The organism is Streptomyces sp. NPDC005435 (assembly GCF_040703155.1).
Classification (GTDB): domain Bacteria; phylum Actinomycetota; class Actinomycetes; order Streptomycetales; family Streptomycetaceae; genus Streptomyces.
Genome location: NZ_JBEXEQ010000006.1, coordinates 1 through 230,686, shown reverse-complemented (window position 1 = coordinate 230,686; position 230,686 = coordinate 1). Strand labels below are relative to the sequence as shown.

Genomic DNA, 230,686 nt, shown 5'->3' with positions numbered 1-230,686 from the left:
GGGGGGTGCCGCACAGCTGCCACTCGCGGCCGTTCCATGCCTCCGGGAGCCAGCGCTGCTGGGGTTGGGGGCGTTCGGCGCGGACGCCGTAGCGGGAGGGGGATTTCGCGGGGGCGTCCGTCGTACGGGAGGGGGCGCCGCCGCCGTACTCCGCGCGTCGGGCCGAGCGGCGTCGCGTCTCGCACAGCAGGCACAGGTCCGGGGCGCTGGTGTCCACCGGGCCCTGCGGGTGCTCGGGGCAGCGGGTGGTCGGGGCGCCCGCCTCCAGGCTCTCCTCCAGCAGGTCCAGCGCGCGCCGCAGATCCGTCTTGACCTCGTGCAGCCGGGCGTCCGGGGTGTCGGTGGTCAGCGACTCGCCGTGCTCCCCGACCAGCCGGAGGGCACGACCGAGCGCGGTGAGCTGGGCGTGATTCATGGATCCAGCTTCTCACCCGGGGCGCGTTCCACGGGAAGGCGGCGGGAGCGCCGAGAATGACGGCAGCGGCAGCGCTATGTGTTCAAGCTCCATGTGCTCAAGCCCTATGTGCTGAGGCTCCATGTGCTGAAGCCCCATGTGACCGGAGGTCTCCCCGTGAGGATCAACCGGGCCAGCGTCTTCGTCGACGACCAGGACAAGGCCCTGCGCTTCTACACCGAAGTGCTGGGGTTCGTGAAGAAGGCGGACGTCCCGGTCGGTGAGTACCGCTGGCTGACCGTCGTCTCCCCCGAGCAGCCCGACGGCACCGAACTGATGCTGGAGCCCGACGCCCACCCCGCCGCCAAGGCGTACACCTCGGCGCTCGTCGCGGACGGCATCCCGGCCACGTCCTTCGCCGTGGACGACGTACGCGCCGAGGCCGAGCGGCTGCGCGGGCTCGGGGTGCGGTTCACCCAGGAGCCGACGGAGATGGGGCCGGTCGTGATCGCCGTACTGGACGACACGTGCGGCAACCTGATCCAGATCGCCGAGTACACCGGTCGCCCCGCGTAGCGCCGGGTCCGTCCGCTCAGCCCTTGTGCTGGATCAGGCTGCCCTTGCCGCACGTGGTGGGCGCGTCGCCCAGCGGCAGCGGCGAGGCGGCCTTCAGCACGGGCCCCGCGGCGAGGCCCGCCGCACAGCCCGCGGTGTCGGTCGCGGTCCAACGGTCCCCACTGTCGCTCTTGGCAGCGGCGGCATGCGCGGGCGCGGACAGCGCGGCGGCGGAGACGGTGAGCGCGGCGGTGGTGAGCAGGGCCTTCATCATGCCGGGGGAACGAGTGGGGGTACGGGGGTGTTACGCGGGTTCGCCCGGGAGGGGCGGGCTCGGTGGGGCGTGTGGCGACTCCGAGGGCCGGCCGTTCGCCTCGCCTCACGCCGTCTCCCGGGCCCGTCGAGCCACCCGCCCCCCGCCTCACGCCGTCTCCCGCGCCCGTGTCTCCACCTGTCCCGTCTCCACCCCCGCCACCCGCCGGAGGCCGAACGCGTAGGTTGCCGCGAAGCCCACCGTGTAGCCCGTCAGGAGGCCGCCGCCGTAGACGGCCGCTGCCACGGCTGGGCCGCGGTTGCCTGTCAGGAGCGGGAACAGGGCCCAGCCCGAGGGGCCGATGGCGGTGGCGCCGACCTTCGTGCCGAGCATCGCGAAGAAGCCGACGAAGGCGCCGCCTGCCGCGCCGCCCGCGCAGGCGGTGGCGAAGGGGCGGCCGAGGGGGAGGGAGACGCCGTAGATCAGGGGCTCGCCCACGCCGAGGAGGCCCGCCGGGAGGGCCGAGCGGATGGTGGTGCGCAGGGCGGTGTCGTGGCGGAGGCGGACGTAGACCGCGAGGGCGCCGCCGACCTGGCCGGCGCCGGCCATGGCGAGGAGGGGGAGGAGGACGGTGTAGCCCTGCTGTTCGATCAGGGTGGTGTGGATGGGGATCAGGGCCTGGTGGAGGCCCAGCATCACCAGGGGGAGGAACAGGCCGCCGAGGAGGAGGCCCGCGAAGGCGCCGGTGGTGGTGAGGAGCCAGTTCGCGCCGGTGCCGATGGCGGTGGCGACGACTCCGGCGGCGTACATCAGGCCGTACAGCGTGGCCAGGCCCGCGACGAGGACGGTCACCGTGGGGGTGACGAGCACGTCCAGTGCGCCCGGCAGCCGGCCCCGGCACCACTTCTCGACCCGGGTGGCGAGCAGCGCGGCGGCCAGTGCGCCGAGGACTCCACCCTGGCCGGGGGAGAGGTGTACGCCGAACGCGGTCACCTTCTCCACCCCGGGGTGGACGACGACCGCCGCCACCGCGCCGCCCAGGATCGGGGTGCCGCCGAACTCCTTCGCCGCCTGGTAGCCGACGAACACCGCGATCAGCGCCATGAAGCCGGAGGCGATGGCGGTCAGGGCGGGGGTGAGGCCGGGGAGCCAACCGGCGTTCACCAGAAGGCCGTTGAGGCCCGCCAGGACGCCGCAGCCGATGAGGGCGGGGATCAGGGGGACGAAGACGTTGGCCACGCGGCGGAGGCCGGCCGGGCCGGCCGGTCTCCCCGGGGCGGTCGGCTTCGCCGGGCCGCTCGGCTTCGTCGGGCCGCTCGCCGCCGCCCGCGTCTGTTTCTCCACCTCCGCCGTCACCCCCTCCACCACCCCAGGACCCAGCACCACCTGGAGCGCCGTACCGCCCTTCCCGATCACCCCCAGCACCCCGGGCAGAGCCCCTAGGGCATCCCCGTCCACCGCGTCGGGGTCGGCCACCGTCAGACGGAGACGGGTCAGGCAGTGGGCCACGGCGGTGACGTTGGCCGGACCGCCGGTCAGGGACAGGATTTCGGAGGCGAGGGCGGAGTCGTTGCGCACGCCTTGAGCCTGCGCGCCGGGGCCGCGATGCGGCGGGCACGGCACGCGCCCCGCCGTCGGAGTCCTCCGGAAGGCGGGGGGTCATCAGGGCCGTCCGCGCGCCCCCTCACCCGCCCCGCGAAGCCCCCTCACCCCTCCCGCAGCGCCTCCCGCAACCGTCCCCCCGTCTCCTCCAGCAGCCGCGCGGCCGTGACCCCGTCCACCCCCGCCAGCAGGATCAGGATCGCGTTCTTCACCTCGCCGTCCGCCTCCGTGAGCGCCCGTTCGATCTCGGAGTCGGCCGCCCCCGTCGCCTGGGCGACGATCCGCCGCGAACGGGCGCGGAGCTTGGCGTTGGAGGCGCGGACGTCGACCATCAGGTTTCCGTAGGTCTTGCCGAGGCGGATCATGGTGATGGTCGAGATCATGTTGAGGACGAGCTTCTGGGCGGTGCCCGCCTTCAGCCGGGTGGAGCCGGTCAGCAGCTCGGGGCCGACGACCACCTCGATGCCGTGCGCGGCGGCGGCGCCGAGCGGGCTGCCCGCGTTGCAGGACAGCCCCACGGTCAGCGCGCCGAGCGCCCCCGCGTACTCCACCGCCCCGACCGCGTACGGCGTACGCCCCGACGCGGAGACGCTGACCACCGCGTCCTCCGGCGTGAGCTTGAGCGCGTCGAGGTCGGCGCGGGCCAGTTCCGGGGAGTCCTCCGCGCCCTCCACCGAGACGACCAGCGCCTCAGGGCCGCCCGCGATGAGGCCGACGACCTGTCCGGGGGCGGTGTTGAAGGTGGGCGGGCACTCGGAGGCGTCGAGGACGCCGAGGCGTCCGGCGGTGCCCGCGCCCGCGTAGACCAGCCGGCCGCCGCGCGCCATGCGGTCGGCCACGGCGTCGATCGCAGCGGCGATCTCCGGCAGGCGCGCGGCCACCGCCGCCGGTACGCCCGCGTCCTCGCCGTTCATCAGGCGGGCGATGTCGAGGGTGGGCAGTGCGTCGATGCCGGCCAGCTCGGGGCGGAACGCCTCGGTGGTGAGCGCGGCCAGCTCGGTCTGGAGACGGGGGGAATCGGTCATGAGGTGCGGCTCTTTCCGGTGGGTTCCCAGGTCTTCCTGTCACGCCGGTGCGTCCGGGCGCCGTCTCAGCGCGGGGTGCTCCGGTGCCGGTGGGCCAGCGCCTCGTACGACGCGGCGAGCGCGGGGGCCGCGCTGTCGTACGTCCGCTGCGCCACGCCCACGAACAGGCAGTCCACGACCAGGAGTTGACTCGTCCGCGAGGACATCGCGGCGGGCCGCAGCTCGCTCTCGCGCGAGGTGGACGTGGTCAGCACGTGGTCGGCGTACTGCGTCACGGGCGAGTCCGGGCGGCCGGTGATCGCGACGGTGGTCGCGCCGCGCTCGAAGGCGGCCCGCAGGGGTTCGATCACGTCGCCGGTCGAGCCCGAGTGGGTGATGGCTATCGCCACGTCGCCCGCGCGGAGCTGTACCGCGTTGGTCACCGCGAGGTGCGGGTCGCCGGGCGCGTGGGCCATGAGGCCGATCCGCAGCAGCTTCTGGGTGAGGTCCTGGGCGACGAGACCCGAGGCGCCTATGCCGTACACGTCCGTGCGCCGGGCGGCCGCCAGCGCGGTGACGGCGGCGCCGAGCTGCACGGTGTCGAGTCCGGCGGCGGTGTCCGCGAGGGTCTGCCGTTCCTCGTAGGCGAGCTTGGCGACCACGTCGGCCAGCGAGTCGTCCACCGCGATGTCGGTCGTGATGGCGGGGGCCTGCCCGGACTCCTGCCGGGCGGCGAGACCGGCGAGCGCCAGGCGCAGGTCGCGGTAGCCGGGGTAGCCGAGCAGGCGGGCCGTACGGACGACCGTCGCCTCGCTGGTGCCGGTCAGCTCCGCGAGGCCGGTGACCGTGAGCGCGGCGCAGCCGGCCGGGTCGCTCGCCACGGCCTCCGCCACGCGGTGCATGGAGCGGGTCATGGAGGGGCCGAGCGTCCGTACCTTGGCGGCCAGGGAGCCGCCCGGACTGCCGAAAGTTTCCTTCACGTCCCGGGTCACCGTTGAAAGGTATTTTCGGCTCGGCGGTGGGGTCAAGAGCGCGGACAATGGGGACATGGCAGATCCCGCAGAACCCGCAGACTCCGCCGAGTCCGTCAGCGCGCTGGAACAGGCCCTGCACGCCGCCCGCGCCCTCGTCCTCGCCGACCTGATGGCGAGCGAGGTCGCCGAGGCCGACGTGGTCTCGCTGGTGGAGGAGTCCCTCGCCCAGCGCCGCTGGTGGGTCGAACAGTGGCCGGAGGGCGCCGACTTCCTGGCCGGGCTCGTCGCCCAGGACGTCCAGGACGCCCTGCTGGAACGGCAGGGCCGCTGGCCCCTGTGCCCCTCCTGCGGCTCGGGCGACCCGCACGCCCTGGACGTCGAACCCGAGCTGGGCCCCGACCCGCACTGGGTCTGCCACGAGGCCGGCATCGACGTGGCACCGGTGGGCCACCTGGGGCACGCCCTGGGCGGGAACACACCGGCGTGAGGGACGGCAGGGCCGCAGGGGCGCGCGGGGGCGGCCGTACGCCGGGGGCGCGCGCGAGCGTTCGTACGCCCCGGCCCGCAGACGGTCCCGCGAGCGGCCCCACCGCCCCGCCCGCAGACGGTCCCGCGAGGCGCCCGTGACCGTCTACATCGACCCGCCCACCTGGCCCGGACACGGCCGTCTGTGGTCCCACCTGGTCAGCGACGACTCCTACGACGAACTCCACGTCTTCGCCGCCCGCCTCGGCGTCCCCCGTCGCGCTTTCGAGCGCGACCACTACGACCTCCCCTCCCAGCGCTACGCCGACGCCGTCGCGGCCGGCGCGGTGGAGGTCCGCAGCCGTGAGGTCGTACGGCTGCTGCTGGCGGCGGGGCTGCGCAGGCGCAAGGGGAGCGAGGCGCCGCGGGCCTAGGGGGTGTCTCCCCTAGCCCTCGGCGACGTACAGCAACAGGTCGTCCGCCATGCCGTGCAGCTCGCGTGCGGCCCGCTCCTCCCCGGGGGTCGCCGGGCGGAAGCCGGCGCGGGTGAGGACGTGCTGCGAGGGGAGGTTCTCCGGCTCGACGGTGGCGATCACCGTCCGGACGTCGTCGCGGGCGAGGGCCCAGGCGGTCAGCGCGCGGGCGGCCTCCGTGGCGTAGCCGTGGCCGCGGGCCTCGGGGACGAGGTCGTAGCCGATCTCCACGCGGCCCTCCGTGTCCGGCGTGCCGTGGAAGCCGGCGCCGCCGACGGCGCGGCCGTCCTCGGGGCGGACGAGCACGAAGACGCCGAACTCGGGCCGGTGCAGGCCCGCTTCGTACGCCTTGACCAGGAAGCCGGCGGCCTCCCGCGTGCCCTCGTACGGCGCGCCGCCGAGCCAGTCGAAGCCGCCGTCGCCGCCGAGGCGCAGGTCGCGGGCGGCGGCGGGGCGTACGCCGGTCAGGGTGAGGCGTTCGGCGGGGAGGACGAGGTTGTTGCGCCAGCGCCACGCGGTGACCGGCGGACGGCCGGGCAGCTCGCCCCGGCCGGTGGCCCACAGCAGGGTCGGCCAGGCGTCCGGGCCGGGCTGGACGTGCGGGAACAGCCAGTTCAGGACCGCGTCCGCGAGGTCGCCCGCGGGCTCGTACGGCACGCCGAGGCCCTGGGCGATGTCGTGGGTGTGCAGCAGGACCTCCGCGACGCCCATCGCGGCGAAGCCCTCGCGGTCGGCGCTGCCGAAGGGGTGCGGGTGGTAGGCGCGGGCGCCGGGCGGCGCGGTGGTGACGGCGGCGGCGAGCAGGGCGCCGGTCGTCTCCAGGACGTGCAGCAGCCCGGCGTTGTCCGTGCCGGGGTCCAGGGTCAGCTCGAAGGGGACGTAGGCGTCGCGCGCGCCTCCGGCCAGGTTGGCGGCGTAGGCCACGAGGTCGTCCGCGACGTGCGTGGCGGTGGCGTGGCAGTCCCACTCCAGACCGCCCGCCTTCACCGCGCTCCAGTCGCGGTCCGCCGCCGGGCGCAGCGCCGCCACGCATCCGGCCACGGCCTCGGTCACCCGGTCCCCGCTCATCGCTCGCATGAGGCGACCCTAGGCCGCCGGGAAGGTCACGGCGACAGCATTTCGAGCTCGCCGCCGAGGTTGTAGCGGGCGGTCGCCTCCCAGTGCTCCCTGCCGTAGGGGGTGTGGAACAGCTCGGGCAGCGCGAGGAGTTGGCGCAGTACGGCCGAACGGCCCTCGCGGAAGGCGTCGTTGGGGACGAAGTGGTACTCGTCGCGGATCTCGGCGGTGTACGCGGCGTACGCGGACGGCGGCGAAGCCAGGATCGCGAGGTCGGCGTCGCACAGCACCTGGCCGTTGCGGTCGTCGCCGGCCGGGTCGTGACCGGTGGTGAGCCGTACCAGACGGGCCACCTCGGCGGTCTTCTCCTCGCTCAACCCAGCCTCGGCGAGCGCCCGTTCGGCCAGCCGCGCCGACCGCTCCTCGTTCTCCGACCGCTCCGGCAGATACACGGCGTCGTGGAACCAGGCGGCGAGCCGCACGAGGTCCGGATCGTCGGCGTGCTCCGCCAGCAGGTCCACGCGGTCGAGCACGGCGGTCAGGTGGTCCAGGGTGTGGTATTTCCGCTGCGGCTCCTGCCAGCGGGCCAGCAGGTTGTCGGCGTAGGGCGCGGGATCGGGGCCGCCGCCGGGGGCACGGGCGCCCTCCAGGGCGGCGGCGAAACGGAGGCGCGGGGCGTCGAGGTCGGCCATGGGGCCATTCTCGCCTCCGCGCGCCCGCTCCTCACCGACCGCGCGCCCCCTGCTCACGCGGCGAGCTCCGTGTCCGGGACCGCCCGCGAGCGCAGGACGCGGAAGACGACCTCCAGCTCGTCGATCTCGGCGTCGTCGAAGTGGTCGTCCAGCACTCCCCGCGCGGTGAAGAGGGCGTTCTCGTACAGGTCGCGGACGCCGATGAGGCCGTTGGCCGCCACGTAGCGGACCATCAGGTGCACCAGGTCGATCTGGTCGGCGGACAGGTCGTGTCCGGCGACGAAGCCGGAGAAGGCGTCCTGCGCGGCGGCCCGGTCCAGGCCGCCGATACGGCGCAGGAACACCCCGAGACCGCCCTCGGCCGCCCGCCGCTCCGCCAGGTCCTCGGCGGAGGCGACCCCCTCGGCGAGGAAGAGCTCCTCCAGGGCGGCGAGGTCCCCGGCGGTGATCTGCTCGTTCTCCCGCAGCTTGCGGACGGCCTCCTGCTCGCGGTGGGTCTGGAGATAGGCGCGGGCCTTCTGCCGGAAGCGCTCCTCGTCCGTGCCGACGGGCAGGCCCCTCAGCTCGACCTCCGAGAGGGTGCCGGGCTCCTCCGCGATGTCCGTGTAGACGATCTTCCGGGCGGCGGGCGTGTCCACCAGATGCGCCAGACCGCGCACCCGGCGCCGCACGTGCTCCAGCATCGGGACGGTCACGTTCTCCCACCACGCGTCGTCGGCGACCGCCTCCAGCAGGGGCGCCTCGTCCCGGACGGCGGGGATGTTGGTCTTGCCGAGCAGATCCCGGGCCAGCTCCCGGACCTGGCCGCGCAGACGCGGGTAGTCGGAGCCGCCCTCCAGGGCCGCGAGCTGGAGACGGAAGGCGAGCAGGTCGAAGCGCCTGGCCTCCTCGCCCCGGTCCTCGCCCTCGGGCCGGTGGTCGGACGGCAGCCCGAGGACGTCCTCGCCCAGCGCGTGCGCCGCGTCGTCGTCGATGCGCTGCCAGGCCGCGAAGTCGCCGCCGAACGCCTCGACTTGGCGGCGGTGCGGCCGTACGAGGAAGTTGCCGAGGTGCATGCCGCGCACCGTCCGGTGCAGGTGGTGGGCCAGCGACCAGCGCAGGGACGCCTCGGTGTCCACCGCGTCCGGGCCGCCGTCGCGCGCCGGGTCCGGGCTCTGGCGCCGGTCCAGCGCCCGGAGCAGATCGAGCCGGCAGCGCAGCAGCTTCTCGGTGAGCGCCGGGGCCTGGCGGGCGGGGGCGCGGTCGAGCTCCTGGTTGAAGAACTCCGCGTTGCCGCACAGGTCGAAGACGTGGAAACCGTCCTTGTCCCGGCCGGGGCCGTAGATGTCCGGGCACAGCCGGGTGCCGCGCCCGATCATCTGCCAGAACTTCGTCCGCGAGTACACCGGCTTGAACAGCACGAGGTTCAGCACCTCGGGCACGTCGACCCCGGTGTCCAGCATGTCGACGGAGATGGCGATGTCGGGGGCCTTGGCCGGGTCGGAGAAGTCGTCGATGAGCTGCTGGGGGTTCTTCTCCCGGTAGGTGACGACACGGGCGTCGTTCCCGGCGCCCCGCGGGTAGTTGAGGTTGTACTGCTCCTCGATGGCCAGGGCGTGCGTGCTGTTCTTGGCGAAGACGATCGTCTTGCCGAGCCGGTCCCCGCCCTCGACGCGCAGGCCGTGCCGCATCAGGACCTCGAGCGCCTTGTCGATGGTCGGCCGGTTGAACAGGAAGCGGTTGACCTCGTCCGCGGAGACCCCGTCCGGGACCTGCCCGTCCTCCGTCCACTCCAGGTTGTCCCAGGCCTCCTGCTGCTCCTCGGTGAGGTCGTCGTAGCGGAAGCCGCGCCGCAGCGAATCGAAGGGCACGTCGACGACGTTCGGCTTCACCAGGAAGCCGTCCGTGGCCGCCTGGTCCAGGCTGTAGGAGTCGGTGGGGACGCCGTCCTCCAGCTGGAACAGCTGGTAGGTGTTGTGGTCGACGTCGTCCTTGGGCGTGGCCGTCAGCCCCAGCAGCAGACCGTCGAAGTACGCGAACAGCTCGCCGTACTTGTCGTAGACCGAGCGGTGGGCCTCGTCGATGACGACCAGGTCGAAGAAGCCCGGCCCGAACCTGCGGCGGCCGTCCTCCGTGACCTCGTCGACCAGGTTCATCATCGTCGGGTACGTCGAGACGTAGACGTGGGCGTCGGTCTTCTTCTCGGTGAGGAGGTTGACCGTCACACTGTTCGGCAGATGCTCCTTGAACGCGCGTACGGCCTGGTTGACCAGGGCCTGCCGGTCGGCCAGGAACAGGATGCGGCGCGCCCAGCCCGCCCGCTGGAGGAGTTCGGCGAAGGCCACGGTGGTACGGGTCTTGCCGGTGCCGGTCGCCATGACGAGCAGGGCCCGCCTGCGCTTCTCCCGCTCGAAGCTCTCGCCGACGCGCTGGATGGCCTGGAGCTGGTAGGGGCGGCCCGCGATGCCCTGGTTGACGTTGGAGGACTTCAGGGCGAGCCGGCCGGCCCGCTGGCGGATCAGCCAGTGCAGCTCGTCCTTGGTGCGGAAGCCCTGGACCCGGCGGGGCGGGTAGCCGTTGTCCCGGTCGTGGAGGTAGGTCTCGTAGCCGTTGGTGAAGAAGACCACCGGCCGCTGGTGGTAGGCGGCTTCGAGCGCGTCGGCGTACAGCTCGGCCTGGCGGCGGCCCGCGCGGGCGTCCACCCGGGTGCGCTTGGCCTCGATGACGGCGAGGGGCCGGTCGTCGTCGCCCCACAGGACGTAGTCCACGTAACCCCGGCCGGACCCGCTGATCACCCCGGGCTCGCCGTCGACCGGGAACTCGCGGTCGCGCGCGTCGGTGAGGTCCCAGCCGGCCTCCTTGAGGAGGAGGTCGATAAACAGGTCGCGGGTGGCGGCCTCGTCGTAGTCGTGGGTGTCGGGGCGGGCCTCGTTGGCCTTGCGCAGCTCGGTGACGCGGGCGCGCAATTCGGCGACTTCCGACGTGAGTTGGGCGCCCTTCGCGCGTTCCTCGGCCAGTTCCGCGGCCTGGGCGTCCCGGCGGGCCCGGTCCTCCTCGGCCTGCTTTCTCAGCTCCGTCTGGCGGCGCAGCCGGACCTCGGCGGGGACGGGACGCGGAACGCGCTGCGTGTCGAATCGCGCGCCCGGGGCCGGGGCGGAGTCCGGGCCGGGGGCGTAGGTACGGGCGAACCAGTAGAGGACGTGGAACAGTTCGGCCACCGTGCGCATCGCGTCCTGCGCCCGCACGGGGGCCGGGCGGTGCACGGCGTGGTTGCCCTGGCGCCGGACGAGGTCCATCTTCGCGCTGAGCGTCGGACCGGCCAGGTTCCGCATGCCCGGCTCGTGGAGCATCGCGCTCAGGTCGTTGCGGTACGGCGGGCGCAGCGCGGAGTCGTGCTCGTACATCCACTGCACGGCGAGTTCGAGGACCCGGCGGGCGTAGAAGCAGGACGTACGCGGGTCCGCGTGGGCCAGCCGCTCGGCGCGCAGGGCCTCGTCGTAGAGGGCGGGCCAATGGCCCTGGAGGAAGAGGAAGTTGCTCTGCGGGCGGCCCGGGTCGGGGGCCTGGGGTTGCGGCGCGTTCCGCTCACCCTGGCCGCCGGTCGGGTCCGGGCCGGCCTGCTCCGGCCCGCTCTGCTTCGGCCCGTTCCCCTGTTGTGCCTCTGTTCCCATGACGGAGCCGTGCCCCTTCCCCCGGTGGCGTGTGCGGTGCCGCGTGGTGTTCCTGTCAGGTCCTACGCGGCGGCTTCATGGTCCCAGAGGGTGCCGGTGAAGGCACGGTGCCGCAGGGACGTGAACAGCTCGTCGAGCGTGGCGAGATGGGCCCGGCCGCTGTCCCTGAGCCGGTCGATGTGCTCCAGCCGCCGTTCGAAACCCCGCTGGTCCGCCAGGGGCGGCACGAGTACGGGGACCTTCGCCAGGTTGCCCTGGCTGATGCCCGTGATGGTCGCGCCGGTGACCAGGGGGAAGACGTAGGCGTCGCGTACGCGCTGGTGGGAGAGGTACGCGTAGAGGTAGCGGGCGGTGAGGAGCTCCGGGTCGGGGGTCACGCGGATGAGCGACGACTCGAAGATGAGCGGTTCGTCCGACGCGCCGACGCGGCAGGGCTTGGCCGAGCCCTCGTAGTTCAGCGAACGCCGGGCCACCAGGAGATCGTCGCTGGTCAGCGCGTACTTCGCGAGGTCCTTCTCCGCGCACGCCACCCGCTTCAGGCCCTGCGGCCCGACCGTGCCCGAGAAGGCGTCGCTCATGTGCACCATGGCCACACCGTCCTCGGTGTACGCCTCGGCGGGGAAGTACGCGCCGTTCTGCAGCGGCCGCGACACGGCGTCCGCGACGGGAATCCGGCGGTGCACCGAGGCGGGGGAGGCCGGGTCGCCGAACATGTCCAGGAAGACGGACTGGGCGGCGTCGTCGAGCAGGGCGATGGCCCGGCGGCGCTTGGCGCGCAGCTCCTCCACCTGGTCCAGGACGGCGGCGACGCGCCGCTGCTCCGCGAGGCCGGGGAGGTCCATCTCCAGGGCGCCGATGTCGTTGCGGTTGACCTGGAGGAACGTGGCGCCCCGGCCCCTGGCCACCAGCTCGCCCTTGACGTGGGTCAGCCAGTGCCACAGGAAGCGGGGGTCGAGGCCGGGGCGGGCCCTCAGCCCCGCGACCCCGCGGCCGAGGCAGTACTCCTCGTCGGCCAGCACCTTCTCGCCGACGGAGGCGCGGATCCCGAGGATGATGTCGCCCGCGCGGCAGACCTTGCCGGCCTCCGAGGTCCACTTCTTCGGCGCGGGGCGCGTCCCCGAGAAGTCGCCCGCGCCCGCGATCAGGGGCAGACCGCTGCCCTCGCCGTTGTACGTGTCGCCGGGGGGCGCCTGGCCCATCGTGATGTCGCAGACGGAGTCCAGCCTCACGGGAGTGGTCATCCGAGCAGCTCCCTCAGCTTCGCCGTGCCCGCCTCGATCTCCTTGTCCAGCCGCTCCAGGTCGTCCAGGATCTCCAGCGGCGGCCGGGTGACGATCTCCTCGTGGACGACCTCCTTGTAGCGGTTCAGGGAGAGGTCGTAGCCCTGTGCGGCGATGTCGGCCTTCGGGACGCGGAAGCTCTGCTCCGTGCGGGCGCGGGCGCGTTCGTCGGTGGTGCGGCGCTTCCAGCGGGCCAGGACGTCCGGGAGGTTGTTCTTCGTGTGCTCCCCGTCCGTGAGGCCGGTGGCGCGGGCGCCGAGGCGGTCCTCCGCGAGCAGCGGGGTGCGCTTGTCGTCGAGACTGAAGCCGTCCGCCTGGACGTCGTAGAACCACACGTCGTCCGTGCCGCCCGAGTCCGTCTTGGTGAAGAAGAGGATGGCGGTGGAGACACCGGCGTACGGCTTGAAGACACCGGAGGGGAGCTTCACCACCGCGTCCAGCTTCTGGTCCTCCACCAGCATGCGGCGCAGCTCCTTGTGCGCCTTCGTCGAGCCGAACAGGACGCCGTCGGGGACGATCACGGCGGCGCGGCCGCCCGGCTTGAGGAGCTTGAGGAGGAGGGCCAGGAAGAGCAGCTCGGTCTTCCTGGTCTTGACGATCTTCAGCAGGTCCGAGGAGGTCGTCTCGTAGTCGAGGCTGCCGGCGAAGGGCGGGTTCGCGAGGATCAGCGAGTAGCGGTCGCTCTCGTCGCCCGCGCTCTGCGAGAGGGAGTCGCGGTAGCGGATGTCCGGGCTCTCGACGCCGTGCATGAGCATGTTCATCGAGCCGATGCGGAGCATGGTCGAGTCGAAGTCGAAGCCGTGGAACATGCTGTTGTTGAAGTGCCGCTGGTGGCCGGCCTCGAAGAGGTCGTCCCGGTGCACCCGCTGCACGTACTCCGAGGCGTTCACCAGGAAGCCGGCCGTGCCGCACGCGGGGTCGCAGATCTCGTCGCGCGGGTTCGGCTCGGTCATCTCGACCATCAGCTGGATGATGTGCCGGGGCGTGCGGAACTGGCCGTTCTGGCCCGCCGAGGCGATCTTGCCGAGCATGTACTCGTACAGGTCGCCCTTGGTGTCCTTGTCCCGCATCGGGATGCCCTCCAGCAGGAGGACCACCTTCGACAGGAGGTTGGGCGTGGGGATCGTGAAACGGGCGTCCCGCATGTGGTGCGAGTACGTGGAGCCCTCGCCGCCCAGCGCGCGCAGACAGGGGAACACCCGCTCGGCGACCGTCCGGTACATCCGCGCCGGGTCGGCGTCCTTGAAGTTCTGCCAGCGCAGCTCCTGCTGATCCGGGCCGAAGAAGGGGGCGCTGTCCTCGATCCCGCGCCGGGCCATCCGGTCCTTGACCGTCTGCAGCTCGTCCAGCCGGCGGATGAAGAGCAGGTACGTGATCTGCTCCATGACCTCCAACGGGTTCGAGATCCCACCCGACCAGAACGCGTCCCAGACGCGGTCCACCTTGCTCTTGAGCTCGCCCGTAATCACGGAGGGAATCCTACGGCGGGGGTGTGACAGCCGGCCCGAGCCGGCCGGAGCCTGCCGGAGCCCGCCGGAGCCGGGTGCGAGCGCCCGGGCACTCCCGGGGCAGGCGTGGTTACAGCGAGGTGTCCTTCCGACGTACCCTGAGATTGGACTAGACCTGTGCCCGGCTCGGGGGCCATCGACGGAAGGGTTCGCATGAGTGAGCGTGCAGTCCTGGAGGTGATCGCCCTCGACGCCGAGGACGCGGTGGCCGCTCAGGCCGGAGGCGCGGACCGGCTGGAGCTGGTCACCGAGATGGCGGCCGACGGGCTCACCCCGGCGCCCGCCGTCGTCGCCGCGATCCGGGACGCCGTCGCGATCGACCTGCGCGTGATGCTGCGGCTGTCGGACGGCTTCGCGGCCGGGGACGTGGACCGGCTGGTCGGGGTCGCGGGTGAGCTGCGGGACGCGGGCGCGGACCAGTTCGTACTCGGCTTCCTCGACCCCGTAGGGGATGTGGACCTGGCCGCCGTGGAACGCGTGGTCGCCGCGCTCGACGGCAGCCCGTGGACCTTCCACCGCGCCATCGACCGCGCCGCCGACCGGGACGCCCTGCGCACGACCCTGACGGGGTTGCCCGGACTCGACACCTATCTGACGGCGGGCGCACCCGGAGGGGTGGACGACGGCCTCGGCACGCTGGTGGCGGAGGCCGCGCACACCGGACGCCCCGGCTACGAGCCCCGCATCATGGTCGGCGGCGGCCTCCGCCTCGACCACGTCCCCCGTCTGCGCGCCGCCGGCATCGACGCCTTCCACATCGGCGGCGCGGCCCGCCCCGGCGGCTGGCAGGGGCCGGTCTGCGCCGAGGCGGTGGCCCGGTGGCGGACCGAGCTGGACGGGGAGGCGGTACCGGCCGGCGCGGCCGTGGGCAGTCCGGGGAACTGACCGGGCGGGCCGCGCTGTTGGCGCCACCCGTGCCACCCGTGCCACCCGTGCCACCCGTGCCGTCCGTGCCGTCCGCGTCGGGTTATTCGTCCGTCGCGTCCAGCGGCCGCAGGCACAGCACCGTCACACCGTCCGCGCTGTACTCCGGGTCCGCCAGGTAGTCACCCGGCCGGCACTTGTCGCCGGACTGGTAGAGCAGGCGGTACTGCGCCTCGGCGGAGTCGCAGGGCACGGCGCTGAGGTCCTGGTCGGTGACCGTGCCGTCGTTGTGGACGCAAGACCCGGCCGTCAGCGGCCGGGGCCTGCCCGTGTCCGAGGCCGCGCCGATGATCATCAGCAGCGGGACGGCGAGGACCAGCAGGGCCAGCAGACCGAGCGGTATCAGGGCCAGGACGCCCTGCGGCCGCCGGAACACCGGGCGCCCCGGGTCCAGCGGGGGACGCGGGCCGGGGGTGACCGGCTCCGGCAGCTTCTTGATCCGGGACAGCGCGCCGAGGTTCAGCAGCAGCACGACCGGCGTGATGAGGGCCGACATCGGCCCCCACCACCCCGCGATCAGCGTGTTCGCCTGCATGTCGCGGAACATGGCGAGCCCGCACGGCCGGCAGAACACCCCCTTGCGCCGCAGCATCCGCATGAACACGATCATGCCCTGATGCCCCCGGACGGTCACCGCCCCGGCGGGCGCGGCCCCGCACACCTGACAGGCCCCCTGACCCACCCCGTAGGGGGAGGGCGGCACCGGGTACGCGGCCTGTCCGGGAACACCCTGATACGGACCCTGAGCCTGCGGATACGGCGGCGCGGCGGCCACGTGCGCGTACGGGCCGGGGGGCTGGGGGTACGGCTGCCCCGGCTGCTGCGGGTACGGCTGTCCGGTCGGCTGCGGGTACGGCTGTCCCGGCGGCTGGGCGTACGGCCCGGGCGCCTGCGCGTACGGTCCCGGCACTCCCGGCGGCTGCTGCCCCGGCACCCCCGGATACCCGTAGGGACCGGGCGGCCCCCCGGCCGGCGCACCCCCCGGCCCGTTCGGGTACGGCTGCGGAGCGGGGGAGGCGGGAGGCGGCGGCACGCTCAACGGGGGTCCTTCTGCACGGAGGTGAGGTGACGGGGACCCGGCCAACCCTATCCAGCCAGTTGCGCGGGCAGCGCGGCCGTGTGCGTGACGATCAGGCCCGACACCGCACGGGTCAGGGAGACGTACAGCCGCCGCAGGCCGGTGCGTTCGTCGGGCTCGCCGTCCACCACGGCCTGCGGCTCGTCCAGTACGACGTAGTCGTACTCAAGTCCCTTGGCCAGCGAGGCCGGTACCAGGGTCAGCCGGGTCTCGCGGGTGGTCTCCTCACCCGGTGCGAGGAAGCCGATCCCGGCCGCCGTCAGCGCCTGGGCGAGCGCGGGGATACGGGCGTCGGCCGCGATGAGACCGGTCGAGCCCTCGTTGCGCAGCAACTCCTCGCAGGCGGCGATCACTTCGTCCGAACCCTCGGCCGTACGCACCTCGAAGAAACCGGGGTTCTCCCGCACCGAGGCGACCGGCGTGAGACCGGGCGCGATGTGCGGCAGCAGCCGGGAGGCGTACGTGATGACGTCCGTCGGCACGCGGAAACCGGCCGTCAGCTCCTCGATCACGCCGTCCGCCTTGCCGAGATGACCCAGTGCCTCTTCCCAACTCCGCGTTGCCCAGGGGGTGGTGCCCTGCGCGAGGTCGCCGAGGACGGTCGCCGAACCGGTCGTGCAGCGGCGGCCGACGGCCCGGTACTGCATGGGGGACAGGTCCTGCGCCTCGTCCACCACGACATGGCCGAGCGAGGACGTGCGCTGGATCAGGTCGGCCGCCTCGTCCACCAACACGGCATCCGCCGCGGACCACTTGGCGGACTTCACGCTGCGCACCGGCTTGGCCCGGAGGATCGCCTTCTGCTCGTCCTCGTCCAGGATGCCCGCCGCGTGCTCGGCGAGGAACGCCTCGTCGGTCAGCAGCCGCAGCACCAGCTTCGCCGGATCGACCTGCGGCCAGACCGACTTGACGGCCGCCTTGACCGCGCTGTTGCGCGCCACCGAGTCCTGCACCCGGTCGTCGGGGGCCTCGCCGGACCGCTCCATCTGCACCAGCACCGCGTGCGCGATCCGCTGCGGGAGTGCCTCGCGCGCGGCGCCGTAGCGGATGTCGCGTGCCAGCAACTCCCGGACGATCTCTTCCAGTTCGTACGCCGGTACCCGCCAGCGTCGCGAGCCGCGCACGACGAGCACCTGCTCGGCCGGCATCGTCACATGCGAGTACAGCGCCCGGCGCAGCACCTCGGCCAGCCGGGCGTCGCCCTTGATCACGGCCGCGCGGGCGTCGTCCGTGCCGCGTACCTCCACGTGCGCGACCAGGTCGTCCACGGTGGCCTGCTGCACGGTCAACTCACCCAGAGCGGGCAGGACTTGCTCGATGTAGTGGAGGAAGGACCGGTTCGGCCCGATCACCAGCGTGCCGGTGCGGGCGAGGCGTTCCCGGTGGGCGTAGAGCAGGTAGGCGACGCGGTGCAGGCCGACGGCCGTCTTGCCGGTGCCGGGGCCGCCCTGCACACAGACGGTGCCGCCGAGCCCGCTGCGGACGATCTCGTCCTGCTCGGGCTGGATGGTCGCGACGATGTCGCGCATGGGGCCGACGCGGGGCCGCTCGATCTCCTGCTGGAGCAGCTTGCTGGTGGCCGACGCCTCCGCCGGGTCCGACAGATGCTCGTCCTCGTACGCGGTCAGCTCGCCGCCGGTGTAGCCGAAGCGGCGGCGCAGCGCGATGTCCATCGGGTCCTTCTTGGACGCGCGGTAGAACGGCTGCGAGACCGGGGCGCGCCAGTCGATGACCATGGGATCACCGTCGGCGTCGTGCACGTGCCGGCGCCCGATGTAGAACTCCTCGCCCTCCGCGCCCTCCGCCTGATCCACCCCCGGCGCGTGCAGATAGTCCAGCCGCCCGAAGAACAGCGGGGTGTCGCTGAGGTCGGCCAGCGCCTTGATCCGGTCCTCGATCTGGCGGGCGAGCACCGCCGCGTTGACCCAGTTCGCGGTGACGTCCTTGATGTTCAGCGACTGGGCGTCCTCGCGCATGGCGCGCAGGGCGGAACGGGACGCGGAGAGGTGGGCGCGTTCGCGGGCCAGGGGGTCGTCGTCGGGCGTGTCGTGGTGGCCGGCGAGCGGGTCATGGGCGGTCGCGGACAAAGGGGTGCCTCCGGGTGGGCCTGCTGCGTGGCGGTGACGGTGCCGTCCGGTTGCCGTCCGGACGGCGGCACTCCGAGGTGGAGGCGGGCAAGAGCGGAGATTGTAGAGGGGACGGGGGAGCGGGGGCCAATGGATATGGGGCCGGCCGGAGCGTGGGGCGGGGGTGGTACGGGAGCGGGGCGGTACGGGAGCGGGGCGCGGGGCCGCGGCCGGGTTGCGGTGGGGCCGTGGCGGTGCTGTGTCCCCTAGGGGACCGGGCCCTGAGGGTGGAGGGGTGGATCTCCACCCTCGGGCCCAGACGGACGCCGCGAAGACCCACCCGTGAGCCGATACCACTCCGATGGCCGAAGTCCCACCATGGAGACATGAGCGCAGCAGCCATGCATCCCGTCCACCCGCTCCAGGCCCGCCCGCCGAACGGCGCCACGGCCCTCGCCGGAGCCTCCCACCGCCACCTGCTCGGCGACGTCCTGCGCGCGGTCAAGGTGTACGCGCAGGCCGCCTTCGGCGTGGTGATACTCGGGGAGTACGGCGAGGAGGCGGGCGTCGTCCGCCGCAAGTGACGCCCCTGCCTTTCGCGGTCTAGCCCTCGGTCTGCCCCTCGGCTGCTTCCGCGAGGATGTCGTCGGCGTCCACGATCCGGTAGGCGTAGCCCTGCTCGGCCAGGAACCGCTGGCGGTGGGCGGCGAAGTCCTGGTCGATGGTGTCGCGGGCGACGACCGAGTAGAAGTGCGCCCGGTGCCCGTCCGCCTTGGGCCGCAGCACCCGGCCGAGCCGCTGGGCCTCCTCCTGGCGCGAGCCGAAGGTGCCGGACACCTGGATGGCGACCGTGGCCTCGGGCAGGTCGATGGAGAAATTGGCGACCTTGGAGACCACGAGCACGCTGATCTCGCCCTCGCGGAAGGCGTCGAAGAGCTTCTCGCGCTGGGCGTTGGAGGTCTCGCCCTTGATCACGGGCGCGTCGAGATGCTCGCCCAGCTCGTCCAGCTGGTCGATGTACTGCCCGATGACCAGGATCTGCTGCCCGGCGAACTTGCGCACGATCGCCTCCGTGACCTTCCGCTTGGTCGCGGTGGTCGCACAGAAGCGGTACTTCTCCTCGGCCTCGGCGGTGGCGTAGGCGAGCCGCTCGGAGTCGGTGAGGTTGACGCGGACCTCGACGCAGTCGGCGGGCGCGATGTAGCCCTGCGCCTCGATCTCCTTCCAGGGCGCGTCGAACCGCTTGGGCCCGATCAGGGAGAACACGTCCGACTCGCGGCCGTCCTCGCGGACCAGCGTCGCGGTCAGCCCGAGCCGCCGGCGCGCCTGGAGGTCGGCGGTGAACTTGAAGACGGGAGCGGGAAGCAGATGGACCTCGTCGTAGAGGATCAGTCCCCAGTCGCGGGAGTCGAAGAGTTCGAGGTGGGGGTAGACACCCTTCCGCCGGGTCGTCAGCACCTGGTAGGTGGCGATGGTGACGGGACGGATCTCCTTCTTCGTCCCGCTGTACTCACCGATCTCGTCCTCGGTGAGCGAGGTCCGCCGCACCAGCTCGTGCTTCCACTGCCGGGCGGAGACGGTGTTGGTGACGAGGATCAGGGTGGTGGACTTGGCCTGCGCCATGGCCCCGGCGCCGACCAGCGTCTTTCCGGCACCGCAGGGCAGCACGACGACACCGCTGCCGCCGTGCCAGAAGTTCTCCACGGCCTGCTTCTGGTACGGCCGCAGCGCCCAGCCGTCCTCGTCCAGGTCGATGGGGTGCGCCTCGCCGTCCACGTACCCGGCGAGGTCCTCGGCCGGCCAGCCCAGCTTGAGCAGCGTCTGCTTGATCTGGCCGCGCTCGGAGGGGTGCACGGCGACCGTGTCCGCGTCGATCCGGGCGCCGACCAGCGGGGCGATCCGCTTGGACTTCAGCACCTCCTCCAGGACCGGCCGGTCGGTGGTGGAGAGGACGAGCCCGTGCGCGGGGTGCTTGGTGAGGGTGAGCCTGCCGTACCGGTCCATCGTCTCGGCGATGTCCACGAGCAGCGCGTGCGGCACCGGATACCGGCTGTACTCCACCAGCGCGTCCACGACCTGTTCGGCATCGTGCCCGGCGGCCCGCGCGTTCCACAGGCCGAGCGGCGTCACCCGATAGGTGTGGATGTGCTCCGGCGCCCGCTCCAGCTCGGCGAAGGGCGCGATGGAGCGACGGCAGTCGTCGGCCCGCTCGTGGTCGACTTCCAGGAGCAGCGTTTTGTCGGACTGGACGATCAGCGGACCGTTCACCTGATGACTTCCTTCCGCACGGCCAAACCTCCAGTGTGCCCGATGCGTGAAGGAAGCGGGTCAGTCCTCCGCCAGCTCGGCCACTCCCGTGATCCGGTGCAGGGGGTAGGTGCGGACCTCGTCGGCCGTGTGGTCGTACGCGGTCACGAAGCCGCCCTCGACGCGGATCGGGGCGACGACGCGCTGGCTGGCGGCGCCCTCGGCGTTGACGTAGCCGATCCACACGGCGTCGCCGGTCATGACGGCGGCCTGCATGGTGGCCAGGGTGTCGGCGGGGCTGGTGCGGGGCAGCTCGCCGCCGGCGAGTTCGGTGCCGGTGCTCTTGCGTGGGGCGGTCGCGGCCAGGTCGCCCGCGCGAATCGCGCGGATCGCCGCCGTCAGCAGCGTGCTGTCGGGCGGCGGCGGGCCGTCCGGGACGGGGTCGGGCGCGGTGCGCGGCGGGGTGCGGTGGGCGTCGGCGCGGGCGATCAGCACATCGCCCTCGGCGGACTCGGCGGCGGGGGCGTAGCCCATCCCGCGCAGCCCCTCCAGGAGCGTGGCCGGGTCGCACGGCGCGGCCAGCACGGTCGGGGCCAGGCGGCGCAGACGCAGGGCGGCGGCCCGCTTGTCGGCCAGGATCTCGTTCAGCACGGCGTCGTCGTCGCAGCGGACGTAGGACGAGGCGGCGCCGACCCGGAGGTGGCCGTGGCGGCGGGCCACGTCGTCGATCAGATACGCGAGCGGTTGCGGAACGGGGGTGCGGGAGTGCTCGGTGAGGAAGGCGTGCAGGTCGGCGGCGGTCTGCCCGGCGTCCAGGGCGCGGCGCACGGAGCCGGGGGTGAAGCGGTACACGGTCGCGCCGCCCTTGGACTCCACGTCCGCGAGCACCCCGAGCACGTCCGCGAGGGGCCGGCGCAGCGGGCCGGGTGCCACCGCGGTCAGGTCGGCCTGGAGCAGCACGTGGTCGAGGGGTTCGGGGAGGAGCGGGGCGAGCAGCCGGGCGGCGGCCGTGGTGGCGGTGGCCTGTTCGGCGGCGGAGAGGGGCTCGGCGTCGGGGCCGTCCGCCGCGTCCACCGGTCCGAGCAGCGCGCGGCCCTGGCCGGAGAGGGCGCCCCGGCCCGTGACGCCGAGGGCCTCGGACTCGGTGAGGGTCCAGCGGGCGAGCCGGGCGCGCAGGTCCTCGGTGCCGTCGCGCTGCGGTCCGCGCAGGGGCCGCTCCCAGGCCAGCCGGGCGAGTACGGCCTCGGCGGAGGGGGCGCCCCCCTCCGGGAGCCCGGCGAGCAGGATCAGCACCCGGCGCCGTACCTCGGGCGCCGCCGAGCGGTCGAGACCCGGGCCGAGCGCGGAGAGCGTGCGGTCCTTGGCGTCCCGGCCGCCGATCAGCCCCGACGTGCGGGTGGCGGTCAGCCAGGTCCCGGCGAGGTGGGCCCAGCGCTCGGCGGGGGGCAGTTCCAGCCAGGTGTCGTAGGCGGGGGTGGGGGCGTAGCGCTCGTCGGCCTCGCCGTCGGAGGCGAGGAGACCGGCGGCGTACGCCAGTTCCACCCAGAAGGCGGCGACGGGTTCGGACAGGTCGAGGGCGACGGCGGTGCGCTTGAGGTCGCGCACGCTGAGGCCGCCCGCGCGCAGGACGGCGGGACCGCCCTGGTTCCAGGACTTCAGCAGCTCCTCGATGGTGGCGAGGGCGCTGAAGGCCTGCCCGGCGGCGGTGGAGTCGACGACCCGCGGGCTGTGCGTGGCGGCCGGTTCGACGGCGGGCGGCAGCGGTTCGGGCATCCGGTGCGCGCGGCCCCCGCGCAAGTGCAGGGCGACCTCGCGGGGCAGGACGACGGTGCCGGGCGCGGTCGGCAGCAGCAGCCCCCGGTCCAGCAGCCAGCGCAGATGGGCGGCCGGATCGGCGGTGACCTGGCCGTACGGCGGCCCCCACATCAGCCGGACCAGCACCTCGCGGGCGGCCTCCGGGGCGCCGTCGAGCAGCGCGGCCATCCTCTTGCGGTCGGTGAAGAGGGTGGTCAGCGCGGTGACGGCGGACACCGAGTCATGGGTGGAGCGGAGCCCGGCGGTGGCGACGATCTCCTGCATCCGCCCCGGCGACATGCCCGAGGTGGCCTCCCGCACGGTCGGGCCGAGCCCGGTCGGGGAGGGGTGCTGGGGGGAGGGGGCGAGCAGTTCGCGGGCGGTGCGCACCAGGCGCAGCCGGTCGTCGTCGCCCCAGAGCAGCGCCTGCTCGCGCAGGGAGGCGACGGTGCGGGGCAGCGCGTCGGCGACGGCCGTGTCCCCGTCGTCCCCGGCCAGCAGCCCGAGCAGGGTGTCGTACGGCGCCGGGTCCGGGGCGACGGCCAGGGCCTGCGCGGTCTGGAGGGCGAACCGGTCCAGCCGTTCCAGGGCGCGCAGCACCGAGGCGCGGGTACCGGCGCGGGTGGCCAGCTGGGTGAGGTCGCTGGGCACGGGGGTGATGAGGTCGGGTCGGCGGCGCAGCAGCGCGGCGAGCGAGGCGTCGTCCCGCGCGCGGAGCGCCTCCGCGAGGGACCGGGGGGATGAGGGGGCCTCAGGGCTCATCTGACCCACGGTAGCGGCTGCGGTCCCGCCCGGCTGCGGCCCCCCGGCACCGCGCCCGGGCCGGTACGTCCCGGTGGGCGCCGCTCTGCGCTACCTTCCTCACGGGGTTTCACCGCCGTTGCCCCGGAGGGATTTCGTTGGGGATCGAGAGCGACCAGGTCGTCTACGAGTATCTGAGCCGCGTCGGAGACGTCGCGCAGCAGCGGCAGTTGCCGTCGGCGACACGGATGCGGCTGGTGTCCGAGCTGCGCAACCAGATCGACCGGCACCGGTCACAGGTGACGGTGGACTCGCCCGCCGCCGTCCGCCGCATCCTGGACCGGCTCGGCAGCCCGGACGAGGTGGTGGCGTCCGCGGGCGGCGCCGGGAGTGTCCCGCAGGGTCCCGCCGCGGCGGTCCCGGTCCAGCGCGACCCGGAGCCGGAGCCGGCGGAACGCCCGAAGGGGCTGAAGTCCCTGCGCGGTACGTTCCCCGGCCGGCGCCCGGCCGCGCCCGAGGCCCAGGCTCCCCGGCCGCAGGCCCCCGCCCCGCCCCACCTCGCGTCGGCCGACGAACTCGGGGACTCCGTCACCCGCCCGGACTGGTGGCGCGTCGACAACAGCCCCTTCGGCGCGGGCGCGGCGGACTCCGTACCGGGGTTCGTCGGCGGCGTGGAGATCCCGGAGCTGCTCAGGCGGCCCCCTAAGGACCCGGAGCCCGAGCCGGCCGAGGAGGAAGCCGCCCCCGAACCGGAGCCCGCCCGCCGCGCCCGCCTCCTCCGTCTGCTCCCGCTCCGCCCGGCCGCCGGCTGGACCAACCCGCTCCTCCTGCTCGCGGCCGCCGCCCTGGTGGCCGGCGCGGTGCTCGGCAACTGGTTCGTCCTCGTCCTCGGCTGGCTCATCGCCTACGGCTCCCGCCGCCTCACCCCGGCCGAGACCAAATGGGCCGTCATGATCATCCCCGCCCTCTCCGCCGCCACCGCCCTCCTCTGGCTCTGGGGCCGCACCACGGGCCACTGGGGCACCCCCCTCCCCTCCGACCACCTGTCCGGGGCCATCACGGAGACGTGGCCGTGGGTGGTGCGGGGGGCGGCGGTGACGTCGGCGGTGTTCCTGCTGTGGCGGTCGCAGCGCCGGCGGTAGCCGTCCGGCGGTTCGCGGGGGGTAGGGGTGTGGCTGGGCTTGGGAGTGCTTGGCCGCCGAGGGGGCTGGTCTGTCGATGGCCTGGCGGTTCGCCGTACGACGCGCGTCCAGGAGCTGGGGCGGCCGTGTCTACGGCGGGGCCGGAACGGAGGTTCGCTCGGCTGTGCGGGCGGGGCCGTCGCGTGGGCCGGGAGGTCGTCACGCGGCTGGTGTCGAGGGACCAAGGGCGACGGGCTGGGCCCGCCCGGGGCTCCCACGGCTGGGCCGGAATCGAGTTCCGCTCGGCCCCGTGGGCTCGTCTGCCGCGTGGCCCGGCGGGTCGTCACGCGGCCCGCGCCGAGGGGGCCGGTGGCTGCCGGGGGCGTTCGCGACCGGGCCGGAAGCGGGTGCCGCCCGGTTGCGTCGGCTGATCTGCCGGTGAGCCGGCGGTTCGCCGTACGACAGGTGTGGACGAATCGGTGCTGATGGGGCTGGGCCGGCCCAGGGGCGTCCATGGCCGGGCCGGAATCGAGTCCCGCTCGGCCCCTTGGGCGGTCCGTCGCGCGGCCCGCACCGGGGTTGCCCTGGCTGTACCGCCGGGCGGCGACTGCTCGGCCGATGACCAGGTGGTGTCCGCCCGGAGGGCACCCGGCACAATGGCCCGATGACTGCGAGCCCCGTCCCCGTCCTCACCGTCGGCTTCGACCTCGACATGACGCTCATCGACTCGCGGCCGGGCATCCGGGCGTGTTACCTCGCGCTGTCCGAGCGGACGGGTGTGTACGTCGACGCCGACCTCGCGGTGACGCGGCTGGGGCCGCCGCTCGCCGAGGAACTGGGGAACTGGTTCCCGGCCGAGCGGGTGCCGGAGGTGGCGGATCTGTACCGGGAGATGTACCCCTCCCACGCCATCGCCGCGACGCCCGCCATGGCCGGGGCGCGCGAGGCGATCGAGGCGGTACGGGCCGCCGGGGGCCGCACGATGGTCGTGACCGCCAAGTACGAGCCGAACGCCAAGCTCCACCTCGCCCACCTAGGCATCGAGCCGGATGTGGTGGTGGGCGACCTCTGGGCCGAGCAGAAGGCGGAGGCGCTCCGCGAGTACGGCGCGGGGGTGTACGTCGGCGACCACGTGGGCGACGTCCGCGGCGCCCACGCGGCCGACGCCCTCTCGGTAGCCGTCACCACGGGCCCGTGCGACCACGCCGAACTCACCTCAGCAGGCGCGAACGTGGTCCTGCCCAACCTCCACGCGTTCCCCGCGTGGCTGGAGTCCCACCTGAAAGCACCCCGCGCCTGACCTCGTAGAACCACCCGTCCCACACGGCCCCGACCAACTGACCGGCGCCCACCGGGCCACGCTCCCAGGCTGAGCCCAGCTCCAGTGACCACGGGCGCCCGCTGGCCCCGTGCTCCCGGGCCGGGCCTGCGGCCGGGATTCAGGCCAAAGTCCGCACCCGCGACCTCACCCGAGCCCAGCCCGAACCCCCGCCGACGCGCGAACCACCCCCGGCCCGGGCCAGCCCGCACCCCGACCCGGCGTCACAAAAGCCCCCGGCCCACGCCAAGACCCGCGCCCGCGCACTCCACCCGAGCCCAGCTCGACCCCCCACCGCAGCACAAAGCACCCCGGCCCGGGCCAACTCCCACCCCGACCCGGCGTCACAAAAGCCCCCGGCCCACGCCAAGACCCGCGCCCGCGCACTCCACCCGAGCCCAGCTCGACCCCCCCGGCCGCAGCACAAAGCACCCCGGCCCGGGCCAACTCCCACCCCGACCCGGCGTCACAAAAGCCGCCGGCCCACGCCAAAGCCCACGCCGCACCCAACCCGAGCCCAGCTCGAATCCCGTGCCGGCGCACAAAGCCCCCCCGGCTCAGGCACCCCCACCCCGACCCGGAGTCACAAGACAGCCCCGCCAAGGCCTAGCGCAGCGCCCTCGCTTGTTTGCGGCCCGCCGACGCCGACCGCAGTACGCCGGCCCCCGCCGTCAGGAAACCGACGGCCATGAGCATGCTGAGGCCGAACATGTAGGTGGGAAAGGGTTTGGCGCCGAGAAAGAGGGGGGTCACTGTGACCAGTGTGGCGAGGGCGCCGGCGAAGAACACGATGACTCCGGCGCGGATCAGTCCGTCACCGGGCCCGGCGGAATTCGTTTGGGTTTTGTCACGCACCGGACCAGGGTAGTTCCCAGCGCAAGGGAACAACCGGGCGACGTCTTGTCAGCCGCTCACAGACCATTAGCCTTGGTGTCAGCGGGTCAGAGCCGACCCGCTCCACTGCTATCCAGAGCAGTTTTCCGAGCAGTTCTCCCGACGAGCACGAGGACGAGGACAGACGTGCCTACCGGCAAGGTCAAGTGGTTCAACAGCGAGAAGGGCTTCGGCTTTCTCTCCCGCGACGACGGCGGTGACGTCTTCGTGCATTCCTCGGTTCTCCCCGCCGGAGTCGATTCACTCAAGCCGGGACAGCGCGTGGAGTTCGGAGTCGTCGCCGGTCAGCGCGGCGACCAGGCGCTTTCCGTGACCGTTCTGGAGCCCACCCCGTCCGTCGCCGCCGCCCAGCGCAAGAAGCCGGACGAGCTGGCCTCGATCGTGCAGGACCTGACGACGCTCCTGGAGAAGATCACACCGCAGCTGGAGGACGGCCGCTACCCGGAGCGCACCGCGGGCAAGCGGATCGCCGGTCTCCTGCGCGCGGTCGCGGACCAGCTGGACGTCTGACCTCCGCGACACCAGCCACAAGACCCCCAGCCACAAGACCCCCAGCCACAAGACCCCCAGCCACAAGACCCCCCGGACGCCCGGCCCCTGCCGGACGCCCACCCCGTAGCCACCTCCCAGCGAAGCGAGACCTACGGAAACGCCAGCGCCCCCGGCCCGAGCGGCGGTACGAGTCCCTCGGCCGCCGCTCGTGTCAGCAGGCCCCGGATCGCCGCGTACCCGTCCTCACCGAGGTCGGCGGTGAACTCGTTGACGTACAGCCCGATGTGCTGGTCCGCGACGGCCGGGTCCATCTCCTGCGCGTGCGCCATGACGTACGGCCGGGAGACCTCCGGGTCGTCCCAGGCGGCCCGGACGGAGCCGCGGATCGCGTCCGCGAGCCCGGTCAGGGCCTCCGCGCCCAGCGACCGCTTGGCGATGATCGCGCCGAGCGGGATCGGCAGCCCGGTCGTCCGCTCCCAGTGCTCGCCCATGTCGGCGAGCTTGTGCAGCCCGTATTCCCGGTAGGTGAACCGCGCCTCGTGGATGACGAGTCCGGCGTCCACCTTGCCGTCCCGCACGGCGGGCATGATCTCGTGGAACGGCATGACCACGATCTCCCCGACCCCGCCGGGCAGGGTGTCGGCGGCCCACAGCCGGAAGAGCATGTACGCGGTCGAACGCTCGCTCGGCACCGCGACCGTACGCCCGGTCAGGTCGGCCCCCGCCTCCCGCGTGAGCACCAGCGGCCCGCAGCCCCGGCCGAGCGCGCCGCCGCAGGGCAGCAGGGCGTACTCGTCGAGGACGTACGGCAGGACGGCGTACGACACCTTCAGCACGTCGAACTCGCCGCGCTCGGCCATGCCGTTGGTGAGGTCGATGTCCGCGAAGGTCACGTCCAGCGCGGGGGCGCCGGGGACGCGGCCGTGGGCGAGGGCGTCGAAGACGAAGGTGTCGTTGGGGCAGGGCGAGTACGCGATCTGCAGCGGCGCGGATTCACTGGTCATGCGGGTTCCAACTCTCCAGGACGGGCGCGATCTTCCCGAAGCCCTCGGTGAGGGCGGCGAGCGCGTCGCCGATGCGCCAGGCGGCGCGGTCGCGCGGGCCGACCGGGTTGGACACCGCGCGGATCTCCAGGACGGGCACCCCGTGCGCGGCGGCGGCCTCGGCCACCCCGAAGCCTTCCATGCCCTCGGCCAGGGCGCGCGGATGACGGGCGCGCAGCTCGGCGGCGCGTGCGGCGGTGCCGGTGACCGTGGAGACGGTCAGGATGGTGCCGGTACGGGCCCCGGTGGCCTCGACTGTCACTCGTACGGCTGATTTCGGTGGCGTATGGGTGACGGTGCCGAAGCCGAGTCCGGTGACCGGCAGGAAGCCGTCCGCGGTCTCGGCGCCCAGGTCGGCGACGGTGATCGCGTCCGCCACGACCAGCGAGCCGACGGGGGCCTCCGGCAGGAAGCCGCCGCCGATCCCGGCCGAGACGACCAGGCGGTACGGGGTGCCCGCGAGGGCGGCCGCCGTCAGCGCGGTCGCGGTGGAGGCGGCGGCGAGCGCGGGACCCACGCCCGCGGCCAGCAGATCGCACCCGGCGGCCGTACGGACCAGGGACACGCCCGGCAGGCGCAGTTCCCCGGCCGTGCCCGCAAACGCCCGTGCCACCGCGTCCCGTTCGGCGGGGACGGCGGTGGCGACGAGGACGCGGGCGTTCATGGCGGGTGCCGGGGTCAGGAGTCGGTCTTCTTGACCTTGAAGCTCCACACGCCCTTGGGGGCCTTCTCACCCATCTGGACGGACACGGTGTTCGTGTTGCCCTGGGTGCCGTACTGCGCGTTGAAGAAGGCGCTGCTCGGGATCGTGCGGTACGTCTTCTTGCTGGCGTCGGTGAACTGGCGGCCGTTCACCAGCAGGGTCCAGCCCTCGTCCGCGATCTTCGGGTCGACGCCGATGCGGACCGTGCTGTCCTGGTCCACGTCGATCGACTTGATGTCGCCGGCCTTCTTGGCGCACTTCGCCAGGGACTGCGCGTCGAGCGCCTTGCCGTCGTTCCAGCAGACGGCCTCGGAGTTGACCGAGCTGTCGCCGACGGTCACCGTCGCGACGGGCGTCGGCTTGTCACAGGCCGACAGGGCGAGCAGTCCGGCGGAAACGGCACCGGCGACGGCGACGGCGCGGCGGCGTCGCGAGCGGGATTGCAGCGAGGTCATGGCCGAAGGCTATCGGGCACCCTGCCGGGGACCGCCATGTGGGGTACGGCGTGCCCGGTTCGTTACGGCGGCGGGGCCACCCGGCACGGCCAGGGACGCACCCGGTGCGGCCCGGGACGCCCCGGCGCGCCCCGCTCCCCACGACCCGCCCTCACACCACCCGCGCCCGCGCCCGCCCCCCGTGCCGCGCCGACGCCAGCAGCCCGCGCAGGGTCGTCACCCAGCCGGCCGCCACGATCAGGGCGGCGATCGAGAGCCCGAGGGTGCCGTTCAGGGGCAGCACGATGCCGATGGCGCCGCCGAGCACCCAGGCCACCTGGAGCAGGGTCTCGGAGCGGGCGAAGGCCGAGGTGCGCACCGCCTCCGGCACGTCCCGCTGGATCAGGGCGTCCAGCGACAGCTTGGCCAGGGCCTGGGCGAACCCGGCGACGGCGGACAGACAGGCGACCAGCACGGCACCGAAGAAGGCGGCGGCCAGCACCGCCGTACCGAGCGCCACGGCGACCACGGTCACGATGATGACCTCCGGCGCGCGGGACTTCAGCCACGCTCCCACCGCCGTGCCCAGCGCGTTGCCCGCGCCCGCCGCGACGCCCGCGATGCCCAGCGAGACGGCCGCGCTCGCGCCGGTCAGCGGGTGTTCGCGCAGCAGGAAGGCGAGGAAGAAGATCAGGAAGCCGGACAGACAGCGCAGCGCGGCGTTGGCGCCGAGGGCGTGGGTGACGGCCGTACCGACCGAGCGCAGCCCCGGACGGCGGGCGCGCTGCCTGCCGCGCGGCCCCGGCAGGCCCGAGGCGTCGGCCGAGAGCAGCGCCACGTCCTCGCCCTTGGCGGAGTCCACCTTGTGCGGCAGCGTGAACGACAGGACCGTACCCGCCACGAAGATCACGAAGGCGCCGTACAGCGGCCAGGGGTCGCCGACCATCTGGAGTCCCGCTCCGATGGGTGCGGCCACACCGGTGGCGAGCAGACCCGCCAGGGTGACCCGGGAGTTGGCCTTCACCAGGGAGAAGGCGGGCGGCAGCAGCCGGGGCACGACCGCGCTGCGCACCACGCCGTACGCCTTGGAGGCGACCAGGACGCCGAGCGCGGCCGGGTACAGCTCCAGGGCGCCGGTCGCCACCGCGCCCGAGATGACCAGCGCGAGCAGCGCCCGGGCCAGCATCGAGGCGGCCATGGCGGCGCGGCGGCCGTGCGGGAGGCGGTCCAGGAGGGGGCCGATGACCGGGGCCAGGACGGTGAAGGGCGCCATGGTGATGGCGAGGTAGAGCGCGACGCGCCCGCGCGCCTCGTCGGTCGGCACCGAGAAGAACACCGTCGAGGCGAGCGCGACGGTGACCATCACGTCTCCGGCGCCGTTCACCGCGTGCAGCTCGATCAGTTTGCCGAGCCCCGACTCGCCCGCGCCGTGCGCGTGCGTCACCCGGCGGATTCCGCGCGCCGTACCCGTCACCGGCAGATGCAGGGCACGCCCGACCGAGCGGACGACGCCGCCGACGCGGCCCGAACCGCTGCCACCGCTCCCCCTGTCCGTGGCTGCCACGAGCTTCATACTGCCCCGAGGAGACGGGACATGTGCGTTTTGCGGCCGAGCGAGTTGATCGGCGTACGGGTCGCGCGGGGCGCCCGGAGGGCCCGTACGGGGCGCTGCGCGGCCTCTTCGGCGCGTCTTCGCCGGTGAGCGCGGAACCCGCCGAACGGCAGCGGACTGTCCCCCACCACGGGCGACGGGGTAGCGTGCGTATCTCAGCCATAAAGCAGAATGGATGGCAGAGGTGCGCCCGCGCGTGATCGGACGCGGACGTCGATGCGGCCCACAGGTCCGCTCCGTCCGCTTCACCGCCGGAGTGCATCCGCACTCGTAGACGGCGTAGGAGAGAAGCGATACCTGTGAGCGCAGCGACCACGCGAAGCCGCACCCCCGACCGCCTGTGCGCCGAGGCGATCGACCTCGCCCGCGCCGCAGCGGAGGAGGCGGCCGCGCCCGGCGTGGTCGGCGAGCACATCGGGATGACATCGGAGGGTGACCGTGTGGTCACCCACTTCTTCGAGTGCAAGGAGCTGGGCTACCGGGGCTGGCGCTGGGCCGCCACCGTCGCCCGCGCCTCCCGCGCCAAGCTGGTCACCCTCGACGAGGTCGTGCTGCTGCCCGGCCCCGACGCCGTCCTGGCCCCCGAGTGGGTGCCGTGGAGCGAGCGGCTGCGCCCCGGCGACCTCGGCCCCGGCGACCTGCTCCCCACCGAGGAGGGCGACCTCCGCCTGGAGCCCGGCTTCAGCGGCGAGGAGGAGCCCCCGCCGAACTCCGTCGTCGCCAAGGGCATCGCGGAACTCGCCGAGCAGGAGGACGCCGACGTCACCCCCGGCAGCCCCGCCGAACAGCCGACGGTGCCCGCGCGCGGCTCCATCACGGCGGTCGCCGAGGAGATCGGGATGCGCCGCGCCCGGGTGCTCTCCCGCTACGGCCTGCATGTCGCCGCCGACCGCTGGGAAGAGGCGTTCGGCCCCAAGTCCGCCATGGCCCAGGCAGCCCCCGCCACCTGCGCCACCTGCGGTTTCCTCAACCCCATCGGCGGCTCCCTCGGCCAGGCCTTCGGCGTCTGCGCCAACGAGTTCTCCCCGGCCGACGGCCGCGTCGTCTCCCTCGCCTACGGCTGCGGCGCCCACTCCGAGGCCGCCGTCATGCCCACCCCGCCCCGCCCGGCCGAACCGGTCATCGACGAAACCCTCGTCGACCCCTTCCCCCTCCGCCCCACCCCCGACACGGGCTCCGTCCCGGAGGCGGGCGACGCGGAAACGGCGGAACTGGGCCACGCGTAGTCCCTCCGGGGGTTCGCCGGGGTGCTTCGGTGGGCCGGTCCGGCGGGGTACGGCGGGGTACGGCGGGTTGGGTGCGGGGCGGGCCGGGCTCGACGGGGCTGCGGCGGGCTGGGCTTGGTGGGTGCGGCGTCCCGGGCGTGAGGGGGCTGCGGCGGGCTGGGCCTGGTGGGTACGGCGTCCCGGGCGTGACAGGGCTGCGGCGGGCCGGGCCCGGTGGGTGCGGCGTCCTGGCGCGACGCGGCTGCGGCGGCCCGGGGTCGCTGGATACGGCGTGCCGGGTTCGGGACCCATGACGGCTCGGCCCGGCGGGTCTGGGGTGGTACGGGCTCGGGCAGGCCACGCCGTCCAGGCTCGGCAGGGACGCGGAGATCCGGACCGGGCACGTCACGCCGAGCCGGCGGCCGCGCAGCCGCGGCAGCACGAGTCCGGACCCCCACGCCGGCCCCGTACCGTCCGCCTCGGCACACCTCAAGCGCCCCCGGCGGCAAACACGCGCCCCCGCCGGTACGTACGGCTACTGTCCGGAGCTGTCCGGGCTGTCGGAGCGGGCCGGCCGGCTCCCCGTCGGGACACCGGCGGCGTCCGCCCGCCCCGGCCGGCCCGCGCCCGCGCGTACGCCGCGAACGGCCGGACCCCGCCCTCGCTGTACCTTCGACCTCACGCCGATGAGGAGAGTGTGATCGTGAGCAAGTACGTGCGGCCGGCGGCCGAGGGCGCCGACCCCTTCGGTACCGCCCGACTCCGTCGCGGTGTCCTCGACGCCTGGGCCGCCGGCCCCGCCCGGTTTCGCGAGGACGCCAACGCCGAGGAGGACCTCGCGCTCGGCGGCTACCGGGACCGGCTCGTGGTCGAGCTGGCCCAGAACGCCGCCGACGCCGCCGCCCGCGCCCGCGTCCCCGGCCGGCTCCGCCTCACGCTCCGCGACAACGTGCTGATCGCCGCCAACACCGGCGCCCCCCTCGACGCGGTCGGCGTCGAGTCCCTCTCCACCCTGCGCGCCTCCGCGAAGCGCGACCGGGACGACGAGCACGGGGCGGCCGGCGCGGTCGGCCGCTTCGGCGTCGGCTTCTCCGCCGTCCTGGCCGTCACCGACGAGCCCGCGATCGTCGGCCGGCACGGCGGCGTCCGCTGGTCCCTCGCCGAGGCCCGCGAGCTGGCCGACCAGACCGCCCGGCACAGCCCCGGCCTCGGCGACGAGGTGCGCCGCCGCGACGGCCACGTCCCCCTGCTGCGCCTGCCGTTCGCCGCCGAGGGCACCGCCCCCGACCCGTACGACACCGCCGTGATCCTCCCGCTGCGCGACGCGGCCGCCGCCGGACTGGCCGAGCGGCTGCTCGACGCCGTGGACGACGCCCTGCTGCTGGCCCTGCCGGGCCTTGAGGAGGTCGTGGTCGAGATCGCCGGGGAGAAGCCCCGCACCCTGCGCCGGACCACCGACGGCGCCGTCACCGTCGTGGAGGACTCCCGCGAGGGCACCACCCGCTGGCGCACCACCACCGCGCACGGCCCCCTCACCCCCGGCCTGCTCGCGGACCGCCCCGTCGAGGAACGGCTGCGCCCGCACTGGTCGGTGACCTGGGCCGTGCCCGAGGACGCCGAGGGCCGCCCGTTCCGCCCCCGCACCAGCCCCGTCCTGCACGCGCCCACCCCCAGCGACGAACCCCTCGGTATCCCCGCCCTGCTCATCGCGTCGTTCCCGCTGGACACCACTCGCCGGCACACCGCCCCCGGCCCGTTGACCGACTTCCTCGTCCAGCGCGCCGCCGACGCCTACGCCGAACTCCTCGCCGACTGGCGCCCGGTGACCGAGGGCGCCATCTACCTCGTACCCGGACCGCTCGGCAAGGGCGAACTCGACGGCGCGCTGCGGCAGGCCGTGCTCGACCGGCTCCCGCGCACCGCGTTCCTGCCCCCGGCCCTCGCCCCGGGCGAGGACGAGGACCTGCCCGAGGCGCTGCGCCCGCGCGACGCCGAGATCGTGGAGGGCGCGGGCGCCCAGACGGTACGGGTCCTCGCCGAGGTGCTGCCCACCCTGCTCCCCGCAGGACTTGAGCGGCGCCCCGAACTGCGCGCCCTCGGCGTCGCCCGGCTGCCGCTCGCGGACGCCGTCGACCGGCTCGCCGGCCTGGAGAAGGACCCCGAGTGGTGGTGGCGGCTCTACGACAGCCTCGCCGGGATCGACCCCGACCGGCTCTCCGGGCTGCCCGTGCCGCTCGCCGGGACCGGCCGGACCACCATCGGCCCCCGCCAGGTGCTGCTGCCCACCCCGGACACCGCCGCCGTCGACCCCGACGTGCTCGGCCGCCTCGGCCTCAAGGTCGCCCACGCGGACGCCGCGCACCCGCTCCTGGAGAAGCTGGGCGCGCTGCCCGCGACCCCGCGCGCGGTGCTCACCACCCCGCAGGTGCGGGCCGCCGTGGCCGCCTCGCTGGACGACGACGGCGGAGCGCTGTGGGAGGAGGACGCGCCCGACGCCGAGGAACTGGCCGATACCGTCCTCGCGTTGGTGCGCGACGCGGGCCTGGAACCCGGCGACGAGCCCTGGCTCGGCGCGCTCGCCCTGCCCGACGAGGACGGCGAACTCGCCCCCGCCGGTGAACTCGTCCTGCCCGGCAGCCCGTTCGCCCGCGTCATCCGCGACGGCGAACTCGCCGCCGTGGACGCCGAATGGGCCGAGCGATGGGGGCGACAGCCTTTGACGGCCTGCGGGGTGCTGGCGGACTTCGCCCTCGTCCGCGCCACCGACGTCGTCCTCGACCCGGACGAACTGGAGCCCCGCGAGGGCGACTTCGCCGAGCCCGACGACGCCGGACTGCTCGACGCGGTGGACGTGTGGTGCGAGGACATCCTCGACCGCTTCCCGGACAGCCCCGTACCGCCCGTCGCCACCGAACTCGTCGCCGTACGCGACCTGGACCTCGTGGACGACGACCACTGGCCCGAGGCCCTCGCCCTCCTTGCCCGGCCCCCGCTGCGCGACGCCCTCACCCAGCCGGTCCGCGTCCTGCTGCCCGACGGCACGCACGAGGTCGTACGGCCGTACACCGCCTGGTGGCTGCGCGGGCACCCGGTGCTCGACGGCCGCCGCCCCGCCGGACTGCTCGCGGCGGGCGGCGACCCGCTGCTGCGCGGGCTGTACGACGAGGCGGACGCCACCGGCTTCGAGGACGAGCAGGTGCTGCGCGCCCTCGGCGTACGCACCTCGGTCGCCGCCCTCCTGGACGAGCCCGGCGGCGCCGCCGAACTCCTCGACCGCCTCGCCGACCCCGACCGCCCGGTCACCCCGGCCCAACTGCACGGTCTCTACACCTCGTTGGCCGACCTCGATCCGGACCGGGTGACCCTGCCGGACGAGGTGCGCGCGGTGACCGACGGCCGCGTGACCGTCGTGGACGCGCGGGACGCGGTGGTCGTCGACTCGCCCGACCTGCTGCCCTTCACCTCCGGCGTGCCGCTGCTGCCGGTACGCCCCGCGCGTGCCGCGGAGCTGGCCGAACTGTTCCAGGTGCGGCGGCTGAGCGAGTCCGTCACGGGCGCGGTCGACTCCGAGGGCGCCGAGCACGACGTACCGGATCCGGTACGGGTGCTGCTCGGCCCGCGCACCCCGGCTCGGTACGTCGAGCACGACGAACTCGTCGTGGACGGCGTGGAGATCGACTGGCGGCTCACCGACGACGGCGTCCTGCACGCGGCCACTCTGGAAGGCGTCGCGGCCGGTCTCGCCTGGGCGGCGGGACAGTGGCCCCGGCGCTTCGAGGTGGCGGCGCTCCTCGAGGACCCGTCGCGGACGGAGGAGCTGGCGCGGGACCGGTGGTTCGACTGACCGGGAGCCCGGGCGGTACGAAACCCGGACGGTACGAAGTGGAATCCCGTCTTCACGAATTCACTTCAGAATCCTCAACATCCGTACAACCATTCGTCCCGGGCGTACGTCTGATCGGGTGAGCCAACAGGCTCCCCAGATCGCTGGGTTCCGGGACGCCAACGCGTCCCGGAGCCCCATTACGCAGGGGAACGCACATGCGCATTCGCGCCACCGTGGCCGCCGTCACCGGCGCCGTGGCCCTCTCTGCCTTCGCCGGCACGGCCGCGCACGCCGCCGGCAACGACTCCGCCTACCGCGGCGAGGCCGTGAAGATCTTCCAGGGCGCGCACGCCGGCGCCGCCAAGCAGGGCGTCAAGGCCACGGGGTCCGACGGCGACCTCACGCCGCTGGACGCCTCCTTCTCCAACTTCAAGATCGCTTCGTCGATCAAGGTGGGCACCACCAACCACGTCGCCACCACCGTCACGTACACGCTGACGCACGGCGCGGACGTCGACATCCAGTCCGACGAGTTCGCCACCGGCCCCTTCATCTACAAGGGTTCCTACGACGACGCGGACAACGCGCTCTTCGGTGACGAGCCCGCCACCTGCAAGGTGGTGACGACCACCACCGCCAGCTGCACCGGCAAGATCGACATCTACCCCGGTGACGGCTTCCTGTTCAACTCCGACGCCGGCTCCTGGAAGGGCGCCGCGCTGGCCTTCGACCTCGACCCGGTCGACCCGGAGAACGGTGACGTCGCCTGGGCGGACCAGGGCGCCCTCGGCAAGACCTCGGTCCTGCGCAACTCCAAGCTCACCGTCAACGCCTCCCCGGAGCCGGTCAAGAAGGGCAAGACCATCACGGTTACCGGTGCCCTGACCCGCGCCAACTGGGAGGACAACAAGTACCACGGCTACACCAAGCAGTCGGTGCAGCTGCAGTACCGCAAGAAGAACTCGACCACCTACACCACGCTGAAGACCGTCACCACGGACTCCAAGGGCAACCTGAAGACCACGGTGAAGGCCTCCGCCGACGGCTACTTCCGCTACAAGTTCGCCGGCACCTCGACCACCCCGGCCGTCACCGCGACGGGCGACTTCGTCGACGTGAAGTAAACCGCACCACAAGCGAGTTCGAGCACCGGCCCCGAAGGCAGCCAGCCTCCGGGGCCGGTGGCGTTCCCGCTGCCGGAGGGGAAGACGGAGGCGGCGGCCGTGGTCGGGTCTTGACCCGGAGATCAAGTTCTCTTGACCCCGGCCCTGACCTGGCAATACGTCGGCAAAATAAGGCCCTTGAGGGCGCCCGGCGTACAACTCGGCGGACCTGTCATGGATCTGATCATCCGAGTCGACCGACTCACCGAACTTCTCCCTCCTAGGGAACACACATGCGCATTCGTGCCTCCGTGGCCGCCGTCACCGGCGCCCTGGCGCTGTCCGCGTTCGTCGCGCCCGCCGCGCACGCCGCCCCGGCCGACGCCCCGCCGTACGCCCTGAACGCGTCCTTCTCGAACTTCAAGATCGGCTCGTCGATCAAGGTCGGGACGACGAACGAGGTCAGCACGACCTACACGTACACCCTGACGCACGGCTCGGACGTCAACATCAAGGCGTCCGACTTCTACACCGACGCCTACCTCTACCGCGGCTCCGTGGACGACCCGTCGGCCACCGTCGAGGGAGACGCCCCCGCCACCTGCAAGGCAGCCACGTCCACCACCGCCACCTGCACCGGCACGGTCGACGTCTACCCCGTCGACGGCGACCTGCTGAACTCGGACGCGGGCAAGTGGTCCGTGGACGTCGAGGCGGTCGCCCTCAACGGCCAGAACCCCGACGCCCCGGCCGACGGCAGCAAGATCGGCTTCGCCGAGAAGGCGGGCGTCGCCACCACCAGCCTGCTGCGCAACTCCAAGCTCACCGTCAACGCCTCCCCGGAGCCGGTCAAGAAGGGCAAGACCATCACGGTTACCGGTGCCCTGACCCGCGCCAACTGGGAGGACCACAAGTACCACGGCTACACCGCCCAGCCGGTCAAGCTCCAGTTCGAGAAGAAGGGCTCGACCACCTACACCACCGTCAAGACGGTGACCTCGGACTCCAAGGGCAACCTGAAGACCACCGTCACCGCCTCCACCGACGGCACCTGGCGCTACAGCTTCGCCGGCACCTCCACCACCCCGTCGGTCAACGCGACCGGCGACTTCGTGGACGTGCAGTAAGTCCCGTGACTGAGCACGGCCCCGCCTAGGCGGGGAAGCGGCGGTCGACCCCTCTCCACATGAGTTCCAGGGCGGCCGCCGCCACCGCCGCGATTCCCACCGCGGCCCACGGCATCGTGTTCCCCACCAGGCGCAGCGCGAAGAAGTCCTGCAGCCAGGGCACGACCAGCACGAACAGGAACGCGACCCCCATCGTTGCCACCAGCGCGATCCGCCACCACGTATAGGGGCGCGCGATGATGGCGAGCACCCACATGGAGATCAGGAACAGGGTCAGCGTCGCCGCACTGGTCTCGGCGGACAGCGCCCCCGCGCCCGTGTAGTGGTGCCGGGCGAGCAGATACGTCGCGAACGTCGCGAGCCCCGCCACCAGGCCGCCGGGTATCGAGTACCGCATGACCCGGCGCACGAAGTGCGGCCGCGCCCGCTCCGTGTTCGGCGCGAGGGCCAGGAAGAAGGCCGGGATGCCGATGGTGAGCGTGGACAGCAGCGTCAGATGCCGGGGCAGGAACGGATACTCCACCTGCCAGCACACCACCAGCAGCGCGAGCAGCACCGAGTACACGGTCTTCACCAGGAAGAGCGTCGCCACCCGGGTGATGTTGCCGATCACCCGCCGGCCCTCCGCGACCACCGAGGGCAGCGTCGAGAAGCTGTTGTTCAGCAGCACGATCTGCGCCACCGCGCGCGTCGCCTCCGAGCCGGAGCCCATCGAGACGCCGATGTCGGCGTCCTTCAGCGCCAGCACGTCGTTCACCCCGTCGCCGGTCATCGCGACCGTGTGCCCCTCCGACTGGAGCGCGCCGACCATCTCCCGCTTCTGCCGCGGGGTGACCCGCCCGAACACCGTGGCCCGGTCCATCGCCCTGGCCATCTCCGGCAGCTCGTCGGGCAGCCGGCGTGCGTCCACCGCCGCGCCCTTCAGGCCCAGCTTCCGCGCGACCGCGCCCACCGACACCGCGTTGTCCCCGGAGATGATCTTGGCGTGGACGTGCTGGTCGGCGAAGTAGCGCAAGGTGTCCGCCGCGTCCGGACGCAGTCGCTGCTCCAGCACCACCAGCGCGACGGGACGGGCGCCCTCGGCGGGCTCGGGCGCGTCCAGACCCCGGGCGGCGCGGGCCAGCAGCAGCACCCTGAGGCCCTGCTCGTTCAGCCGTGAGGTCTCCGCGAGCGCCGGGTCGTCCGCGCCGAGCAGCACGTCCGGGGCGCCCAGCAGCCAGGTGCTCACCTGCCCGTCGCCCTCGCTGAACGCGGCCCCGCTGTACTTGCGCGCGGAGGAGAACGGCAGCGACTCCACGCACCGCCACTCCTCGCTGTCCGGATAGGCGTCGATGATGGCCTGGAGCGAGGCGTTGGGATGCGGATCGGACTCCCCGAGGGCACCGAGCACCTTGCGCGCGTGCTCCTCGTCGGCGCCGTCCAGCATCCGGAGCGCGGACACGTCCATCCCGCCCTCGGTGAGCGTGCCCGTCTTGTCCAGGCACACCGTGTCCACCCGGGCCAGGCCCTCGATCGCCGGCAGCTCCTGCACCAGGCACTGCTTGCGGCCGAGCCGGATCACGCCGATGGCGAAGGCCACCGAGGTGAGCAGCACCAGCCCCTCCGGCACCATCGGGATGATCCCGCCGATGGTGCGGGCGACCGAGCCCTTGAAGTCGTTGCTCTTCACCACCAGCTGGGTGACGATCAGGCCGAGCGCGGCCGGGATCATCATCCATGTCACGTACTTGAGGATGGTGGAGATGCCGGTGCGCAGCTCGGAGTGGACCAGCGTGAACCGGGACGCCTCCTCGGCGAGCTGCGCCGCGTACGCCTCGCGGCCCACCCTGGTCGCGGTGAAGGCGCCGCCGCCCGCGACCACGAAGCTGCCGGAGAGCAGCCGGTCGCCGGTGTGCTTGAGCACCGGGTCCGCCTCGCCGGTGAGCAGCGACTCGTCGATCTCCAGGCCGTCGGCCTCGGCGCACACCCCGTCCACCACGACCTTGTCGCCCGGCCCGATCTCCACCAGGTCGTCCAGCACGATGGCGCTGGTCGGCACCTCGACGGAGCTGCCGTCCCGGCGCACGGTCGGCCGGGCCTCCCCGATCACCGCGAGCGAGTCCAGCGTCTTCTTCGCCCGCCACTCCTGCACGATGCCGATGCCGGTGTTGGCGAGGATCACGAAGCCGAACAGGCTGTCCTGGATGGGCGCGACGAACAGCGTGACGATCCACAGCACGCCGATGATCGCGTTGAACCGGGTGAACACGTTCGCCCGCACGATCTCGGAGAGGGAGCGGCTGCTGCGGACCGGCACGTCGTTGACCTGACCGCGTGCCACCCGCTCCGCCACCTGGGCCCGGGTCAGCCCCGTCGAGGGCGTGCCGGGCGGCGCGACCGGGTGCACGGGGTCCAGTCCGGCGCCCGCGTCGATATGCGTCATGCCTCGACGTTACGTGCGGACGGGCCGGATCACCTGCCGAGTGGCCGGAAATAGGGGACGGCTCAGGGGCGCCCCCGGCGCGAACCGGGGGTACCCCTGAATCCGTTCCGGGGCGAGTCGCGGCGACCCGCCCCGCCCCGCCGCCGCAGCAGCGGCGACCGGCACCGCGGCGGCAGCGACCCGCCCCGCCGCCCCGGCGCCCGCCCCCTCAGCGCAGCGCGGGCGGTGCCGCGGCCGCCGACGTGCCCCAGGCCGACGGCGCCGAGCCCACCGTGAAGGCCAGCGAGCGGTGCGCCCGCAGGTCGGCGGTGGTCAGATAGGTCCGCCCGTAGGCGGCGCCGTCGAGCCGGGCCGAGCGTATGTAGCGGGTGTCGGCCGAGGTGCCGGGCGCGCTGATCGTGAGGCGGCCGTGCGGGAACCAGCGGCGGTCCAGGGTGAGGTCCACGCGGTCGAAGACGGGCGTGGACAGGCCCCAGGTGTCGTAGCCCGGCTGGACCGGGAAGACGCCGATGGACGACAGCACGTTCCACGCGGACATCGTGCCGAGGTCGTCGTTGCCGGTCATGCCGGTCGGACCGTCCGTGAACAGGGTCAGCGCCGCGTGCACCACGTCGGTGGTCTTCCACGGCTGGCCGGTGGAGAGATAGGTGTAGGGCGCGATGAGGTCGGGCTCGTTCTGCGGGTTGTACTTGTCCGCGTTGTAGTAGGCGTACGGCCCGTTCACCCAGGTCTCCCGCGCGGTCTTCGCCGGGTCCTTCAGCAGGTCGGCGTAGGCGAAGAAGGAGTCCAGGCGGTCGTTGGCCGCCTGCTTGCCGCCGATCAGGTCCACCATGCCGGGCAGGTCCTGCGGGACGAGCCACTGGTACTGCCACGAGGTGCCCTCGTGGAAGCCCTCGCTCTGCGCCGGGTCGGCGGGACCGGTGAAGGCGCCCGAGGCGTCCCGGGCCCGGAAGAAGCCGGTCGAGGCGTCGAAGACGCGGCGGTAGTTCTGGGCGCGGCCGGCATAGCGGGCCGCGTCGGCGCGGTGCCCCAGGTCACGGGCCATCTGGGCGAGCATCGCGTCGGAGAGCGCGTACTCCAGGGTGGCCGAGGCGCCGTGGTCGTAGTCCGAGTCGCCGGGCTTGGCGTGCGGGCGGCCCTTGACGTACGGGGCGAAGCCGTCCGCGATGTACTCCTTGTTCGCCTCGCGGCCCACGGCGGGGGAGCCGGCCGGGGGCACGCCGTCGGCGTTCTTCTTCAGCGCCCTGTACGCCCGCTCCTCGTATCCCTTGAGCAGCCCCTGCTGGTAGGCGTTGGTGAGGAACGGGGTGACCGGGTCGCCGGTCATGATGTTCGTCTCGACCGTGCCGTAACCCCACTTGGGCAGCCAGCCGCTCTCCTCGTCGATGTGCACGACGGAGATCGCCATGTCGCGTGCCTCGCGCGGCGCGAGCAGGGACAGCAGCTGCGACTGGGTGCGGTAGGTGTCCCACAGGGACCAGTTCTGGTAGTAGGTGAAGCCCTTGGCGCGGTGCACCTTCTGGTCCCAGCCGGTGTAGCGGCCGTCCGTGTCGCTGCCGACGTTCGGCGCGAGGAACGAGCGGTACAGCGAGGAGTAGAAGGTGCGGCGAAGGGTGTCGGCCCCGCCCTGGACGCGCACGTCGTCCAGCCGGTCCTCCCAGGCCCGCCGCGCGGCCGTACGCACCGTGTCGAAGGAACGGCCGCCCTCCGCGCGCAGGTTGAGGGCCGCCCCGCGCGCGTCCACGTAGGAGAGCGCGGTGGTCGCCTCGACGGTGCGGTCCTTGGTGGTGTCGAAGCGGACGTACGCCCCGTCCGCGCCGGTCCGCGCGCCGTCGGTGACCGTGGAGCCGGTCCAGGTGCCGTGGGCGGTGAAGGGGCGGTCGAAGTGCGTGATCGTGTACAGGGTGTACGGGACGGTGTCCTGGCAGAAGCCGCGCCCGGTGAGCGTGGTGCGCACGGTGTGGTCGTCCAGGATCTCGACCTTGGTGGCGACCTTGCCGTGCAGTGACTGGGCCGCGTCGACCAGCACGTTGGCCTTGGTGGTGGCGGGGAAGGTGTAGCGCTGCACACCGGTGCGGGCGCTCGCGGTCAGCTCGGCCTGGATGCCGCCGTCCAGGCCGACGCGGTAGTAGCCGGGGCTCGCGCTCTCGTCGTCGTGGCTGAACTTCGCGGCGTAGCGTCCGTAGTCGGTGGTCGTGACGTCACCGGTGGTGGGCAGGACGGGCAGATCGCCGCCGAGGCCGCAGCCCACGCCCGAGAGGTGGACCAGGGAGAAGCCGCGGATGTGGTCCTGGGCGTAGTCGTAGCCGGTGTTGTGGCCGGTGTCGGGGGAGAGCTGCACCATGCCGAAGGGCACGGCGGCGCCCGGGTAGGTGTTGCCCTCGTTCTGGGTGCCGATGAACGGGTTGACGAGATCGGTCAGCCGGGTGTCTGCGGGCGGGCCGGCCTGGGCGGTGGCGGGGGCGGTCAGCAGCGTGGTCGCCGCCAGCGCCCCGGCCAGGCACAGACCGATTTGCCGTGTCCATGTCATTTAGACCTCTGGGGAAGCGGGCCGGACTTGCTCGGGGAGGAGCGAGGCAACGTTGTCAGCGGTGCGGAACAACGTTGTCATCGGACAGCAGTGGGCATGACAACACGGAATCCGCATTCCGTCCAGGGGTCTCGCACGAGGGTCGTTCGGGGCGTCGGGGGCGCGCGACGGCGGCTGCGACCGCCCGCTCACTCCACCGGCACGGGTCCGGTCACTCGACCGGCACGGCCTCCCGCGCCGCGTCCCGCTTGATCGCCGCGTCGCGCTTGCGCACGTACCAGATGCCGATCAGACCGAGCCCGGCGCCGGCCAGGCAGGTCCACACCCACCACAGATGGCCGTGGTCCTCGAACCAGCCGTAGAAGGGGAGCTGGACCAGGAAGAGGACGAACCACAGGATCGTGCCGCCGGTGATGGTGCCGACCACGGGCCCCTCCAGGGGCTCCGGCGCTTCGTGCCTGGGTGTCCACTTCGTCATGGCAGACAGCTTACGAGGTGGCCCGGGTCACTCGGCAGGCGCTGTTCCGCTCGGATGTTCCACCGAAATCTACGCGTGGAGTTAGCGATCCGGGGTTCATACGTTCATACTGAAACGGTTTGCCTTTGACCGCTTCTGATCGTAGGAAACTCCAACGGGGCTCGGGGGAACCCCAATGGTGATGAGGAACCGAATGCCCACGTCGGCACCCACCAAGGCCGCCCCCGCCCCTGAGCAGCCGGGCGGTGCGCCCGCCTATGGCGCCATCGACCGCTACTTCAAGATCTCCGAGCGCGGCAGCACCGTCGCCCGCGAGATCCGAGGCGGTTTCGCGACGTTCTTCGCGATGGCGTACATCATCGTGCTGAACCCGATCATCCTGAGCAGTGCGAAGGACATGTACGGGCACCACCTGGACAGTGGTCAGCTCGTCACCGCCACCGCGGTCACCGCCGCGTTCACCACCCTGCTCATGGGCGTGATCGGCAACGTCCCGATCGCGCTCGCCGCCGGTCTCGGCGTCAACACCGTGGTCGCGCTCCAGCTCGCGCCCCGCATGTCCTGGCCGGACGCGATGGGCATGGTCGTCCTCGCCGGCTTCGTCGTGATGCTGCTGGTGGCGACCGGTCTGCGCGAGCGCGTCATGAACGCCGTGCCCTACAGCCTGCGCAAGGCGATCTCCATCGGTATCGGTCTGTTCATCATGCTGATCGGCCTGGTGGACTCCGGCTTCGTCAGCCGCATCCCGGACATCGCCCAGACCACCGTCCCGCTGCAGCTCGGCGCCGACGGTCACCTCAACGGCTGGCCGGTCCTGGTCTTCGTCCTGGGCGTGCTGCTCACCCTCGCGCTGATCGTCCGCAAGGTCCCCGGCGCCATCCTGATCTCCATCGTGGCGATGACCGTCCTCGCGGTGATCATCAACCTGGTCGCCAAGGTGCCCTCCTGGGGTCTGACCACCCCGAAGTGGCCGGGCAACCCCGTCTCCACCCCGGACTTCGGCCTCATCGGCAAGGTCAGCCTGTTCGGCGGCTTCGGCAAGGTCGGCGTCCTGACGGGCATCCTCTTCGTTTTCACCGTCCTGCTGTCCTGCTTCTTCGACGCCATGGGCACGATCATGGGCGTCAGCGACGAGGCCAAGCTGACCGACGCCCAGGGCCAGATGCCCGGCATCAACAAGGTCCTCCTGGTCGACGGCCTCGCCGTCGCGGCGGGCGGCGCCAGCTCCTCCTCGGCCACCACCTGCTTCGTGGAATCCACCGCGGGCGTGGGCGAGGGCGCCCGTACGGGCCTGGCGAACGTGGTCACCGGCGCGCTGTTCGGCATCGCGCTGTTCCTCACCCCGATCGCCACCATGGTGCCCTCGCAGGCCGCCACGCCCGCGCTGATCGCGGTCGGCTTCCTCATCCTCGCGGGCTCGGTCCGCGAGATCGACTGGGCCGACTTCACCATCGCCATCCCGGCCTTCGTGACCATGGTGATGATGCCGTTCACCTACTCGATCACCAACGGCATCGGCATGGGCTTCATCACCTTCGTGCTGCTGCGCCTGGCGGCCGGCCGCGCCCGGGAGGTCCCGGCGGCGATGTACGTCGTCGCGGCGGTCTTCGGCTTCTACTACCTGATGCCGGCACTGGGTCTGACCTGACGGGTGGCCCGCCGAGGGGAGACATCCCCCAGGGCCACCCCCCGGCACCCGGCCCGGTCAGGGCACTACGGGGTCACACGAGGCGTCACGAGCCTCCGGTGTGGCCCCGTAGAACTTTTCCGTCTCCTCCACGGCGTTCTGGAAGCGCTCGTCGAAGTCGTCGCGGACGAGCGTGCGGATCACATAGTCCTGCACACTCATTCCCCTCTTGGCCGCACGGTCCCGGAGCCTCTCTAGCAGCTCCCCGTCTATCCGCAGGCTGAGCACACTGGTCCCCATGCGTACGAGGGTCGCCATATCCGGCCACCTGATGGGTCACTTTTCGCAATCGACTCACTCGTATGGGTGATCTATCGGTTCAGTGGCGCGCATCACGGGCATCGCGGTGCGTCCCGGTTGTTCCTTAGTCAGGGTAATGAGTTACGCTAAAGACATGCCGGACCTCACCCATGGCGACGACTCGGCCGCCGTGAACTCCCTCCGCTCCGCAGTGATGCGGCTGTCCCGTCGGCTCAAGCACCAGCGTGTCGACGAGTCGCTGAGCCCCACCGAGATGTCGGTGCTCGGCACCCTCTCCCTGTGCGGGCAGGCCACGCCGGGCGAGCTCGCCCGCAAGGAGCACGTCCAGCCGCCGTCGATGACCCGCATCGTCGCGCTCCTTGAGGCCAAGGGGCTGGTCCGGCTCGATCCGCACCCCGAGGACCGCCGCCAGAAGGTGGTCACCCGGACCGAGCAGGCCGAGACGATGCTGGAAGAGAGCCGTCGCAAGCGCAACGCGTTCCTGGCCGGCCTGGTCGAGGGCCTCGACGAGGACGAGTGGGCCGCACTGCGCGCCGCCGCCCCCGTCCTGGAGAAGCTCGCGCATCTGTAAGTCAGGCACACGCAAGGAGGCGACCTTTTGAGTACGGGCCCCGGAGCAGCTTCCGCCCCCGCACCGATGACCCCTACGAACCCCGCTCCCGCCAAGTCCTCGATGTTCAGCTCGCTGAAGGTCCGCAACTACCGGCTGTTCTTCATCGGCCAGGTCGTCTCCAACACCGGCACCTGGATGCAGCGCATCGCCCAGGACTGGCTCGTACTCAGCCTCACCGGCTCCTCCGCCGCCGTCGGCATCACCACCGCCCTGCAGTTCCTGCCGATGCTCCTCTTCGGCCTCTACGGCGGTGTCCTCGTGGACCGGCTGCCCAAGCGCCCCACGCTGCTGGTCACCCAGTCCGCCATGGCGCTCACCGGCCTCGCGCTCGCCCTGCTGACCCTGTCCGGGCACGTCCAGGTCTGGCACGTCTACGTGGCGGCGTTCGCGGTCGGTCTCGCCACCGTCGTGGACAACCCGGCCCGGCAGTCCTTCGTCTCCGAGATGGTCGGCCCCGACCAGCTCCAGAACGCGGTCAGCCTGAACTCCGCGAACTTCCAGTCCGCCCGGCTCGTCGGCCCCGCCGTCGCCGGTCTGATGATCACTGGAGTGGGCACCGGCTGGGCGTTCCTCTTCAACGGCCTGTCCTTCGTCGCGCCCATCGCGGGCCTGATGCTGATGCGCGCCCGCGAACTGCACCCCGGCCGCCGCGCCCCGCGCGGCAAGGGCCAGCTGCGCGAGGGGCTGCGCTATGTCGCGGGGCGTCCGGACCTGATCTGGCCGGTGGTCCTGGTCGGGTTCGTCGGCACCTTCGGCTACAACTTCCCGGTCTGGCTCTCCGCCTTCGCGGACAACGTCTTCCACGCGGGTGCGGGCGCCTACAGCCTCTTCAACACCCTCATGGCCGTCGGCTCCCTCGGCGGCGCCCTGCTCGCCGCACGGCGCGGCACGGCCCGGCTCCGGGTGCTGATCGCCGCCGCGATCGGCTTCGGCGCGCTGGAGACGGTGGCCGCGGTGACGCCGGAGTACTGGCTGTTCGCGGCGCTCATGGTGCCCATCGGCGTCTTCGGCCTCACGGTCAACGTCACCGCGAACACCGCCGTGCAGATGGGCACCGACCCGGCCATGCGCGGCCGGGTGATGGCCCTGTTCATGATGGTCTTCATGGGCGGCACCCCGCTGGGCGCCCCGCTCGTCGGCTGGATCACCGACGCCTACGGCGCCCGCGTGGGCTTCGCGGCCGGCGGCCTCGTCTCGGTCGCCGCCGCCACCGCGATCGGCCTCGTCCTGGCCCGTGTCGGCAACCTGCGCCTGGCCCTCGGCTGGCACCGGGGGCATCCGAGCCTGCGCTTCGTCCCGCGCGAGCGCGAGGAGCTGACGGCGGCCGCCTGAGGCCTCCGGAAAGAGCCCTGGACCCGGCGGCTCAGCACCGGCCCCGGCCACTCCTTCTCCCTCACGGTGAAGGACCCGGCCGGGGCGAAGCCGTTCTTCATCATGCGGAGGGGTGGCGGTCCGGTCTGCCAAGGTGAGGGCATGAGACTCTTCGCCGCCGTCCTGCCCCCGGAGGACGTCGCGGCCGGCCTCGCGAGGGAGGTCGCGCTGCTGCGGCGGCTGCCCGGCGCGGACACGCTGCGCTGGACCGGCCGCCCGGGCTGGCACTTCACCCTCGCCTTCTACGGCGAGGTCCCGGGCGAGCTCGTCCCCGACCTCTCCGGCCGGCTGGCCCGGGCCGCCCACCGCACGGCGTCCTTCCCGCTGGCGATCGCGGGAGGCGGCCGTTTCGGGCGCGGCAAGGCGCTGTGGGCGGGCGCGCGCGGTGACGTGGCCGCCCTGCGCCTGCTGGCCGAGCGGGCGCGCTCCGCGGGGCGCAAGGCGGGCGCGGGACACGAGGAGCACCGGCGCTACCAGCCCCACCTGACCCTCGCGCGCGGCCGGGACACCGTGGACCTCGCGCCGTACGCCGACGCCCTCGCGGATTTCACCGGCCCGACCTGGACCGTCGACGCCCTCACCCTGGTCCGCAGCGACCTGCCGAGGTCCGGCGTACCCGGCGAGCAGCCCCGGTACGAGGCGGTCGGCCGCTGGGCACTGGGCGCGTCCGGTTAGGCTCGTTGTCGTGGACCCGAATACCCGGAACCGGATCATGGCCGGTGCGCTCGTACTCATGCTGGTGGTCGTCGCTGTGGCGGCCCTCCGCTAGCGGGGCCGCTCCGCGGTGTGTCCGGGAGCGGCCTCACTGTCGTACCGGCTTTTGTGCCGCTACCAGGCGAAGGCCTCCGGGGACGGCCCCGGGCCCGGGAAGATCTCGTCCAGGCCGGTCAGCACGTCCTCGCTCAGCTCCAGCTCCACCGCGCGCAGCGCGGACTCCAGCTGGGCCGCCGTGCGCGGTCCGACGATCGGACCGGTGACGCCGGGGCGGGTCAGCAGCCAGGCCAGCGCGACCTCGCCGGGCTCCAGACCGTGCTTGGCCAGCAGCTCCTCGTACGCCTCCAGGCGCGTGCGTACGGCGGCGTTCGCCAGGGCGTCGGCGGCCCGGCCCGAGGTGCGGCGGCCGCCCTCGGCCTCCTTGCGGATGATCCCGCCGAGCAGTCCGCCGTGCAGCGGCGACCAGGGGATGACGCCGAGCCCGTACTCCTGGGCGGCCGGGATGACCTCCATCTCGGCGCGCCGCTCCTCCAGGTTGTACAGGCACTGCTCGCTGACCAGGCCGATGGTGTTGCCGCGCCGCAGCGCGGTCTCGTTCGCCTGGGCGATCTTGTAGCCGGGGAAGTTGGAGGAGCCCGCGTAGAGGATCTTGCCCTGGGTGACCAGGACGTCGATCGCCTGCCAGATCTCCTCGAACGGGGTGTTCCGGTCGACGTGGTGGAACTGGTAGAGGTCGATGTAGTCCGTCTTCAGCCGCTTCAGGCTGGCGTCCACCGCGCGGCGGATGTTCAGCGCGGAGAGCTTGTCGTAGTTGGGCCAGGCGTCGCCTTCTGTGCCCATGTTCGCGTAAACCTTGGTGGCCAGTACGACTTTCTCGCGCCGGTCGCCGCCCTTGGCGAACCAGCTGCCGATGATCTCCTCGGTACGGCCCTTGTTCTCGCCCCAGCCGTACACGTTCGCCGTGTCGAAGAAGTTGATCCCCGCGTCCAGCGCCGCGTCCATGATCGCGTGACTGTCCGCCTCGTCGGTCTGCGGCCCGAAGTTCATGGTCCCCAGCACCAGCCGGCTGACCTTCAGTCCCGTACGTCCAAGCTGCGTGTACCTCATGTCTGCCTAGCCAACGGCTTGGAGTGCGCTCCAGGCAAGCGGGTGGGGTCAGTCGCGGGGGAAGTCGTGGGTTTTGAGGGTGAGGTCGACGGGGGTGCCGGTGAGGTCGATGTCGCCGCCGAACGTCACTTCCAGAGCACGGACGTACTCGCCGTCTTTTGGCTCGGTGTAGACGTGGCAGCGCCCTTGGTAGGGGTCCGCGATGACGTACACAGGGACCTCGGCGACCGCGTAGGCAGTCCTCTTGGGGCCGTAGTCGTTGGCGGCCGTACCGGCGGAGATGACTTCGGCGATGAATTCGACGTCCTGGTGGCGCCAGTGACCTGTCGCGTCCGGCTCTGCCGAGTCCTTGAGCATGGCGATGTCCGGGCAGAAGCCGTTCTCGTGGCCGGGGAAGTCGATGCGGACGTCCGAGAACACCAGGACGTCCCTTCCGAACCTGTCCTCCAGGGCCCGCAGGACCCTACGGATGATCTGCCAACGCGTGTTCCGCTGCGGCACCATGTAGAAGCAGCCCCCGACGATCTCGGCCCTGAATCCTTCGGGGACGGGCATGCGCTCAAGAAGCTCGAACCACTCGTCCAAGCGTCCGGTGTCGCTCTCGGCCATCGCGGTCCTGTCGTCGAGGACGGTCATCGTGGCGCTCCTCCCGCGGCTGCCCACGCAGATGTGCAGCCGCGCGGTAAAACGATACGCACCGTGACCGGGAGACGCCGGAGGTCGGTCAATCCGTTCAAGCCGCGTACGGCGCCCCCACCCCCCACGCCTCGTACATCGCCCCCGCGAACGCCCCCGCGATCCGGTGCTCCCCGCTCGCGTTGGGATGCGTGCCGTCGTAGGTGTCCGTGTGGATGTCCCAGCCGCTCGGTGCGGAGGCCAGCAGCAGGGGTGAGCGCGGTTCGTCCAGGTCGGCGACCGTTTTGGCGAGGAGGGTGTTGAAGAGGGTGACCTGGTCGGCGAAGGGGGCGTCCTCGGCGGCGCGGACGTTGGGGATGACCGGCAGCAGGACCATGCGGACGCGGGGGCGGGCCGAACGGGCCGCCTCGACGAACGCCCGCACGTTGTCCGTCGTCTGCTCGGCGTTGGTGTAGAAGCCGAGGTCGATCAGGCCGAGCGAGACGAGGAGGACGTCCGCGCGGTGGGCGCGGACCGCGTCGCCGATCAGCGGGGCCATGTGCAGCCAGCCCTCGCCCCAGCCGGCGAGGTGCGCGCGCGGGAAGCCGGGGTCGGCGTACTCGTGGGAGTCGGCCGACTGCGTGGCCTGGTCGTACAGCGTCTCGCGCGGGCCGACGATCCGGAACGGGCCGCCGTACGTCGTGCGCAGGTGCTGCCACATCCGGTACCGCCACGTGTGTTCGCCCGCGCTCCCGATCGTCATGGAGTCACCTACGGGCATGAACCTGAGCATTCGCTCATCATGGACGATCACAGGGACGCGCGGGGAATCGGAAGCGGTGTGAGGCCCGCCACGGGGCGGCCGGACGACTCGCCCGGTGAACACCCGCGCGGGGTGGCACGCTTGGCTCATGCGCCGACCGTTCGCCCTGCTCGCCGGGGCCCTGCTCGCGGGGGCCTGCGCGCTGCCCGCGTCCGCCGCCGACGGGGACCAGGGGTTCACCATCAAGGACCCCAGGATCACCGAGTCCAGCGGCCTGGCCGCCTCCCGGCAGCACCCCGGGATCTACTGGACCCACAACGACAGCGACGACGGCCCGTACCTGTACGCCGTCGACAGCGCGACCGGCAAGACCGTCGCCACGCTGACCCTGCGCGGCATCGGCTCCCCGCGCGATGTCGAGGCCATCTCCATGGGCCCCGACGACCAGCTCTACGTCGGCGACATCGGCGACAACTTCCACGGCCGCTGGCCCTACGTGTGGATCTATCGCCTGCCCGAGCCCAAGGAGCTCAAGGACCAGACGGTCACGGCGACGCAGTACGTCGTCAAGTACTCCGACGGCCCGCGCGACGCCGAGTCGCTGATCGTGGACCCGAAGACCGGGCGCCCGTACATCATCGACAAGAACGAGGACGGCGGTCACCTCTACGAGGGCCCTGCCCAGCTGTCCTCCTCGGGCACGAACATCTTCCGCCCGGTCGCCACGGTCGACCTGTGGGCCACCGACGCCGCCATCTCGCCCAACGGCCGGCAGCTCGCCGTACGCGGCTATCTCGGCGGCATCTACTACGACTGGAACGGCGGAAAGATCAAACGGAAGGGCCGGCTCGACGTGCCCCTCCAGGGCCAGGGGGAGTCCGTCTCCTACTCCGTCGACGGCACCAAGCTGCTCTACGGCAGCGAGGGCGCGGAGAGTTCGGTGCGCGCCCTGGACGCACCCAAGGGCTCGACGGACGCCTCCGCCTCCAAGTCGCCCTCCGGCGGCGGGGGTTCGGCCTCCGGTGACGGGACCGGTTCCGGCGGGAACGTGGGGATGGGCGCCGTCGTGGTCGCCCTCGGCGCGGCCGCGCTGTTCGGGGTACGGCGGATGCGGCGCAAGGGCGACGGCGTGTAGAAGCGCGCGGGAGGCGTGCGTACGGCAGGGGGCGCCCGGTGTGGCACCGGGCGCCCCCTGCCGTCGTTTCAACCGGCGTCAGAGCCGGCGCGCGGTCAGAGCCGCTCGATGACGTAGTCCACGCACTTGGTCAGCGCCTCGACATCCGCCGGGTCGATGGCCGGGAACATTGCGATGCGCAGCTGGTTGCGGCCGAGCTTGCGGTACGGCTCGGTGTCCACGATGCCGTTGGCGCGCAGCACCTTGGCGACGGCGGCCGCGTCGACCTCGTCCGAGAAGTCGATCGTGCCGATGACCTGCGAGCGCTTGGCCGGGTCGGTGACGAACGGGGTGGCGTACTTGGACTCCTCCGCCCAGGTGTACAGACGGGTCGAGGAGTCCTTGGTGCGGCCGGTGGCGAAGTCCAGGCCGCCCTGGCCGTTCAGCCACTTCAGCTGCTCGTCGAGCAGGAACAGGGTGGCAAGGGCCGGGGTGTTGTACGTCTGGTTCTTGCGGGAGTTGTCGATCGCCGTGGGCAGCGAGAAGAACTCCGGGATGTGGCGGCCGGAGGCGTGCACCCGCTCGGCGCGCTCGATCGCGGCCGGGGAGAACACGCCGATCCACAGGCCGCCGTCGGAGGCGAAGGACTTCTGCGGGGCGAAGTAGTAGACGTCCGTCTCGCTGACGTCCACCGGCAGACCGCCCGCGCCGGAGGTGGCGTCCACCAGGACCAGCGCACCCTCGTCGGCCCCGGCCACGCGCTGGATCGGCATGGCGACACCGGTGGAGGTCTCGTTGTGCGTGAACGCGTACACGTCCACGCCGGCCTCGGCGCGCGCCTCGGGGTGGGTGCCGGGGTCGGAGGCGATGACGGTGGGCTCGGCCAGCCAGGGGGCGAGTCCCGCCGCCTTGGCGAACTTGGAGGAGAACTCACCGAAGTTGAGGTGCTGCGACTTGTTCTCGATCAGCCCGTGGGTGGCGATGTCCCAGAAGGCGGTGGAGCCGCCGTTGCCGAGGACGACCTCGTAGCCGTCGGGGAGGGAGAACAGGGAGCTGATGCCTTCGCGGACCTGGCCCACCAGGTTCTTGACCGGGGCCTGGCGGTGGGAGGTGCCCAGCAGGGAACTGCCGGTCGCGGCGAGCGCCGCCAGCGCCTCCGTCCGCACCTTGGAGGGGCCCGCGCCGAAGCGTCCGTCGGCGGGCTTGATGTCAGCGGGGATCTCGATGTCGGCCACGAGTCGGAGCGTATCGGGTGCGCGAAACGGTACGAAGCCGTGTCCGTCGGATGAGACGAGATCGCCGGGTCGTGGACTTGTGGGCTCGTACGACGATGTTTCGTACGGAGATGTTTCGTATGGCGATCCGATGAGCCGGACGGGCCTGTGGACAACTTCCGATGCCCGTGAGCGATCGGATGCATGCTGGAGCCACGACCGGTCCACGGCCGAGGTACGGGGACCACGAGCGATCCACGGGGGACGGGATGAGCTTCGAGAAGTTCGAGAAGGGGCAGTTCGGGCGAGGGCTGGAAGCGGAGCTGCGGAGGGCGGTGCGGGGCGAGGTCGGCTTCGGGGTCACCGACCGCGCGCTCGTGACGATGGACGCCTCCAACTACCGCCGCGTCCCGCTGGGCGTGGTGGCGCCCCGGGACGCGGACGACGTGGCGGCGGTTCTGGAGGTGTGCCGGGCACGCGGGGCGCCGGTCGTGGCGCGCGGCGGGGGCACGTCCATCGCCGGGCAGGCGACGGGCACGGGCGTGGTCCTGGACTTCACCCGGCACATGAACGCCCTGCTGGACCTGGACCCCGGGGCGGGTGCCGCCGTGGTCCAGCCCGGCCTGGTCCTCGACCGCCTCCAGGAGGCCGCCGCCCCGCACGGCCTGCGCTTCGGCCCCGACCCGTCCACGCACGGCCGCTGCACCCTCGGCGGGATGATCGGCAACAACTCCTGCGGCTCCCACTCGGTGGCCTGGGGCACGACGGCCGACAGCGTGCGCGAGCTGTCCGTGCTCACCGCGCGCGGCGACCGGCTGCGCCTCGGGCGGAACTGGGCCGGGGCCCCGCCCGGCCTGCGCGACCTGGCCGAGGGCGAACTCGCCCGCCTGCGCACCGGCTTCCCTGACCTGCCGCGCCGCATCTCCGGGTACGCGCTGGACGCCCTGCTGCCCGAGAACGGCGCCGACGTCGCCCGCTCCTTCTGCGGCTCCGAGGGCACCCTCGGCATCCTCACCGAGGCGGTCGTCAGCCTGGTCCCGGAACCCCGCGCGCGTGCCCTGGCCGTGCTGGGCTACGCCGACGAGAGCGCCGCCGCCGAGGCCGCCCCCGGCCTGCTGCCCCTGGCCCCGCTGACCGTGGAGGGCATGGCCGCCGACCTGATCCGCGCACCGGCCGGCCTGCCGAAGGGCGGCGCCTGGCTGTTCGTGGAGACGGGCGGGGACACACCGGGGGAAGCACGCGCGCGGGCCGAGTCCGTGGTCCGCGCGGCCGACGCGGTGGACGCCCGCGTGGTCACCGACCCGGCCGAACGCCGCACCCTGTGGCGGCTGCGCGAGGACGCGGCCGGCACCGCCACCCGGATGCCCGACGGCACCGAGGCATGGCCCGGCTGGGAGGACTGCGCGGTGCCGCCCGCCCGGCTCGGCGCCTACCTGCGCGACTTCCGCGCCCTGCTCGCCGCCCACGGCCTGCGCGGCACGCCGTACGGCCACTTCGGGGACGGCTGTGTCCACGCCCGCATCGACTTCGATCTGCTCACCGGGGCGGGCGTCGGCCGCTTCCGCCGCTTCTCCGAGGACCTGGCCGGCCTGGTCGTCGCCCACGGTGGCTCGCTGTCCGGGGAGCACGGCGACGGGCAGGCCCGCGCGGAGCTGCTGCCGCGCATGTACGGCGCGGAGACGGTCGCGCTGTTCGAGCGCGCCAAGGCGGTCTGGGACCCCGACGACCTGCTCAACCCCGGCATGCTGGTCCGCCCGGCCCCGCTGGACGCCAACCTGCGCTTCGCCGTGCTGCCCCACCGCCCGGTGGAGGTGACCTTCGGCTACCCCGCCGACGGCGGCGACTTCCGCGCGGCCGTCCGCCGCTGCGTCGGCGTCGCCAAGTGCCGTACGACGAGCGTGTCCGGGTCCGCCGTGATGTGCCCCTCCTTCCGCGCCACCGGAGAGGAGGCCCACTCCACACGCGGGAGGGCCCGGCTGCTGCACGAGATGCTCGCGGGCGAGCTGATCACCGACGGCTGGCGCTCCACCGAGGTCAGGGACGCGCTGGACCTGTGCCTGTCCTGCAAGGGCTGCCGTTCGGACTGCCCGGTCGGTGTCGACATGGCCACCTACAAGGCCGAGTTCCTGCACCACCACTACGCAGGCCGCCTGCGCCCCGCCGCGCACTACAGCATGGGCTCGCTCCCGGTGTGGCTGCGCTGGATCGCCCGCACCCGCACCGCGCGGCTGCTCAACGCGCTCGTCTCGGCGGGCCCGCCGGCCCGGGCGGCGCGGTGGGCGGCGGGGATCGCGGCCGAGCGGGAGATTCCCCGGGTGGCGGAGCGGACGTTCAGCCGGTGGTGGCGGGGGCGGGGGAGCAGCCCGTGGTGGCGGGGCCGGGCGGGCCCGCACGGGCCGGACGGCACTCCGGCCGGCAGCGAGGCCGGTGGCGGCGGCGGGCGCACGGGCCGTGCCGCGCCGGGTGGCACCGGGGATCTGGTGGTCCTGTGGCCGGACACCTTCACCGAGCATCTGTCCCCGTCCGTCGGGCGGGCGGCGGTGCGGGTGCTGGAGGCGGCCGGGCTGCGGGTCGCGCTGCCGCCGACGCTGCGGCTGCGCGGGCGCCCGGTCGGGGACGGCCGCTCGCGCGCGGCGACCGCGCTGCTCCGGGCCCGCCGGGGTCGGGTCTGCTGCGGCCTCACGTACATCTCCACCGGCCGTCTCGACGCGGCCCGCGCGGTGCTGCGCCGCACCCTGGATCTGATGGAACCCGTGCTGGAGGCGGGCGCCCCGGTCGTCGTCCTGGAGCCGAGCTGTGCGGCGGCACTCCGCTCCGACCTGCCCGAGCTGCTGCCCGGGGACCCGCGTGCGGCGCGGCTGGCCGCCTCCGTCCTTACCTTCGCGGAGGCACTGGAGCGGCACGCGCCCCTGTGGACGCCGCCCGCCGTGGACCGCCCGGTGGCCGGCCAGACCCACTGCCACCAGCACGCGGTGCTCGGCGACGGCGCCGACCGGAGACTCCGCGCGTCGGCGGGCCTGACCGGGGACCTCGGCGGCGGCTGCTGCGGGCTCGCGGGCAACTTCGGTTTCGAGAGAGGACACTTCGAGGTCTCCCGCGCCTGTGCGGAGGACCAGCTCCTGCCCTCGGTCCGGCAGGCACCCCCGGACGCCGTGATCCTCGCCGACGGCTACTCCTGCCGCACCCAGCTGGCCCAACTGGCCGGCATACGCGGCCGCCACCTCGCGGAGGTGCTCGCGGACGCGCTGGACCGGACGGAAGGAGGGCCGTGAGCGGGGGGAACAGCCGCGACGGCGGTCCTGCGGCAGCGCGCCGAGGGGGCGTGCGGGGCCGGGGTACGGGCGGTCGGCGCCAGGGCCGCGGGCGGCCTCCGCTCGTAGGGTGAGCGCACAGCGACCGTGCCGTGAAGGAGTCCCGCTCATGACTCTCGCCCTGCGTCCCGTCACCCGGGCCGAGCACCTGTCCTTCGTGGCGTCCCTCCCCTCGGCCAGCCACATGCAGCTGCCGTCCTGGGGTGACGTGAAGCCGGACTGGACGGCGGAGAGCCTCGGCTGGTTCGAGGAGGACGGGCGCCTGGTGGGCGTGGGTCTGGTGCTGCTGCGGCCGCTGCCCAAGGTCAGGCGGTATCTGGCCTACCTCCCCGAGGGCCCGGTCATCGACTGGCACTCCCCGGACCTGGAGCGCCGGCTCGCCCCGCTGCTGACGTACCTGAAGTCGCGCGGCGCCTTCTCGGTGAAGATGGGGCCGCCGGTGGTCGCCCGGCGCTGGAGCCCCGAGGCGGTCAAGGCCGCCATCGCGGACCCGGCCGCGCACCGGCTGCGCGACGCCGAGCCCACCTCGGAGGACCCCCGCGCCCGCGAACTGGCCGACCGGCTGCGCCGCATGGGCTGGCGGCAGGCCGAGCCGGGCGCCGAGGAGGGCTTCGCCGCGGGCCAGCCCCGGTATGTGTGCCAGGTGCCGTTCGCGGGGCGCTCGCTGGACGACGTCCACCGAGGGCTCAACCAGCAGTGGCGGCGCAACATCAAGAAGGCCGAGAAGGCGGGCGTCAAGGTCGTGCGCGGGGGTGAGGAGGATCTGCCGGCGTTCTACGGGCTGTACACCGAGACGGCCGAGCGCGACCGGTTCGTGCCGCGCCCGCTGCCGTACTTCCAGCGCATGTGGACCGCGCTCACCGCCGAGGACCCGGACCGGATGCGCCTGTACCTCGCGCACCACGACGGGGAGGTGCTGGCGGCGGCGACGATGCTGACCGTGGGCGGGCACGTCTGGTACTCCTACGGCGCCTCGACCGCCCGCAAGCGCGAGGTCCAGCCCAGCAACGCCCTGCAGTGGCGCATGATGACCGACGCTCATGAAGGCGGTGCGCACGTCTACGACTTCCGGGGCATCACCGACACCCTGGAGGAGTCCGACCATCTGCTCGGACTACTGCGCTTCAAGGTGGGGGCGGGCGGCGAGGCGGTGGAGTACGTGGGCGAGTGGGACTTCCCGCTGAACCGGCTGCTGCACAAGGCGCTGGAGACGTATATGCGCCGCCGCTGAAACCCCTGGTCACAGGGAGGTTCGCAGGGGTCGCTTCTCAGCATCCGGGACGGTCGGTCGTACAGGCGCGAAATCGCTTCACACACCTGACGGTGGTCCATTACCGTGGACCGGGCAGTACATCGAGATGCACATGATCCGATCCGAGCCCGACCTCAGGACCGCCCGTGACTCCCGTCAGCACCTCCAGTACGACCACCTCGGCAACCGGCGCGTCGCAGTCGCCGCCGGGCGGGGCGGGCGGGTTCGGCTCGCTCGGGCCGGTGGGGCTGGTGCTGGCCGGCGGGGTCTCGGTCCAGTTCGGCGGCGCGCTCGCGGTGACGCTGATGCCCCGCACGGGCGCGCTCGGCGTGGTCACCCTGCGGCTGCTCGCGGCGGCCGTGGTGCTCCTCGTGGTCTGCCGCCCCCGGCTGCGTGGGCACTCCCGCGCCGACTGGGTCACGGTGATCGTCTTCGGCATCACCATGGGCGGGATGAACGGCCTCTTCTACCAGGCAGTCGCCCGTATCCCGCTCGGTCCCGCCGTCACCCTCGAAGTCCTGGGCCCGCTGGCCCTCTCCGTCCTCGCCTCGCGCCGCGCGATCAACGTGCTGTGGGCCGGGCTCGCCCTCGGGGGTGTCTTCCTGCTGGGCGGGGGAAGCTTCGACACGCTCGACCCCACAGGCGTGGGCTTCGCCCTGGGCGCGGGCGCCATGTGGGCGGCCTACATCGTCTTCAGCGCACGTACAGGGCGCCGCTTTCCACAGGCCGACGGGCTGGCCCTCGCCATGGCGGTGGCCGCGCTGCTCTTCCTCCCGCTGGGCATCGCCGGGGCGGGCACCCGGCTGCTGAACCCGACCACCATCGCCCTCGGCTCGGCGGTCGCCCTGCTCTCCTCGGTCCTGCCCTACACCCTCGAACTCCTCGCCCTGCGCCGTCTGCCCGCCCACACCTTCGCCATCCTGATGAGCCTCGAACCGGCCCTCGCGGCCACGGCGGGCTTCCTCGTCCTCGACCAGACCCTGTCCGCCATGCAGGCGGCGGCCATCGCCCTCGTCATCGCGGCGAGCATCGGCGCGGTCCGCACGCAGACGCGCCGCGCCTCGGTTCCGACGCGCGCACCGGAAGCCTGAGCGCGGCCCGTCCGTCAGCCCAGCGTCGCCAGTGCCGCCCGGGCGTTGTGGGCCGCGATGCCGAGCATGGCCTCCCGGTCCGGGAAGCCGCCGTCGAGCAGCCGCAGCGGGCCCGCGACCAGGGACAGATGCTGGGCGAGTGCGTAGAGCGCGAGCCGGTCGGGGTCGAGGTCCGGGCGGGCGAGGCGGTCGTAGTGGGCGCCGAAGCGCAGGCGCAGGAAGGTGTGCTCCCACTCCACGTCGAAGTGGAGCAGCCCCTCGATGTCGATGAGGACGGGGTGGTCGTCGGCGTCGAGGAGGACGTGGTCGGGGCCGAGTTCGCCGTGGACGAGGCTGTAGGCGGGGCGAGGGCGCACCCGGGTGCGCAGGTCGTGCAGCCGGGCCGCGAGGCGGTCGTGCGCCGGGTGGAGCGTGGCGTCGCGGGAGGCGGCCTCGGTGAGGTCGCGCAGGGCGCGGTCGAGGACCAGTTGTTCGGCGGGGGTGGTGTTGGGCACGTGTGGGCTGCCCACACTGCCGTAGTGCGGAGCCTGGGCGTGTCGCATGTGGTCGAGCGTGCGGGCGAGTTCGGCCAGGGGTGTGGCGGCGCGGGTGGGGTCGGCGGTCAGCAGTGACTCCAGGGTGCCGCCGGGGAGGTCCTCGACCACGGCGAGGTCGGGGGCGGGGTCGGCGGCGCCGGAGCCGGCCGTGCCGGGGTCGGTCGCGTAGAGCAGTTCCGGGGTGCGTACCCCCGCCTCCCGGAGGGCGTGGTGTGCGGCCAGGTACGGGGTGAGGCCGGTGGCGAGGGTGAGGGGGTCCGCCGGCGGGTCACCGGCGGCTTCCGGCCAGAAGTTCTCCTCCGGTGCCCATCGGTACACGATCACGGCGGCGGGTCCGGCTCCGGCGAGGCGTACCCGGTACACCCCCTTCTTGCTGCCGCCGCGCAGCCGCTCGACGCCGACGGCCTCGGCGGGCGCGCCCAGCGCATTGCGCAGCAGTTCCGGCAGGTCGACGGTCGTCGTCAGTTCGCGCATCGGGCGACGGTACCGGGCGGCCGGGGCACCGTGATGGCCGATACTTTCCATGCAAGCACGCTTGATTGTTTCTTGGGTCGCTGCCATGCTCCCCTCCATGGCCGACCCGACGCCCGTCATTGACGATTTGCGTGCCGAGAGTGATGAACTCGATCTATTGGTAGGGGAGTTGAGTGCGGAGCAGTGGGCGTTGCCCACCCCCGCGCCCGGCTGGACCGTGGCCCATCAGATCGCGCATCTCGCCTGGACCGACCGGTCCGCGTTGATCGCGGTGACCGATCCCGACGGTTTCCGGGTGCTGGTGGAGAAGGCGTTCGCCGCGCCCGGGGCCTTCGTGGACGAGGGCGCGGAGGACGGGGCGCGGCTCGCGCCCGACGAGCTGCTGGCGGGGTGGCGTGCGGACCGGGCCGCGCTGGAGCGGGCGTTGCGGGAGGCGCCGGCCGGGGCGCGGTTCCCCTGGTACGGGCCCCACATGTCCGCCGCCTCTATGGCTACGGCCCGGATCATGGAGACCTGGGCGCATGGGCTGGATGTCGCCGAGGCGCTGGGTGTGGTGCGGACACCCACGGACCGGCTCCGGCATGTGGCGCGACTCGGTGTGCGTACGCGGGACTTCGCCCACGGGGTGCACGGACTCACCCCGCCCGGCGAGGAGTTCCGGGTCGAACTCGTGAGCCCGTCCGGCGAGGTGTGGTCCTACGGGCCGCCCGACGCCCCGCAGCGTGTCACCGGTCCCGCCCTCGACTTCTGCCTGCTGGTCACACAGCGCGCCCACCGCGCCGACCTGGCGCTGGTCGCGGCCGGGCCGGACGCCGACCGGTGGCTGGACATCGCGCAGGCCTTCGCCGGTCCGCCGGGACAGGGACGCGCACCGGGGGAGGCGGGCCGGTGACCCCGCCCGAGGGGACTCCGGCCACCGAGGGGACTCCGGCCACCGAGGCGACCTCCGCCGCCGAGGCGACGCTCGCCGGAGCGACCCCCGTCGCCCCCCTCCGCATCGGCAACTTCTCCGGCTTCTACGGCGACCGTGCCGATGCCCTGCGCGAGATGCTCACCGGTGGCGAGGTGGACGTCCTCACCGGTGACTACCTCGCCGAACTCACCATGCTGATCCTCGCCCGCGACCGGCTGAAGGACCCGGCCGCCGGGTACGCCCGTACGTTTCCGCGCCAGTTGGAGGACTGTCTCGGGCTCGTGCACGAGCGGGGGGTGCGGATCGTCACCAACGCGGGCGGGCTCAATCCGGCAGGGCTCGCGGACGCGGTACGGGGACTGGCGGACCGGCTCGGAATACCTGTGCGTGTCGCACATGTGGAGGGGGACGACCTCACCGCCGCCCATCCTGGTGTGCTCGCCGCACATGCCTACCTCGGCGGCTTCGGCATCGCGGAGTGTCTGCGCGCGGGGGCCGACATCGTGATCACCGGCCGGGTGACCGACGCGGCCCTCGTCACCGGTCCCGCCGCCGCGCACTTCGGCTGGGGGCCGGGGGAGTACGACCGGCTCGCCGGGGCCGTGGTCGCGGGACATGTGCTGGAGTGCGGGACCCAGGCGACGGGCGGCAACTACGCGTTCTTCGGGGACGGTGACGTACGCCGTCCCGGCTTCCCGCTGGCCGAGATCCACGCCGACGGCAGCAGCGTCATCACCAAACACCCCGGCACCGGCGGCTTCGTGGACACCGGGACGGTCACCGCGCAGCTCCTGTACGAGACGGGGGGCGCGCGGTACGCGGGGCCCGATGTCACCGCCCGGCTGGATTCCGTACGGCTCCGCCAGGACGGGCCCGACCGGGTGCGGATCACCGGCGTGAAGGGAGAGGCGCCCCCGCCCACGCTCAAGGTGGGGCTCAACCGGCTCGGCGGATTCCGCAACGAGGTCGCCTTCGCCCTGACCGGGCTCGACATCGAGGCCAAGGCGGCGCTGGTACGGGAGCAGATGAGCGGCGCGCTCGCCAAGTCACCTCCGGCGGAGACTCGTTGGGAACTGGTGCGGACCGACCGTCCCGACGCCGGCACCGAGGAGACGGCGACCGCCCTCCTGCGGCTCGTCGTACGGGACGGTGACCCCCAGGTCGTGGGGCGCGCGCTGAGCGGGGCGGCGATCGAGCTGGCCCTCGCCAGTTACCCCGGCTTCCATGTGCTGGCACCACCTGGGAAGGGCGATCCCTATGGGGTCTTCGAGGGTGTGTTCGTGCCCCATGGTGCCGTCGACCATATGGCCGTCCTCCCCGACGGTCGCCGCATCCATGTGGCGCCACCCCAGGACACGCGCCCCCTCGACGACGTACCGGAACCGGCCCTCCCCGACCCCCTCCCGGCCGGCGACGGCCCCACCCGCCGCGCTCCCCTCGGACTGCTCGCAGGGGCCCGCAGCGGGGACAAGGGCGGGGACGCCAACGTCGGTGTGTGGGCCCGGTCCGACGACGCCTGGCGCTGGCTCGCGCACGAGCTGACCGTCGAGAGGTTCCGCGAGCTGATCCCCGAGGCCCGCGACCTGCCCGTCACCCGGCACGTACTGCCCCACCTGCGCGCCCTCAACTTCGTCGTCACCGGCGTCCTCGGCGCCGGAGTCGCCGCCCGCCACCGCTTCGACCCCCAGGCCAAGGCCCTCGGCGAATGGCTCCGCTCCCGGCATGTGGACATCCCGGAGGTGCTGCTGTGAGGGCCGGGGCGAGCACCGGTCCCGCACACCCCACCACCCCCCGTCCCCCGGAGGCCCGCCCATGACCCTCCTCCCCACCTCCCTCGACCCCGCCGCCCCCGACTTCCAGGCCAACCGTGAGGCCATGCTCGGCAAGCTGGCCGAGCTGGAGGCCGAACATGGGAAGGCGCTCGCGGGTGGTGGGGAGAAATATGTGGCCCGGCACCGTAAGCGCGGGAAGCTGCTCGCGCGGGAGCGGATCGAATTGCTGCTCGATCCCGACACGCCGTTCCTGGAGCTGTCGCCGCTGGCCGGGTGGGGGAGCGAGTACACGGTCGGGGCGTCGCTCGTGACCGGGATCGGGGTGGTGGAGGGCGTGGAGTGCCTGATCACCGCCAACGACCCGACCGTGCGGGGCGGCGCGAGCAACCCGTGGAGTCTGAAGAAGGCACTGCGGGCCAACGAGATCGCCCGCGTCAACCGGCTGCCCTGCATCAGCCTGGTCGAGTCCGGCGGGGCCGATCTTCCCTCGCAGAAGGAGATCTTCATCCCGGGCGGGGCGATCTTCCGGGACCTGACCCGGCTGTCGGCGGCGGGCATACCGACCGTCGCCGTCGTGTTCGGCAACTCCACGGCGGGCGGCGCGTACATCCCCGGCATGTCCGACCACGTGATCATGGTCAAGGAACGGGCGAAGGTGTTCCTCGGCGGCCCGCCGCTGGTGAAGATGGCGACCGGTGAGGAGAGCGACGACGAGTCGCTGGGCGGCGCCGAGATGCACGCCCGCACCTCCGGCCTCGCCGATCACTTCGCGGTGGACGAGCGGGACGCGATCCGGCAGGCCCGCCGGGTGGTCGCGCGGCTCAACCACCGCAAGGCGCACGGCGATCCGGGCCCGGCCGAGCCGCCGAAGTACGACCCGGAGGAGCTGCTCGGGATCGTCCCCGGCGATCTGCGCACCCCCTTCGACCCGCGTGAGGTGATCGCCCGTATCGCCGACGCGTCCGACTTCGACGAGTTCAAGCCGCTGTACGGCACGAGCCTGGTCACCGGCTGGGCCGAGCTGCACGGCTACCCGGTGGGCATCCTGGCCAACGCGCGCGGGGTGCTGTTCAGCGAGGAGTCGCAGAAGGCGGCCCAGTTCATCCAGCTCGCCAACCAGCGCGACGTCCCGCTGCTGTTCCTGCACAACACCACCGGCTACATGGTCGGCAAGGAGTACGAACAGGGCGGGATCATCAAGCACGGCGCCATGATGATCAACGCGGTGTCCAACTCGAAGGTCCCCCACCTCTCCGTCCTCATGGGCGCGTCCTACGGCGCCGGGCACTACGGCATGTGCGGCCGCGCCTACGACCCCCGCTTCCTGTTCGCCTGGCCCGGCGCCAAGTCCGCCGTCATGGGGCCCCAGCAGCTCGCCGGGGTGCTGTCGATCGTGGCCCGGCAGTCGGCGGCGGCCAAGGGACAGCCGTACGACGAGGAGGCCGACGCCGCGCTGCGCGCCATGGTGGAGCAGCAGATCGAGTCCGAGTCGCTGCCCATGTTCCTGTCCGGGCGGCTCTACGACGACGGCGTCATAGATCCCCGCGACACCCGAACCGTCCTCGGCATATGTCTGTCCGCCATACACACCGCCCCCTACGAGGGCGCCCATGGCGGCTTCGGCGTCTTCCGGATGTGAGGCCCATGATTTCCACCCTGCTCGTGGCCAACCGGGGCGAGATCGCCTGCCGGATCTTCCGCACCTGCGCCGACCTGGGCATCCGTACGGTCGCCATACATTCCGACGCGGACGAGGGTGCGCTGCACACATGTGTGGCCGACACAGCGGTACGGCTGCCGGGCGCGGCCCCCGCCGAGACGTATCTGCGCGGCGACCTCATCGTGAAGGCCGCCCTCGCGGCGGGCGCCGACGCCGTGCACCCCGGCTACGGCTTCCTCTCCGAGAACGCCGACTTCGCCCGCGCCGTCCTCGACGCCGGACTGGTCTGGATCGGACCGCCGCACGAGGCGATCGAGGCGATGGCGTCCAAGACCCGCGCCAAGGAGCTGATGGGCGTCGCCCCGCTCGACGCGGCCGCCGTCACCCAGGCAGACCTCCCCGTGCTGGTCAAGGCCGCGGCGGGCGGCGGCGGGCGCGGGATGCGCGTCGTACGCGGCCTGGAGGAGCTGCCGGGTGCGCTGGAGGCCGCCCGCGCCGAGGCCGCGAGCGCCTTCGGGGACGGGGAGGTGTTCGTCGAGCCGTACATCGAGCGCGGCCGCCATGTCGAGGTGCAGATCCTCGCCGACACCCATGGCACCGTCTGGACCCTCGGCACCCGCGACTGCTCCCTCCAGCGCCGCCACCAGAAGGTGATCGAGGAGGCCCCGGCGCCGGGCCTGCCGCCCGCGCTCACCGAGAAGCTCTACGCCATGGCCGTACGGGCCGCCCGCGCCGTGTCCTACGAGGGCGCGGGCACCGTCGAGTTCCTGGTGGCCGACGGCCGCGCGCACTTCCTGGAGATGAACACCCGCCTCCAGGTGGAACACCCCGTCACGGAGGCGGTGTTCGGGCTCGATCTGGTGGCCGAGCAGCTCCGGATCGCCGAGGGTCACGCCCTGTCCCTCGACCCGCCGGCCGCGCGCGGGCACGCCGTCGAGGCCCGCCTCTACGCCGAGGACCCGGCCCGCGGCTTCGCCCCGCAGACCGGCACCCTGCACCGGCTCGCCGTACCGGGCGTGCGCCTGGACGCCGGCTACGGCGACGGCGACACGGTCGGCGTGCACTACGACCCGATGCTCGCCAAGGCGGTCGCCCACGCGCCGACCCGCGCGGAGGCCGTCCGCGCCCTCGCCGGCGCCCTGGAGCGGGCCGCGGTCCACGGCCCGGTCACCAACCGCGACCTGCTCGTCCGCTCGCTGCGGCACCCGGAGTTCACCACCGCCCGCATGGACACCGGTTTCTACGACCGCCACCTCGCCACCCTCACCGAGCCCGCCGCCGACCCGTACGCCCCCCTGGCCGCCGCCCTCGCGGACGCCTCGGGCCGCTCCCGGTTCGGCGGCTGGCGCAATGTGCCGTCGGCTCCGCAGGTGAAGCGGTACGAGATGGCGGGCGACGAGGTCGAGGCGGCCTACCGGCACACCCGGACGGGCCTCGCGGCTGACGGCGTCCGCGTGGTCCGCGCCGAACCCACCCTGGTCGTCCTCGAAGTGGACGGCGTGGAGCGGAAGTTCGACATCGCCCGCTACGGCACCCAGGTCCACGTCAACACCACCCCCCTCACGGCCCTGCCCCGCTTCCCCGCCCCCCGCCCCGACCACGCCCCCGGCTCCCTCCTCGCCCCGATGCCCGGCACGGTCGTCCGCATCGCGGAGAACTTGACCGAGGGCACCGAGGTCCAGCCCGGCCAGCCCCTGATCTGGCTGGAAGCGATGAAGATGCAACACCTGATCACGGCCCCGACGAACGGCACCCTGACGACCCTGCCGGTGGCGGTAGGACAGCAAGTGGAGATGGGCGCCCTTCTGGCGGTGGTCGAGGACAACTCCCCCTAGGGGCGCGGGGAACTGCGCGACCAGCCACCGACAACCCGCACGGGAAGGACTCGCATGACCCCCCTCATCGAATCCGAAGAACACCGGTCACTCCGCAAGGCGGTCGCCGCCCTGGGCAAGCGCTACGGCCGCGACTACATCACGCGAGCCATAACCGAGGGCCGCCACCCCACAGAACTCTGGTCCGAGGCAGGAAAACTCGGCTACCTCGGCGTCAACCTCCCGGAGGAACACGGCGGCGGAGGCGGCGGCATAACCGAACTCTCCCTCGTCCTGGAGGAGTTGGGGACCGCAGGCGCCCCCCTCCTCATGCTCATCGTCTCCCCGGCCATCTGCGGAACGGTGATCGCCCGCTTCGGCACGGAAGAGCAGAAGCGCGCCTGGCTTCCCGGAATAGCCGACGGCACCCGCACGATGGCCTTCGGCATCACCGAACCCGACGCCGGCTCCAACTCCCACCGCATCACCACGACCGCCCGCCGCGACGGCAACGACTGGCTGCTCACCGGCCGCAAGGTCTTCGTGTCGGGAGTCGACCAGGCGGACGCCACGCTGATCGTCGGCCGCACCGAGGACGCCCGCACGGGCAGGCTCAAGCCGTGTCTGTTCATCGTCCCGCGCGACGCGGACGGCTTCACGCGTCACCAGATCGACATGGAAGTCAACGCCGCCGAGAAGCAGTTCGAGCTGGTCCTGGACGACGTACGGCTGCCCGCCGACGCCCTTGTGGGCGACGAGGACGCGGGGCTGCTCCAGCTCTTCGCCGGGCTGAATCCCGAGCGGATCATGACGGCCGCGTTCGCGATCGGCATGGGGCGTTACGCGCTCGACCGGGCCGTGGAGTACGCCCGCGAGCGCACGGTGTGGAACGTCCCCATCGGCGCCCACCAGGCCATCGCCCACCCCCTCGCGCAGGCCCACATCGACCTGGAACTGGCCAAGTTGATGATGCGGAAGGCCGCCCTGCTCTACGACGCCGGGGACGACATCGGCGCGGGCGAGGCCGCCAACATGGCCAAGTACGCGGCCGGGGAAGCCTGTGTGAAGGCGGTCGACCAGGCCGTGCACACCCTCGGCGGCAACGGCCTCACCCGCGAGTTCGGGCTCGCCTCGCTGATCACCGGGTCCCGGGTGGCCCGTATCGCCCCGGTGAGCCGGGAGATGATCCTCAACTACATCTCCCACCAGACCCTCGGCCTCCCCAAGTCCTACTAGGAACCGTCCGGTTGGAGGAACCGTGTTCCACAGCGCGTACGACGACGTACCGCCCGTAGAACTCCCCGTCCACGACGCCGTGCTGGGCGGTGCCGGTGCCTTCGGGGACCGGCCCGCGCTGATCGACGGCACCGACGGCACGATCCTGACCTACGAGCAACTGGACCGGTTCCACCGCCGGTTGGCGGCCGCGTTCGCGGAGGCCGGGGTGCGCAAGGGGGACGTGCTCGCCCTGCACAGCCCCAACACCCTCGCGTTCCCGCCGGCGTTCTACGCGGCCACCCGGGCGGGAGCCACCGTCACCACCGTGCACCCGCTCTCGACACCGGAGGAGTTCGCCCGGCAGCTGGAGGACAGCGGGGCGCGCTGGATCGTCACCGTCTCCCCGCTGCTCCCTGCCGCCCGCCGGGCCGCCCAACTCGCGGGCGGAGTACGCGAGATCATCGTGTGCGACAGCGCGCCCGGACACCGCTCCCTCATCGACATGCTGGCGAGCACCGGGCCCGAGCCGGAGATGGCCCTCGACCCGGCCGAGGACATCGCCGTACTGCCGTACTCCTCCGGCACCACCGGCGTGCCCAAGGGTGTGATGCTCACCCACCGGCAGATCGTCACCAACCTCGTTCAACTGGAGCCCGCCATCAGGGCGGAGCCGGGCGACCGCGTCCTGGCCGTGCTCCCGCTCTTCCACATCTACGGCCTCACCGCCCTGATGAACGCGCCCCTGCGGCAGGGCGCCACCGTCGTCGTGCTGCCCCGCTTCGAGCTGGACACCTTCCTCGCGGCCATCGAGACCCACCGCATCACCGGCCTCTACGTCGCGCCCCCGATCGTCCTCGCCCTCGCCAAGCACCCCTCGGTCGAGCGGTACGACCTGTCGTCCCTGAAGTACGTGATCAGCGCCGCCGCCCCGCTGGACGCCGCCCTCGCCGCGGCCTGCGCCGAGCGGCTCGGGCTGCCGCCGATCGGGCAGGCGTACGGCATGACCGAGCTGTCGCCCGGCACCCATGTCGTCCCGCTCGACCTGCTGCGCGAGGCCCCGCCCGGTACGGCCGGCAAGCTGATCGCGGGCACCGAGATGCGGATCGTGTCCCTGGACGACCCCGGCAAGGACCTCGGCACCGGTGAGGCCGGCGAGATCCTGATCCGGGGCCCTCAGGTGATGAAGGGCTATCTCAACCGGCCCGACGCCACCGCCGCGACGATCGACGCCGAGGGCTGGCTGCACACCGGCGACGTGGGCCAAGTCGACGCGGACGGCTGGCTGTTCGTGGTGGACCGGGTGAAGGAGCTCATCAAGTACAAGGGCTTCCAGGTGGCACCCGCCGAACTGGAGGCGCTGCTGCTGACCCACCCCGGCATCGCGGACGCGGCCGTCGTCGGCGCCCTCAACGACGAGGGCAACGAGATCCCGCACGCCTTCGTCGTCCGCCGCCCGGACACGCCCGAACTCGGCGAGAACGACGTGATGTTGTACGTCGCCGAGCGCGTCGCGCCGTACAAGCGGGTACGCCGGGTGACCTTCACCGACTCCGTACCGCGCGCGGCCTCCGGGAAGATCCTGCGCCGCGAACTGCGGGAGAAGTCATGACACTTGTCGGACGGTCCCGCGAACGGGCCATGGAAATCCTGAGCCTGGACTCCCCGGACACCCGCAACGCCCTCTCCGCACCCCTGGTCGCCGCGCTCGCCGACGCCCTGGAGGGCTGCGCGAAGGACCCCGGCGTCCGGGCGGTCGTCCTCACCCACACCGGGGGCACGTTCTGCGCGGGCGCGGATCTGCGTGACCCTCCCCAACCGGAGGCGCTGGTAGGGCTGTTGCGGCAGATCGTGGAGCTGCCCAAGCCGGTGGTGGCGCGGGTCACCGGGCATGTCCGCGCGGGCGGGCTCGGACTGCTCGCCGCCTGTGACATCGCGGCGGCCTCCGCCGGGGCCACCTTCGCGTTCACCGAGGTACGGATCGGGGTCGCCCCGGCGGTGATCTCCCTGCCGGTGCTGCCGCGCGCCGACCCGCGCGCGGTCGCCCGTTACTACCTCACCGGCGAGCGCTTCGGCCCCGCCGAGGCCGTACGGCTCGGCCTGCTGACCGCCGCCGGGGACGACGTGGACGATGTGCTCGCGCCCGTCCTCGACGGTCTGCGCCGCTCCTCGCCCGAGGCCCTGGCCGCGACGAAACGGCTGCTCACGGCTAGGGTGCTGGAGACATTCGACCGGGAAGCGGCGGACTTGACCGCTCTCTCGGCCCGGCTGTTCTCCGCCCCGGAGGCCCGGGAGGGGATGACGGCCTTCCTGGAAAGACGGGATGCGGCATGGGTGGTGTGAGTACGGCGGAACGCGACCGCGTACCCAAGCAGGACCGCAGCCGGGCCACCCGGCAGCGGCTCCTGGAGGCCGCCGTGGCCTGCCTCGCCGAGTACGGCTGGGCGGGCTCCACGGTCGCGGTCGTCGCCGAGCGCGCGGGCGTCTCCCGGGGCGCCGCGCAGCACCACTTCCCCACCCGCGAGGACCTGTTCACCGCCGCCGTCGAGTACGTGGCGGAGAGCCGCTCCGTCGCGCTGCGCGAGCTGTTCCCCGACGCCCCCGGCGACCGGCGGGCCGTCGTCGCCGCCCTGGTCGGCCTCTTCACCGGGCCGCTCTTCCGGGCCGCCCTGCACCTGTGGGTGGCCGCCTCGGACGAGGAGCAACTACGCGGACGCGTCACCGAGTTGGAGGCCCGCGTCGGCCGCGAGTGCCACCGCATCGCCGTCGAACTCCTCGACGCCGACGAGTCCCGCCCCGGCGTCCGCGAGACCGTGCAGGGCTTCCTCGACATGGCTCGCGGCCTGGGCCTCGCCACCCTCCTCACGGATGACACCGCGCGCCGCGAGCGGGTCGTGGCGCAGTGGGCCGTACTGCTCGACGGGGCGCTGGGGGAGTAGGCCCCGGGGCTCGTGCGGGCGCCGTTGTCAGTGGCCGGTGCCGGCAGGTACGGCATGGGGGACCACTTCCAGATCATCGTCGACCTCGACGCCACCGAAGCGGACGCGTCCGGCCTCGCCGCGCGTGTGATCGGTCGGCTGGTGAGTGAGGGCATCGTGCGTGCCGAGTGGACCGAGTGCCTGCTCGGACCGGGACCCGGCCACCCGCCGGGCCCGCGCTGGGACCGGGCGGTGGCCCCGGCGGCCGACGCCCGGTGGGCGCCTGCCGACGGGCTCGCCGTCCACCGGTCGAGGGGGCGAGCGAGCCCTTCGACCGCGCCATGGACCTCTGGGAGGCGACCGGCACGGCCGATGTGGAGTGCGGCTCCTGCGCGGCCCGCGTCCCGCTGCCGGAGTGGGGCAAGTTCTGAGGTGCGGGGACCTGTCGGGCGGGTGACGCCCGTCACACCCGTATTCCGGGCATCGCAGTACTCTTGGCCCATGCTTCCGATGCTCGTTCGCCGCCGCCACGTGGACTACGTGCGCGTCACGAGCATGGGCTGTCGGCGTTCCGCCTGACCCAGCCCCCCTTTTTTCCTCGTCTCTTCCTTTCCGGCACCCGGGGGCCGCCCACCCCTCGCGGCTGCCCGTGCCCCGTAACCACGCGGACGCACCCATGACGAATCCCGCGACGAACCCGTCGTACGCACAGCTCCCGATCATCGACCTGTCGGCCGCCGACCGCGGCCCCGAGGACCGGGCGCGGCTGCACGAGCAGCTGCACTCGGCCGCCCATGACGTGGGCTTCTTCCAGCTCGTCGGGCACGGCGTGACCCGGCAGGAGACCGACGCGCTGCTCACCGCGATGCGGGCCTTCTTCGCGCTGCCCGAGGCCGACCGGCTCGCCCTGGACAACGTCAACTCCCCGCATTTCCGGGGCTATACGCGCACCGGCGACGAGCGCACGGCCGGCGCCCGCGACTGGCGCGACCAGCTCGACATCGGCGCCGAGCGCCCCGCCCGCGTCCCCGGCCCGGACGAGCCGCCGTACTGGTGGCTCCAGGGCCCCAACCAGTGGCCCGCCGCCCTGCCCGAGCTGCGCAGCGCCGCCCTCGCCTGGATCGACAGGCTCAGCTCCGTCGCCGAGCGCCTGCTGCACGAGCTGCTGACCGCCATCGGCGCCCCGGCCGACTTCTACGACCCGGCCTTCGGCGCGCACGCCCACCCGCACCTCAAGCTCGTCCGCTACCCCGGCAGCGCGGGCGACGGCACCGACCAAGGCGTCGGCGCCCACAAGGACTACGGCTTCCTCACCCTGCTCCTCCAGGACTCCGTCGGCGGCCTCCAGGTCCAGCGCGAGGACGGCCGCTTCCACGAAGTCCCGCCGCTGGACGGCGCGTTCGTGGTGAACCTCGGCGAACTCCTGGAGGTCGCCACCAACGGCTACCTCCTCGCCACCAACCACCGCGTGGTCAGCCCGCCCGGAGCCACGGAACGCTACTCGGTCCCGTTCTTCTACAACCCCCGCCTGAACGCGAAGATCGCCCCACTGCCCTTCCCGCACGCGGACACCGCGCCGGGCGTGACGACGGACCCGACGAACCCCCTGTACGCGGAATATGGGCTCAATGAGTGGAAGGGGAAGGTCCGCGCTCATCCCTTGGTGGCCGAGCGCCACCACGCGAGCCTCTTGACACCGGCCTGAGCAGGTTGCCTGGGGGCGCGGGGAACTGCGCGATCAACCACAACGATCCCGCAGCCGCCCACGCGCCCCGACAACCCATCTCAGTGGGCGAATTCAGTGAGCGATCCCCGCAAACCCAGGGATGTCCTCCGGCCGACGCGAACTAGGACCGACGTACTTCGCCGAAGGCCGCACCAGGCGCCCCGTCCGCTTCTGCTCAAGAATGTGCGCCGACCACCCAGCGGTCCTCGCGCACGTGAACATCGACGTGAACATGTGCGCCGGCACCTCCGCGAAGTCGAGCAGAATAGCCGCCCAAAACTCCACGTTAGTGGCAAGCACGCGATCCGGCCGCCGATTGTGGAGCTCCTCCAGCGCCGCCTTCTCCAGCGCCTCCGCGATCTCGTACCGAGGCGCCCCCAGCTCCCGCGCGGTGCGCCGCAGGACCCGCGCCCGGGGGTCCTCGGCCCGGTAGACCCGGTGCCCGAACCCCATGAGCCGCTCACCCCGGTCGAGGGCCTGCCGTACCCACCCCTCCGCGTCCCCGGTCTGCTCGATTTCCTCGATCATGCCGAGCACCCGGGAGGGCGCCCCGCCATGGAGGGGACCGGACATGGCGCCCACGGCACCGGAGAGCGCGGCGGCGACATCCGCGCCGGTGGAGGCGATGACCCGGGCGGTGAAGGTGGACGCGTTCATGCCGTGCTCGGCGGCCGAGGTCCAGTACGCGTCGACGGCGGCGACATGCTTCGGGTCCGGCTCCCCGCGCCAGCGGATCATGAACCGCTCGACCACCGACCGCGCCTTGTCGATCTCGTTCTGCGGCACCATCGGCAGGCCCTGCCCGCGCGCGGACTGGGCGACGTAGGACAGCGCCATGACGGCGGCGCGGGCGAGGTCGTCGCGGGCCTGCTCGGCGTCGATGTCCAGCAGCGGTTTCAGGCCCCACACGGGGGCGAGCATGGCCAGCGCGGACTGCACGTCCACCCGGATGTCCCCGGAGTGCACCGGGATCGGGAACGGCTCGGCGGGCGGCAGACCGGGGTCGAAGGCGCCGTCGACCAGCAGCCCCCACACGTTCCCGAAGGAGACGTGCCCGACCAGGTCCTCGATGTCGACGCCCCGGTACCGCAGGGCGCCGCCCTCCTTGTCCGGCTCGGCGATCTCCGTCTCGAAGGCGACGACTCCCTCTAGCCCGGGTACGAACTCGGACATAAGGCGGCTCCTCATGCTGGGTCGGCGGCGGTCACACCGGTCATGCCCCGTACGGCCGGGGGTCACCCGGAGACGGGGCGGGAACCAGCACGATAGCCCTGAGTGCCACTTTTGGGGAGACCTTGCGGCACTGAGTGCCACGTTAGGGGGACGTGGCGGGGGCGAGCCGGTGCGCGACGCCCGGGAAAGTGCGCCGGGGCGCCCGGGAGCGCACCCGGGGTGCTCCGGAAGCGCGCCGGTGGCCCGTACGCCCCCGTACGGCAGGATGGCCGCGTGACCGATCGCGACACGATGCCCGACCCCGCCACCGACCCCGCGTTCATGCGCAAGCAGTACCGCGCCCGGGGGCTCGATACGACGGAACTCGCGGGCCACCCGATGGACCAGTTCGCCCGCTGGTTCGCGGACGCCGCCCGCGCGGCCGTCCACGGCACGCTGTACGAGCCCAACGCGATGGTCGTCTCGACGGTGGACCCCGGCGGCCGCCCCAGCTCCCGCACGGTCCTGATGAAGGGCTACGACTCCGACGGCTTCGTCTTCTACACCAACTACGACTCGCACAAGGCCCGTGACCTGGCCGGGAACCCGTACATCTCGCTGCTCTTCCCCTGGCACCCGATCGCCCGCCAGGTCATCGTCTCGGGCGTGGCCCGCCGCACGAGCCGCGAGGAGACCGCCGCGTACTTCCACAGCCGTCCGCACGGCTCCCAGCTGGGCGCCTGGGCCAGCGCGCAGTCGACGGTGGTCGGCTCCCGCGCCGAGCTGGACGAGGCGTACGCCGCGCTCGGCGCCCGCTATCCCGAGGGCGCCCAGGTGCCCGTGCCGCCGCACTGGGGCGGCTTCCGGGTGGCCCCGGAGACCGTGGAGTTCTGGCAGGGGCGCGAGAACCGGCTCCACGACCGGCTGCGCTACGCCGCCCTCCCGGACGGCACCTGGACGGTCGACCGCCTGAGCCCCTGACACCGACCTGAAAACGCAGACGACCCGTGAGCTCGGGTCCTCCGCCGGGGCGGAGGGCCGGCCGGACGTACCGGCGAGCTCACGGGTCGGGTGACTGCGATGGATTGGCCGGCCGCATGCGCCTCGCGCACGCAGGTCCGGCACCGCATCTCGATGTGGTGACGGGCCGCTAGCCCGCAGCCACCTCGCGCGTCCGGGTTTCACTCATGTACCCGATCACCTCCCTTCTGCTTGGTATGCAGCCTAGGCACCGGCCCGGAGCGGCTCAACTGTTTTTCCGCGCCCCCGGATTCCGGCCCCGGAACGCGGTGGACGGCGCCCGGCCCCGGCTCGTACCTTGCCGCGCATGACGGATCTTCGGGTGGTGCCGGTGGACGGCGCCGCGATGCTGGAGCAGTGGCGCCACGTCCACAACGTGATCGTCCCCCCGGCCGCCCTGTCGGCCGGGGACGCGCGGGAGCGGGCCGGGCGGTACCGGCTGGAGAACGCCTACCTCGGGGACGCACTGGTCGGATGCTCCACCGTCCGCCCGCCGGCGGGGGAGGACCGGGTGGCGACGGTGATCGCGCGCGTGCTGCCCGCGTACCGGGGGCGCGGCCTCGGCACGGCCCTCTACGCGCACGCGCTCGGCCACGCGCGCCGGGCGGGCGCGCGGGCGGTCGAGACGTGCGTGCTCGCGGCGAACGGGGACGGGCTGCGCTTCGCCGTACGGCACGGCTTCGTCGAGACCGAGCGGTACGTGCTCGACGGGGAGCGGGACGAGTGGGTGGACCTGCGGCTGAGCCCGTTGCCGGGGGAAGCGGGGAAGGATTCCCGCAATCTTGCGGGAACGTGATGTGTGCCGGGTCACCGTCGAGTTGAATGACAGGCGAACGACGCAGGCCAGTGAGCGGAACGGGCGCCGAGGGGTGTGCCCGACGCAGCCTCCAGGGGGTCCAGGGTGAGTGCTTCCCGGCGTGGTGGGGCCACCGACGAGCTGGGGCCGGGGGAGCCGGGCGGAGCGGATCTGCTTGCCGCGCTCCTCGACGGCATGGACGCGGCTCTGTGCGCCTTCGACGCCGATGGTGTGGTGACCCACTGGAACCGTGAGGCGGAGCGGATCCTCGGCTGGAGCGCGGCCGAGGCGGTCGGGCGGGCGGGGTTCGCCGGGTGGGCGGTGCGCAGCGCGGACGCCGAGGAGGTGCAGCGGCGGCTGATGTCCGCGATGCGGGCGCCGGGGCGGCAGGTGCACGAGTTCGCACTGGTCACCAAGGACGGCGGCCGGGTGCTGGTGCGGACCCAGTCCGCCGCCGTGCGCGGGCCCGACGGGAGTCCGGCCGGGCTGTACTGCGCCTTCAGCGAGGTGCACGCGCAGATCGACCTGGAGCGGTCGATCGCGCTGAGCGAGGCGCTGTTCGAGGACGCGTCGTGGGGGGTCGTGCTGGTGGACGCGGATCTGCGTCCCGCCGTGGTCAACGCGCACGCGGCCCGCGCGCTCGGGGTCGGCCGCACCTCCGCGCTCGGGCGGCCGCTCGGGGAGCTGCTCGCCCAGGGTGTGGAGGAGCTGGAGAGCGTGCTGACCCATGTGCTGGCCGAGGGCGCGCCGCCCGGGCCCGCCGAGATGTGGGTGGCCGTGCGCACCGGCGAGGGGACACGGCGGCGCTGCTGGCGCAGCGGCTTCGTACGGCTGGCCTCGCCGCTGGCCGAGGAGCCCGTGCCGCTCGGGGTCGGCTGGCTCTTCCAGGACGTCACCGAGGCCCGGCAGGGCGAGCGGGAGGCGTCCCTGCTGCGCTTCCGCTCCAACCAGCTGCACCGCGCCGCCCGCGCCGCCGCCGAGTGCGAGGACCCGGCGGAGGCGGCCGTGGTCCACCTGGAGTTCGCCCTCGCGGGCTTCGCCGACCACGCCCTGCTCGACCGGGCGGTGCCGGCGCCGCCGGACTCGGACGAGGGCGCCGTGCGGCTCGTACGGCTCGCCGCCACGCCCGCCGGTACGCCCGGCCCCGACACGCCGCCGGGCACCACGGGGCTGCCGGTGCGGTACGGCGCCGGGCATCCCGCGCTCCAGTGCGGGGAGCGGAACGGGACGGTACGCGTGGACGCCGGGTCGGGGCCCGCCGAGCGGCCGCGCGAGTGGGCGCGGGCCCGGCTGTGGCCCGCCGACACCGCGCACGCGCTGTGCGCCGTGCTGCGCAGCCGGGGCCGCACGCTGGGCGTCCTCACCTTTCTGCGCGGGCCGGGGCGGGGGCGCTTCGACCGGTCCGACGTGGCGTACGCGGAGGAGGTGGCGGCGCGGATCGGGGCGGCGCTGGATCTGGCGGACGCGCTGCGGGATCAGTGACGGTAGAAGATCCGGTCGCCGTACTTCTCCATGATCCGCGTGTTCCAGTCGTGGCCGCCGTCGACGTTGCCGGAGCGCAGCAGCGGGGGTTCGACGCCGCGTGCGGCCAGTTCGGCGGCGGCGGTGGCCATCATGGCCTGCATCAGGGCCGAGGTGACGACAGTGGAGGCCGGGGCGAAGGGCGCGGCCACGGAGTCCAGGGACAGTTCCGCGTCGCCGACCGCGATCTTCGAGTCGAGCACGACGTCGCAGTGGTCCTTGAGGAAGGTGCCGGAGGCGTGCCGGGAGGAGGTCTCGGTGGCGTACGCGACGGAGGTGACGCCGATGACCTTGAGGCCGCGTTCGCGGGCGCCGCGCGCCATCTCGACGGGCAGGGCGTTGCGGCCCGACAGCGAGATGATCACCAGGGCGTCCCCGGCGCGGGCCGGTGAGCTGTCCAGCACGGCGGTCGCGAGGCCGTCGACCCGCTCCAGGGCGGAGCCGAGGGTGGCCGGGACGACGTCCACGCCGACGACTCCGGGTACGGCGAGCAGGTTCATCAGGGCGAGGCCGCCGGCGCGGTAGACCACGTCCTGCGCCGCGAGCGAGGAGTGTCCCGCCCCGAACGCGAACAGCCGCCCCCCGTCCGTCACGGTGTCCGCCAGCAGAACCCCCGCCTCCGCGATGGCCCCACCTTCCTCCTCCCGCACCCGCCGCAGCAGTTCCGCCGCGGCGTCGAAGAACAGTTCGGCAGGCGTGCCGTCGCTCATGCGGTGCCCCTTCGCGCTCGGTGTCGCGGATCACGGTGCGGTCTGGACCATCTCGGTGTCAATACGGGGTGCCTCCGGCGGTTCGGCGGCTGCCCTGCGCGGGAGTTGGCCGCGCCGGCGACGGGACCCGGTACGGAACCTGACGACGAAGCCGGGGGCCCGGTGCGGGCCCCGGCCCGTGCGACAGACCCCGGCCCGCCCTTGGCCCCCGCCCGAGCGGCCCCCGAGCCCCCGGCCCCCTGGCCCTGGCTTCTGGCCCCGGGCTTCCGGCTCTTGGCCCCTGCGCGGGACCCGGCTCGGGCGACAGGCCCCAGCCCGGCCTTGGCCACCGCCCAAGCCACCCCCGGGCCTCCGCCCCCTGGCCTCCGGCCCCTGGCCCCTGGCCTCCGGCCTCTGGCTCCCGGCTTCCAGGCCTCCGGCCTTGGCCCCGGTGCGGGACCCGCCCGTGGAGGCGAGGGGCCCCGGTGCGGACCCCGGCTCGGGCGACAGGCCCCGGCCCGGCCTTGGCCACCGCCCGAGCCCCCCGGGCCTCCGGCCTCCGGCCCCTGACTCCCGGCTTCCGGCTCCCGGGCCTCCGGCCCTTGGCCCTGGTGTGGGACCCGCCTGCGGAGGCGAGGGTCCCCGGTGCGGGACCCGGCTCGGGCGACAGGCCCCGGCCCGGCCTTGGCCACCGCCCAAGCCATCCCCGGGCCTCCGGGCCCTGCGGCCGCTGGCCCCAACTCTGGCTCCCGGCCCCCCGGCCCCTGGCCCTCCGGCCTCCGGCTCCGGCCCTGGCCACCGACTCCCGGCCCCTGGCCCCCTGGCCCCTGGCCCCTGGGCCCCAGCCCCTGGCCCCAGCCCCTGGCCCCAGCCCCTGGCCTCCGCCCCCTGGCCTCCGGCCTCTGGCCCCTGGCCTCCGGTCGTCGAGGCTGGGCCCACCGGTCTTCGTCTCGGTTGAGCCGCGTGGCGTCGTTCCGGTTTTGCCGTGTCGGCGCTCCGGCGCACCCCGGTTTTGCCGGGGCGGCACGGTTGTCGGTGGTATCCGGCAGAATTGAGTTCTGGGCCAGCGCACGCGCCGGGGAGCGGTGAGCCTCCGGCAGAGGTAATCGAGGGGCACGTATGTCCGGACTGATCGACACCACGGAGATGTATCTCCGCACCATCCTCGAACTGGAAGAGGAAGGCGTCGTCCCCATGCGCGCCCGCATCGCGGAGCGGCTCGACCAGAGCGGGCCGACCGTGAGCCAGACGGTGGCGCGCATGGAGCGGGACGGGCTGGTGTCCGTGGCCAGCGACCGCCACCTGGAGCTGACCGACGAGGGCCGCAGGCTGGCCACCCGCGTGATGCGCAAGCACCGGCTCGCCGAGTGCCTGCTCGTGGACGTCATCGGTCTGGAGTGGGAGCAGGTGCACGCCGAGGCCTGCCGCTGGGAGCACGTGATGAGCGAGGCGGTCGAGCGCCGCGTGCTCGAACTGCTGCGCCACCCCACCGAGTCGCCGTACGGCAACCCGATCCCGGGCCTTGAGGAGCTGGGCGAGAAGGACGGCGCCGACCCGTTCCTGGACGAGGGCATGGTCTCGCTGGCCGACCTCGACCCGGGCCAGGACGGCAAGACGGTGGTCGTCCGCCGGATCGGGGAGCCGATCCAGACGGACGCGCAGCTGATGTACACGCTGCGGCGCGCGGGCGTGCAGCCCGGATCCGTGGTGAGCGTGACCGAGTCGGCGGGCGGCGTCCTGGTCGGCAGCGGCGGTGAGGCCGCCGAGCTGGCCTCGGAGGTCGCCTCGCACGTCTTCGTCGCCAAGCGCTGAGACGAAACGAGAACCCCGGCGCCGCCGCGGCGCCGGGGTCTCACCTCCCCGGACGCTGACCCGGAGCCCCGAGCTCCCAGGGTCAGCTTCGGACCGTTTTTCCCCGAGCGGTCCGCCCCCCTCGCCAGAGAAGATCCCCTCGGCGGTGGCGATCATTCCTCTTCTGGTGTCACTCGAACGAGGGGTGTTTCTCGCACAGACCCGATGTTCGAATAGCAGTTCGATAGCCTGCGAGAGCAGGACGACGGACCACGGCAGACGACGACAGGGCAGTACACCGGTACGAGACAGGCAAGGCTGGGGGGTGCCAGGCGATGGCACGGCGTATCGACGTGACAGGAGCGGGCGGCGTACGGCTGGCCGCTTGGGAGTTCGCGGACCCGCCCAAGGAAGGGGCCGACTCCGCCCTCCCCGGCGTGCTGCTGCTCCACGGGCTCATGGGCCGCGCCTCGCACTGGGCCGCCACCGCCCGCTGGCTCGCGGAGCGGTATCGCGCGGTGGCGCTCGACCAGCGCGGCCACGGCCGCAGCGAGCACCCCCCGGCGGCCGCCTGCACCCGCGAGGACTACGTGGCGGACGCCGAGGCCGCCCTCGAACAGCTGGGTCTCGCCCCCGCCGTCCTCATCGGCCACGCCATGGGCGCCCTGACGGCCTGGCAGCTCGCCGCCCGCCGCCCCGACCTGGTGCGCGGCCTCGTCATCTGCGACATGCGCGCCTCCGCGCTCGGCGCGGCCTCGCAGCGCGAGTGGGACGAGTGGTTCCGCTCCTGGCCGGTCCCCTTCGCCACCCTCGCGGACGTCCGCAGATGGTTCGGCGAGGACGACCCCCGCCTGGAGCGCCCGAGCCGCACCCGGGGTGAGTTCTACGCCGAGGTCATGCACGAGTGCGCGGACGGCTGGCGCCCCGTCTTCGAGCCCGAGCGGATGCTCCGCACCCGCGAGACCTGGGTCCACGACGCCCACTGGGAGGAACTGGCCCAGGTCGCCTGCCCCACCCTGGTCGTGCGCGGCCTCGACGGCGAGCTCGGCCGCGCGGAGGCGCAGGAGATGGTCCGTGTGCTTCCCCGGGGTGAGTACGCGGAGATCACCGACGCGGGCCATCTCATCCACTACGACCAGCCGGCGGCGTGGCGGAGGGCGGTGGAGCCGTTCTTGAGTGGGCTGGCCTGACGTTCTTCAGGGGCGGGGTGGGTTCTGCGGGTGTTCGGGTGCGCCGCCGCCTGGGCTGGTCGCGCAGTTCCCCGCGCCCCTGAAAACACCGGTTCCCGTGTCCCTGAAAACACCGGTTCCCGTGTCCCTGAAAACCGCCGACCCCGCACCCCCGAAAACACCAGCCCCCGACCCTCCGAAGAACGCCGGCCCCACCCCTCAGCCCCGACTGACCGCCACCAGAATCTCCGGCAACCGCCCCACCGTCCGCGGCGCGGCCAACCGCAGCCCCGCCACGGTCACCCCCGCCCCGTACACCGCCCCCAGGGGCAACATCACCCAAGCCCACCCCGCACCCCCGTCGGAGACATTCAGCCAGATCACCGCAGCGATCACCGGCGCGCACAGCAGCGCCGCCGACACCATGCCCCCGAAGATCGCCGCGAAGGCGAGCCCCGCCTGCCCCGGGGCGACGTTCCGGTGCCCCTCCTGCGGGATCGAGTAGGGGAAGCGCGCCGACATCCACGCCCCGGTCGCCAGCATCGCGCCGAGCAGCGCCAGGGACAGCCCCAGCACCTCGGGCAGCCGGTCCCAGTCGCCGAGGATCGCGGTCGTCACCGAGGTCACCAGGAGCGCGTACGGCAGGGTGATCAGCAGCAGGGCCAGCGCGCGCCCGCGCAGCTCGGCGTAGGCGTCGCGGGGCGAGGAGATGGTCATGGCGACCATCCAGAAGGCGGAGGCGTCCTGCCCGAACTGGTTGTACATCTGCATCCCGAGCATCCCCGAGGCGAAGCACGCGAAGTAGACGGAGCCGGTGCCCTGCACGGCGTTGAACACCGGCACGATGAGCCCGATCGCCAGCGAGGTGACCCACGCGGCCTTGGTCTTGGGGTCGCGCCAGATGTAGCGCAGGGTGCGTTCCATGACGGCGCCGGTGCGGCCCGCCGGCAGCAGCCGGCCCAGCAGGCCCGCCGAGGCGCGGTCGGGCGCGCTGGTGTCGGCGCCCTGGAGCGTGGAGCCGTCCGGGGCGGTCATCAGCCGGGTCAGACCGCGCGCCCAGGCCGCGATCAGCAGCGCCAACGCAAGGAGAGACAAGGCCAGTCGGGCCAGCGCGAGACCGTACGATCCCGTACTCGCCGAGTGCACGGCGGCCAGTGCCGAGGCGGGCGGCACCCAGGACAGCACGTCGGCCACCGGCCCGAGCTGTCCGAGCCCGGACGCCGAACCCAGCCGCTGCAGACCGAAGTTGAGCACCTGCGCCCCGATGGCGATCACCAGCCCGCTCAGCACCGCGAGGTCCCGGCCCCGGCGGCTGGTGAGCAGCCGTACGTTGGCCGTCGCGACCGTACGCGCCAGCGCCACGCACACCAGCAGTGCGAGCGGCAGGGCGACGACGGCGGCCGCCCATCCGGCCGGGCCGTGCGCGAGCGCCACCACGCAGCCGGTCAGCACCAGCAGCGTGAACACCGGGCCGATGCCGACCAGCGAGGCGGCGAGCAGCGCGCGTACCAGCGGCCGGGGCCGCAGCGGGAGCATCACCAGCCGGGTCGGGTCCAGCGTCTCGTCGCCGCTCGGGAAGAACAGCGGCATCACGGCCCAGCCGAGCGCGAGCACGGCCGCGGCCGGTACGGCGACGTTCACGGCGTGTGCGTGCCAGTGCAGGGCGATCAGGCCCAGCATCTGGAGCAGGCCGACCAGCAGCGCGGCGAGGGCCGAGCAGACGAACGCGGCCCGGCGGCCCGCCGACTGGCGCAGCCCGCCGCGCAGCAGCGACAGCTTCAGCCGGACGAGGGTGGGGGTCAGGGCGGTCATCGCGGGGCACCGCCGCCCAGCCAGTCCAGCTCGGAGCCGGCGGCGCGGTCGTGGGCGCCGACGAGTTCGAGGAACGCGGCCTGGAGAGTGGGATGTTCCCCGCGCACCTCGGCCAGCGTGCCGGTGGCGCGGATGCGTCCGGCGGCCAGCACGGCCACCCAGTCGCACAGCGACTCCACCAGCTCCATGACGTGCGAGGAGAAGACGACGGTGGCACCGGAGGCGGTGTAGCGCTCCAGGACGCCCCGGATGGTCTGCGCGGACACCGGGTCCACGCCCTCGAACGGCTCGTCCAGGAAGAGCACTTCGGGGTTGTGCAGCAGGGCGGCGGCCAGCCCGATCTTCTTGCGCATACCGGTCGAGTAGTCGACGACCAGCTTGTGCTGGGCCCCGGCCAGGTCGAGCACGTCGAGCAGCTGGGTGGCCCGCTTGTCGACCTCGGCGCCGGGCAGCCCGCGCATCCGGCCGGAGTAGCCGAGCAGTTCCCGCCCGGACAGCCGCTCGAAGAGCCGCAGCCCCTCCGGCAGCACCCCGATCCGGGCCTTGACGGCCACCGGGTCGCGCCAGACGTCCTGCCCGGCGATCTCCACGCTGCCCTGGTCGGGCCGGAGCAGCCCGGTCACCATGGACAGGGTGGTGGTCTTCCCGGCCCCGTTGGGGCCGACCAGTCCGATGAACTTCCCGGCGGGCAGATCGAGGTCGATCCCCCCGACCGCGACGTGCTGCCCGAACCGCTTCCAGAGTCCCCGTATCCGCACTGCTGCCTCGGTCATGCCGAAACCCTAAGGGACTTGGGTGTTCCTGGTCAGGGGCCCGGCCCACTCGGTGATCAGCGGTCCCGTCCGCAGGCGTACGCCAGCGCCGGGACCACCTCCTCCGCGTCCGGGAGCCACCGGTTGGCGACGGACGGCGGGCAGGCCCACTGGGCGGCGCCCCGGGTGCCGACGCGGGAGGGCGGGGCGGCGACGTAGCGGCCCTCGCCGAGGGAGGTCAGGTCCAGGGAGGCGGGGTACCAGCCGAGCCGGCGCAGCAGGTCGGGCATCTTCGCGGAGCCGCCGGGCAGCACGAAGAACTCGGTCCGGCCGTCGACGGTGCGGATCACCGGGCCCGGGATCAGGCCCATGCGCTCCATGCGGGCCAGCGCCAGCAGGCCCGCGCTCTCCGGGACGGACAGCGTGTCGAAGGTGCGCCCGGTCGGCAGCAGGATCGAGGCCGTCGGCCGCCGCTGCCACATCCCGCGCACCGCCCGCACACTGCGGGTGGCGAGCGCCGCCCAGTCGGGCCGGGTGGGATGCGCCCCCGGCGCGGGGCAGTCGTCGTCCCCGCACGAGCAGTACAGCATCCCGCCCGCGGTCTCCAGCCAGCTGCCCGCGACCACGTCCCAGCGCCGCTCGTCGGCGTAGCGTACGGCGGTCTCCAGCAGGGGATCCGCGCGCTGGTGCGGGATCTGGGCGGCTGCGGGGCCCGCGCTCGTGTCGGTCACGATCCACTCAACTCTCCCGCCGGACGGTGGTTACGGCCTTCCCCGCGCGCGGGGGAGGAGCACCGGCCCGCCCCCCGGGGCGCATGGATGCATCCACGGGGGCGCGCGGGAGGGGCGGGGATGTGGCGCGGGTAGCCACGTCCGGGGGGCCGTAAGGCAGGCGCGGCGGGCGTCGCCGGGCCCGCCGGAGGGTCCGGGCACGGTGCCGCCGGACCCGCGCGGGGGGAGAGGCCGCCGCCTTTACCCCGGCAAACCGCACATGTCGCGCATTGACGTTATGTCGACTGGGCAGTGATCTGAATCGACCGGATCGTCCGGCCGGATCTTCACGCTCCGGGGTTTCGCAGGGGGTAGCGGATGGCCGCGAGGCCGCTAGTGGCGAGGCAGCCGAACGAACGGCTGCAAGCACTGATCCAGGAAGCGGGGTGTTCGAACGCGGGACTGGCCCGGCGCGTCAACATGTGCGGCGCCGAGCACGGTCTCGACCTGCGCTACGACAAGACGTCCGTGGCCCGCTGGCTGCGCGGCCAGCAGCCGCGCGGGCGCGCCCCGGCCGTCATCGCCGAGGCGCTGGGCCGCAAGCTCGGCCGTACGGTCACGATCGACGAAATCGGCATGGCCAACGGCAAGAACCTCGCCTCGGGCGTGGGCCTCCAGTTCTCGCCGACGGTACTGGGGGCCATCGAGCAGGTCTGCGAGCTGTGGCGCAGCGACGTGGGCAGGCGGGACTTCCTGTCCGGCTCCTCCGTCGCCGCCTCCGCGCTCGTCGAGCCCAGCCGCGACTGGCTGATCTCCGCGCCGGACGCGGCGGTGGCGCGGCAGGCGGGCCCGCGCGTGGGCCGCTCCGACGTGGCCGCCGTGCGCTCCATGACCGAGGCGCTGGTGGGCCTGGACCACACCTACGGCAGCGGGCATGTGCGCCCGGTCGTCGTGCACTACCTGAACAGCGTGGTCTCCGGCCTGCTCGCGGGCTCGTACCGGGAGGCGGTCGGGCGTGAACTCTTCTCCGCCGTCGCCCGGTTGACCGAGCTGGCCGGGTACATGGCCGTGGACACCGGCCAACCGGGCCTGGCCCAGCGGTACTACATCCAGTCGCTGCGCCTCGCGCAGGCGGCCGGCGACCGGGGCTACGGCGGCTATGTGCTCGCCGCCTCCATGAGCCATCTCGCCGCCCAGCTCGGAAACCCGCGCGAGATCGCCCAGTTGGCGCGTGCCGCGCAGGAGGGTGCCCGGGGCCGGGTGACCCCGCGCGCGGAGTCGATGTTCCACGCGGCCGAGGCGCGCGGGCACGCCCTGCTCGGCGACGGCCGCTCGGCCGACACCGCCTCAGGGCGGGCGATCGCGGCGCTGGAGCGCGCGGAGGCGGCCGGCGGCGACGACCCGGCGTGGATCGCGCACTTCGACCAGGCCTATCTGGCCGACGAGTTGGCGCACTGCCACCGCGACCTCGGCCGCCCGGAGGTGTCCGCCCGGTACGCCGAGCAGTCGCTCGCCGGGCACCCCCCCTCGCGCGCCCGGCGCCGCGCCATCGGCTACGTCCTGCTCGCCACCGCACAGGTGCAGCGCCGCGAGATCGAGCAGGCGTGCCAGACCGGGATGAAGGCGGTCGAACTCCTGGAGACCCTGCGCTCCGACCGGGGCGCCGAGTATCTGACGGATCTTCAGCAGCGCCTCGAACCCTTCCGGGAGGAGGCGGTCGTCAGGGAGTTCGGGGCCCGGCTCGACGTACGCCAGGCCGCCTGAACGAGCGGCCTTCGAGGTGTGAAGGGACGGTGAACGGCACCCGCGTCGCTCGCGGGTGCCGAATACAGCGTGGTGGGGGCGGGTTTTGTTACGGGTGTCACAGGGAAGCCGCTGTGGCCCTGAGCTGCGTGGCACCGGGCTCGACAGACCCGGTAGCGTGAGCCGACGATTCCGAAGGTCCCCCATTCACAGGAGTCCCGGTGACGCAGAGTGGACAGGGCGAGGAGCCCTCGGCGCGAGCCGCGCACGAAGGCATCGTGCTGCCCTCCGACGGAGGCGAGCCCCTGCTGCCGGGCACGACGGGCGCACCCGCGCCCTCCGCGCCGCCCGGCGGCCAGACCTGGGGCGGTGAGTGGGGCCCCGGCCAGGGCGCCCCGCAGCAGGGCCAGGGCTGGCCCCACGAGGCCACCCAGCACTGGCCCGCCCCCGAGCAGCCGGGCGGTCCCGGCCCGATGCCGCCCGAGAGTGCCCCGGCACCGTCGTACGGCGGCGGTGAGACGTACCCGCAGTACGCGGAGCACAACGGCGGCCAGTACGCGGACAACGGCGGCGGCCAGGGCTACCCGGCCGCCGGGGCGCCCATGCCCCCGATGCACGAGGCCGCCACCCAGTACATGCCCCCGGTGCCCGGCGCGGGTCCCGAGGGCGCGACGCAGTACATACCCCCGGTGCCGGGCGGCGGCGCGGCCGAGGCGGCCACGCAGTACATACCCCCGGTGAGCGGCGGCGCGCTGCCGCCCGAGATGGGCGGCCCGGCGCAGCCCGGAGCCGCGCACGCCGAGGCGGCCACCCAGTACATCCCGCCCTACCCGGGCGACGACGGCGAGCGGCAGCCGCCCGCCGAGTTCGACAACCTCTTCCGCGGCCCGCAGGCCGGCGAGGGCTCCACCCAGCAGATGCCGCGCGTCCCCTCGGCGCCCGTCGGCCAGGCCCCGGTGATCTCCGGGCAGCCCGCCTACCGGCCCCCGGTGGACGAGGACGACGGCGGACGCCGGGGCGGCGGCCGCACCGGCTCGCGCGTCCCGGTGATCGCCGCCGTGGGCATCGGCATCGTCGTCCTCGGCATCGGCGCGGGCGCGCTGCTCAGCAGCGGCGGGGACGACAAGAAGCCGGACCCCACCGCGGCCGCCGCCTCCAGCCCGGCCGCCACCGAGCCGTCCGCCGCCGCGGGCGCCGACCCGGCCAAGCAGCAGGCCGTCGCGCTCGACCAGGTGCTCGCCGACAGCGGCAACAGCCGCGCCCAGGTGATCCGCTCGGTGGAGAACATCAAGGCCTGCCGCGACCTCGGCCAGGCCGCCACCGACCTGCGCGACGCCGCCCGGCAGCGCAACGAGCTGGTCACCCGGCTCGGCAAGCTGTCCCTGGACAAGCTGCCGGACAACGCCGCGCTGAAGGACTCGCTGACCAAGGCCTGGCAGGCGTCCGCCGCCGCCGACAACCACTACGCGGCCTGGGCGGGCCAGGCGGCCGGCAAGCGCGGCTGCCCCCGGGGCCACGCGCGCGCCACCGGCCAGACCCAGCAGGGCGACCGGGCGAGCGTCACCGCCAGCTCCCAGAAGGCGCGCGCCTCCCAGCTGTGGAACACCATCGCGAACAAGTACGGCCTCACCACACGCCAGCAGGTCCAGCTGTGACGAAGGGCCCGGCGCCGGGGGAGCACCCCGGGCGCCGGGCCCTTCTCGCCGTACGGCTCAGTCCACGTCCGCCTTCTTCAGGGTGCCGGTCATGTCGGTGACCTCGGAGGCCGCCGCCGTACCCCGCCTCGCCGCGACCAGCCTGCCGTCCCGGACCACCTGGACGGTCACGTCCGCGTTGACCAGGCGCGGGAAGCCGACCTCCGCCAGCGGGGCCTCGTTCGGCCAGCGCAGGGTCGGGGTCAGCCCGCCGGTGCCCACCCGCAGCCCGTGGTTGAGGGTGTGCCGGACCGCGTCGGCGGTCATGTCGCCGTCCCCGATCTTCCGCAGGGCCGCCGTCAGCACGGTGTAGGCGATGTACGTGGTCTGCACACCGGCGTCCGCCGGGTCGATGCGGTTGTCGCCGAACGCCTCCGTGTTGATGATCTTCTTCATCGTGTCCCAGCGCGGGTCGGAGGCCGGCGGGTACCAGCTGGTGACGTACGCGCCCTCGTACGGGCCGGTCGCCCCGCCCGTCGCGTTGATCACCGACTGGTCGACGCTGCCCAGCACGGTCGCCGTGCGCACCGCCGGGAAGCCGGGGCGGGCGCGCCGGAAGGAGTCCATGAAGGTGTTCGTGCGGTCCCCGAGCGCCGGCACCACGCACCCCTTGAGCGCCGGGTCGGCCGTCGCCGCGCGCAGCGCCCGGTCGGCGTCGGCGTTGTACTCGGTGGCGTCCTCGGCGGCGTGCTGGTCGGCCGCCGGGGTGTGGCCGCCCGCCTTGAGGCCCGCGTCCAGCAGCGGGGGCAGCTCGTCCCCGGCGATGCTGTCGGGGCGGACCAGCGTGACGGGGCCGCAGCTGCCCGACAGCGTCCGGCCGAGCCCGGCGAGCAGCGCGGGCTGGCCGCCGTTGACCGGGTACGACAGCGGGCTCATGAACTCGTCGCTGGTGATGCCGTAGCCGCCGATGTAGGGGACGCCCGCGCTCTCCAGCGGGGCGAGGTAGGAGTCCGCGAACTGGCTGTACGAGCCGACGACCGCGACCGCGCCCTCGTCCGCCGCGCGCCGGGCGCACGCGGCCGCGCTCACGCTGTCGTTGCGCTCGTTGCAGGTCAGCACCTGGAGCCTGTGGCCGCCGATGCCGCCGCGCGAGTTGATCCACTTCGCGTACGCGACGGCCATGGCGGGCATGCCGGGCTTGTTGGTGGCGCCGGTGTTCTCCGGTGCCCAGGTCATGACCTTCACCGTGCCGCCCCCGGAGTCCGGGCCGCCCACCACACCGCACCCGGCGGTGAGGGAGGCGCACACGGCCAGGGCCCCGGCGTACCGGGCGGCGGTGCGGGTGCGCCGGGAGCGGGGGGAGGGGAAGAAGGTGCGGGTGAGTCGACTGCCGGTCATGGACACGCACGATTCCCTCACGTCCCCAACCCGGAGGTGACCCTCGGTCGACACCGGGTGACAGCGGGGTGAACAGCGGGGGCGAATAGGGCGCCGCGGACACGGAACGTACGATCGTTGACCGTGCAAGGTTCGGAGAACACTTCCCGTCGCGGCCGTCGCTCGACCACCATGGGCGTCATGCCACTCAACGACATGCCCTGGTGGCGCTGGCGCTGCACCGTGCGTTCCGCGCTGCACATGCTCTCCGACCCGGTCTTCCAGCGGGACGTCTGGCTGGCCGGCGTACCCGGGTACGGCGACGTCACCGACGCCGTCTACCGGCTGGTGGAGGACACCTGGCTGGACAACTGGTCGGCCGAGAAATACGTCGGCACGATATTCCGGGACTCGCAGGAGGCGGCGCTCGTCGACACCGCCGTGCTGCGGGTCCTGCGGATCATGCACCAGGTCGGCCCGGACGCGCCGGTCTCCGCCTACCTCGACCACCCCGGCTGGCCGGAGGCGGTACGGGCCGCGCGCGACGCCCATCTGCGGCTGGCGACCAGTGACGCGGACGATCCGGAGGCGCCGCCGCGCAGCCTTGAGGTGCTGCAGATCATGACCCGGTCCGCGTAGGGCTGCCGCCGTCGGAGCCTGGTGGGGGCCGCTGTGGGTCCTCGTGGGTCCGTCTGCCGGACACCCCGTCCGCCGGGGCGGTCCGGCGTGAGATCGTGTGACGCATGAACGAGCAGCCCAGCCGCGTCGCCGCCGGTGCGGCGGACCAGTACGTCCTGACTCTCTCGTGCCCCGACAAAAAGGGCATCGTGCACGCCGTGTCGAGCTATCTGTTCATGACCGGCTGCAACATCGAGGACAGCCAGCAGTTCGGCGACCACGACACGGGTCTGTTCTTCATGCGCGTCCACTTCACGGCCGAGGCGCCGGTGACGGTGGACAAGCTGCGCGCCAGCTTCACGGCCATCGGTGACGCCTTCCACATGGACTGGCAGATCCACCGGGCCGACCAGAAGATGCGCATCGTCCTCATGGTCAGCAAGTTCGGGCACTGCCTGAACGACCTGCTGTTCCGGGCCCGGACCGGGGCGCTCCCTGTGGAGATCGCGGCCGTGGTGTCCAACCACACCGAGTTCGAGGAACTGGTGGGGTCGTACAACATCCCCTTCCACCACATCCCCGTCACCCGGGACACCAAGGCCCAGGCGGAGGCGCGGCTGCTTGAGCTGGTGCGGGAGGAGAACGTCGAGCTGGTCGTGCTCGCCCGCTATATGCAGGTCCTCTCGGACGACCTGTGCAAGGCGCTGAGCGGGCGGATCATCAACATCCACCACTCGTTCCTGCCGAGCTTCAAGGGGGCGAAGCCGTATCACCAGGCGCACGAGCGGGGGGTCAAGCTCATCGGTGCGACCGCGCATTACGTGACCGCGGATCTTGACGAGGGGCCGATCATCGAGCAGGAGGTCGAGCGGGTGGGGCATGAGGTCACCCCGGACCAGCTGGTCGCCGTGGGCCGGGATGTGGAGTGTCAGGCGCTGGCGCGGGCCGTCAAGTGGCATGCGGAGCGGAGGATTCTTCTTAACGGGCGCCGGACCGTCGTGTTTGCCTGAGCTTCGTTGGCGGGTGCGGGTCTGTGGTGGGCTTGTCGCGCCCACGCGGCGGTAGCCGCAAATCGACACAGCCCCGCGCCCCTTCAGGTTGGACCGCTGAGCGTTTCTTACATCCGGCTCAGGCTTGCTGTTGCCGTCAGTACTGCCCTGATCGCGTCCCTGTCGCCCTTCTGGCCCGCCGCTGCTTCCTCCGGGGAGATGTGGCCCGCTGCCAGGCGGCAGAACTCGACTCCGTCCAGCGCTACCTGGGCCACCTGGTCGGCGTCGGGGGTGCGGGGGTCGAGGGGGATCAGGTACGTGTTGCCGTACGGGCTGCCCTCGATCTCCAGGAGGACGGTGCCGGGCGGTGCCTGGGGGAGGGCGGCCAGGACGGACGGGAGCATCCGGATCGCCAGGTCGATCAGCCTGCCCAGGTGGCGGGGTGCGGGCGGGTCGTAGGGGTAGGACACCGCCCGCGCGATGTCCTCGGCGTGGACCCAGCACTCGAAGGCGCGGTCCAGCATCGCGTCGTGCAGCGGGAGCGCGAAGTCGCCGTAGGACACCTCGAAGCCTCGGGCGCGGCCGCCGGTGAACGACGCGGTGCGTACGAGGCGGTGGCTCTGGTCGCGCCAGGGTTCGCGGACGTGGCGGGTGGGCGGGAAGTGCGAGGCCTGCCAGAACGCCTCGGTCCGCTCGGCCGGGCCGCCGGCGCCGCGGGCCTGTTCGGCCAGGGCCTCGGTCAGCGGGTCCTCCAGACCGAGCGCGGTGGCCACCAGGCCGTCCACCGAGAGCAGATGCGCGATGACCCCGGCGACGGTCGTACGGCGGCTGGTCGCGCCCTCGGCGCCGAACCACCGCAGCCGTACGGGCGCGTGCCACTCGGCGTCGCCGAAGTCCTGGAGCAGCGCGTCCAGACGGGCGGTCTCGGCGTCGTAGGCGTCGGCCCAGTCGGGAACGGGGACGCGCGGCGGGCGGCGGCTCAGACAGGTCTCCAGGACCCGGGCGCGCAGCGTGGGGTCGACGTCGAGCGGCTCGGGCCGGTGCAGCAGCTCCACCGCCTCCCGCAACCGCCGCGCCTCCTCGGCACACGCCCCGCACTCCCCCAGATGCTCCTCCACCGCCTCCGTCTCCGCCCCCGAACAAGCGGCCAGCGCCCACGCCCCGAGCAACGACCGCAGCACCTCGTGCGACAACGCCGCGCCGGCTTCCGCGTTTTCGCCGGCCTCCCGGGGCAGGGGAACGCGCTCGGGCCGCGCCCTGACGCCGTCCGCGCGGGGCGGTTCGGGCCGCGTCCCGGTGCTGTCCATGCCGAGCCGCTCCCCGTCGAGCCGTACCCGGGCGCCTGCCGCGCCATGACCTTCGCCGCCGGGCCGTGCTCCCGCGCTCTCCGCGCCGGGCTGGTTCCCGCCGGACCGCGCCCAGCGGCCCTCCGCGCCCGGCCGGTTCCCGCCGGGACGCACCCAGGCGTTCTCCGTACCGGGCTGTTCCCCGTCGGGCAGCGCCCAGGGGCTCTCCGTGCCGGAGTGTCCCGTGGTGGTCGCTGTTTCGGGTTTCCGGGCGGTAGCCCCCTCGTGGTGTTGCCGGGGGAGGCGTTCCTCGGTGTCATCGGGGGTGCCGGGGCCGTTCGGGGCGTCGGCTCGGGGGTCGGGGGTCGTCATCGGGTTCCCCCGTCGGGCGGTGGGGTGTCGTGGGCTGTGGAGAGGAGCTGGAGGCCGAGGCGGAGGCGGCGGCGGGCCTCGTCCTCGGTGACGTCGAGATCGGCGGCGGTGCTGCGGTAGTCGCGGCGTTGGAAGTAGGCCAACTCCAGGGCGGCGCGCAGGGGTTGGGGCATCGAGTGGACGATGTAGTCGGCGCGGGCGGCGACCGCCGCGCGGTGCACCTTGTACTCGACCTCCTCCGGCGAGCCGCCGCCCCCGTCCAGCGCGGCCGTCTCGTCGTCCCGCAGCCGCCGTACCGCCAGCCGGCGCGTCACCGCCGCGATCCAGGTGCGCAGCGGCTCCCGGCGGGGGTCGTAGGTCTCGGGGTGCTGCCACAGGTGGGCGAAGACTTCGCGGGTCAGGGCGTCGGCGGCGCCCTCCTCGCCGAGGACGCGGTGGGCGAGGCCGTGCACCAGCGAGGCGTACCGGTCGTACAGCTCACCGAGCGCCGCCGCCTCCCCGCGGGCCAGCCGCTGCTGCATCACGCGGTCCCAGCGGTGCGGTACGTCCTGCTGCGCCATGCCGTTCCTCCCCTCGCCCGGTACGGGCCCGGGCCGGTGTCCCGGTGACCTTCTCCCGAATGTAGTCGGCACGTCTGACAGCGCACGCCCCTTTGTGTCAATGTGCGCCCCCTGCTCCGTCGCAGGTGATAGGGCCTCCTTCACACGGCCTTCACTCTTGCATGGTCCAACTCCGATCGAACAGGATTGATAGTGACCGAAACAAGACCTTTGCCGATCCTCCGCGGTTTGCCAATTCGTGTTTCAGGGAAACGCCCGCTGGGCAGCCGCGCGGAAAGAAACGTAGGGGCTGCTTCCATTTCCGGGCGGTTCCGCGAGATCCGCCGAGCGGAGGGGTGTGGCCGTGGCATTCGAAGTGACCGGCGCCGAGCGGGGCGCGTGGGCCGTGCTCCGAGTCTGCGGTGAACTGGACCTGGTGACCTCGCCGGTACTGCGCCAGCGCGTGCACGACGTGGTCGCCGAGGGGCATCACAGCCTGGTCCTCGACCTTTCCGACGTCTTCTTCTGCGATTCCAGTGGCGTCGGCGTGCTCATCGCCTCCCGCCGGCTCATCCGCTCCTGTCAGGGCCGGCTGCGGCTGATCCTGCCGGACCGGGGCGCGGAGGACGGCTCCCATGTCAACCGCGTCCTCGGCGCGCTCGGGGTCCGGCGCCTCTTCGACGTCCGCGCGGACGTGGTCTCCGCGACCGCCGACGAGCCGGACTCGCTCACGGCCTGAGCCGGATCTGAGCCGGATCTGAACCGGTCCTTGAACCGGGGACATAAAGCGTCTCGGAAGATGATCTTCCGGTAATTCGACGCTCCGGCGCGGGAATTCATGGCCACGGATGTCGCGGATCGTGGCGAAGTCGCATCACTGAGCGTCGATATCGGGTTGTGTCCGTTCCGCGACTCGTCACGGCCCGGAGTCGGCGGTCCGCTCGGGTACCTTGGGTGAGATGCGAGTGGCAGCGAGCACCAGTGGTGCCGGTGATGCCCCTGGGGCGTTCCCGGACTCGGTGGCGCGCGCCGCTGTTCACGGGGTGACGGTGGAATACCGGCCCGATTGTTCGACTCCTCGACATGCGCGTCGCACAGTATGCCGCACGGGTACTCCTTCGCGCGGGAATATGCCCGAAGCGCTTGTTGGGGTGACTGTACGTCAACCATGCTGTCTCGTAAGGGAATCACGTTCCGTGACCCTTGCTCTGGCCGTTGTTCTGGCCATGCAGAAAATGGCTACGATCGTGGCCCTCGCCGTGTCGGACGTCGCGGATCGTGTCGCGACCGAGGGGTGGCGTGGGGTCATGTGTCCGCCGGTTCGGATGGTGTGAGCGGTGCAGGTGCTTCAAGTGCAGCTGGAGATCCGGCCCGACCCCGAGGAGGTGAGACGGGCACGCAAGTGGGCCCGCTCCCGGCTCGCCGGGCTCGGGATAGCGGCCGACGAACCGTTGGCCGAGACTCTGATCCTGCTCGTCTCCGAGCTGGTGACCAACGCGGTGGTGCACACGGGGCGTCCGGCCCTGCTGCGGCTCTCGCTGCCCGGCGGAGCCGGCGGTACGGGCGCAGACGCGGCTGAGGACGCGGTCGAGGGCGCGGCCGACGGCGTGGTCAGAGGCGCGGCCGGCGGCCCGGAGTCCGAGCGGTCCGCGGAGAGCGGTCCGGCCGGGGACGGCGCCGAGCCCAGAGGCGCGGACGGTGCGGAGGAGCCGGTCACGACCGTCGTCTCCGCCACCGTGCGCCTCGAAGTGGCCGACGCCAGCTCCCGTGCCCCCGTACCGCGGTGCGCGGGCGACGACGCCACCGGCGGCCGGGGTCTGGCCCTCGTGGACTGTCTCGCCGACCGCTGGGGCTGGCAGGCCGAGGGCGCGGGCAAGAGCATCTGGTGCGAACTGGACCGCTGTTCGCCGCCCCGGGAGGGCGTGGCGATGGCGTACGGGGGCGGCATGGCCGCGTACGAGGACTTCACCTTCGAGGCCGTGTGACCCGTGTTCCGGCGATGCGCCGGGCGTGCTCCCGTGCGCGGGCGCCGCAGAGTGCGCCGAAGTCCCTTTCGCCCATACGGTGTTGACGCGTCGAGTGTGTGTGAACACGCTGGTGTGCGTCGATTCGCCGCGAGGGGACGGCGAGGGCCGGGGTGACGGAGTCCTCGCCGGGTGTGGGTCGCACCGGTCGGCGGCGCCGGGCGTGCACAGGGGGACACGCCCGGGGCTGCGCCGCCGAACGGTCCGCGCGGGGCGGGAGCGCCAACCGAAAACACCGGCGCCCCCGCCCCGACCACCAGCCCGCCCCCGCTCGACAAGCCGCCCCCGGTGAGGCCCGCTCCCTACACTGCCCCCATGGCATGCCGCATCAGCGAGTTGGTTCTCGACGCAGCCGATCCCGAGGGGCTCGCTGTTTTCTGGGGTGAGGTCCTCGGGTATGTGGAGCTCGGCCGTGAGGGCGACGGGAGTATCGAGATCGGGCCACCGGGTGCCGGGTTCGGCGGGGCGCAGCCCACTCTGGTGCTCAGCCCCAGTACCGATCCGCGTCCCAGGAAGCTTCGGCTGCATCTGGACGTCAGCCCGACCGACCGTGAGCAGGAGGCCGAGTTGGAGCGGCTGCTCGCTCTCGGTGCCAGGCCCGTGGACGTCGGCCAGACCGGGGCCGAGAGCTGGCACGTCCTGGCGGACCCGGAGGGCAATGAGTTCTGCCTTCTGCGCACCCGGCTCCAGCCGGTCTAGGCGCGGACGGTGGCCCGGAACGTCCGCCGATAAGCCGTGGGCGTCACCCCCAGGTTCTGCTGAAGGTGCTGCCGCATCGACTGGGCCGTGCCGAAGCCGCAGTCGCGGGCCACGCGGTCGATGGGGAGGTCGGTGGACTCCAGGAGGCGGCGGGCGAGTTCGACGCGCTGCTGGGTGAGCCACTGGCCCGGGCTGACGCCGACCTCCTCGCGGAAGCGGCGGGTGAAGGTGCGGACGGACATCGCCTCCCGGGCGGCGAGGTCGCGGAGCTGGATCGGCTCGTGGAGCCGGCCGAGGGCCCAGGCGCGGGCGGCGGTCGTGGTGGCGAGCTGCGGGTCGGGGACCGGGCGATGGATGTACTGCGCCTGGCCGCCGTCGCGGTGCGGAGGCACGACCGTGCGGCGGGCGACCTCGTTGGCGATCGCCGCGCCGTGGTCCCGGCGCACGATGTGCAGGCAGAGGTCGAGCCCGGCGGCGACCCCCGCCGAGGTCAGCACGTCGCCGTCGTCGATGAACAGCACGTCGGGGTCCACCCGGACCGCGGGGAACATCCGCTGGAAGCGGTCCGCGTCGGCCCAGTGCGTGGTCGCCGGGCGCCCGTCGAGGTATCCGGCGGCGGCGAGGACGTAGACGCCGGTGCAGATGGAGGCCAGGCGCGTGCCGGGGCGGATGCGGGCGAGGGCGGCGGCCAGTTCGGGGGTGAGGCTGCCGTCGTCGTAGAGCGGGCCGAGTTCGTACGACGCCGGGACGATCACCGTGTCGGCCGTGGCCAGGGCCTCGGGGCCGTGGGGCACGTGCACGGAGAAGTCGGCGTCAGTCACGACCGGGCCCGGCGGTCGCACCGAGCAGGTCAGGACCTCGTACAGCGCCCGCCCCTCCTCGTCGCGGGCGCGGGTGAAGATGCGGTGCGGGATGCCCAGTTCGAAGGGGAGCAGGCCGTCCAGGGCCAGGACGACGACGCGGTGCGGGCGGAACTCCTCGGACGCGGCCATGGCCCGATCCTAGCGAACGCTGTCCTGCGGGCCACTCGATGCGCGCGCAAGGGTCCCCGACCCTGGACCGTGTGACTCAGACAAGTGAAGCCACCGCCGCTCCCCGCACCCCGGCCGGACGGCGCCGGGTGCACCGCGCCTGGTTCGTCGCCGCCGTCACCTTCGTCACGATCATCGGCGCGGCGGCCTTCCGTTCCCTGCCCGGACTCCTCATCGACCCGCTGCACACGGAGTTCGGCTGGTCGCGCGGCACGATCGGCGCGGCCGTCTCCGTGAACCTCGCGCTCTACGGCCTGACCGCGCCGTTCGCGGCCGCGCTGATGGACCGCTTCGGCATCCGCCGGGTGGTCGCGGTCGCGCTGACCGTGGTCGCGCTGGGCTCCGGGCTCACCGTGTGGATGACCGAGCCCTGGCAACTCATCCTGTGCTGGGGCCTGTTGGTGGGCCTCGGGTCCGGCTCGATGGCGCTGGCGTTCGCCGCCACCGTCACCGGGCGCTGGTTCACCGCGCGGCGCGGTCTGGTCAGCGGCATCCTGACCGCCGCCTCCGCCTCGGGCCAGCTGATCTTCCTGCCGCTGCTGTCCTGGATGATCGAGACCGGCCACGACTGGCGTCCGGCGGCCGTCACGGTCGCCTTCGCCGCCCTCGCGGTCGTCCCCTTCGTGTGGCTGCTGCTGCGCGACCACCCGGCCGACGTGGGCCTCGCGCCGTACGGGGCGAGTGAGTTCGTGCCCAAGCCGCCGCCGCTGACCGGCGCCGCCCGGCGGACGCTCGGGGTGCTCGCCAAGGCCGCGCGCACCGGCCCGTTCTGGCTGCTCGCGGGCAGCTTCGCGATCTGCGGGGCCTCCACCAACGGCCTGATCCAGACCCACTTCGTGCCCGCCGCCCACGACCACGGCATGCCGGTCACGGCGGCGGCCTCGCTGCTCGCGGTCATCGGGATCTTCGACGTGGTGGGCACGATCGCGTCGGGCTGGTTCACCGACCGCTTCGAGCCGCGCCGTCTGCTCGCCGTGTACTACGCGCTGCGCGGGACCTCGCTGCTCTTCCTGCCGATGCTGCTGAACCTCGGCCCCGACGTGAAGCCGCCGATGGTGTTCTTCATCGTCTTCTACGGCCTGGACTGGGTCGCCACCGTCCCGCCCACGCTCGCCCTGTGCCGCGACCGGTACGGAGACGACTCCGCGATCGTGTTCGGCTGGGTGCTCGCCTCCCACCAGATCGGCGCGGCCCTGGTGGCCTGGCTCGGCGGGGTCGCCCGCGACGTGTTCGGCTCGTACGACATGGTCTGGTACGCCTCCGGCGCCCTGTGCGCGGCGGCGACGCTGATGGTCCTGGTGATCCGGCGCCGCCCGGCGCTCACCGTGCCCGCGTAGCCTCGCGGGCCAGCCGTCTGGCGACGGCCCTGGCGATCTTCTCGGCGTCCAGGGCCAGTTCGCGGAACATGCCGCTGATCGGGTTGGTGAACCCGGTGAAGTACAGCCCCGGCGCCTCCTTCGGGGTGCGTGCCCCGTGCACCACCGGGCGCCCCCGCTCGTCCAGCACCCCGAGCGGCCCGACCAGGGAGTCCAGGCCGCGCAGATACCCGGTGGCCGCGATCACCGCGTCCGGCGCCACCCGGGTGCCGTCGGCGAGGGCCACCTTGCCGTCCTCGAACCCCTCGACGGCGGCCACGATCTCGACCTTGCCCTTGCGTACGGCGTCGATCAGGCCGACGTCCTGGACCGGGATCGCGCCCTCGCGCACCCGGCTGTAGAGGCCCGACTCCGGCCGGGGCAGGCCGTGTTCGGCGAGGTCGGGGGTGCTGAGGCGGGCCATCGGCCGGGCGAGCCTGTCCACGAGCCGCACCGGCAGGCGGCGTACCAGGATGCCGGTGTACTGCGCGGACCAGCCCGCCGTCGAGCGGCGCACGATGTGCGGGGCGGTGCGCACGGCCAGCCGGACCCGTGCGGCCCCGCCCTCGGCCAGGTCCACGGCGATCTCGGCGCCGGTGTTGCCCACGCCGACCACGAGGACGTCCCGGTCGGCGAAGGGGCGGGGATTCCGGTAGGCGCTCGCGTGCAGGAACTCCCCGTCCCAGTCGTCGAGGCCGGGCCAGTCGGGCAGGCGCGGGGTGTGGTTGAAGCCGGTGGCGACGACCACCGCGCTGCCGGTCAGCTCCCGGCCGCCGGAGGCGTGCAGCAGCCAGCCGGCGCCGTCCGGGGCGGGCTCCACCCGGAAGACCTCGACCCCGGTGACGATCTCCAGCTCGTGGTGCTCGGCGTACTTCTCCAGGTAGCGCACCACGTCGTCGCGGGAGACCCAGCGGCCGAACGCGCGGGGGATCGGCAGGCCCGGCAGCGCGGACAGGCGGCGGGTGGTGTGCAGCCGGAGCCGGTCGTAGTGGCGGCGCCAGGACGCGCCGACCCGGTCGGCCTTCTCCAGGATCACCGCGCGCACCCCGCGTGCCCGCAGGGCGTGCGCGACGGCGAGCCCGCCGGGACCGGCGCCGATGACGTAGACGGGACGGTCGGCGGGGGTCGCGGTCAGGTGCGCGAACGAGGGACGCGAGTCGGCCATGAGCGCGAGCGTAATCACACCCCCGGTTGATGGGTATCGGTCAAGACCGGAATTGGTTGCGGATTGACAACGATGACGTGTGCGGAGTGCGAAAGGTGTGAAAACGCTTCACGGCCACAGCAGTTGGCGCGCCCAGCCGAACTCGGTGCGCCGGTACTCCAGGCGTACGTGACGGCGGTCCGGATCGCCCTGGAAGAACTCCACGACCTCGGGGCGCAGGTGGTAGAGGGTCCACCCCGGAACCGGTGCCGCGGGGTTCTCGCGCGCCTGCCGCCACGCCTCCTCGGACGCCTCGCGCAGTGCGTCCACGGAGCCCAGCTCCTCGCTCTGGCGGCCGGTGAGCGCGGCCGCGAGGGCGCCGGTGGAGCGGGCGTGCAGATCGGCCTGGCCCTCCTCGGCCGGGGCGGCGGTGACCGGGCCGCGCACCCGCACCTGGCGGCCGAGCGCGGGCCAGTAGAAGGCGAGGGCCGCGTACGGGTGGGCGTCCAGGGCCCGGCCCTTGCGGCTGCCCGCGTGGGAGGCGAAGGACCAGCCGGCGGCATCGGCGCCGTGCAGCATCACGATCCGTACGTCCGGATTCCCGTCCTCGTCGGTCGTCGCCAGCGACATGGTGTGCGGCTCGGGCTGCCCCGCCCGTACGGCGTCCGCGAACCACGCGGTGAACAGCGGCAGCGGGGAGGGCGGCGCGGTGGCCGGGTCGAAGGGGCGCAGCTCGGTCGCCCCGGGCGGCCACACCCGCAGGGAGAGCAGCAGGGCGTGCAGATCCGGGTGGGCCGGGGTCTCCTCGTGTGCCATGGAGCGAGTATCGCCCGCTGTCGCGCGCTGTGTTCGGACGCGGGACGGGCGGTGGTCCACCCGAGTGGACCACCGCCCGCCAGACAGGACTTGGGGGGTTGTGTGCTACCTGGCGGGCTTCTTCCCGGTCACGCCGAGGTACGTCAACAGCGAGAGCGTCGGCTTGAGTTCGGCCTGCTTCACACCCCAGGAGGAGAAGCCCTTCTGGTGCGCGGCGACCGAGGAGAGCATGGTGACCAGGGAACCGGCGATCGCCGCCGGGTTGACGTCCTTGTCCACCCGCCCCTTGGCCTGGAGTTCGGCGACGGCCTCGGTGAGCGGGCCGTTGACCGCGCTCAGGATCTTCATGCGGAGCTTGTTGAAGCGCTTGTCGCCCTCGGCGGCGGCGAGGTCGACCACGCGCAGGATCGCGTCGTTGCGGCGCCAGAAGTCCATGAAGCCGTCCACGAGTTCCTGCGCGGTCTGCCAGCCCGCCTTGCCCGCCCAGCTGCGCCCGGCGAGCAGTTCGGCCAGCTCGGCGCTCTCGGCGGCGGTCTGGTCCGCGATCTCCAGGACGGCTCCCTCGACGTCCGGGAAGTACTGGTAGAAGGTCGCGGGCGACGTGCCCGCCCTCCGGGCGACATCAATGACCTTGACGTCCCGGTAGGGGGAGGAGCTGAGCATCTCGCTGAGGCAGTCGAGCAGCTTCTGCCGGGTCGCCTGCCCACGCCGGCCGGCCACGCGGCCGTCGACGGTACGCACTTGTCCTGTCATGCCGTCAGCTTACCGACGGGGATCAGGAGCGCTATTCGGCCGACTGCAAATGGGGTGCCCGGCCTTCCCGGGGCGATTTCCCTGGTCTGCGGGGTGCGCGCGGTGCGGTTACTTTGACGACATGGCCGAAAACAGTGCACCGGCGTACGGCGAGGGCGTGCCCTGCTGGGTGGACGCGCAACTGCCGGACGTCGAGGCGGGCAAGCGGTTCTACGGTGAACTTTTCGGGTGGACCTTCGAGCCCGCCGAGGAGGCTCCGGGTGGCCCGGTGTGGGCCCGCCTGGACGGCGAACCCGTCGCCGCGCTCGCCCCGAAGACGGACGGGCGCATGCCCACCGTGTGGACGGTCTACTTCGCCACCCCGGACGCCCGCGCGCTGGGCCGCCGCATCACCGAGGCTGGGGGAACGCTGATCTCCGGCCCCTTCCCCGTGGACGGCCTGGGCGCCACCGCCCTCGCCGCCGACCCCGAGGGCGCTGTCTTCGGGCTGTGGCAGCCCGGCTCGCTGCCCGGGTTCGGGCGCCGCCGCGAGCCGGACACGTTCGTCTGGGCCGAGCTGTACACCCGCGACACCGCCGCCGCGAACGCCTTCTACGGCGCCCTCTTCCACGAGGCGCTGTTCGGCTCCGGCACCGAGCCCGACTTCGGCCGCGCGAACGTGACCGACGTGTTCCCCGCCGAGATGCCCCCGCACTTCGTCGTCCACTTCCGGGTGGCGGACCTGGACACCGCCCTCGCGGCCGTACGGCGGCTCGGCGGGCGGATTCAGGTGCCGCCCTTCGACGCCTCGTACGGACGTGTGGCGGTCGTCACCGACAATCAGGGGGCGTCGTTCGCGCTGCTGCACCGGTGACGGAGCACCGTGCGGCGGCGAAATGACGGGATTGGGCACGACACACCCCGATTCGCGGCCGGGTTCGCAACCGGCCGCCCGGCCAGGAAGAATCGGGGTGCGTGCCGCTGGGGCGGTGCGGTGGTGAGACGCTGCACTACGGTCGCGTCCGCAGGTGGGCGACGCGGCTCGTACGGGGAGGTGGCAGGCAAGTGGTGGATCAGCTGACGCAGCACGACCCGCGGCGGATCGGGCCGTTCGAGGTGCTGGGCCGGCTGGGGGCCGGCGGCATGGGGCTGGTCTATCTGGCGCGCTCGGCGTCCGGCCGGCGCGTGGCGATCAAGACCGTCCGCACGGAGCTCGCGGAGGACCAGCTCTTCCGCGTCCGCTTCACCCGCGAGGTGGAGGCGGCCCGCGCGGTCTCCGGCTTCTACACGGCCGCCGTGGTCGACGCCGACCCGCGCGCGGCGGTGCCCTGGCTGGCGACCGCCTACGTGCCGGCGCCCTCGCTGGAAGAGATAGTGAACGAGTGCGGCCCGCTCCCGGCGCAGGCGGTGCGCTGGCTCGCCGCGGGCGTCGCCGAGGCCCTCCAGTCGATCCACGGCGCGGGCCTGGTCCACCGCGACCTCAAGCCGTCCAACGTGCTGGTGGTCGAGGACGGCCCCCGGGTCATCGACTTCGGCATCGCGTCCGGGGTGTCCAACACCCGGCTGACGATGACGAACGTCGCGGTCGGCACCCCCGCCTACATGTCCCCCGAGCAGGCCAAGGACTCCCGCAGCGTCACCGGCGCCAGCGACGTGTTCTCGCTCGGCTCCACCCTGGTCTTCGCCGCCACCGGACACCCGCCCTTCCACGGCGCCAACCCGGTCGAGACGGTGTTCATGCTGCTGCGCGAGGGCCCGGACGTCACCGGGCTCCCGGACGAGCTGCGCCCGCTGATCGACGCCTGCATGCAGATGGAGGCCCCCGGCAGGCCCAGCCCCGCCGACCTCCAGTCCCAGCTGGCCCCGCATCTGTTCGGCTCCGGCTCCGACGACTCCGGCACCGCCTCCGCGTGGCTGCCCGAGAAGGCCGTCGCGCTCATCGAGGCCCGCCGGGGCGGCCGGCCGCCCGCCAAGCCCGCCCCGCTGCCGCCGGGCCCGCGCAGCGGCGGCGGCCGCGCCGCCGTGCCCCCGCCGCCGTCGTACGACCCCGTCGTGCCCTCCCCGGCGCCGCTCTCCCTGGGCGGCCCCGACACCGGCCCGGTCCGGCTCGCCGGGGTCCAGGTGCCCATCGGGCCCGGACCGCGCGTCGCCGACGCCCGCGCCGCCGCCGTCAAGGCGCCCCCGCCGGAGGCGGGCCTGGTGGCCAGCTGGTCCCGGCCGCGCCCCGGTCTGGCCGGCGCCGACCCCGCCGTACCGCCCGTACCGGCGCAGCAGCCGGAGGCGGCGGGCTGGCGGCCCTGGCGCTTCCGCATGTCCAACGACGTCTGGGGCACCCCCTCGGTCGACGGCGACCTCGTCTACGTCACCTCCTTCGAGGTGCACGCCCTCGACGTGGCCACCGGCCGCCGCCGCTTCAAGACGCGCGACGTGGCCTGGTCCATGACCGTCGCCGACGGCCGTATCCACGCCTCCGACGGGCCCACCCTGTTCGCCCTGGACGCCCGCGAGGGCACCGACCTGTGGCGGCTGTCCACGGACGCCTGGGTGTACTCCCTCAAGGCCGACCGGGGCACCGTCGTCACCGGCACCCGGGGCGGCGGCGCCCAGGCGTGGGACGCGGCCGGCGGCCAGAAGCTGTGGGAGATCAGCGGCTGCCAGACGGACTTCGAGTCCCCGGAGGCCGGACCCGCCGTCCACGACGGCACGGTCTACGTCTGGCAGGACGCCCGGCTGCGCGCCCTGGAGGCCCGCACCGGCGAGGAGCGCTGGTCCTATCCCGTGGGCGACGCGGCCTCCTGCGGCGGCGTCCCGGTCCGGCTCACCCCGGCCGACGACGGGCACGTCTACCTGTGCGCGGGCAGCCGCGTCCTCGCCGTGGAGGCGGCCACCGGGCGGGTGCGCTGGCACTTCGAGGCCCCGGCGGTCTTCCTCGCCCCGCCCGCCTTCGTCCCCGGCCCGGCGGTCACCGGCGGCGGCGTCTACCTCGCCGACTACCTCGGCACGGTCTACGCCCTCGACGCCGCCGACGGCCGCGACCGCTGGCGCATCGCCACCGAGTCCCGCGCCTCCGTCGAACCGGTGCTGGTCGCGGGCGGCCATGTGCACGTCGGCAGCGGCAAGGGGCTGTACACCCTGGACGCGGTCACCGGCACGCCCAAGTGGCGCTTCCAGGCGGGCGGCGACGTGGTCGGCGCCCCCTCGGTCGCCGAGGGCCGCATCCACTTCGGCTCCACCGACGCCCTGATCTACACCCTCAAGGCCGACGACGGCCGGCTGCGCTGGAAACTCGCCACCGGCGGCGAGATCACCGGCTCCCTGGTCGTCAAGGACGGCGTGGTCTACGCCTGCAGCAAGGACCGCTGTGTCTACGCCCTGGACGCGGAGAAGGGAACGGGTACCGCCCGCACGGCATGACGCCGTTAGAGTGAACGGCATGAGACTACGGGGGCGCGGACTCAGGCTGACGGCCGTGCTGGCACTGACGGTGCTGGCACTCACGGGATTCTCCCGGGGCCATCACGGACACAGCAGCAGGCACGGTTCGGGCGGGGGCGGCGGCTGCAGCAGCTCCAGCCAGGACCACGACAGCACGTCCTCGTCGTCCGGGGGCTCGTCCTCCGGCGGCTCGGCGTACGACTCGGACGACTCCTACGGCACCGACGACGACTCCTACGGCAGCACCACGGGCGGCTACCGCAGCCCCCGCACGCACCGGCCCACCTCGACCGCCGGCGGCAGCGGCAGCGGGATCAAGGACGGCACGGTCGAGCTGCTGAGCTGCGCGACGAAGGCCGAGCCGTACGCGACCGTCGAGGTGACCAACCCGAACAAGCGTGCGGTGCGCTACACCGCCGTCGTCCACTTCCTGGACGGCACGGGCGCCGAAATCCGGACCGGCAGGGCCGAGGTGGACGTGCCCTCGCGGGACAGCGCGAAGGTACGGGTACCGGTCGGCGCGGCGGGCCCGGACCCGGATCGCTGCACGGCGGAGGCGACGGCCGAGCGGGCGGACTGACACCCCGGGCGCGGTCAACTCGCGGGCAGCTCCACGGAGATGCGCAGTCCTCCGCCCGCGCGCGGAGCGAGGGTCAGCGTGCCGTCGTGCGCCTCGGTGACGGCCTTGACGATGGCCAGGCCGAGGCCCACGCCCGCGTGATCGGTGTGGACGCGCTCGGTGCCGCGCCGGAACGGCTCGGTGAGCGTCGCGACGAGCTCCGGGGCGAGCGGCTCACCGGTGTTCTCGACGGTGAGTACGGCGGTCCCGGGACCGGCGCCGGTCGTCACCCGCACCGTGCCCCCCTCGGGCAGGTTGTGGACGATCGCGTTGTGCACCAGGTTCGTCGTCAACTGGAGCAGCAGCGCGGGTGATCCGAGCGCGGGCGCGATGTCGCCCGAGGTCTCCAGGGTGACGCCGTGCCGCTCCGCGAGGGGCAGCAGGGTCTCCGTGGCCTCCTCCGCGAGGAGGGACAGGTCGACGGGTTCCCGGGTGAAGGACCGCTGCTCGGCGCGGCTCATCAGGAGGAGCGCCTCGGTGAGGTCGATCGCCCGGGTGTTGACGGCGGCGAGACGTTCGAGGAGGGCGCCGGTGTCGCGGCCGGGGTCGGCGCGGGCCACGTCGAGGAGTGCCTTGGAGACCGCCAGCGGGGTGCGCAGCTCGTGCGAGGCGTTGGCGGCGAATCTGCGCTGCTCGGCGACGTGCGCTTCGAGCCGGGCGAGCATCGTGTCGAAGGCGTCGGCGAGTTCCCGGAACTCGTCGCTACGGCCCGGCAGTTGGACCCGGTGGGAGAGCGATCCGCTCGCCGCCCTGCGGGTGGCCTCCGTGAGGCGTCCCAGCGGCGCGAGCATCCGGCCCGCGAGGAACCAGCCCCCCGCCAGCCCGAACACCAGCAGGAACGCCAGCACCGCGCACGCCCTCGGCGCGAACACGCGCAGCAGGTTGGAGCGGACCGGGAACACCCCGCCCGTGGTCGGATCGCCGGTGGAGCCGGGCACGATGAGCGCGCGCTCGGGGACGTACCGCAGCAGGAACCACCACACGGCGGCGAGCAGCAGGGCGCCCGCGAGCATGAGGAACCCGGCGTAGCTGAGGGTGAGTTTGAGCCGGACGCTCACTCCGGGGGCCCTAGCCACGCCCGCCACCGGCGTCCGCCGCTCCCGAGTCCGCGCCCGTGTCGATGCGATACCCGACCCCCGCCACCGTCGCGATCACCCATGGCTCGCCCAGCCGCTTGCGCAGGGCCGAGACGGTGATGCGTACGGCGTTGGTGAACGGGTCCGCGTTCGCGTCCCACGCCCGCTCCAGCAGCTCCTCGGCGCCGACCACCCCGCCCTCGGCGGCGACCAGGACCTCCAGCACCGCGAACTGCTTGCGGGTGAGGGCGACATGGCGGCCGTCCCGGTGGACCTCCCGGCGGAACGGGTCCAGGCGCAGCCCGGCGATCTCCCGTACGGGCGGCCGGTGATGGGCACGTCTGCGGTCCAACGCCCGCAGCCGGAGCACGAGTTCGCGGAGGTCGAACGGTTTGGTGAGGTAGTCGTCGGCGCCGAGCCCGAACCCGGAGGCCTTGTCGTCGAGCCGGTCGGCCGCGGTGAGCATGAGGATCGGCGTCCCGCTGCCGGAGGCGACGATGCGCCGGGCGATCTCGTCGCCGGAGGGGCCGGGGATGTCCCGGTCGAGGACGGCGATGTCGTAGGCGTTGACGCCCAGCAGATCGAGGGCGGTGTCGCCGTCCCCGGCGATGTCGGCCGCGATCGCCTCAAGACGCAGGCCGTCGCGGATGGCCTCGGCCAGATAGGGCTCGTCCTCGACGATCAGCACACGCATGGGAGAAAGGCTACGAGGCGGCACATATCGGCGCCGTATCGAAAAGCGCATACGCCCCGGCAACATCGCACTCCGTTGACTGGCCGCATGACTCGAAACACCCCCGGACCGAGCCGCGCCGCCCCCTGGCGCGCGGGCCTCCACCGGGCGAACCTCCGCCGGGCGGTCCGCGCCGTCTCCCGGCCGGAGCCCTGGAAGCGCGGCCCGGTCCTCACCGTACCGGCCCTGCTGCTCGGCCTGCTCCTGCTGCTGCACGCGGGCGTCCCGGACACCGGCGGCCTCGGCAGCCTGGTGGAGAACGTCCTGCCGTGGCTCGGGCTGTTCGTCCCGGTGCTGCTGGCCGGGGCGCTGTGGCGCCGGTCCGCCGCGGCGGTGGCCGCGCTGGTGCTGCCGGTCACCGTGTGGCTGAGCCTCTTCGGCGGGCTGCTCCACGACAAGTCACGCCCGGGCGGCGACCTCACCCTGGTCGCGCACAACGTCGGCGCCGACAACCCCGACCCGGCCGCCACCGCCCGCGCCCTGGCCGCCTCCGGCGCGGACGTGCTGGCCCTGGAGGAGCTGACCCCGAGGGCGACCGCGCGGTACGAGAAGGGGCTCGCGCAGGCGTACCCGCATCACGTGGTGCGCGGCACAGTCGGGCTGTGGAGCAGGCGGCCGCTCTCCGGCACCCGGATGATCGACATCATGGACTTCGGCCCGCTGGCGGCCACCAAGACCGACGCCGAGCGGCTGCCCGCCAACCGCGCGCTGCGCACCACGGTGGCCACCGATCACGGCCCGCTGACGGTGTACGTCGCCCATCTGGGGTCCGTACGGCTCATGCCCGGGAAGGGGTTCTGGACGGACAGCCGGGACATCGGCGCGCGGGCCCTCGGCAAGGCGCTCGCGGCCGACACGAGCGAGCGCGTGGTGCTGCTCGGGGACCTCAACGGCACCCTGGACGACCGGGCGTTCGCCTCGATCACCGCGCGGCTGCGTTCGGTGCGGGAGGTGGCCGGGGACGGCTTCGGCTTCACCTGGCCCGCCTCGTTCCCCCTGGTGCGCATCGACCAGATCCTGGTCCGCGGCGTACGGCCGGACCGCTCATGGGAGCTGCCCGCCACCGGGAGCGACCATCTGCCCGTGGCGGCCCGCGTCAGCTGGTGAACGTGCGAAGACCGCGGCGGCATCCCCCCAACCCGCGCCGCCGCGGCCTCACGTCCCCCGTGCTCTCCTCCTCCCGGAGGAGCAGTCTCAGCGCGGGTCGCCGGTGGTGATGTGGCTCTCCAGGGTGGTGACGTCGTCCAGGTCGGCCGCGTTCTCGCCGCCGGTGATGTGGCTCTCCTGCGGGGCCGCCTCGGCGGCCTCGGCCGTCTCCCCGCCCGTGATGTGGCTCTCCTGCGGCTTGACCTCGCCGGACTTCTTGGCGTCGCTCATCGTCTGGACTCCGTTGCTGTGAAGGTGTGCTGGGACGGTGGGCCCGTCCGGCCGCTCCCCCGAGGACTTCCGGACGGGCCGGGGCCCAGCCGGCCTGTACGTCCCCCGTGACGACGAGCCGACTGCCTAGAGAGTGCTCGGGCACGATAAACGAATGATGAACGCGGCACTCCGGCAGGCCCGAACCTCGCGCTGCGGCAGCCCCGTTGTCAGGCGGTGGCCGCCGGGGTGAGAAGTTTCCGCAGGTCGGCGGCCTCGGGGGAGCCCAGCCGCTCGAACACGGCCAGCGCGTCCGTCCAGCAGGCCCGCGCCCGGTCCGACTCCCCGAGCGCGTCCAGCGCCCTGCCGAGCACGGTCAGCACACCCGCCCGGCGCCAGTCCCCGCCGACGTGCAGCAGCACCGAGAGCGACTGCTCGGCCTGGGCCGCGGCGGCCGCGGGCCACCCGGCCGCGAGCCGCACCCCGGCGAGCCGGAAGAGCGTCATGCCCTCCCACAGCCGCTGCCTGCTGTCCCGGAATATCGTCAGCGCCTCCGTGAGGCGTGCCTCCGCCTCCTCCGGCCGGCCCGACTCGGCGAGCGCGAGCCCGAGGGCGTAACTGCCGTTCGCCAGGCGGACGGAGAGTCCCAGCTCGCGGTAGATGGCGACGCCCGCCCCCGCCAGCTCCACCGCGCTGTCCACCCGGCCCATCGCGAGCCGCACCCGGGACAGATTGCACAGGGCGCTGGCCTCGCCGGGCAGGTTGCCGTCGGCGCGGTAGGCGTCCAGGGTGCGCTGGAGGTAGCTCTCCGCCTCCTCGTTGCGCTGGTGGTAGGCGGCGACGATCCCGCGCTCGCTGAGCGCGTTGCAGTCGGTCCAGGGGTCGTGGGCGCCCTCCGCCAGCTCCACCGCCCGCTGTGCCTCGGCCTCCGCCTCGCCGAACCGCCCCGCCGCCATGTGCACTTGGGCCAGCGTGGTGCGCGCCCGGCCCTCCGTGCGCGCGTCCCCGGCGGCCCGGGCAGCGTCCCGTACGGCGGTCGCGGCGGCCCCGAACTGGTGGGCGTTGGCGCCGGATTCGGCGAGGTCCTTGGCGACGAGGAGCAGGTCCACCGCCCGCCGCAGGGTCGCCCCCGAGGCCGACTGCCTCACGCACGCGAGCAGCGGGTCCGCCTCCGCGTACAGCCAGTCGAGCGCGTCGCGGTGCCCGGCGAAGGCCAGCCCGTCGTGCGCGGCCGGGTCCAGATGCTCCACCGTGCGGTCGCCGGGGCGCTCGATGGCGTACACCCGGGCGGCCGTGGCGAGGTAGAAGTCCAGCAGCCGGGAGAGGGCGGCCGCGCACTCGCCGGGCGCCGTCTCGTCGCGCTCGGCGCAGGAGCGGGCGTAGAGGCGGACCAGGTCGTGGAAGCGGTAGCGGCCGGGCGCGGCGGACTCCAGCAGGGAGGTGTCCACCAGGGACTCCAGCAGGTCCTCGGTGTCCTCCTGCGGGCGGTCCAGTACGGCTGCGGCGGCGGCCAGCGACAGGTCGGGGCCGTCGGCGAGGCCGAGCAGCCGGAACGCGCGCGCCTGGGCGGGCTCCAGCTGGCCGTAGCCCAGTTCGAAGGTGGCCTTCACGGCGAGGTCCCCGGCCTGGAGCTCGTCCAGCCTGCGCCGCTCGTCGGCCAGCTTGGCGGCGAGCACCGAGACCGTCCAGGTGCGGCGGGCGGCGAGCCGGGAGGCGGCGATCCGGATGGCCAGCGGCAGGAAGCCGCACGCGGCGACCACGTCGAGGGCGGCCTCGCGCTCGGCGGCGACCCGCTCCGCGCCGACGATCCGGGTGAAGAGGGCGAGGGCCTCCTCCGGGGACATCACGTCCAGGTCCACCAGATGGGCCCCGGCGAGCCCGGTCATCCGCACCCGCGCGGTCACCAGCGCCGCGCAGCCCGCGGTGCCCGGCAGCAGGGGGCGCACCTGGGCGGCGTCCTTGGCGTTGTCCAGCAGCACCAGGACCCGGCGGCCGTCGAGCACCGAGCGGTACAGCGCGGCGCGCTCCTCCGGGGACTCCGGGATCGAGCGGTCGGGGGTGCCCAGCGCGCGGAGGAAGGAGCCGAGGACGGTCTCCGGTTCGGCCGGGCGGGGGCCGGCGCCCTGGAGGTCCACGTACAGCTGCCCGTCCGGGAAGGCGGCGCGGGCCCGGTGGGCGACGTGGACCGCGAGCGTGGTCTTGCCGACGCCGCCGATCCCGGCCAGCGCGGACACCGCCATCACCCGGCCCTCCGCCTCCGAGGCCGAGGCGAGCACCTCGCTCAGCTCGGCCACGAACGCGTCGCGCCCGGTGAAGTCCGGCACGGAAGCCGGGAGTTGTGCGGGACGTACGGCCACCACGGCGGGCTCGGCGGGCGGCTCCGAGGGCCCGGCGAGTGCCGGGTCGGCGCGCAGGATGCGCTGTTGCAGCTCGCTCAGGCCGGGGCGCGGGTCCACGCCCAGCTCCTCGGCGAGCAGCCGCCGGGTGTCGGCGTAGACGGCCAGCGCCTCGGCCTGGCGGCCGCTGCGGTAGAGGGAGAGCATCAGCAGCTCGCGGAACCGCTCGCGCAGCGGATGCGCCGCCGTGAGCGCGGTCAACTCCGAGACCGCCTCGGCGTGCCCGCCCCGCTCCAGGTCCATGTCCAGCCGGGATTCCAGGAGTTGGAGCCGCCACTCATCGAGGCGCACCCGCTGCGTCTCGGCGTACGGCCCCGGCACGCCCGCCAGCGGCTCCCCGTCCCACAGGGCGAGCGCCAGCCGCAGCGTCTCCCGGGCCTCGGTCAAGTCCCCTGTGTGGCGCGCTTTTTCGGCCCGTGCGGCGAGTTCCTGCGCGGTGGTGAGGTCGAGCGCGCCCTCACCGAGTCCTCGTACGGCGTACCCGCCGGACTCGCTCACCAGCACCCCGGCGCCCAGCGCCTTCCGCAGCCGCGAGGCGTACGTCCGCACCGCCGCCAGCGCCCGGGGCGGCGGCTCGGTGTCCCACAGGGCGTCGATCAGCTCGCCGGCCGTCGCCGTCCGGCCCTCACGCAGCAACAGGGCTGCCAGCAGGGCGCGTTGCTGGGGTGAGCCGGTCGGCACCGGTTCCGCCCCGCGCCACGCCCGCACCGGCCCGAGCACCGCGAACCGCAACCCGGCGAAGCCGCTGACCCGCGTCTCAGGCACTCGCGGCCCACCGTCCATGCGCTCGCCCCCTCGGCATACCCGCTTACTGGGCCAGTTTGCCTTCTAAGGACCACTTCCGTCAGCCGTGCGAGACGCCGATCACAAGGCGGCGCGGGGGGCTCCACAATCCCTTCACACCCGGGCGTTCAGCGCGTGGTGCCGTTGTGGAACAGCGAGCGCGACCAGACGTAGCCGATCAGGGCGATGCCCGCGCACCAGGCCAGCGAGATCCAGCCGTCGTCCCCGACGGGCGAGCCGGTGAGCAGACCGCGCAGGGTCTCGGTCATCGGGGTGAACGGCTGGTACTCCGCGAACCAGCGCAGTCCCGGCGACATCGAGCCCGCGGGGACGAACGCGGAGCCCAGGAAGGGCAGGAACTGCACCAGCAGCGGCTTGTTGCTCGCGGACTCCACGGTCTTGGAGATCAGGCCGAGCGCCGCCGACAGCCAGGTCACCGCGAACGCGATGGCCGCGAGGAGCCCGGCGGCGGCCAGCCACTCCAGTACGGTCGCGTTCGACCGGAAGCCCAGCGCGAGCGCCACCGCCACGACCAGGACGAGGCTCACCATCGTCTGGACGACGCTGCCGACGACATGGCCCGTCATGAACGAGGACCGGGCGATGTTCATGGTGCGGAAGCGGTTGACGATGCCCGCGGTCATGTCCGAACAGACCGCGATCGAGGTCGACATGGCCCCGGCCGCCACCCCCATGACGACGATGCCGGGGGTGACGTAGTCCAGGTACGCGTCCCGGCCGCCGCCCATCCCGGCGCCGAGGGAGCCCCCGAAGGCGTACACGAACAGCAGCAGCATCAGGATCGGCATCATCGAGCTGCCGAGCGAGACGGCCGGATAGCGCAGGGCGTGTCTGAGGTTGCGCCGCAGCATCGTCATCGAGTCGCGCGTGGTGAGGGCGAGTGTGCTCATCGCGAGGTCTCCTTCACGGCCGGCGGGGTGCCGGTGGTGCCCTCGCCGGTCAGGGCGAGGAACACGTCGTCGAGGTCGGGGGTGTGCACGGAGAAGCCGTCGGCGCGGACACCGGCGGAGTCGAGCCGGCCGAGCAGGGCGCGCAGCGAGTCCAGGCCGCCGTCCCCGGCCACGCGCAGCGCGAGGCCCTCGTCGTCGCGGGCCGCGCCGGGGAAGACGCCCGCCGCGCGCTCGTACGCGTCCGGGCCGGAGAACCGCAGCCGTACGTGGCTGCCGGGGATGCGCGCCTTCAGCTCCTCGGAGGTGCCCTCGGCGACGATCCGGCCGCCGTCGAGCACGGCGATACGGTCCGCCAACTGGTCGGCCTCCTCCAGGTATTGGGTGGTGAGGAAGACGGTGGTGCCGCCCGCGACCAGCGAGCGGACCGTGTCCCACACGGTGCGGCGGCTGCGCGGGTCGAGCCCGGTGGTCGGCTCGTCCAGGAAGATCACCTGGGGGTCGCCGACCAGGGTCATGGCGAGGTCGAGCCGGCGCCGCATCCCGCCGGAGAAGGCCGCGGTGCGCTGCCGGGCCACGTCCGCGATGCCGAAGCGCTCCAGCAACTCCTGTGTACGGGCCCGTCCTTCACGCTTGCCGAGGTGCAGCAGGTCGGCCATGAGGAGCAGGTTCTCCTCGGCGGTGAGCAGGTCGTCGAGCGCGGCGAACTGGCCGGTGACGCCGATCGCGGCACGGACCCCGTCCGGAGCGGTGCGGATGTCGTGGCCCGCGATCCGGGCCTCGCCGCCGTCGGGGGCGACGAGGGTGGACAGGATCCGGACGGTGGTGGTCTTGCCGGCGCCGTTCGGTCCGAGCAGGGCGAACACGGTGCCGGCGGGGATGGTGAGGTCGATGCCGTCCAGCACGGTCCTGTCGCCGTACGACTTGCGCAGACCGGTGACGGAGACGGCGGGGATCCCGGCTTTTCTGGGCGTGGGCATGACAGGTGAAGGCATGGGCCCTCCCGAGGGCTGGATGCGGAGTGGGCGGGCGGGCTCAGGCGCGGGCGCGGAGGACGTCGATGGTGCCCCAGTTGGTGCGGGCGCGGATCGTCACGGTGTCCTCGCTCGTCGCCGGGGCCCCGGACGCGGCGAGCGCGTTGTGCACCTGGCCGTGGTTCGAGCTGACGTCGAGCCAGGCGGCGGTGCCCTCGCGGACGCCGATCTCGATGGAGCCGTTGGAGGTCTCCAACCGGACTTCACCGCGCGCGACTTCGGCCACGCGCAGCTGTCCGTTGGTGGTGGTGCCGGTGACGGACGCCCCGGCGCGGCCGATGTCGATGTTGCCGTTGGTGCCGCTCACGCGCAGGTCGCCGGTGACGGCTTCGAGGACCGTGGTGCCGTTGGTGTTCTTCAGCGCGGCCGGGCCGTCGACGGCACCGACGCGGATGCTGCCGCTGCTGCTGGTGATCTCGGCGGCGCCCTCGGCCCGGTCCACGGTGACCGAGCCGTGCGACACGGTGAGCTTCAGCGGGCCGGTGGTGCCGAGGCGCACGTCACCGGTGGAGGTCTTCACCCGGACCTCGCCGAGGCGCCCCTCGCCGAGCACGTTGGTCCAGGAGCCGGTCACCTCGGCGGAGGAGCCGGCGGGCAGTTCGACCGTCACGTCCACGCAGCCGGAGGGGCCGATGAGCAGCCGCTCCCGCGTCCGGACGGTCAGGATGCCGGCGGTGAGGGTGACCTCGGTCTGCTCGGCGGCCCGGACGTCCTTGTCCCGCTTCGGGTCGCGGGGCGCGACCGTGACCACGGTGTCCGTACGGTCGCCCGCGGCGAGCCGGAGCGAACCGGCGCCGATGTGCGCGGTGACCGCGATGGGCTGAGGGGTGTCGAACGTAGGCATGGCTGTCCCGTCCTCTTGGCTCGTCAGGTCGTCCCCGCAGGTCAGGGACGTGAAGTGGGTGAGAGGTGGAGCGGGCGGAGGCGCTAGCGCACCCAGCCCGTGAAGCTCTGTCCGATGGTGCGGGTCCTCTCCGCCGGGCGCGGCCGCGCTCCGTCGTCGACCGCCGCCGAAACGGCCCGTACGAGCCAGGCGTTGACCGAAAGGCCCTCCCGGCCCGCCGCCTCCTCGGCGCGCGCCTTGAGGTGGGCCGGCAGGCGCAGGTTGACGCGGGCGGTGCCGCCCTCGTCGCCCTCGGCGGGCGCGGGTGCCGGTGCCGGTGCCGTCGTCGGCTCGACGGGTGCGGGGGCCGTCTCCGTGATGCCGTCACCGGTGGGCGGTGGTGTCACCACGAAGTCGGGGTCGAGACCGCGCAGCCGTACGTCGACCGAGCCGGGGGCGAGTTCACGGGTGATCTCGTCCATCGAGGCGGACAGCACGTGCAGCATGGTCAGCCGGGCCGCCGACTCCAGCGGGGCGGTGAGCCGTTCGGCCAGCTCGCGGGCTTCCTCCCCGCCCGCCTCGGCGGCCACCGCGAGTTCGCGGCGCAGGGTGTCGACATAGGGAGTGAGGTCCATGGGGGAAGCATGGCACCACAATGGCGCCATGCGCAAGCCATATGGCACCGCATGGCGCCAAGTGGTGCCACGCGGTGCCGCGTGGCGTCATGCCGGGCACGCGATGGCGCCCGTACGGTTCAACGCCCCTGCGACCGCCCCGTGTTAGCCTCCCGGCCGGTCGGGCGGCGTCGAACAGGGGAGCGGTATGGGCATGTCGTGGTCGGGGACAACCCCCGCCGGTGCCGTGGCCGCCACCGCGGCCCTCCTCGCCCTGACCGCCTGCGCCTCCCCGTCCGGCGCCCACGAGTACGGCACCGCGCGGCGCGCCCTCGCCGTGCACACGGGCGACCGCTTCATCCTGAAGGTGCCGGCCAACCCCGAGCTGGGCCAGAACTGGTACCTCGCCGAGCCGAAGCCGGACCCCCGCCTGCTGAAGTACCGGGGCAAGCGCACCGAGGAGGAAGGCGGCGGCGGCCTGATCGGCGCCGGCGACGGCACCCAGTACTTCGACTTCACCGCCCGCGCGCAGGGCACCGCCACCGTGCGGCTCCTCCACTGCCCCATGGCCCGCTGCCACAGCGGCACCGACCCGGGCGAGCCGCTCCCGAGCGCGTCCGTCACCGGCACGGCCTCGGTGAGCCCCTTCCCGACGGCGACGGGCACCCCGGACGACCGCCCGGCGTTCTTCGTCTACAGGGTCACGATCCACTGACCGGCGCGCCCGTAAGCCCCTGGACATGCTCGGAGTGGTGCCGCGCGCCGTGGCCTTCGTCGCCGGCGTCGTCCGCGCGGGCGGCCTGCGGTATGTGGCGGACCTGCCCGAGCCACTGCCCTCCCCCGAGGCTTCCACGCTGCTGAGCGAGTGGCTGGAGACGGCCGTCCAGGGGGCACCGCCTCCGGGGGCGAGCAGCGCGCCGTCCACCGGCTGGGCGCTGTGGCCGAGATCATGGGGATGCGCCGCGACGTCCGCGCCGGACGCGGGGACCGGCCGCACGACGGGGACTAGGGGGTGTCTCCCCGATCTTCGCGGGCCCGCGACGCGGAGACACCCCCTAGGCACTCAAAGGCACTCGGGGCCGTCCGAAGATGCCCCCTGGCACTCCGTGCCCCCGAACGTATGCTCAAGCAATGACGACTTCCGCGGCCCCCGGAACCGGACCCACCGAGAACTCCATGCGTCGCGCCCTCAAACGAGCCCGGGACGGTGTCGCGCTCGACGTGGCCGAGGCGGCGGTGCTGTTGCAGGCGCGTGGGGAGCAGTTGACGGACCTCGCCGCGTCGGCGGCGCGGGTGCGGGACGCCGGGCTGGAGCAGGCGGGCAGGCCCGGGGTCATCACGTACTCCAAGAGCGTGTTCATCCCGCTGACCCGGCTGTGCCGGGACAAGTGCCATTACTGCACGTTCGTCACCGTCCCCGGAAAGCTGCGCCGCGCCGGACACGGGATGTTCATGTCCCCCGACGAGGTGCTGGACGTCGCCCGCAAGGGTGCCGCGCTCGGCTGCAAGGAAGCGCTCATCACCCTCGGCGACAAGCCGGAGGACCGCTGGCCCGAGGCGCGGGAGTGGCTGGACGCGCACGGGTACGACGACACGATCGCGTACGTCCGCGCCATCTCCATCCGCATCCTGGAGGAGACCGGCCTGCTGCCCCACCTCAACCCGGGCGTCATGAGCTGGACGGACTTCCAGCGGCTCAAGCCGGTCGCGCCGAGCATGGGCATGATGCTGGAGACCACCGCGACCCGCCTGTGGTCCGAGCCCGGCGGCCCGCACTACGGCTCCCCGGACAAGGAACCGGCCGTACGGCTGCGGGTGTTGGAGGACGCCGGCCGCTCCTCCGTGCCCTTCACCTCGGGTCTGCTGATCGGCATCGGGGAGACCTACGAGGAGCGCGCGGAGTCCCTGTTCGCGCTGCGCAAGGTGTCCCGCGCCTACCACGGCGTCCAGGAGCTGATCATCCAGAACTTCCGCGCCAAGCCGGACACGGCCATGCGCGGGATGCCCGACGCCGAACTGGACGAGCTGATCGCCACGGTGGCCGTCGCCCGGCACATCATGGGCCCGTCCGCCTGCCTCCAGGCCCCGCCGAACCTGGTCGACGGCGAGTACGAACGGCTGATCGGCGCCGGCATCGACGACTGGGGTGGCGTCTCCCCGCTCACCATCGACCACGTCAACCCCGAACGCCCCTGGCCCCAGATCGAGCAGCTCACCGAGCGCTCCCGGAAGGCCGGGTTCGAGCTGCGCGAACGGCTGTGCGTGTACCCGGAGTTCGTCCGCAGGGGCGAACCCTGGCTCGACCCTCGCCTGCGCCCCCACGTGGACGCCCTGGCCGACCCGGAGACGGGTCTCGCCCGCCCCGGCGCCGTAGTGGAGGGCCGCCCCTGGCAGGAGCCCGAGGAGGTCTTCACCGCGACCGGCCGCACCGACCTGCACACCACCATCGACACCGACGGCCGCACCTCCGACCGCCGCGACGACTTCGACGAGGTCTACGGCGACTGGTCCGAGCTGCGCGAGGCGGCCGCCCCCGGCATGGCCCCGGAGCGCATCGACACGGACGTGCGCGCCGCCCTGCGCACGGCCGCCGACGACCCGGCCAAGCTGACCGACGACGAGGCCCTGGCCCTGTTCCACGCCGACGGCCCGGCGCTGGACGCGCTGTGCCGGATCGCGGACGACGTGCGGAAAACGGTGGTCGGCGACGACGTCACCTACATCGTCACCCGCAACATCAACTTCACCAACGTCTGCTACACCGGCTGCCGCTTCTGCGCCTTCGCCCAGCGCCGCACCGACGCCGACGCCTACACCCTCTCCCTGAGCCAGGTCGCCGACCGCGCCCAACAGGCCTGGGACGTGGGCGCGGTGGAGGTCTGCATGCAGGGCGGCATCCACCCGGACCTGCCCGGCACGGCGTACTTCGACATCGCGAAGGCGGTGAAGGAGCGCGTGCCCGGGATGCACGTCCACGCGTTCTCCCCGATGGAGGTCGTCAACGGCGCGACCAGGACGGGACTTTCGATCCGCGAGTGGCTGACGGCCGCCAAGGAGGCGGGACTCGACTCCGTCCCCGGCACCGCCGCCGAGATCCTGGACGACGAGGTCCGCTGGGTCCTCACCAAGGGCAAGCTGCCGACGGCCACGTGGATCGAGGTCATCACGACGGCGCACGAGCTGGGCATCCGCTCCTCGTCCACGATGATGTACGGCCATGTGGACCAGCCCCGCCACTGGCTCGGCCACCTCCGCACGCTGGCCGGAATCCAGCAACGCACGGGCGGCTTCACGGAGTTCGTGACGCTCCCGTTCATCCACACCAACGCGCCGGTCTACCTCGCGGGCATCGCGCGCCCGGGTCCGACCATGCGGGACAACCGCGCGGTGACGGCGATGGCGAGGCTCCTCCTCCACGGGCTGATCCCCAACATCCAGACCAGCTGGGTGAAGCTCGGCACCGAGGGCGCGGCCGAGATGCTGCGCTCCGGCGCGAACGATCTCGGCGGCACGCTGATGGAGGAGACGATCTCGCGGATGGCGGGTTCGTCGTACGGCTCGTACAAGTCCGTACGGGACCTGGAGGCGGTCGCGGAGGCGGCCGGACGCCCGGCGAAGCCGCGTACGACCCTCTACGGCGAGGTCTCCGAGGAGCGGCGGAAGGCGGCCCGCAGCTCGGACGGGCACCTGCCGGATCTGCTGCCGGTCCTGGACTGAGTACGATGATCCGACCCCGGATGTAGACGGGGGACTCACAGCGGAGGAGATGCGTACCCGTGGCTGCCCGACTGCCCTCGTGGGCCTGGGTCTCCGGACTGACGGTAGGCGCGACCGCCGCCGTCATCGCCCTCGCGATCCAGGCCGAACACGGCCCGCATCCCACGGCGGCGGTGGTGAAACCGCGCCCCTCGGCGACGGTCTCCACCGCCGCGACCCCGACCACCGCCGCGCCGACGCCCTCGGGCCCGCCCGCGCTCCCGGAGGCTTCCGGGCAGGGCCGGCGGATCGTCTACTCGCTCGGCGAGAAGCGGGTCTGGCTGGTGGACGCGACCGGCCGGGCGACCCGTACGTTCACGGTGTGGCCGGGCACGGTGAGCCCGCAGCCCGGCCGGTACACCGTCCTCGGCCGCACCCCCGCCGGCACCGGCTCCGACGGGGTCGGCATCGAGCACATCCTGTACTTCACCCACACCCCGGCCGGTGACGCCGCCTTCTCCAACGCCATCGACGGCTCCTCACCGCCCCCCGCCAACGGCAAGCAGACCACCGGCATCCGCCTCCACAAGGCCGACGGCGCCGCGCTGTGGGCCTTCGGCGACTCACAGACGCGGGTGTCGGTCGTCAAGTGACGCCCACGTGCGGTTCGCCGGGGGCGGACGCGAGGGCGGTCGACGTGACGTGTCACCGCCACGGCTGACAGGGTGGCCGGTGTGATGATCTCAGCGGCGGCGGCCGGCGGAATGGCCCTGGTGGAACTCGGCATGGCGCTCACGCCGGGCCCGAACATGGTGTACCTGGTGTCCCGGAGCGGTACCTCGCCCACCTGGCCTGGCAGACGCTCAGGCAGGGCGGCAGGGGGCTGTTCGAGCCACGCGGGCTCCCGCGCGACTCGTACGGGAAGCTGCTGCGGATGGGGCTGATCACCAACCTGCTCAACCCGAAGGTCGCGATCCTCTGCCTTGCCCTGATCCCCCAGTTCATCGACCCCGTCCTCGGCCACACCACGGCCCAGGGCTTCACCCTCGGCGCCCTCCAGATCGCGGTCGGCCTCACCGTGAACGGCCTGATCGTCCTCGCCGCCGGCTCGGTCACCGCCCTCCTGAAGCGCCGCCCGGCCTGGGCCACGTGGCAGCGCCGCACCACGGGAACCCTCCTCGGCGCCGCCGCGATCACCCTGGCCCGGGAAGTCCCGGCCCACGCACGGGCCTGACCTCCACGACCGAAGGGAGCGGCCGGGATGAAGGGAATCACGTTCCCCGCCTGGCACGGCGAGCACTATGTGACCCTGGCCGAACTGGTCGTCCGTCTGGGCGGCTTCGGCCTGGGCCTGACCTGGCGCGTCGAATTCGACGAGTTCGTGGACCCTCGCTGCGCCGAGCTGAAGAGACAGTCCGCCGGCCCCGGCATGACCACCCTGACCCTGCTGTCGCTCACGACCCCGTTCCTCCAGCTGATCGACGCCGAGGCACGCGGGTACGCCGAGGACAGGCTGATGATCGTCCTCACGGAAGCGGACAGCTCGTGGTGGGACGTCAGGTCGGCCGACGAGCGCGTACTCCACGAACTCCGCCGCCACTACCCGGCTGCGACGGACCTCTGAGCGGTGGTGCGGTCCGCGTACGCGCCGGCCCGGGCGGGCTGGTGGGGGACGGGGTCGATGAGGTGGACGGTGCGGCCGTCGTCGGCCGGCCACCGGGCGGCGCTTCCCGGCCCCCTCGGGCCGAGTTCATCACCGGGCCCCGCGCCGGACATCCCCGTCACCGTCCCGTCGGCCATGGCCGCGCGGCAGCATGAGGGCCGCGGCCGTGGTGGCCGTCAGCAGCACGGCCGCGCCGCACAGGGCGACCCGCAGACCCGCCAGGAACTCACCCCGGTCCGCGACCAAGGCTCCGCAGACGGCCACGGCGAGCGCGCCGCCCGTCTGCCGGAAGGAGTTCAGGATTCCGGCGGCCATTCCGGCCCGGTCCGCGGCGATGTCGTTCAGCAGGACGGCGGTCAGGGACGGTACGAAGAAACCCAGGCCGAGGCCGACCGGGACGAGCATCGCCGCGATCACCGGTCTGCCGGTGCCCTCGTCGATCCGGAGCAGGCCGAACATCGCCAGCGCGAAGACCGCTTGCCCCACGACGATCGGCATCCGCGGCCCGAAGCGTGCCGCGGCCCTGGCCGAGGCCAGGTTGGCTCCGGCGATCACGGCTGTCATCGGCAGGAACATCAGCCCCGCGGCCATGCCGGACAGGTGCAGAACGTCCTGGAAGAACAGGCTCAGCACGAACACCAGCCCGTAGAACGCGGCATTGACGACGAAGCCGGTCACGACCGACACCGTCACCGTGCGCGAACGGAAGAGGCCGAGCGGGACCAACGGCGCGGCGGTACGTGCCTCGATCACGAGGAACGCGGCCGTCGCCACCGCGGCGAGCCCCAGGCAGACCGGCACCACGGGCTCGCCGAAGCCGTTCTCCCCTCCGTCGATCACCGCGAAGGTGAGCGCCGCGAGCGCGACGACCGCCGTGAGCTGGCCGTACGGATCGAGCGGCGTGGCACGGCGCGGCGAGCGCTCCACGCGGGTCAACGCCGCGAGGGTGGCGATGCCGACGGGCAGGTTGACGACGAAGACCGCCCGCCAGCTCAGCGTGCTGGACAGCACCCCGCCGGCCACCGGGCCGGCGGCGAGCGCGACGGCTCCGCCGACGGTCCACAGCGCGATGGCCCGTGCCCGTTCGGCCGCGTCCGGGAAGGCCTGCCGGACGAGGGCCAGCGAGGAGGGCAGCATGATCGCCGCCGCGCCCCCCTGGACCAGGCGGGCGGCGATCAGCTCGCCCAGCCCCGGCGCCAGTCCGCAGGCCGCCGAGGCGAGCGTGAAGACCGCGACGCCGGCGCCGAACACGCGGCTCGCCCCGACGCGGTCGGAGAGCGTGCCCGCGGAGAGCAGGAGTGCGGCGAACATCAGCGTGTAGGCGTCCACGGTCCATTACAGTCCCGCCGTGCTGCCGCCGAAGGTCCGCCCGATCCCGGGCAGCGCCACGTTCACGGCCATGCTGTTGAGGTTGAGCAGGAAGATGCCCATGAACGTGGTCGCCAGGATCAGCTTCGGTGCGGCCGTGCGTCGCCGGGCGTCCTGTGCCGCGCGGGCCGGTTCAAGCGTGGTCATCCGTCCAGCCTGGTGAGGCGCGCGAGGGCGAGGCAGACCGTGATCTTCCGGGGTGCGCCACAGGGGGGTGTGACAGGGCCAGGCTCCGGGCCGGCGCCTTGATCACGCGCTGGCAGAATGACGGCATGACCGAGTTCGGGAAGTTCCTGCGGGCTCGCCGAGGCGACATACGCCCGGCGGACGTCGGACTGCCCGCCGGCCCCGGCACGCGCCGTACGCCGGGTCTGCGCCGGGAGGAGGTGGCGGCGCTGGCCGGTGTGAGCATCGACTACTACGTACGTCTGGAACGCGGCAAGGAGACCCGTCCGAGCCCCTCCGTGGTCGAGGCGCTGGCCGTCGCGCTCCGTCTCGACCAGGAGGCGAGCGGCTTCCTGCACGAGCTGGCGGCGCGGGCGGCGCGGCGTGTGCCCGAGCCCCGTCCCCTGCCGTCACGGCGGGTCCGTCCGACCGTCACCCAGCTTCTGGAGACGCTCCGGCCCCACCCGGCGTACGTCGTGAGCCGCACCAACGACCTGCTGGCGGCCAATCCCGGCGCGCTGCGGCTGCTCCACGGCATCGCCGACTGGCCGGAGCGGCAGCGGAACACCGTCCGGTACACCTTCCTGCACCCGCCGGCCCGCGAGCTGTGGGCGGACTGGGAACAGAAGGCCAAGGGGTGCGTCGCCCAGTTGCGGGCGATCGCCGGCACCGATCCGGATGCCCCGGACCTCGCCGCACTCGTGGGTGAACTGATCGTCAAGAGCCCCGACTTCAGCCGGCTCTGGGACCGGTACGAGGTGCACACGATCGGCGACGGCCTGAAGACGCTCCGGCACCCGGAGGTCGGCACGATGACGCTCTCGCACGAAGGGCTGTCCCTCAACCGCGCACAAGGCCAGCGCCTCGTCGTCTACATGGCGCCGCCCGGCAGCCCGGACCACGACAGGATGACGCTCCTCGACCTCGCCGCCCCCGGCCCGTCCGCTGGACGGGATACCGGCTCACGAACTCCGACTCGGCCGCGAAGCGCGTGACGAATCTGCCCGGACGGAATGCTTCCGCATCGCCACCCGCTGAGCCCGGGGGAGTTTCGGGAGAAGGGGAAGCGCATGGCAACGTTCGTCCTCGTGCCCGGCGGCTGGCACGGCGCCTGGTCGTACGACCCGGTGGTCCCGCTGCTGGAGCGGGCCGGGCACACCGTGCACGCCCTGACGCTGACCGGGCTGCGGCCGGACGACGACCGGGAGACGGTCGCGGCCGCCAACCTGGACACGCACGCCGACGACGTCCTACGGCTCCTCGACCGCGCGCACATCGCCAACGCGACGCTGGTGGGCCACAGTTACGGCGGGATGGTGATCGCGGCGGCGGCCGACCGCGCGGCCGGCCGGGTCGCGCGGCTGGTGCATCTCGACGCGTACGTGCCGCGTGACGGCGAGTCGTGCTGGTCGGCGACGACCGAGGCCTACCGGCAGGTGTTCGCCGCCGGCGCCGCCGCCACCGGCTACGCCGTCCAGCCCCCGCCCGGCGGCGACCCCCGCCGCCGCCCCCACCCCCTCGCCTCGTTCCTCCAGACGATCCGCCTCACGGGGGAGTACGACAAGGTTCCCCGCCGGGAGTTCGTCTACTGCGCGGGCTGGGAAGACCGGACACCGTTCGCCGAACTCCGCACCCGCCTCGCGGCCGACCCCGACTGGCACGTCCACGACCTCCCCACCGGCCACAACGCGATGCGCGAGGCGCCGGAGGCGGTCGCCGGGCTGCTGCTGGGGGCGCCCGGCGGGAAGGAGTGAGTCACGCCGTCAGCGCCGCCAGCTCCGCATTGGCCCGCTCCGTGATCAGGGCGAGGACGCGGCCCGTGGCGGCCAGGTCCTCGGTGGGGATGTCGCCCCAGACGCGGGCGGAGACGGGGGCGGTCTCCGCGCCGACGGCGGCGAGGAGTTCGCGCCCGGCGTCCGTGGGGCGGAGGTACGTGCCGTCCTCGGCGAGCAGCCCCTTGGCCAGCAGCTCGGCGAGGGTGGCGCGGAGGCCGGACGGGTCGGCCTTCAGGAGGGTCCGGACCTGGGCGACGAGCGCGTCCGGCGTCTGCGGGGTCTCGGCGGTGAGGGCGGTGCGCAGGACGACCTGCTGCTGGAACGTGACGCCGTGCCGGGCCAGGACGTGTTCCAGGACGCCTCGGGCCGCGTAGTGCGCCAGGGCGAGATTGCGGGCGTCGGCGAGGGGTGCGGTGGTGGCCATGGTGGAACTCCTCTAAGTGCTCTGGTCGTTCGGGACGGGGGGAGCGAGAGGTGCGTCGAGCAGGGCCGTCAGCTCGTCGGTGAAGGCGCGCGTGCGCGGGGCGCCGGGGCCGCCGAGTGGTTCCAGCAGCCGCTGGTGCAGCTCCTGGACCACCGCGACGGCCCGCCGCGTGACCTCCCGGCCCTGCTCGGTGAGGGCGAGCTGTACGGCGCGCGGGTCGCGCGGATCGCGGGTGCGCTCGATCAGACCGGCCGACTCCAGCGCGCGGGCCAGCTTCGAGACGTACAGCGCCTCCAGGCCGGTGTGGTCGGCGAGCCGCCGCTGACTGGGCCGCTCACCGCTGCGCTGCATGCCGTGCAGCGACGCGACCAGCGAGTACTGCGCGTGCGTGAGCCCCAGCGGAGCCACCGCGCGATCGACCGCGACCCGCCACTTGTTGGCGAGCCGCCACACCAGGAAGCCGGGCGTGGGACCCGGCGGTGAACCCTTGCTCATGGGAAATAGAGTACATGGATACTATGTCCATGGCTACTATTTTTGAGGCCGGCACCCCCGCACCCGCCCCCGCACCACCCGGCATTCTGGCGCGATGCGTACGGCATAACTCCCCCTGATCCAGGGAGAATTCAGCCATGACCACCACTCCCACCGACACCACCACCCCCACCCCGACCACGCCCCGCACCGGCCTCTCCCTGGCCGCGGGCGTGTTCACCGGGGTCCTCGCGCTGTACATCGCCCTCGTCGCCCTCGGGAACATCACGGACTTCGGGTCGAACCAGCAGTACGTCCGGCATGTGCTGGCGATGGACACGACGTTCAAGGACGACGCGTTGATGTGGCGCGCGATCACCAGCACCGCGCTTCAGGACACCGCCTACGTGGCGATCATCGTGTGGGAGACGGCCGCGGCCGCCGTGCTGGCCTGGGGGACCTGGCTGTGGGCCCGGCGGGAGGACGACATCGCCCGCCGCGTCTCCACCTACGGCCTGCTGATGCTGATCCTCCTCTTCGGCGCCGGGTTCATCGCCATCGGCGGGGAGTGGTTCGCCATGTGGCAGTCCAAGTCCTGGAACGGGCTGGACGCGGCGACCCGGATCGTCCTGGTGAGCGGGGTCGCGCTGGTCGTGAACCAGTTGCCCGGGCAGCGGTCGCCTCAGGCGTGAGCGGGGGCCGGCTCGGCCGGTACTCCCGCCGTACGGCGGGGCAGCAGCAGCGGCGTCGACAACAGCAGCAGCCCCGCCAGCCCGATCGCCGTACGCGGCCCGAGCAGCGCGCCCAGCACGCCCCACACGGCCGTCAGCAGCGCCGTCGTCGCCTTCGTCGTCACCGTCCAGGCGGACAGCACGCGGGTGACCCGGTCGGTGCGGGTCCGCTCCAGGCGCAAGGTCGCGCTGACCGGGTTGAACACCCCGCAGCTGAAGATGATCCCCAGCTCGACCCCCATCACCAGCAGCAGCCCACCCGTACCCGGACCCAGGAAGGCCAGGCCGAGGGGCCACAGGGCGCGCAGCCGCCCGGAAAGCATCAGCACCCGGTGCCGCCCGTACCGCGCCACCAGCGGCCGCGCCAGCCGTGAGCCCAGCAGCCCGCCCAGCGACGGCGCCGCGAAGGCCAGCCCGTACTGCCACGGCGTGAACCCGAGACGCCCGAGCATCAGGACCGCGAGCAGCGGCTCGATCGCCATCAACAGGCCGTTGAAAGCGGCCGCGTTGAGGAACAGCGGGCGCAGGGTGGGGTCGGCGAGGATGTACCGCCAGCCGGCCACCAGATCGGCCGGGCGCAGCCGCGCGCCCGATCCACGCCCGCCGGGACGGGGCTCCCCGCCGGGCCGCGCCTCCCCGCCCCCGATCGCCCGCAGCCCCAGCGCCGACAGCAGATAGCTCACCGCGTCCGCCACCACCGTCACCACCGGCCCGAGCAGCCCGATCGCCGCGCCGCCCAGCGGTGGCCCGATGATCGTCGTCGTCCAGGCCGTCGACTCGAAGCGGGCGTTGGCCGCGAGCAGGTCCCCGGGCGGCAGCAGCGTCTTCAGGTACGCCCCGGAAGCCGCCCGGAAGGTGATGTCCGCCGCCGCGACCACCACCGAGACCAGCAGCAGCTGGACGAAGCTCAGCGCGCCGAGCGCGTACGCGGCCGGGATCGTCAGCAGCGCCCCGCACCGCACCAGGTCCATCGCGATCAGCACCGGCCGCTTGCGCCGGAACTCCACCCAGGGTCCGAGCGGCACCGCCACCGCCGCGCCCACCGCCGCCCCCGCCGAGGACAGCGCGGCCACCTCGGCCGGTCCCGCGTGCAGCACCCGTACGGCGATCAGCGGGAACGCCCCGAAGGCCAGCCAGGTGCCGAGCGCGCTCGTCCCGTACGCCCCCCAGAGCCACCCGAAGGCCCGCCCGAGCCCGCGCCCGCTCTTCATACCCGTCACCCGCCTCCACAACCGATCCGCGACCCGAAGCATCAAAGCGGGCTCGGCGACCAGGGATCAAACAACCGCCGGGCCGCCAGGCGACAACCACTGGTTGTCGTTCTAGCCTGGCCCCCATGGACCTCGACACCGTGCGCACCTTCGTCGCCGTCGCCGACACCGGCCGCTTCCGGGAGGCCGCCGACGAGCTGGCGGTCACCCAGCAGGCCGTGTCCAAGCGGATCGCCGCGCTGGAACGCGCCCTGGGGGTACGGCTGTTCACCCGCACCCCGCGCGGCGCCGAGCTGACCATCGACGGGCAGGCCTTCCTGCCGCACGCCCGGGAGTTGTCGCGGGTGGCCGAGCGGGCCGTCGCCTCCGTGCACCGGGGGAGCCGTCCGCTCCGGGTCGACGTGCTCACCTCGCGCAGCGCGCAGTCGGGCCTGATGCGCGGCTTCCACCGCGCCCACCCCGAGATCGACCTCGACGTGATGATGCTGTTCGACATCGAGACGGCCGTCACCGCCATCCGCTCCGGCGCGATCGACGCGTCCTTCCGCGCCGTCGCCGCGCCCGGCCGGCCCCTGCCGGAGGACATCGCGTCCGCCCGGGTGCTCGACGAGCCGCTCCAGCTCCTCACCGGCCCCGGCCACGCCCTGGCGGGCGCCCGGTCCGTGACCCTCGCCCGGCTCACCGGGCACCGGATCTGGATGCCCGGCATCGCCCCCGGTACCGAGTGGGCCGCCTACTACGACGAGCTCGTCGCCGCGTTCGGCCTCACCATCGAGGTGACCGGCCCCAACTTCGGCTCCGACGCCCTCCTCGACACCATCGCCGACACCCCCGCCCTGGCCACCTTCATGGGCGAGCCCACCCGTCTCGCCTGGCCCGCGGGACACGGCCTGCGCCGCATCCCGGTGACCGACCCGACCCCCGTCTACCCGCACTCCCTCCTCTGGCACCGCGACAACCCCCACCCGGCGCTGGCGACCCTGCGCGCCTATCTCGCCGGCGCGACCCCCGCCCACGACGCGCCCGGGACCTGGGTGCCGGACTGGGTGCGCCCGCGCTGAGCACTCCCGCCAGGGTTCACACATCTGAACGCCGGTCATCCCGGCGAACGATTTTACCTCCCCGTGACTCGACGCCCCCGCGCCCCAACCCCCATGGTCTAAGCCGGAGTTCACATCCCTGACTGCCGAACATGGCTGCGGACGCTGGAGGGTGAGACATGAACGGTCTCGACTGGGCCGTACTGATCGGCTACTTCGGCGTGATGGTGGCCATCGGCGTCTGGTCCCACCGCCGCGTGGACGACGTGGGCGACTTCTTCACCGCCGGCGGCCGGATGCCCTGGTGGCTGTCCGGTATCTCGCACCACATGTCGGGCTACAGCGCGGTGATGTTCACCGGCTACGCGGGCATCGCCTACGTCTACGGCGTCACCTCCTACGTCACCTGGGCCCTGCCCATCGCGATCGGCATCGCCATCGGCTCCCGCCTCTTCGCGCCCCGCATCAACCGCCTGCGCTCCCGGCTGCGCGTCGCCTCCCCGCTCGAATACCTGAAGAACCGCTACGACCTGCGCACCCAACAGGCCCTGGCCTGGTCCGGGATGCTGCTGAAGATCGTGGACGTGGGCGCCAAGTGGGCCGCCATCGCCACCCTGCTCTCGGTGTTCACCGGCCTCTCCCTGAACCAGGGCATCCTCATCACCGGCGCGATCACCGCCGTCTACTGCACGATCGGCGGCCTGTGGGCCGACGCGCTCACCGAACTCGGCCAGTTCGTCATCCAGTTGCTCGCCGGAGTGACGATGCTCGTCGCGGTCGCGGTGAAGCTGGGCGACCGGCACATCGGCCTGCTCGACGCCTTCGGCCGGCCCGCCCTGCACGGCCACACCCAGCCGCTCGCGGGCCCCTACGGCACCGTCTTCCTGCTGGCGTTCCTGTTCATCAAGCTCTTCGAGTACAACGGCGGCATGCTCAACCAGGCCCAGCGCTACATGGCCACCGCCTCCGCCCGCGAGGCCGAGCGCTCCGCCCGCCTCTCCGCGCTGCTGTGGCTGGTGTGGCCCCTGGTGCTGTTCCTGCCGATGTGGCTCGCCCCGCTCCTGGTGACGGCGCGGAAGCCCGACGGCTCCGACTCCTACGCCCTGATGACCGAACAGCTGCTCCCGCACGGCCTGTTGGGGCTCGTGGTCGTCGGCTTCTTCTCGCACACCATGGCCATGTGCTCCTCCGACGCCAACGCCGTCGCGGCCGTGTTCACCCGGGACGTGGTGCCGGTGCTGTGGCGGCGGGCGCGGGACTGGGGTGAGCGGGTGGGACTTCTCGCCGCCCGGGTGACCACCGTCGTCTTCCTCGGCCTGTCGATGGCGGTCGCGACCCAGGTCGACTCGCCCGCCCTGAAGGACATCATCACCGTCGTCATCAAGTGGGTCGCCGGACTCATGGGCCCCATCGCCATCCCGATGATGCTGGGCCTGCTGCGCCCGTTCCGCCGCTCCGGCCCCACCGCCGCGCTCACCAGCTGGGCCGCCGGACTGCTCGCCTTCTGGCTGGTCAACTACCCGATCAGCTGGCAGGTCCAGGGCGGAGTCCCGCTCCAGTACCAGGTCTCCGTACCCCTCGCGGTCTCCCTGGTCCTCTACATCGTCGTCGGCCTGATCAAGCCCGAGGACACCCCCGAGCGGCTCGCGGTCATCGAGCGGATCAACACCGACGGCGACGGCGCCGAGGCGGCCGTACCGGCTCCGGCGGCTCAGGCGCGCGGATAGTCAGGCGGCCGGTCGGGCCCCCGGACGGTCAGGCGCGCGGATAACGCGCCAGCCACCCCGGCGCCGACCCCGCCGGGCTGTGCAGGGCCGGGCCCTGGGTCATCTCCATGGCGAAGTCGTCGGCCAGCTCCAGGATCGTGGGGCGGCCCTCCAGCTCGGCGAGCCACGCCGGGGGAAGGGCCGTCTCGCCGTGCAGGGCGCCGAGCAGGCCCCCGGTGAGGGCTCCGGCGGCGGCGGACGGGCCGGACTGGTTCACCGCCAGGCACAGGCCGAGGCGTACGTCGTCGGCCGCCAGGGCGCAGTAGACGGCGGCCGCGAGCAGCCCGTCCGCCGTGCCGTCGCCGGCCAGCTCCTCCACCCGGACGGGGTTCGGCGGGCCCAGCCGTACCGCGTTCACCGCGTGCTGGAGCGCCTCCACGACCGGCTGATGGCCCGGCCGCGCCGACAGCAGCGCCACCGCGCCCCACACCGCCGCGTCCAGGTCCTCGCCGCGCGCGAGGGCGTGCACGATCACCGCGTACGCCCCCGCCGCCAGGCACGCGACCGGATGACCGTGGGTCTGCGCCGCGCACTCCACGGACAACTGCGCCACCAGTTGCGGCTCCCAGCCCACCAGCAGCCCGAAGGGACCCGAGCGCGCCACCGCCTCCGGGCCCAGCTCGCCGGGGTTCTTCGGCCGCTCCAGGGTGCCCATCACCTCGTCGCCGAGCCCGCTCAGCAGGGACCTCGGGGGCTCCCTGCGGGCGTACAGCCACTCCTCGCGGGCCAGCCAGCCGTCCTCCTTGCGCCGCTCGTCGGGGCCCCAGTCCCGCTGGGTCGCCCGCCAGCGCAGGTACGCCCGGTGCAGATCGGTCGGCGGATGCCAGGCGCCGGTGTCCCGGCGGACCTGGGCGCGGATCAGGCCGTCCACCGTGAACAGGGTGAGCTGGGTGTGGTGGGTGACCGCGCCGCGCCGCCCGTGCGCGAAGCCCAGGTCGAGCACGCCCTCGGCGCCGTACGCCGAGCGGATCTCGTCCAGGCCGAGCACGTCCACGGGCGCGCCGAGGGTGTCCCCGAGCGCGATGCCGAGCAGGGTGCCGCGCACCCGGCTGCGGAAGTCCTGCTGTTCGGTGCGACCCCAGACGGCGCCGCTCGTCACACTCATGCGGCCCCCCTCACGGCACCTCGCGTCCAGCCGACGGGCAGCACTGTAATGGACCGCGAACGGTCCGATCAGCCGCGCAAACCGGCCTCGCCAGGCCATTACCGGTCAGGTGTGAACGCTTTGTTTTCGCGTTCACACCTGTGAGCCGGTGTGAGAGTCAGGGCCGCCCCTCACCCCTTGGCGGCCTTCAGCTCCTCCGGACACGGCGTCCCGCGCGGCAGCTGGTACGGCGCCGCGAGGTGGTACGTCCCCGCCCGGGGCGCCAGCAGCACCGTCCAGGCATCGCCCTGCGCGTCCTGCGGGGTCTCGGCCAGACAGCCGCTGACGTTGACGTACGACTTCGGCACGCCGTCCGCCCGCTTCTTGGACGCCTCCGTCTCCTGCGGCGGCTTCAGCGGCTTGCCCTGCTCGTCCACCACGCTCAGCCACGGCGAGTACGGAATCCGGATCAGAATCCGGCCCGCCCTGCTCACCTTCAGCGTCATCTCGCCCTGCTCGGCCCGCAGGACCACCGCGTGCGGCTCCGCCAGCGGCACCGGGTCGGTCACCCGGAACAGCTGCCAGTCCGCGTTGCCCCACACCTGCTTCAGATACGGCATCCCGCGCAGCACGAGCGCCCGCTCCCGCTGCCCGCCGTCGCCGTCCGGGTCGTCCGCCTTCGGCAGCACCACGTAGTGCACCGCCCAGCGCTGCAGCCACTCGTGATAGTTGGCCGAATTCAGGGTGTCGTCGTAGAAGAGCGGGTTGCGCTCCATGTCGGCCTGGCGGTTCCAGCCGCGCGCCAGGTTCACGTACGGCGCGAGCGCGGACGCCTCGCGGTGCGAGCGCGCCGGGACCACCTCCACCCGGCCCTTCTCCGCGCCCACCTGCTGGAGTTCGTTCACCAGCGGGGCCAGCTCACGCGCCCAGGAGGCGGCCGGGGTCGTGTGGATCACGTCGTCCACCGACTTGAACCCGATCCAGCCCACGAACCCGGCGACGGCCAGCACCAGCGCGTACCACTTGTGCGTGCGCGGCACCGCGAACGGCAGCGCGGCCACCAGCGCCGTGCCCGCGAACAGCATCGGAAGCCGCGAGATGTTCGTGCCGATCTGCGAGCTGATCAGCCACACCAGCACCACGCTCAGGCTGTAGACCCCGGCCGTCAGCCGGACCGTCACCCACTCGCGCGGCACCAGCGCCAGGCACAGCAGCCCGTACAGCAGCGGCATGATCACCGAGCCGAACGTCATCGGCTGGGTGCCGGAGAACGGGAACAGCCACGCCGACAGCGCCACCACCGCCGCCGGGGCAAGACCCAGCGCCCAGGCGCCGGGCCGCCGCTTCTGCAGGAACAGCGCGACCGCGATCAGCCCCACGAACAGCCCCGCCACCGGCGAGGACATCGTCGCGAGCGCGGCCAGCGGGGCGGCGGCCAGCGCCTTCGCCCAGCGCTTGTAGCGGCCCTCGTAGGGCCAGTAGAGCAGCACCGCGACGGCGCCGATCCCGAACAGCGCGGCAAGTCCGTATGCCACCCAGCCCGACACCGCCCCGGCGAGCAGCGCGAACACCCCGGCGAGCAGCGCCAGCGGGGCCGCCGCGAGGGCCTTCGCCCAGCTCGCGTACCGGCCCTGGTAGGGCCAGCAGAACACCGCCGCGACCGCGCCGAGCGCGAACATCGTGCCGAGCCCGAACGTCACCCGGCCCGAGGCCGCGTTGCCCATCAGCGCGAACACCCCGGCCAGCGCGGGCCACAGTGGCTCGCGCACCGCCCGGCCGCGCACCAGGATCAGGGTGAGCAGCCCGGCCGAGAACGTGCCCGCGATCATCATCGTGGTGCGCACACCGAGCACGGACATCAGATACGGCGACAGCACGCTGTACGACACCGGGTGCATCCCGCCGTACCAGGCGAGGTTGTACGCCGAGTCCGGGTGCCGGCCGACGAACTCCGCCCAGGCGTCCTGCGCCGCGAGGTCGCCGCCGCTGTTGGCGGACGTGAAGAACCAGATCACGTGCAGCACGGCCGCGAGCGCGGTGATGAACAGGACGGGGTGCTCGCGGGGCCAACGGCGCCAGGCGGCAGGGGGGTTGGCGCCGGGGCGGCCGGGCGCGGCGGTACCCGAGCCGTCCGTACGTGTGCGGTGCGTGTCGGCCGTGACGTCCGTACCGGGGTCAGGGCTCATGTGGCCTCCGCCCTCGGTGCGGTCGGCGCGTGTCGGCTCGGCTGTGGCCACCTGAAGGCACTCCCCGTGTCCCGTGTGCTGTTCCCGGCCACCTGTCCCGTACGCGCTCCCGGCCGGTTCTCGTCCCGCTGTGCGGCCTTGTCCCGTGACCGGTGACCTGCCCCGTTTCGTGACGCTAGCACGCACCCCGCCGCACGGCTCCCGGGCGGGAACACATGCGGCGGGGTGCGGGGTGCGGGCGCGGGGTGCGCGGGGGTGCGGCGCGCTCAGCCCAGGCGGGTCAGCTTGCTGCCGAGGCCGGGCTCGGTGAGGTCGTCGCGGAGCGCGACCGGCACCTGGACGGCACCGGCGGAACCGTCACCGACCGTGAGAGTGCCGACCTTCGTGCCCGCCTTCGCGATGTGCGGGACGGCGCCGCCGGTGAAGGACAGCTTCACCTTCAGGCCCGCCCAGCCGATCGCCTTCACGTCCTCGGTCACCTCGACCGGGGTCTGGCCGCCGAGCCCGTCGTCCACGTACCCGACGACCGTGCCCTTCTTCAGCACCGTCGCCGACTTCAGGGCGCCCTGCGCGGCCCGGATCAGCTTGTCGCCCGCGTCCAGGACACCGGTCAGGATCGAGTTGTCGGACTTGGCCGGGGGCTGGCGCATCGCGGCACCGATGATCAGCCGCGTCTGGCCGTCCACGTCCTGCTTCGCGGCGAACACCAGGTTGCCGAGGGCGGAGGTGGTGGTGCCGGTCTTGATGCCGACGACGTTGTTGTGCCCGACGAGCTGGTTCCAGTTGGAGTGGTACGTGCCCTTGTAGTCGGTGTACGACATCATCGCCGCGACCTCGCGGAACGAGGGGTACGCCATCGCGGCCTTCGCCAGCTTCACCTGGTCCCGGGCGGTGCTGACCGTCGAGTCGGTCAGGCCGGAGGGGTCGGTGTACTTGGTGTCCGCCATGCCCAGGCGCTTGGCGGTCGTGTTCATCTTGGCGACGAACGCGGCCTCCGAACCGGCGTCCCAGCGGGCGACCAGGCGGGCGATGTTGTTCGCCGACGCCAGCAGGATGTCCTTCAGCGCCTCACGCTGGGTGATCTCGTCACCGGCGGTGACGACCACCGTCGACTCCTGGCCCGCCTTCGACTGCGACTGGGCCGTCTTGTCGATCTTGATCTTCGGGCCGTCGGCGCCGCTCTTGAGCGGGTGGTCGTGCAGGATCAGATACGCGGTCATCACCTTGGCGACACTCGCGGTCGGCACGGGCTTGTCCGAGCCGGAGGAGCCGAAGGTGCCGATGCCCTGCACGTCCAGCGCGGCCTGGCCCTCGGCGGGCCACGGGATGTCGGCCTTCCCGCCCTCGAAGGTGTAGCTGTCCTTCGCGGTCAGGGCCAGCGCGGGCTTGGGCAGCGGGCGCAGCGCCTGGACGACGCCCAGGATCACGATCAGCAGCAGCACCAGCGGCGTCCAGATCTTGACCCTGCGCACCAGCGTCCGCACCGGGGTCTCCGGCGGGGGCGGCGTGTTCGTCAGCTCCGCGAGCAGGTCGAGCGGCGGCTTCGGCGGCAGCGGCTGCTGCGTCGTCAGCTCCGGCCCGACCTGCGGGACGCTGCGGGTCTCCTCGGCGGCGGGGCTGGTCCTTATGTCCCCCTTGAGCGCGACGAACCGGCTGGTCTTCTCGGCCGCCTTCTCCTCGCCCTTCCCCCCGATCTTCAACATGGTCGTCGGCTGATCCACCGCCTTCGGCGCCCGCAGCGTGGTGGTCGGCTGATCCTTGGCCGGCTGCTTGGGGGAGCGGAGGGTGGTGGTGGGCTGGTCGGTGGGGGTCGCCTGGGCGGCGGGCTTGGCGGAGCCCTTGCCGGTGCCCGTGCCGTCGCCGGTGCTGGTGCCGGGCTTGCCCTCGGGGGCACCGGACCCGGACTTGGGGGCGGGGATGACCTTGCCGGCGGACCCCGACTCGGAGGCGGGGGCGGCGTCCCCCTTGCCGACGGCCGACTCGCCCTCGGGCTTCCGCCCGGCGGGCTCGGCGGCGGGGGAGGGCTTGCTGCCCGTCTCTTCGGCGGAGCCGGGGACGCCCTTGTCCTTGAGGCCGGCCTTGTCGTCGGACTCCTCGGCGGAGCCGGTGCCGGCGGCAGGCTTCCCCTCGGGCTTCTGCCCAGCGGGGCCGGCCTTGGCGCCGGAGGGCTTGCCGCCGGTCTGGCCGGCAGACCCCGCCTTGGCGGCAGAGGCGGCAGAGGCGGCAGAGGCGGCAGAGGCGGCCGTGCTGCCGTCCTTGCCGGAGGCCGACTCGCCCTCGGGCTTCCGCCCGGAGGGGACGGTCTTGGTGCCGGAGGAGGGCTTGCTGCCGGTCTTGTCGCCGGAGCCGAGGGCGGGCTTGTCCTTGAGGTCGGCCTTGTCGTCGGACTCCTCGGCGGAGCCGGTGCCGATGGCCGGCTTCCCCTCGGGCTTCCGCCCGGAGGGGTCGGCGGCGGGGAAGGACTTGCTGCCCGTCCTGTCGGCGGAGCCGGGCTTGTCCTCAGGCTTCCGCCCGGCGGCCCCGGACCCGCCTTCGGGCCGGCCCACAGCGGCGGCGTTGCCCTTGGGGGCGCCCTTGTCGTCGGACTCCTCGGCGGAGCCGGTGCCGACAGCCGACTTCCCCTCGGGCTTCCGCCCGGCAAGGCCAGCCTTGGCACCGGAGGCGGACTCGGCGGCGGGGGCGGACTTGCTGCCGGTCTGGTCGGCAGAGCCCGCCTTGGCGGCCGCGCTGTCGGCCTTGTCGGCGGCCGACTCGTACGCGGGCTTCTGCCCGGAGGGGCCGGCCTTGGCGCCGGAGGCGGCCTCGGTGGTGGAGGAGGGCTTGCTGCCCGCCTTGTCGGCGGACTCCTCGGCGGAGCCGATGCCGACGGCCGACTCGCCCTTGGGCTTCCGCCCAGCGGGGCCGGCCTTGGTGTCGGAGGTGGCGCCGGTGGCGGGGGAGGGCTTGCTGCCGGTCTGGTAGGCAGAGCCCGCCGTGGCGGTAGAGGCGGCCGTGCTGTCGGCCTTGTCAGCGGCCGACTCGCCCTCGGGCTGCCGCCCGGCAGCGCCGGACTTCGCGCCGGAGGCGGGCTCGGTGGCAGGGGTGGACTTGCCCTCGGCCTTGACGGCGGGGCCGGACTTGGCGTCGGGAGTGGTCGTGTCGGAGGGCTTCCCGGCCGGAGACCACACGTCCTCGGACTTGGCGTCGGGGGCCGGCTCGTCGTCGCGGCCGGAGGCGGCGGCAGCGGTCTTGCCCTCGGCCCTGTCGGCCGACTCCGCCTTGGCGCCGGGGGAGGGCTTCCCGGCCGGGGCGGACTCGTCGCCAGGGGAGGTCTTGCCCTCGGCGTTGGCGGCAGGCCCCGTCTTCGCGGCGGAGCTGAACTCGGCGTTGTCGGCGGGCTTTTCGGCCGGGGCCGACTTGTCCTCGGGAGAGGTCTCGCTCGAAGCCTTGCTGGCAGACCCCGTCTTGTCGGCGGAGCCGGAGGCTGCGTTGCCCGCGGGCTTTCCAGCCGGGGTGGACTCGTCGTCGGGGGAGGCGTTGCCCTCGGCCTTGCCGGCAGGCCCCGCCTTGGCGGCGGAGCTGGACTTGGCGTTGTCGGCGGGCTTTTCGGCCGGGGCCGACTCGCCCTGAGCCTTGTCGGCGGAGCCGGCGGTGGCGTTGCCCGCGGGCTTTCCAGCGGGAGCCGACTCGTCGGGGGAGGTCTTGCCCTCGGCCTTGTCGGCAGAGCCCGCCTTGCCGCCGGAGGCGGGCTCGTCCCGGAGGTCTTCGGCGGGCTCCGACTCGGGAGCCGGGCCGGTGTTGTCCTCACGCTTCGACTTGGGTTCGGAAGCGGGCGCGGACTGGTCAGCGGTGCTGGACTCGGCCCCCTCGGGGCCTGCGTCGGCGCTCACACGGGAGCCCCCGGCGGACGGCTTGCTCCCGCCCTTGGCGGCCCCGCCGTCACTCTCGGCCACGCCGACCTTGGAGGAGCCACCGGCCCCGGCACCCTTGGCAGCACCCACGGAAACGTTGTCGCCGACACCCGCACCGGAGCCGCCCCCGGCAACCCCCTCAGACGCGCCGTCGCCCCCGCCCGCAGCCTTGCCGGCGGCGTCCTCGCCCGCAACGGAGTCGGCGGCAGCCCCGCCAGCGGCGGCCCCCTTCGAAGCGCTGCCCGTAGCCCCGCCGGAGGCGTCGGCGTCCTCGGTGGCTTTCCCGGACTTGTCCGCAGCCGCGCCGGCGGCGTCGTCCGCGCCCGTAACGGAGTCGGCACCGGAAGCCCCACCGGACGCAGCCCCCCGCGAAGCCTTGTCGGAGGCGTCGTCCTTGGTCGCAGCCTTGCCGGAGGCGTTCTTCCCGGACTGGTCCGCAGCCGCGCCCGCCGCATCCCCCTCGCCCGCAACGGAGTTACCCCTCGCGGCCCCGCCGGAAGCCCTCTCCTCGGACTCGGCCGAATCCACCCCCTCCGCCGAACCGACGGAGTAACCCTGCTTCGACCTGTCGGGGGACTCGCCCGCCACCGATGCCTCCTCCATGCGCCGCACGCTCGCTCGCGCGCCCTGTCCGAACCATGTACCAGTGTCCTGTGTGGGGGCTTGCCCGAGGTGGCAGACGAGAACGACATACCTACCGGTTCCCCCATGAACCGGGCACGCACCCTCGACAGATGAATGTGAGAGGCGTCACCCTGTCATTCATCCACGCGGGGAGGCATGGATGGGCAGGAGCCGCAGAACAATTCCGGAAGAGCTTCTGCTGCTCGCACTGGACCCGGCCACGGGTACCACTGCGCAGCCGCAGTCGCTCGACCTCGGTCTGGCCGGTGCGCAGCTAGTGGAGCTGGCGCTGGCCGGACGGATAGCCCCAGACGGGGATCGTATCGCCGTGGTGGTGCCACGGCCGACAGGAGATCCAACTCTGGACAGCGCGTTGGAGCTGCTGCGCAGGCGCGGCGCTCCGGTACGGGCGGTCCACTGGATCGGCGGCCCACGCCTGGGCCTGCGCCAGACGTACCTTTCCCACCTCGAACGGTGCGGAATGGTCGCCGCGGTCGCGGGCCAGATGTGCGGGGTGCTGCCGACGACGCGGTACCAGGCGACGGACACGGCGATCAGCCGCGAGATCCGCTCCCGCCTGGACGCCGCGATCCGCACCGGCGTACCACCGGACCCGCGGACCGCCGCGCTCGCCGCGCTGGCGCACGCCGTGGGCCTGGGCAAGCACCTCTACCCGGGCAACGAGGGTCGCTCGTCCCGTTCCCGGCTGCGCGACCTCATCCGGCACGACCCGATGGGCGGGCTCGTCGCCCACGCCGTCATGGACGTGCAGAACGGTGTCGCCGCGCAGCCCCGGCGGGGCCCGGCCGGGCCGCCCCGGCCGAGCGGTCCCGCGCGGGCCGAACCGGCGCACGGGGTGCCGATGCAGCCGCATCACGGCCCCATGGCGCGGGCCGCCGCGCACTGATCCACTCGTACGGTTCACGGTCAGGCGGTGGGGCGAACGTCGCCCCGCCGCCTCGGCGTTCACCCCAATCATGTCCGAACTGACGCGTACGCGCCGCATATCCGATGTTTTCCAGCGGTAGAAAGCACCTTGGTGGCAGTCTGCTCAACAGCAGATACACAAAGTGTCAGGAACAGGCAGGCAGCCGGAGGTGCGCTAACCGTGGCGTCCAATGTCAATCCCACCGTCAGGCGACGCCGTCTCGGCCAGGAGCTGCGCAAACTCCGCGAGGCGAAGAACATGACCGCCGAAGAGGTGGCCGACCGCCTGCTCGTGTCGCAGTCGAAGATCAGCCGGCTGGAGAACGGCCGCCGCAGCATCAGCCAGCGCGACGTGCGCGACCTGTGCGGGGTCTACGAGGTCGAGGACCAGCGCGTCGTCGACTCGCTGATGGAGATGGCCCGCGACTCCCGCCAGCAGGGCTGGTGGCACACCTTCGGGGACATCCCGTACAGCGTGTACATCGGCCTGGAGTCGGCCGCGCAGTCCCTCAGGGTGTACGAACCCCAGCTGGTGACGGGCCTGTTGCAGACCCGGGCGTACGCCGAGGCGCTGGTGCGCGGCGCGCTGCCGGAGACCTCGACGGCCGAGATCGACAAGCGGGTCAACGTCCGTATGCGCAGGCAGGACAGGGTCACCGAGGAGGACAACCCGCTGCGCCTGTGGGTCGTCCTGGACGAGGCCGCGCTGCACCGGGTGGTGGGCAGCAGGCTGGTGATGCGCGAGCAGCTGGAGCACCTCATCGAGATGTGCCAGCTGCCCCATGTCACCGTGCAGGTCATGCCGTTCGAGGCGGGCGCGCATCCGGGGCTCAACGGCCAGTACGCCATCCTGGAGTTCGCCGACACGGCCGACTCCAGCGTGGTCTACCTGGAGGGCGTCACCAGCGACCTGTATCTGGAGAAGGCGCCCGACGTGCAGAAGTACGCCGTGATGTACGAGCATTTGCGGGCACAGTCCCTCAGTGTGGAACATTCCCGGGAGTTCATCGCGAAGGCGGCCAAAAACTTCGCGGACTGAGGTCCCCGGACACGCGGCGAGGGATCGTACACCGTCGGCCCGTCCGAGCGGAGGCGCGTTTGGAATATGCCATCCGCTCGGGTGAACGTCCCATCCATGAACGGCAGTTGCCGGGTAGCGTCGATCACGCCAATCGCTCGACAGGGTTGGCGTGAACCGCACCACCGCAACTCGCAACAGGAGTGGACATGGCACTGATTCAGGGCGCTTCGGAGACGTGGATGAAGTCCTCCTATTCCGCGGGCAACGGCGCCTGCGTCGAGGTCAAGTCGCCGACCGTCGCCGGACTCGCCGTTCGCGACTCCAAGGTCACCGAGGGGCCCGTGCTGGCCTTCCCGGCCGAGGCGTGGAACACCTTCGTGGCCTCGGTCAAGGCGTAAGGACCCCTCCCGGGTCCACCTCGCCTCCGTGGAAGCGCGACCGATGCTTCGACGGCGACCGTGTGAACAGCACCCCGCGGAGCCCTCTCGGCCAGACGCCGTCCTTGCCGAGGGGCTCCGCGCAGTGAACTCGACAAGGCGTGAACCGGGGCGAATTCAGCGCACCGGGAACGCCACGTCGCACACCGGGTCCTCGGGCCCGGCCGCCGCCCAGTCGGCGAAGTAGACCTCACGGCACGGACCGGCGATCTCCAGACCGGCCGCCGCCACCCACCGCTCCACCGCCTCGAAGGCGGCCAGGATCTGCGGATGCGCCACCTGCGCCTTGACGATCCGGGTACGTGCCGTCCTCCCCGCCGGCTCCACCCGCACCCGGACCGCCCGGGGACCGCCGTGCCGCTCCGCCCACTCCCGCGCCGCCCGCTCGTCCGCCACCGGCACACACGCCTCGGCGGGCCCGTCGCTCTCCATCGACACCTCGGCGTGGTACACGACGAACGGAGCCCCCGCCACGCCCCCGCACTCCCGCGCCGCGCCCTCCAGCCGGTCCAGCGCCGCCGGGATCCACGCCGGCAGCTCGTCCGCCAGCGTGCGCCGCGACTCGGTGAGCACCACCTGCGCGGGCACCTCCACCGTCTCGACCGTGAACCTCTCGTCCATCTCGGAACTCCCTCGGGAAAGCCGGTCACGGAGGTAGGCGGCGAGGGTCCGCTGCCCGGCGATCCGGGCCTCCACGTCCGCCCAGTACGCCGCCAGCCGCGCGGCGGCCTCGGGCCCCTCGGCCCCGACCACCCGCGCGACCTCGGCCAGCGGCATGTCCAGCTGCCGCAGCAGGGCCACCAGACGGGCCCGCTCGACCTGCCCGGCGCGGTAGTAGCGGTAGCCGGTGACCTCGTCCACACGGTCCGGGGCCAGCAGTCCGAGCCGGTCGTACAGCCGGAGCGCCTTCGCCGACAGCCGGGACCGCGCGGCGAACGCGCCGATGGTCAGCGGCTCGTCGTCCGCGGTGGCCGGCGGCCCGTCGTCCGAGGTGGCCGGCGGCTTCTCGTCCACAGTGCCTTCCTCCGTCGCCGGGCGGCTGTTCCGCCCGGCGACCACGACGCTCGGCCCTGCCCCAGGGGCAAGGTCAACCGTCAGCCGAGCTGGGCCTCGATCGCGGCCACGACCTCCGCCGACTCCGGCTCGGTCTGCGGCGAGAAACGGGCGACGACCCGGCCGTCGCGGCCGATCAGGAACTTCTCGAAGTTCCAGCGGATGTCACCGGTGTGGCCCTCGGCGTCGGCGAAGCCCACGAGGCGCTCGTAGAGCGGGTGCCGGCCTGCGCCGTTCACCTCGACCTTCTCCGTCAGCGGGAAGGTCACGCCGTACGTCGCCGAGCAGAACTCCGCGATCTCGTCGGCGGAGCCGGGCTCCTGGCCCATGAACTGGTTGCAGGGCACCCCGATCACGGTGAAACCGCGCTCGGCGTACCGCTCCTGGAGCCGCTCCAGGCCCGTGTACTGCGGGGTCAGCCCGCACTTGGAGGCCACGTTCACGATGAGGACGGGGCCGCCCGCGTACCGCGCGAGGCCGGCTTCGCCGCCCTGGAGGGCGCCGATGGGGGTGTCCAGTACGGGGGTGTTGTCATTGGTGGTCGTCATGGGCGGATGCTAACCGGGGAGGGGGCGGCGGGATCGTCCAGCCCGGTCGCGCCGGGCGCCCTGGTCGCCTGGTGGGGCCCGGTCACGCGGTGCGGGCCGGTTACGCCGTGTGGCCCGGTCACGCCCTGCCGCCCGGCCCCGTACCGTCCGGCCGTCCCGCCGCCGCCAGTCCGTCCCCCGCCGCCGTGCGCTCGTACAGCACCGAGCGGCCCGCCCGGCGCCGTACCACCAGGCCCGCTTCCCGCAGCACCTTCAGATGGCGGCCGACCGAGCCGAGGGTCTGGCCGGTGACGGCGGTCAGCTGGGTGGTGCTCATGGGGGAGTCCAGCAGGAGGAGGACGCCCGCGCGGGCCGGGCCGAGCAGGGCGCCCAGACCCGCCGGGACCGGCCGCTCGCGGTGCCAGGCGAGGGAACCCGCGCAGGGGTAGACCTTGGCGTAGCGCACCCCGTCCTCCCAGCACACCCAGCCGCCGCGCTGCGGGGTCACCGGGACGAAGAACAGCTCGGCGCCCGCGATGTCGCGCGGGGGATTCGCCTGGAGGTTGACCTGGAGGCGGCTGCCCCCGAGCCACCGCGTCCGCCCCGGCCGCAGCGAGTCCAGCACCCCGGCCCAGCCGTCCCGGCTCACCCGCGCCGTGCGCGCCAGCACATCCGCCTCCAGCACCTTCCGGCGCCGCTCCCAGGTGGGCCGTACGGTCTCCTCCCACACCCACTCCAGGAGCGTGGCCGCCCGCTCGGGCAGGTCGTCGCGCTCCAGTACGGCGGGGATCGGCCCCTCGACCGAGAGCAGCAGATGGGCGCGGGCGTCCGCCGGACGGGCGGCGCGTACCCGGGCGACCTCGGTGGCGAAGTCCTCGCCGGGGCGGGGGGCCGGGGTCAGGAAGTCGGCGGTCCAGTTGCGGCCGAGCCCGGCCCGTACGAGCCGCGCGGTGACCGGTTCGTCGGCCAACAGGGCCTGATAGCCGGGGAGATGGGCCCGCAGCCACGCCCGCTCCCCCGGATGTGTACCGCTCCCCGTGTGCAGCAGCCACAGCGCCGCGAAGGTCTCGGCGAGCGGCGAGATCACGAACCGCCCGCGCGCGAGCGTGTCGGCGTCGAGCCGCCACCATCCCAAGTCCGCTCCTCCTCACGACCTTTCGCGCGACCGCGAAACAATACCGGTGCGAGCGAGCCGATTTGAGACTCTCGCCATGTCCAGTTACCGATCTCTGTTCCGTACCCCGGAGTTCACCCCGCTCTTCGTCGGCTCGGCCGCCAAGACCGCCGCCCAGACCCTCGGCGGACTCGCTCTCGGCACCCTCGTCTACCGGGTCACCGGCTCCCCGCTGCTCGCGGCGGTCAGCATGTTCGGCCCGTCGCTCGTCCAGGTCCTCGGCGCGACCGTGCTGCTCTCCGGCTCCGACCGGCTGCCCCCGCGCACCGCCCTGTCCGTCATCGCGCTGGCCTTCGCGGCGGGTACGGCGCTCCAGGCGCTGCCCGGGCTGCCCGCGGCCGTACTCCTGCTGATCGTCCTGCTGTTGGGCCTCGTCGCCTCGCTCGGCGTCGGGGTCCAATGGGGGCTGCTGAACGAGATCCTGAGCAAGGACGGTTATCTGCCCGGGCGTTCGCTGTTCAACATGATGAGCGGCCTGGCGCAGATCACCGGGTACCTCACCGGCGGCGCCCTGCTGACCGCCCTCTCCCCGCGACTCTGCCTGCTCCTCGCGGCGGCCCTGTATCTGACGGCCGCGCTGCTGCTGCGCCTCGGCCTGTCCGCCCGCCCGCCCCGGGCCGGTGGCCGGCCGTCCCCGGCGGTGACCTGGCGGACCAACGGCCGTCTGTGGGCGGACCGTTCGCGCCGGCTGACCTATCTGGGGCTGTGGGTGCCCAACGGCCTGGTCGTCGGCTGCGAATCGCTCTACGTGTCGTACGCCCCCGGCGCGGCCGGCACGCTGTTCGCGTGCGCGGCGCTCGGCATGTTCGCCGGGGACGTCTCCGTGGGCCGGCTGATCCCGCCCGGGGTGCGCCGCCGCCTCGCGCCCCCGCTGCTGCTCCTGCTCGCGGTGCCGTACCTGCTCTTCGCCGCGCACCCGCCGCTGCCGGTGGCCGCGGTGTGCGTGACGCTCGCCTCCGTGGGGTTCGGCGCGAGTCTGGTCCAGCAGGAGCGGCTGATGAGTCTGACCCCGGACGAACTCGCCGGTCACGCCCTGGGGTTGCACTCGGCGGGCATGCTGAGCCTCCAGGGCGTGAGCGCGACGCTGGCCGGTACGGTCGCCCAGTTCACCTCTCCGGCGACGGCGATGACGGTGATGGCGGCGTCGTCGGCCGCCGTGACGCTGGCGCTGGCTGTCGCGGGTCGTCGGCGTCTTCCCGCGAGCGCGGCTCCGGAAGCCGCTTGACCCCGGGGGAGGCGCGAGGATGCGGGTGGGCGGGTCATGACCACGTGAAGAAGGGGCGCGGAATACGTCCGCGAACGGTGGTGTTTGCGGTGAAATGACCGACTGGACGGCGGAGGTCCGCGACCGCCTGGCAGCGGAACGCGAGGCCACGAACGCCCGGATCAAGGCGCTGAGCAGGGATTTCCAGGCGATCGTCGAAGCGAACGCCCTGGTGGCGGTGGACGACGAACACGACCCCGACGGCTCCAGCACCGCCTTCGAACGCGCCCACGTCGCCTCCCTCCTCAAACAGGCCGAAGCCCACCTGGACACCCTGGACGACGCCCTGACCCGCCTCACCGAGGGCACGTACGGCCACTGCGAGACCTGCGGCCGGCCGATCCCCCCGGAACGGCTGGCGGTACGGCCCGCGGCGACGATGTGCGTGGAGTGCGCGGGCTCGAAGCGGCGGCGTTAGGGGGAGACACCCCCTAGCACGGAGCGGCCCCCGCAGTGGCCGGAACCGCTCTACCGGGCCGCCGGGACGCCCGCGTGGGCAGGATGCTCCCCGAGCCACTTATGGGGGGAATCCGTGACTATCCGTACCGAGGCCGCCGCGGTCCTGGCGGCCGCCGCGCTCGCCCTGACCGCCTGCTCCGGCCCGGGCCACACCGACGGTGAGGGCGGCGCCGAGCACGTGTCCGCGCCCCGGGCCACCGCCGGCGGTCCGACGGCCCACTCGGCCGAGGAAATCGCCTACCTCACCGTCGTCCGGGCGAAGGTCCCCGCGCTGAAGCGGCTCCCGGACAAGGAACTCATCGCCTTCGCCCACGCCTCCTGTGACGCCATCGACGCCGGCAACAGCCCCTCCGACGTGGCGGTCACCGCCGAGAGCGGCCTGCACATCGGAGTGGCGAACAGCGGCTACCTCATCGGCTCGGCGGTCAGCCAGTTCTGCCCGGAACACATGGACGAGCTCTGACCCCGGACCTCCCGGCCCCGAGGTCAGCCCTCCGCCGCCGGCTCACATGAAGGCGCCGTACGACGCCGGTGTGCTGTTGCCGAGGACGAGCTGGAGCAGGGCGGCGTCGTGGGGGCGTACCCAGTACGAATCGGTGGCGAGGTCCACGGCGGCGGTGTACCCCAGGCGGGCCTGGGTGACGTTCTGCTGGTGGCGCTCGTACGGCAGGTCCAGCGGACCGTGGAAGTGGATCGGCTGGTCGGTGGCGCCCTTCGCGCGGTCGCGCCAGGCGAGCTCGACCCCGCCGTGCGGGGACTGCCGGAGAAGCAGGTGGCCGAGGACCTGGCTGCCGTCGCGCAGGCCGTACGACAGGATGCTGAGCCGCACTCCCCGCCGCAGCCGCGCGGCGTCGGCCTCCACCGTGCGGGAGGCGCCCAGGCCGAGACCGGCCATCGGCTTCGCGGCCCAGCCCCGGTACAGGGCCGAGGTCGCCTGCGCGCCGCGCGGGGCCGGGAGGAAGGACGCGGGAAGCAGCGCGCGGATCACCGGGTGGAGCACGAAGTAGAAGACCAGCATGCCCAGCAGACCGAGTGCCGTCCTGCCCATCAGCAGAGCGGTGTAGAAGAAGCCGAGGGGTAGGACGAACACGGCCAACACGTGTATGCGGTAACGGGCGTTCACAGTTCCTGCCGGCGAGCTTCCTGGTCCGGGGGTTCCGGAGAGACGGACCGGAAGGCTATCCGCAGCGGACCGGCTTTCCGGCCGGAGCCCAGGATTTTTCCGAACGTTGGGGAAACCTGTGGTGTTCCCGGGGACAACCCCGCTGCCATCCGGCGAGTCGAACTGGGCGGTGTGGAACGGATCTTGTTCTGTCCCGCGCCACCCGTCTCGTCCCGTCCGACATTCGGAGCCGACTTTGCCCCAGTCCCCCACGCTCCAGCGCCGCCGCTTTCGCCGTGGCGCCCTGACGCTCGCCACCGGCGTCGCCCTCGCGCTCAGCAGCTCCGCCCTCACCGCGCTGTCCGCCCAGGCGGCCCCGGCGGCCACCGCCGCGCCCAGCGGCAAGCACCTGCACGACGACTACAACGGCGACGGCTACGCCGACGTGGCGATCGGCGCCCCCGGCACCGCGCTCGGCACCCAGAAGAAGGCCGGCGCGGTCACCGTGCTGTACGGCTCCGCCAAGGGCCTCGCGACCTCCCGCAAGCAGGTGCTGCCCTGGTCGAGCCGCCAGGGCGCCGCCGCGCCGCAGACCGAGTACGGCACCACCCTGCGCAGCGCCGACCTCGACCAGGACGGTTACGCCGACCTGCTGTCGAGCGTGCGGTGGACGCCGCCGGGCGGCAAGGCGGGCCGTTACATCACGGTCAACTGGGGTGGCCCGAAGGGGCTTTCGGCCGAGCCGGTGCTGCTCCCGGTCGCGCCGGACATCGCCTCGCCCGCGGACTTCGCGGTCGCCGACGTGGACGGCGACGGCCACCCCGACGTGGCGCAGGTCGGTATGCGCGTCAACGGCGGCTCGCATGACGGCGCCGTGCTGCACGGGCCGTTCACCAGGGCCGGCCTCGCCGCCGGCGCCACCACGTACTTCGACGTCCACAGCTACTGGAATTCCGTGTCGCTCGCGGCAGGTGACGTGAACGGTGACGGCATCGCCGACCTCGCCGTACGCACGATCGACACCGAGGAGCCGGACTCGCACCGCGTCTTCCTGCTCCTCGGCGGCCACGACGGTTTCACCAACAAGGGTGAACTGAAGGACGCCAATGGCTACCGCTTCGGCGGCCAAGAGGTCGCGATCGGCGACCTGAACAACGACCACTACGCCGACATCGTCGTCGGCCACCACTACGACAACTACGACAGCGACCTCGACCTGCCGACCAAGGGCGGCGCGATAGGTGTCGTCTACGGCGGCCCGAGCGGCGTCTCCACCAAGCTCAAGCCGGTATGGATCAGCCAGGACACGGCCGGCGTGCCCGGCGTGGGCGAGGGCTACGACGGCATGGGCACCGGCGTGTCGATCGGCGACACCAACGGCGACGGCTACAACGACGTCGCCACCGGCGTGCCGGGCGAGACCTACGACGGCATCGCCCAGGCGGGCACCGTGCTGGTGCTGCGCGGCAGCGCGAAGGGCCTGACCGGCACCGGCGCCAAGTCCTTCGGCCAGAACACCCCCGGCATCCCCGGTGTCGCCGAGAAGGGCGACATGTTCGGCACCTCGACCGCCCTGGTGGACGCCAACGGCGACAAGAAGGCCGAGTTCATCGTGGGCGACCCGGCCGAGAACGCCTCCAACGGCTCGGTCTGGGTACTCCCCGGCACCTCCGCCACCGGCGCCTTCTCCTTCGGCTCGGCCACGGCCGGCCTCCCCGCCACGAAGAGCCTCTTCGGCACGGCCCTGAGCGACTGACCGGCCCACCGGACACGAAACGGCCCCCTCGGAGATCACTCCGAGGGGGCCGTTCGACGTCCCGTGCCTCTTCAGGCGTTGTGCCCCCGGCAGGATTCGAACCTGCGACACCCGCTTTAGGAGAGCGGTGCTCTATCCCCTGAGCTACGAAGGCGGGGATCTGTTGGAAAATGTGTAGGAAATGGCAGCCAAAGCTGCTGATCCCTGACACACAGGTCCGGTGACCCAGCGGTGCGCCAGTGGAGGCGTGCACCGGCGCCAGTGTAGCGGGTGAGGGGTGGTTGGTGACGAGGGTCCCACGAGCCGGCGCTCGGGAGGTGCTGCTCGTGGGAGGTGGCGGGCAGGTCACGTGCCGAGTGCATCAGTCGCGCCGAGGGCGATGAAGTTGATCATCCAGGCGAAACCGAGGTAGATGCGCAGGGCTCCGTTGAACCGCATCCTCTTGGTTCTCGGGTCGATCTCTCTGTCTTCTTGCGTCTCGTATACAGGAATCAACTCGTTATGTGATCCATTCCTGCAGGGAATCTCGACCGAGTGTAGAGGCGATAGATTTTCGCCCCTGCCCTTACCAGGAATTCGCGGGCCGGGAGTGGGGTGTAAATTTTCTTTCCATCGACTGTGATCTGGCGCTCACAGGATCGTCCGACCGCCGCGTATGCGTCGTGGATGCAGTGTGCGTATTGATACTTGTTCAGAGGCTTGGGGTCGATCCCGTCATACTGTGGCGTGTAGACGACGATCCCCCGGGCGATCAGTCCGGCGCGGTGGGCCCCGCGCCAGGCGGTGTCCAATACGGCGGCGAGGACGCCTGGCGCACGGTCGAGGATCTCGTGCGCGAAGCGCAGGGCGGTGCCGGCTTCTTCTTCTCTCTCCGGATCCTCCTCCGGAGATCTGTGCCGCGCGCCGTCGGCGTTCAGGATGATCCGGCTGTGGGATTTCTGCGGGAGACGCACGGAGAAGGAAACGATCTTCTTTCCGTACACGGCTCTGTCGCCGCTTTCGATCTGCATGTCGGCATCGGGGTCTACTCTGTGGCGTTTGTACTGGCCAGTTCTCTCGCCGATGGTGATTTTTTCGGTCTGGTCAGAGGGTGGCCGGACGACGGTGGCGTCGCCGTTGATGGCTTGTTTGCGGGCGGGGCGCAGCCAGCAGCCTCTTGGCCTTTTATCGGATAGATAGCCGGGGGCGATGGCCTGCCTGATCCAGGCGTCTCGTGAGGCCACACGGAGCTCGGGCAGGGTGTCGAGCATTTTCTGCCGGTATTCCGCCCAGTGATGACGCTGGGAGCCTGTCGCCGGGAGGGAGTCGGCTTCTTTGTCGCCCAGGCATTGGCGTACGCCCTCGCGTACGGTTTTCCAGATGACGTCGTGCTGGAGGTTCGCTCCGGTGGCGCGGGCGGTGTTGAAGACCGAGTTGGCGCAGACGTAGATGAGGAAGATGTAGGGCGGGTAGCGGGGGGTGCGGCCACGCGTGCCGGGCTTCTCGCGCGGGAGGACGGCTGCGGCCACCTCGTACAGGGCAGGGTTGGCGACGACGAACTCAAAGCGTTCGATCTCCGAGATGTGCCGGGCTTCGGGACCCTTGGGTTCGGGCTGGAAGCCGACGGGACTAAAGATGTCCTGTGGGGTGGGCCCGAGGATCCAGTCCGGCTTCTTGGGCCGGGTGCCCCTACTGGGGTTCTTGGGGGCTTTGGCTTTGCGCGGACTGCTCGCCAACGGACTCATGCGTCGCCCTCCGCAGGAGTGGGCCGCCACTCGTAGTCGGCCAGTGGGGCGGCGCCGTCGAGTGAGGACAGGCCGAAGCGGAGTGCGACATCGGCGATCTGTCCGGACTCCCTGAAGACCTTTGCGGCGACCCAACTGGAGACGTCACGTGGGGTTGCCGACCGGCCCCGGGGCGCGGTGCCGCTGCTGCGCACGATTTCGCCGATGGCGGTGCACACGCTGGCCTGGCGCCGATAGGCGGGGCCGTCGACGACGGTAGTGAGGGCGCGTGAACCGTCCGTATTGGAGCGCTGGAGGAGGAATTCGGCCCGCAATCGTAGGACCTCGCAGACCCAGTCGTCGCTGAGCGGACAGTAGCGGGCGGTGACGCGGGACGCGCCGACGGCCCAGACACGGGCGTGGGCGAGATCGAGGTCCGTGGTGCTGTAGCCGATCTCGCTCGTGTGCAGGCCGGAAAGAAGCAACCCGAGGATGGTGGCGTGCCCGGTCTGTGGCATGCCACGTTCGGCATGGAAGCGCAGATTCTCGATGTCGCGATCGGTGAGCACGCCGGTGGGGCGGGGTGCTCACCGCGGGATGGCGGGAAGGTCGAGCAGTGGGCCTTCGTCGTCAGACCGAGTCGGCGAGCCCGGGCGAACAGGGCGTCGACGCCAGACTTGCGATTGGTCGCCGCCGCCATCATCTTCTCGGTGATCTCGGTCTCGGAGAGACCGGCTCGCTCGGCGGCGTCCAGTCCCGGCCACAACACCCCCGGATTCGACACCACGACCGCCCAAGCGCATCAGTGGCGACATTTCCGGTTAAGGTCGCCTCCACGCCATCAAGCGTCCTGAGTCAACCTGATCAGTAGTGGTTGTAGGTGAGGGTGGCGATGGCGTCGTGGCTGTGGATGCTTTCCAGGTTCCTCGCCTGAATGGCATGATTAAGCCCCTTTTTGCGGCAGGCGAGGCTTATGTCGCGAATCATGTCTTCGACGAAGACGGGGTGGTCATAGGCCTGCATGGTCACGACACGCTCGTCGGGCCGTTTGATGAGAGGAATGACAGGTGCTGAGCCGGCGGTGCGCAGTAGGTGGACCATCTCGTGGACAGGCAGCGGGTAGGGGGCGTCGGCGGCGCCGGTGACCTCAAGGGTGATCTCGCTGCGCTGGTTGTGTGCACCGTAGTCGGAGATGGCTTTGGAGCAGGGGCACAGGCTGGTTACGTGAGTGGTCACCGCCGTCGTGACGGTGCAGTCGGAGTCATCGATACGTCCAGTGACGGTCAGGTCGTGGGCCTGCCAGGACTCCTGACCGCTGGCGGGAGCGGTGACTGGGGTGGCGATCGGCAGGGTGAGGATGAGGGTTAGGGCCGGGGCGTCCAACAGGGTGAGCCCACGCTTGAGCGCGATGGGCAACTCCTGCGGGGTGAGAGTGGCTACTTCCTCGTGGACTAGCGCGATCATGCGGCTCATGTGGGTGCCGCGCCGGTCAGCCTGCAGGCAGACGGTGACGGCGATGTCGGCGATGCCGTTCTGGCGGGTGTGGCCGTCATCGAAGGTGAGGGGGTAGCGCAGGCCGCTGATGCCGACTTCGTCAATGGCGATACCGCGACTGTCGGGCTCATTTTGGATGTCGTGCATGCAGTCACTCGCCTCGGTAGGTGCAACCGGAGGTGCAAGTTTCGCGCACGGTGATCGCGGACAGGTCGGGAAGTTCGGTGACCAGTCGGTCCCAGATCCAACGCGCCAGGTTCTCGCTGGTGGGGTTGTCGAGGCCTTCGATGTCGTTCAGATAGTAGTGGTCGAGTTGTGCATCAATGGGCTTAAAGGCTCGTTTGATGTCTCCAAAGTCCATGACCCAGCCTGCCTCTGCGTCGACTGGCGCTTCCACATGCACGGTGACCTTGTAGGAGTGGCCGTGCAGGCGGGCACACTTGTGGCCTTCGGGAACACGCGGCAGGCGGTGGGCTGCTTCGAAGGTGAACTCGCGAAAGATTTCCATTACTGAATTCCCAGATACTTGTGCGTCTGGAGAGAAAGTGTCCAGCGCGGGTTCTTCATGCAGTACTCGACGGCGGCGCGGGTGTGGTCCTCGCGGTTGACGTCATCCAGCGGTTGCAACCGGAAGTGGCGAAAGTCCAATCCCTCGAACTGGGTAGGGTCACCACCGGCCTGGGGGTAGACCAGTTTGAGTTCGTCGCCGCTTGTGAGGACCAGCGTGGAGCCGATCTTCGGGCTCACACACAGCCAGTCGATGCCGCGGGGGGCTGGGCGGGTGCCGTTGGTTTCCACAGCGATTTCGAAGCCGCGCTCGTGGAGCGCGTCGATGGCGTCCTCGTCCAACTGCAGCAGAGGTTCTCCGCCCGTGCATACCACGAACCGATGTGCCTGGTCGGCGGTGGGCCAGGCCGCCTCGACTGCGTCGGCCAACGCCTGCGCCGTGCGGAAGCGGCCGCCGCCTTCGCCGTCGGTGCCGACGAAGTCGGTGTCACAAAACTGGCAGATCGCACGGGAGCGGTCGCGTTCCCGACCGGTCCATAGGTTGCATCGGGAGAACCGGCAAAAGACCGCTGGGCGTCCGGCGTGGCTGCCTTCTCCCTGCAGCGTGTAGAAGATTTCTTTGATCAGGTAGGTCATGCTCAGACGCTCTGGTACCGGATGGGGTCCTTGACGCCGGCTTCGGCGAAGCCCTTAAGTCGCAGCAGGCAGGTGTCACACCGGCCGCAGGCCCGGCCCTGCCCGTCGGGGTCGTAGCAGGAGGAAGTGAGGGAGTAGTCCACGCCCAGGCGGAGTCCCTCGCGGACGATGTCGGCCTTGGACAGGGCGATGAGGGGGGAGCGCAGCGTGATCTTGGACGTTCCTTCGACGCCGGCCCGGGTTGCCAGGTTGGCCATGGTGGCGAAGGCCTCCATGTACTCGGGGCGGCAGTCGGGGTAGCCGCTGTAGTCCACCGCCGTGACCCCGGTGAAGATGTCGCTGGCACCGACGGTCTCGGCAAACGCCAGCGCGAACGACAGGAAGATCGTGTTGCGGGCTGGCACGTAGGTGACCGGCACCCCCGCATCCTCTACGTTCGCGAGGGACTCGTGCTTGGGTACCTCAATGTCGGCGGTAAGGGCAGAGCCGCCGAAGACTCGCAGATCGATGTCGGCGATGACGTGTCGGGCCACCCCCTGGGCCTGGGCGACGTGCTGAGCTGCCTCCAACTCGATGGAGTGCCGCTGGCCGTAGCGGAAGCTGAGCGCATACGGAGTGAATCCCTGGTCCTTGGCGATGGCCAGCACCGTGGTTGAGTCCAGGCCGCCGCTCAGCAACACGATCGCGGGACGGTCCATGCTGTCACTCCCTTGTCTGATGTCCAGTTGCCCCCCGTTGAGGCAGTGGCAGCCTACCCTCCTAACTACCGGCTACAGTAATCACAACTAGAAACGAGTTATGGAAGCCAGAGGTCGATCCGTAGTGAACGAGTTGCCCATCGTGGTCACGTGCACGGATCGGAAGGCCTCCCCGCCAGAGCCGGGCCTGCAGGCGCGCTCACTGTCTGCTACTGACATCCCCCACCGTGCTGCGGAATGGGCGCACCGTCTGCGAACCGCCCAGGGGCCGCAGGTCGCCTTGGGAGAGCTGTACCAGGGAGACCAGTGGCGGCGCGCCACGGCCCTCATCCAAGTGGCATCCCGCGCAGGATTTGCGCCCCGTCTGTACGTAGCCTCGGCCGGTCTGGGCCTGCAACCAGTCTCCAGCTTTGCCCCGTCCTACGCGGCGACTTTCATGCCTCGACACGCAGATTCCGTGGCTTCCTCTAGCGCGCAGGCAGTCGACTGGTGGGATTACCTGCAGCGCATGGACGCCAGTCGCCCTCTGTCCCAGATCGCGACTGCTGCCAGACGGGCGCTGGTGGTGCTGTCCGAGACCTACGCCCAGGCTATGCACCGCGACCTTGCCGCGCTGGCGGCCACGGGGGCCGACGTGGTCTTGATCGGTGGCGCCTGCAATATGGACGGGATCGTGCGCATACCCGCCAACGCCGCCTTGCGGCAGGCCCTGGGTGGCACCCTGACCAGTCTGAACGTCCGCATGGCCGCCTCCTGGCTCGAGCACTGCTCACCGGGCCGCCTCATCACCCCCGCCGCCAAGGAGCGTTGGAGCGCGTGGGCGTCCCAGGCGGCCCGCCCCGAACGCTATGCCCGCCGACCGATGTCGGACGAGACTGTGGTCGCTTTCATCAAGGAGGTGAAGGGCCTTTACCCCGACTACTCGCGCACCCGCCTGCTGCGCCTGCTGAGAGATAAGGGAATGGCCTGTGAGCAAAAGCGATTCGCGGACCTGTATACATCAACGATTGGCCCTCGATGACCCCCACTGTGCTTAAGCGTCGGGCCCTGCGGATCGACCAGCACCCCACGATCCCCCTGTACGTGTTCACCCTGGCGGCCGAGGAGGTGCACCAGGTCGCTGACGTAGCGCGGATCTCCAGGGACGAGGCCGGCAAACTGATCGGCTACCAGCGCCCCGAGAAGAAGCAGCACGTACGCCAGATCCTGGAATATCTCGACGGGGAAGAGGTGCTCTTTCCCAACGGGTTGATCCTGGCGCTGCCCTCGAGTGTGCGATTCAAGTCCAGCCCGGGTCCGAGCAGCAGCGACGGCCTCTGCACGTCGGGCACACTGGAGATCTCTCTGCCCGACACCCCTGATGCCCCGCGACCGGCCTGGATCGTTGACGGTCAGCAGCGTAGCCTCGCACTGGCCCGCACCCGCAACACCCGCCTGGCCGTGACCATTGCCGGATTCGTTGCTGAAGACCTGGAAACCCAACGGGACCAGTTCCTGCGCGTGAACACGGTCTCCCCGCTGCCCACCAACCTGGTCACCGAACTCCTCCCGGAAGTCGGCACCGTCCTGCCGACTAAACTTTCAGCCCGCAAACTCCCCTCCGTCCTGGTGGAAGCCCTCAACCACGACAAGGACTCACCGTTTTGCGGACTGGTGCGCCGCCCGTCCACCACGGCCGAGCAAAAGGCGGACGCCGTCGTCACGGACAACAGCCTCACCACGGCCATACAGGAATCCCTCAATTCCCCTTCGGGCGTTTTTTTTCCTTACAAGAATCTGTCCAACGGCACCGTCGACACGGCCACCATCCGCCAACTCCTCGTTATCTACTGGAGTGCCGTGCGTGACACTTTTCCCCAGGCCTGGGGGCTCCCGCCGACCCGATCCCGGTTGATGCACGGCGTGGGCATTCGCTCCATGGGGCGACTGATGGACCGCGTGATGATGACCGTCCATCCCGCCTCCCCCCACGCGATCGACCAGGCACGGGCCGAGCTCGCACTGATCGCCCCCCACTGCCGCTGGACTCACGGACGCTGGCCCGACCTGAACCTTCCCTGGAACGAACTGCAGAACAACCCGCGCCACATCAGCACCCTCTCGAACTACCTCCTCCGTACCTACGTGCAGGAAAAGGCAAAAGTCGCGTGAAGTTCTATTTCCCTGACAGTCAGGACCTGGTGAGCCCTAGTTACGACTTCATCAACGATGAGTACTCGCCCTACCGAGTGCGCCAGCGCGATGACGTCTACGCACATCAGGCCGTGACGCCGATCCCCTACGACGGGATCCTTGTCAGCAAAGCGGTTGTTGACGGATCCATGAAGGGTGCAGGGAAGTACTCCGCCCCACAGCGCGAGCGTCTCTACCGCCTGGGCGTGAGGAACTTTTTCCGCCTCCCCGACACATGCTCCACGATCGGCGACTGTGGCGCCTTCAACTACATCGATGAAGCGCGCCCGCCGTATGAGGTGGACGACGTCCTCGACTTCTACGATCGCTGCGGATTCGATGCGGGCATCAGTATCGACCACATCATTTTCGGATATATTCCGAAAGAATCCGACGCGGAACCGGAGTCAGCGTGGGTGGAGCGCCAGCAGATCTCCCTCGAACTCGCCGAAGAATTCATCATAGCCACCAATTCACAAGGCGTCCGCTTCGAGCCTGTCGGCGCCGCCCAGGGGTGGGGGCCTGACAGTTACGCCCACAGTGTCGCGCAACTCCAGAAAATGGGATATCGGCGTATCGCTCTCGGTGGCATGGTCCCACTGAAATCGCACGAGATCCTTGCCTGCCTGCGCGCCATCGATGAAGTCCGCACCCCCGAAACCGGACTACACCTGCTCGGCATTAACCGCGTGGAAAGTATGGAGCAGTTCGCCCGCCACGGCGTGACCAGCTTCGACAGTACCTCCGCCTTCCGTCAGGCCTTCATGGATGACCGCAATAACTATCACACGGCTACCGGCTCTTATACGGCAATCCGCGTCCCTCAGGTCGACGGCAACCCCGCCCTGAAGCGCCTCATTCTCTCCGGCCATGTCTCCCAGGCCGAGGCCATCATCGCCGAACGCTCATGTCTACGTGCCCTGCGTGAATTCGACCAGGAAGAAACAGCACTCGAAGAAGTCATGCGTGCTCTCGCGACCTACGAAGCCCTCGTGCTCGGCCCAAAAAAGAAAAGCTACCTCGAGCTCTACGAACGCACCCTGAGTGACGCCCCCTGGCGCAACTGCCCTTGCGCCCTGTGCAAGAAGCACGGAATAGAAATCGCTATATTCCGTGGAAGTGAACGGAACAAGCGTCGTGGATTCCATAATCTCACCGTACTCGAAGCCAAGATGAGGCAACTCACCTTCGCGTAAACTCACCCGTTCTAGCTTTTCTTTCAACCCCTGCCAGGAGATATGATGGCCGACCGATACGAGTTGAGGCTTCCCGCACTTGAAGTGCGCCAAGGTAACCGGAAAATCTACTGCTTTGCCGTCGACGGGAAGAAACTCCACAGCTTCGCCGCCGTCTCCAGGGTCCGCCGCAACGACACCAGCGAACTACAGGGCTACCAGCGGCCCGAGGTCCTCAGTCACATCCGCGGTATCCGCCGCTACCTCGAGTCCGAGCACGCCATGCTCCCCAACGCCCTCGTCCTTGCCTTCGGCGACACCATTCGGTTCGAAACCGGCATCCGCCCGAATGCCGGCGTGGACTACTCAGTCCCCGGAGTTCTGGTGATCCCGGTCGATGAGTCCCTTACCGACGAGGACAAGCCCGCCCTGATCGTAGATGGCCAGCAGCGCAGCGCCGCCATCCGCGACGCGGACCTGGCCGAGTTCCCCGTCGCCGCCGTCGGGTTCATCGCTGACAATCAAGAAGATCAGCGCTCCCAGTTCATCCTGGTCAACTCCACCAAGCCATTGCCCAAGGGCCTCATCCACGAGCTGCTGCCGGAAACCAGCGGCCACCTCCCGCCCGTCTACGCCCGCAAGCGTCTGCCGGCCCAGTTGATGACCCGCCTCAACACCGACGGCCAGGGCCCCTTCTTCGGCCGAATCGCCAGCCCTACCTCACCGCACGGCAATATCAAGGACACCAGCCTGCTGCGCATGCTGGAACACAGCCTCTTCGAGGGCGCCCTCTACCAGTACCGCAACCCCGAGGACGGCTCCGGCGATGTTGAGCGCATGGTGAAGCACCTGCGCGCGTATTGGAACATCGTGAAGGACATCTTCAGCGACGCTTGGAAACTTCCGCCTCGTCAGTCCCGCCTCACTCACGGTGTCGGCATCCAGGCCATGGGCTTCGTCATGGACACCCTCACCGAGGGAATGCCCGCCGAAGGCGTCGACTGCGACCAGGTCCGCAATGCTGTCCTGGGCCTCATGCCGGTGACCGCCTGGACCTCCGGCATGTGGCGCTTCGCCGACGGCGAGCAGCGCCGCTGGAACGGGCTGCAAAACACCCCCACCGACATCCGTCTGCTTACGGACCTGCTGGTGCGTGCCGTCCGCAACTAACCTTGCATACCCGCCCACCGTGCCCTGGCTCCGGGCACGGTGATCCCAGATCTCGCCTGTCGGCCAACTTTTTTGCACCATCCGATGGATGCCCACACTCGGCAGTAGCACGAAGGGCTGCTGCCGCGTATACCTTGCCCACCGAGGGCGCTGGCGTCATGCCTGGCTGGCACGGCGCTTCAAGCACGTGCAATCGAAGCGGATTGGGGAGACGCTCGGCTTCCGGAGCGCGAGTGAGAGGTGCGAGGCGACAGAGAAGTTCCTGGCAACACACGTGCCCTCGCGGGGCGGCAGCACGGTGGCGTCGAGCTGTTTCTCGTCTGGGACGCTGACCCCTGAGAGTTCGTAACACGATAATTTTCGGGCCTTCTTGAGGTGTCGCCAGCAGATCAGACAGCAGGCTAGGGAGAGAAAGGAGTCGTGGAGTTCGGTGTGGCGTTCCCAGCGGACGTCGAGTCACTTGGAGTGGAAGAGCAGGTCGAAGGTCTGCTCGACGACGTAACGGAGTTTGCCCAGGCCCTGGATGTTCAGGGCGACCTTGCCGGATTTGGCGGGCAGGATGCGGCGCTTGCGGATTTCTTCGCGGTTCGGGTTGGAGTCGTAGCCCTTGTCTCCGAGCAGGGCTTCGGGACACCTGCGAGGACGGCCGGCGACGGGTGGAATGCCGTCGACCAGGGTGATGGTCTGGGTGACGTCGTTGACGTTGGCCGCAGTCGTGATGACCTTGAGCGGGGTGCCGCGTCCGCCGCAGATCAGGTGGTGTTTGCTGCCCATCTTGCGCCGGTCGACGGCGACGGACGGGTGTCGGCCCCCTTTTTTTCGCGCAGATGTGGGAGCTGTCCACGCAGGCCCGCGACCAGTCGAGTTCGCCCGCCGCGTTCAGTTCGGCGAGTAGGATGCGATGCAACTGGTCGAAGACGTCGGCCTGCTGTCATCGCTTAAGGATGGCGTCCCGCTGTGTGGCGTAGGGGATTTTCGCGGTTGAGCGCGCGGGTTCTGCTCCCTCGTCTGCGCCGCCTGCCGGTGAATGCTCCCTGCTCAACTGGCAGGTCGCCGTGTAACTGTCCTGAGTGAACGAGGAGTTCGGCCCCGGGGGGGGGGTACACGGTGCCCTTGTCCCAGCATGACCTACTTCGCCTGCTTGAATCATTACGTTCGGCGGATGGTCTTGAGTCGCCCGCGAGGTCGCCGAGCGGCTGCTGCAGGAACTGATCGAGGCCGAGGCCACCACCAAGATTGGCGCCGAGTGGGGCGAGCACACCGACAGCCGCACGACCTGGCGCAACGGGCACCGCGAGAAGACGTTGACCACGCAGGCTGGCGACCTGGGACCCGCCATCCCGAAACTGCGGGCCGAGAGCTTTTTCCCAGCCTGCTGGAACGCCGGTGCCGCATCGACCAGGCCCTCTACGCGGTCATCATGTGGGCATACGTCCACGGCGTCTCCACCCGCCCCGTCGACGACCTCGTCAAAGCCCTCGGCTCGGACATCGGGATATCCAAGAGTGAGGTCTCCCGGATCTGCGCGGACCTGGACGAACAGTTCGACGCCTTCCAGACCCGCCCGCTGGACCACATCCGCTTCCCCTACCTGTTTCTCGACGCTACCTACGTCAAGGCCGCGTCGATCACCGCATTGTCTCCCAGGTGGTCGTCATAGCCGCCGGCGTCACCCAGGACGGTGGCCGTGAAGTCGTCGGCGTCGTGGTCGGCGACAGTGAGACCGAACCTTTCTGGACTCAGCTTGGCGTTTAACATCGCAGGTCAGCAGGACGAGTGACTCGCGATGTTAAACGCCAAGCTAAGAACAGGCTTTCTTCATCGTGCTGTTGGCCAGTGACGCAGTAGTCACAGTGCACCAATCTCCCCATGTCGTTGGTCATCGAGCGCGCAGTGCCCGAGCTGCCCCGCTGTCACGTCGAACACTCCACCTGCACCTGCCGGCCTGAACGGCCGCATCGGGCTTGATCGGCCCAGTTCTAACCTCTTCCCGAGCGGCTCCGCCGACACACTGCTTCGGTCAGAAGCAGCCGATCGCCTTGCATGTACCCCATGGATCGACTATTCCATGGATCGTGAACGGCACGATCACCGCCAACGTGCGCTGTATACCCCGTAGGGGGCAAGGTCGCGCGAGTCGATACGCGGCCGCGGTGACGTAGCGCGGGGCAGGGGGGCTTCCATCATGGTGAGAGGCGTTTTTCCATCGCGGCGCGCAGCAGACCGGTACACCCAGGCGGGGGAACTGTCAGTGGCTCCGTTTACGCTGCAACCAGCTGGATGTGAGCACCTTGTGAAGGAAGTGCAATGTCGAGGCTGAGCGTGGGGGATTTGGTCTTTTTTGCTGCTTATCGGGGGTTTGAGCGGGTCGTCTTGCGCAAGGGAGAGGGTGTCGCGTTTGTCCACTGTGAAGCGATAACGGGATCCCTGCTCCAGGCGCACCATACCGCTGCACAGGTCCATGCACCGACGCGTCGGCCGACCGGTTCCCCAGGCTGCGAGCGCGGTGCTCTGAGTCGACAGTCCGCGCCGTGCAGCGGCCTCGTGGTATGCCGCCCGGGCGCCCCGCCGTTCTTGGACGCCTCGCTGCCTGACGCTGCCGCCACCCAGTGGCCGCCGGACCTGAGTGTGTGCACTCCTCGGTCGTCCCGGCAGTTCGGCAGAATGGTGCTGGGCCGTGCGCATCATCCCCAGCCTTCGGCGGCGCCTGCCCCCGCAGTTCTCTCAGGGGTTGCCCGATGATGACGGATGATGCTGTCCTGTGCCCTCGGTGTGGTGCAGGGATGATCATGCAGTTCGCTTCCCGCGGGCCCAACGCAGGCGCCTACTTCTGGGGCTGCTCGCGCTTCCCGCAATGCCGCGGCTCGCGCTCCGCCGATGGTACGGTCAAGGCGGTCCCGGCCCGCCCCCGCACAACAGTTGCAAGCCGTTCGGTAAGCAGCCCTCGCCCCGCTCGGAAATCGGCACTGCACCGTGGTGACCTGCTCGTATCCAGCGCCAACACGCTGGGGGCCGGTAAGTTGGTGGGCAAGGACGGCGATGGCCTGATCCTCGAGTACTTCGACACCCCAGGACAGCCTCCGGACGAGCGCCGTCGTCACACCGTCCCCAGGAAGGGGCTCAAGCGGTTCACGCTGGCACCCGAGACGCGGGTGTTCTGGCTCACGGGCGCCGCATGGCGCTCCGGGCGCGTCATCGAGGCCACAGCCCATCGGGACATTCACGTGCGGGCGCGCAACTGGGAGGGATACCTTGCTGAAGAGGACCTGTATGTCCGCTGGGACCAGCCGCTGACCGACCCCGTCGGCTTTGCCGACGCCGGACTGCTGGAATCGCCTCTGCTGGCCGACATGCGGCGCCCCTTCCTGCAGAGCACCCTGGCGCAGCGTTCGGCGGCTCATGGCATGCGCGGCGCCCTCTCGAGCGGTATCGAGTTGTACGAGCACCAGGTCGAGACCGTGTGGCGCGTGCTGCAGGACCCGGTGCAGCGCTACCTTTTGGCTGATGAGGTCGGTCTCGGCAAAACGATCGAGGCCGGCCTTGTCATGCGGGAACTCCTGTTGGACCAGTCAGACCTCACTGTGCAACTGATTCTCCCGCCGTTCCTAGTGGAGCAATGGCGCCGCGAACTGTCGGGCAAGTTCCGCACCGGTGACTTCCCGGGCGCCCGCATCATGTACTCCCGCGACGACGCACCCGACACGTGGGTACCGGCTGATCTCGTCGTGGTCGACGAGGCGCACCATCTGGCCCGCCTGGCGCACAGCGAGCAGCCCGAACTGTCCAGCCGCTACACGCGCCTTGCCGCGGTTGCCACTGCCAGCCCGCGCCTGCTGCTGCTGTCGGCGACGCCCGCGCTGCACAACGAACGTACCTTCCTGGCCATGCTCAAATTGCTCGACCCGGCCGTGTACCGGGACACGACGGCCGAGGACCTGCGACGGCGCATGGAGGCGCGTTCCGCGCTGGGCCGGCTGTTCCTTGGACTGCAGCCCCACTTTCCTGGCGTGCTGCTGAACAAGCGCCTGACGGAGATCGGCGCCGCGTTCCCTGAAGACGCTGAAGTCGCCGCCTTGATCGGTGAGGTCAGGCAGGCAGTCGCAGGATCGGACCGGCATGCGCTGGCCGTTGCGATCGGCGCGCTGCGCACCTATGTGTCCGAGGTGTATCGGGTCCACCGCCGGATGCTGCGCACCCGTCGTACCGCTGCGCTGCACGAGTCGTACCGGGTCACCGGGCGTCTGCGCCCCCAGCAGGTGGTTCTTCCCGCATCCGCTTTTGCCGGCCTTGCCTCTCTTTTGGACAACTGGCGCCAGGAGGCTCTTGCTGCTTGTGAGTTCGACGAGGAGGCCCGCCGCGAGGCATCGTCGGCCTTCGCGACGGCCGTGGCATTGTCCTTGGACCCGGACGCCCTGTGCGCGTGGGCCCAGTCCCGAGTGGCCGCCACGCCGGGCGAGCAGGACGCGCTCGACCGCATCGAGAGCGACCTGCGCTTCGTCAGCTGCCGCCGCGACATGGCACGCCCGCTGGCCGATGCACTGACCTACCTGTTCAAAGCACGTGAGCGGGTGGTCATCTTCTGCCCGACCCCGCAGTTGGCAGGGGAGTTGACCGGCGCGTTCAAGGAAGTGCTTCCCGGGGCTGTCTACCAGCACCTGGCGAGCGACTCGCCCGCAGCCTCCGAGCAGGCAGTGCGGGATTTCGAGCAGAGCCGGACGGCAGCCGTCCTCGTTGCCGACCACTCAGCAGAAGAAGGACGCAACCTCCAGTTCGCCGATCTCCTCATCCACGTGGGCCTGCCGCCCAGGGCAAACCGCCTCGAGCAGCGTATCGGCCGGTGCGACCGCTGGGACGCCCGTTGCGAAGGCGGCGCCTGGCGCTCCTACTGGGTGGCCGAGACGACCGACCCGCAGTCGTTTGCCGCAGCGTGGATGCAGATCCTCAGCGAAGGGTTCTCCGTCTTCGACACGTCGATAGCCAGCCTGCAGCATGCGGTGGACGCCGCCACAGACGCCGCCTGGGACCTGCTGTTCGAGCACGGTGCCGATGCCGCACCCGACGCCATCCACATCGTCCGCACCATGCTCGAGGACGAGGTCAAGCGCGTACAGGAACAGGACGCCCTGGACAGCATCGAAGCACCCGCTGACGAGCGCTCGGTGTACGGGCGGATGATGGCATCGGAGAGCCAGGCAGCCTCGTTCGCCGACGTCACCGATGCACTGCTGTCCTCGCAGCGGGCGCCCGGGAACCTGCGGTTCGCCCCCGCAGGCGACCCCGCCCATGCGATCGGCAGCTACGAACCCGTCAGCCGGTTGGCAGCCGGACACGTTCAGATGCCGCTGGTATCCGCAGCACGACTGCAGCGCGACTTCGTGCCGCTCGCAGGACACCGCGGCACCTTCATGCGCAAAGTGGCCGTCGAGCACGAAGACGTCCGCCTCTACCGCTACGGTGATCAGTTCATTGATGCCGTGTCCGACTTCCTGTGGAACGACGACCGGGGGAGAGCTTTCGGCATGTGGCGGTGGATCCCCACCTGGCCCTACGCAGAGCGCCTTGCCTACCGCTTCGACTACGCCATCGAAGCGCAGCCGCTGCAGGCCAGCCCGGGAAGCGACCTGCTCGACCAACTTGCTGCAGCCTGGACCAGCGACCTGGTGGACTTGCCGTCGCTGCGACGCCGCGCCGACGCGCTCTTCCCGCCGCTCATCGCGACCGTGTGGACCGACGCAGACGGCACACCCATCATCGACGGGCGCCACCTCGACGCCCTGCAGGCACGCTATGCCAAGCCGACGCCCGCAGAGCCCGGAGGCGACTACGCGCTCAACTCAGAGCGCATCAAACACGCATACGCATTCATCCCGGCCGACCAATGGGCGCCGCGCTGGCGAGCTGCTGAACACAGTGCCCAGCGCCTGGTCCACAGCGACGACGCCGTAGAGGCGACCCGCACCCGGGCCCTGGCCTTGGCCGAGACCGACATCGCCACCCGACTGCGACAGATGAGACTGCGTGCCGCGCGCTCGGAGGGAAATGAGCGCGCTGAACTGGAAGAAGAAGTGGAAACGGAAGCGCTGGCGGGCCAAGCGCTCATGACAGCCCTCCAGACACCATCGCTCCGCCTGGACAGCACCGGTGTGGTCGTGGTCTCGGGCCGCAGCCCGGAGCAGAACGGGTGCGCGTGACTGCTCAACTCGACATCATCCAGCGCATGGTCCTGGGAAAGGAGGCATCGACAGAACAGCTCACCGGCCCCCACCGGCGGTTCGCCGATGCCTGGCGCTCACCCCTTGCCGGGCCCGCCTTCAGCGGCGACATCGCGGCCCTGCTGGCGCAGATGCTCCGCCATCAAGCCGGCGTGACGGGCCAGCGCCACCACGAACTGGAGATCAACCTCCACGAACGCGGAATCGCCCTGCAGGCGCTCGAGCGAGCACACCTGCGTGTTGAACGGTTCGGCGCTACACGGCACACCGTGCGCCTAGGTGATGCCTGGACGCCCCACTGGCTCCACGGCGACCCCCGCTGGATCGATCTCGCCTGCGCAAGCCCCGGTCTGTTCATCGGCACCGGCAACACCATGGTGGACACCAGCGCCCGCCCGAACAGCCCGGTGCCCGTCGATCCAGCCCTCCACGCGATCGCTCCCGATATTAACCACTACCGCTCACGCAGCCAGGCCAGCGCAGTGCGCACCGCCTCCCTGGCGGACCCGGCCTCCACCCTGCACGTCGTTCTGCCCACAGGCACGGGCAAATCCCTCGTCGGTCTGGCCCCTGGACTGCTTCGTGCACGCGGAACCACCATCGTGGTGCTGCCCACCATCGCCCTGGCACTCGACCAGGAACGCCACCTGCGCAAGCGATTCCCGGCGTCCGTACTCCCTCGCGAACTGGCCTATCACAGCGACCGCATCAGCGAGGAACGCGCAGCCATCAAGGAACGCCTGCGCGAGGGAACTCAGCGGATCCTTCTCACGTCGCCCGAATCCCTCGTACGAGGTTTCACCACGACGCTGCGCACCCTTGCGACAACCGGCCAACTCACCAGCCTGGTCATCGACGAGGCGCACCTGGTGCGTCTGTGGGGCCTGAGCTTTCGGCCAGAGTTTCAGATCGTCGCCTCACTCGTGGGCGAACTGCGAGAACTCGCCATCGGTGCGGGGCACCCCCCGCCACGCGTCACACTCTTGTCCGCAACGCTGTCGGCACCCAGCCTCCGACTCAACGACCGACTCTTCGCTGGCAGCGTCGAGTCATTGTTCGTCGGATCGACCTTCCTGCGCTCCGAACTGCGCTACCTCCTGGGCACCACCACCTCCCCCGACGTCCGGATGGACCGTCTGACCGAGGCGATGCACCATCTTCCGCGGCCGGCGATCATCTACACCACCAAGAAGGAGCCCGCCAGGATCATCGCTGAGCGCCTGAGGGCTGCCGGGTTTGCACGCACCGCCGTCTTCCACGGAGACCTCGGTTCTGCCGAGCGTCTTGGCATCATGCGCGGATGGTCCGGCGACGATGGGCCGACCACGACTGACATCGTAGTCGGTACCAGCGCTTTTGGCCTGGGAGTGGACCAGAACGACGTCCGTACCGTGGTGCATGCGTGCGTGCCTGCCTCGGTCGACCGCTTCTACCAGGAAGTCGGCCGCGCGGGACGCGACGGCCACGCGGCGCTGTCGGTCTGGCTTCCCGCCGTGCCTGACGAGGCCGAAGGCCAGCAAGTCGAAAACGCGACCGTGATCGGGGATGTCAAGGCGTGGAACCGATGGCAAGCCATGCGGGATCAGGACCCGCCCCTGAAGGAGGCGGGCAACGGTTTGGTCCTGGACACCACGGTGGTACCCGAGCACGGCGACGAGCCCTCGGACGCCAACCAACTGTGGAACCGCAACACGCTCGTCCTTATGGAACGTGCCAACCTCATCACCATCGCAAGGCTGGCCGCCCCGGTCGTCGAACGCATACCCGGCGAGTCCGAGCAGGCGTGGCAAGCACGGTTCGACAAGGAGTGGACTGCCTTCGTGAGCCACGTCCCGGTGCGCCTCAGACCGCACGTGGCCAACCTGGACCAGGAGACTCTCGAGGCTGCCCTGCAGCAGACCCGCACGGAGATCAAGAACGCCGAAGCCGCCTCAATTGCGCGCATCACCCGCCTGCTGGCAAGAAGAGAATGCTGGGGACGCGTACTGAGCGAGGAGTACACCTACACGGACATAGGCGCGATGAGGGCCAGCCAGAACGTGGCGCCCGCGTGCTCCGGATGCCCTGCAGAGGGGCACGTGCACCAGCCCACCTTGCACACCGCGCGTCCCCTCGTCGCAGAAGCGCTCATGCCCGACCTCGGCAGAAGCCCCAGCGCAGCCCTGGCGAATCTGGTCGCCGGCCACCGCAGCATTGTGGTCACCTACCCCAGCGGACGCCTCAGAACTGCCCTGAGCAACCTCATCCAGTCATGCGTCACCAACGGCGTACGCGGCATCGTCGCCCCCGCCGCGCTGCTTGGGCTCCCGGCCATCCGTACGGCATCGCGGTTCGCCGACGAGGGCATGGTCGTCGTGGACCCCCTGCCTACCGGTGGGGTGCCTGTGCGCCTCTCGGTGCCGAGTCTGATCCTGATGGACCACGGGCAGACGCCGCCCGTCTCATGGCTCGCCCCCACCAGCGGACCGCTGCGTGTCGTGGTCGTCCCGGAAGACATGCCCGACCCGGCCTATCCAGATGCCCTCATCAAGAACATCCGCAGCCCTCACTGGACCATTGACGACTTCCTCAGGAGACTCTGATGGCTGTTTTGAACCCACCGCGAAGCCTCCCGGCGCTTGGCCGCTCCATCATCAACTTCCTCACCGGATCCCGACGGGCCTGGACCGAGGAAGAGTTGATCGAGGCGTTCAGACCGCCAGGCCTGAACGGGGACAGTTCCTCCTTCGAAGGTGTCGCGCACACCGTGTACACCTTCCGGGCGATCGGGATGCTCTGCAGCGACACGGCCGGTGTGATCACCGTGAGCGACACCGTCGCTGCCACGGGAGGCACCCTGTCGCTGGCGGCGTTCCGCCGGGCACTTCAAAAGCATGCCCTCGATCTGGACCGTGACGGGGACCCGTGGCAGACCGGCCCAGGAGAGAGCCTCACCGGCGGGGCGCGTGATCTGCTGAGAGCGATGTCGTGGTTCCTCGCGCAGGATGCGCTCGGGCGTCCCCTGTCGTGGATCAGCGGCGTTCAGGCCCAGCAGCACGCGCAGTTCCCGGACCCGGACAATGACACCTGGGCCATCACCAACGACACCCGCTGGGGTGCCATCACCCGATGGGGACCGGCACTTGGCCTCGCGGCGCCTTCGCTCGTACAGGCCAGATCGGGACTTGTGCCTCTCCCTGTCGTGGCGATCAACGACGTCTTGGATGAATTGCCTGCAGGACAGGTGCCCATCGGCGACTTCCTGAGCCAGTTGGCGGCCAAACTGCCTGTGCTGCACGGCGGTCTCGTCCGCGCCTCGCTCGTGGCGTCCCTTCCCGACGGAGACCCCGACCCGGGCATCGCACAAGACTGCGCCGACAGTTCGGTAGGCCAGGCTCTGCGCATCCTGCAGGACCGCGGTCGGCTCGTCTTCGACACCCTGCCGGACGCCGACGGCATCCGGCTGTCGCGATTCGACAGCCAACGCCAAACGCACGTCACCCTGGTTCAAGGAGGAAAGCGATGACCTGGCGGGGCACTCTTCCTGCTGCATGCTGGGAGGCCCGTGAGGCCACGGCCATCATTCCGGTCGAGGCGGAGAGCGCCTCTAACGGGGTCTTCCTTGCCACGCACACCTCGATTCCGATCCTCCTGCGCGACCGGGTGGACAGCGCTGTCGGCGGCACCATCGTCGACGAACACAACCTGCGGCGCGCCGTCGAGGAACTGCCGGCGGACCAGCCCATCATCCCCATCCTCGGGAAGTCGGGCACAGGCAAGTCGCACCTGATCCGCTGGCTTCGCATTAACCTGAAGCCCAACGACGCGACCCGGCTGATCTTTGTCCCCAAACACCGCATGTCGCTGCGCGGGATCCTTGAACTCATCCTGGAACACGCCACCAGCGAACGTGCCGCAGAGTTGCGTGCCAAGGTCGCCGCTGCTTCGGATGCAGCTGCGGATGAAACCACAGCGCAGCTCCGCCTGCGCAACGAGTTGGCTGTCCTGGTCGAGACCCGCGGAGCAGACAAAGACGGCACACCCGAGGAGAATGATCTCCGCGCCTTCCTTGCCTCCGCGGAGGGCCTGCCCGCACTGCTTGGCGACCCCGTCTTCCGCAGGCGGTTGCTCGCCGACAACGGTCCCATCGCGCGTCTGGTCCGGGAAAAGCTCTCCGGCAAGGGTTCGGAGGACAAGGAGGACGCGTTCGGTTTCACCGCGGCAGATCTGGACCTTTCGGTCGACGATGTCAGCAAGGCCGGCGTCGACGCCGCGAGTGTTGCCAGCGCACTCGCCAGCGATGCTCCCCTGCGGGACCTGGCAGCGAAGATGCTCAACGAGCAACTCGGGCCGGCGGTCAGTGAGGTCTTCGGGATCGGGGGAGACGACCTCAAGCAACTCCTCGTCGAACTACGCCTCGATCTGCACCTGCAGGGGCTGGAACTCCTCCTCCTGATCGAGGACTTCTCGATCTTTCAAGGCATCCAGGGCGGCCTCATCGACGCAATCACCTTGCTGCCCACCGAGACGCTCGCCCTGTGCCCGATGCGTGTTGTCATGGCCGTCACCACTGGTTACTTCGTCAACCAGATGCCGGAGACGGTGTACACGCGCACCTATAAGGTCTTCGATCTCGAACTTCCTGCGGACAAGACAGCCCCGTTCGACCCCGCACGGTTCGCCGCCCGGTACCTCAACGCAGTACGCGTCGGCTCCCAGGAGATCGACAAGCACCGTACAGGCGAGCGCCCGGAGCCCAACCAGTGTCTGCAATGCCCCGTCCGGGACAAGTGCCACCAGGCGTTCGGGGAGGTTGAAGGTGTCGGTCTGTTCCCGTTCAGCAGGACGGCACTCGACCGGGCCATCCGCAGCCAGTCCAAGGGCGATGCCTTCGTCGCCCGCGATGTGCTGACCCGCGTGCTGCGCCCCGTCCTCCACCGCGACCAGACCGAACTCGACGAAGGTCGCTTTCCCAGCACCGGATTCGAGAGCGACTTCCGCACCGGTGCGCTGGACATCCTCGACAACGTCGAGGATCAGGTCCGGCTGCGCACGCCAGGTGACCCCGCACTCTCCGAGCGCCGCGTGCGGATGGTGCGTTTCTGGGGGCCGGGTCACGGGCCGCAGAACCTGCACCCGACGATCCACGAAGCATTCGCCATACCGCCCCTGCCTGACCTCATCACCGAGCAGCAGACCCTCCCGCTTCAGCCGCCAGCGCAAGAGCCCGTCCGGCCCTTGGACGGTACACAGACACCCATTGTGGTAGACCCGCCGCTGCCCCCGCTCACGCCGCCACCCGCGCGTCCGTCCCCGGCGGCTTCGAAGCCGCCTCTGGTCCAGGCGGTCGACGAATGGCACAAGACCGGCCAGCTTGTGCAGAGCCATCGCAACGATCTCCGGAAGATCGTGCACACCGCCATCATCGGCTGTCTGGGGCTCGAAGACGGATTCGGAGGTGACAGCGGAGACTGGGTAAGGGCAAGGGCAGAACTCGCGCCGAGCTTTGATGCGAACACCTCGATCGCGCTGGACGGCAGCGGCCTGCAGACCGCGCTGATCTCGATCGACCACCGCAACGTAGAGGACGTCCGCGTTCTTCGCGCCCTCGCCTGGGTGAATGCGAAGGAGTCCTGGGAGAACGTGGAGCAGGGCGACGCCCTGCAGAGCCTGTGCGTGAACAAGGTCCAGGAATGGGCGGACAGCGTGTCCGCTTCCCTCCTTCCTGCGCAAGGCGACGACGCCGAACTGGCCCGGCTTGTGCACGCCCTCCTGTCCGTCAGCAGAGTCCTGGGGATCGCCGACTCGTACAAGAGCGACGCACTCAGCCGGGTCAAGGCGCTCTTCGCCAGGCCGTCGAAGCTGGCCGATCCTGTGCAACGGCCCTACATACGACGACTACAAGACCGCTACACCAGTGCTGACCCGAAGGCGGATCGCAACCTCCTTCAGCGGCGGCTGCTCCGCTTGACGTCCTACCGCCAGGGCACCGGCAAGCCGCTGGCCATTGACCTGCCGCGCCTGGTGCGCGCAATACGCGACGACGCGGCTGAGGCGCCCTGGCCCGCGCACGTCCCCGAGCAGATCAGAAAAGTGGCGGACGACGTCAAGAAGCGAACCACCATGCTGGATCCGGTGCTCGACGAAACCCGACGGCTGGTACCCGACGTGAGCGATCTCGGCGGTGACGTCGCCGAGGTGGCTCATGCTCTCAACACCCTGCTCTCCGACCTGGCGGCGCTTGGCCGGTCAGCCAACTCGATCAACCCATCCGCCCTCCACGACGCGGTGAAGTCGGTGAAAGCCGGTGATTTGAAGAAGGTGACAGACCTGCGTAAGGGCCTCGACGCCTGGCCCACCCTCACCGCCGATCAGCGCCTGCGCCTGATGACCCTGGACGAAGGGCCGGCCCTGCGCATCCGAGCCTGGCTCGACCCTGCGCTGGAAGCCGTCAACGCACTGGAGCAACAGCTCCAGGCCGGACCCGCCTCGGAAGCTCAGCGTGAGTACGACGAGACCCTCCAGCGGCTCGTGGCCGGGCTGGAGACCTTGAGCCGTGAGGTTATGGACGTGGTCGGACCCGAGGGGGGCGCATGACGCTCATCGAACGAGTTCAGCGTCTGCGTGTGGCAGCGATCGCTGCCCATGACGAGGACAAGATCAACCGCCGCACCGGCGAGTTGGCCGGGCAGGCCGAGAGGGTCGAGACGCTCATCGAGACGGTCCAGCGCCTCCGCCGGGGCGTGGCCGAACTGCGCTCAGCCCATGCCGCTTTCGACGCAGATCTCGGTCTGCGGGCCGCTCAACTGGCCGCAGACCTGCACGTGCTCGCAGAAACGCTCCCCGGCCAGGATGCCGATACCCCACCGCAAGCACTGAAGGTGCATGTCAAGGCAGTTGATGGTTTCGTGAAGGGCCTTCGCGAGTCTGTCGAGCAGGCATGGACTGCTGAACGCAACCGTGAGGTACCGGTGATCAATGAGGATCTCGTCGCTACGCTGAGCAAGAGCGGGATCGACGTGGAAGAGATCCGCATCAAGATCGAGAAGGCGCATAGCGTGCTCAATGTCCTGAAGAACCTCGCTGTCCCCGAAACGGGTGACATCGCGAGGCTGGCCGCGGCGCTGGAGAGCCTCCAGGCATGCGGCAAGCAGATCACCGCACTTGTTGACCCGGTCGTCGCCCGAGCGATCACGGGCGCCCTAGAAGCCGCCGGGACGCCCTTGAACTCCTTCACTCCGGAGGTCCTTGCCGGGCTGTCGAGGCTGGGAATTCTGGACCGCTTCAGGGTGAGGCTGCGGTGACTCTTGAGACCGAGAGCGAAATCCTCGGCGTCCTCGAAGCACATGAGGACCTCCTGCTGTCCTGGGGCGTTGTCGACGGCGGATTCACCGACGACGAACTGCACACCCACGTCGATGACGTCCTCATGGAGCGCTGCGAACTTGACACCGCCCAGGAAGCAATCGAGGCCCTCGAGGATAAGGGCCTGATCATCCGCGATAATGCGGTCTCACCGCCACGGTGGCGTACTCGCAATGGCGAGACACTGCGTCTGCTGGCCCGGCTGCGCCAGATCTTCCCTTCCGGTGACCCAACCACGGCCTGGCGCCAAGGCGCCTCGATCGTCTCGGACTTCCGCTACGCCCGGCGCCCCCGCGCCTACCCCAGGCGCGACCAGTCCAGACACGCCGTCATCGACGGCACCGATGCGCTCCATGACCTCTACCGCCAGGTCATCGACGCCATGACGTGGCGAGAGCCCCAGCACGCCGATCTCAGCGGGTTCCAAGTCCGTGCCAGCCGCCAGATCTTCACGGCCCTGCAGTCCAACATCACCACCGCCACCGTCGTGGGTGCTGGCACCGGAAGCGGCAAGACACTCGCCTTTTACCTGCCGGCCTTCGCCTACCTGACGGGACTCCGGGACGAGTCGGCATGGACGCGTGCGCTCGCCGTCTACCCGCGCAACGAACTCCTCAAGGACCAACTCAACACCGCTTTCGCCAACGCCCGGCGGCTCGATGACCTGTGGAAGAAGACCAACGGCAGGCCCATGACCATCGGGGTGCTCAACAAGGACACCCCGACCAGCATCAAGAGCCTGACGGCCTCCTATTCCGCATGGACGAAACGGCCCGAAGGCTTTCAGTGCCCTCACTTCACCTGTCCCGGTGACGGATATACCGGGTGCGGGGGCACACTGTTTTGGTCTGAGAAGGACGCCAGGGCCAGAACGGAACGCCTGACCTGCGGCACCTGCAAGCGTGTGTTCGACGACTCCGTGCTGGTCCTGACCCGGCATCGGATGAGTCAGCGGCCGCCGGACGTGCTGTTCACCACCACCGAGATGCTCAATCGTGGTCTGTCCGACCTGTCGCTGGGCAAACTGTTTGGTGTCGGCGCGGCCAAGAAACCCCGCTTGATGCTGCTCGACGAGATCCACACCTACAGCGGCACCACCGGCGCCCAGGCAGCCTTCGTCCTGCGGCGCTGGCATCACTCTCTGCGCAGTCCGGTCACCTTCGTCGGATTGTCCGCAACGCTGTCGAACGCCGTTCGCCACATGGCCGATCTGACGGGTGTTGACGACGGACTCGTCACCAATATCGAACCGGACGCAGACGAGATGGAGTACGAGGGCGCCGAATACATGGTCGCAGTGCGTAGTGACCCCACCAGCGGCGCCTCCGTGCTCTCCACCACCATCCAGACGGCGATGCTCCTCCCGCGCGTCCTCGACCACCCGGGAGAGCGCACATCCCAGGGACTTCTGGGCACCAAGGCGTTCGTCTTCACCGACGACCTCGATGTCACCAACCGGCTCTTCTTCTACCTCCTCGACGCGGAAGGCCAGCGCTACCGCGCCCCCCGTACCCAGCAGTTCAAAGACCCCCTGGCATCCCTGCGACGTCCCGGGCAAGACAACCTGACCGACCAGCGGCACGCCGGCCAGGTCTGGGACCTGCCGGTGAAACTGGGCCATGCCCTTGACCGCCCCGGCCTCAACGTGAGCCGGACCACCTCGCAAGACGCGGGAGTCGACACCGCGTCCCAACTTGTCGTCGCAACCGCCTCGCTCGAGGTCGGCTTCGACGATCCAGACGTCGGTGCCGTGCTGCAGCACAAGGCGCCCCGCGGCGTCGCCGCATTCCTTCAGCGCAAGGGCCGAGCCGGCCGAAGCCGCCGCATGCGCCCGTACACCGTGGTGGTGCTCTCCGACTACGGACGCGACCGTGCCACCTACGAGGCTTGGGACGCACTGTTCGATCCCGTCCTGCCCGAACTGGTGCTTCCCATCCGCAACCGGGCGGTCCTGCGCATTCAAGCCACCCTGGCGATGCTCGACTGGCTGGCGGATCAACTGCAGCGCGATCACCGGTACGCAAAGCTGTGGCGGGACTTGAAGGGTCTCGCCGATCCGGACTACCCAGACAACCGCAAGGTCCAGAAGACGGCCGTCGCCATCCTGCGCGACCTGCTGCGCGACCCCGGCCGCCAGCGCAGCCTCCGTCTGTGGATCGAAGGCGCACTCCAGGTGCCCGAGGAGTTGGCCGCCGAGATCCTGTGGCACCCCCCTCGCCCGCTCATCCTGGCGGCCGTGCCCACGCTGGCCCGACGATTGGACAACGAGTGGGCCGTTGCGGAGGACCACACGTACGCCAGGGGCAAGGACACGATGGGCAAGAATCCGCTGCCCGACTTCTTCCCCGAGAACCTCTTCAGCGAACTCGCGCTTCCCGAAGGGCACGTGGTCATACCCCCACAGCAGCCGTGGGAGAAGGAACCCGAACTGCAGGCGATGGGCCTGGCTCAGATGCTGCGCGAATACGCGCCGGGACGGGTGTCACGGCGCTTTGCCACCCGCAACCTCGAGCACCGGCACTGGATCCCCGTTCCCTACGGGCAGCGCGAGACCGTCATGGACCTCGCCCCTGTCCTCCAGGCGCACCATCGGGAGGAGGCCGCCGTCGTCGAAGTCGGCGGAGTCCCCACCCTCATCCCCATCGTCCGTCCCGACAGGGTGGAACTCCAACTTGCCCCGCCAGAACTCAAGGATGCTTCCAACGCGGCCCTGGTCTGGCGATCCCAGTTCCTGGAGAGGGGCCTCGGCCTAGTCGCCCGCCTCCCCCTGTCGGACCCCATTGGCGGCCTCATCGACGAAGCACGCTTCTTCCTGCACGCTCAAAACGCCCACGTCGAGGTCCGCCGTCTTGCCGTCGAGAGCGAGGCCAGTTTGGTCTTCGACCGCGGCGGCGAAGCCCGGGTCAAAGCACAGTTCTCGCTCGATGACGAGCGGGTCGGTCTCGGAGCCGCCTACGACGTGGACGGCCTGCGCCTGACTATCACGGTGCCGGACGTGATTGCTCCACCCGGCGACCTCGACCCGGCTCTGCGCAGCGCCTGGTTCCAGCACGTTCTGACGAACGACCCCGAACTGCTGAAACAGATGAACAAGTTCCAGCTGGAATGGCTGCACCAGACCATCGAGTGCATGCTGCTGATGTCCGCCGTGACCGATGGCACGCCGCTTCCCCACGCCTACCAGACGGTGCGGGAAACCTTCGCCGACCGGTTGACGGACACCCTGAGGGCGATGTTCCGCAGTTCGGACGTCGAGGAGAGCGAAAGCGCCACACTCGGCCGAGTGGGCGAGCGACTGCGTCAACTCCTCGCCGACAGAGACATCATCGCCCGTCTGGACCACCTGACGGACCAGATCTGGAACCCCGACCCCGCACGATTCCAAGCCTGGCTGCGTCAGCGCGTCCTTGCCACCCTCGGACAGGCCGCTCTGTGGGCCGCCCGGGAGATCTGCCCCGAGCACGACCCCGAAGGCATCATCGTCGACATAGAACCCGGCTACGCCTTCGACGGCACATGGCGCCACGGCCAGGTCTGGCTCACCGAAGCCTCGATCGGCGGCGGCGGCTTCATCGAAGCGCTGGCGACGCGCGTACGCCCCGATCCGCGGCGGTTCTTGCGGCTGATTATGAGAGCCGTCCAGCCCTCCACCAGCGAACTGGTCGACGCGCACATGCGGCGGATAGTGCGCTACACCACCGAGCGCAGCGACTGGCTCGACCTCGTTGCCGCATACCGGGGCTCGGCGACGCAGGCGGACCGGGTGCAAAACCTTGACCGCATACGGGCACAGTTGCGCGCCTCAGGCATCCACGGCGCGGAGCAGTCCGTCGTCTCGAGCCTGGCGAACCGCCTGCTCCGGCCCGGATCGACCGCACAGACGGACCAGGCACTACGCACCCTCATCGACGAGTGGGAGGTCCAAGAGCAACGTCTGGGCTTTGAAATCTCGCCGCGTACCTGGGCTTATCTGATGCGTCAGAGGCACGACTTGGACGCCGGACTGAACCTGTCCGCGAACTCCTCGGACCGCCAGCGTATCGACGCCATCCAGAGCGCACTCTGGCCACGCGGATGGGCCATACGCTCCGGAGCACTGCAGTCGTGGAACCCCTATTTCGACAATCCGCCGACCGCACCCGATCTGATCCGGGGGCTGTTCACGTCCACAGACGACCTCATCAGCGTGACAGATCCCAACGCGGACAACCTGGTGCGCACGCGCCTGGCTCAACAGGGATCCGCCCAACTCATCGCGCCTCCCGAGGACGTACCCGCTCTGGCAGACATGCTGGTGGATCTCTCGATCCGTGCCATCGAAACGGAATTCCTCCAGGTGTTCCCACGAGTCGTCGAGATCGACCACCGCTCTGAGGGCAGCGTCGTGGCCACGCTCGAACTTGCCGAGGTGTCCGCATGAGAAGGATCACCACCCTCGGGGCCGGTGAGACCCGGCAACTCACCGATCTGCTGCAGAACCTCCTGGTGGCCGAGCTGCTGGCGCCGTCAAGCCGCCTGTGGGTACTGTCCCCGTGGATCTCCGACATTGTCGTCATCGACAATGCATCCGGACAGTTCAAGAGCGTGCTCCCCGCCTTGCCGGCCCGACCCATCCGGCTGACGGAAGTACTCATCGAACTCGCCCGCCGAGGCTCGGACGTCCGAGTGATCATGCGCGACGAGCCGCGCAACGCCGTCATAAAACAACGCCTCACCAACCTCGCCCCGGTGGGGCCACGGCCGACCCTGCTCATCCGGAACACACTGCACGACAAGGGCATGGTGAGCGACCGGTTCCACGTTCACGGATCGATGAACTTCACCTTCTTCGGCCAGAGAGTGAACCAGGAAGGCGTCACCGTCGTATCCGACCCCGACCAGATCGCCCGCGCTTGGGTCGAATACCAGAACAGGTACCAACCATGAGCGTCGACTTCAAGGAATTCTTCGGTCCAGGCAACGACATCACGCCCACACGGGTAGACCCGAACCTGCAACTCATCCTCGAGAGTTTCATGGCAGGCATCCAGCAGCGCCAGATCGGATTCCTGCCGCGAAGTTTTCATGGCCGTCTGTGGTGGTACGGCTTCGCACCCACCCCGCGCCAGCAGCGTGAGACACTCGCCCTCCTCGACAGTTGGATCGGACCCACCTTCAGCGACCTGCCCCGCCAACGCGGTGCCCTCAACCCGACTGACCCGTTCGACGCCGCACTGGCAAAGGGACCTGTCAAGCCACTGCGCTTTGAAGTGCTGCCCCGACAGACAGCGGATTCGAAGGCGTGGGTGCACGCGCGAGGCCAGGTGCGCGACGCTCTGCTGGTGCTCAGCAAACTCCTCAACGGCCGGCCGCCTTCGGAGTTCGACGCCCCCCGGACCACCGTCGAGGTCCTCGACGACCTCGGACACTCCATCGCTGCCCGCGACCGTACTGTCGCCTTGGCCTGCCTGCGCGAACTTGAGGCGACCGCCGATCTCGACCAGTCGAACCTGGCCTTCCTGCGACTGAGGCTGTTCGCTGGACTCGAGGATTGGAAGGCCGTTCTCGGGGACCGGGATCTCGACCACGTCCTCGCTATGCGCCGTCCCTTGAGCGTCACCCAAGTGATTCAGCAGGCGGTTTACGCCAGATGGTTCGCCCCGCACGACGCAGTCGGCAAAGAGGAAGAAATACTCGGTGCCGTTGCCGAACTCCCTGCGGCGTTCCGGCCGCTGTTCTCAGGCACCCCGACAACAAGTCGGGCGCAGGCCGTCGTGGAGTTTCTCATCGCCGTCGAAGACGACGCGGGAGACGACACCCTCAACCGACTCCTCGACGAAGCCGGCACGATCGAACCCGGCCTCCCCGCCCATCTGCGCAATGTGCTGCACCTGCACCGGGAACAAACTCCTCAGCCCACCGCCCCGTCGGAGCCACCTACTCCCCTGGATCAGCCCGGCGCCCCGAGCGAATCGCCCCTCGAGCGCGCGACCGGGATGATGGCCCGGGGCGAACTTCAGGCAGCCATCGAACTCGCGCTGACGCTCGAACCGAGCTTGCACGTGGCATACCTGCTCCTAACCTGTGCGCGCGACCTGCAGTCACCACAGCAAGCAGCATTGGCACTTGAATACATCTCCAGGCATCACCTGCATGGCTCGATCGCCGGAGCGAGTGCACGCCTGCGCGATGATCTTGCCTGGCTGGAGCAGTTCACTCAAGACGGACCCCGCTTGGACTGGCGTACCTGGCTGGATGCTCTGGAAGAGGGCCGTGGCAGCGCGGCACTGGCTGCCGGCCCCGAAATTACTGATGTCTGGACGCCGCTGAGCAACAGTGCACTGATCGTATGGCTTCACGATGCCTCTGACGAAGTACTCGGCAAACTAGGTGAGATCGGAGGCCAGTTCATGGCGGCGCACCGCGACATCTTCACTGAAGATGGAGCAGCCGAACTCAGCGAACGTGTCCTTGCCGGTCTCGCGCTCAGCGGCAAGAACTCGGCTGGCGTTCGGGTGCAGACCCAAGCCCTGCTGGACTATCTGTTGTCTGCCAACCCCACATCCGCGGTGTTCGCCTCAGCGCTTGAGTGGACCGATCTCATCATCTCCGCGAACGTCTCAGCTGTGACCACGACGTGGGCGATCGACATACTGCAGACGGCGACAGCTACATCGGCAGCGGCAACGAACCCCGCCACTGTTGATTTCTTCTACAAGATCACCAATACGGTAAGGCCGTTTAAGACGGCACTGGACCCAACCGACATTGAGGCCATCAAGCTTATAGCCGGCGAACTAGGAGTCGGCGTCCCGGAAGACTTGCTCGCCGAGCAGGTACAGGACGCCGATCCCGGAGCGCCGTACCGCTACCTGCAGGACTCAAAGGTGGTGCTGTACTCCCTCACCGAATCGGCCACCACCCGAGTTGCACAGGTACTGCGTATCTTGGTGCCCAAGATCGACATCGAGACGAGTGCCGAACATGACGGCAGCAGCAAACTTGCCGCACAGGCAGCCAACGCTGACGTCTTCGTCGTGGTGACAGCATCGGCGAAGCATGCCGCCACCGACTTCATTACCGCCAAGCGGGGAACGCGACCAGTCGTGCTCGTTAACTCTCGGGGCTCGTCTGCTATCTTGCGCGAACTCGCGGAAGGTTGAGCCGGCCGCACTCTTCGTCTGAAAGTGGGAACACAATGCCTCCAACCGCAAGGTCTGAGTCCGCGTCGAGCATGCCTTCGCCCGGATCAAGACCTGGAATATTCTTCGCGACTTCCGCTTGAAGGGAAAGGTAGTTCACCACGTCATGCTCGGCATCGCCCGCCTGCGTAATCTCGTCCTCGCCGGGCGATGCAGAAACCAGCAGGTCACCCAGTACGTCATGAAAGCCCCCCTCCACGTAGCCTGAGGCGAGGGGGACGACTCCCTCCGGCGAGCCTTCCCGGTAGCGGGACTTGAGTTCGTAGAGTCCCCACCTGGCATGTGTCCGAGAAGTTGCCTGAATCGAATCGGACTCGTCAGAGCTGATCCTCATGATGAATACGTGTGAAATGGTGTGGCGGTCGTGCTCCCAGCGGTTGAGATCCTGTGATTCAAGGACTCCATAGACAGATCCGAAGCGGGGGTTAGTGATGTGAAGCCACTGGGTGAGGTAGTGAGCGGCTCCGTCTCGAAAATCTGTGCCAGGTGCGAGTAATAGTTGAGGGATGGTCCAACCGTTGCAGCAACCGCCGCACAGCATTAGGCGGTCCTGTTCGTCGAGGAGGAGCAGGTAGACGCGGCGGTCGATGAGTCGCTGTGGGTTGGAGGAATTGGGCACGCTGCAAGACCGCACAGCTAGCTATTCAAGTAGCAAGCCGTGTGCGCTCCTGAGGGTGAGCCCCTCACCCTCAGAGTGCCAGGTGTGTGCGGCCAGTCGGGGTCTCCCTGCTATCGCGGGCGTCCACAGATTGCGGTGTGTCACGCCTCGTTCTGTCGAGTGCGACACGCGTCGTGAGCTGCAAAAGCATAGAAGAGGCGTTTGGGATTCAGCGCTGCAACGTTTGGGGGCGCCACATAGCATCGCGCCTGACCTGCGGCGACGCAATTTTCCATAGACCCACGAAGGCGCAGGGCCGAGGTGGTGGTCACCATGCCGGCGGACCCGGGGGCGGTGCGTGAGGTGCTCCGCGCGGCCGGGCCGGTGCGCTCGTCGTGGAGATGTCGACCGTCGGGCCCGCCGCCGGGGCCGCGCTGCGGGACGAACTGCCCGACGGCGTACGGCTGGTGGACGCGCCCGTCCAGGGCAGCCTGCCCCAGGCGCGGGCCGGCGGGCTGGACATCGGCGCCGCCGGTGAGGACGCGGTCGCGGCCAAGGAGGTGCTGGAGTCGCTCGGCACCGTCTGGCACGTCGGCGGCCCGGGCGCCGGTGTCGCGCTCAAGATGGTGGTCAACGGCATGACCGTCTTCGCCTTCGCGGCCATGGGCGAGTCCCTGCGGCCGGCCGGCCGACCGGCTCGGGTTCGCCGCGGACGCGCTCGACGTGCTCTCCGCTACGGCCGTGGGCCCGCTGTACGGGCACGGCCGCCCGCTCGCCGAGTTGGGCCGGCTCGGGGTGGCCGGTGTGCGGAACTTCTCGGTCCTGCCCGGCCGGGCGGTTCGCCTCCGCGCAGGACGCCCCCGCCGCCCCCAGAACCCCGTCACCCCCGCCCCAGCGCCTCCGGCACCGCCCCCGCCGCTCCCGTCCCCTCCGGCACCCCCTTCGCGCGCGTCACCCGTACCCGGTATCTCCCGGAGGAGTCCGCGCTCGTGACCCGCACGGTGATCCCGTGCTTGGCGTCCTCGAAGGTCTCGCCGGGGGCGTACGGCGCGTCGGACAGTTCGGCCTGGACGTTGGGGCTGCGGGTGCAGCCGGCGCTGTCGGGGTGGGCGTCGGCGACGGTCACCGGTCCCCGGCCGGTGTCGACGTCGGCGTCCACCTTGTAGACGAGGACACCGGGGTGGCACACGTCCTCGTCGTTGCCGCCCTCGGTGCGCACCTCCAGGGCGTACGCGGCCTGCCCGTCGACGGGGACCAGGATCAGCTTGCCGCCGCCCTTGGTGTGCAGCGGGGTCAGCGTGTAGTCCGAGCTGCCCTTGACCGTCGCGCAGGCGACCTGGGAGGTGTCGAGCCAGCCGAGCTTCCACTTGTGCCAGCCGAGCAGGTCGTTGTTGGCCCCCCAGTCCTCGCTCATGATGTCCCAGTGGCCGACCGAGCTGCCGCCGTCCTGGGTGTAGAGGTCGGGCAGCCCGAAGGTGTGGCCGTTCTCGTGCGGGAGCACCCGGTAACCGGTCTTGTCGTAGGTGCCGGAGCCGTCGTCCTGGCGGGAGTAGACGAAGGACGCGTTGGCTATGGGCGAGCCGTCGGCGACCGGGGCGTCGCCGTTGCCCGCGAAGGTCACGGAGAGCACGGTGTCCAGGGCGGAGGGCCCGGCGTTCGGGGTGACCAGGACGTTCAGCAGGTCGTACGAGCGGAAGTCCACCTCGGGGTCGGCGGCGGCCACGATGTCGTGGACCAGGTCCCGGTAGCCGGGGTCGAAGGGGGCGCCGCGCTCTATGCCGTAGTCCTTGAACGGTTTCGGCATCCGCAGCCAGTGGGTGATCGGGGTCTCGGGGCGGTAGTCGAGGCGGCCGTAGGAGGCCTTGCGGAACCACTCCTGGGTCTGCGGGAAGAACTCGTGGAAGCGGTCGAGCGCGCTGCCCCGGCCCTTCGCGTCGGGGAAGTCGATCATCAGGGTGAGCGCGTGGACGGTGCCGGTGGAGCGGGAGTAGCCGCCCGAGGTGGGCACGCCCTCCGTCATCTGGACGTCGGAGCCGCCGTGGATCATGCAGGGCGCCAGGGCGGCGCCGGCGCGGGTGAGGCCCGAGGGGCCCGTGGGGCTGTGCGCCGTGAGCTGCCCGGTGCCGGCCGAGGTGCTGACCGCGAAAGTCAGGACGGTGACGGAGGCCAGGGCGGCCGCGCGGCGCGAGCGTATGCGGCGGGGCGACTGCGGCTGCATGCAGGGACCTCTCGCTCCACGGCAGCCACCCGTCTCCGACTGCACCCTTGCGCTCACCCTGTGTCGGCGGTGCGGGGGTCGCGCGCTGGGAGAGACCGATCGTGGGATTTCCGTACGAGCGGGTGTGAATCACATAGGCTGGGGGTGAATCGCGGCAAGTGGGACAGGGGTGCGGAGCTGCGTGACTCAGGTCACACGCGAAATGTCCCGCCGGTGGAAATAACCGGGGAGCATCTCCCCGTTTAGCCCTGTGTCCGCGCGAAACGGGGAGACGTTCCCCGCAACGCCGGACGGCGAGCACCGCTCGTCCCCGTGTCCACCCGCCCGACCGTCATGAACTGGAGTTGCCGTGCAGACCGCAGCCCCCGCCCGCAAGGCGTCCCGGCCCCGCGCCGACGCGCTGCGCAACAGGGAGCGGATCGTCACCGCCGCCCGCGAGATGTTCGTCGAACACGGCCTCAACGTGCCGCTCGACGAGATCGCCCGCCGGGCCGGCGTCGGCAACGCCACGCTGTACCGCAACTTCCCGGACCGCGACGCCCTGGCCCGCGAGGTCGTCTGCTCCGTCATGGACCGCACGGCCCGCGCGGCCGAGCAGGCCCTCACGGAGACCGGCGACGCCTTCGCCGCGCTGGAGCGCTTCGTGCACACCTCCGCCGACGAACGCATCGGCGCGCTGTGCCCGATGATCTCCAGCGCCTTCGACCACGACCACCCCGACCTGGAGGCCTCGCGCCGGCGGATCGAGGGGCTGGTCGTGGAGATCATGGACCGCGCGAAGGCCGCCGGGCAGCTGCGGACCGATGTCGGCGTCGGTGACGTGCTGGTCGCCGCGGCGCAGCTCAGCCGGCCCCCGGCCGGCAGCGTCTGCTTCAGCGCCGACCGCTTCGTCCACCGTCATCTCCAGCTGTTCCTGGACGGTCTGCGGGCCCCGGCCCGCTCCGTCCTGCCGGGTACGGCCGTGACCATGGAGGATCTGCGCCGGCCCTGACCGAACCGACCTGACCGCCTGACCGCTCGACCGACCGGTCCGGGCCCGCGCCCCGGCTCCGCGACCCCGCATGCCTACGGCCGCCCCGAGGGCGCGCCGCCAGTACCGCACGCCTCTCGCCCGTACAGCGCCGTACGGATCGCCCGCGAGGCGCACGCATCCTCACGAGTCTCATCCTCACGAAGTACCGGAGTGGGTACCCCCATGTCTCAGACAGCCGACAAGGCTCCCGTCGCCGCGTCCGGCGGCGACAGCAACCGCTGGAAGGCGCTCGTCTTCATCGCGCTCGCCCAGCTGATGGTCGTCCTCGACGCCACCATCGTGAACATCGCCCTGCCGTCCGCCCAGCGCGACCTCGGCATCTCCGACGGCAACCGGCAGTGGGTCGTCACCGCCTACGCCCTCGCCTTCGGCGGCCTGCTGCTCTTCGGCGGCCGCATCGCCGACAAGTGGGGCCGCAAGCGCGCCTTCCTGATCGGTCTCATCGGCTTCGCCGCCGCCTCCACGCTGGGCGGCATCGCCACCAGCGGCGTCATGATGTTCGGCGCCCGCGCCCTCCAGGGCGTCTTCGGCGCCCTGCTGGCCCCGGCCGCGCTCTCCCTGCTCGCCGTGATGTTCACGGACGCCAAGGAGCGCGCCAAGGCGTTCGGCATCTACGGCGCCATCGCGGGCGGCGGCGGCGCCGTCGGCCTGATCCTCGGCGGCTTCCTCACCGAGTACCTGGACTGGCGCTGGACCTTCTTCGTCAACGTCCCGTTCGCGATCGTCGCCGCGCTCGGCGCCTGGTTCGTCATCCGTGAGCCCGAGGGCGGCCGCAACCGCTCCCCGCTGGACATTCCCGGCGTCATCCTCTCGACCCTGGGCCTGGTCGCCCTGGTCTACGGCTTCACCCGCGCCGAGTCCGACGGCTGGAGCGACGGCCTGACGATCGGCATGTTCGTCGCCTCCGTCGTGCTGCTGCTGTCGTTCGTGGTCGTCGAGTCCCGCGTCAAGGCCCCGCTGCTCCCGCTGCGCGTCGTCTCCGACCGCAACCGCGGCGGCATCTACCTCTCGCTCGGCCTCGCCATCATCGGCATGTTCGGCCTGTTCCTCTTCCTGACCTACTACCTGCAGATCGTGAAGGGCTACACCCCGGTCAAGACCGGCTTCGCGTTCCTGCCCATGGTCGCGGGCATGATCACCGGCTCGACCCAGATCGGCGCCCGTCTGATGACCCGCGTCCCGGCGCGCCTGCTGATGGGCCCCGGCTTCTTCGTCGCCGGTGTCGGCATGCTGCTGCTGACCCAGCTGAAGATCGACTCCTCCTACACCGCGACCCTGCTGCCCGCCATGGTGCTGCTCGGCCTCGGCATGGGTACGGCGTTCATGCCCGCGATGTCGCTGGCGACCATGGGCGTCCAGCCCCGCGACGCCGGTGTGGCCTCCGCCATGGTCAACACCTCGCAGCAGGTGGGCGGCGCGATCGGCACCGCCCTGCTGAACACCATCGCCGCGTCCGCGACCACGTCGTACGTCAAGGACCACATCGCCGGCGCGGCCTCCAAGCCGCAGGCGCAGCTGATCCAGCTCCAGGGCATGGTGCACGGCTACAGCACGGCGATCTGGTTCGCGGTCGGCATCCTGGCGCTGGCCTCGCTGATCGCGTTCACCTTCGTCAACGCCGGGCGTCCGGGCTCCACCAAGGTGGCCTCCGGCGACGGCGAGGGCGCGGCGGACGAGGTGCCGGTCCCGGTGGTCGCGCACTGAACCGCTGACCCCCTGACGTGAGGAGGGGCCTGCCCGGCTCAGCGCAGCCAGGGCAGGTCGGCACCCGCTTCGCTCGGCTGAAGACCCTCGGCGACGATATGCATGATCTCGCCGAGGGTCTTCTGCTGTTCCGGGGTCAGCCGGTCGAACAGCGCCTGCCGTACGGCGGTCACATGGCCCGGCGCGGTCCGGCGCAGCACCTGAGCGCCCTCGTCGGTGAGCACCGCGAACTGGCCGCGCTTGTCGGAGGGGCAGTCCTCGCGGCGCACCCAGCCGTTGTTCTCCAGGCGGGCGATCGCGTGCGAGAGCCGGGAGCGGGTGATCTTCGACTTCCGGGCCAGCTCGGTCATCCGCAGCCTGCGGCGCGGTGCCTCGCCGAGGCTCACGAGCAGCCCGTAGTACATGTGGGGCATTCCGGCGTCGCGCTGGAGCTGCCGGTCGAGATGGTCGTCCAGGAGCGTCGTGGCGTGCAGGTACGAGCGCCAGACGCGCTGTTCCTCGTCGGTGAGCCAGCGGTGCCCGTCGGCGGAGTCCGATGCCGTGTTCATGTGCCCACTGTACGAGTGCCGTTCTTGAAACTTGAACAATCTGGCCGTACTCTGTCCGAGTAAAGCTTGAGAGTTCAAGCATCGCCGGTCATCGGGATGCTGAGCCGAGCAGACCGCCGGGAGGAGCCGCCATGTCCGCCGAGCCGCAGGTGTCCGAGCGCATGCCCGCGCTGTATCTCAGCCACGGCGCGCCCCCGCTCGCCGACGACCCCGTCTGGCCCGGCCAGCTCGCCGCCTGGTCCGCGGATCTGCCCCGCCCCCGCGCGATCCTCGTCGTCTCCGCCCACTGGGAGGAGGCCCCGCTCGCACTCGGCGCCACGACCACCGTCCCGCTGGTCTACGACTTCTGGGGCTTCCCCGAGCACTACTACCGCGTCCGCTACGCCGCCCCGGGCGCCCCCGAGCTGGCCGAATCCGTCCGCAAGCTGCTCCGCGCCCCCGGCATGCCCGTCCAGGACATCCCCGACCGGGGCCTGGACCACGGCGCCTACGTCCCGCTGGTCGAGATGTTCCCGGACGCCGACATCCCCGTCCTCCAGGTCTCGCTGCCGACCCTCGACCCGGCCCGCCTGATGGACCTCGGGCGCAGGCTCGCCCCGCTGCGCGACGAGGGCGTGCTGATCGTCGGCTCCGGGTTCTTCACCCACAACCTGGCCGCCCTGCGCCACGCGGGCGTGCCGGGCTGGTCCGCCGAGTTCGACGACTGGGGCCGGCGGGCGCTGGAGGCCCGGGACTGGGACGCGCTCCTCGACTTCCTCGACAAGTCCCCGGCCGGGCGCTACGCCCACCCGCGCACCGAGCACTTCGCGCCGCTCTTCGTCACCATGGGCGCGGCCGAGGGCGACCTGGACGGGCCGAAGTCCGTGATCGACGGCTTCTGGATGGGGCTGGCGAAGCGGTCGCTGCAGTTCGGGTGAGGGCTCGGTGGGCCGGGCGGTCTCAGCGGCCCGGGTGGCCCGGTTGGCCCGGGCGGCCCGGGAGCGCCTTCTCGTACCAGGCCACGTCCCAGTAGCGGCCGAACTTGCGGCCCACCTCGCCGAAGGTGCCCAGGTGCCGGAAGCCGAGGCGGGTGTGCAGCCGGACGGAGGCCTCGTTCGGCAGCGCGATCCCGGCGTACGCGCGGTGCACGTCCTCCTTCGCCGGCGCGGCGAAGAGGGCGGTGTAAAGCAGGGTGCCGACCCCGCGCCCGGTCGCGCCCGGCGCGAGATACACCGAGGTCTCCACGGAGGTCGCGTACGCCGCCTTCGGGCGGTGCGGGCTGGAGGTCGCGTACCCCAGAATCTCCTGGGAATCCGGGTCGGTGGCAACCTTCAGCCGGTACGGCCCGTCTTCCGGGTGGGAGAGCAGCCAGGCCCTGCGGTCCGCGTGGGTGAATTCCGCCGTGTCGAATGTGACGGCCGTCTCACGCACGTAGTGGTTGTAGAGGTCCGTGAGGGTGCCGAGATCGGCCTCCGCGCCGGGTCTGACCTGCGCCTCCGTACGTCCGGTCACCGTCGCCCCTCCCTGTGTGGCCCCGCAGGGTACTGCATGATCAGGAAATTCGGGGGCCGGGTTGGGAATTCTGTCCGGATTCCAGTCGTTGTTTCCCACGGATGCAGGGCACTCGACGAGAGTCCCGAGAGAGAGTCCCGGGAGTGCTTGAGCGTTCATTTCAGGACCCACCCGCCCAATCGCAAGGGAGCACGCATGGCAACCCGTGCCGTCGCCCGTCGTAGGTCGGTCACCGGCGAGACGGCCGACTCGGCAAGGAGCGTCCGCGTCCACAGCGGCGAGATAGCCGACCGGGACCTGGTCGGCATGTACCTCGACGAGATCGCGCGTACGCCGCTCCTCGATGCCGCCAAGGAGGTCGAGCTGTCCCAGGCCATCGAAGCGGGTGTGTTCGCGCGGCAGGTGCTCGACGGAGTGGAGAAGACCGCCGCCGAGGCGAGCCGCGAAGAGCTGGAGACGCTGTTCGAGGAGAGCGAGCGGGCCAAGGACGTCTTCATCCGCTCCAACCTCCGCCTGGTCGTGGCCGTGGCCCGGCGCTACCCGCGCAGCGGTCTGCCCCTGCTCGACCTCATCCAGGAGGGCAACGCCGGCCTGGTGCGCGCGGTCGAGAAGTTCGACTACCGCAAGGGCTTCAAGTTCTCGACGTACGCCACCTGGTGGATCCGGCAGGCCATCACCCGGTCCATCGCCGACCAGTCCCGCACCATCCGGCTCCCCGTCCACCTGGTGGAGGAGCTGGGCCGCATCCGCCGCGTCCAGCGCGAGTTCAACCGGGAGAACGGCCGCGAGCCGGAGCCCGCCGAGATCGCCGCCGAGCTGGGCTCGACGCCGGAGCGCGTGACGGACGTGCTCGACTGGTCCCGCGACCCGGTCTCGCTGAACATGTCGGTGGACGACGAGGGCGAGACCCAGTTCGGCGACCTGCTGGAGGACACCTCGGCCGTCTCGCCCGAGCAGTCGGTGCTCAGCCTGCTGCGCCGCGAGGAGCTGGACGACCTGATCGGCCGCCTCGACGAGCGCACGGCCTCCATCATCAAGATGCGGTACGGCATCGAGGACGGCCGCGAGCGCACCCTCACCGAGGTCGGCAAGGAGCACGGGCTGACCCGCGAGCGCATCCGGCAGATCGAGAAGCATGCTTTGCTCGAACTGAAGAAGCTGGCCCGCGACACCGGGTTCGACGCGGCCGCCTGATCGACGGGGAGTGCGGGCCCCTTCGCGGGGAGCGTGGAGGTGCGTCGCGGGGGCCGCGGTGGTGCGTCGCGGGGGCCGCGTCAACATGGCGCGGTACCGTCGCTTCAACGCCCGGTCCCGGGGGAACAACCCTTCCGGGCCCAGGAGTTCGAGTGCTCCCGGGGCCGCACTCCCCAACCGAACCAGTTCCGGCGCCATCCCCCCCGGCGCCGGGACTCCCCAGCCGGGCTCGGCACCTATCCCCCCCAGGTGCCGGGCCCGGCTTTTGCGTGGGGCGGAACGGGGTGAGACTCGGGTGGAGACCTGTGGACGCCTGTGCGGAGGTGGGCCACCCCGCACCTGAACCGCGGGGTGGCCCACCGAATGGCAGATTCTGCCACATGGGCATAGCCTGCCGACGTGAGCACCACCCGTACCACCGGCACCACCGGCACCACCGCACACCGGCAGCGTTTTCCGGCCTCCCCCTCGGCGTCCCTGACCGAGCGCCGCAAGGCCGAGACCCGCATGGAGATCGCCCGCGCCGCGGCCACCCTCTTCGTCCGCCAGGGCCTCAAAGCCACCCGCGCCGAGGACATCGCCGCGGCGGCGGGCATCGCCCCGCGCACCTTCTACCGCTACTTCGCCTCCAAGGAAGAGGCGGTCGCCCCGCTCTACGCGGCCGGCGCCCAGTGCTGGACAGAGGCGGTCCGCGCCGCCCCGGCACACCTGACCCTCCCCGAGGCCCTCCGCCACGCGGTCGACCACACCCTCGCCCCCGGCACCGGCGTCTCCGCCTCCACCTGGGAATGGGCCCGCACCCTCATCCGCATGGCCCACACCGGACCCGCCCTGCGGAAGGTGTGGGCAGAGGTCTGCCAGGAGGCGGAGGAGGAACTGGCGCGAGTACTGGCGGAACGGCGGACGGGCGCGGGGGCAGCGGGCCGGTCGGGGGGCGGGGCTGTGGACGGCTCCGACAACGTTGGCGGGTCCGGGTCCGGGGCGGCGGCGGGCGCCGGGTCCGTGGCAGGTGCCGGCTCTTCGGCGGACACGGGGGCTGCGGCGGCTGCCGGCTCTTCGGCAGGCGCGGGGGCTGCGGCGACTGCCGGGTCCGTGGCAGGCGCCGGCCCTGCGGCAGGTGCCGGGTCCCCGACGGGTACCGGTCCTGCGGCAGGTGCCGGGTCCGTGACGGGTACCGGTCCTGCGGCGGTGGGTGCTGGGCCCTCGGCAGGTGCCGGCTCTTCGGCGGGCGTGAGGGCTGCGGCAGGCGCCGGGGCCGAGGCGGCGTCGACTGCCGGGGCGACGCGTCCCGGTCCTGCGGCGGGCGTCGGCCCTGCGGCCTCCGTGGAGGGTGAGGTCGCCCCCGTCACCCCCCGCCTCCGTTTCGCCGCCGCTGTCGCGGGGGCGGCCGTGCGGGTCGCCGTCGAGTCCTGGGCCCACACCGCCGCGCCGCACACCGGCGCCACGGGCCCGGCCGCGCTCGCCCTGCGCAACCTGGAGGCGCTGACGGGGTTCGCCTGGGAGGAAGAGCCGGGCAAGGGCTAGGAGTCGGGGGCGGCGCGGCTCAGGCGTTCGCCCAACTCCCTTACGCAGGTGATCAGTTCCTCCGGCTCCAGCACCGTGAACTCCTTCCCCGTGAGCCCGAGCCGTACCGCCAGCCACTCCACGGGCTCGCCGCTCGTCCCGCGCAGCACCGAGCCGCCGTCCCCGTAACCCTCCACCGTGCCGAGCCGTTTGGGCAGCCGGGGCACGACCGACTCGGGCGGCTCCGGGAAGCGGACGGTGAAGTCGTAGCTCTCCTGGTGGAGGTGGATCGAGCGGCGCAGGTACGCCTCGATGCCGCCCTCGGGGAGTTCCCGGGGTGTGAAGCGCGCCCCCGTGCCGAACGGTTCGTCCACCCGGTCCACCCGGAAGGTCCGCCAGTCCTCGCGCCCCAGGTCGTACGCGACGAGGTGCCAGCGCGTGCCGGTGGACACCAGCCGGTACGGCTCGGTCAGCCGGCGGGACTCGCCGCCGTCCCCGGCGCGGTAGGCGAACCGCAGCCGTTCGCGTCCGGTGACCGCCGAGGCCAGCGCGGTCAGCGTCTCCGGCGCGATGCTCGGGCCGTCGCCGCCGGTCAGCGGGGTGGTCGCGGCCTGGAGGGTGGTCACGCGGTGGCGCAGCCGGGCGGGCAGCACCTGCTCCAGCTTCGCCAGCGCCCGTACCGACGCCTCGTCCACGCCCGCCACCGCGTGCCCGGCCCCGGCGCGCAGTCCGACGGCGATGGCCACGGCCTCCTCGTCGTCGAGCAGCAGCGGGGGCATCGCCTTGCCCGCGACCAGGCGGTACCCGCCCTCGGCACCCTTGGTGGCCTGCACCGGGTAGCCCAGCTCGCGCAGCCGCTCGATGTCCCGGCGCACGGTACGGCGGGAGACCCCGAGCCGCTCCGACAGCTCGCCGCCGGGCCACTCGCGCGGGGTCTGGAGGAGGGAGAGCAGGCGGAGGAGGCGCGCCGGGGTGTCCGTCGTCATGGGGTCGAGGATGACGGAGAAAGAGGACGGAAGCCGTCCGCTTTCCTGTGGCGATTTCCGTTCCGGTCCGCCCGGAAGTCCGTTCATGCCCGAATCGAGTCCGAACCCGTTTACTTTCCGGAAATCCCGGCGTAGCCTCCGAGTGAAACCACACGTTCGGGCATCAACGGCGATGACCGGACGCGTGGGACGAGACGAATGGACCGTACGACGACCGGACAGCGGTCCGGAGACGACGCGGAGGTGGCACGGATGTACGCACCGGAGCGGCAGCAGGCGATCCTCCGGCTGGCCCGTGAGGGCGGCCGGGTGGACGTGCTGTCGCTGGCCGAGGAGTTCCAGGTCACGGCCGAGACGATCCGCCGCGACCTGAAGGCCCTCGACCGCGCGGGCCTGGTCCGCCGGGTGCACGGCGGTGCCATCCCGTCCGGGCGCCTCGACTTCGAGCCCGACCTCACCGAGCGCGAGTCCACCGCCGCCGGCGAGAAGGACCGCATCGCCAAGGCCGCCCTCGCGGAGCTGCCCGTGGACGGCACGGTGATCCTCGACGCGGGTACGACCGTGGCGCGCCTGGCCGCCGCGATCCCGCTGGAGGCCTCGCTCACCGTCGTCACCCACAGCCTGCCCATCGCCGCCCGCCTCGCCGACCACCCGGGCATCCAGCTCCATCTGATCGGCGGCCGGGTCCGGCACCGTACCCGCGCGGCCGTGGACGCCTGGGCGCTGCGCGCGTACGGCGAGATCCGCGCCGACGTGGCCTTCGTCGCCGCCAACGGCTTCTCCGCCGAGCACGGTCTGACCACCCCCGACCTCGCGGAGTCCGCCGTCAAGCGGGCGGCCGTCGCCGCCGCGCGCCGGGTCGTCCTCCTCGCGGACTCCGCCAAGCACGGCCAGGAGCACTTCGCCCGCTTCGCCGGTCTCGACGAGGTGGACCTGCTGATCACCGACAGCGGGCTGAGCCCCGACGACGCGGCCGCCATCGAGCGCGGCGGCACGGAAGTAGTACGCGCATGATCCTCACCGTCACCCCGAACCCCTCGCTGGACCGCACCTACGAGGTCCCCGCCCTGGAGCGCGGCGAGGTCATCCGCGCCGCCGGCGAGCGCATGGACCCGGGCGGCAAGGGCGTGAACGTCTCGCGCGCCGTCGCCGCGGCCGGCCGGCGCACGGTCGCCGTACTGCCCCTGGGCGGCGCCCCCGGCGCCCTCATCTCCGAACTGCTCGACGCGCAGGGCATCGAGGTCGCCCCGGTGCCGATCGCCGGGGCCACCCGCTCCAACATCGCGCTCGCGGAGGCCGACGGCGTCCTCACGAAGATCAACGCGCCGGGGCCCGAACTCTCCCCGGCCGAGCAGGAGTCGCTCCTCGACACCGTCCGCGCACACGCCGGCGACGCCGACTGGATCGCCTGCTGCGGCAGCCTGCCCCGGGGCCTGGCCCCCGCCTGGTACGCCGACCTCGTCACCCGGGCGCACGCTGCGGGCAAGCGCATCGCCCTGGACACCTCGGGGCCCGCGCTCCTCGAAGCCCTGCGCGCCCGGCCCGACGTGGTCAAGCCCAACGCCGAGGAACTGTCCGAAGCCGTCGGGCGCCCGCTGCTCACCGTGGGCGACGCGGTCAAGGCCGCCGAGGAACTCCGCGCGATGGGCGCCCGCGCCGTACTCGCCAGCCTCGGCGCCGACGGCCAGCTGCTCGTGGACGGCGACGGCGCCTGGTTCGCGACCGCGCCCGTCGACGCCGTGCGCAGCAACGTCGGCGCCGGAGACTCCTCCCTCGCCGGGTTCCTGATCGCGGGCGGCAGCGGGCCCGAGGCCCTGGCCTCCGCCGTCGCGCATGGCGCGGCCGCCGTACAGCTGCCCGGCAGTGTGATGCCGACGCCCGCCGACCTGGACCCGGCGGGCGTGACGGTCACGGCGGACATCCCGTCCGACCGCCCGCTCCGGGAGCCGGTGTCATGAGCGCCGGGTCCCCGTCCCGACGGTCCCCCCGGGCGGCCGGTGCCGTGCCCGCCCTGTCCCACCCCTCCGACTTCCCCCACAGCACCACCCTCGTCCCCCGTCACGCCCACCCCACATCCCGGGCGATACGCGAGCAAAGGAGCCCGCGATGAGCGAGATGATCACCGCGGACCTGGTCGACCTCGACCTGTCCGCCGAGAGCAAGGAAGCGGCGGCGCGCGCCCTCGCCGCACGCATGGTGGCCCAGGGCCGGGTGACCGACCTGGAGGGCTTCCTCGCCGACGTGGCCGCCCGCGAGGCGCAGATGCCGACCGGCCTGGACGGCGGCATCGGCATCCCGCACTGCCGCAGCGCACACGTCACCGAACCGACGCTCGCCTTCGGGCGCAGCGCGGCCGGGATCGACTTCGGCGCGGCGGACGGCCCCGCCGACCTCATCTTCCTGATCGCCGCCCCGGCCGGCGCGGACGACGCCCACCTCGCGATCCTCTCCTCCCTGGCGCGCCAGCTGATGAACTCCGAGTTCACCGACGCGCTGCGGGCGGTCTCCGACGCGGGTGCGGCGGCGGCGCTGATCCGGGGCGAGGAGCCTGCGGCGGAGGCGAAGGGCGGCGAGGCGAAGGGTGCCGAGGGCGTCGAGGGCGCGGAGAGCGCCTCCGCGGAGAGCGCCCCCGAGGACACCGCCACGGCGTCGGCGGCGGCCTCCGCCGACGCCGCGGCGGGCAGTACGGTACCGGCGGCCCCGGAGGAGTCGGCCGCGGAGGAGTCGGCCGCGACCGAAGCCACTCCGCAGGCGCGGCCCTTCCGGATCGTCGCCGTCACCTCCTGCCCCACCGGCATCGCCCACACCTACATGGCGGCCGAGTCGCTGGAGAACGCGGGCCGTGAGGCGGGCGTCGAGCTGGTCGTGGAGACGCAGGGCTCGGCGGGCTTCACCCGGCTCGACCCGGCCGTGATCGCGGCGGCGGACGCCGTGATCTTCGCCCACGACGTGCCGGTGCGCGAGAAGGACCGCTTCGCGGGCAAGCCCACCGTGGACGTCGGTGTGAAGGCGGGCATCAACCGCCCCGCCGACCTCATCACCGAGGTCCGCGCCAAGGCCGAGCGCGGCGAGAAGACCGCCCCGGCGGGCGCCCCGGCCGGAGGAACCCCGGTGGAACGCACCGGCGACTCCACCGAGGGCTACGGCACCAAGCTCCGCAAATGGTTGATGTCGGGCGTCAGCTACATGGTCCCGTTCGTCGCCGCGGGCGGTCTGCTCATCGCCCTCGGCTTCGCGATCGGCGGCTGGACGGTCAACAAGGCCCCCTCCGTCATGGACCACTTCGTGTGGACCCAGGCCGACAGCTGGGGCGCGCTGCTGTTCCAGATCGGCGGCATGGCCTTCAACTTCCTGGTCCCGGTCCTGGCCGGCTACATCGCCTACGGCATGGCCGACCGGCCCGGCCTCGTCCCCGGCTTCGTCGGCGGCGCGATCTCGCTCAGCATCAACGCGGGCTTCCTCGGCGGCCTGGTGGCCGGTCTGATCGCCGGTGGCGTGGTGATGGCGATCCAGCGGGTGAACATCCCGGCGGCGCTGCGCGGCATCATGCCGGTCGTGGTGATCCCGCTCATCTCCTCGGCGATCGTCGGCTTCCTGATGTTCGTGGTGATCGGCAAGCCCATCGCCGCCGCCCAGAAGGGCATGACCGACTGGCTCAACGGGCTCACCGGCACCAACGCCATCCTGCTCGGCGCCCTCCTCGGCCTGATGATGTGCTTCGACCTCGGCGGCCCGGTCAACAAGGTGGCCTACACCTTCGCCACCGCCGGTATCGCCGTCGCCAGCCCCAGCGACTCCGCGATGAAGATCATGGCCGCGGTGATGGCGGCCGGCATGGTCCCGCCGCTGGCGATGGCCCTGGCCACCACCGTGCGCGGCAAGCTCTTCACCCCGACCGAGCGCGAGAACGGCAAGGCCGCCTGGGTGCTCGGCGCCTCCTTCATCTCCGAGGGCGCGATCCCGTTCGCGGCGGCCGACCCGCTGCGGGTCATCCCGTCCGCGATGGTCGGCGGCGCGGTCACCGGCTCGCTGTCGATGATGTTCGGCGCGACCCTGCGCGCCCCGCACGGCGGCATCTTCGTGGTCCCGCTGATCGGCAACGCGTTCCTCTACCTGGTCGCCATCGCCGCGGGCGTCTGCGTCAGCACCGCCCTGGTGATCCTGCTCAAGGGCACCCGCAAGCAGCCCGGCGACACGGCCTCCGGCTCCGCCGGGACCCCGGCCGAGGACAAGCAGGGCGCGAAGCAGCCGATAGCCGCCTGACGGCAGCCGCTTTCGACGCGAGGCGTCACGGCCCGGACCTCCGAGTCCCGGGCCGTGACGCCTTTTCGGCGCCCGGGACATCTCTCGGACGGGGGCGAACCGTCAGCCGTGCGCCGCCGCCCGGCGCTCCATCGCGTCCCGGGCCGCGTCCTGGCTCGTGTACACCTCGCACATGTGCCGCCCGTCGGGCGTCGCCGTGTGCTCGACCTCCCACAGGGAGACCTCCCGGCCGTCCCGCAGCAGGAACGCGTGCTCGTACAGCGCGAAGCTCAGTCCCGCCCGCGCCGTCCGGCGCCCTGGGCGGCCGAAGGCCTGAGTGATCTGGTGCGCGGCGGTCGTCGCGAGCAGCGCCGCCGTCTCCGCGTCCGGCCGGTCCGGGTTCTCCGCCCGGCGCAGCAGCCGGCGCGCGTGGTCCGCCGAGTTGTCCGCGACGTACACATGGCGCGGCTCGGGGACCGCCGACAGCTCGGCCAGCAGCGGCAGTTCGAAGTCGGGCGTCTCCTGGGGGAGCGCGAGGCGTGCGGTGGCCGTCTGGAGTTCCTCCTCGTCGATGTACACCTCGTGCTGGGCCTCGCCGCCCGGGGCGGTGTTGTGGACCAGCTCCCACAGGGTGACCGCCGAACCGTCCGCGAGCAGCCAGGTGTGGCGGTACGTCTCGCGGTGCAGCCCCGCGCTGTGGTGCGCGGAGTGCAGCGAACTGTCGTGCGCCAGCGCGCAGTCGAGTCGGCGTATCACCTCGTCGGGCAGCTCGAAGGAGTTCAGGGTGCGGCCGAGGAGCCGCGCGAGGTGCTCCTCGGGAGACTCGGGCGACTCGGCGGATTCGTACTCCGCCGTCTCGTACGGAACGCTCAAGGTTTCTCCCGGCGTCGCTGCATGTCACCTGGTGGGTGCATACCGTAGCCCCTCGGTCGGACATCGTGCCCGGGAACCGAGAAACGTACTAGGGGTAAACGCCCGCCGGGCCCGGATGGTTCCCGTGAGCTGCGCCTCCGTGAAAAAAATCCGCTCACTCCTTCCGTCACGGCAGCCCCAACAGCCTTGGAAAAAGCGGGTGTTACCGGGTCTCTCCGTCCACACCCCGCTCTCTCACGGCTTCCCGTACAGCTCCTCGTACGACGGCCACGCCCCGCCCGGACCGGCCACCGGGCGCGCGGCGCGCACGGCGCGCACGATCGCGCGCGTCACCAGATCCGCGCCCGCCGCGAGGACCGCGTTGAGCGCCAGGGGCCGCCCGGGGTCGAGTGGACGGGCGCCGGTCGCCAGCGCGAAGACCGTGTCGCCGTCGTGCAGCAGATGCACCGGGCGTACGGCCCGGGCGATGCCGTCGTGCGCGGTGCCCGCCAGCTTCTGCGCCTGGGCCCTGGTCAGGTCCGCGTCGGTCGCCACCACCGCCAGCGTCGTGTTGAGCGGTGGCTCCGGGTTCCGCGCGGCCACCTCGGCCAGCCGCCGCCGCGCGGCCTCGTGCGTCCGCCGCTCCGGATACGGCACCCTCCCCTCGAACAACTCCCCGTACAACACGCCCGTTTCGGGCTCCAGCACGGACCCGGCCGCGTTCACCACCGCGAGCGCGCCGACCGTGATCCCCGACTCCAGCACCGTGCTCGCGCTGCCGACCCCGCCCTTGAGCACCCCGGCGACGGCACCAGTCCCCGCGCCCACACAGCCCTGCGGCAGCGCGGCACCCGGCCCGGAGGCCGCGGCGGCCTCGACCGCCGCGCGTCCCAGCGCCGCGTCCGGACGGGCCCGGAAGTCCCCGCCGCGCCCCAGATCGAAGAGACAGGCCGCCGGCACGACCGGCACGACATGTGCCGGGTCCGCCCCGACCCGCACCCCGCGCCCCCGCTCCTCCAGCCAGGCCATCACCCCGGACGCGGCGTCGAGCCCGTAGGCGCTGCCGCCGGTGAGTACGAGGGCGTCCACCTTGGCCACCACATTGCGCGGGTCCAGCGCGTCGGTCTCCTTCGTACCGGGCCCACCACCGCGCACGTCCACGGCGGCGACCGCACCGCCCTCCGGCGCCAGCACGACGGTGACCCCGGTGAGCCACCCGTCGCCGTCCCGCGTGGCATGTCCGACCCGCACGCCTCCGACATCGGTCACCGCGTCAGCAGTCATGCCCTCAGTCTGGCCCGGAGCCCGCCGGCTCACGCCGCTTCCGTGGCCGCCGTGTCCCGGGGCGTATCGGTGCGGTACGAGTGGCCCAGCTCCGGGCCCAGACCGAAGTAGTGGCGGAAGTTGTAGATGAGGGGACTCCAGGCGGCCGGGTCGATGTGATGGCTGTCCGGGACGAGGAGGCGGGGGGCCGCGTGGACCCTGTGGACCCGGGTCTCGACGATGACGTGGCCGCCCGAGACGTCGGGCCGGACGTGCTCGGCACGGGCCTCCAGCTGGAGGGGGCATTCCGCCACACGCGGCGGACGGACCAGGTCCGAGGGTTCCGGGCGCAGGCCGGCGGCGGCGAACTTGTCGGGTTCGTACCGGCAGCCCCGTGCCTTCGTCGGCGGGACCGGATGGCGGCCGGTGAGCGGGGCCAGGCGCTCCACCGCCCGCCACTGGTCCGGGCCGGGGAGGCTGATCACCAGGTCCGGGCGGCTGCTCAGGTTGCGCGCGGTCTGGCCCTCGCGGCCGAGCCCCAGGACGACCGTCCGGCCCAGAGCCCAGGCGGAGGACATCGGGGCGAGATTGACGGAGCCGTCCTCGTTCTCCGTGGTCAGGAGCACCACCGGTGTCCCGAAGTAGAGGATGCTCGGCTCGATGGTCACATGGTCGGACGGTGTCGTCGTGTTCATGGCCGGAGCCTAGGAACCGGTCGGTTCGGTGGTCGCCGAACCGTGCCGGGGCGGGGCGGCCGTACCCTGGTGCCATGAGCACCGCCCCCGCACCCGAGCCGCGCGACCCCAAGGCCGCGCTCGTCTTCGACGACCCGCTGAACCAGCAGTCCTCCGACGACACCGACCGGGGGTGGGGCGAGCGCCCGGTCGGCGACAGCAGTGCCGCCGACCTCAAGCGCTTCCTCGACGAGAAGCCGCCCCACCACTTCTGAGCGGTATGGAAGAGCCCCGCTAGCGCCCGTCCGGCCCGGCCGTGCGCTGCTGTGTGACCGCGCCGTCCGCGCTGCCGTTGCGCTGCGCGACCAGCAGGTCGCGGATGTCCTGGAGCACGTCCACCTCGGTCACCGGGGTCGGCTCGGCCGCCGACTGGCCCTCGCGGGCCTTCTTGCGGGCCTCCTGACGGGCCAGGTACTTGGCCATCGGCAGCACCATCAGGAAGTAGACCACCGCCGCGGTGATCAGGAACTGGAGCGCGGCGCCCGCGACCGAGCCCCACAGGATCAGCACGCCCTGCTCGGCCTTGCCGTCCGAGGCCGGCGTGCACGGGGACTGGATGCACAGGCTGTAGTGGTCCAGGTTCTGCGTGCCGATCGCGCCGACCAGCGGGTTGATGACGCCCTTCACCACCGAGTTGACGATGTTCGTGAAGGCGGCACCGATGACCACCGCGACCGCCAGGTCGATGACATTGCCCCGCATCAGGAAGGCCTTGAAGCCGTCCAGAATGCTCGCCGCTTCCTTTTTCGCCTTGCTCACCTCGGTGAGCCTCCTCGTCGTGTGCACAGGTTGTGGAACAAAACGCTCCGCAACCTACGGCACCGTGCGGCCATCCTGTCCAATCCCGTCGCCCGATCGAGCGACTTGACAGCGCGCCTGCGAGCAGAAGGCGACGGTCGTTCACCAGAGCGTCACCGCCAGCCGCGCCGAGGGGTTCGCGCCCACCAGCCGGGCCGCCGTCGCACGTGGCACGGCCAGCACCACCAGCGCACCGCCCCCGCCCACCGGGTCCCCGCGCACCCCGTCCCCGGTGTCACCCAGCGGCTCCGGCAGCCGCGTCACCCGCGCGCCGCGCGCGAGCACCTGGGCACCGCCGCCCGTGGGCCGTTCCTCGGCGGCGATCACATCGACCCGGTCACCGGGCCGCAGCAGCCGTACGCTCGCCGCGTCCGCGATCCGTACCGGTGCCCGCACCATCGCGGCCGGGCCGTGCCGGCGCAGCGGTTCGGCGGCCGGGCGGCCGCGTGGGCGCTCGGCGCCCGTGTCCCGGGGGCCGGACATCGCCCGCGGTCCCGCCGCGACCAGCGCCGCCGCCGTCACGGCCAGGCCGGCCGCGACGGCCCGCCTGCGGCTCCGCGTCAGCTGCCGCGCCGCGTACCGTCCGCCGCCCGCGCACACCGGCGCGAAGGCGGGTACCTCACGGGTCGCCGGGACGTCCGTACCCGGCGGGCGCGGGACGCGGAAGGCCGGGGGAGAGGCGTGCGGGACCGGGGAGCGGGTGGTCGAGGGGTGGGAGGAAGCCAGGTTGGCCGAGGACATCGGGATCACCGCCTGCTGCGAGGGAATCGGCTGCTTGCGATGCCCACGATGACGGCTTTCGCCGGTTCCCGCCGGGGCCTGTGAACGGCCGGGCACCTGTGGAAAACTCCGTCACCCGAACGGGGAGCCCGCACCCCGGAAACAACGGGGAGTCCCCCGGAAACAACGGAAGTCCACACCCCGGAAACCAGGCCCTCGCCCCCTGGCAAGCCCCGGAACACCCCCGGCCGGCACCCCCTACGGCAGCGCGAACCCCGGCTCCACCCCGCCCAGCGCCCCCACGCACAGACAGTCCCGCTCCTGCGTCCCCGGCAGCGCGGCCACCGCGTCGAACAGCACCCCGCGCAGCCGGTCCACGTTGGCCGCGAACACCCGCAGCACCTCCTCGTGGGAGACGCCCTCGCCGGTCTCGGCGCCCGCGTCGAGGTCGGTGACCAGGGTCAGCGAGGTGTAGCAGAGCTCCAGCTCACGGGCGAGGGCCGCCTCCGGATGCCCGGTCATGCCCACCACCGACCAGCCCTGCGCCTGGTGCCACAGCGACTCGGCGCGGGTGGAGAAGCGCGGGCCCTCGACCACGACCAGCGTTCCGCCGTCCACCGCCTCCCAGTCCCGGCCGTGCGCCGCCTTCAGCACGGAGGCGCGTCCGGTGGGGCAGTAGGGGTCGGCCAGCGACACGTGCACCACGTTCGGCACCGTGCCGTCCGGCAGCGGCAGCCCGTCGAAGTAGGTCTGCTCCCGCGACTTGGTGCGGTCCACCAGCTGGTCCGGCACCAGCAGCGTGCCGGGGCCGTACTCCGGGCGCAGCCCGCCCACCGCGCACGGGCCGAGGACCTGGCGGACGCCGACCGAGCGCAGCGCCCACAGATTGGCGCGGTAGTTGATGCGGTGCGGGGGGATGTGGTGGTCCCGGCCGTGCCGGGGCAGGAAGGCGACCCGCCGGCCGGCGATCTCGCCGAGGAAGAGGGAGTCGCTGGGCGCCCCGTAGGGGGTGTCCACCCGGACCTCGGTCACGTCCTCCAGGAAGGAGTAGAAACCCGAGCCGCCGATTACGCCGATCTCTGCGTTCGCCATGCCGAGCACCCTAGCCGGAGCCGAAAACCGGCCCCAGGGGCTCCTGGGAACGGTTCGGGAACGTCACGCACACGACGACCGGCCAGGCTCCGCGAACGCCAGGCCCCCGGGAACGCCGGCCCCCGGGAACGCCGAAGACCCCACCGTCGCGGACAGCCGGACGGCAGGGTCGGAAGGCGTGGTTCTCAGGCGGCGGAGCCGGACGAGGACGACGAGGACGACGACGTGGACGACGAAGACGAGGACGCCTTCGAGTCGGACGACGACGAGGACGTGGACGACGAGGACGACGACTTCGTGGCCGGGCTGCTGCTCGACGTCGCGCCCCGCGAGTCGTTGCGGTAGAAACCGGAGCCCTTGAAGACAATGCCGACCGCGGAGAACACCTTCTTCAGGGGGCCACCGCAGCTGGGGCACTCGGTCAGGGCGTCGTCGGTGAACTTCTGCACCGCTTCAAGGCCCTCGCCGCAGTCCTTGCACTGGTACTGGTAGGTCGGCACTGTCTTCCTCCTGGCACTCTCACTCAATGAGTGCTAACGACGGTCCATCTTGACGCATTCCCGGGGATCAGTCCACCGCGACCGGCGCGCGGTGACCCACGCCACGTGCGACCGTACGGTTCACGGGCCGGGGCACGAGCCGGGAACGCAGCAGCAGGAGTGTCGCCAGCGCGGGCACCGTACCGGCCATCGGCACCAGGAATCCGGCCCCGCCCCACAGCCGGTCCTCCAGTTGGCCCGCGACGGTGACGGCGGCCGCCTGGCCGAGTGCCACCGCGCCGGTCAGCCAGGTGAACGCCTCGGTGCGGGCGCCGGCCGGTACGAGTGATTCGACCAGGGTGTAGCCGGTGATCAGCGCGGGCGCGATGCAGACGCCGACCAGCAGGCCGAGCCCGGCGAGGAGCGGCAGCGAGTGCGCCGTCCACAGCGCGGACGCGGTCAGCGCGAGCCCCGCGTACCCCACGGCGAGCCGCCGCCGGGGCGTGGCGCGCCAGGCGATCGCGCCGCACACGAAGCCGGAGAGCATGTTGCCCGCCGCGAAGACGCCGTACAGGACGCCGTTCAGACCGGGTTCGCCGATCGACTCGGTGAACGCGGCCAGCGAGACCTGCATCCCGCCGAAGACCGCGCCGATGCCCAGGAACGTCACGATCAGCACGCGTACGCCGGGCACGCGCAGGGCGGAGGTGTGCGGCACGCGCGCGTGCTCGCCGTCGGCGGGGGCGTGCACGGAAGGCTGCGTGCCCCGCTGTGCGGCGAACAGCAGCCCGCCCACCAGGGTGAGCAGCGCCTCGGTGACCAGCCCGGCGGAGGGCGTGACGGTCGTGCACAGGGCGGTGGCGAGGAGGGGGCCGACGACGAAGGTCAGCTCGTCCGTGACGGACTCGAAGGCCGCCGCCGTGCTCATGAGCGGTGACCCCTGGAGCTTCACGCCCCAGCGGGCGCGCACCATGGGGCCGATCTGCGGCACCGAGGCGCCGGTGGGCACGGCCGCCGCGAACAGCGCCCACAGGGGCGCGTGCGACAGGGCGAGCGCGGTCAGGCCGAGCCCGGCCAGCGCGTGTACGACGACCCCGGGGACCAGGACGGCCCGCTGCCCGTAGCGGTCGGCGAGACGGCCGCCGTAGGGCGCGCAGAGCGCCATGGAGACACCGGTGACGGCGGCCGCGGCCCCGGCGGCGCCGTACGAGCCGGTGGTGTGCCGTACCAGGAGCACGATGGAGATGGTGAGCATCGCGAACGGCTGGCGTGCGGCGAAGCCCGGAACCAGGAAGGTCCAGGCGCCCCGGGTGCGCAGCAGTTGTCCGTAGCCCGGACGGGGCGGAGCCGGCCGCTGCTCGGCCGGCTCGGTGATGACCGTGGACTCCACGGCCCGTGCCTTCCTTCCGCCTGGTAGCGCGCCCGTGCGGGGGGCACCGAGAGCTGTCCTCTTGCGCGGGACTGCGGTAGATACCGGTGCTGCACTGCGAAGGGCGTTCCGGCCGCCATACGGTCGCGCCAGCTCTGCGTCAGACAGATCAGACAGAGTTGGTTCGATCAGGTGCCTTGATCGTACAGCGGGCGCCCGGCGCCAGGCCTGTGAGAACGGGCACCCTCATGGCACCCGCAGCGGCCCGGAGGCACCCCGCAGCACCCCCAAAGGCCCCCTGCCTCACCGCCGGGAACGCCCGCCCTCCGGCCGCCCCGTACCCAGCCAGTCCGCCAGCTTGCCGCCCTTGGCGACCGCGCGCAGCCGCCGCTCGGTCGCGTCGCGCACGGGATCGGTGGCGACCACCAGAAGCTCGTCCCCGTGCCGCAGCACGGTCGTCGGCGAGGGCACGAAGGACTTGCCGTCGCGCACGACCAGGGTGACGGCGGCGCCGGGCGGCAGCCGCAGCTCGCCCACCTCCACGCCGTGCATCTTGGAGTCCTCGGGGATCGCGACCGAGAGCAGATGACCGCGCAGCCGCTCCAGGGGCGCCGACTCGATCCCGAGGTCGGAGGCCTCGCCCTCCTCGCCGAGCCGCAGCTTGCGGGCGAGCCAGGGCAGGGTCGGGCCCTGGACCAGGGTGTAGACGACGACCAGGACGAAGACGACGTTGAAGATGCGGCGGCTGCCCTCGATGCCGCTCACCATGGGGATCGTCGCCAGGATGATGGGGACCGCGCCGCGCAGTCCCGCCCAGGACATCAGCGCCTGCTCCTGCCAGGGCACCCGGAACGGCGTCAGGCTCAGCACCACGCTCAGCGGACGGGCCGCCATGGTGAGCACCAGGCCGATGACCAGCGCGGGCACGATGTCGTCGCCCAGCTCGTGAGGGGTGACCAGCAGGCCGAGCAGGACGAACATGCCGATTTGCGCGATCCAGCCGAGCCCGTCCGCGAAGCCCCGGGTGGCCGGCCAGTGCGGCAGCTTGGCGTTGCCGAGCACCATGGAGGCCAGATAGACGGCGAGGAAGCCGCTGCCGTGGGCCAGTGCGCCCGCCGCATAGGCGGTGACGGCGATGGCCATGACGGCGATCGGGTAGAGACCCGAGGCGGGCAGTGCGACGTGCTTGAGCCCCCAGGAGCCGAGGAAGCCCACCGCGAGACCGAGGGCGGCGCCGATGGCCAGCTCCAGCAGGATCTCGCCGAGCAGCATGTACCAGTGGTCGATCGGGCCCTTCTGGGAGAAGGCGACGACCAGGATGACGACGGGGGCGTCGTTGAAGCCGGACTCGGCCTCCAGCGTGCCCGTCACGCGTGAGGGCAGCGGGATGCGCCGCAGGACGGAGAACACGGCCGCCGCGTCCGTCGAGGAGACCACCGCACCGACGATCAGCGCCTGCCGCCACTCCAGCCCGACCAGATAGTGCGCGCCCGCGGCCGTGGCCCCGACGCTGACCGCGACACCGAGGGTGGCCAGCACGGAGGCCGACGGCAGCGCGGGTTTCACTTCCTTCCACTTCGTGCCCAGACCGCCCTCGGCGAGGATCACGACCAGGGCCGCGTACCCGATGACCTGGACCATCTCGGCGTTGTCGAAGTGGATGTGCGCGACGCCGTCGGAGCCCATGAGGACGCCGATCCCCAGGTAGACGAGCAGGCTGGGGAGCCCGCTGCGCGAGGAGATCCGCACGGCCGCGACGGCGACCAGGAGCACGAGCGAGCAGGCGAGCAGGAGCTGGTTGAGGTGGTGGACAGTCAGCGGCGCTTCCCTTCCTCGGCCCGCGTCCGGCGCGGGGCGGGGCTCAGTACACAAGACCCCGGGCTGCGGCGCACCGCACCCAAGTACTTCGTTACCTTACCTAACTCTTGACGTTTCCTTGACGCTCGCGTTGGCAAGATCGAACGCCCGTGCGCGCCAGTTCCCGACTCCGCGTCAAGTGGCTCGGGGCCCTGCGCCTATGGTTGCTCCAGCGCTCATTCAAAGTCATGGCCCGACCTGCCGCTCGCGTTAGGACAGCAAGGACAGCGATGCCCCCCAACACCACCGCCACAACAGGTGACAAGCCTGGCAAGTCCGGCAGGAAGAAGGGGCGCAAAGCCCGACTTATCGTCCTCGTCCTGGTTCTGGCCGTCATCGGCGGTATCGCCTTCGGCGGGTACTGGACGGTCAGCACCGTGCGCGCCTCCTTCCCGCAGACGAGCGGCGCACTCACGCTCAAGGGCCTCTCCGGGCCGGTGGACGTGAAGCGCGACGGCTACGGCATCCCGCAGATCTACGCCTCCTCCGACGCGGACCTCTTCATGGCGCAGGGCTACGTCCAGGCGCAGGACCGCTTCTACGAGATGGACGTGCGCCGGCACATGACCTCCGGGCGCCTGTCGGAGATGTTCGGCAAGGGCCAGGTCAAGAACGACGCCTTCCTGCGCACGCTCGGCTGGGACCGGGTGGCCAGGCAGGAGTACGACACCAAGCTGTCGGCCTCCACCAAGGCCTACCTCGACGCCTACTCCAAGGGCGTCAATGCCTATCTCCAGGGCAAGGACGGCAAGGACATCTCCCTGGAGTACGCCGCCCTGAACCTCACCAACGACTACAAGCCCTCGGCGTGGACCCCGGTGGACTCGCTGTCGTGGCTGAAGGCGATGGCCTGGGACCTGCGCGGCAACATGCGGGACGAGGCCGACCGCGCCCTGATGACGAGCCGCCTCGGCCCGCAGCAGATCCGCGACCTCTACCCGGACTACCCGTACGGCCGGAACAAGCCGATCGTGCAGACCGGCCAGTACGACGAGCTGACCAAGACCTTCGGGGACAGCGGCACCTCGGCGGGCACCTCGGGCGCCACCGGCGCGACGGGCACGGCCGGGACCACGGGCACCACCGGCACGACCGGTTCCACGGGCGCCACCGGCGGCACCGCCGCGAACTCCGGCTCCGCCGTCACCAGCCAGCTCATGGGCCTCTCCAAGGTCCTGGACGACCTCCCCACCGCCGTCGGCGTCAACGGCCAGGGCATCGGCTCCAACTCCTGGGTCGTCTCCGGCGCCAACACGATCACCGGCAAGCCGCTGCTCGCCAACGACCCGCACCTGTCGGCCACGCTGCCCTCGGTCTGGTACCAGATGGGCCTGCACTGCCGGACCGTCGGCAGCAAGTGCCAGTACGACGTCACGGGTTACACCTTTGCCGGAATGCCCGGTGTGATCATCGGGCACAACGGCCAGATCGCCTGGGGCATGACCAACTCCGGGGTGGACGTCACCGACCTCTATCTGGAGAAGATCACCGGCGACGGCTACCTCTACGACGGCAAGGTCCGCCCCTTCCGCACCCGCGAGGAGACGATCAACGTCGCCGGCGGCCCGTCCCGGAAGATCGTCGTGCGTCAGACCGCCGACGGGATGCCGCTGCTCTCGGACCGCGACGACGAGCTGGTCGAGGTCGGCCGCAAGGCCGGTGTCGACACCGCCGCCCCCGACCGCGGCGACGGCTACGGCGTCGCCCTGAAGTGGACCGCGCTCCAGCCCGGCACCTCCATGGACGCCGTGTTCGCCATGGACAAGGCCTCCGACTGGAAGAGCTTCCGCTCGGCCGCCGCCCTGTTCGACGTGCCGTCGCAGAACCTGGTCTACGCCGACGCCAAGAACATCGGCTACACCCTGCCCGGCAGGATTCCCACGCGCTCCGCCGCCGACGACGGCTCGCTCCCGGCCCCCGGCTGGGACCCCAAGTACCGCTGGACCGGCTACATCCCGCAGGACGCGCTGCCCTACGAGTACAACCCCGAGCGGGGTTACATCGTCACCGCCAACCAGGCCGTGATCGACAAGGACAAGTACCCGTACACCCTGACCACCGACTGGGGTTACGGCACCCGCAGCCAGCGCATCACCGACCTGATCGAGTCCAAGATCAAGGACGGCGGCAAGATCTCGACCGACGACATGCGCCAGATGCAGACGGACAACAGCAGCGAGATCGCCCGGCTGCTGGTGCCCCGCCTGCTGAAGCTCAACCTGGACGACCCGGACGTCCGCCAGGCGCAGAAGCTCCTGGAGGGCTGGGACTACACCCAGGACGCCGACTCGGCGGCCGCCGCGTACTTCAACGCGGTCTGGCGCAACATCCTCAAGCTGGCCTTCGGCGACAAGCTCCCCAAGGAGCTGCGGGTCAAGGGCCAGTGCCTGTGGGTCGAGCGGGCCGACTCCACCGGACCGGTGGACGACAACACCAAGGTGCGCGAGTGCGGCCGGCGCGACGCCGACCAGGCGCAGCCGGACGGCGGCGACCGCTGGTTCGAGGTCGTGCGCACCCTGATGGACAAGCCCGACAGCGACTGGTGGAAGGCCCCGAAGTCGGGCAACCGCCCGGCCGCCGAGAACCGCGACCAGCTGTTCACCCGCGCCATGATCGACGCGCGCTGGGAGCTGACCGCCAAGCTCGGCAAGGACATCGACACCTGGAGCTGGGGCCGGCTGCACCGCCTGTTCCTGAAGAACCAGACGCTCGGCACCGACGGCCCCGAGTTCCTGCGGTACGCGCTCAACCGCGGCCCCTGGAAGCTCAGCGGCGGCGAGGCCACGGTCGACGCCACCGGCTGGAACGCGGCGGGCGGCTACGGCGTGGTCTGGGTGCCGTCCATGCGGATGGTGGTCAACCTGGCCGACCTGGACAAGTCCAAGTGGATCAACGTCTCCGGCGCCTCCGGCCACGCCTTCAGCGCCCACTACACCGACCAGACGGACAAGTGGGCCAAGGGCGAGCTGCTGCCCTGGTCCTTCACCGGCAAGGCGGTCGACGGGAGCACGAAGGACACCCTGGTCCTCAAGCCGTGACCCGCTGACGGCGACCGGCACCGGAACGGCCCTCCACGCGCGCGTGGAGGGCCGTTCCGCGTATCCCGGGCTCCCCGGGTCCGGGGCTGTTCAGGGGCGCGGGAAGCGGCGCACACCCGCCGGGGTCACCACCGCGTCCACCGGGCGGTCGTGCGGCTCGGCGGGCACCCGGGCGACGACCTCCGTGCCGTACAGCAGCACCACGAGCGCGGGATGCGCACCCGCGCTCTCCAGCCGCGCCAGCACCCGGTCGTACGACCCTCCGCCGCGTCCCAGGCGCATCCCGCGCGCGTCCACCGCGAGGCCGGGCAGCAGGACCGCGTCGGCGAGGGTGACGGCGTCCGGGCCGAGCCGGGGGCCGGACGGCTCCAGCAGCTCCATGCGGCCGCCGTGCCGGACCGGGGCGAGCGAGCCGGGGCCCGTGTACTCCGCCCAGTCCAGGTCGTTGTCGGGCAGCAGGGCGGGCAGCAGGACGCGTACGCCCCGCGCGCACAGGGTGTCAAGGAGCGCGCGGGTGCCGGGTTCACTCCCCACCGAGACATACGCCGCCACCGTGCGGGCGTCGGCCAGCTCCGGCAGGAGGAGCGCCCGTCCGGCGAGCGCGGCCGCCGACGACCGGATGTCATCCTCCGGCAATGCGCTCCTCACCTGGAGGAATTCCCGTCGCAACGCACGCTTGCCAGGCTCGTCGTCGTGTCCTCGGTGTCCCAATGGACTCTCCACTTTCTCCGTGTTGTCACTCAATCCACTCATATGAGGGTCAGCCAACCGGAGTAGCGGATTCCCTGCCAAGACACCGGATAGGGTTGCCGGCATGACTCAGTCGCACCCAAGGATCAGCAAGGCTGTCATCCCGGCGGCGGGCCTCGGCACCCGGTTCCTGCCGGCCACCAAAGCCACTCCCAAGGAGATGCTGCCGGTCGTCGACAAGCCGGCGATCCAGTATGTGGTGGAGGAGGCGGTGTCGGCGGGCCTCGACGACGTCCTCATGGTCACCGGACGCAACAAGCGCCCCCTGGAAGACCACTTCGACCGCAACTACGAGCTGGAATCGGCGCTCCAGAAGAAGGGCGACGCCCAACGGCTCGGCAAGGTCCGTGAGTCCAGCGACCTGGCCACCATGCACTACGTGCGCCAGGGCGACCCCAAGGGCCTCGGCCACGCGGTGCTGTGCGCGGCCCCGCACGTCGGCCAGGAGCCCTTCGCCGTCCTCCTCGGTGACGACCTGATCGACCCCCGCGACCCCCTGCTCCAGCGCATGATCGACATCCAGGAGCGGCACGGCGGCAGCGTCGTCGCGCTCATGGAGGTCGCTCCCGAGCAGATCCACCTTTACGGCTGCGCCGCCGTCGAAACCACCGGTGAGAGTGATGTCGTCCGCGTGACGGGCCTGGTCGAGAAGCCCGACCCGGCAGACGCCCCCTCGAACTACGCGATCATCGGACGGTACGTCCTCGACCCCCGTATCTTCGAGACCCTGCGCCGCACCGAGCCGGGCCGGGGCGGCGAGATCCAGCTCACCGACGCCCTGCAGCAGCTCGCGCAGGACGAGAAGGCGGGCGGTCCCGTGCACGGCGTCGTCTTCACCGGCCGCCGTTATGACACCGGTGACCGTGGCGACTACTTGCGCGCCATTGTCAGACTCGCGTGCGAACGTGAAGACCTGGGCCCGGACTTCCGGACCTGGCTTCGCACGTACGTAGCCGAGGAGATGCAGGAAAGTTGAGCACCGCCCCGAACCGTCCCGCCGGACCGGACCACGTGTGGTCGGTGGACGAGCACCTTGAGGACATCCTCACCACCATCCGCCCGCTCGACCCCATCGAGCTGCCGGTCCTGGAGGCCCAGGGCTGTGTCCTCATGGACGACGTGGTGGTGCCGCTGTCCCTGCCCCCGTTCGACAACAGCTCCATGGACGGGTACGCGGTCCGGGTCGCGGACGTGGCCGGGGCGAGCGAGGAATACCCGGCCGTCCTGGAGGTCGTCGGCGACGTCGCGGCCGGTGCCGCCGACCTCGTGCGGGTCGGCCCGGGACAGGCCGCCCGGATCATGACCGGCGCCCCCCTGCCGCCCGGCGCGGAGGCCGTCGTCCCCGTCGAGCGGACCGACGGCGGGCTCGGCGAGGGCCCGGCGGCCGGCATGCGCGCCCGCTCGCAGGCCCCCGAGGGCGCCGAGGGCCAGGTGCGGATCTACGAGCCCGTCGAGTCCGGCGCCCATGTACGCCCCAGCGGCAGCGACGTACGCGCCGGTGACCTCGCCCTCGCCGCCGGTACGGTCCTCGGGCCGCCGCAGGTCGCGCTGCTCGCCGCGGTCGGCCGGGGCTCGGTACGCGTGCGCCCGCGCCCGCGCGTGGTCGTCATGTCCACCGGCAGTGAACTCGTCCAGCCCGGCGAGCCGTTGGGCCCCGGACAGATCCACGACTCCAACAGCTTCGCGCTGACCGCCGCCGCCCGGGACGCGGGCGCCATCGCCTACCGGGTCGGCGCCGTCGAGGACGACGCCGACGTGCTGCGCTCCACCATCGAGGACCAGCTCGTCCGCGCCGACCTGCTGGTCACCACGGGCGGGGTGAGCGTCGGCGCGTACGACGTGGTCAAGGAGGCGCTCACCGCCGTCGCCGACGAGGACGAGGCGGGCGGCGGCGTCGACTTCCGCAAGCTCGCCATGCAGCCCGGCAAGCCCCAGGGCTTCGGCTCGGTCGGCCCCGACCACACCCCGCTGCTCGCGCTGCCCGGCAACCCGGTGTCGTCGTACGTCTCCTTCGAGCTGTTCGTGCGCCCCGCGATCCGCGCCCTGATGGGCCTGGAGGACGTGCACCGGCCGCGCACCCGGGCCGTCCTGAGGACCGAGGAGCCGATGCGCTCGCCCAAGGGGCGCCGCCAGTTCCTGCGCGGCACGTACGCCGACGGCGAGGTCACCCCGGTGGGCGGCGCGGGCTCGCACCTGATCGCCGCGCTGGCCCACGCCGACTGCCTCATCGTCCTTCCCGAGGACGTGGATTCGGCCGAGCCCGGCACCGAGGTCGAGGTCGTGCTGCTCGGCTGACCGGGCGCCCTCCGCGCGGTCCCGGCAGGGGCCGCGCGGGGTCTCGACCCGGTGTCCGGGCCGACTTGGCGGTACCGTGTCGCGCACATAGGCCCGTACAACCAGCATCGGCGACGGGCCGGGACCGGGAGCACGGCACACCATGAGTACGCAGGACCGACTGACGCACATCGACGAGGCGGGCGCGGCCCGCATGGTCGACGTATCCGGCAAGGACGTGACGGCGCGCACCGCCCGCGCCACCGGCCGGGTGCTCGTCTCACCCCGCGTGATCGAGCTGCTGCGCGGCGAGGGGGTGCCCAAGGGCGACGCCCTCGCCACCGCCCGCATCGCCGGGATCATGGGCGCCAAGCGGACCCCCGACCTGATCCCGCTCTGCCACCCGCTGGCGGTCTCCGGCGTGAAGCTGGACCTCGCGGTCGCGGACGACGCCGTGGAGATCGCCGCCACGGTGAAGACCACCGACCGCACCGGTGTCGAGATGGAGGCCCTGACCGCCGTGTCGGTCGCCGCCCTCACCGTCATCGACATGATCAAGGCCGTGGACAAGGGCGCCGTCATCACCGACGTCCGGGTCGAGACGAAGACGGGCGGCAAGTCGGGCGACTGGAGCCGGGCGTGAGCGCGCAGTCCCCCCTGGGCGACGCCCTGACCGCGCCGTACAGCGCGCTGGTCGTCACCGCCTCCAACCGGGCCGCCGCCGGGGTCTACGCCGACAAGGGCGGCCCCGCGGTCGCCGAGGGCCTGCGCGGCTTCGGCTTCGCCGTGGACGGCCCCCGGGTGGTGCCCGACGGCGAACCGGTGAAGGCGGCCCTGCGCGAGGCCGTGACGGCCGGGTACGACGTGATCGTGACCACCGGCGGCACCGGCATCTCGCCCACCGACCGCACCCCCGAGGCGACCCGCGAGGTGCTCGACTACGAGGTGCCGGGCATCGCGGAGGCGATCCGGGCGTACGGCCGGGAGAAGATCCCCACCGCCGTCCTCTCGCGCGGCCTCGCCGGAGTCGCGGGCGCCACGGTGATCGTGAACCTGCCCGGCTCGACCGGGGGAGTACGCGACGGCCTGGCCGTCCTGGAGCCGCTGCTGATCCACGCGGTGGACCAGATCCGCGGCGGCGACCACCCCCGCCCCGCCGGGACGGAGCACGCCGCCGGCTTCGGGGGTGCGAGCTGACCGGCCGGTCCTGGCCCGTCGCGCTGGGGGACGCGGATGTCGTCCTCCGGCCGATAAGACTGCGCGACCAGCGGGCCTGGCGCGAGGTGAACCGGCGCAACCGGGACTGGCTGCGCCCCTGGGAGGCGACCATCCCGCCGCCCACCCCGAACGGCCCGATCACCCACCGGCCGACCTACCGCCAGATGGTCCGCCATCTGCGCTCGGAGGCGCACGCGGGCCGGATGCTGCCGTTCGTCATCGAGTACCAGGGCCGCCTGGTCGGCCAGCTCACGGTCGCCGGGATCACCTGGGGCTCCATGTGCTCCGGGCACATCGGCTACTGGGTGGACGAGTCCGTCGCCGGGCGCGGGGTCATGCCGACCGCCGTCGCGCTGGTGGTGGACCACTGTTTCCGCTCGGTCGGGCTGCACCGCCTCGAGGTCTGCATCCGCCCCGAGAACCGGCCCAGCCGCCGGGTCGTGGAGAAACTCGGATTCCGCGAGGAGGGGCTGCGGCCGCGTTATCTGCACATCGACGGCGCCTGGCGCGACCACCTCGTCTACGCCCTCACGGCGGAGGAGGTCCCCGACGGGCTGCTCTCGCGCTGGCGGCGCACTCGCGCGGAGAACGCGTCCGGAAATCGGCCGGCCACTGGAAATTGAATAAGTGTTCGAATTCAATCGGTCACTGAACGTTCCGAGGCATATCAATTCATGACTTCGACGGTCGGCTGATCGCATCAGTCGCAAAAAAAGCTCGGAATATCAGCCAGATCGTGCGACACACCGGCCCAATTGGCGGATGGCCTCATAGAAACCCCTCTACCGTGTGAGGCGTGAGCAGCAGCGGCCTCATTTACGCAGTCATCGTCGGGGCCTGGGCCGCCTACTTGGTGCCGATGTGGCTCCGTAGGCAGGACGAGCTGAACGAGGCCCGTCCGACGGAACGCTTCAGCACCGCCATCCGGCTGCTGTCCGGACGGGCGGGGATGGAGCGCCGGTACGCCAAGGACCTGCGGGCGCGCTCCGCCGAGGAGGGGGAGCCGGACGCCGGTGACCCGGACACCGCCACCGACTCGGTGGACGTCCGGGCCTTCGCCATGCCTCCGACCCGCCGTCAGGCGCGCGCGGACGTCCCCGCGGAGGAACCCGGGCACCCGGAACCGGTCCTCAAGTCCCCCCCGGCGCAGGTACATCACTCCGGCTCGCACCCGGCGCAGACGCACCGGCCGGGTACGGACCCCGAACCTTCGCCCGCGCGGCAGCGCGGCGGCACCCCCGCCCCGGCCGCCTCCGGCCCGGCCCAGGGCGCCCAGGGTGCCCGGCGCGCCCCGGCGCCGCAGACGGCCGCCGCCCGCGCCCAGCGCTCCAAGGTGCTCGCGCGGCGCAGACGCACCACCGTGGTGCTCTTCCTCGCCTTCACCTGCGGCGCGATCGTCGCCGCCGTCGGCGGGCTCGCCCTCCTGTGGGCGCCCGCCGTGCCCGCCCTCCTGCTCAGCGGCTACATCGCCTATCTGCGCACCCAGGAACGGCGCCGCTTCGCCTACCAGATGGACCGCCGCCGCGCCGAGGACGCCGCCCGCCGGCTGCGCGAGAACGCGCGCCGGCCGCGCCGCCGCACCACGCTCGACGCGGGCCCCGTCGCCGACGAACCGGAGGAGGGATCAGAGCCGAAGACCGATCCCGCCCTGTCCGCCGCCCTCGCCGCCGACCGCCGCGCCCTCGTCGAGCAGACCGACCACGCCGAATGGGTCGACCAGCAGCGCGAGCGCACGCGGCCGCCCGGCCACGGCGACAGCTGGGAGCCGGTCCCGGTCCCGCTGCCCACCTACGTCACCGCCCCGGTCGCCCCGCGCGCCACCTCCGACGTCGATCTCGGCGCCCCGGACACCTGGAGCTCCGCCCGCTCGGGACCGGTCGTGTCCGAGCCCGGTACGGAGGCGGAGGGGACGCCGGAGCCCCGCGCCGAGGACGCCCGCGACGCCGTCCGCCGCGCCGCCTCCGCGCGTCGCTCCCGCGAGCGCGGCCGCACCCCGCTCTTCGACCAGTACGAGACCGACGGCCGACCCCGCGCGGCCAACGAGTGACCCCCGCCCTGACCAGTCCGGGAGGGGATTTCCGGGCACCCGGATCGGGATGCTAGAGTTTCACTCGTTGCAAGGGCCTGTGGCGCAGTCCGGTAGCGCACCTCGTTCGCATCGAGGGGGCCAGGGGTTCGAATCCCCTCAGGTCCACGCAGCGCCGCCTCAGAGGCGGTCACGAGATCCCCGTCCGATTCGTCGGACGGGGATCTCGGCGTTTCCGGGGTCTGTCAGACCCTCCCTCTACGGTTTCCCCATGACTTCTGAACTGCGGGGCCGGTTAAGTCCCTTCCGTGACAAGGCGGTCGCGCGGGGGATACCCGGCGAGGACGTGGAGCGCTGGCTCGGGCTCGCGCGGCCCTGTGCGACGTTGGCGCAGGGCGGGGACGGGCCGGTCGTGGGGCGGTTCGGGGGGCCGCTGTTGCTGCCCCCGGGCGTGGAGCAGCCGTTCCATCCCTTCGTCGCCGCCCTCGATCTCGCGGCGCTGCCCGCCGACGCGACCGATCTGCCCTTGCCGCCCGACGGCCAACTCCTGCTGTTCGCCGTGCCGGAGGACGAGGGCGACTACGGGAGCGCGGGCAGCGCGGTGTACGTCCCGGCCGGCGCCGAGGTGGAGGAGCGCGACCGGTACGCGTGCGGCCTGGCCGAGATCGAGGAGTACCGGCGGATGGTGGAGGCGTATCCGCGGGGGGAGTTGCGGGCCACCGTCGATGTGTCGCTGCCGTACCACCGCGCGGTCGAGCTGACCGGGGAACCCTGGAGCGAGCCGCTGCCCGGACATCCGCGTGCCGGGGAACTGGTGGAGGTCTGGGACGAGGTCCGGGGGGACGTGGCGAGCGGCGGGCCGCTGCAGCTCGGGGGCTACGCCTCGGAGGAGGCCGTCTACACCGACCCGGTGGCCGGGGCCGTGCTCTGCGCCCGGGAGGAGGCGGAGGCGGGCCGCTGGGACGGCCCGGTGTCCGACGACGTGTCCGACTGGGTGCTGCTCGCCGACTGGAGCCCCGGGATCGCGGGGTGGGAGGGGGCCACCGTGCACTGGTCGATCCAGCGGGAGGATCTGGTTGCCCGGCGCTTCGACCGTACGTTCACGACGGTCTACTGGAACCCCTGAACCCGTCGCGCCCGTTCACAGCCGCTTCGCGAAGCAGCGGCTGCTCTCGTACTCCCGGTAGAAGCCGAACTTGGTGCACGGCGTGTAGCCGCTGGAGGTGTACAGGGCGATGGCCTCCGGCTGGCGGGTGCCGGTCTCCAGGACCATGCGCAGGCGCCCGGCGGCGCGGGCGTCGTCCTCCAGGGCCGTGAGCATCCGGCGGGCCAGGCCGCGGCCGCGCATGCCCTCGACGACGAACATGCGCTTCAGCTCGGCGTCGCCGTCCTCGTTGCCCTCGCCGTTGGCGTCCTGGCCGCGCCAGCCGCCGGTGGCGACCGGGCGGTCCCGCTCGTCGTAGGCGATCAGATAGACGCCCCGGGGCGGGTCGAAGTCGGTGACGTCCAGCACGGTGGCGTCGCCGCCGTCGCCGTAGCGCACGTGGTATTCGGCCTGGACCTCGTCGTTGAGCTTCACGGCGTCGGGGTGGTCGAAGCGGACGCGGCGTATGTTCATGCTGGTGACCGTACTTCCATGCGGGCTGTGGAGCGCCGGGTTTTCCGGGGTGTCCCGGTATCGTGCCATGGTGCTGACTGTTACCTCCGTGAACGTGAACGGGCTCCGTGCCGCCGCCAAGAAGGGCTTCGTGGAGTGGCTGGCCGAGACGCCGGCCGACGTGGTCTGCCTCCAGGAGGTGCGCGCCGAGCCGCACCAGCTGCCCGAGGAGGTCCGCGAACCCGAGGGCTGGCACGTCGTGCACGCCCCGGCCGCTGCCAAGGGCCGCGCCGGTGTCTCGCTGTACACCCGCCGTGAGCCCGACCGGGTCCGGACCGGCTTCGGCTCCGCCGAGTTCGACGGCTCCGGGCGCTATGTCGAGGCCGAGCTGCCCGGCGTCACCGTCGCCTCCCTCTACCTTCCCTCCGGCGAGGTCGGCACCGAGCGGCAGGACGAGAAGATCCGCTTCATGGGCGAGTTCCTGGCCCACCTCAAGCAGCTGCGCGAGCGCTCCGCCGCCGAGGGGTGCGAGGTCCTGGTCTGCGGCGACTGGAACATCGCCCACCAGCAGGCGGACCTCAAGAACTGGCGCGCGAACAGCAAGAGCTCCGGCTTCCTGCCCGAGGAGCGGGAGTGGCTGAGCCGGGTGCTCACGGCGGAGGACGGCGGCTACGTCGACGTCGTGCGCGCCCTGCACCCCGGCGTGGACGGCCCCTACAGCTGGTGGTCCTACCGCGGCCGCGCCTTCGACAACGACTCCGGCTGGCGCATCGACTACCACCTGGCCACCGCCGGGCTCGCCGCCAAGGCCGTCAAGGGGTACGTCGAGCGCGCGGCCACCCACGCCGAGCGCTGGTCGGACCACGCGCCGGTGACGGTCGTCTACGAGCGCTGAGCCCCCTCGGCCCCGCTCACTCCGGCTTCCTGAGCCGCCGGTCCAGCGCCAGCGACAGTTCCGCCTCCACCACGCTCCGCGCCAGCGGGCGCAGCCGGTGGAGGTCCTCCTCGGGGCCGTGGCGGAGGACCAGGGAGGCGAAGAGGTCGGCGAGGGCGTCGACGTGTTCGCGGACGCGGGCGCCCGCCGCCAGGACCTCGGCCAGCGGGATGCCCTCGCGGACCAGGGCGGAGGAGACGTCGAGCAGCCGGCGGCTGATGTGGACGATCTCGTCGCCGTCGGTGCCGACGTAGCCCAGCTCCAGGGCGGCGGCGAGGTTCTCCGGGGTGATGTCGTCCTCGAAGCGGGCCGCCAGTTCCTCGGGGGTGAGGCGGACCGGCTCCTCCTCGCTCGGCGTGCCCACGCCCAGCAGGTCGGCGACATCGCGGCCGTTGTCGAGGGCCTCCGCCAGCTCGGCTATGCCGCTGAGCGTGTGGCCGCGCTCCAGCAGGGCCGAGATCGTGCGCAGCCGGGCCAGGTGGTGGTCGTCGTACCAGGCGATACGGCCCTCGCGGCGCGGTGGCGGGATCATCCTGCGTTCGCGGTAGAAGCGCAGGGTGCGCACGGTGATGCCGGCCAGGCGGGCCAGCTCCTCCATGCGGTACTCCCGTACGCCGCCGGTCTGCTCCGCGCTGTGTCCGCCCTCGTCCGTCACGCCCGCAGCCTATGGCGTACCGCCGGTAACTTTCCTTCCGCGCCCCCTACCGCTCGGTACGGAGCTGCTCTACAGTCCCATTGCGCCAGTGTTCACTGGCAGAGTCCAAGCTGATGCGTGGAGGCTTCGGGATGGCCCAGCACGAGCATGTACGGGTGGCGGTGATCGGGTCCGGGTTCGGCGGGCTCGGGGCGGCCGTGCGGCTGCGCCGCGAGGGGATCACCGACTTCGTCGTCCTGGAGCGGGCGAGGGGGGTGGGCGGCACCTGGCGGGACAACAGTTACCCCGGCTGCGCCTGCGACGTCCCGTCGCACCTGTACTCCTTCTCCTTCGCCCCCAACCCCGACTGGCCGCGCACCTTCTCCGGGCAGGAGCACATCCGCGCCTACCTGGAGCACGTCGCGGACACCTTCGGGCTGCGTCCGCACCTGCGCTTCGACTCCGAGGTCAAGCTGATGACCTGGGACGCGGAGCGGCTGCGCTGGAACATCGAGACGACGAGCGGGTCGTACTCCGCCGACATGGTGGTCTCCGCCACCGGGCCGCTGTCCGACCCGAAGATTCCCGCCATTCCGGGCCTGGACTCCTTCCCCGGCAAGGTGTTCCACTCCGCCCGCTGGGACCACGACTACGACCTCAGCGGCAAGCGCGTCGCCATGGTCGGCACCGGCGCCTCCGCCATCCAGATCGTCCCCGAGATCCAGCCCAAGGTCGGCCGCCTCACCCTCTTCCAGCGCACCCCGCCCTGGGTGATGCCCCGCGTGGACCGCGCCATCACCGGCGCCGAGCGGCGGCTGCACCAGGCGCTGCCCTTCACCACCCGGCTGCGGCGCGGGCTGCTGTGGGGCATCCGGGAACTCCAGGTGCAGGCCTTCACCAAGCACCCCGACGAACTCGGCCTGGTCGAGCGGCTGGCCAAGCGCAACATGGCCCGCGCGATCAAGGACCCGGCCCTGCGCGCCAAGCTCACCCCGGACTACCGCATCGGCTGCAAGCGCATCCTGCTGTCCAACGCCTACTACCCGGCGCTCACCCGGCCCAACGTGGACGTGATCGCCGGCGGGCTGAGCGAGGTACGCGGCTCGACCCTGGTCGCCGCCGACGGCACGGAGACCGAGGTGGACGCGATCATCTTCGGCACGGGCTTCCACGTCACGGACATGCCCATCGCCGAGCGCGTGGTCGGCGTCGGGGGCATCACGCTCGCCGACTCCTGGAAGGGCGGGATGCAGGCGCTGCGCGGCGGTGCTGCCGCCGGGTTCCCGAACTGGCTGAGCGTCATCGGGCCCAACACCGGGCTCGGGAACTCCTCCATGATTCTCATGATCGAGTCCCAGCTGAACTACCTCGCCGACTATCTGCGCCAGCTGGACGTGCTCGGCGGCCGGGCCGCCCTGGACGCCCGTCCGGCCGCCGTGGACGCCTGGAACGACCGGGTGCAGGAGCGGATGCGGCGCACGGTGTGGAACAACGGCGGCTGCACCAGCTGGTACCTGGACGCCGGCGGCCGCAACACCACGCTCTGGCCGGGCACGACCACCGAGTTCCGCAACGCCACCCGCCGGGTGGACCTCGGGGAGTACGAGGTGATCCGCGCGCGGAAGGCGACGCCTGAGGCGCCTGAGGCTTCCGGGGCACCCGAGGCACCCGAGGCACCCGAGGCACCCGAGGCACCCGAGGCACCCGAGGCACCCGAGCCCGCGAAGCCCGCCGCCAAGCCGGCCGCCGCCAAGAAGCCCGCCCGCACCGAGGCCGGAGCGTGAGCCGCCCCGCGCCGGTCGCCACCGGCCCCTACGCCCCGCCCGTCCCCGACCGCACCGTGGACGTCATCTCCGCCGACGGCGCCCGGCTGCACGCCGAGGTGCACGGCCCGGACGGCGCGCCCGCCGTCGTACTCGCCCACGGCTGGACCTGTTCCACCGCCTTCTGGGCCGCGCAGATACGGGACCTGGCGCGCGACCACCGGGTGATCGCCTACGACCAGCGCGGCCACGGCCGCAGCCCGCTGAGCCCGGCCTGCTCCACGGAGACCCTCGCCGACGACCTCGAAGCCGTCCTCGCGCACACCCTCGCGCCCGGCGAGCGGGCCGTGATCGTCGGGCACTCCATGGGCGGCATGACCGTCATGGCCGCCGCGAACCGCCCCCGCTTCCGCGAGCACGCGGCCGCCGTCCTGCTGTGCAGCACCGGCAGTTCGCGGCTCACCGCCCTGGCCCGGGTGGTGCCGCTGCCCGCCGGACGCGTACGCACCTGGCTGACCGGCCGCGTCCTCGGCTCGCGCGCCCCGCTCGGCCCGGTCACGCCGGTGGCCCGCGCGGTCCTCAAGTACGCGACCATGGGCCCCGGTTCGGCCCCGCACATGGTGGACGCCTGCGCCCGCGTCGTGCACGCCTGCCCGCGCACCGCCCGGTACACCTGGGGCGCGGTCCTGGACACGCTCGATCTCGACCACGGCGTACGGCGGTTGACCGTGCCCACCGAGGTGCTGCACGGCACCGCCGACCGGCTCACCCCCTCGGCGCACGCCCACGCGCTGGTCGCCGCGCTGCCGCACTGCGTCGGCCGGACCGAACTGCCCGGCATCGGCCACATGACCCCGGTGGAGGCACCGGAGGCTGTGACCGCCCGGATAAGGGAACTCGTCACCACGTACGCCGCGGGGAACGCCCCCGCATCGCTGGAGGAGGGCGCATGAGCAGGGTGGGTCTCGAAGGACAGGTCGCGGTCGTCACCGGGGCGGCGCGCGGGGTCGGGGAGCTGCTGGCGCGCAAGCTCTCCGCGCGCGGCGCGACGGTGGCCCTGGTCGGCCTGGAGGAGGAGGCGCTCAAGGCCGCCTCCGAGCGGCTGCACGGCGACGGCGGCTACTGGTACGCCGACGTCACCGACCACGAGGCGATGAGCCGGGTGGCCCGGGAGGTCAAGGAACGCTTCGGCAAGGTGGACATCGTGGTCGCCAACGCCGGTGTGGCGACCGGGGGTCCGTTCGCCGACTCCGACCCGGTGGCCTGGCGTCGGGTGATCGAGGTGAACCTGATCGGCTCGGCCGTCACCGCCCGCGCCTTCCTGCCGGTGCTGACCGAGAGCCGGGGCTACCTCCTCCAGGTCGCCTCGCTGGCCGCGATGACCCCGGCGCCGATGATGACGGCGTACTGCGCCTCCAAGTCGGGCGTGGAGGCGTACGCGCACAGCCTGCGCGCCGAAGTCGGCCACCAGGGCGTGCGGGTGGGTGTCGCCTACCTCTCCTGGACCGACACCGACATGGTGCGCGGCGCCGATCAGGACGACGTGATGCGGGAGTTGAGGCAGCGGCTGCCCTGGCCGTCGAACAAGACCTACCCGCTGGGCCCGGCCGTGGACCGTATCGCGGACGGCATCGAGCGGCGCTCGGCGCATGTGTACGGGCAGTGGTGGCTGCGCGGGATGCAGGGGGTGCGCGGTTACCTCCCGGCGCTGATCGGCACCGTCGGGCAGCGCGAGATGCGCCGCTACGCCTCGCGGCTGCAGGGGATGAGCTCGGGACTGGTGGGCGCGGGCGGCGCGGCGGACGAGGCGGAGAGGGCTACGGAACGTAACTGATCGACATGCGCTCCGTGTTCGCCCGTGTGAATCTGGTCGTGGCCCAGCAAGGGCCGATTCCCCCACCCCAACAGGGATGTGAACCCACATGGGTATGAAGGACCAGATCCAGGAGAAGTCCCGCCAGGCGCAGGACCAGGCCAAGGAGAAGATGGGCCAGGCCCGCGAGAAGGCGGGGCAGGCTCGGGACAAGGCGACGCAGGGCCGCGAGAAGGCCGCCGCCGGTCAGCGTGGCCAGCAGCAGCGTGAGGGCCGCCCGGAGCGCGACGCCCGCCAGGCCGGTGCCCACGAGGCGCACCGCGACCAGCGCGAGGACCGCTTCGACCCGGACCACAGCGCCTGAGCGTAGCGTCCGGCGTCAGCCGTGACGGCGGGGTGCCCGGTAGGCCACCGGGCACCCCGCCCCCGGCGCGTTCCGTTACGCGCCGGTGAGGACGACGAGCCGCTGGGTCGCCCGGGTCATCGCCACATAGCGGTCCACCGCGCCCTCGACGCCCGTGCCGAACGCCTCCGGCTCCACCAGCACGACCAGGTCGAATTCGAGCCCCTTCGCCAACTCCGGTGTCAGCGACCGGACTCGGGGCCGCTCCGTGAACGCGGGATCGCCGATGACACAGGCGGTCCCTTCGGGGTGCTCGGCCAGCCAGTCGTCCAGGACCTTGTCCAGGTCGGACACCGCGCCGTAGGTGACCGGAATCCCGTTGGACCGCACGGACGTCGGCACGTTGGCGTCCGGCAGCGCGGCGCGGATCACCGGCTCCGCCTCCGTCATCACCTCTTCCGGCGTGCGGTAGTTGATGCTCAGCGAGGCCACCTCCGCCCGGTCGAGGCCGACCCGCGCGAGCCGTTCCTTCCACGACTCGGTGAAGCCGTGCCGGGCCTGTGCGCGGTCGCCGACGATGGTGAAACTCCGGGACGGGCAGCGCAGCAGCAGCATCTGCCATTCGGCGTCGGTCAGTTCCTGCGCCTCGTCCACGACGATGTGCGCGAAGGGACCGGCCAGCTCGTCCGCGGTCAGAGTGGGCAGCGCGTCCTCGTCGACCAGGCTGTCCCTGAGGTCCTGCCCGTGCAGCATGGTCACCGCGCCCTCGCCGTCGGGGTCGGCCGCGATGACGCTGTCGATGACGGCGGACATCCGCTCCCGCTCGACGGCCGCCGTGGCGGCCTGCCGGCGCTTGGTCCGGGCGGTCTCCGGGTCGCCGAGCCGCTGCCGGGCCGCGTCCAGCAGGGGCAGGTCGGACACCGTCCACGCCTGCGGGTCGGCGCGGCGCAGCAGGCGTACCTCGTCGGGGGTGAGCCAGGGGGCGCACATCCGCAGATAGGCGGGGACCGTCCACAGGTCGCCGACCAGGTCGGCCGCCTCCAGCAGGGGCCAGGCCTGCCGCAGGGTGCCGGTCAGCTCGGGGTCGGCGGCCAGCGCCCGGCGGAACAGCTTCAGCGGGACCTCCTTGCCGAGCTTGTCCAGCAGGATGGTGATCAGCGCCTCCCAGATGAGGTCGCGGGCCTCGTTGTGCGGGACGCCCGCCTCCGCGGCCTCGAACGCCTCGGCCCAGTCGGCGGGGGTCAGGCGCAGCTCCGCCCAGGGGGTGGAGACGGTGAGCCCCTCGGTGGGCGGGGTCTCGTAGAAGCGCACCGCTTTCTCGATGGCCTTCACCATCTGCGCCGAGGACTTCAGCCGGGCCACCTCCGGGTCGGCCTCGGCGGAGGCGGTCGCGCCCTCGGTGACCAGGTCCCGCACGGTGCAGGTGCGCACTCCCTCCTCGCCGAGGCTCGGCAGCACGTCGGCGACGTAGTTCAGGTACGGCTGGTGCGGGCCGACGAACAGCACCCGGCCCTTGCGGTGGCCGAGGCGCGGGTCGGAGTGCAGGAGGTAGGCGGAGCGGTGCAGGGCGACGACGGTCTTGCCGGTGCCGGGGCCGCCGTCCACCACGAGGGCGCCGCGCGAGGAGGCGCGGATGACGGCGTCCTGGTCGGCCTGGATGGTGGCCAGTACGTCCCGCATCCGCTCCGAGCGGTTGGTGCCGAGGGTGGCGATGAACGCGGACTGGTCGTCCAGGGCCGCGTGGTGCTCCAGGCCCTCGGCGGTGAACACCTCGTCCCAGTAGTCGCTGATCCGGCCGCGCGTCCAGCGGTAGCGGCGGCGGCTGGCCAGGCCCATCGGCTGGGCGTGGGTGGCCGCGAAGAACGGCTCGGCGGCGGGGGAGCGCCAGTCGACCAGCAGCCGGCGTCCGTCGCCGTCGGTCAGGCCGAGCCGTCCGATGTAGACGGGCTCGGGGTCGTCGGCGTGGACGACGCGGCCTAGGCACAGGTCGAGGCCGAAGCGGCGCAGGGCGCGCAGCCGGGCGGTCAGCCGGTGGATCTCCAGGTCCCGCTCCAGCACCTCCCGGCCGGCCCCGCCGGGCGCCCGGCGCAGCGCGTCGATGCGCGCGGACAGCTCGGCGACCGTCTCCTCCAGGCTCGCGGAGATGGCCGCGAAGTGCCGTTCGTCGGCGGCGATCAGCGCCGGGTCGTCCTTGGCGGCGAGCCGGTCGGGCAGGTCGAACGCGCGGGACTCGGGCTCACGCTCGGACAGCAGCGCACACATGGCGTGGATCACTCATTTCCGCAGGTTCTGGGCTCGGCCAGCGATTGTGCGGCATGAGGGGGGCCTTGCCGCAAGGCCCCCCTTGCGCTATAGCTTGTAAGTGGCGGGGAGTGTGTGTTCCTCCCGTCGCCCCTCTTCCCGGCCTCCGTCGCGAGGCCGGCCTCGTGGCCCCCCGGCCGGTGTCTTCTCAACTTTCCTCGCGCGGCGGCAGTTTCGGCCGCGAGCGGTCCGGTACGTCGCTGTAGTCGGGCGGCACCGAGGCCGGTGTCGTCTCCAGCATGTCGAGCGCGAGCCGCACCGCGTCGTCCAGCTGGGCGTAGCGGCCCTCGGCCCAGTCCAGCGGGGTGCGCAGCGCCTCCAGGTCGGGGGTGACACCCCGGTTCTCCACGGACCAGCCGTACTCGTCGAACCAGGCCGCGTTCATCGGCACCGTGATGACCGTGCCGTCCCCGAGCCGGTGCCGTCCGGTCATGCCGACGACTCCGCCCCAGGTGCGCTGTCCGACCACCGGACCGAGCCCGAGCAGCTTGAACGCGGCGGTGATCATGTCGCCGTCCGAGGAGGTCGCCTCGTCGGCCAGCGCCACGACCGGGCCCCGGGGCGCGTTGGAGGTGTACGACACCGGCTGCGCGTCCCGGGTGAGGTCCCAGCCGAGGATGGTCCGGGTCAGTTTCTCGATGACCAGCTCGCTGATGTGGCCGCCCGCGTTGCCCCGCACGTCCACGATCAGCGCGGGGCGCGAGACCTCCAGGCGCAGATCCCGGTTGAACTGGGCCCAGCCCGAGCCGCCCATGTCGGGGATGTGGAGATAACCGCACTTGCCGCCGCTCAGCTCCCGCACCACCTGGCGGCGCCCCGCCACCCAGTCCTGGTAGCGCAGCGGGCGTTCGTCGATCAGCGGCACGACGGCGACCCGGCGCGGCCCGCCCGGCTCGCCCGGAGGCGGGGTGAAGGTGAGGTCCACGGTGGTGCCGCCGGAGCCCGCGAGCAGCGGGTACGGACCGGTCACCGGGTCGACCGGGCGCCCGTTGACGTGGGTCAGCACCGCGCCCTCGCGGATGCCGGTGCCGGCCAGCGGGGAACGCGCCCGGGAGTCGGAGGAATCGCCGTGCAGAATGCGCCGGACCACCCAGCTGCCGTCCCTGCGCACGAAGTTGGCGCCGAGCAGCCCCTGCCGGCGCTGGTAGTGCGGCGGGCCCTCGCTGCGGCGGGCCGGGGTGACATAGGCGTGCGAGGTGCCGAGTTCGCCGAGGACCTCACGGAGCAGGTCGGCGAACTCGTCGGGGGAGGTGACCCGTTCGACCAGCGGGCGGTACTGCTCCAGGACCCCGTTCCAGTCGACGTCGCACATGTTCGGCGCCCAGAAGTAGTCCCGGATCAGGCGCCCCGCCTCGCCGTACGCCCCCCGCCACTCGGCGCCGGGGTCCACCTCGTGCAGGATGCGGCGCAGGTCCATCCAGACGGTGCTGTCGCTGTCCCCGGGCTCGGTCGCCGGCACCGCGCGCAGCTCGCCCTCGTCCACCACCACGAGCCGGGTGCCGTCGCCGCTCACCTCGAACCAGTCGAGATGGCCCACGAGTTCGGACTTCTTGGCCTTGCTGAGGTTGAAGTGCTCAAGCGTCGGGCGGCCGGAGATGTCGGCCGGGTTGACGAAGGTCTCGCCGAGCGCGCCGGAGATCGGCCAGCGCAGCCAGACCAGGCCGCCGCCCGCGACCGGGCGCAGCGCCGAGTACTTGGAGGCGATCACCGGGAACGGCGTGACCCGGTTCTCCAGCCCCTCCAGCTCCACCATGACCGTGCCGGCCTCGCCGTTCCCGCTCTCCAGCGGGTCGAGCCCGCCGGCCGCCGGGCGCCCCTCGGGGTTCAGCGCGAAGGGCGAGGGCGTCGCGGAGGACAGCGGGACGAGGTACGGGCGCGAGCCGAGCGGGAAGGAGAGGTCGCCGGTGTGCACGTCGTAGACCGGGTCGAAGCCGCGCCAGGACAGGAAGGCGAGATAGCGGCCGTCGCTGGTGAAGACCGGGTTCTCGTCCTCGAAGCGGCCGTTGGTGACGTCCACGATGAGCCGGTCCTTGATCCGGGCCAGCTTGATCTGCCGCAGCGAGCGGCCGATGCCCGGGTGGGACCAGGTGAGCCAGGCGCCGTCGGGGGAGAAGGCGAGGTCGCGGACGGGGCCGTTGACGGAGTGGATCAGCTCGGTGACGGTGCCCGGGGCGGCTGTGCCCGCGGCCCCCTCCACGCCTTCCGTGCCCTCTCCGCCCTCCCCGCCCTCGGCGTTCTCCGCCACGTCGATCAGCAGCAGCCGTCCGTCGTTCGAGGCGACGGCGATCCGCTCGCCCTCCGGGTCCGAGACCATCTCCAGGACCCGCCCGAGCCTGCCCTGCGCCAGCAGCCGGGGTTCGCGGTCGCCGCTCGCGCGGGGCAGCTGGGCGATGCCGATCGCGTCGTCGCCCTCGGCGTCGGTGACGTAGGCGAGCTGGCCGGTGGAGCCCAGCATCTCCGGCAGCCGGACCCGGACGCCGGGGGTGTCGGCGATGGTGCGGGCGGGGCCGTCGCGGTGGGTGAGCCAGTACAGGCTGCCGCGCACCACGACCGCGCTGGCCCGCCCGGTCTCGTCCACGGAGAGGCCGTCCACGTGGTGCGCGGCGGGCACCTGGTAGGGGCGGCGGCCGGGGCTGGGCCCGCTGAGCCGCACGTCCAGCTTGCGCGGGGTGCCGGTGGGGGAGAAGTCGTCCACGATCCACAGGTCGCCCGCGCACTGGTAGACCACCCGGTCGCCGTCGGTGGAGGCGTGCCGGGCGTAGAAGGCGTCGTGGTCGGTGTGGCGGCGCAGGTCGGTGCCGTCCATGGCGACGGAGTAGAGGTTGCCGATGCCCTGGTGGTCGGAGAGGAAGGCGATGCGCCCGGCGACGAACATCGGCGAGCCCAGCTGGCCGTCGATGTCCTCCAGGAGCCGCTTGCCCTGGAGCCAGAGCCGGCCCATGGCGCCGCCCCGGTAGCGCTTCCAGGAGGCCATCTCGTGCGGCGGGGTGCCGGTGAGCAGCAGCGTCATGTGCTCGCCGTCCACGTCGGCGACCTGGATGTCGCCGACCGGGCCCCAGGGCAGCCGGCCGCCCGGGTCGCCGTCGGTGGGGACCTTGTGGGCCCAGCTGAAGTACGAGAACGGCTGGCCGTGGGAGGCGACGGCCAGGATGTCGCTGCGGCCGCTCTGGTCCGGGGGTGTCCAGCCGCAGACCTGGGTGTCGGCGGTGCCCCAGTGCGTCAGCTGCCGCGCGGGTCCGCCGTCGGTGCCGACCAGATGGATTTCGGGCATCAGACTGCGCCAGCTCGTGAACGCGATCTGCTTGCCGTCGGGCGAGAAGCGCGGGTGACCGGCCTTGGTGCGGTCCGCCGTGAGCCGCCAGGGGCGTCCCGGCGCGTCGAGGGGCGCCAGCCAGAGGTCGTCCTCGGCCACGAAGCACAGCTGATCGCCGTTGATGTGGGGAAGGCGCAGATAGCTCACCTACCCATGCTTTTCCGGCGGCGGGGGTGGGGCAACTCGGGCTTTCCGGGCGCGGCGGGGAGAGGGTCTTCGGGGGACGCCGGATGGGCCGTTCCGGTTGCCGTGGAACCTCGTGACGCAGGACACGTACGAAACGGTTTCGTTTCGCGGGGGGCTGCGCTACCTTCGTCTCGTGCGAGGTCTCCTACGCTGTGTCGTAGTTGGCTTTTGTATAAAGTCCCGTACGGGACCGTGCTGTTGACCAGCGGGAGGGTGAGACCGATGACCGATGCCGCCACCGCGCGGCGCAGCAGGCTCACACCCGAGCGTGCCGCCGAGCTGTACGAGGCCGTGCTCGACCTGCTGCGCGAGGTCGGTTACGACGCCCTCACCATGGACGCCGTCGCCGCCCGCACCCGCTCCAGCAAGGCCACCCTCTACCGCCAGTGGGGCGGCAAGGCCGAGCTGGTCGCCCGCGCCATACGGCACGGCAAACCGGGCCCGGTCTCCGACGTGGACACCGGCTCGCTGCGCGGCGACTTCCACGCGGTCGTCGAGCACGAGGACGACTGCGCCATGGAGCAGAACAACGCCCTGATGCGGGGCCTGGCCATGGCCGTCCACAACAACCCCGACCTGCTCGCGGCCTTCCGGGAGCATCTCATCGAGCCCGAGATGGGTGCCCTGCGCGCGATGGTCGCCCGGGCCGTGGACCGGGGCGAGATCGCGCCGGACAACCCGGCGCTGCCGTTCGTCACGCACATGATGATCGGCGCGTTCGCGACGCGCGCGCTCATCGACGAACAGCCGCCGACGCAGGCGTTCCTGCGCTCGTACATCGACGCCGTGGTCCTCCCCGCCCTGGGCGTCCCCACCTCCTGACCTCCCCGATATTCCCCGCAAGCCCACCACCTGACGTCACCGCTCACGTCGCCGGGCTGATCCCCCCTGCCCAGATGCCCGTCACGACCTGACCGGGAGTACGCCCTCGTGGCCACGTATCTCTACAAACTAGGCCGGTTCGCCTTCCGGCGACGGCACTTCGTCGCCCTGCTGTGGATCGCGCTGCTCACCCTCGCCGGGGTGGGCGCCGCCTCCGCGCCGCCCGCCGGGAACTCCTCCTTCTCGATCCCCGGCACCGAGGCGCAGCGCGCCTTCGACCTGCTGGAACAGCGCTTCCCCGGCATGAGCGCCGACGGCGCCACCGCCCGTGTCGTCTTCAAGGCGCCCGCCGGGCACAAGATGACCGACGCCGCCGAGAAGTCGGCCGTCCGGAAGACCGTCAAGGAGCTGTCCTCCGGCTCCGAGGTGGCCTCCGTCGCCGACCCGTACGCCGGACACACCGTCAGCCGGGACGGCGCGATCGCCTACGCCTCGGTGAAGTACAAGGTCTCCGGCATGGAGCTGAAGGACGCCTCCCGGGACGCCCTCAAGGAGGCCGCCGGGCACGCCCGCGAGACGGGGCTCACCGTCGAGGTCGGCGGCGACGCGCTCAACGCCACGCCCGAGACCGGCTCCAGCGAGGTCATCGGCATCGGCATCGCGGCCGTCGTCCTGGTCATCACCTTCGGCTCGCTGATCGCGGCCGGGCTGCCGCTGCTCACCGCGATCGTCGGCGTCGGCATCGGGGTCTCCGCGATCGCCGCGCTGGCGAACCCGCTGGACCTCGGCTCGACCACCTCCACCCTGGCCACGATGATCGGCCTCGCGGTCGGCATCGACTACGCCCTGTTCATCGTCTCCCGCTACCGCGCCGAACTGGCCGAGGGCCGCGAGCGCGAGGAGGCGGCGGGACGGGCCGTCGGCACGGCGGGCTCGGCGGTGGTCTTCGCGGGCCTCACCGTCGTCATCGCGCTGGTCGGCCTGTCGGTCGTCAACATCCCGATGCTGACGAAGATGGGCGTGGCGGCGGCCGGTACGGTCGCCATCGCGGTCCTCATCGCGCTCACCATGATCCCGGCGCTGCTCGGTTACGCGGGCCGCACGGTCAAGCCGGCCGGCGAGAAGAGCCGGCTGCTGGGCGGCGGGCGCGGGGCGAAGGAGTCCGGCCGCCCCAACATGGGCACCCGGTGGGCGAGTTTCGTCGTCCGCCGCCCGGTCGCCGTCCTGCTGCTCGGCGTCATCGGCCTCGGCGCCGCCGCCGTACCGGCCGCCTCGCTGGAGCTGGGCCTGCCCGACGACGGCTCCCAGCCCGTCTCCACCACCCAGCGCCGCGCCTACGACCTGCTCTCCGAGGGCTTCGGGCCCGGCTTCAACGGCCCGCTGATGGTCGTGGTCGACGCGAAGGGGAGTGACGACCCGAAGGCCGCGTTCACCAAGGTCGGCGACGAGATCAAGGGCCTCAAGGACGTCGTCACGGTCACCCCGGCCACGCCCAACAAGGCGGGCGACACCGCGATCATCACCGTCGTACCGAAGTCCAAGCCGTCCTCGGCCACCACCGAGGACCTGGTGCACGCGATCCGCGGCAAGGGCGGGGAGATCACCTCCGCGACGGACGCGAAGCTGCTGGTCACGGGCGCTACGGCGATGAACATCGACGTCTCCCAGAAGCTGAACGACGCGCTGCTGCCGTACCTCTCGCTGGTGGTCGGCCTCGCCTTCCTGCTCCTGATCGTCGTCTTCCGCTCGATCCTGGTCCCGCTGAAGGCCGCCCTCGGCTTCCTGCTCAGCGTGCTCGCCGCCCTCGGCGCGGTCGTCGCGGTCTTCCAGTGGGGCTGGCTGTCCGGCCTGATGAACGTCGAGCAGACCGGCCCCGTCATGTCGATGATGCCGATCTTCATGGTGGGCGTGGTCTTCGGACTCGCCATGGACTACGAGGTGTTCCTCGTGACCCGGATGCGCGAGGCGTACGTCCACGGGGAGAACCCCGGCCAGGCCGTCGTCACCGGCTTCCGCTACGGCGCCCGTGTCGTCACCGCCGCCGCCGTCATCATGATCGCCGTCTTCTCCGGCTTCATCGGCTCCAGCGAGTCGATGATCAAGATGATTGGCTTCGGCCTCGCGATCGCCGTCTTCTTCGACGCGTTCATCGTCCGCATGGCCATCGTCCCGGCCGTCCTCTCCCTCCTCGGCCGCCGCGCCTGGTGGCTCCCGGCCTGGCTGGACCGCGCCCTGCCGAACGTGGACGTGGAGGGCGAGGGACTGCGGACGGAGCCGGACGCGGACGAGGCGAAGGAACTCGTCCGGGCGTGAGTACCGGGCCGGGAACCTGAGTACCCGGCCCGGAACCTGAGTACCCGCCCCGATCCGTACCGCCGGCTCTCCGAGCAGGATCGTGCCCGCACCCGTTCCCCGGGTGCGGGCACGGTCATGTTTCCCCACGGCAGGAGCCTGCGATGAACCCCGAGACCTACGCGGCCCTCTACGGCCCGTACCGGCCGGTGCCCCGCCGGCGGCGCACGGACACCCTGCTGACTGTGGTGGCCGTACTCCTCTGGCTGGTCACCCTCTTCCCGTTCGGCCTGCTGACGTTCCTGATGGGCACGGCGAGCCTGTGGGCGCTGGCGGACGGCACACCGTGGGCGGAGGTGCGGGGCATGCTCCTGGTGTACGTCCTGATACCGGCGCTCGCGGCGGCGGCCCTGACGGCCCTGGGCTTCGTCCCGCCCCTGCGCCGCCTGCGGCTCCCGGCCCGACTGGCCGTCCTGGGCGCGATGGCCTGCCCGCTGTCACTGGGGGCCGGGCTCTGGACGTGGCTGACGATCGGCTGACCGCCGCTCCGGCTGCCTCGACACCGGTCAGGCCGTGGGGTGCTGTACGGGCCTGCCGAGCTGGTGGACGGTCCAGCCGGACGCTGTCCAGGCGGTGGTGTCGACGGCCGTGCGGACGTCGACCAGGACCTGGCGGCGCACCTTCGCCGCCGCGGTGGCCGGCAGGGAGGTGTCCTCCGTGAACCGGGGCCACTCCGTGGCCAGGACCACGATGTCGGCGTCCTGGAGCGCGGTGCCGATGTCGTCGGCGTAGGTGTACTCCGGGTGCAGCCGGCGGGCGGCGGGCACGGACTCGGGGTCGTGGATCACGGTGCGGGCGGCCGCGGAGTGCAGCAGCCCGGCCAGGCGCAGGGCGGGGGAGTTGCGGACGTCGCTGGTGCCGGCCTTGAAGGAGGCGCCGAGGACGGCGACCGTCGCGGTGTCGAGGGGGCCGCCGTGGGCGCGCTCGACCAGGTCGCGGGCGGCGTCGAGGCGGGCGTGGTTGACGGTCTCGACGGCGGTGAGGAGACCGGCCGCGCCGGCCGCGCCGAGTTCGCCGACCCGGTGGGTGAAGGCGGCGAGGTCCTTGGGCAGACAGCCCCCGCCGAACCCGATCCCGGGCCGCATGCCGCCGTGGCCGATACGGGGGTCGATGCCGAGGCCGTGGGCCACCGTGGTGACGTCGGCGCCGGTCAGCTCGCAGACCTCCGCCATGGCGTTGATGTAGCTGATCTTCGTGGCGAGGAAGGCGTTGGCGGCGCTCTTGAGCACCTCGGCGGTCGCGGGGTCGGTGAGGATCAGTTCCGTCTCGCCACGGGCGAGGACCGGCGCGTACACCTCCCGTACGGCCTTCTCCGCCGCGGGCGACGTGAGGCCCGCGACGATCCGGTCGGGGCGCAGGGAGTCCTCGACGGCGTGTCCCTCGCGCAGGAACTCGGGGTTCCACACGAGGTCCACGCCCGCCGATCCGGCGTGCTCGCCGATGATCTCCCGCAGCCGGGCGACCGTGCCGACGGTGACCGTCGACTTGCCGACGATCGTGGCCGGGCGCCTGAGCAGCGGCGCCAGGGAGCGCACCGCGCCGACGACCTGCCCCACGTCGTAGCCGCGGCCGTCCGTGCGCAGCGGGGTGCCGACGGCGACGAAGTGGAGGTCGGCCCCCTCGGCGGCCTCGTGGAGGCTGGTGGTGAAGCGCAGCCGGCCCGTGGCGACGTGCTTGCCCAGCAGTTCGTCCAGGTCCTTCTCGTAGAAGGCGGCCCGGCCGGTCTGGAGGATCTTGCAGAGGTCGAGGTCGAGCTCGACCCCGACGACCTCGTGGCCGAGCTCGGCCATCGCGGCGGCGTGCGGGGCTCCGAGGTGCCCGCAGCCGATCACCGAAACGCGCATAGCTGTCCTTGTCGTGGTGAGTGTCGTGGGGGCGCCCGTACGGTGTGCCCCAGGACGCTATCGGCCCTGGATCAAGGGGAGTTGAGCCTTGGCCACCGTCCGGCCGGAGGGTGACGCCGAGGGATTCGCACGGCCGTACGGGCGCGGGCCGCCCCCGCCGGCACCCCCAAACCCCGTGTACAGGCCACACAGTGATCCGTTAGCGTGCGGGGTATGACGACTGGTCCTCACCGGTGACGCCGCTCGTCACCGCCGCCGTCCTGCTCGCCGCGTTCACCCATGCCGGGTGGAACGCCATCGCGCACCGCATCACCGACAAACTGACCGGGTTCACGCTCATCGCCGGGGGCGGGCTGGTCATCGGGCTGGTGATGGCGCTGTTCACGCCGTTGCCGGCCGGGCCCTCGTGGCCGTATCTGCTCGTCTCGGCCGGGGTGCACGTCGCGTACTACGCGCTGCTGATGACCTCCTTCCGGCTCGGCGACTTCGGGCAGGCGTACCCCCTCGCACGCGGTACCGCCCCGCTGGTGGTCACCGTGCTCGCGGCCGTGTTCGCGCACGAGGTGCCGGGCGTGTGGGCGGCGGCCGGGGTCGCGGTGTCGTGCGTGGGGCTGCTGGGGGTCAGCCTCTGGGGGCTGCGCGGCCGGCGCCCCGACTGGAAGGCCATCGGCGCCGCCGTCGCCACCGGGCTCACCATCGCCGCGTACACCGTCCTCGACGGCCTCGGCGTCCGCCAGGCCCACACCCCGCTCGGCTACATCGCCTGGCTGATGGCGCTCCAGGGCGTGGTCATCCCGGCGTACATGTACGTGCGCGTACGCGGCGGCATGCTCCGCCAGCTCAAGCCGCACGCCACGCTCGGCCTCCTCGGCGCCGCCCTCTCCGTCGCCGCCTACGCCCTCGTCCTCTGGGCCCAGACCCGCGCCCCCCTCGCCCCCGTCGCCGCCCTCCGCGAATCCTCCATCATCGTCGGCGCGGCCATCGGGGCGATGTTCTTCAAGGAACGGTTCGGCGCACCCCGGATCGCCGCGGCGGGGCTGCTGGTGGTGGGGATCGGGCTGATGCTGCACGCGGGGTGAGTGCGGCCCTGTCCTACAGCTGCCTCAGCCGGGCTGTCGGCGCGTTGTCGGGGCTGTCAGGGGGATGTCGGTGGGTTGTCGGGGGTGGTTGGGACGTTGGGGGAGTCGTCGGGCGGTTGCTCGGCGGGGACGCGGACAGCTAGGGGACTCCGACATGAACACTCACGTCACGATCATCGGCGCCGGGCTCGGCGGACTGACGCTGGCACGGGTTCTGCACGTGCACGGGATAGCGGCCACCGTTTACGAGGCGGAGGCGTCGCCGGCGGCGCGGATGCAGGGCGGGATGCTCGACATCCATGACTACAACGGGCAACTGGCGCTCCAGGCAGCCGACTTGGTGGACGAGTTCCGGGCCATCGTGCTGGAGGGGCGGCAGGCGCTGCGGTACATCCAGCGGGACGGCACCGTGCTGGTGGAGAAGGAGGACGACGGGACGGGCGGACGGCCCGAGGCGCAGCGCGGGGACCTGCGGCGGATGTTCCTCGACGCGTTGCCCGAGGGCACCGTGCGCTGGGGGCACAAGGTCACCGGGGTCCGTGCGCTCGGCGGTGGGCGTCATGAGGTGCGCTTCGAGAACGGGACCTCCGTCACGACCGGCCTCCTCGTCGGCGCGGACGGCGCCTGGTCGCGCGTACGGCCGCTGCTGTCCGACGCCACGCCCGCGTACGTCGGCGACGCCTTCGTCGAGAACTACCTGTACGACGTCGAGACCCGGCACGCGGCCGTCGCGAAGATGGTGGGCGGCGGCTCGTTCGGTGTGTTCGACCCGGACCAGGAAGGGCAGGGCATCATGGCGCACCGGGAAAGCGGCGAGACCATTCACACCTACGTCCCGCTCACCAGGCCGCTGGACTGGTTCGCCGGCATCGACTTCGGCGACGGCCCCGCGGCCACCGCGCGCATCGCGGCCGAGTTCGAGGGCTGGGCGCCCGAGTACACCGCCCTCATCACCGAATCCGACACCGCCCCCGTCCTGCGCCCCCACTACGCCCTGCCCGTGGGACACCGCTGGGACCGCGTGCCCGGCGTGACCCTCCTCGGCGACGCCGCCCACCTCACCGCGCCCAACGGCGAGGGCGCCAACCTCGCCATGCAGGACGGCGCCGACCTCGGCGAGGCCATCGCCGCGCACCCCGGCGACCCCGAGGCCGCGCTCGCCGCGTACGAGCGGGTGCTGTTCCCGCGCAGCGCCGACGCCGCCGCTGCCGCTGCCCGCAAGCCCACCACCGAGGAACTCGTCGCCTTCTTCGAGCAGCACCAGCAGACCGGCTGAGGCACGGGCACGCGCCGGATGCGTCACGGCCGGCTGTGCGGTGGCTGCGGGCAGGATGGGGTACGAGGAACCGGAATCACCCCCACCGCACCGACAGGGAGCCGTCACATGACGACCGCACAGCCGACCGTCGCCGTCCTCGGCACCGGCATCATGGGCGCCGCCATGGCCCGCAACCTCGCCCGCGCCGGGCTTTCCGTCCGCGCCTGGAACCGCACCCGCGCCAAGGCCGAGCCGCTCGCCGAGGACGGGGTACGGGTCGCCGGTACGCCCGCCGAGGCCGTCGAGGGCGCCGACGTCATCCTGACCATGCTGTACGACGGCGGGACCGTCCTCGACGTCCTGCGCGAGGCCGAACCCGCGCTGCGCCCCGGCACCGTGTGGGCGCAGTGCACCACCGCCGGGACCGAACTCACCGGCGAACTCGCCGCGTTCGCCCGTGAACACGGGCTCCTCTTCTACGACGCCCCCGTCCTCGGCACCCGCGAGCCCGCCGAGGCCGGGACCCTGACCGTCCTCGCGGCCGGGCCCGAGGAGGGGCGGGCCGCGCTCGCGCCCGTCTTCGACGCGGTCGGCTCCAAGACCGTCTGGACCGGTGAGGACGGCGCCGAGGCGAGCGCCAGCCGGCTCAAGCTCGTCGCCAACGACTGGGTGCTCGCCGTCACCGCCGCCACCGGTGAGGTGCTGGCCCTCGCCCAGGCCCTCGGCGTCGATCCGCAGTCCTTCTTCTCGCTCATCGAGGGCGGGCCGCTGGACATGGGGTACCTCCGTGCCAAGAGCGCGCTCGTGCTCGACGGCAGGCTGACCCCGGCCTCCTTCGCCGTCGCCACCGCCGAGAAGGACGCGCGGCTGATCCTCGCGGCGGCGGAGCGTGGGGGTGTACGGCTCGACCTCGCCGAGGCGGCCGCCGCGCGCTTCGCCCGTGCCGGTGCGCAGGGGCACGGGGGTGAGGACATGGCCGCCGCCTACTTCGCCAGCTTCGAGGAGAAGGCGGGGGAGTGAGCGGGGTGCCTCCGGCGGCCGTCGACATGAGAGGGGTGCCTCCGGCGGCCGTCGACATGAGATTCGCCGCGTGCTGTCGCACCCTGGAAGCAGAGGTTTTCCGGAGGTGGTCGTCATGATGCACACCGCTGTGGGCTGGCACATCGAGCTGGAGTTCATGGAGGACGACCAGCACACGCGCGCGGTGGCCATGGTGCGTCTGCCTGATGGCAGCGAGGTGCGTGCCCATGGGCATGCCACTCGGCACCAGGTCGACAACAACCAGCCGCGGGTCGGCGAGGAGATCGCGGGCGCCCGGGCGTTGAACGAAATCGCCATGCGTCTGCTGGAGAAGGCGCACGAGGAGATCGATCAGGACTCGGGGCGGATCTCGCATCCGATCCACGTGTAGGGCGGCTTCCGGCGGGGCGTTGGGCGTCCGGCTTCGGGCGTCGTTCGTCCTTCGGCCGTCGTCGCTTCCGTCGTGGCTTCGTGCGTCGTGGGGCGGGGCCGCGGCGGGGGGTGTCCGTCCTCGGTCCGGCGGGCTGCGTACCGAGGAGCACAACGTGTTTTCGCCGGCCGCTGCGGGCGGACACCCC

187 protein-coding genes, 2 tRNA genes and 6 pseudogenes (1 of these 195 cut by a window edge) are annotated in these 230,686 nt (G+C 71.9%); 108 read left to right on the top strand and 87 right to left on the bottom strand.

Going from position 1 to position 230,686, the window contains the following annotated elements; translation table 11 throughout:
* Positions 1-415, bottom strand: partial view of a hypothetical protein gene (locus AB0898_RS10160; RefSeq protein WP_366802398.1) — the 5' portion only. 161 nt of this gene lie to the left of the window's left edge; the window shows 415 of its 576 coding nt (coding positions 1-415); the start codon lies at positions 413-415; the stop codon falls past the left edge of the window.
* A gap of 156 nt (positions 416-571) precedes the next feature.
* Here AB0898_RS10160 and AB0898_RS10155 point away from each other — a divergent pair, with 156 nt between their 5' ends.
* Positions 572-970, top strand: coding sequence for a VOC family protein (locus AB0898_RS10155; RefSeq protein ID WP_366802397.1), 399 nt, complete (start codon positions 572-574; stop codon positions 968-970).
* Positions 971-986: 16 nt separating this feature from the next.
* Here AB0898_RS10155 and AB0898_RS10150 read toward each other — a convergent pair whose 3' ends face one another.
* The 4 genes from AB0898_RS10150 to AB0898_RS10135 all read right to left on the bottom strand — a co-directional run bounded on the left by AB0898_RS10150 (position 987) and on the right by AB0898_RS10135 (position 4,800).
* Complete coding sequence (locus AB0898_RS10150) at positions 987-1,223, bottom strand: hypothetical protein (protein WP_366802396.1); 237 nt, start codon at positions 1,221-1,223, stop codon at positions 987-989.
* A 147-nt stretch (positions 1,224-1,370) separates the two neighbouring features.
* Positions 1,371-2,780, bottom strand: a complete 1,410-nt coding sequence (locus AB0898_RS10145; RefSeq protein ID WP_366802395.1) for a PTS transporter subunit EIIC — start codon at positions 2,778-2,780, stop codon at positions 1,371-1,373.
* A gap of 128 nt (positions 2,781-2,908) precedes the next feature.
* Positions 2,909-3,829 (bottom strand): N-acetylmuramic acid 6-phosphate etherase, encoded by a 921-nt coding sequence (gene murQ / locus AB0898_RS10140; RefSeq protein ID WP_366802394.1) that lies wholly within the window; start codon positions 3,827-3,829, stop codon positions 2,909-2,911.
* 65 nt (positions 3,830-3,894) lie between these two features.
* Entirely contained in the window at positions 3,895-4,800 is a 906-nt protein-coding gene (locus AB0898_RS10135) for a MurR/RpiR family transcriptional regulator (RefSeq protein ID WP_366802393.1), read from the bottom strand.
* A gap of 55 nt (positions 4,801-4,855) precedes the next feature.
* On the opposite strand from AB0898_RS10135, the gene AB0898_RS10130 reads away from it, so the two are divergent.
* The gene (locus AB0898_RS10130; protein WP_366802392.1) at positions 4,856-5,269 is read left to right on the top strand and encodes a hypothetical protein; all 414 of its coding nucleotides are present in this window, start codon (positions 4,856-4,858) and stop codon (positions 5,267-5,269) included.
* Between the two features lie 136 nt (positions 5,270-5,405).
* Complete coding sequence (locus tag AB0898_RS10125; protein WP_366802391.1) at positions 5,406-5,681, top strand: DUF4031 domain-containing protein; 276 nt, start codon at positions 5,406-5,408, stop codon at positions 5,679-5,681.
* Positions 5,682-5,693: 12 nt separating this feature from the next.
* Here the strand turns inward: AB0898_RS10125 and AB0898_RS10120 are convergent, their stop codons facing one another.
* The 5 genes from AB0898_RS10120 to AB0898_RS10100 all read right to left on the bottom strand — a co-directional run bounded on the left by AB0898_RS10120 (position 5,694) and on the right by AB0898_RS10100 (position 13,867).
* Complete coding sequence (locus AB0898_RS10120) at positions 5,694-6,797, bottom strand: GNAT family N-acetyltransferase (protein ID WP_407078320.1); 1,104 nt, start codon at positions 6,795-6,797, stop codon at positions 5,694-5,696.
* A gap of 26 nt (positions 6,798-6,823) precedes the next feature.
* Complete coding sequence (locus tag AB0898_RS10115; protein WP_366802390.1) at positions 6,824-7,468, bottom strand: HD domain-containing protein; 645 nt, start codon at positions 7,466-7,468, stop codon at positions 6,824-6,826.
* A 53-nt stretch (positions 7,469-7,521) separates the two neighbouring features.
* Positions 7,522-11,118, bottom strand: coding sequence for a DEAD/DEAH box helicase family protein (locus AB0898_RS10110; RefSeq protein ID WP_366802389.1), 3,597 nt, complete (start codon positions 11,116-11,118; stop codon positions 7,522-7,524).
* A gap of 62 nt (positions 11,119-11,180) precedes the next feature.
* On the bottom strand, positions 11,181-12,359 hold the full coding sequence (locus AB0898_RS10105) for a restriction endonuclease subunit S (protein ID WP_366802388.1): 1,179 nt from the start codon (positions 12,357-12,359) through the stop codon (positions 11,181-11,183).
* Complete coding sequence (locus tag AB0898_RS10100) at positions 12,356-13,867, bottom strand: class I SAM-dependent DNA methyltransferase (RefSeq protein WP_366802387.1); 1,512 nt, start codon at positions 13,865-13,867, stop codon at positions 12,356-12,358. The genes AB0898_RS10105 and AB0898_RS10100 overlap by 4 nt, the downstream gene beginning before the upstream one ends.
* 192 nt (positions 13,868-14,059) lie before the next feature.
* Here AB0898_RS10100 and AB0898_RS10095 point away from each other — a divergent pair, with 192 nt between their 5' ends.
* On the top strand, positions 14,060-14,791 hold the full coding sequence (locus AB0898_RS10095; protein ID WP_366802386.1) for a copper homeostasis protein CutC: 732 nt from the start codon (positions 14,060-14,062) through the stop codon (positions 14,789-14,791).
* Between the two features lie 82 nt (positions 14,792-14,873).
* Here the strand turns inward: AB0898_RS10095 and AB0898_RS10090 are convergent, their stop codons facing one another.
* On the bottom strand, positions 14,874-15,740 hold the full coding sequence (locus AB0898_RS10090; RefSeq protein WP_366802385.1) for a hypothetical protein: 867 nt from the start codon (positions 15,738-15,740) through the stop codon (positions 14,874-14,876).
* Between the two features lie 176 nt (positions 15,741-15,916).
* Entirely contained in the window at positions 15,917-17,995 is a 2,079-nt protein-coding gene (locus AB0898_RS10085) for a HelD family protein (protein ID WP_407078319.1), read from the bottom strand.
* 365 nt (positions 17,996-18,360) lie between these two features.
* Between AB0898_RS10085 and AB0898_RS10080 the strand changes: the two genes are divergently transcribed.
* Positions 18,361-18,558: a hypothetical protein gene (locus AB0898_RS10080; protein WP_366802384.1), complete on the top strand. Its 198-nt coding sequence runs from the start codon at positions 18,361-18,363 to the stop codon at positions 18,556-18,558.
* A 19-nt stretch (positions 18,559-18,577) separates the two neighbouring features.
* Here the strand turns inward: AB0898_RS10080 and AB0898_RS10075 are convergent, their stop codons facing one another.
* Positions 18,578-20,242, bottom strand: a complete 1,665-nt coding sequence (locus tag AB0898_RS10075) for a DNA repair helicase XPB (RefSeq protein ID WP_366802383.1) — start codon at positions 20,240-20,242, stop codon at positions 18,578-18,580.
* Positions 20,243-20,302: 60 nt separating this feature from the next.
* The gene (locus AB0898_RS10070) at positions 20,303-22,777 is read right to left on the bottom strand and encodes a helicase C-terminal domain-containing protein (RefSeq protein ID WP_366802382.1); all 2,475 of its coding nucleotides are present in this window, start codon (positions 22,775-22,777) and stop codon (positions 20,303-20,305) included.
* A gap of 137 nt (positions 22,778-22,914) precedes the next feature.
* Here AB0898_RS10070 and AB0898_RS10065 point away from each other — a divergent pair, with 137 nt between their 5' ends.
* Both AB0898_RS10065 and AB0898_RS10060 read left to right on the top strand, forming a co-directional pair.
* A complete protein-coding gene (locus AB0898_RS10065) occupies positions 22,915-23,898 on the top strand; it encodes a hypothetical protein (RefSeq protein ID WP_366802381.1) in 984 nt (327 codons plus the stop codon).
* 643 nt (positions 23,899-24,541) lie between these two features.
* A complete protein-coding gene (locus AB0898_RS10060) occupies positions 24,542-25,177 on the top strand; it encodes a haloacid dehalogenase-like hydrolase (protein WP_366802380.1) in 636 nt (211 codons plus the stop codon).
* A gap of 624 nt (positions 25,178-25,801) precedes the next feature.
* On the opposite strand, the gene AB0898_RS10055 is transcribed toward AB0898_RS10060, so the two are convergent.
* The gene (locus AB0898_RS10055) at positions 25,802-26,050 is read right to left on the bottom strand and encodes a hypothetical protein (RefSeq protein ID WP_366802379.1); all 249 of its coding nucleotides are present in this window, start codon (positions 26,048-26,050) and stop codon (positions 25,802-25,804) included.
* Positions 26,051-26,215: 165 nt separating this feature from the next.
* On the opposite strand from AB0898_RS10055, the gene AB0898_RS10050 reads away from it, so the two are divergent.
* Positions 26,216-26,599: a cold-shock protein gene (locus AB0898_RS10050; protein WP_366802378.1), complete on the top strand. Its 384-nt coding sequence runs from the start codon at positions 26,216-26,218 to the stop codon at positions 26,597-26,599.
* A 131-nt stretch (positions 26,600-26,730) separates the two neighbouring features.
* Here AB0898_RS10050 and AB0898_RS10045 read toward each other — a convergent pair whose 3' ends face one another.
* The 4 genes from AB0898_RS10045 to AB0898_RS10030 all read right to left on the bottom strand — a co-directional run bounded on the left by AB0898_RS10045 (position 26,731) and on the right by AB0898_RS10030 (position 30,334).
* Positions 26,731-27,585, bottom strand: coding sequence for a 1,4-dihydroxy-6-naphthoate synthase (locus AB0898_RS10045; protein WP_366802377.1), 855 nt, complete (start codon positions 27,583-27,585; stop codon positions 26,731-26,733).
* Entirely contained in the window at positions 27,575-28,288 is a 714-nt protein-coding gene (locus AB0898_RS10040) for a futalosine hydrolase (RefSeq protein ID WP_366802376.1), read from the bottom strand. The genes AB0898_RS10045 and AB0898_RS10040 overlap by 11 nt, the downstream gene beginning before the upstream one ends.
* Before the next feature lie 14 nt (positions 28,289-28,302).
* Entirely contained in the window at positions 28,303-28,782 is a 480-nt protein-coding gene (locus AB0898_RS10035) for a DUF2771 domain-containing protein (RefSeq protein WP_366802375.1), read from the bottom strand.
* Positions 28,783-28,933: 151 nt separating this feature from the next.
* Entirely contained in the window at positions 28,934-30,334 is a 1,401-nt protein-coding gene (locus tag AB0898_RS10030; RefSeq protein WP_366802374.1) for an MFS transporter, read from the bottom strand.
* A 338-nt stretch (positions 30,335-30,672) separates the two neighbouring features.
* Between AB0898_RS10030 and AB0898_RS10025 the strand changes: the two genes are divergently transcribed.
* The 4 genes from AB0898_RS10025 to AB0898_RS10010 all read left to right on the top strand — a co-directional run bounded on the left by AB0898_RS10025 (position 30,673) and on the right by AB0898_RS10010 (position 37,634).
* Positions 30,673-31,599 carry a DUF3027 domain-containing protein gene (locus AB0898_RS10025; protein ID WP_366802373.1) on the top strand — a complete coding sequence of 309 codons (927 nt, stop codon included), beginning with the start codon at positions 30,673-30,675 and terminating at the stop codon, positions 31,597-31,599.
* A gap of 682 nt (positions 31,600-32,281) precedes the next feature.
* Positions 32,282-35,422 (top strand): sacsin N-terminal ATP-binding-like domain-containing protein, encoded by a 3,141-nt coding sequence (locus tag AB0898_RS10020; protein ID WP_366802372.1) that lies wholly within the window; start codon positions 32,282-32,284, stop codon positions 35,420-35,422.
* Positions 35,423-35,619: 197 nt separating this feature from the next.
* Complete coding sequence (locus AB0898_RS10015) at positions 35,620-36,528, top strand: hypothetical protein (protein WP_366802371.1); 909 nt, start codon at positions 35,620-35,622, stop codon at positions 36,526-36,528.
* 272 nt (positions 36,529-36,800) lie between these two features.
* Positions 36,801-37,634, top strand: a complete 834-nt coding sequence (locus AB0898_RS10010; RefSeq protein WP_366802370.1) for a hypothetical protein — start codon at positions 36,801-36,803, stop codon at positions 37,632-37,634.
* Between the two features lie 25 nt (positions 37,635-37,659).
* On the opposite strand, the gene AB0898_RS10005 is transcribed toward AB0898_RS10010, so the two are convergent.
* The 3 genes from AB0898_RS10005 to AB0898_RS09995 form a co-directional block, all read right to left on the bottom strand.
* Positions 37,660-40,056, bottom strand: coding sequence for an HAD-IC family P-type ATPase (locus tag AB0898_RS10005; RefSeq protein WP_366802369.1), 2,397 nt, complete (start codon positions 40,054-40,056; stop codon positions 37,660-37,662).
* Between the two features lie 208 nt (positions 40,057-40,264).
* Positions 40,265-42,586, bottom strand: coding sequence for a GH92 family glycosyl hydrolase (locus AB0898_RS10000; RefSeq protein WP_366802368.1), 2,322 nt, complete (start codon positions 42,584-42,586; stop codon positions 40,265-40,267).
* Between the two features lie 211 nt (positions 42,587-42,797).
* A complete protein-coding gene (locus tag AB0898_RS09995; RefSeq protein WP_199587456.1) occupies positions 42,798-43,064 on the bottom strand; it encodes a DUF2530 domain-containing protein in 267 nt (88 codons plus the stop codon).
* Between the two features lie 193 nt (positions 43,065-43,257).
* Between AB0898_RS09995 and AB0898_RS09990 the strand changes: the two genes are divergently transcribed.
* The gene (locus AB0898_RS09990; protein WP_366802367.1) at positions 43,258-44,712 is read left to right on the top strand and encodes an NCS2 family permease; all 1,455 of its coding nucleotides are present in this window, start codon (positions 43,258-43,260) and stop codon (positions 44,710-44,712) included.
* Positions 44,713-44,769: 57 nt separating this feature from the next.
* Here AB0898_RS09990 and AB0898_RS09985 read toward each other — a convergent pair whose 3' ends face one another.
* Positions 44,770-45,009: a ribbon-helix-helix protein, CopG family gene (locus tag AB0898_RS09985; protein ID WP_366802366.1), complete on the bottom strand. Its 240-nt coding sequence runs from the start codon at positions 45,007-45,009 to the stop codon at positions 44,770-44,772.
* 136 nt (positions 45,010-45,145) lie between these two features.
* Here AB0898_RS09985 and AB0898_RS09980 point away from each other — a divergent pair, with 136 nt between their 5' ends.
* The 3 genes from AB0898_RS09980 (at position 45,146) to thpR (ending at position 47,671) form a co-directional block, all read left to right on the top strand.
* Positions 45,146-45,583: a MarR family transcriptional regulator gene (locus AB0898_RS09980; protein ID WP_366802365.1), complete on the top strand. Its 438-nt coding sequence runs from the start codon at positions 45,146-45,148 to the stop codon at positions 45,581-45,583.
* Between the two features lie 27 nt (positions 45,584-45,610).
* Entirely contained in the window at positions 45,611-46,957 is a 1,347-nt protein-coding gene (locus AB0898_RS09975) for an MFS transporter (protein WP_366802364.1), read from the top strand.
* A gap of 141 nt (positions 46,958-47,098) precedes the next feature.
* Complete coding sequence (gene thpR / locus AB0898_RS09970; RefSeq protein WP_366802363.1) at positions 47,099-47,671, top strand: RNA 2',3'-cyclic phosphodiesterase; 573 nt, start codon at positions 47,099-47,101, stop codon at positions 47,669-47,671.
* A gap of 153 nt (positions 47,672-47,824) precedes the next feature.
* Here the strand turns inward: thpR and AB0898_RS09965 are convergent, their stop codons facing one another.
* From AB0898_RS09965 to AB0898_RS09955, 3 genes are all read right to left on the bottom strand, one after another.
* A complete protein-coding gene (locus AB0898_RS09965) occupies positions 47,825-48,817 on the bottom strand; it encodes an aldo/keto reductase (RefSeq protein ID WP_366802362.1) in 993 nt (330 codons plus the stop codon).
* A 48-nt stretch (positions 48,818-48,865) separates the two neighbouring features.
* Positions 48,866-49,453 (bottom strand): Uma2 family endonuclease, encoded by a 588-nt coding sequence (locus AB0898_RS09960; RefSeq protein WP_366802361.1) that lies wholly within the window; start codon positions 49,451-49,453, stop codon positions 48,866-48,868.
* A 97-nt stretch (positions 49,454-49,550) separates the two neighbouring features.
* Positions 49,551-50,225, bottom strand: coding sequence for a GDSL-type esterase/lipase family protein (locus tag AB0898_RS09955; RefSeq protein ID WP_366802360.1), 675 nt, complete (start codon positions 50,223-50,225; stop codon positions 49,551-49,553).
* A 118-nt stretch (positions 50,226-50,343) separates the two neighbouring features.
* Between AB0898_RS09955 and AB0898_RS09950 the strand changes: the two genes are divergently transcribed.
* A complete protein-coding gene (locus tag AB0898_RS09950) occupies positions 50,344-51,330 on the top strand; it encodes a WD40 repeat domain-containing protein (protein WP_366802359.1) in 987 nt (328 codons plus the stop codon).
* Positions 51,331-51,425: 95 nt separating this feature from the next.
* Here AB0898_RS09950 and serC read toward each other — a convergent pair whose 3' ends face one another.
* Entirely contained in the window at positions 51,426-52,544 is a 1,119-nt protein-coding gene (gene serC, locus AB0898_RS09945; RefSeq protein WP_366802358.1) for a phosphoserine transaminase, read from the bottom strand.
* A gap of 248 nt (positions 52,545-52,792) precedes the next feature.
* Between serC and AB0898_RS09940 the strand changes: the two genes are divergently transcribed.
* From AB0898_RS09940 to AB0898_RS09930, 3 genes are all read left to right on the top strand, one after another.
* On the top strand, positions 52,793-55,795 hold the full coding sequence (locus AB0898_RS09940; protein ID WP_366802357.1) for an FAD-binding and (Fe-S)-binding domain-containing protein: 3,003 nt from the start codon (positions 52,793-52,795) through the stop codon (positions 55,793-55,795).
* 148 nt (positions 55,796-55,943) lie between these two features.
* Positions 55,944-57,065, top strand: coding sequence for a peptidoglycan bridge formation glycyltransferase FemA/FemB family protein (locus tag AB0898_RS09935; RefSeq protein ID WP_366802356.1), 1,122 nt, complete (start codon positions 55,944-55,946; stop codon positions 57,063-57,065).
* A gap of 167 nt (positions 57,066-57,232) precedes the next feature.
* Complete coding sequence (locus tag AB0898_RS09930; RefSeq protein ID WP_366802354.1) at positions 57,233-58,177, top strand: EamA family transporter; 945 nt, start codon at positions 57,233-57,235, stop codon at positions 58,175-58,177.
* Between the two features lie 14 nt (positions 58,178-58,191).
* On the opposite strand, the gene AB0898_RS09925 is transcribed toward AB0898_RS09930, so the two are convergent.
* Positions 58,192-59,187, bottom strand: a complete 996-nt coding sequence (locus AB0898_RS09925) for an aminoglycoside phosphotransferase family protein (RefSeq protein WP_366802353.1) — start codon at positions 59,185-59,187, stop codon at positions 58,192-58,194.
* Positions 59,188-59,284: 97 nt separating this feature from the next.
* On the opposite strand from AB0898_RS09925, the gene AB0898_RS09920 reads away from it, so the two are divergent.
* The 9 genes from AB0898_RS09920 (at position 59,285) to AB0898_RS09880 (ending at position 71,184) form a co-directional block, all read left to right on the top strand.
* Positions 59,285-60,079, top strand: a complete 795-nt coding sequence (locus tag AB0898_RS09920; protein ID WP_366802352.1) for a TIGR03084 family metal-binding protein — start codon at positions 59,285-59,287, stop codon at positions 60,077-60,079.
* Positions 60,080-60,183: 104 nt separating this feature from the next.
* Positions 60,184-61,851 (top strand): acyclic terpene utilization AtuA family protein, encoded by a 1,668-nt coding sequence (locus AB0898_RS09915; protein WP_366802475.1) that lies wholly within the window; start codon positions 60,184-60,186, stop codon positions 61,849-61,851.
* A 61-nt stretch (positions 61,852-61,912) separates the two neighbouring features.
* Positions 61,913-63,511, top strand: a complete 1,599-nt coding sequence (locus AB0898_RS09910) for a carboxyl transferase domain-containing protein (RefSeq protein WP_366802351.1) — start codon at positions 61,913-61,915, stop codon at positions 63,509-63,511.
* 5 nt (positions 63,512-63,516) lie between these two features.
* The gene (locus tag AB0898_RS09905) at positions 63,517-65,367 is read left to right on the top strand and encodes a biotin carboxylase N-terminal domain-containing protein (RefSeq protein WP_366802350.1); all 1,851 of its coding nucleotides are present in this window, start codon (positions 63,517-63,519) and stop codon (positions 65,365-65,367) included.
* A 54-nt stretch (positions 65,368-65,421) separates the two neighbouring features.
* The gene (locus AB0898_RS09900) at positions 65,422-66,582 is read left to right on the top strand and encodes an acyl-CoA dehydrogenase (protein ID WP_366802349.1); all 1,161 of its coding nucleotides are present in this window, start codon (positions 65,422-65,424) and stop codon (positions 66,580-66,582) included.
* 22 nt (positions 66,583-66,604) lie between these two features.
* Positions 66,605-68,173, top strand: a complete 1,569-nt coding sequence (locus AB0898_RS09895; protein ID WP_366802348.1) for a 4-coumarate--CoA ligase family protein — start codon at positions 66,605-66,607, stop codon at positions 68,171-68,173.
* Complete coding sequence (locus tag AB0898_RS09890; protein WP_366802347.1) at positions 68,170-68,904, top strand: enoyl-CoA hydratase family protein; 735 nt, start codon at positions 68,170-68,172, stop codon at positions 68,902-68,904. The genes AB0898_RS09895 and AB0898_RS09890 overlap by 4 nt, the downstream gene beginning before the upstream one ends.
* Complete coding sequence (locus tag AB0898_RS09885) at positions 68,892-69,500, top strand: TetR/AcrR family transcriptional regulator (RefSeq protein WP_366802346.1); 609 nt, start codon at positions 68,892-68,894, stop codon at positions 69,498-69,500. Before AB0898_RS09890 ends, AB0898_RS09885 begins: the two co-directional genes overlap by 13 nt.
* 655 nt (positions 69,501-70,155) lie before the next feature.
* Positions 70,156-71,184, top strand: a complete 1,029-nt coding sequence (locus tag AB0898_RS09880; RefSeq protein ID WP_366802345.1) for a 2-oxoglutarate and iron-dependent oxygenase domain-containing protein — start codon at positions 70,156-70,158, stop codon at positions 71,182-71,184.
* A gap of 93 nt (positions 71,185-71,277) precedes the next feature.
* Here AB0898_RS09880 and AB0898_RS09875 read toward each other — a convergent pair whose 3' ends face one another.
* Positions 71,278-72,378 carry a citrate synthase 2 gene (locus AB0898_RS09875; protein WP_161183696.1) on the bottom strand — a complete coding sequence of 367 codons (1,101 nt, stop codon included), beginning with the start codon at positions 72,376-72,378 and terminating at the stop codon, positions 71,278-71,280.
* A gap of 273 nt (positions 72,379-72,651) precedes the next feature.
* Here AB0898_RS09875 and pdxH point away from each other — a divergent pair, with 273 nt between their 5' ends.
* From pdxH to AB0898_RS09860, 3 genes are all read left to right on the top strand, one after another.
* Positions 72,652-73,338 carry a pyridoxamine 5'-phosphate oxidase gene (gene pdxH / locus AB0898_RS09870; RefSeq protein ID WP_366802344.1) on the top strand — a complete coding sequence of 229 codons (687 nt, stop codon included), beginning with the start codon at positions 72,652-72,654 and terminating at the stop codon, positions 73,336-73,338.
* 346 nt (positions 73,339-73,684) lie between these two features.
* Entirely contained in the window at positions 73,685-74,173 is a 489-nt protein-coding gene (locus AB0898_RS09865; RefSeq protein ID WP_366802343.1) for a GNAT family N-acetyltransferase, read from the top strand.
* Positions 74,174-74,278: 105 nt separating this feature from the next.
* On the top strand, positions 74,279-75,655 hold the full coding sequence (locus tag AB0898_RS09860; RefSeq protein ID WP_366802342.1) for a PAS domain-containing protein: 1,377 nt from the start codon (positions 74,279-74,281) through the stop codon (positions 75,653-75,655).
* Here the strand turns inward: AB0898_RS09860 and AB0898_RS09855 are convergent.
* Entirely contained in the window at positions 75,649-76,404 is a 756-nt protein-coding gene (locus tag AB0898_RS09855) for an SIS domain-containing protein (RefSeq protein WP_366802341.1), read from the bottom strand. The two genes, AB0898_RS09860 and AB0898_RS09855, sit on opposite strands and share 7 nt — an antisense overlap.
* A 1,098-nt stretch (positions 76,405-77,502) precedes the next feature.
* Here AB0898_RS09855 and AB0898_RS09850 point away from each other — a divergent pair.
* Together AB0898_RS09850 and AB0898_RS09845 are read left to right on the top strand one after the other, a co-directional pair.
* Entirely contained in the window at positions 77,503-78,195 is a 693-nt protein-coding gene (locus AB0898_RS09850; RefSeq protein ID WP_161179097.1) for a metal-dependent transcriptional regulator, read from the top strand.
* Between the two features lie 314 nt (positions 78,196-78,509).
* Entirely contained in the window at positions 78,510-79,364 is an 855-nt protein-coding gene (locus AB0898_RS09845; RefSeq protein ID WP_366802340.1) for an alpha/beta hydrolase, read from the top strand.
* A gap of 198 nt (positions 79,365-79,562) precedes the next feature.
* Here the strand turns inward: AB0898_RS09845 and AB0898_RS09840 are convergent, their stop codons facing one another.
* Genes AB0898_RS09840 through AB0898_RS09830 form a run of 3 tightly spaced genes read right to left on the bottom strand, consistent with a single transcriptional unit; the run spans position 79,563 to position 82,638 of the window.
* Positions 79,563-81,155 carry a transporter gene (locus AB0898_RS09840; RefSeq protein WP_366802339.1) on the bottom strand — a complete coding sequence of 531 codons (1,593 nt, stop codon included), beginning with the start codon at positions 81,153-81,155 and terminating at the stop codon, positions 79,563-79,565.
* Complete coding sequence (locus AB0898_RS09835) at positions 81,152-81,928, bottom strand: ABC transporter ATP-binding protein (RefSeq protein ID WP_366802338.1); 777 nt, start codon at positions 81,926-81,928, stop codon at positions 81,152-81,154. Before AB0898_RS09835 ends, AB0898_RS09840 begins: the two co-directional genes overlap by 4 nt.
* A gap of 56 nt (positions 81,929-81,984) precedes the next feature.
* Positions 81,985-82,638 carry a bifunctional DNA primase/polymerase gene (locus tag AB0898_RS09830; RefSeq protein WP_366802337.1) on the bottom strand — a complete coding sequence of 218 codons (654 nt, stop codon included), beginning with the start codon at positions 82,636-82,638 and terminating at the stop codon, positions 81,985-81,987.
* A 357-nt stretch (positions 82,639-82,995) separates the two neighbouring features.
* Between AB0898_RS09830 and AB0898_RS09825 the strand changes: the two genes are divergently transcribed.
* Positions 82,996-84,381 (top strand): transcriptional regulator, encoded by a 1,386-nt coding sequence (locus AB0898_RS09825; protein ID WP_366802336.1) that lies wholly within the window; start codon positions 82,996-82,998, stop codon positions 84,379-84,381.
* Between the two features lie 200 nt (positions 84,382-84,581).
* Positions 84,582-86,015, top strand: a complete 1,434-nt coding sequence (locus AB0898_RS09820; RefSeq protein WP_366802335.1) for a hypothetical protein — start codon at positions 84,582-84,584, stop codon at positions 86,013-86,015.
* 57 nt (positions 86,016-86,072) lie between these two features.
* Here the strand turns inward: AB0898_RS09820 and AB0898_RS09815 are convergent, their stop codons facing one another.
* Positions 86,073-87,392: an ABC transporter substrate-binding protein gene (locus tag AB0898_RS09815; protein ID WP_366802334.1), complete on the bottom strand. Its 1,320-nt coding sequence runs from the start codon at positions 87,390-87,392 to the stop codon at positions 86,073-86,075.
* Positions 87,393-87,509: 117 nt separating this feature from the next.
* On the opposite strand from AB0898_RS09815, the gene AB0898_RS09810 reads away from it, so the two are divergent.
* On the top strand, positions 87,510-88,010 hold the full coding sequence (locus AB0898_RS09810) for an SCO4402 family protein (protein WP_366802333.1): 501 nt from the start codon (positions 87,510-87,512) through the stop codon (positions 88,008-88,010).
* 104 nt (positions 88,011-88,114) lie between these two features.
* Positions 88,115-88,999 carry a formyltetrahydrofolate deformylase gene (gene purU, locus AB0898_RS09805; RefSeq protein ID WP_366802332.1) on the top strand — a complete coding sequence of 295 codons (885 nt, stop codon included), beginning with the start codon at positions 88,115-88,117 and terminating at the stop codon, positions 88,997-88,999.
* Between the two features lie 107 nt (positions 89,000-89,106).
* Here the strand turns inward: purU and AB0898_RS09800 are convergent, their stop codons facing one another.
* Together AB0898_RS09800 and AB0898_RS09795 are read right to left on the bottom strand one after the other, a co-directional pair.
* Positions 89,107-90,636, bottom strand: a complete 1,530-nt coding sequence (locus AB0898_RS09800) for a zf-HC2 domain-containing protein (RefSeq protein ID WP_407078318.1) — start codon at positions 90,634-90,636, stop codon at positions 89,107-89,109.
* Positions 90,633-91,196: a sigma-70 family RNA polymerase sigma factor gene (locus tag AB0898_RS09795; protein WP_366802331.1), complete on the bottom strand. Its 564-nt coding sequence runs from the start codon at positions 91,194-91,196 to the stop codon at positions 90,633-90,635. Before AB0898_RS09795 ends, AB0898_RS09800 begins: the two co-directional genes overlap by 4 nt.
* A 337-nt stretch (positions 91,197-91,533) precedes the next feature.
* Here AB0898_RS09795 and AB0898_RS09790 point away from each other — a divergent pair, with 337 nt between their 5' ends.
* The 3 genes from AB0898_RS09790 to AB0898_RS09780 all read left to right on the top strand — a co-directional run bounded on the left by AB0898_RS09790 (position 91,534) and on the right by AB0898_RS09780 (position 93,898).
* Positions 91,534-91,914 carry an STAS domain-containing protein gene (locus AB0898_RS09790; protein ID WP_366802330.1) on the top strand — a complete coding sequence of 127 codons (381 nt, stop codon included), beginning with the start codon at positions 91,534-91,536 and terminating at the stop codon, positions 91,912-91,914.
* Between the two features lie 613 nt (positions 91,915-92,527).
* Positions 92,528-93,160 (top strand): ATP-binding protein, encoded by a 633-nt coding sequence (locus tag AB0898_RS09785; protein ID WP_366802473.1) that lies wholly within the window; start codon positions 92,528-92,530, stop codon positions 93,158-93,160.
* 354 nt (positions 93,161-93,514) lie between these two features.
* The gene (locus AB0898_RS09780) at positions 93,515-93,898 is read left to right on the top strand and encodes a VOC family protein (protein ID WP_366802328.1); all 384 of its coding nucleotides are present in this window, start codon (positions 93,515-93,517) and stop codon (positions 93,896-93,898) included.
* On the opposite strand, the gene AB0898_RS09775 is transcribed toward AB0898_RS09780, so the two are convergent.
* Positions 93,895-94,890 (bottom strand): helix-turn-helix domain-containing protein, encoded by a 996-nt coding sequence (locus tag AB0898_RS09775; protein WP_366802327.1) that lies wholly within the window; start codon positions 94,888-94,890, stop codon positions 93,895-93,897. The two genes, AB0898_RS09780 and AB0898_RS09775, sit on opposite strands and share 4 nt — an antisense overlap.
* A 71-nt stretch (positions 94,891-94,961) precedes the next feature.
* On the opposite strand from AB0898_RS09775, the gene AB0898_RS09770 reads away from it, so the two are divergent.
* Positions 94,962-96,266, top strand: a complete 1,305-nt coding sequence (locus AB0898_RS09770; RefSeq protein WP_407078317.1) for an MFS transporter — start codon at positions 94,962-94,964, stop codon at positions 96,264-96,266.
* Here AB0898_RS09770 and AB0898_RS09765 read toward each other — a convergent pair.
* The 3 genes from AB0898_RS09765 to AB0898_RS09755 form a co-directional block, all read right to left on the bottom strand.
* Complete coding sequence (locus AB0898_RS09765; RefSeq protein WP_366802325.1) at positions 96,250-97,449, bottom strand: NAD(P)/FAD-dependent oxidoreductase; 1,200 nt, start codon at positions 97,447-97,449, stop codon at positions 96,250-96,252. The genes AB0898_RS09770 and AB0898_RS09765 overlap by 17 nt on opposite strands.
* Before the next feature lie 108 nt (positions 97,450-97,557).
* Positions 97,558-98,244, bottom strand: a complete 687-nt coding sequence (locus AB0898_RS09760; protein ID WP_366802324.1) for a pyridoxal 5'-phosphate synthase — start codon at positions 98,242-98,244, stop codon at positions 97,558-97,560.
* Between the two features lie 105 nt (positions 98,245-98,349).
* The gene (locus tag AB0898_RS09755; RefSeq protein WP_366802471.1) at positions 98,350-98,985 is read right to left on the bottom strand and encodes a TetR family transcriptional regulator; all 636 of its coding nucleotides are present in this window, start codon (positions 98,983-98,985) and stop codon (positions 98,350-98,352) included.
* Between the two features lie 133 nt (positions 98,986-99,118).
* Here AB0898_RS09755 and AB0898_RS09750 point away from each other — a divergent pair, with 133 nt between their 5' ends.
* The 3 genes from AB0898_RS09750 (at position 99,119) to AB0898_RS09740 (ending at position 102,991) form a co-directional block, all read left to right on the top strand.
* Positions 99,119-99,850: a VOC family protein gene (locus tag AB0898_RS09750; RefSeq protein ID WP_366802323.1), complete on the top strand. Its 732-nt coding sequence runs from the start codon at positions 99,119-99,121 to the stop codon at positions 99,848-99,850.
* A gap of 191 nt (positions 99,851-100,041) precedes the next feature.
* On the top strand, positions 100,042-102,390 hold the full coding sequence (locus AB0898_RS09745) for a PQQ-binding-like beta-propeller repeat protein (protein ID WP_366802322.1): 2,349 nt from the start codon (positions 100,042-100,044) through the stop codon (positions 102,388-102,390).
* A 19-nt stretch (positions 102,391-102,409) separates the two neighbouring features.
* Positions 102,410-102,991 (top strand): hypothetical protein, encoded by a 582-nt coding sequence (locus AB0898_RS09740; protein WP_366802321.1) that lies wholly within the window; start codon positions 102,410-102,412, stop codon positions 102,989-102,991.
* A 14-nt stretch (positions 102,992-103,005) separates the two neighbouring features.
* On the opposite strand, the gene AB0898_RS09735 is transcribed toward AB0898_RS09740, so the two are convergent.
* Both AB0898_RS09735 and AB0898_RS09730 read right to left on the bottom strand, forming a co-directional pair.
* Positions 103,006-104,106: a HAMP domain-containing sensor histidine kinase gene (locus tag AB0898_RS09735; protein ID WP_366802320.1), complete on the bottom strand. Its 1,101-nt coding sequence runs from the start codon at positions 104,104-104,106 to the stop codon at positions 103,006-103,008.
* Entirely contained in the window at positions 104,099-104,800 is a 702-nt protein-coding gene (locus AB0898_RS09730; RefSeq protein ID WP_366802319.1) for a response regulator transcription factor, read from the bottom strand. Before AB0898_RS09730 ends, AB0898_RS09735 begins: the two co-directional genes overlap by 8 nt.
* Before the next feature lie 87 nt (positions 104,801-104,887).
* Between AB0898_RS09730 and AB0898_RS09725 the strand changes: the two genes are divergently transcribed.
* Positions 104,888-105,946 carry an endonuclease/exonuclease/phosphatase family protein gene (locus tag AB0898_RS09725; RefSeq protein ID WP_366802318.1) on the top strand — a complete coding sequence of 353 codons (1,059 nt, stop codon included), beginning with the start codon at positions 104,888-104,890 and terminating at the stop codon, positions 105,944-105,946.
* An 87-nt stretch (positions 105,947-106,033) separates the two neighbouring features.
* On the opposite strand, the gene AB0898_RS09720 is transcribed toward AB0898_RS09725, so the two are convergent.
* The 6 genes from AB0898_RS09720 to AB0898_RS09695 form a co-directional block, all read right to left on the bottom strand.
* Entirely contained in the window at positions 106,034-106,216 is a 183-nt protein-coding gene (locus tag AB0898_RS09720; protein WP_366802317.1) for a hypothetical protein, read from the bottom strand.
* 209 nt (positions 106,217-106,425) lie between these two features.
* Positions 106,426-109,374 carry a BTAD domain-containing putative transcriptional regulator gene (locus AB0898_RS09715; protein ID WP_366802316.1) on the bottom strand — a complete coding sequence of 983 codons (2,949 nt, stop codon included), beginning with the start codon at positions 109,372-109,374 and terminating at the stop codon, positions 106,426-106,428.
* 128 nt (positions 109,375-109,502) lie between these two features.
* Positions 109,503-110,285, bottom strand: a complete 783-nt coding sequence (locus AB0898_RS09710; protein WP_366802315.1) for an ABC transporter permease — start codon at positions 110,283-110,285, stop codon at positions 109,503-109,505.
* Positions 110,282-111,262 carry an ATP-binding cassette domain-containing protein gene (locus AB0898_RS09705; RefSeq protein WP_407078322.1) on the bottom strand — a complete coding sequence of 327 codons (981 nt, stop codon included), beginning with the start codon at positions 111,260-111,262 and terminating at the stop codon, positions 110,282-110,284. Before AB0898_RS09705 ends, AB0898_RS09710 begins: the two co-directional genes overlap by 4 nt.
* A gap of 55 nt (positions 111,263-111,317) precedes the next feature.
* A complete protein-coding gene (locus tag AB0898_RS09700; RefSeq protein ID WP_366802313.1) occupies positions 111,318-112,160 on the bottom strand; it encodes a DUF4097 family beta strand repeat-containing protein in 843 nt (280 codons plus the stop codon).
* An 83-nt stretch (positions 112,161-112,243) separates the two neighbouring features.
* Positions 112,244-112,774, bottom strand: coding sequence for a hypothetical protein (locus AB0898_RS09695; protein WP_366802312.1), 531 nt, complete (start codon positions 112,772-112,774; stop codon positions 112,244-112,246).
* A gap of 193 nt (positions 112,775-112,967) precedes the next feature.
* On the opposite strand from AB0898_RS09695, the gene AB0898_RS09690 reads away from it, so the two are divergent.
* From AB0898_RS09690 to AB0898_RS09665, 6 genes and pseudogenes are all read left to right on the top strand, one after another.
* On the top strand, positions 112,968-113,468 hold the full coding sequence (locus tag AB0898_RS09690; RefSeq protein WP_366802311.1) for a protease inhibitor I42 family protein: 501 nt from the start codon (positions 112,968-112,970) through the stop codon (positions 113,466-113,468).
* 150 nt (positions 113,469-113,618) lie between these two features.
* Entirely contained in the window at positions 113,619-113,762 is a 144-nt protein-coding gene (locus AB0898_RS09685; RefSeq protein ID WP_366802310.1) for a hypothetical protein, read from the top strand.
* Positions 113,763-113,884: 122 nt separating this feature from the next.
* Entirely contained in the window at positions 113,885-116,470 is a 2,586-nt protein-coding gene (locus tag AB0898_RS09680; protein WP_366802309.1) for a bifunctional FO biosynthesis protein CofGH, read from the top strand.
* Positions 116,471-116,529: 59 nt separating this feature from the next.
* A complete protein-coding gene (locus AB0898_RS09675; RefSeq protein ID WP_366802308.1) occupies positions 116,530-117,102 on the top strand; it encodes a hypothetical protein in 573 nt (190 codons plus the stop codon).
* A gap of 84 nt (positions 117,103-117,186) precedes the next feature.
* Positions 117,187-117,683, top strand: a pseudogene (locus AB0898_RS09670) (LysE family translocator).
* A 27-nt stretch (positions 117,684-117,710) separates the two neighbouring features.
* Positions 117,711-118,073 (top strand): hypothetical protein, encoded by a 363-nt coding sequence (locus AB0898_RS09665; protein WP_366802307.1) that lies wholly within the window; start codon positions 117,711-117,713, stop codon positions 118,071-118,073.
* Between the two features lie 129 nt (positions 118,074-118,202).
* Here AB0898_RS09665 and AB0898_RS09660 read toward each other — a convergent pair.
* Positions 118,203-119,627: pseudogene (locus AB0898_RS09660) on the bottom strand (MFS transporter).
* Between the two features lie 125 nt (positions 119,628-119,752).
* Between AB0898_RS09660 and AB0898_RS09650 the strand changes: the two are divergent.
* Positions 119,753-120,640, top strand: a complete 888-nt coding sequence (locus AB0898_RS09650; RefSeq protein ID WP_366802304.1) for a helix-turn-helix transcriptional regulator — start codon at positions 119,753-119,755, stop codon at positions 120,638-120,640.
* Between the two features lie 75 nt (positions 120,641-120,715).
* The gene (locus AB0898_RS09645; protein WP_366802303.1) at positions 120,716-121,399 is read left to right on the top strand and encodes an alpha/beta hydrolase family protein; all 684 of its coding nucleotides are present in this window, start codon (positions 120,716-120,718) and stop codon (positions 121,397-121,399) included.
* 1 nt (position 121,400) lies between these two features.
* On the opposite strand, the gene AB0898_RS09640 is transcribed toward AB0898_RS09645, so the two are convergent.
* Complete coding sequence (locus AB0898_RS09640) at positions 121,401-121,844, bottom strand: MarR family transcriptional regulator (RefSeq protein WP_366802302.1); 444 nt, start codon at positions 121,842-121,844, stop codon at positions 121,401-121,403.
* A gap of 12 nt (positions 121,845-121,856) precedes the next feature.
* Entirely contained in the window at positions 121,857-122,339 is a 483-nt protein-coding gene (locus AB0898_RS09635; protein WP_366802301.1) for a MarR family transcriptional regulator, read from the bottom strand.
* 137 nt (positions 122,340-122,476) lie between these two features.
* Between AB0898_RS09635 and AB0898_RS09630 the strand changes: the two genes are divergently transcribed.
* Positions 122,477-123,010: a DUF2165 domain-containing protein gene (locus AB0898_RS09630; protein ID WP_366802300.1), complete on the top strand. Its 534-nt coding sequence runs from the start codon at positions 122,477-122,479 to the stop codon at positions 123,008-123,010.
* Here the strand turns inward: AB0898_RS09630 and AB0898_RS09625 are convergent.
* Positions 123,001-124,260, bottom strand: a complete 1,260-nt coding sequence (locus AB0898_RS09625) for an MFS transporter (protein ID WP_366802299.1) — start codon at positions 124,258-124,260, stop codon at positions 123,001-123,003. The genes AB0898_RS09630 and AB0898_RS09625 overlap by 10 nt on opposite strands.
* 125 nt (positions 124,261-124,385) lie before the next feature.
* Between AB0898_RS09625 and AB0898_RS09620 the strand changes: the two genes are divergently transcribed.
* Together AB0898_RS09620 and AB0898_RS09615 are read left to right on the top strand one after the other, a co-directional pair.
* Complete coding sequence (locus AB0898_RS09620; protein ID WP_366802298.1) at positions 124,386-125,321, top strand: LysR family transcriptional regulator; 936 nt, start codon at positions 124,386-124,388, stop codon at positions 125,319-125,321.
* A gap of 158 nt (positions 125,322-125,479) precedes the next feature.
* Positions 125,480-127,027: a sodium:solute symporter family protein gene (locus tag AB0898_RS09615; protein ID WP_366802297.1), complete on the top strand. Its 1,548-nt coding sequence runs from the start codon at positions 125,480-125,482 to the stop codon at positions 127,025-127,027.
* Between the two features lie 28 nt (positions 127,028-127,055).
* On the opposite strand, the gene AB0898_RS09610 is transcribed toward AB0898_RS09615, so the two are convergent.
* The 3 genes from AB0898_RS09610 to AB0898_RS31860 form a co-directional block, all read right to left on the bottom strand.
* Positions 127,056-128,171, bottom strand: a complete 1,116-nt coding sequence (locus AB0898_RS09610) for an ADP-ribosylglycohydrolase family protein (protein WP_366802296.1) — start codon at positions 128,169-128,171, stop codon at positions 127,056-127,058.
* A gap of 170 nt (positions 128,172-128,341) precedes the next feature.
* Positions 128,342-130,387: an MFS transporter gene (locus AB0898_RS09605; RefSeq protein ID WP_407078316.1), complete on the bottom strand. Its 2,046-nt coding sequence runs from the start codon at positions 130,385-130,387 to the stop codon at positions 128,342-128,344.
* A 215-nt stretch (positions 130,388-130,602) separates the two neighbouring features.
* Complete coding sequence (locus tag AB0898_RS31860; protein WP_407078321.1) at positions 130,603-132,882, bottom strand: D-alanyl-D-alanine carboxypeptidase; 2,280 nt, start codon at positions 132,880-132,882, stop codon at positions 130,603-130,605.
* A 2,128-nt stretch (positions 132,883-135,010) separates the two neighbouring features.
* Between AB0898_RS31860 and AB0898_RS09595 the strand changes: the two genes are divergently transcribed.
* The 3 genes from AB0898_RS09595 to AB0898_RS09585 all read left to right on the top strand — a co-directional run bounded on the left by AB0898_RS09595 (position 135,011) and on the right by AB0898_RS09585 (position 137,196).
* On the top strand, positions 135,011-135,757 hold the full coding sequence (locus AB0898_RS09595) for a GPP34 family phosphoprotein (RefSeq protein ID WP_366802293.1): 747 nt from the start codon (positions 135,011-135,013) through the stop codon (positions 135,755-135,757).
* Positions 135,758-135,958: 201 nt separating this feature from the next.
* Positions 135,959-136,816: a helix-turn-helix transcriptional regulator gene (locus AB0898_RS09590; protein ID WP_366802292.1), complete on the top strand. Its 858-nt coding sequence runs from the start codon at positions 135,959-135,961 to the stop codon at positions 136,814-136,816.
* 188 nt (positions 136,817-137,004) lie between these two features.
* Positions 137,005-137,196: a DUF397 domain-containing protein gene (locus AB0898_RS09585; protein ID WP_366802291.1), complete on the top strand. Its 192-nt coding sequence runs from the start codon at positions 137,005-137,007 to the stop codon at positions 137,194-137,196.
* A 156-nt stretch (positions 137,197-137,352) separates the two neighbouring features.
* Here AB0898_RS09585 and AB0898_RS09580 read toward each other — a convergent pair whose 3' ends face one another.
* The 3 genes from AB0898_RS09580 to AB0898_RS09570 all read right to left on the bottom strand — a co-directional run bounded on the left by AB0898_RS09580 (position 137,353) and on the right by AB0898_RS09570 (position 139,950).
* Positions 137,353-138,249 carry a MerR family transcriptional regulator gene (locus AB0898_RS09580; RefSeq protein ID WP_407078315.1) on the bottom strand — a complete coding sequence of 299 codons (897 nt, stop codon included), beginning with the start codon at positions 138,247-138,249 and terminating at the stop codon, positions 137,353-137,355.
* Between the two features lie 80 nt (positions 138,250-138,329).
* The gene (locus AB0898_RS09575; RefSeq protein ID WP_366802290.1) at positions 138,330-138,836 is read right to left on the bottom strand and encodes a glutathione peroxidase; all 507 of its coding nucleotides are present in this window, start codon (positions 138,834-138,836) and stop codon (positions 138,330-138,332) included.
* Positions 138,837-138,954: 118 nt separating this feature from the next.
* Positions 138,955-139,950, bottom strand: a complete 996-nt coding sequence (locus AB0898_RS09570) for a helix-turn-helix domain-containing protein (protein WP_366802289.1) — start codon at positions 139,948-139,950, stop codon at positions 138,955-138,957.
* A gap of 76 nt (positions 139,951-140,026) precedes the next feature.
* Between AB0898_RS09570 and AB0898_RS09565 the strand changes: the two genes are divergently transcribed.
* The 3 genes from AB0898_RS09565 (at position 140,027) to AB0898_RS09555 (ending at position 142,175) form a co-directional block, all read left to right on the top strand.
* Positions 140,027-141,214: an MFS transporter gene (locus tag AB0898_RS09565; RefSeq protein ID WP_366802288.1), complete on the top strand. Its 1,188-nt coding sequence runs from the start codon at positions 140,027-140,029 to the stop codon at positions 141,212-141,214.
* 94 nt (positions 141,215-141,308) lie between these two features.
* Complete coding sequence (locus AB0898_RS09560) at positions 141,309-141,671, top strand: TraR/DksA C4-type zinc finger protein (protein ID WP_366802287.1); 363 nt, start codon at positions 141,309-141,311, stop codon at positions 141,669-141,671.
* A gap of 114 nt (positions 141,672-141,785) precedes the next feature.
* Positions 141,786-142,175: a DUF732 domain-containing protein gene (locus AB0898_RS09555; protein ID WP_366802286.1), complete on the top strand. Its 390-nt coding sequence runs from the start codon at positions 141,786-141,788 to the stop codon at positions 142,173-142,175.
* Between the two features lie 42 nt (positions 142,176-142,217).
* On the opposite strand, the gene AB0898_RS09550 is transcribed toward AB0898_RS09555, so the two are convergent.
* Positions 142,218-142,802, bottom strand: coding sequence for a hypothetical protein (locus AB0898_RS09550; RefSeq protein ID WP_366802285.1), 585 nt, complete (start codon positions 142,800-142,802; stop codon positions 142,218-142,220).
* A 268-nt stretch (positions 142,803-143,070) separates the two neighbouring features.
* On the opposite strand from AB0898_RS09550, the gene AB0898_RS09545 reads away from it, so the two are divergent.
* The gene (locus AB0898_RS09545; protein WP_366802284.1) at positions 143,071-144,570 is read left to right on the top strand and encodes an FG-GAP-like repeat-containing protein; all 1,500 of its coding nucleotides are present in this window, start codon (positions 143,071-143,073) and stop codon (positions 144,568-144,570) included.
* Between the two features lie 81 nt (positions 144,571-144,651).
* On the opposite strand, the gene AB0898_RS09540 is transcribed toward AB0898_RS09545, so the two are convergent.
* The 7 genes from AB0898_RS09540 to queC all read right to left on the bottom strand — a co-directional run bounded on the left by AB0898_RS09540 (position 144,652) and on the right by queC (position 149,608).
* Positions 144,652-144,724 (bottom strand) — tRNA-Arg (locus tag AB0898_RS09540).
* 337 nt (positions 144,725-145,061) lie between these two features.
* Positions 145,062-146,294 (bottom strand): hypothetical protein, encoded by a 1,233-nt coding sequence (locus tag AB0898_RS09535; RefSeq protein ID WP_366802283.1) that lies wholly within the window; start codon positions 146,292-146,294, stop codon positions 145,062-145,064.
* Positions 146,291-146,842 carry a hypothetical protein gene (locus tag AB0898_RS09530; RefSeq protein ID WP_366802282.1) on the bottom strand — a complete coding sequence of 184 codons (552 nt, stop codon included), beginning with the start codon at positions 146,840-146,842 and terminating at the stop codon, positions 146,291-146,293. Before AB0898_RS09530 ends, AB0898_RS09535 begins: the two co-directional genes overlap by 4 nt.
* Positions 146,843-147,137: 295 nt before the next feature.
* Positions 147,138-147,914, bottom strand: a complete 777-nt coding sequence (locus tag AB0898_RS09525; protein WP_366802281.1) for a GTP cyclohydrolase, FolE2/MptA family — start codon at positions 147,912-147,914, stop codon at positions 147,138-147,140.
* A 4-nt stretch (positions 147,915-147,918) separates the two neighbouring features.
* Positions 147,919-148,275 (bottom strand): 6-carboxytetrahydropterin synthase QueD, encoded by a 357-nt coding sequence (gene queD, locus AB0898_RS09520; protein ID WP_366802280.1) that lies wholly within the window; start codon positions 148,273-148,275, stop codon positions 147,919-147,921.
* Entirely contained in the window at positions 148,275-148,910 is a 636-nt protein-coding gene (gene queE, locus AB0898_RS09515) for a 7-carboxy-7-deazaguanine synthase (RefSeq protein WP_366802279.1), read from the bottom strand. The genes queD and queE overlap by 1 nt, the downstream gene beginning before the upstream one ends.
* Before the next feature lie 2 nt (positions 148,911-148,912).
* Entirely contained in the window at positions 148,913-149,608 is a 696-nt protein-coding gene (gene queC / locus AB0898_RS09510; RefSeq protein WP_366802278.1) for a 7-cyano-7-deazaguanine synthase QueC, read from the bottom strand.
* A gap of 508 nt (positions 149,609-150,116) precedes the next feature.
* Here queC and AB0898_RS09505 point away from each other — a divergent pair.
* From AB0898_RS09505 to dbpB (AB0898_RS09490), 4 genes are read left to right on the top strand one after another with little or no spacing between them, the layout of a single operon-like run.
* A complete protein-coding gene (locus tag AB0898_RS09505; protein WP_366802276.1) occupies positions 150,117-150,629 on the top strand; it encodes a hypothetical protein in 513 nt (170 codons plus the stop codon).
* A complete protein-coding gene (gene dbpB, locus AB0898_RS09500; RefSeq protein WP_366802275.1) occupies positions 150,626-151,759 on the top strand; it encodes a DGQHR domain-containing protein DpdB in 1,134 nt (377 codons plus the stop codon). The genes AB0898_RS09505 and dbpB (AB0898_RS09500) overlap by 4 nt, the downstream gene beginning before the upstream one ends.
* Positions 151,756-152,976, top strand: coding sequence for a tRNA-guanine transglycosylase DpdA (gene dpdA / locus AB0898_RS09495; RefSeq protein WP_366802274.1), 1,221 nt, complete (start codon positions 151,756-151,758; stop codon positions 152,974-152,976). Before dbpB (AB0898_RS09500) ends, dpdA begins: the two co-directional genes overlap by 4 nt.
* 45 nt (positions 152,977-153,021) lie before the next feature.
* Entirely contained in the window at positions 153,022-154,125 is a 1,104-nt protein-coding gene (gene dbpB, locus AB0898_RS09490) for a DGQHR domain-containing protein DpdB (protein ID WP_366802273.1), read from the top strand.
* A 456-nt stretch (positions 154,126-154,581) separates the two neighbouring features.
* Here the strand turns inward: dbpB (AB0898_RS09490) and AB0898_RS09485 are convergent.
* Positions 154,582-154,902: pseudogene (locus AB0898_RS09485) on the bottom strand (transposase); the annotation flags it as partial.
* A gap of 330 nt (positions 154,903-155,232) precedes the next feature.
* Here AB0898_RS09485 and AB0898_RS09480 point away from each other — a divergent pair.
* The 9 genes and pseudogenes from AB0898_RS09480 to dpdD all read left to right on the top strand — a co-directional run.
* Positions 155,233-155,865 (top strand): annotated as a pseudogene (locus AB0898_RS09480) (transposase); the annotation flags it as partial.
* A 1,043-nt stretch (positions 155,866-156,908) separates the two neighbouring features.
* Positions 156,909-160,316 carry a protein DpdE gene (gene dpdE, locus AB0898_RS09475; RefSeq protein WP_366802272.1) on the top strand — a complete coding sequence of 1,136 codons (3,408 nt, stop codon included), beginning with the start codon at positions 156,909-156,911 and terminating at the stop codon, positions 160,314-160,316.
* On the top strand, positions 160,313-162,919 hold the full coding sequence (gene dpdF / locus AB0898_RS09470; RefSeq protein ID WP_366802271.1) for a protein DpdF: 2,607 nt from the start codon (positions 160,313-160,315) through the stop codon (positions 162,917-162,919). The genes dpdE and dpdF overlap by 4 nt, the downstream gene beginning before the upstream one ends.
* Entirely contained in the window at positions 162,919-163,842 is a 924-nt protein-coding gene (gene dpdG / locus AB0898_RS09465; protein WP_366802270.1) for a protein DpdG, read from the top strand. Before dpdF ends, dpdG begins: the two co-directional genes overlap by 1 nt.
* Positions 163,839-166,913: a protein DpdH gene (gene dpdH, locus AB0898_RS09460; protein WP_366802269.1), complete on the top strand. Its 3,075-nt coding sequence runs from the start codon at positions 163,839-163,841 to the stop codon at positions 166,911-166,913. Before dpdG ends, dpdH begins: the two co-directional genes overlap by 4 nt.
* Positions 166,910-167,620, top strand: a complete 711-nt coding sequence (locus AB0898_RS09455; RefSeq protein ID WP_366802268.1) for a hypothetical protein — start codon at positions 166,910-166,912, stop codon at positions 167,618-167,620. Before dpdH ends, AB0898_RS09455 begins: the two co-directional genes overlap by 4 nt.
* On the top strand, positions 167,617-172,101 hold the full coding sequence (gene dpdJ, locus AB0898_RS09450; protein WP_366802267.1) for a protein DpdJ: 4,485 nt from the start codon (positions 167,617-167,619) through the stop codon (positions 172,099-172,101). Before AB0898_RS09455 ends, dpdJ begins: the two co-directional genes overlap by 4 nt.
* Positions 172,098-172,607, top strand: a complete 510-nt coding sequence (dpdK, locus tag AB0898_RS09445; protein WP_366802266.1) for a phospholipase D-like domain-containing protein DpdK — start codon at positions 172,098-172,100, stop codon at positions 172,605-172,607. Before dpdJ ends, dpdK begins: the two co-directional genes overlap by 4 nt.
* A complete protein-coding gene (gene dpdD / locus AB0898_RS09440; RefSeq protein WP_366802265.1) occupies positions 172,604-174,823 on the top strand; it encodes a protein DpdD in 2,220 nt (739 codons plus the stop codon). Before dpdK ends, dpdD begins: the two co-directional genes overlap by 4 nt.
* Here the strand turns inward: dpdD and AB0898_RS31855 are convergent.
* Entirely contained in the window at positions 174,795-175,481 is a 687-nt protein-coding gene (locus tag AB0898_RS31855; protein ID WP_407078314.1) for a hypothetical protein, read from the bottom strand. The two genes, dpdD and AB0898_RS31855, sit on opposite strands and share 29 nt — an antisense overlap.
* A 365-nt stretch (positions 175,482-175,846) precedes the next feature.
* Here AB0898_RS31855 and AB0898_RS09430 point away from each other — a divergent pair.
* A pseudogene (locus AB0898_RS09430) lies at positions 175,847-176,035 on the top strand (NAD(P)-binding domain-containing protein); the annotation flags it as partial.
* A gap of 305 nt (positions 176,036-176,340) precedes the next feature.
* Here the strand turns inward: AB0898_RS09430 and AB0898_RS09425 are convergent.
* Positions 176,341-177,678, bottom strand: a complete 1,338-nt coding sequence (locus AB0898_RS09425; protein WP_366802264.1) for a M6 family metalloprotease domain-containing protein — start codon at positions 177,676-177,678, stop codon at positions 176,341-176,343.
* A 349-nt stretch (positions 177,679-178,027) separates the two neighbouring features.
* Here AB0898_RS09425 and AB0898_RS09420 point away from each other — a divergent pair, with 349 nt between their 5' ends.
* Positions 178,028-178,669, top strand: a complete 642-nt coding sequence (locus AB0898_RS09420) for a TetR/AcrR family transcriptional regulator (protein WP_366802263.1) — start codon at positions 178,028-178,030, stop codon at positions 178,667-178,669.
* 204 nt (positions 178,670-178,873) lie between these two features.
* Positions 178,874-180,415: an MFS transporter gene (locus AB0898_RS09415; protein WP_366802262.1), complete on the top strand. Its 1,542-nt coding sequence runs from the start codon at positions 178,874-178,876 to the stop codon at positions 180,413-180,415.
* Positions 180,416-180,453: 38 nt separating this feature from the next.
* On the opposite strand, the gene AB0898_RS09410 is transcribed toward AB0898_RS09415, so the two are convergent.
* Entirely contained in the window at positions 180,454-180,963 is a 510-nt protein-coding gene (locus tag AB0898_RS09410; protein ID WP_366802261.1) for a MarR family transcriptional regulator, read from the bottom strand.
* Between the two features lie 131 nt (positions 180,964-181,094).
* Between AB0898_RS09410 and AB0898_RS09405 the strand changes: the two genes are divergently transcribed.
* The gene (locus AB0898_RS09405) at positions 181,095-181,880 is read left to right on the top strand and encodes a class III extradiol ring-cleavage dioxygenase (RefSeq protein ID WP_366802259.1); all 786 of its coding nucleotides are present in this window, start codon (positions 181,095-181,097) and stop codon (positions 181,878-181,880) included.
* Positions 181,881-181,902: 22 nt separating this feature from the next.
* Here AB0898_RS09405 and AB0898_RS09400 read toward each other — a convergent pair whose 3' ends face one another.
* Positions 181,903-182,454: an N-acetyltransferase family protein gene (locus AB0898_RS09400; RefSeq protein WP_366802258.1), complete on the bottom strand. Its 552-nt coding sequence runs from the start codon at positions 182,452-182,454 to the stop codon at positions 181,903-181,905.
* A gap of 195 nt (positions 182,455-182,649) precedes the next feature.
* Between AB0898_RS09400 and AB0898_RS09395 the strand changes: the two genes are divergently transcribed.
* Both AB0898_RS09395 and AB0898_RS09390 read left to right on the top strand, forming a co-directional pair.
* Entirely contained in the window at positions 182,650-183,648 is a 999-nt protein-coding gene (locus AB0898_RS09395) for a sigma-70 family RNA polymerase sigma factor (protein WP_366802257.1), read from the top strand.
* 507 nt (positions 183,649-184,155) lie between these two features.
* A pseudogene (locus AB0898_RS09390) lies at positions 184,156-184,554 on the top strand (TetR/AcrR family transcriptional regulator); the annotation flags it as partial.
* Positions 184,555-185,168: 614 nt separating this feature from the next.
* On the opposite strand, the gene AB0898_RS09380 reads toward AB0898_RS09390, so the two are convergent.
* Positions 185,169-186,137: a YafY family protein gene (locus AB0898_RS09380; protein WP_366802256.1), complete on the bottom strand. Its 969-nt coding sequence runs from the start codon at positions 186,135-186,137 to the stop codon at positions 185,169-185,171.
* A 252-nt stretch (positions 186,138-186,389) separates the two neighbouring features.
* On the opposite strand from AB0898_RS09380, the gene AB0898_RS09375 reads away from it, so the two are divergent.
* From AB0898_RS09375 to AB0898_RS09365, 3 genes are all read left to right on the top strand, one after another.
* Positions 186,390-187,151 carry a DeoR/GlpR family DNA-binding transcription regulator gene (locus AB0898_RS09375; RefSeq protein WP_366802469.1) on the top strand — a complete coding sequence of 254 codons (762 nt, stop codon included), beginning with the start codon at positions 186,390-186,392 and terminating at the stop codon, positions 187,149-187,151.
* Entirely contained in the window at positions 187,148-188,095 is a 948-nt protein-coding gene (pfkB, locus tag AB0898_RS09370) for a 1-phosphofructokinase (protein WP_366802255.1), read from the top strand. Before AB0898_RS09375 ends, pfkB begins: the two co-directional genes overlap by 4 nt.
* Before the next feature lie 148 nt (positions 188,096-188,243).
* Entirely contained in the window at positions 188,244-190,400 is a 2,157-nt protein-coding gene (locus AB0898_RS09365; RefSeq protein WP_366802254.1) for a fructose-specific PTS transporter subunit EIIC, read from the top strand.
* Between the two features lie 102 nt (positions 190,401-190,502).
* Here AB0898_RS09365 and AB0898_RS09360 read toward each other — a convergent pair whose 3' ends face one another.
* The 3 genes from AB0898_RS09360 to AB0898_RS09350 form a co-directional block, all read right to left on the bottom strand.
* Positions 190,503-191,252 (bottom strand): DUF6227 family protein, encoded by a 750-nt coding sequence (locus AB0898_RS09360; protein WP_366802253.1) that lies wholly within the window; start codon positions 191,250-191,252, stop codon positions 190,503-190,505.
* 234 nt (positions 191,253-191,486) lie between these two features.
* A complete protein-coding gene (locus AB0898_RS09355) occupies positions 191,487-192,515 on the bottom strand; it encodes a P1 family peptidase (RefSeq protein ID WP_366802251.1) in 1,029 nt (342 codons plus the stop codon).
* A 29-nt stretch (positions 192,516-192,544) separates the two neighbouring features.
* Positions 192,545-193,189, bottom strand: a complete 645-nt coding sequence (locus tag AB0898_RS09350) for a flavin reductase family protein (protein ID WP_366802250.1) — start codon at positions 193,187-193,189, stop codon at positions 192,545-192,547.
* A 74-nt stretch (positions 193,190-193,263) separates the two neighbouring features.
* On the opposite strand from AB0898_RS09350, the gene AB0898_RS09345 reads away from it, so the two are divergent.
* Positions 193,264-193,443: a hypothetical protein gene (locus tag AB0898_RS09345; RefSeq protein WP_366802249.1), complete on the top strand. Its 180-nt coding sequence runs from the start codon at positions 193,264-193,266 to the stop codon at positions 193,441-193,443.
* Positions 193,444-193,462: 19 nt separating this feature from the next.
* On the opposite strand, the gene mscL is transcribed toward AB0898_RS09345, so the two are convergent.
* The 6 genes from mscL to AB0898_RS09315 form a co-directional block, all read right to left on the bottom strand.
* Entirely contained in the window at positions 193,463-193,987 is a 525-nt protein-coding gene (gene mscL / locus AB0898_RS09340; RefSeq protein WP_366802248.1) for a large conductance mechanosensitive channel protein MscL, read from the bottom strand.
* 141 nt (positions 193,988-194,128) lie between these two features.
* Entirely contained in the window at positions 194,129-194,767 is a 639-nt protein-coding gene (locus tag AB0898_RS09335; RefSeq protein ID WP_366802247.1) for a hypothetical protein, read from the bottom strand.
* Positions 194,768-195,004: 237 nt separating this feature from the next.
* Positions 195,005-195,838 (bottom strand): S-methyl-5'-thioadenosine phosphorylase, encoded by an 834-nt coding sequence (locus AB0898_RS09330; RefSeq protein WP_407078313.1) that lies wholly within the window; start codon positions 195,836-195,838, stop codon positions 195,005-195,007.
* A gap of 185 nt (positions 195,839-196,023) precedes the next feature.
* Positions 196,024-196,338: an FmdB family zinc ribbon protein gene (locus AB0898_RS09325; RefSeq protein WP_366802245.1), complete on the bottom strand. Its 315-nt coding sequence runs from the start codon at positions 196,336-196,338 to the stop codon at positions 196,024-196,026.
* 67 nt (positions 196,339-196,405) lie between these two features.
* Positions 196,406-197,707, bottom strand: a complete 1,302-nt coding sequence (locus AB0898_RS09320) for an MFS transporter (RefSeq protein WP_366802244.1) — start codon at positions 197,705-197,707, stop codon at positions 196,406-196,408.
* A 282-nt stretch (positions 197,708-197,989) separates the two neighbouring features.
* Positions 197,990-199,558 (bottom strand): potassium/proton antiporter, encoded by a 1,569-nt coding sequence (locus tag AB0898_RS09315; RefSeq protein WP_366802243.1) that lies wholly within the window; start codon positions 199,556-199,558, stop codon positions 197,990-197,992.
* Positions 199,559-199,773: 215 nt separating this feature from the next.
* On the opposite strand from AB0898_RS09315, the gene AB0898_RS09310 reads away from it, so the two are divergent.
* The gene (locus AB0898_RS09310; RefSeq protein WP_366802242.1) at positions 199,774-202,581 is read left to right on the top strand and encodes a penicillin acylase family protein; all 2,808 of its coding nucleotides are present in this window, start codon (positions 199,774-199,776) and stop codon (positions 202,579-202,581) included.
* A gap of 90 nt (positions 202,582-202,671) precedes the next feature.
* Here AB0898_RS09310 and AB0898_RS09305 read toward each other — a convergent pair whose 3' ends face one another.
* Positions 202,672-203,217 (bottom strand): 5-formyltetrahydrofolate cyclo-ligase, encoded by a 546-nt coding sequence (locus AB0898_RS09305; RefSeq protein WP_407078312.1) that lies wholly within the window; start codon positions 203,215-203,217, stop codon positions 202,672-202,674.
* Positions 203,218-203,395: 178 nt separating this feature from the next.
* On the opposite strand from AB0898_RS09305, the gene galU reads away from it, so the two are divergent.
* The 8 genes from galU to AB0898_RS09265 all read left to right on the top strand — a co-directional run bounded on the left by galU (position 203,396) and on the right by AB0898_RS09265 (position 209,975).
* Positions 203,396-204,307, top strand: coding sequence for a UTP--glucose-1-phosphate uridylyltransferase GalU (galU, locus tag AB0898_RS09300; protein WP_366802240.1), 912 nt, complete (start codon positions 203,396-203,398; stop codon positions 204,305-204,307).
* A complete protein-coding gene (glp, locus tag AB0898_RS09295) occupies positions 204,304-205,626 on the top strand; it encodes a gephyrin-like molybdotransferase Glp (protein WP_366802239.1) in 1,323 nt (440 codons plus the stop codon). Before galU ends, glp begins: the two co-directional genes overlap by 4 nt.
* 142 nt (positions 205,627-205,768) lie before the next feature.
* Positions 205,769-206,248 carry a cyclic pyranopterin monophosphate synthase MoaC gene (gene moaC, locus AB0898_RS09290; protein WP_366802238.1) on the top strand — a complete coding sequence of 160 codons (480 nt, stop codon included), beginning with the start codon at positions 205,769-205,771 and terminating at the stop codon, positions 206,246-206,248.
* Positions 206,245-206,802, top strand: coding sequence for a MogA/MoaB family molybdenum cofactor biosynthesis protein (locus tag AB0898_RS09285; RefSeq protein WP_366802237.1), 558 nt, complete (start codon positions 206,245-206,247; stop codon positions 206,800-206,802). Before moaC ends, AB0898_RS09285 begins: the two co-directional genes overlap by 4 nt.
* Positions 206,799-207,446 (top strand): GNAT family protein, encoded by a 648-nt coding sequence (locus AB0898_RS09280; RefSeq protein WP_366802468.1) that lies wholly within the window; start codon positions 206,799-206,801, stop codon positions 207,444-207,446. Before AB0898_RS09285 ends, AB0898_RS09280 begins: the two co-directional genes overlap by 4 nt.
* Before the next feature lie 173 nt (positions 207,447-207,619).
* Entirely contained in the window at positions 207,620-208,870 is a 1,251-nt protein-coding gene (glpR, locus tag AB0898_RS09275; protein WP_366802236.1) for a gephyrin-like molybdotransferase receptor GlpR, read from the top strand.
* A gap of 73 nt (positions 208,871-208,943) precedes the next feature.
* Positions 208,944-209,017, top strand: a tRNA-Ala gene (locus AB0898_RS09270).
* A gap of 103 nt (positions 209,018-209,120) precedes the next feature.
* Entirely contained in the window at positions 209,121-209,975 is an 855-nt protein-coding gene (locus AB0898_RS09265) for a DUF1963 domain-containing protein (protein ID WP_366802235.1), read from the top strand.
* 15 nt (positions 209,976-209,990) lie between these two features.
* Here the strand turns inward: AB0898_RS09265 and AB0898_RS09260 are convergent, their stop codons facing one another.
* On the bottom strand, positions 209,991-210,467 hold the full coding sequence (locus AB0898_RS09260; protein WP_366802234.1) for a GNAT family N-acetyltransferase: 477 nt from the start codon (positions 210,465-210,467) through the stop codon (positions 209,991-209,993).
* A gap of 67 nt (positions 210,468-210,534) precedes the next feature.
* Between AB0898_RS09260 and AB0898_RS09255 the strand changes: the two genes are divergently transcribed.
* Positions 210,535-211,341 carry an exodeoxyribonuclease III gene (locus AB0898_RS09255; RefSeq protein WP_366802233.1) on the top strand — a complete coding sequence of 269 codons (807 nt, stop codon included), beginning with the start codon at positions 210,535-210,537 and terminating at the stop codon, positions 211,339-211,341.
* Between the two features lie 16 nt (positions 211,342-211,357).
* Here AB0898_RS09255 and AB0898_RS09250 read toward each other — a convergent pair whose 3' ends face one another.
* Positions 211,358-211,978: a MerR family transcriptional regulator gene (locus AB0898_RS09250; protein ID WP_366802466.1), complete on the bottom strand. Its 621-nt coding sequence runs from the start codon at positions 211,976-211,978 to the stop codon at positions 211,358-211,360.
* 188 nt (positions 211,979-212,166) lie between these two features.
* Between AB0898_RS09250 and AB0898_RS09245 the strand changes: the two genes are divergently transcribed.
* The 4 genes from AB0898_RS09245 to AB0898_RS09230 all read left to right on the top strand — a co-directional run bounded on the left by AB0898_RS09245 (position 212,167) and on the right by AB0898_RS09230 (position 215,954).
* Positions 212,167-213,798 carry an NAD(P)/FAD-dependent oxidoreductase gene (locus tag AB0898_RS09245; RefSeq protein WP_366802232.1) on the top strand — a complete coding sequence of 544 codons (1,632 nt, stop codon included), beginning with the start codon at positions 212,167-212,169 and terminating at the stop codon, positions 213,796-213,798.
* Positions 213,795-214,730 carry an alpha/beta hydrolase gene (locus tag AB0898_RS09240; protein ID WP_366802231.1) on the top strand — a complete coding sequence of 312 codons (936 nt, stop codon included), beginning with the start codon at positions 213,795-213,797 and terminating at the stop codon, positions 214,728-214,730. The genes AB0898_RS09245 and AB0898_RS09240 overlap by 4 nt, the downstream gene beginning before the upstream one ends.
* Complete coding sequence (locus tag AB0898_RS09235; protein ID WP_366802230.1) at positions 214,727-215,611, top strand: SDR family oxidoreductase; 885 nt, start codon at positions 214,727-214,729, stop codon at positions 215,609-215,611. The genes AB0898_RS09240 and AB0898_RS09235 overlap by 4 nt, the downstream gene beginning before the upstream one ends.
* Before the next feature lie 88 nt (positions 215,612-215,699).
* Positions 215,700-215,954: a hypothetical protein gene (locus AB0898_RS09230; RefSeq protein WP_366802229.1), complete on the top strand. Its 255-nt coding sequence runs from the start codon at positions 215,700-215,702 to the stop codon at positions 215,952-215,954.
* Positions 215,955-216,029: 75 nt separating this feature from the next.
* On the opposite strand, the gene helR is transcribed toward AB0898_RS09230, so the two are convergent.
* On the bottom strand, positions 216,030-218,195 hold the full coding sequence (gene helR, locus AB0898_RS09225) for an RNA polymerase recycling motor ATPase HelR (protein WP_366802228.1): 2,166 nt from the start codon (positions 218,193-218,195) through the stop codon (positions 216,030-216,032).
* A 187-nt stretch (positions 218,196-218,382) separates the two neighbouring features.
* Positions 218,383-221,694: a S41 family peptidase gene (locus AB0898_RS09220; RefSeq protein WP_366802227.1), complete on the bottom strand. Its 3,312-nt coding sequence runs from the start codon at positions 221,692-221,694 to the stop codon at positions 218,383-218,385.
* A 261-nt stretch (positions 221,695-221,955) separates the two neighbouring features.
* On the opposite strand from AB0898_RS09220, the gene AB0898_RS09215 reads away from it, so the two are divergent.
* From AB0898_RS09215 to AB0898_RS09205, 3 genes are all read left to right on the top strand, one after another.
* The gene (locus tag AB0898_RS09215) at positions 221,956-222,555 is read left to right on the top strand and encodes a TetR/AcrR family transcriptional regulator (RefSeq protein WP_366802226.1); all 600 of its coding nucleotides are present in this window, start codon (positions 221,956-221,958) and stop codon (positions 222,553-222,555) included.
* Between the two features lie 108 nt (positions 222,556-222,663).
* Positions 222,664-224,868, top strand: coding sequence for an MMPL family transporter (locus AB0898_RS09210; RefSeq protein ID WP_366802225.1), 2,205 nt, complete (start codon positions 222,664-222,666; stop codon positions 224,866-224,868).
* A gap of 143 nt (positions 224,869-225,011) precedes the next feature.
* Positions 225,012-225,386 carry a hypothetical protein gene (locus AB0898_RS09205; protein ID WP_366802224.1) on the top strand — a complete coding sequence of 125 codons (375 nt, stop codon included), beginning with the start codon at positions 225,012-225,014 and terminating at the stop codon, positions 225,384-225,386.
* Positions 225,387-225,413: 27 nt separating this feature from the next.
* Here the strand turns inward: AB0898_RS09205 and AB0898_RS09200 are convergent, their stop codons facing one another.
* Positions 225,414-226,751, bottom strand: a complete 1,338-nt coding sequence (locus tag AB0898_RS09200; protein ID WP_366802223.1) for a UDP-glucose/GDP-mannose dehydrogenase family protein — start codon at positions 226,749-226,751, stop codon at positions 225,414-225,416.
* Between the two features lie 233 nt (positions 226,752-226,984).
* Between AB0898_RS09200 and AB0898_RS09195 the strand changes: the two genes are divergently transcribed.
* The 4 genes from AB0898_RS09195 to AB0898_RS09180 all read left to right on the top strand — a co-directional run bounded on the left by AB0898_RS09195 (position 226,985) and on the right by AB0898_RS09180 (position 230,499).
* Entirely contained in the window at positions 226,985-227,830 is an 846-nt protein-coding gene (locus tag AB0898_RS09195; protein WP_366802222.1) for an EamA family transporter, read from the top strand.
* A 154-nt stretch (positions 227,831-227,984) separates the two neighbouring features.
* A complete protein-coding gene (locus AB0898_RS09190; protein WP_366802221.1) occupies positions 227,985-229,106 on the top strand; it encodes an NAD(P)/FAD-dependent oxidoreductase in 1,122 nt (373 codons plus the stop codon).
* 108 nt (positions 229,107-229,214) lie between these two features.
* Positions 229,215-230,108, top strand: a complete 894-nt coding sequence (locus AB0898_RS09185; protein ID WP_366802220.1) for an NAD(P)-dependent oxidoreductase — start codon at positions 229,215-229,217, stop codon at positions 230,106-230,108.
* Between the two features lie 115 nt (positions 230,109-230,223).
* On the top strand, positions 230,224-230,499 hold the full coding sequence (locus tag AB0898_RS09180) for a DUF1876 domain-containing protein (RefSeq protein WP_366802219.1): 276 nt from the start codon (positions 230,224-230,226) through the stop codon (positions 230,497-230,499).
* The last annotated feature ends 187 nt before the right edge of the window (positions 230,500-230,686 follow it).

Excerpts from the sequence above, each read along its gene's own strand:
- AB0898_RS10150 (WP_366802396.1), bottom strand. The coding sequence starts at position 1,223 with ATGATGAAGGCCCTGCTCACCACCGCCGCGCTCACCGTCTCCGCCGCC.
- murQ (WP_366802394.1), bottom strand. The coding sequence starts at position 3,829 with ATGACCGATTCCCCCCGTCTCCAGACCGAGCTGGCCGCGCTCACCACC.
- AB0898_RS10130 (WP_366802392.1), top strand. The coding sequence starts at position 4,856 with ATGGCAGATCCCGCAGAACCCGCAGACTCCGCCGAGTCCGTCAGCGCG.
- AB0898_RS10120 (WP_407078320.1), bottom strand. The coding sequence starts at position 6,797 with ATGCGAGCGATGAGCGGGGACCGGGTGACCGAGGCCGTGGCCGGATGC.
- AB0898_RS10115 (WP_366802390.1), bottom strand. The coding sequence starts at position 7,468 with ATGGCCGACCTCGACGCCCCGCGCCTCCGTTTCGCCGCCGCCCTGGAG.
- AB0898_RS10110 (WP_366802389.1), bottom strand. The coding sequence starts at position 11,118 with ATGGGAACAGAGGCACAACAGGGGAACGGGCCGAAGCAGAGCGGGCCG.
- AB0898_RS10105 (WP_366802388.1), bottom strand. The coding sequence starts at position 12,359 with ATGACCACTCCCGTGAGGCTGGACTCCGTCTGCGACATCACGATGGGC.
- AB0898_RS10095 (WP_366802386.1), top strand. The coding sequence starts at position 14,060 with ATGAGTGAGCGTGCAGTCCTGGAGGTGATCGCCCTCGACGCCGAGGAC.
- AB0898_RS10080 (WP_366802384.1), top strand. The coding sequence starts at position 18,361 with ATGAGCGCAGCAGCCATGCATCCCGTCCACCCGCTCCAGGCCCGCCCG.
- AB0898_RS10070 (WP_366802382.1), bottom strand. The coding sequence starts at position 22,777 with ATGAGCCCTGAGGCCCCCTCATCCCCCCGGTCCCTCGCGGAGGCGCTC.
- AB0898_RS10060 (WP_366802380.1), top strand. The coding sequence starts at position 24,542 with ATGACTGCGAGCCCCGTCCCCGTCCTCACCGTCGGCTTCGACCTCGAC.
- AB0898_RS10045 (WP_366802377.1), bottom strand. The coding sequence starts at position 27,585 with ATGACCAGTGAATCCGCGCCGCTGCAGATCGCGTACTCGCCCTGCCCC.
- AB0898_RS10040 (WP_366802376.1), bottom strand. The coding sequence starts at position 28,288 with ATGAACGCCCGCGTCCTCGTCGCCACCGCCGTCCCCGCCGAACGGGAC.
- AB0898_RS10035 (WP_366802375.1), bottom strand. The coding sequence starts at position 28,782 with ATGACCTCGCTGCAATCCCGCTCGCGACGCCGCCGCGCCGTCGCCGTC.
- AB0898_RS10030 (WP_366802374.1), bottom strand. The coding sequence starts at position 30,334 with ATGAAGCTCGTGGCAGCCACGGACAGGGGGAGCGGTGGCAGCGGTTCG.
- AB0898_RS10015 (WP_366802371.1), top strand. The coding sequence starts at position 35,620 with ATGCGCATTCGCGCCACCGTGGCCGCCGTCACCGGCGCCGTGGCCCTC.
- AB0898_RS10010 (WP_366802370.1), top strand. The coding sequence starts at position 36,801 with ATGCGCATTCGTGCCTCCGTGGCCGCCGTCACCGGCGCCCTGGCGCTG.
- AB0898_RS10005 (WP_366802369.1), bottom strand. The coding sequence starts at position 40,056 with ATGACGCATATCGACGCGGGCGCCGGACTGGACCCCGTGCACCCGGTC.
- AB0898_RS10000 (WP_366802368.1), bottom strand. The coding sequence starts at position 42,586 with ATGACATGGACACGGCAAATCGGTCTGTGCCTGGCCGGGGCGCTGGCG.
- AB0898_RS09995 (WP_199587456.1), bottom strand. The coding sequence starts at position 43,064 with ATGACGAAGTGGACACCCAGGCACGAAGCGCCGGAGCCCCTGGAGGGG.
- AB0898_RS09990 (WP_366802367.1), top strand. The coding sequence starts at position 43,258 with ATGCCCACGTCGGCACCCACCAAGGCCGCCCCCGCCCCTGAGCAGCCG.
- AB0898_RS09985 (WP_366802366.1), bottom strand. The coding sequence starts at position 45,009 with ATGGCGACCCTCGTACGCATGGGGACCAGTGTGCTCAGCCTGCGGATA.
- AB0898_RS09980 (WP_366802365.1), top strand. The coding sequence starts at position 45,146 with ATGCCGGACCTCACCCATGGCGACGACTCGGCCGCCGTGAACTCCCTC.
- thpR (WP_366802363.1), top strand. The coding sequence starts at position 47,099 with ATGAGACTCTTCGCCGCCGTCCTGCCCCCGGAGGACGTCGCGGCCGGC.
- AB0898_RS09965 (WP_366802362.1), bottom strand. The coding sequence starts at position 48,817 with ATGAGGTACACGCAGCTTGGACGTACGGGACTGAAGGTCAGCCGGCTG.
- AB0898_RS09960 (WP_366802361.1), bottom strand. The coding sequence starts at position 49,453 with ATGACCGTCCTCGACGACAGGACCGCGATGGCCGAGAGCGACACCGGA.
- AB0898_RS09955 (WP_366802360.1), bottom strand. The coding sequence starts at position 50,225 with ATGCTCAGGTTCATGCCCGTAGGTGACTCCATGACGATCGGGAGCGCG.
- AB0898_RS09950 (WP_366802359.1), top strand. The coding sequence starts at position 50,344 with ATGCGCCGACCGTTCGCCCTGCTCGCCGGGGCCCTGCTCGCGGGGGCC.
- AB0898_RS09940 (WP_366802357.1), top strand. The coding sequence starts at position 52,793 with ATGAGCTTCGAGAAGTTCGAGAAGGGGCAGTTCGGGCGAGGGCTGGAA.
- AB0898_RS09935 (WP_366802356.1), top strand. The coding sequence starts at position 55,944 with ATGACTCTCGCCCTGCGTCCCGTCACCCGGGCCGAGCACCTGTCCTTC.
- AB0898_RS09925 (WP_366802353.1), bottom strand. The coding sequence starts at position 59,187 with ATGCGCGAACTGACGACGACCGTCGACCTGCCGGAACTGCTGCGCAAT.
- AB0898_RS09920 (WP_366802352.1), top strand. The coding sequence starts at position 59,285 with ATGGCCGACCCGACGCCCGTCATTGACGATTTGCGTGCCGAGAGTGAT.
- AB0898_RS09910 (WP_366802351.1), top strand. The coding sequence starts at position 61,913 with ATGACCCTCCTCCCCACCTCCCTCGACCCCGCCGCCCCCGACTTCCAG.
- AB0898_RS09905 (WP_366802350.1), top strand. The coding sequence starts at position 63,517 with ATGATTTCCACCCTGCTCGTGGCCAACCGGGGCGAGATCGCCTGCCGG.
- AB0898_RS09900 (WP_366802349.1), top strand. The coding sequence starts at position 65,422 with ATGACCCCCCTCATCGAATCCGAAGAACACCGGTCACTCCGCAAGGCG.
- AB0898_RS09890 (WP_366802347.1), top strand. The coding sequence starts at position 68,170 with ATGACACTTGTCGGACGGTCCCGCGAACGGGCCATGGAAATCCTGAGC.
- AB0898_RS09885 (WP_366802346.1), top strand. The coding sequence starts at position 68,892 with ATGGGTGGTGTGAGTACGGCGGAACGCGACCGCGTACCCAAGCAGGAC.
- AB0898_RS09880 (WP_366802345.1), top strand. The coding sequence starts at position 70,156 with ATGACGAATCCCGCGACGAACCCGTCGTACGCACAGCTCCCGATCATC.
- AB0898_RS09875 (WP_161183696.1), bottom strand. The coding sequence starts at position 72,378 with ATGTCCGAGTTCGTACCCGGGCTAGAGGGAGTCGTCGCCTTCGAGACG.
- AB0898_RS09865 (WP_366802343.1), top strand. The coding sequence starts at position 73,685 with ATGACGGATCTTCGGGTGGTGCCGGTGGACGGCGCCGCGATGCTGGAG.
- AB0898_RS09855 (WP_366802341.1), bottom strand. The coding sequence starts at position 76,404 with ATGAGCGACGGCACGCCTGCCGAACTGTTCTTCGACGCCGCGGCGGAA.
- AB0898_RS09850 (WP_161179097.1), top strand. The coding sequence starts at position 77,503 with ATGTCCGGACTGATCGACACCACGGAGATGTATCTCCGCACCATCCTC.
- AB0898_RS09845 (WP_366802340.1), top strand. The coding sequence starts at position 78,510 with ATGGCACGGCGTATCGACGTGACAGGAGCGGGCGGCGTACGGCTGGCC.
- AB0898_RS09840 (WP_366802339.1), bottom strand. The coding sequence starts at position 81,155 with ATGACCGCCCTGACCCCCACCCTCGTCCGGCTGAAGCTGTCGCTGCTG.
- AB0898_RS09835 (WP_366802338.1), bottom strand. The coding sequence starts at position 81,928 with ATGACCGAGGCAGCAGTGCGGATACGGGGACTCTGGAAGCGGTTCGGG.
- AB0898_RS09825 (WP_366802336.1), top strand. The coding sequence starts at position 82,996 with ATGGCCGCGAGGCCGCTAGTGGCGAGGCAGCCGAACGAACGGCTGCAA.
- AB0898_RS09815 (WP_366802334.1), bottom strand. The coding sequence starts at position 87,392 with ATGACCGGCAGTCGACTCACCCGCACCTTCTTCCCCTCCCCCCGCTCC.
- purU (WP_366802332.1), top strand. The coding sequence starts at position 88,115 with ATGAACGAGCAGCCCAGCCGCGTCGCCGCCGGTGCGGCGGACCAGTAC.
- AB0898_RS09800 (WP_407078318.1), bottom strand. The coding sequence starts at position 90,636 with ATGACGACCCCCGACCCCCGAGCCGACGCCCCGAACGGCCCCGGCACC.
- AB0898_RS09795 (WP_366802331.1), bottom strand. The coding sequence starts at position 91,196 with ATGGCGCAGCAGGACGTACCGCACCGCTGGGACCGCGTGATGCAGCAG.
- AB0898_RS09780 (WP_366802328.1), top strand. The coding sequence starts at position 93,515 with ATGGCATGCCGCATCAGCGAGTTGGTTCTCGACGCAGCCGATCCCGAG.
- AB0898_RS09775 (WP_366802327.1), bottom strand. The coding sequence starts at position 94,890 with ATGGCCGCGTCCGAGGAGTTCCGCCCGCACCGCGTCGTCGTCCTGGCC.
- AB0898_RS09765 (WP_366802325.1), bottom strand. The coding sequence starts at position 97,449 with ATGGCCGACTCGCGTCCCTCGTTCGCGCACCTGACCGCGACCCCCGCC.
- AB0898_RS09760 (WP_366802324.1), bottom strand. The coding sequence starts at position 98,244 with ATGGCACACGAGGAGACCCCGGCCCACCCGGATCTGCACGCCCTGCTG.
- AB0898_RS09750 (WP_366802323.1), top strand. The coding sequence starts at position 99,119 with ATGGCCGAAAACAGTGCACCGGCGTACGGCGAGGGCGTGCCCTGCTGG.
- AB0898_RS09740 (WP_366802321.1), top strand. The coding sequence starts at position 102,410 with ATGAGACTACGGGGGCGCGGACTCAGGCTGACGGCCGTGCTGGCACTG.
- AB0898_RS09730 (WP_366802319.1), bottom strand. The coding sequence starts at position 104,800 with ATGCGTGTGCTGATCGTCGAGGACGAGCCCTATCTGGCCGAGGCCATC.
- AB0898_RS09725 (WP_366802318.1), top strand. The coding sequence starts at position 104,888 with ATGACTCGAAACACCCCCGGACCGAGCCGCGCCGCCCCCTGGCGCGCG.
- AB0898_RS09720 (WP_366802317.1), bottom strand. The coding sequence starts at position 106,216 with ATGAGCGACGCCAAGAAGTCCGGCGAGGTCAAGCCGCAGGAGAGCCAC.
- AB0898_RS09715 (WP_366802316.1), bottom strand. The coding sequence starts at position 109,374 with ATGGACGGTGGGCCGCGAGTGCCTGAGACGCGGGTCAGCGGCTTCGCC.
- AB0898_RS09710 (WP_366802315.1), bottom strand. The coding sequence starts at position 110,285 with ATGAGCACACTCGCCCTCACCACGCGCGACTCGATGACGATGCTGCGG.
- AB0898_RS09705 (WP_407078322.1), bottom strand. The coding sequence starts at position 111,262 with ATGCCCACGCCCAGAAAAGCCGGGATCCCCGCCGTCTCCGTCACCGGT.
- AB0898_RS09700 (WP_366802313.1), bottom strand. The coding sequence starts at position 112,160 with ATGCCTACGTTCGACACCCCTCAGCCCATCGCGGTCACCGCGCACATC.
- AB0898_RS09695 (WP_366802312.1), bottom strand. The coding sequence starts at position 112,774 with ATGGACCTCACTCCCTATGTCGACACCCTGCGCCGCGAACTCGCGGTG.
- AB0898_RS09690 (WP_366802311.1), top strand. The coding sequence starts at position 112,968 with ATGTCGTGGTCGGGGACAACCCCCGCCGGTGCCGTGGCCGCCACCGCG.
- AB0898_RS09680 (WP_366802309.1), top strand. The coding sequence starts at position 113,885 with ATGACGACTTCCGCGGCCCCCGGAACCGGACCCACCGAGAACTCCATG.
- AB0898_RS09665 (WP_366802307.1), top strand. The coding sequence starts at position 117,711 with ATGAAGGGAATCACGTTCCCCGCCTGGCACGGCGAGCACTATGTGACC.
- AB0898_RS09650 (WP_366802304.1), top strand. The coding sequence starts at position 119,753 with ATGACCGAGTTCGGGAAGTTCCTGCGGGCTCGCCGAGGCGACATACGC.
- AB0898_RS09645 (WP_366802303.1), top strand. The coding sequence starts at position 120,716 with ATGGCAACGTTCGTCCTCGTGCCCGGCGGCTGGCACGGCGCCTGGTCG.
- AB0898_RS09640 (WP_366802302.1), bottom strand. The coding sequence starts at position 121,844 with ATGGCCACCACCGCACCCCTCGCCGACGCCCGCAATCTCGCCCTGGCG.
- AB0898_RS09635 (WP_366802301.1), bottom strand. The coding sequence starts at position 122,339 with ATGAGCAAGGGTTCACCGCCGGGTCCCACGCCCGGCTTCCTGGTGTGG.
- AB0898_RS09630 (WP_366802300.1), top strand. The coding sequence starts at position 122,477 with ATGACCACCACTCCCACCGACACCACCACCCCCACCCCGACCACGCCC.
- AB0898_RS09625 (WP_366802299.1), bottom strand. The coding sequence starts at position 124,260 with ATGAAGAGCGGGCGCGGGCTCGGGCGGGCCTTCGGGTGGCTCTGGGGG.
- AB0898_RS09620 (WP_366802298.1), top strand. The coding sequence starts at position 124,386 with ATGGACCTCGACACCGTGCGCACCTTCGTCGCCGTCGCCGACACCGGC.
- AB0898_RS09615 (WP_366802297.1), top strand. The coding sequence starts at position 125,480 with ATGAACGGTCTCGACTGGGCCGTACTGATCGGCTACTTCGGCGTGATG.
- AB0898_RS09610 (WP_366802296.1), bottom strand. The coding sequence starts at position 128,171 with ATGAGTGTGACGAGCGGCGCCGTCTGGGGTCGCACCGAACAGCAGGAC.
- AB0898_RS09595 (WP_366802293.1), top strand. The coding sequence starts at position 135,011 with ATGGGCAGGAGCCGCAGAACAATTCCGGAAGAGCTTCTGCTGCTCGCA.
- AB0898_RS09585 (WP_366802291.1), top strand. The coding sequence starts at position 137,005 with ATGGCACTGATTCAGGGCGCTTCGGAGACGTGGATGAAGTCCTCCTAT.
- AB0898_RS09575 (WP_366802290.1), bottom strand. The coding sequence starts at position 138,836 with ATGACGACCACCAATGACAACACCCCCGTACTGGACACCCCCATCGGC.
- AB0898_RS09565 (WP_366802288.1), top strand. The coding sequence starts at position 140,027 with ATGTCCAGTTACCGATCTCTGTTCCGTACCCCGGAGTTCACCCCGCTC.
- AB0898_RS09560 (WP_366802287.1), top strand. The coding sequence starts at position 141,309 with ATGACCGACTGGACGGCGGAGGTCCGCGACCGCCTGGCAGCGGAACGC.
- AB0898_RS09535 (WP_366802283.1), bottom strand. The coding sequence starts at position 146,294 with ATGAGTCCGTTGGCGAGCAGTCCGCGCAAAGCCAAAGCCCCCAAGAAC.
- AB0898_RS09525 (WP_366802281.1), bottom strand. The coding sequence starts at position 147,914 with ATGCACGACATCCAAAATGAGCCCGACAGTCGCGGTATCGCCATTGAC.
- queD (WP_366802280.1), bottom strand. The coding sequence starts at position 148,275 with ATGGAAATCTTTCGCGAGTTCACCTTCGAAGCAGCCCACCGCCTGCCG.
- queE (WP_366802279.1), bottom strand. The coding sequence starts at position 148,910 with ATGACCTACCTGATCAAAGAAATCTTCTACACGCTGCAGGGAGAAGGC.
- queC (WP_366802278.1), bottom strand. The coding sequence starts at position 149,608 with ATGGACCGTCCCGCGATCGTGTTGCTGAGCGGCGGCCTGGACTCAACC.
- AB0898_RS09505 (WP_366802276.1), top strand. The coding sequence starts at position 150,117 with ATGGACGCCAGTCGCCCTCTGTCCCAGATCGCGACTGCTGCCAGACGG.
- dbpB (WP_366802275.1), top strand. The coding sequence starts at position 150,626 with ATGACCCCCACTGTGCTTAAGCGTCGGGCCCTGCGGATCGACCAGCAC.
- dbpB (WP_366802273.1), top strand. The coding sequence starts at position 153,022 with ATGGCCGACCGATACGAGTTGAGGCTTCCCGCACTTGAAGTGCGCCAA.
- dpdE (WP_366802272.1), top strand. The coding sequence starts at position 156,909 with ATGATCATGCAGTTCGCTTCCCGCGGGCCCAACGCAGGCGCCTACTTC.
- dpdG (WP_366802270.1), top strand. The coding sequence starts at position 162,919 with ATGGCTGTTTTGAACCCACCGCGAAGCCTCCCGGCGCTTGGCCGCTCC.
- dpdH (WP_366802269.1), top strand. The coding sequence starts at position 163,839 with ATGACCTGGCGGGGCACTCTTCCTGCTGCATGCTGGGAGGCCCGTGAG.
- AB0898_RS09455 (WP_366802268.1), top strand. The coding sequence starts at position 166,910 with ATGACGCTCATCGAACGAGTTCAGCGTCTGCGTGTGGCAGCGATCGCT.
- dpdK (WP_366802266.1), top strand. The coding sequence starts at position 172,098 with ATGAGAAGGATCACCACCCTCGGGGCCGGTGAGACCCGGCAACTCACC.
- dpdD (WP_366802265.1), top strand. The coding sequence starts at position 172,604 with ATGAGCGTCGACTTCAAGGAATTCTTCGGTCCAGGCAACGACATCACG.
- AB0898_RS09425 (WP_366802264.1), bottom strand. The coding sequence starts at position 177,678 with ATGCAGCCGCAGTCGCCCCGCCGCATACGCTCGCGCCGCGCGGCCGCC.
- AB0898_RS09415 (WP_366802262.1), top strand. The coding sequence starts at position 178,874 with ATGTCTCAGACAGCCGACAAGGCTCCCGTCGCCGCGTCCGGCGGCGAC.
- AB0898_RS09410 (WP_366802261.1), bottom strand. The coding sequence starts at position 180,963 with ATGAACACGGCATCGGACTCCGCCGACGGGCACCGCTGGCTCACCGAC.
- AB0898_RS09405 (WP_366802259.1), top strand. The coding sequence starts at position 181,095 with ATGTCCGCCGAGCCGCAGGTGTCCGAGCGCATGCCCGCGCTGTATCTC.
- AB0898_RS09395 (WP_366802257.1), top strand. The coding sequence starts at position 182,650 with ATGGCAACCCGTGCCGTCGCCCGTCGTAGGTCGGTCACCGGCGAGACG.
- AB0898_RS09380 (WP_366802256.1), bottom strand. The coding sequence starts at position 186,137 with ATGACGACGGACACCCCGGCGCGCCTCCTCCGCCTGCTCTCCCTCCTC.
- AB0898_RS09375 (WP_366802469.1), top strand. The coding sequence starts at position 186,390 with ATGTACGCACCGGAGCGGCAGCAGGCGATCCTCCGGCTGGCCCGTGAG.
- pfkB (WP_366802255.1), top strand. The coding sequence starts at position 187,148 with ATGATCCTCACCGTCACCCCGAACCCCTCGCTGGACCGCACCTACGAG.
- AB0898_RS09365 (WP_366802254.1), top strand. The coding sequence starts at position 188,244 with ATGAGCGAGATGATCACCGCGGACCTGGTCGACCTCGACCTGTCCGCC.
- AB0898_RS09355 (WP_366802251.1), bottom strand. The coding sequence starts at position 192,515 with ATGACTGCTGACGCGGTGACCGATGTCGGAGGCGTGCGGGTCGGACAT.
- AB0898_RS09350 (WP_366802250.1), bottom strand. The coding sequence starts at position 193,189 with ATGAACACGACGACACCGTCCGACCATGTGACCATCGAGCCGAGCATC.
- AB0898_RS09345 (WP_366802249.1), top strand. The coding sequence starts at position 193,264 with ATGAGCACCGCCCCCGCACCCGAGCCGCGCGACCCCAAGGCCGCGCTC.
- AB0898_RS09335 (WP_366802247.1), bottom strand. The coding sequence starts at position 194,767 with ATGTCCTCGGCCAACCTGGCTTCCTCCCACCCCTCGACCACCCGCTCC.
- AB0898_RS09330 (WP_407078313.1), bottom strand. The coding sequence starts at position 195,838 with ATGGCGAACGCAGAGATCGGCGTAATCGGCGGCTCGGGTTTCTACTCC.
- AB0898_RS09310 (WP_366802242.1), top strand. The coding sequence starts at position 199,774 with ATGCCCCCCAACACCACCGCCACAACAGGTGACAAGCCTGGCAAGTCC.
- galU (WP_366802240.1), top strand. The coding sequence starts at position 203,396 with ATGACTCAGTCGCACCCAAGGATCAGCAAGGCTGTCATCCCGGCGGCG.
- moaC (WP_366802238.1), top strand. The coding sequence starts at position 205,769 with ATGAGTACGCAGGACCGACTGACGCACATCGACGAGGCGGGCGCGGCC.
- AB0898_RS09265 (WP_366802235.1), top strand. The coding sequence starts at position 209,121 with ATGACTTCTGAACTGCGGGGCCGGTTAAGTCCCTTCCGTGACAAGGCG.
- AB0898_RS09260 (WP_366802234.1), bottom strand. The coding sequence starts at position 210,467 with ATGAACATACGCCGCGTCCGCTTCGACCACCCCGACGCCGTGAAGCTC.
- AB0898_RS09255 (WP_366802233.1), top strand. The coding sequence starts at position 210,535 with ATGGTGCTGACTGTTACCTCCGTGAACGTGAACGGGCTCCGTGCCGCC.
- AB0898_RS09250 (WP_366802466.1), bottom strand. The coding sequence starts at position 211,978 with ATGGAGGAGCTGGCCCGCCTGGCCGGCATCACCGTGCGCACCCTGCGC.
- AB0898_RS09245 (WP_366802232.1), top strand. The coding sequence starts at position 212,167 with ATGGCCCAGCACGAGCATGTACGGGTGGCGGTGATCGGGTCCGGGTTC.
- AB0898_RS09235 (WP_366802230.1), top strand. The coding sequence starts at position 214,727 with ATGAGCAGGGTGGGTCTCGAAGGACAGGTCGCGGTCGTCACCGGGGCG.
- AB0898_RS09230 (WP_366802229.1), top strand. The coding sequence starts at position 215,700 with ATGGGTATGAAGGACCAGATCCAGGAGAAGTCCCGCCAGGCGCAGGAC.
- helR (WP_366802228.1), bottom strand. The coding sequence starts at position 218,195 with ATGTGTGCGCTGCTGTCCGAGCGTGAGCCCGAGTCCCGCGCGTTCGAC.
- AB0898_RS09215 (WP_366802226.1), top strand. The coding sequence starts at position 221,956 with ATGACCGATGCCGCCACCGCGCGGCGCAGCAGGCTCACACCCGAGCGT.
- AB0898_RS09205 (WP_366802224.1), top strand. The coding sequence starts at position 225,012 with ATGAACCCCGAGACCTACGCGGCCCTCTACGGCCCGTACCGGCCGGTG.
- AB0898_RS09200 (WP_366802223.1), bottom strand. The coding sequence starts at position 226,751 with ATGCGCGTTTCGGTGATCGGCTGCGGGCACCTCGGAGCCCCGCACGCC.
- AB0898_RS09190 (WP_366802221.1), top strand. The coding sequence starts at position 227,985 with ATGAACACTCACGTCACGATCATCGGCGCCGGGCTCGGCGGACTGACG.
- AB0898_RS09185 (WP_366802220.1), top strand. The coding sequence starts at position 229,215 with ATGACGACCGCACAGCCGACCGTCGCCGTCCTCGGCACCGGCATCATG.
- AB0898_RS09180 (WP_366802219.1), top strand. The coding sequence starts at position 230,224 with ATGATGCACACCGCTGTGGGCTGGCACATCGAGCTGGAGTTCATGGAG.